This window comes from Sorangium sp. So ce406 (assembly GCF_051474675.1).
Taxonomy (GTDB): Bacteria; Myxococcota_A; Polyangia; order Polyangiales; family Polyangiaceae; genus Sorangium; species Sorangium cellulosum_G.
Genome location: NZ_CP150340.1, coordinates 1,211,102 through 1,441,787, shown reverse-complemented (window position 1 = coordinate 1,441,787; position 230,686 = coordinate 1,211,102). Strand labels below are relative to the sequence as shown.

Sequence of the window (230,686 nt, the reverse complement as noted above, 5' to 3'; positions counted from 1 at the left end):
CGTCGGGCGGACGCCGACACCGGCGGTCAGCGTCCGCGTCGGCGCGAGGGCCACCGCGCTCCCGTTGCCCGCGTTCGCGCGGAACCGCGCGCGCGTGAAGGTCGCGTCGACGTCGGCGAAGAGCCAGCTCCCGAGCCGGTAGCGCGCGCCGATCTCGAGGCCGTAGCGCCGCGTCTGCGCCGACGGCTCGGTGACACCGGCGTCCCCGCTCCAGACCAGCTCGGAGTCGAGATCGAGGAGGAACCCCGCCGCGCTCAGCGTCAGGCCGCGCAGCGGCGTGGCCCTCGCGCCGAGCTCGTAGCCCGTCGCGGGGGTGATGAGCGTCGCCCCGCCCTCGCCCAGCACCACGCCCTGGGCGTCGTTCGAGTGGAAGCCCCGCCCGTAGTGCGCGAACAGATCGAGGCCGTCGACCGGGGAGACGATCGCCGTGAGCTTCGGGAAGAGCTGCATCTGCCCCCGGAAGCCGCTCGACCGGCTCCCGGTCGCGCCGAGATCCTCGCGCCGGTCGTCCACGTTGACGTCGATCCACTGCCCCCGCAGCCCCGCCACGAAGCGGAGCCAGCGCCGGATCCGGGCGTCCTCCTCGACGTAGACGCCGATCTGGCCCTCGTCGATGTGGGCCCTGCCCCGCTCCTCGATCCGCTCGCGCGCCTCGTCGTGGTGGAGCGACTTGTCGATCGCGTCGGCGCGGATGTGCGCGCCGAGCGACGTCGTGAGCTTCGCCCCGCGGTACTCGAGGCTCCGGCGCAGCCGGAGATCGGCGCCGCCGACGACGCGGTCGTCGTTCTGCTCGATCTGGTCGCCGTGGACGGGGTCCTCGGTGAAGAACGTGAAGTTCGAGTACAGCGTGAAGCGGTAGCGGACGAGGTACGCCATCGCGCTCAGGTCGGCGTCCCGCCACGCCGTCGTGTACGCGAGGGAGGCCATGTGCCGCTCGGTCGCGCCGCCCTCGGTCGGGTCGACGGAGCCGAAGTGATCGATGCACGGCGGGTCGGACGCGGGCGGCGTCGGGCCCGGGTGGCCCTGCTCGCCCTCGCCGCACACGGCCCGCGCGGGGACCTGACCGGAGCCGTACCAGGTCGACCCGTAGGACATCCAGGTCATCTGGATCTTCCCGGTCGGGCTGAGATCGTGCGTCGCCCTCAGGTACACGTTGAAGCGCTCGAGCCGCTCGGGGCTGAGGAACGGACCGTCGTTCCGGTAGACCTCCGCCGCCGCCACGGCGCGCCATGTGTCGCCGAGATCCGGCGAGGCGATCACGAGGCCGCGCCGGATCCCGTACTGCCCCACGCTGACCTGCGCGTGGCTCTCGTCGAGCTTCTCGGCGAAGCGGAGGTTGACGGCGCCCGCGGTGCCGAAATCGCCGATGCTCGCTGTATAAGGCCCCTTGGTGCCGTCGAGCCCCGTCACGAGCTCCGGGATCACGAAGTAGAGGTCGGTGAACCCGTGCCCGTGGCCGTGGCTGACCATGTTGACGGGGACGCCGTCGACGAAGAAGGCGACGTCCGTCCCGTGGTCCGCGTCGAACCCGCGAAGGAAGTACTGGTTCGCCTTGCCGCCGCCGGCGTGCTGCACGGCGAAGAGCCCCGGGACCGCCTCGACGATGTCGCCCGCACGGAGCCTCGGCCTGAGCTCGAGCTCGCGGTGCCCGACCGAGACGCGCGAGGCGGCCTCGCTCCCCGGCTTCTCCGCGTGGACGGTGACCTCGATCGCCCCGCCGCCGTCCGCGGGCGCCCCCGCGCCGCCGTCGGAGGACGCGCCCGCGGCCGCCTCGGCGCCCGCGGCCGCCTCGACGACCGCGGTCGCCTCGGGGACCTCGCCCTCGGCGCGCGCGAGCGGCGCGGCGGCGAGCGAGGTGGATAGCGCGGCGAGCAGGTGTCGTGAAAAGCAGCGTCCGTTCCGCTTCGTGATCGTCGTGCGCGGCATGCGCGTCCTCCTTCGGTGGCGTCGCGCAGGGCGGCTCCGGGCCGCTCGCGCCGAGCACCGCGAGGAGAAGAGAGGCCTGTCCGTCGCACACCGCGCCGGGCCGACCTCTCGCCCCCGCGGGCGAACGGGAGGTCGCGCGGGGGGCGGGTCGGACTCCGGGGCGCGCGCGGACGGCTGCGGCGGCTCGGACCTCTCCGCCTCCCTCGAGGCTCCCAGGTCAAACCGGCGCCAGATGTCTCCCCGTCGCCGGGCGATGGCAGGTCTTCGGGCTTGCGAGCGTCTCGGCCTGGCCGACTTCCTACTGTCCACCGCTTCCCAGCCCTCTCGGGCCAGTGCTCGTCGTGGAGGTCGTTCTCGCTTACCGCTGCGGGGCAGCCCCGGAATCTCACCGGGTTCCCTATTCAGCCTGGGCAAGGGCCCAGGCACCAACGCGGCGCGCACCCTATTGCGGCGCGGCTTCGGCTGTCAACGCTCCCGCTCACCCCGCTCGCTCACCGCGCCTCGCGCGCGTTGCTCACCGCGCTTCGCGCCCCCTGGGCGCGACGTCTGCCGCGCGGGCCGGACGTTCGGGCTCTGGCGAGGATGGGCTCGCTCCTCCGTGGGTCGCGTGCTACACGGCCGCCGCTGTATATGCCGCGTAACGATCTCCGCAACATCGCCATCGTCGCCCACGTCGACCACGGGAAGACGACCCTCGTCGATCACATGCTCCGCCAGTCGGGCGCCTTCCGAGAGAACGAGGTCGTGGCCGAGCGGGTCATGGACTCGAACGACCTCGAGCGGGAGCGCGGCATCACCATCCTCGCGAAGAACACCAGCATCCGGTACCGCGGGGTCAAGATCAACATCGTCGACACGCCCGGCCACTCCGACTTCGGCGGCGAGGTCGAGCGCACGCTGATGATGGCCGACGGGGCGCTGCTCCTCGTCGACGCCGCCGAGGGCCCGCTGCCGCAGACGCGGTTCGTGCTCTCGAAGTGCCTCCAGCGCGGCTTCCCGGTCATCGTCGTCATCAACAAGATCGACCGCAGCGACGCGCGCGCCCACGAGGTGCTCTCCGAGGTGTTCGACCTCTTCTGCGACCTCGAGGCGAGCGACCCGCAGCAGGACTTCGCGACGCTCTACGCCGTGGCGAAGCTCGGCCAGGCGAAGCGCGAGCTCGAGGACGAGGCGACGGACCTACAGCCGCTCTTCGAGACCATCCTCGAGCGCGTCCCCGGCCCGTCGGGCGACCCCGACGGGCCTCTGCAGGTCATCGTCTGCAACACGACGCACGACGACTACGTGGGCCGGCTCGCGGTCGGCCGCGTGGTCCGCGGCACGGCCCGGTCCGGCGCCGACGTCGCGCTGCTCGGCGAGGACGGGCAGTCGCGCGGCTACGTGAAGATGCTCTACGCCTACGAGGGGCTGAAGCGCGTCCCGGTCGAGAGCGCCGTCGTGGGCGAGGTGATCGCGATCGCGGGGCTCGATTCGGTCACGATCGGCGACACGATCGCGGATCTGGGGCAGCCCGAGGCGCTGCCGCGGATCGTGGTCGAGGAGCCGACGATCAAGATGAAGATCGGCGTGAACACGTCGACGTTCGCCGGCAAGAGCAAGCAGTCGAAGTACCTGACGAGCCGCCACCTGAAGGAGCGGCTCGAGCGCGAGGCGATGAAGAACCTCGCGATCCGGGTGGAGCCGACCGAGGTGCCGGACACGTTCGTGGTGCTCGGCCGCGGCGAGCTCCAGCTCGCGATCCTGGTCGAGACGATGCGGCGCGAGGGGTACGAGATGCAGCTCTCGAACCCCGAGGTGGTGACGCGCGAGATCAACGGCGAGGTGATGGAGCCGATCGAGCTCGTGGTGGTCGACGTGCCCGACACCTACGTCGGCATCGTGACCGAGCGCCTCAGCGGTCGGCGCGGCCGGATGGTGAAGATGACGAACCCCGGCTTCGGGCGCGCCCGCCTCGAGTTCCGGGTCCCGTCGCGCGGGCTCATCGGCTTCCGCGGCGAGTTCCTGACCGCGACGCGCGGCACCGGCCTGCTCAACACGATGTTCGACGGCTGGGCGCCCTGGGGAGGCCCGATGATGCGCCGCCCGACCGGGGCCATCGTCGCCGATCGCGCCGGCGTGGCGACCCCGTACGCGCTGCACCACCTGCAGCCGCGCGGGATGTTCTTCATCGTCCCCGGCGTCGAGGTCTACGAGGGGATGATCATCGGCGAGCACAACCGGCCGAACGACACCGACGTCAACGTGATCAAGGAGAAGAAGCTGTCCAACGTGCGCAACCACGGCAAGGACGAGAACGTCCTCCTGGCGAGCCCGCGGCTGCTCACGATCGAGACGGCGATGGAGTGGATCGACGGCGACGAGCTGGTCGAGGTCACGCCCGACGCGGTGCGCGTCCGCAAGAAGGTGCTCGCGTGCAACCGCCGCGAGCGCCGCGAGGACGCGATCGAGCAGTCGCAGGCCGTGGAGTGATCGGCGGCGCGCGCGGCGTGGTCGACGCGGCGCGCGCCCCGGCGCTGCCCGGGCCGGTGTAGACTCGCGGCATGAGAACGACGCTGCTCTCGGCGGGCCTGGCTTCGCTCGTCGCGCTCGCGGGGGCGGGCGCGTGCGGCGGGAACGTCGTCGTCGACGGGTCCCCCGGGGGCGACGAGGGGTCCGGGGGCGCCGGCGCGACGGCGGGCGCCGCGTCGGGCCCGGCCGCCCCGTCGAGCGCGGGCGCGGGCCCGCTGACGACCACGGCGGGCGCGGGCCCGCGATCGTCGAGCGCCGGCGGCGCGGATCCGGTCGAGGCGCAGATGGCCTCGTGCGGCGCCTTCTGCGCGCTGTTCGACCGCGCGTGCCCGTCGAACGGCTGCCGCGACGCCTGCGCGGAGCTGCTCACCGCGCCGCGCCCGTGCAACGCGCTGACGGCGCCGTACTTCGACTGCATGAGCGCCGGCATCCAGATCTCGTCGATGACGTCCTGCGAGCAGATCGCGCGCTGGCTCGATCCGCTCTTCGAGTGCCTCGGCTCCAGCGCGTCCAGGTGCGAGACGTCGTTCAAGGACGTCTGCTCGGAGCCCTTCCAGGACCACCGGGCGTGTCAGCTCGACGGCGCCCCGTAGCCCGGACGCTCGTCACCTGATGATCGGCCGCGGGCGCGGCTCGGGCCGGAGGGCGCGCCGCAGCGGGGCGAGCGCGTCGACCACGAACGCGACGAGCGCCTTCACGCGCGGCGCCGCGCGCGCGTCCCGGTGCACCCCGAGCCACAGCGCGCGCTCGGGCGGCGGTGAGGGCGGCGCGAGGAGGCGCAGGCCCGGCGTCGCGTCGCCGAGGTAGCGCGGCAGGCAGACGAGCCCGACGCCGGCGGCGCCCATCGTCGCCTGGGCCTCGCGGCCGTTGGTCCTGGCGGCGACGCGGGCCTTCCCGGCGACGGCGCTGAGCCACGGCAGGTCGGCGACGGCCGGCGGATCGTCGCTCATCGTGACGAGGGCGTGGCCCTCGCACTGCCGGTCGAAGTCCGGCGAGCCGCGCTCGGCGAGGTAGGTCTCCGACGCGTAGAGGCCGAACCCGATCCGCGCGACCTCGCGCTGGAACACCTCGTGGTGCTCGAACGCCGCGGGGCGGAGGGCGATGTCCGCTTCCCGCCGCGGGAGGCTCAGCCAGCGCGCGTCCGCGACGAGGTCGACGGAGATGGCGGGGTGCCGGGCGAGGAACGGGACGAGCAGCGGCCCGAGGACGCGGACGGCGAGCCACTCGGACGCCGTGACGCGCAGGTGGCCTCTCAGGCCCGCGTCGCGCCCACCGGCGGCGAGCTCGGCCGCGAGGGCGCCCTGCTCCATGCGCTCGGCGTGCCCGAGCACGCTCTCGCCCGCGGCCGAGAGCGCGAATCCGGACGGCGAGCGTAGAAAGAGCTTTGCCCCGAGGCGCCGCTCGAACGCGTCGATGCGCCGCCCCACGGTCGGCTGCGTGACCTTCAGCGCGCGCGCGGCGGCGGAGAGGTTGCCGTGCCGCGCGACGGCGAGGAAGTAGCGCAGGTCGTCCCAGTCGAGCATGGCTCCGGCGCGCGGGGCGCTGCTGCCGGAGAGCGCTCCACGTCATGCAAGGATGCATGGCGAGTATACGGCGATGGCGGATCCCCGGGCAACGGCGGGGCGTGCATGCTCAGCGCGTGCTCTCGCGCTCCAGCGCTCTCGAAACGTTCAATTCGAATCACCCGATCGAGGCCCGCATGCTTTCACGTCGCCGTGAGTTTCTCGACCTCGTCGCCGGGGTCACCGCAACAGGCCTCCTGGGCTCGGCCCCGCTGGCCATGACCACCTCGTGCGCCGCGGAGGGCGGGCCGGCGCGGCCGCCGCCGGCGTCACCCTCGAAGATCAGGGCCATCGCCTTCGACGCCTTTGCGGTCCTCGATCCGCGGCCGATCGCCGCGCTCGCGGAGGAGCTCTCCCCGGGCAAGGGCGCTCTCTTGAGCGAGGCCTGGCGCACCCGTCAATTCGAGTACACGTGGCTCCGGGTCGCGTCGGGGGAGTACGCGGATTTCTGGCAGGTGACCGGGGATGCGCTGGTGTTCGCCGAGCGGCTGCTGGAGCTCGACCTCGGCGAGGAAAAGCGGGCGCGGCTCCTCGGGGCCTATCTCGATCTCAGGCCATGGCCGGACGCGGCGCCGGCGCTGAGATCGTTGAAGGACGCGGGCGTCCGGCTCTCGTTCCTGTCGAACTTCACGCCGCGGATGCTCGACGCTGCCATCGAGAGCGCCGGTCTGGGAGGCCTGTTCGAGCACGCGCTCAGCACCGATCGGGCGAGGACGTACAAGCCGGATCCCCGCGCGTACCGGATGGCGGTCGACGCGTTTGGCCTCGAGCGCGAGGAGATCCTGTTCGTGCCGTTCGCCGGCTGGGACGCCGCGGGCGCCCGGTGGTTCGGCTATCCGACGTTCTGGGTCAACCGCCTGGGCCTGCCGGCCGAGGAGCTCGGCGTGACCGCCGACGCCACGGGAGCGAGCCTGGCCGATCTGGTCGAGCTCGTGACAGCCGTCCTCCCTGATTGAAGCGTGGCGGGGCTGATGCGAGAGGCAGCATGCATCAGGGCTGTCGCCGGCCTGCTCGCCGGCGCGACCACGCTGCGATCCGCGGCGACCGCGCCGTCCGTCGCGAGGACCAGGCCGCTCGGCAGGAGGACCGGTTGGGTCCGGCTAGCAGCCGGGGAGCGAGACGTCGACGTCGAGCAGCACGTCCGCGACCACCGTCGTCTCCTCGTCGGGACGACCGCTCACGCGGGCCTCGCTCGTGATCTTCATGCTCGGCGCCACCACGTAGGGCTTGAGATCCACGCCCTCGACCACATCCATCGACAGCTCGCGCGCGCCGCGCGGCACCTCGTCGAGCTTCGCGATGAGCACCCGCGGCTGCCCCTCCGTCTCGACGAAGAACGACGCGGAGCGCAGAAAATCGAAGCTCCCGCTCTCCGGGCTCTCGACGCGCAGCGTGAACGCCAGGATCTGCACCGAGTCCACGTCGTCCTTGGTGACACCCTGGTTCTCGAACTCCGCCGAGAGATCGATGCTCTGAAAAGCATCGAAGTCGAGCACGCCGAGGACGTCGTCGAGGATCGTCCCCGCCGGGACGACCGCCCTGCCGCCGACCTCCACGTCGATGTTGTCGAGGGAATCGCACATGGGCAGCGCGCACAGGCCGAGGATGGAAGCCGCGCGCGCGAGCGCCTCGCCGAGGGGACGCCGCCGATCGCGCCGTGAGGTCCGCCGGTTCGCAGGGACAGGTGATGAAGGCGAGCTCGTCATGGGGCGATCGTAACGCATCTCCAGCCGATCATGCGCCCTGGCCGCAGGCGCCCGCGCGCGCCCGCCGCGGTCGCTCGGCTCCCTGCAGGTCTCGCCCATCCGCGCGACCTCTCGCTGGAGCACCTCGCGTCGCGCCCGCCGGCGGCGAGCTCGGCGGATTCCCCGGGCAACGGCGGAGGGCGCATGCTCAGCGCGCGCTCTCGCGTTCGAAAGAGCCCTCGGGCCGAATGGGACAATCGGCCCGAGGGGGGGCGTGTTCATGGCAGACCGCCCGGCGATTTACCTGCGATAGCCTGTCCACGAGGGCTCGCTCCCGCAAGGCACCTAGTTCCACGGTACGGGTGAGATGGCCAGGCCGAACTGCACGCCATCAGCTCTTTTGACGTGAGTCTGGTCCTTGCGGGTGGCGCCCCGCGATTCTCAAGAATCAGATCCAGAGCGCCGGCGCGAGACATTCCGCGTGACGCCGGAAAGCACGGCGGCGTACCTGGTCAGTCTCCCCTGCTCACTTGAGCGCTCCGCCGTGCACGGCGGCCTCGCGCTCGAGCGCCGCGTCGACGAGCGGCTGGCTCCCCCTGGCGTCCACGGGGGAGCCGCTCTGGCTCGGCGCCGCGCCCCGCTGGGCGTGCTGAGTGAGCGCGGGGGAGCGCTCGACCGCCGTCGTCCTGGCCAGCGCCGGCGATCCGCTCATCGCCTCTGGCTTCCGGAGCCCGCCGTCGGGGGCGCGCACATCGCCGAGCGCCCGCAGCATGGCGGCGGCGGTGAGCCCGTTGCGCGGCCGATCGCCGGGATATTTCGAGAGCATGCGCGCGAGCAGCGCGTCGAGCGCGGGCGGCGCGCCGGGCAGCCTGTCGCGCAGGCGCGGGGGCACCTCGAACAGGATCTTCGTCAGGACGGCCGCCATGGTGGCGGCCGCGAACGGGGGCCCGCCCGTCAGGCACTCGAAGAGCACGCAGCCGAGCGCGAACACGTCCGCGCGCGCGTCCATCTCCTTCGCGCCGAGCGCCTGCTCGGGCGCCATGTACGCGACCGTGCCGAGCGGTGTCCCCGTGGGCGTGAGGCGCGTGAGCGCCTCGGCGTGGACGACGCCGAGATCGAGGAGCTTGATCCGATCGATGCGGCCTCCGACGAGGAAGATGTTGCTCGGCTTGAGGTCGCGGTGGACGATCCCGCGCTCGTGGAGCGCGCCCAGCGCCTCGGCGATGGACATGGCGAGCGCCACGCTGTCCTGCGCGCGCATCCGACCTCCCGCGAGCCTCGACGCGAGGTCCTCACCGTCGAGCCATTCCATGACCAGGTAGGGCTCGCCCGAAGGGAGCACCCCCTCGGCCACATGGCGCACGAGGCGCGGGTGGTCGAGCCGCGCGAGGATCAGCGCATCGGGGGCGAACCGCGCGAGGCTCGCGTCCCAGTGCTCGTCCAGGATCTTGATCGCGACGGGTTGCCCCGTGCTCCGGTCGAGGCCGCGATAGACCGCGCCCATTCCTCCGCGCCTGGCGAGCCGCTCGATCACGAAGCGATCCGCGATGGTAGATCCGAGATGCATGCCGACCCCCCGTGGCGATGCGAAAGCAAGAGCGCACCGACAAGCAGACAGCCGCGACGGTTCCATGTCAAGGGTCAGTCCATCCGCCGTCGGCCGTCCGCCATCCGCCATTTGAAGCAGGCGAAGCGATCGTTGACGCAATGGTTTCCAGGGTCATTTCCTCGGTCGCTTCTGCAATCGACCGCGATCGGTTCCGCGCGCTCGCAGCCGGCGAGGGAGACGTCGAGCAGCACGTCCGCGACCACCGTCGTCTCCTCGTCGGGACGACCGCGCTGGAGGTGCTCGCGAGGCCCAGAGAGCCGCGAGCGGGGCGCCATCAGCCAGCTCGAGCGGCAACCCGCTGGGCGTCGGAGCCGCCGGGGGAGCGGCGGCCGCGGGCGGCGCCGGCGAGCGCGAGCCCGAGCAGCGCCGCCTGGGCGAGGCACGTCTCCACCGCGGGGTAGATCCCCAGCGCGGCGAGTCGAGGGAGGGGCAGCCCGTGGACCGGCAACAGCCCGCACAGCTGGAAGGCGGCCACACCGCGGCCGGCGAGCGGCACGCAGAGCAGACAGGCGAGCCAGCCGGGGAAGGCGGCCCGGCGGAGCGCGGCCGTCCGGCTCACGCGGGTGACCAGCGCCGCGCCGACGACGAGCAGCGCGAGCGCGACCAGGACACCGGCCACGGCGGGCGGCGCGACGGAGAGCGACACCCCGAGCGCCGCACCGAACCCCGAGAACGCCGCGCCAAAGCCGGCCAGCAGCGCGATCGCGAACACGAACGCACGGTCGTCTCGCGTCCGAGCCGGTGACCGCGCCTGCCGCGCGCCGCGTCGCCAGGCGAGCACCGCCGCGCCGGCGACGGCCGCGACCGCGAGCGAGGTCGTCGCCCCTGCCGCGAGCATTCGCCAGAAGCCGGCCATGTGCCGCAGCGCCGCCGCGTCCCACGCGGCGAACGCGAGCAGCAGCGCCGCGCCCGACGCGACGTGGACGACCCGCCTGCTCCGGGACGACGCGCCGGCGGCGAGCGCGGCGAGGAAGAGCGCCGCCGCGGCGAGCTCGCGCAGCAACAGGCGGCACGAGACCTCGGCGACGCGCCGATCCGGCGCGCGCCCCGATCGCGCGAGCGCCACCTCGGCATAGGTCGCGTCGCGCAGGAGCGTCGCCGCGCCGGCGTCCAGCTCCTCCGTCGTCGCGCCGGCCGAGAGCGCCGCTCGCAGGGCAAGGACGCCATCGCCGAGGTCGTTCGCGAGCGCCTCCTTCACGGTCGAGACGCTCGCCTCCGCCGCGTCGATGCCGTCGAGCTGGGCCGTGTCGAGCGCATCGCGCGCGTCGGCGGTCCGGCCCTCGCGCAGCGCGGCGCGCCCCCGGTCGAGCGCGGCGCGCGCGATGGAGAGGGGGCGCGACGCGGCCTCGGGACCATAGGCGACGCGCCGCCGGAGCTCCGCGAGGAGCGCCCCGTGCCGCTCGGCGGGGATCCCGCGCGCCGAGAGCTCGGCGCGGAGGTCCGCGTCGGAGCGGACCGCGAGCTCGACCACGGAGTAGTCCGGCCGATCGAGCGGCCGCGGGGCGGCGCCGGGCTGCGGGTGGTGGAGGGCGGCGACGTGGAAGGCGAGGTCCCAGCGGTCGCGGGCGGAGAGAAAGGTGAACGGCACCATGGCCGTGCCATTGACGCCGAATCGAACGGCGGACTCGACTCCCACCGGCGCGAGCTGCTCGGCGATGACCGCATCGTGGAAGTTCGCCGGGTGCGGGACCAGGCTCGCCGCGCGCGGCGTATCGGCGTGCCCCGTCGGGCCATGGCAGATGGCGCAGTTCTCCTGGTAGAGGGCCGCGCCGCGCTCCGCGTCGGGCCGCGAAAGCGGCGCCTCCGCCAGCCGGAAGCCGGCGGCGACCCTGTCGCGCGCGGCCCTGGCCGACAGCGCCACCTCATCCGCAGAGACCTTTGCCTCGACGAGCGCGCGCACGCCGGCGATGCCCTGCGCGAGGTCGCCCGCCCCGCTTTCCAGCGCGGACGGCTGGATGCGGTTGGCGATGTGGATCGCCTCGCCGAGCAGCGCCAGCTGCTCCTCGTACTCGATGGTGCTCGTGACGGCGCCGTTCGCCACGCAGCCGCCATAGTCCATGGCGACATAGCCGAGCATGTGAATGAGCCGGCGCGCCTCGACCTCGGCCGGCTCCCCCACGTCCGCCAGCGCTTGTCGCTCGCCGACGAGCAGGACGGCGGCGACGGCGGCCACCACCGTGGCAGCGCGGGCCGCCGCCGTCATGCGCCAAGGCTCCGCACGGAGCGTGAGCAATCGAAGCGACACATTTCCCTCATACAACCGAAATAGGTTTCATGGTAGCTTCCCGCGATCGTGCCGCAGCCTCTTTGCTCGACGACGATGCTTTGCGGCGCCAGATGACCAGATGACCGGATGACCAGACTGCGCGCTCGAGCGCGTCACGTCCGCTCGACAGGTACGACGGAACTGCATCGTGCTCTCGACACGCCCCGACTTCCCTCCCGCGTCGTGCAGAGACCGGAGGTGCCGCCGCCGGGGCGGAGCTCTTCGATTTCAGATGATTGCTCAATGGTGTTTGCGATAAGGTGGTAGCGGCGCGTTCACATCCGATGCGCTGTTCGCGGACGATCTCACGCGCGAAGCGATCGCCGGCGTGACCGCGCCAGGAAGGCGCTCGGCTCGCCTCGTGGCGGGCGTTCGCCGAAGGCAAAGCGGGATGAATCAGGACACGGAGGGTGAAACAATGAGATTTAACCCCGGACATCTGGCCGCAGCGTCGGTCGCGGTGACGATGGCCTGGGCCGGCCAGGCGGCCGCTCAGTCGGTGGTGAGGGAGCCGTATCTGCAGTCGTTGACGCCCAGCTCGGTTTACGTCGTGTGGACGACCGACGCGGGCACAAACAGCCGCGTGCGCTACGGGACCGATCCGGCGGCCCTGACGCAGACGGTGGACCTCGGCGCGATCGTGACCCAGCACGAGGTGCTCATCGAGGGCCTCGCGCCGAACACCCGTTACTATTACAGCGTCGGCACATCGAGCACGGTGCTGGCGGGCGGCTCCTCCTCCTTCTACTTCGAGACCGCGCCGCCCGTGACCACGCCGAAGAAGTTCCGGGCCTGGATCATCGGCGACACAGGCTACAGCGGCAGCGCGCCCTGGGCGACGCGGGACGCGATGCTGAACGCCGTCGGCGCGTACCGTCCCAACCTGTTCCTGCACATGGGGGACATGGCCTACAACTTCGGCACCACCGACGAGTTCACGAACGGCTTCTTCGCGCAGTACGCCACGATCCTTCGCAACACCGTCGTGTGGCCGACATTCGGCAACCACGAGGGCCTGAGCTCCGATTCGCCGACGCAGACCGGTCCTTACTACACGGCCTACGTGCTCCCCGCTGCCGGGCAGGCCGGCGGGGTCCCCTCGGGGACGGAGGCTTACTACTCCTACGACTACGCGAACGTCCACTTCGTCGTCCTCGACGGCTACGGCTCCTCGCGTTATTCGAACGGCGCGATGGCGGCCTGGCTCACCGCAGATCTCGCCGCGACCGACCAGGACTGGATCGTCGCGTACATGCATTTTCCCATGTACACGAAGGGCACCCACGACTCCGACGAGGATTGGTTGATCATCGAGCACCGGGAGAACCTCGCGCCCATCCTGGATGCGGGCGGGGTCGACCTGGTGCTCGCCGGCCATTCGCACAACTACGAGCGCTCGTTCCTCGTGGACGGCGCGTACGACACGCCGACCACGGCGGACGGGCACATCATCGACGGGCACGACGGCAAGCCGCTCGGCGACGGCCCCTACGTGAAGCTCCCCGGGAAAGGGAGCCACGAGGGGGCGGTCCACGTCGTCGCCGGCCACGGCACCTACGTGGGCGGCTCGGGAGGCCATCCGCTCATGTACTTCAGCGAGCAGCAGAGCGGCTCGTGCCTCCTCGACGTCGAGGACAACCGGCTCACGCTGTCCAACATCCGCTACGACGGCGTGATCAGCGATCGCTTCGCCATCGTGAAGGGAATCGCCCTCGACGTCGCTGCGCCCGACGGCGGAGAGCGCCTGCCGCCGGGCGGCATCTACCCGATCCGCTGGGCGACGTCGGGGAACATCCCCACCGTGCGGATCGAGTACACGACCGACGACGGCGCGACCTGGACCACGATCGCGAGCAACGTCGCCAACACGGGCCGCTACAACTGGGTGGTCCCCTCCGTGGACACGACGAGGGCCCTCGTGCGCGTCTCCGACGGCGAGAACGCGCTGCTCTCCGACGAGAGCAACGCCGGCTTCACGATCCAGAGCGCTCCCCGCACGGCGATCTACTTCGGCGATTACTGGGTCTACGACGATTCGGGCGTCGACCGGGGCACCGCCTGGCGGAGCCTCGCGTTCGATGACTCCTCGTGGCAGGGGGGCTGGGGACAGCTCGGCTACGGCGACGGCGGGGAGAGCACGACCCTCTACAAGGCCACGCCGTCGTACCCCACCGCCTACTTTCGCAAGATCATCCCGATCGACGGGCCCGTCGCGCAGGCGACCCTGAAGCTGATCCATGACGACGGCATCCTCGTGTGGCTCAACGGCACCCAGGTGGCCTCGAAGCGGGTGACCGGCACGGCCTACGCTGACTATGCAGCCGCGGAGTCACGCGAGGACGAGCTCACCACGGTGACGCTCTCCCCGAGCTCGTTCGTGGTCGGCAGCAACATCATCGCCGTGATGGTCAAACAGTCGGCCCCCAACTCGACCGACCTGTCCTTCGATATGGAGTTGACGCTCACCTACGCACCGCCCGGCGGCAGCAGCAGCAGCAGCGCGAGCAGCACCAGCGCGAGCAGCACCAGCGCGAGCAGCACCAGCAGCGCGAGCAGCACCAGCGCGAGCAGCACCAGCGCGTCCAGCACCAGCGCGAGCACGGGTAGCGTCATGATGGGCAGCTCGATGAGCGCGAGCGGCGCGGGGTCGGGTGGGGGCGGCGGCGCCGGCGGCGCCGGCTCGGGAGGTTCGCCCGTGTGCAGGACCGTGCAGCGCGGCGTCTTCGGCACGGTCTGGGACGCGACGCTCTGGTCGGGGTCGCCGACCTTCACGGACGGGGCGTACTCGTCGATCTACACCGGCGGCGGCGGAACCGGCGGCTTCCGCGCTGCGCTGCTCTGGTTCGACCTCTCGTTCATCCCCGCCGGCGCGCCGGTCTTCTCGGCCACCTTGACGATCAATCAGGTGTACAAGATGCCGCTGACCACCGTTCGCCTCCACGAGGCCCTCGCGCCCTGGGGCGAGACGACCGTGAGCTGGTCCAGCTACAATCAGAGCTGGGATTCGCTCAGCTTCGCGTCGATCATCTCCGGCAATGGCACCGGCGATCGGACCGTCGATGTCACAGGCCTGGTAGAGGACTGGGTGAACGGCGTCCCGAACTACGGGCTCGTGCTGGAAGAGGACGCGACCGCCTCCACGCAATGGCGGGCCAGCGAAGACCCCACGGCGTCGCGCCGCCCGCGCCTCGAGGTCTGCTACGCAGAGTGACCGCGCCCGCGCTATCCTTCCGCTCCCCCGGCGCGCGGGCTTCCGGTGGGTGTGAGCGCGCCCCAGGGTGAAGGGGCACCGCTCGCCCGCAGCCCGCGGGCGGCCCAACCGCCCTCTCCGTGATGCACCAGGAACTCCTCGATCTCCTCCTCGCGCTCGATCGCGTGCCGCAGGATCCGCGCTGGCACCCCGAGGGCGACGCGCTCTTCCATTCCCTGCAGGTCTTCGACCTGGCCCGCCGCGAGACCGCGGACCGCGGGCTCTGGGCCGCGGCCCTGCTCCACGACGTCGGCAAGGCGTTCGCTTCCGCCGACCACGCCGAGGAGGGGGCCGACGTGCTCGCGGAGCTCGTCTGTCCGCGGGTGGTCTGGCTCGTGCGGCACCACCTCCACCTGCTGCGCGCGCCCGCCGCGACGAAGCGGCGGCTCCGGCGCACGCTGGCCCTCGCCGACCTCACCCGGCTGCGGCGCTGGGACCTCGGCGGCCGCTCGCCCGCGGCGACCGTGCTGCGCCCGGAGGCCGCCGTGGAGCTCCTGCTCGACGGCGCGGACTGGACCCTGCTCTCGATCGGCGGCGAGCCCGCCCCCGCCCATGATCTGCGCAAGGAGCCGCGCGCGTAGCCGCAAGACCCGCCGGGAGGTCCTCTGCGACGACGTCGACCGCTGGGGCGACGATCGCCGGCTCTGGGGCGACGAGGCCGAGCCGCCGGGGCGGGCGCGGCTCTGCGCCGCGGTGCGGGACGCGGTCGAGACGGCGCTGACCGCGAAGCAGCGCGAGGTCGTCGAGGCCTACTTCTTCGACGGGCTGTCGCAGGGCGAGATCGCGCGCCGCCTCGGGGTGGCGCAGCAGGTGGTGCAGAAGCGCCTGTTCGGGGCGCCGCGCGGCGGCCGTCTGATCGGGGGCGCGATGCTCCGGCTGCGACAGGCCCTCGAGCCGGCGCTCGCCGCCGCGGGGGCGCAGGCGGCCCAGGCGGCGCGCGCCGCGCGGGTTCCGCGATGAGCGCCGAGCGCTTCGGCGGGCTGCGGGCCCGCATCGCCGCGGAGGCCGCGCGCCTCATGGTCGAGGAGGGCGTGGATCAGTATTTCACGGCCAAGCGGATGGCCGCGAAGCGGATCCTCGGCCAGGTGGAGGGACGAAGGGCGCGATACCGCCCCGCGGACCTGCCCTCCAACGGGGAGATCCGCGAGGCGCTGCTGCTCTTCGCCGAGCGCGCCGAGGGGAGCGGGCGGACGCGCCGGCTGTTCGCGCTGCGCATCGTGGCGCTGGAGGCCATGCGCGCGCTCGCGCCGTTCTCGCCGCGGCTCATCGGCTCGGTCTCGACCGGCCACATCCGCCGCGGCAGCGACGTCGATCTGCACGTGTTCCCGGCCGACGAGGAGGCGCTGGAGCGGCACGTCCGCGCGCTCGGCTGGACCTTCGACCGGGAGCGCGTGACGATCCAGAAGGGCGGCGAGATCCGTGAGTACGTCCACTACCACGTGGCGGACGTGGCGCCCCTCGAGCTCACGGTGTACGCCCCGCGCGAGCTGCGGACGCGGCCCCGCAGCAGCACCGACGGCAAGCCCATCGTGCGGCTCGGCATCGCCGCGCTCTCGGCGCTCTGCGCCCGGGATCACCCCGCGGCCTGGGAGCGCTACCTCGAGACGGGCGAGGTCGAAGGGATGGAGGCGCTGCTCGAGGCCGACGAGGATGCGCCGCTCCCCGGGCCGTTCGACGGGCTGCTCGACGACGCCGGCGAGGGCGCAGAGGGCGAGGACGAGCCGGCCTGCGCCGAGCCCGGCGAGGAGGACGACCCCGATCAGGAGTACGATCCGCTGCCGGGCTTCGAGGGCGCCGCCTGAGGCGGCCCTCGGACCGGCGCGCTCCGAGCGGGCGCGCCGCCGGTGAGCCAGGGGCGCGCGAGCGGCGCGAGCGGCGCGAGCGAACGCGGTGGATCAGTACGTGAGCGAGGGCGTGGCGCAGCCCAGGCCGAAGTTGGCGATGGGTCCACCCACGACGAAGGTCTGAAGGAGGTTGGAGACCTGGGATGCACCGCAGAAGGTGTCCGGGAACTCGCTGCCCCCGTCGCCGCCCACGCCGTCCGGCCACGTGACGGGCCCGATCTCGACGCGGAGATCGCCTGGAGGTCCCGTCACGAGGAGCGGCGCACAAGCGATGAAGAGGAGGTCCACATAGCTGCCAGCCCAGCCGCTGAAGCCCACCACCACCTCGTTCTCCGGGCACATGATCTCCCAGGGCTCGGCGCCAAAGGAGCCCTGGACAGGGGTCGAATCGCCGGGGGTCGTGGAGATCGCGTACGAGCCGTCTCCGGTGAGCTCCAGGTGACCGCACTGCGCCTGGATCTGGCCATGGATGAACGACTCTCCCAGCGTCCCCAGGGCCCCTCGAATCCCGAGGATCACCTGGCTGCCCGGGCACCGGTCCATGACCGGGTCCGTCGTACCGGCACGGCCGCGCAGCTCGGTGTAGCCCTGGTCCGCGACCTCCACGCCGGTCGGCGTCGGGCACGGCTCCCCGTCGCACGCGCCGCCGCCGCCCGCCTCGCCGCCTGCGCCACCGCCGCCGCCTGCCTCGCCGCCTGCGCCACCGCCGCCCGCCTCACCGCCGCCTGCGCCACCGCCGCCGCCGCCCTGGCCAGGCGGGGCGCCGCCGCCTCCGGCCGCGCCCACGCCGTCGAAGGTCAGGCTGTCGATACCCGAGATCGCATTGCAGGCGGCGAGGACGAGACAGGAGATCAGCGCGAAGAGGCCGAGGTGATGGCGCGTCACGGAGAACGATTACTCGATCCGCCGCCCTCCCGGAAGGACCTGGAGCCTCTCTCTTCTCCTCCCTCTGTGCCCTCTGTGCCGCTGTGGTTTCTCTCGCCTCTCCCTCATGAAGCCAGCGACGAGCCCGCGCGCCTCCCGGTTGCTCCGCCTCGCCGCGCCCGATAGAGTCGATGGCGCATGGTGGTCACGACGGTCGTGCGGCGCGACTCCATCTCGGTGCTCGACTACCGGTGCAGCGCCGGCCCCGGGGACGCGCCGTTCGTCGAGCTGCACGGCGGCTTCTCCGTCTCGTACGTGCGCAAGGGCAGCTTCGGTTACCGCGTCCGGGGGCAAGCGTTCGAGCTCGTGGCCGGGTCGCTCCTCGTCGGCCACCCCGGCGACGAATACATGTGCACGCACGACCACGTCGCCGGCGATGAGTGCCTGTCGTTCCACCTCGCGCCGGCGCTGGTCGACGCGATCGGCGGCCGGAGCGACGCCTGGCGGGCCGGCGGCGTCCCGCCGCTGCCCGAGCTGATGGTGCTCGGCGAGCTCGCGCAGGCGGCGGCCGAGGGCAGGAGCGGCGTCGGCCTCGACGAGGCGGGGATGCTGTTCGCGGCCCGCTTCGTCGACGTCGTCTCCGGGCAGCAGCGGCGCCCGCCGGAAGCCGGGGCGCGCGACCGCCGCCGGGCGGTGGAGGCGGCGCTCTGGGTGGACGCCCACGCGCACGAGCCGATCGATCTCGAGCGCGCCGCGCGGGAAGCCGGTCTCAGCGCGTTCCACTTCCTGCGCCTCTTCGCCCGGGTGCTCGGCGTGACCCCGCACCAGTACCTCGTCCGGGCCCGGCTGCGCCGCGCGGCGCGCCTCCTCGCCGACGGCGCCCGGTCGATCACGGACATCGCCCTCGACGTCGGGTTCGGCGACCTCTCCAACTTCGTGCGCACGTTCCACCGCGCGGCCGGCGTCTCGCCCCGCGGCTTCCGCCAGGCGGCGCGCGGCGAGCGCAAGCTCTTTCAGGACCGGCTCGACCGCGCCCTGTGAAGCGGCGCGGCGCCTCCGAGGAGGCGACGACGAGACGAGGAGACAGACCGCCAGCACGCCAGGAAGCGCCCGAGTACGCCAAGGCAAGAGAGCTTCAGGTGCCATTCCTGGATCCCTGACGCATTTCTCACCCGGGTCGCCGCGCGCGGCGCGGTCGAGGCCGCTCCCGGAGCGCAAGAATCTCCAAGAACGGTGATCGCGGCGGGCGCTACGCTCGCGCCAGACATGACAGCCCACGGATTCACGCTCTTCGACACGGCGATCGGCCGGTGCGGTATCGCCTGGGGCGGGCGCGGCGTCGCCTTCGTGCAGCTCCCGGAGGCGCGCGACAGCGAGACGCGCGCGCGCGTGCTCCAGCGCTTGCCGGGCGCGCGCGAGGCGGCGCCGCCGCCCGACGTGCAGCGCGCGCTCGACGGCATCGTCGCGCTCCTGCGCGGCGAGGCGAGCGATCTCTCCGACGTCGCGCTCGACATGGAGCGCGTGTCGCCGTTCCATCGCCGCGTCTACGAGGTCGCGCGCACCATCCCGCCGGGCGCCACGCTCACCTACGGCGACATCGCCGGACGGCTCGGCGCGCCCGGCTCGGCGCGCGCGGTCGGGCAGGCGCTCGGGCGCAACCCGTTCCCGATCGTCGTGCCGTGCCACCGCGTGCTCGCCGCCGGCGGCAGGGTCGGCGGCTTCTCCGGGAGCGGCGGCGTCACGACCAAGCTCCGCCTCCTCGCGATCGAGGGCGCCCAGGCGAGCGGCGCGGCGCAGGCCGACGACGACGGCGGCGGCGGCGCGCTCGGCTTCGATCCGGACGCCGCGGTCGAGCACGTGCGCGCGTCCGACGCGGCGCTGGCGCGCCTCATCGACGCGGTCGGCCCGTTCCGCATGCGGCTCGACCGGACGTCGAGCCTCTTCGGCGCGCTCGCCGAGTCGATCGTCTACCAGCAGCTCACCGGCAAGGCCGCGGCGACCATCTTCGCGCGCGTCCGCGCGCTGTTCCCGCGCGCGCACGAGGGCCCCACGCCCGAGCAGATCCTGCGCGCCCCGGACGAGAAGCTCCGCGGCGCGGGCCTCTCGCGCGCGAAGCTCCTCGCGCTCCGCGACCTCGCGCGGCGCGCCGCCGACGGCGAGCTCCCCACGCTCGCCGAGGCCCGCCGCATGGAGGACGAGGAGCTCGTCGAGCGCCTCACCCAGGTGCGCGGCGTCGGCCGGTGGACGGTGGAGATGCTCCTCATGTTCCGCCTCGGCCGCCCGGACGTGCTGCCCGTCGACGACTACGGCATCCGCAAGGGCTTCGCGATCGCGCTCGGTCAGGGCGACCTGCCGGCGCGCAAGGCGCTCGAGCAGCACGGCGCGCGCTGGAGGCCCTACCGCACCGTGGCGAGCTGGTACCTGTGGCGCGCGGTGGATACGCCGCGGAGCGGCTGACCCCTTGCCTCCGCGCCGGCGCAGGCGCTGACTCCATACCGTGGGGGAGCGAGCGGCCTCTCGCTCCTCGCCCGGAGGAGCCATGGGAATGCCGAGGACGACGCCGTTTCTCCTTCTCCTGCTCGTCGCCGGCGCCGTCGCCTGCGCTCCCGCCGCGCCGGTCGGCGCGGCCAAGGCGCGGGCGGACGCGTCGCGCGCCCCCGCGAAGGCCGGGGACGCGCCCTCGCCGCAGGTCTTCGCGTTCGGCTGGAAGGTCCCGTGCCGGGTGCCCGTCGAGCAGGTCACGGACAAGCGGGGCCGCAAGGCGCGCCTGCGTTACACGCTGGCGCTGCTGCCCGGCGTGGATGGCAACCTCGACGTGCGGTTCGAGGACATGGGGTTCCTCGAGATTGACGGGCAGGACCTCGCGTCGCCGGGGACCGGGTCGCAGCCCGGCCCGTCGCTCGGGCTGATGGCCACGGCGCCGGTCCTCGTGGTCTCGCGCGAGGGCGCGTACGTGGGCGTGCGCGAGCTCGGCGACTCGGCCGAGCGGCTCCTCGGCTCGCCGCTGTTCCTCGAGGGCCCGCAGCAGGTCGCGAACGTCGCGAAGCTCCTGCCCGCGCCGCAGATGAAGGCGATGCTCATCACCAAGGCCGGCGATCACTGGATGACCTGGGTGGGCGCGTGGGCGGGCCTCGAGCTCGCGCCGGGCGAGTCGCGCGAGGCGGTCGACGAGGTCGCCTTCGGCGAGCGCCAGGTCCCGATGCGCGTGCGCTACGAGCATCACGGCCCGGCGGCGGGGCCGAGCGGGCTTGTCCGGGTGTCGTTCACCTCCACGCTGGACGACGAGACGGGCTGGCGAGCGATGCGGCACGTGGTCACCGACATGCAGCGCGACGCCGGGCACGAGCTGTCGAGCGACGAGGAGAAGGCGCTCGACCAGATCAGCTTCCGCCGCGTGATCCGCCTGGAAGTGGAGACGGATCCGGCGACGCTGCGCTCGAGCCGCGCGCGCTACGAGATGGTGATGGAGTTCGGGGCGAAGGGGAAGACGGGGCGGAAGGAGCGGAGGGAGCGGCGGCGCGACGTGCGGGAGGAGCGCTTCGACTGGGACCGCGCCGAGGGCTGCCGCTGAGCGGAGGCGGCGCGCGGCGCAGCGCCGAGGCGCCGGCGCGCGGGAGCTTGAGGACGAGGGTGCGCGCTCGCGGGGGGTGAGGCCCTGCGTCGGGGCCGCCTGTCGGGCCTTTTCCCATGGCGGGCGGGTGCAAGAGCGCCACAGCGGGCTGTGCCGCATCGACGCCGCGGGCGCGCGCTCTCGGGATCACGCGCAACGGGTGGCCGGCGTGGAAGCGAGGGGTTAAGTTCTCGCCGGCGCGGCGAGCCCGCACGGGCGCCGCACGACGTTGAACAAGGGTTGCCGTCCCCGATCGCAACCAGAAAAGCACTGGAGGAGCACGAGAGTCATGTTGAAGAACCTCGAAGGGCAGCGCGTCCCGGATGTCACGTTTCGCACGCGTGTCGACGGTCAGTGGAAGGACGTGACCACGAAGGACGTGTTCTCTGGCAAGAAGGTGGTGGTGTTCGCGCTGCCGGGCGCCTTCACGCCGACCTGCTCGAGCAGCCATGTGCCGCGCTACAACGAGCTCGCGGGCGAGTTCAAGCGCCGCGGGGTGGACGCGATCGCGTGCGTGTCCGTGAACGACGCGTTCGTGATGGATGAGTGGGGGAAGGCCCAGCACGCCGAGAAGGTCCAGTTCCTCCCCGACGGGAACGGGGAGTTCACCGAGAAGATGGGCATGCTCGTCGACAAGGCGAACCTCGGGTTCGGCAAGCGCTCGTGGCGCTATTCGATGCTGGTCGACGACGGTGTGATCAAGAAGATGTTCATCGAGCCCGAGGTCGAGGGGGATCCCTTCGAGGTGTCGGACGCGGACACGATGCTCAAGTACCTGGATCCGCAGTCGAAGGCGCCGCACGACGTGCTGATCTTCACGAAGCCCGGGTGTGGCTACTGCACGAAGGCGAAGCGGCTCCTGGACGAGCGGGGCGTGCCCTATGAAGAGGTGTCGGCCTCGCCGCGCCGGCTTCGGGCCGTGAGCGGGAAGTCGTCGACGCCGCAGGTCTTCGTCGATGGGCAGTACATCGGCGGCGCCGACGATCTCGAGGCGTACCTGGCCAAGGGCTGATGCGGATACGGCGGGGGCCGGGCGACTCGGGCTGCCTGGTCCCCGCGGAAGCCGCTGGCCACATCCATCTCCCCGGCTTCCGCGCTGCGCTCACGGGGGTCCCCCGCCTGCTTCAGTCGGCGGAGTACATCTGGTCGATGAGCCCGCGGAAGCGCTGCTCGATGACGTTGCGCTTCATCTTGAGCGTGGGCGTCATCTCGCCGTCCTGGACCGAGAACTCGCGGCCGATGACGGTGAACTTCTTGATCTGCTCGAAGCTGGCGAGATCCGCGTTCAGGGCGTCGATGTGCGCCTTCACCTGAGTGACCACCTCGGCGCTCGTGATCGCGTCGCCGTTCAAGACCCCGCGGTCCTTCAGCTCGGCGAGCTTCACCTCGGTGAGGGTGATTAGCGCCGAGAGGTACTTGCGGCCGTCCCCTACCATGCACACCTGGCTGATGATCTCGGCCGCCTTGAGCTTCTCCTCGATCGGGAGCGGCGCGATCATCTTGCCGCCCGAGGTCTTGAGGATCTCCTTCTTGCGGCCTCGGATCTTGAGCTGCCCGCGCTCGTTCCACTCGCCGAGATCGCCGGTGTGCAGCCAGCCGTCCTCGAGCGCGGCCTGGGTCGCCGCCTCGTCCTTGTAATAGCCCACGAACACGTGCCGGCCGCGCGTCAGGATCTCGCCGTCCTCGGCCAGCTTGAAGTCGAGGCCCGGTACGGGCTTGCCCACGGTGCCCGCGCTCTCGACGCCCGGCTCGGTCATGCAGATGACGCCCGTCGACTCGGTCTGACCGAAGTCCTCGAGGATCTCGAGGCCGAGCGCGCGGAACCACGTCGAGATGTGCGGCGCGAGCGCCGCAGCGCCCGAGGCGAGCATCTCGGCCTTGCCCAGGCCGAGCGCCGCGCGCACCTTGCCCAGCACGAGCTTGTCGGCGAGCTTGAGCTGTACGCGATCGAGCGGGCTCGGCGCGCGCCCGGCGTACTTCGCCTCGGCGACGCGGGCGCCGACCGAGAGCGCCCACTCGGCCAGCTTCTTCTTCGCGCCCTTGCCGCTGCGCACCTTCGCCATCACGCCTTCCATCATCTTCTCCCAGAGGCGCGGTACGCAGAGCAGCAGCGTGGGCTGCACGTCCGGGAGCTCGGTCGAGACGTTCTCGAACTTCGAGCAGAAGTTGACCGTGGAGCGCTGCGTGATGCCGACCCCCACGCACTGGAGCTTCTCGGCGATGTGGCAGAGCGGGAGGAACGAGAACATCGAGCCGCGCGCGAACGGAAGGCCCCAGTACTTCGCGACGACGTCGGACGTGAACGCCAGGTTGTCGTGTGAGAGCATCGCCCCCTTGGGGTTGCCCGTCGTGCCCGAGGTGTAGATCAGGAACGCGCCGGCCTTCGGGTCGATCTTCGCCAGGTAGTCGGCGTACGTCTTCGCGCCCGGCTGCTGGGCGAGCGCGCGCCCCTCAGCGAGCGCCTGCTCGTACGAGATCGCCTTTGGAGAGATCGAGGTGTCGCCGTCGAAGACGAGGATCAAACGCACGCTGTCGGGCGCGGCATGCTCGCCATTTGCCCCGGATATCTTCTGAAAGTACTCCTTATTTTGCACCGAGAGCAGCGTCGCCTCGGTGTGGCTCAGGATGTACTGGATGTCCTTCGCGGTGGAGTTCGGGTAGAGGCCCGCTGATTTGCCCCCGATGAGCAGCGCCGCCAGATCGGCATGCACCCACTGCGGGCAGTTGTACGAGAGAATGGCCCCGATCTGGCTCGCGTCGAAGCCCTTTGACTCGAGGAACAGCGCCAGGTGGTAAACCCGGTCGCGGTACTCGCGCGCCGTCAGCGTCTTCCATTCACCCTGGGATTTGTAGCGCTGGGCCGGCGCGTCGGGGGACTCGTTGGCCCACTGATCCAGACGGTGGAGAACGGTGCTCATGGCATCTTCCTGCGGCCTCGGGCCTTGGAGGTGATCGGGGGGTCAGGATGCGGGAGCCGCGGGGGCATTGTCAATCAGCCTCGACGAGAGCGACCCGACCCGACGGAGCGACCCGATCAGCGGCGACCCGACCCGGGTTGAGCGACCCGACCCGTGAGCGACCCGACCCGTGAGCGACCCGACCCAGAGCGACCCGACCCAGGTTGAGCGATCCGACCACAGAGAGCGACCCGACCCGGGTTGACCCAAAGGCAGAGCGACCCGACCCGGGTTGAGCGATCAGCGACCCGACCCGAGCGACCCGACCCGAAGCGACCGGCGACCCGAGCCGACCCGGGTTGACCCAAAGGCAGAGCGACCCGACCCGGGTTGAGCGACCCGACCCGAAGCGACCGGAGCGACCCGACCCGGGTTGAGCGACCCGACCCGAAGCGACCGGCGACCCGACCGACCGGCGACCCGACCCGGGTTGACCCAAAGGCAGAGCGACCCGACCCGGGTTACCTAAAGGCGCCGCGACCCGACCCGGGTTACCCAAAGGCGACACGACCCGACCCGGGTTGACCCAAAGGCAGAGCGACCCGACCCGGGTTGACCCAAGGGGTACCCAACCTGGGTTGCCCCGGCACCCTGGAAGGATCCCCGACAACACATCGAAGCCGTCATCTACCCCTGCCCGTCTCGCTGCCGCGCTCCCGCGCGCGGTTCTACACCACGAGCACCGCTTCATTCACGAGAACGCCGTGAAACGCGCGCATCCACCACGTTCCCGCCGGAAATAGCGCGCTGCGCACGCCAGCACACCATTGTCCGAGCGCCGCGCGGTACGACGCGCGAAACGACCGCACTGCGGCCGCAGCGGTTCGCCATGCGTCCCCCTGCTCACGGCCGACTGCGAACGTCGGATTGCGGTCGCGCAGCGCCTCGAAGCTCGTGGCACGCTCGTACGGCGAAACATTGCTGGCTCGCTCGGCTCCCAGAAAACGGAGCCCTTGCCGCTGCACCTCCGCATGCGCCAGCGCTTCTTGTCGCTCGATCTCGGCGGCGACCTCACGACGAAAGGCCTCCGCGCTATCATGTTCAATGCCCGGCGGCAGTGTGAGCGGAAGCGTCGTTTCCTCGATCCATTGCGGGTTCTTCGGGTCGAAATACACCACAGGACGCGGCGCGTGCAGCATGCCCAGGCCGAGCTCACCCGCGTGTACCTTGACCCCCGGCCATTCCTTCGCATGGCGGACGAGGCCAGCGGCCGCAGGGTTCGCGAGGACGTAGGCGATCTTCTCCACCATCGCGGCGTGTGTCAGAAGCCGGACCAGGCTCGTCGCTTCATGGTCCCATACCGGTCCTTCCCATTGGCGCAGCACCTTCGTACCGAGCGCAACGAGACGATGAAAAAACTGCAAGAAGCGCGGCAGGACACCTTGCACATCGGTCACCACGAGGTGCAGGTGGGTCGACATCGCACAGACCGCATGAACCTCCACCCCGTAGCGGCGGGCCGAGACCGCGAGGGCGTAAACCAGGAGCTGGTTGATGGCCGCATCAGGGCGGAAGAGGAAGTGTCGGCGCACGACGCGGCGGGTGATGAGGTAGGTCGCGCCTGGAGCGATCTGGCGAGGCTGGCTCATGGCCGGAGCACGTCAACAAACCATGTGCCGAGAGGCGAGGTGAATCATTTCAAGTGCTTGCCCTGGCCGATGGGTGGCGGATGTCGATTTCCGCCGGTTTCCGCCACCTTGGTGGTGGAGCGTGCTGGGATACTTCAGGCCAACCTGTATCCGGTCGTCGCCGCCCCGCCAGCCCCAGCAGCCGCCCCAACCTGGGTCGCCCCAGCCGCCCCAACCTGGGTCGCCCCAACCAGCCGTCCCCAACCTGGGTCGCCGCCGGCCGCCAACCTGGGTCGGGTTGGCCCTTGGCCCTCAACCTGGGTCGGGTTGCCGCCTCAACCTGGGGCGGGTTGCCCAACCTGGGTCGGATTGCCCAACCCGCCGTCAACCTGGGTCGGGTTGCCCAACCCGGGGTCGGGTTGCCCAACGCGGGTCGGGTTGCTGGTTGCTGCACGGGACGGGTTGCTGGTTGCTGCAACCGGGGTCGGGTTGCCCCTGCAACCCGGGTCGGGTTGCCCCAACCTCGGTCGGGTTACCGCCACCTGTTTGCCGGTTGCCGGTCGGGTTGCCTCCTCAGCTCACCCCGGGATCTCCGGCCGCACGCGCACGCTCTTCCACCGCGCGAGCTGCACCATCCCCGCGGGCGCCCCGCGCGGCTTGCTCACATCCGCCACCCGGCACACATGGACCTCCACCTTCGCGGCGCCCCTTGCCTTCGAGTACCACGCCGCCGCCGCCGCCGCGCGCTCCACCACCTCGCGCGGCACCTCCACCCGATCCGGATTGCGCACGATCACGTGGCTCCCCGGCGTGCCGCCGGCCACGTGCAGCCACAGGTCGTGCGGCTCGGCGATCGCGAACGTCAGCGCGTCGTTGTCCTCATCCCCCCGGCCGATGAGCACCTCGAACCCGTCCACCGCGAGCGTGCGGTACGGCCGCCCCTTGCTCCCCATCCGCCCCTCCGCCGTCAGCCGGTCGCGACCCCGGCGCCGGCGGCCGCCGCCTCGCCCTGCACCTCCGCCGCGAGCCACGCGAGCAGATCCCGCGTGACCTCCTCGCGGTTGATCTCGTTCAGCATCTCGTGGCGCCCGCCGGGATAGAACCGGTGCGTCACGTTGCGGAGGCCGGCGGCGCGGTACGCCTCGAGCATCTGCGCGACCCCCTTGAGCGACCCGCCGACCGGGTCGCGCGACCCGGAGAACACGTACACCGGCAGATCCTTCGGGATCCGCGCCTGCCGCTCGGGCCGCGCGATCTCCACCATCGCGTCGAGCACGTCGACCCAGAGCGACGCCGTCGCCGCGAAGCCGCAGCGCGGATCTGCGATGTACCTGTCGACCTCATCGCGATCGCGAGAGAGCCAGTCGCAGCCCGTGCGCGTCGGCGCGAACGCCTTGTTGAAGCTGTCGAAGCTCATCGCCTGGAGGATCGCGCTCTTGCCGCGCTCGCCGAGCCGCCGCCGCTCCGCCCGCGCCATCAGCCGGCCCGCGTTCACGAGCGCGTTCGGCTTGCCCGAGGACCCCGAGAGCACCGCGCCCTGGATCGAGCCGCCGCGCTCGATCAGGTACTCCTGCACCAGGGACGAGCCCATGCTGTGTCCGAAGAGCACGACCGGCAGCCCCGGGTGCTCGCCCTTCGCGCGGGCGATGAGCTGCGCGATGTCGCCGACCACCCGCTGAAAGCCGCCCTGGCTCGCGAAGAAGCCGAGCTCGTCGTCGCCGCGCGCCGTCCTGCCGTGGCCGCGGTGGTCGTTCGCGTAGACGGCCCACCCGGCGGCGCAGAGCGCCTGCGCGAGGCGCGCGTAGCGGCCCGCGTGCTCGGACATGCCGTGCGCGATGTGGAAGATGCCGCGCGCCCCGTCGTCCGGGAGCCAGCGGTACACGAAGAGCTCTCGACCGTCGTCCGCCTGAAACGTGAAGGTGTCTGCGGGCATCGGGAGCGGACCCTACCATCGATCGCGCCGCGCACGTGACCACGATTCTCGATGCTTCCGCGCCGAAAAGGAGTTTTCGGTACGGTCCTCCATGGCATGAGGTTCGCACGATCCCCGGACCATGCCCGAGCGCCGATCGTTGCCCGTGCTCTCGTTGCGCGACACCGTCCTCTTCCCTGGGATAGCGACGCCCATCACGGTTGGACGGCTGAAGACGCTCCGCGCGGTGGAGGCCGCCCTCCGGATGGAGGGAGAGGACAAGCGCATCTTTGCGGTCGCCCAGCGCGACGCCGCCGAGGAGCCCACCACGGCCGGCCTCTTCTCGATCGGCGTCGTCGCCCGCATCACCCAGGTGCAGCGGTTCGGGTCGGGCCTCCAGCTCGTGCTCTGCTGCGAACGGCGAGCGGCCGCGCCCCGCTACACGGAGGTCGACGGCGTGATCCGCGCCCCCGTCATCGATCTCGCGGATCTCCCGCTCCGTCCAGAGGAGGACAGCGCCCTGGAGGCGCTCTCGCGCGAGGTGCGCGAGCGCGCCGTCGAGTACGGCCGTCACCGCGGCGCGCCGGAGGACGTCCTCAAGCAGTTCGTCGGCAGCATGTTCGGCCCGGCCGAGCTCGTGAACCACATCGCCTTCTATCTGGACCTCCCGACCCCCGAGAAGCAGGCGCTGCTCGAGACCCTCTCGACGGAAGAGCGCATGCGCAGCCTCGCGCTGCACCTCTATCGGCAGATCGGCATCGTCGAGACGCAGGAGAAGATCCGGACGACCGTCGAGGAGGAGCTCGGCGAGCGGCAGCGGGAGCTCTACCTGCGCGAGCAGCTCCGCGCGATCCAGAAGGAGCTCGGCGAGGAAGACGACGAGAACGTCGCGGCACGTCTGGAGCACAAGCTGCAGCGGGCCAGCCCTCCGCCGGAGATCTTCCAGGAGGCCCGGCGCGACCTCGCGCGGCTGCGGCGCATGGGACGGGAGACATCGCCCGAGGCGCAGGTCCTGACCACGTGGCTCGAGCTCGTCGCCGATCTGCCCTGGAACCAGCGCACCGAGGACCACGTCGACCTCGATCGGGCGCGCGCGATCCTCGACGAGGATCACCACGGCCTCGACGACGTGAAGGACCGGGTGCTCGAGTTCCTCGCCGTCCGCAAGCTGCGCGTCGGGCAGGCCCGGGGCGACGGAGAGCGGAGCCGCGCGATCTCCCGCGGCCCGATCCTGCTCTTCCTCGGCCCTCCCGGGACCGGCAAGACGTCCATCGCGGAGTCGATCGCGCGGGCGCTCGGTCGCAAGTACGTCCGCGTCTCGCTGGGCGGCGCGCGCGACGAGGCCGACATCCGCGGTCATCGCCGCACCTACGTCGGCGCGATGCCGGGCCGCATCCTCCAGGGCATCAAGCGGGTCGGGTCGAAGAACCCGGTGATCGTCCTCGACGAGGTCGACAAGCTCGGCGCCTCCTTCCAGGGCGATCCTGGCGCGGCGCTGCTCGAGGTGCTCGATCCTGCGCAGAACGACGGCTTCGTCGATCACTACCTCGGCCTGCCGTTCGACCTGTCCGAGGTGCTGTTCATCTGCACGGCGAACTTCCGGGAGACGATCCCCGCGCCGCTGTTCGACCGGATGGAGACCGCGCTGTTCGCCGGATACACCGAGCAGGAGAAGCACGAGATCGCGCGGAGGTACCTGCTGCCACGCCAGCGGCGGGAGTGCGGGCTGCGCGACGAGCAGCTCCGCGTGACCGGCGCGGCGCTCGGCGAGATCATCAGCGGATATACGCGCGAGGCGGGCGTGCGGCAGCTCGAACGGACCCTCGGCGCCCTGGCGAGAAAGGCCGCGCGCAGGATCGCGGGCGGTGAGAGCGAGCGGGCGGTGGTGGGCACCGGAGATGACGTGAAGGAATTGCTCGGTCGCGCCAGGATGCGCCCGGAGCGAAGGCTGCAGCACGATCAGCCGGGCGTGGCGACTGGCATGTATTACACGCAGACCGGTGGCGACATCATGCACGTCGAGGCGAGCGTGATGCCTGGCAAGGGCGATTTCGTCCTGACGGGGCAGCTCGGCGACGTCATGAAGGAGAGCGGCCGGGCGGCGCTGAGCTACGCGCGCGCGCACGCGGCGGAGCTCGGGGTGCCGCTCGATCGGCTGCAGCGGCGCGACGTCCACATCCATGTTCCGGCGGGCGCGGTGCCCAAGGACGGCCCGAGCGCGGGCTTGACGATGGCGGTGGCGCTGGTGAGCGCCCTGTCGGGCAGGCCCGTGCGGAGCGACATCGCGATGACCGGCGAGATCACGCTGCGCGGCACGGTGCTGCCGATCGGGGGCATCAAGGAGAAGGTGCTCGGGGCCCACCGGGCGGGAATCTTCGAGATCCTGATCCCTGCGGACAACGAGGCGGATCTCGACGATCTGCCGGCCGAGGTGCGGAGCTCGCTGGAGTTCTACCTGGTGAGCACGCTCGACGAGGCGATCGCGCTCTGCCTGCGGCTCCGCCCGATGCGCCTGGAGCCTCCGGAGGTGCTCCCGCACGCGCGGGCGTCCTGACGCGGCGCTGGGCGCGGCGAGGGCCGGTAGCGGGCGGCGCCTGGGCGGGCGGCGCCCGGGTGGCTCAGGTGGGCGGCCGAGAGGCCGGCGCGTCGCCTCCGCCGAGCGTCTCGGCCAGCGCGCCGCCCCCGCCGAGCGTCTCGGCCAGCGCGGCGGCGGTGGCGGCGGCGAAGGCGTCCAGCGTGGCGGGCTCGGTCCAGCGCGCGGCCTCGCGGGCGTCGAGCGCGTGGTGCGTCTCGATCAGGACGGAGGGCATGGTGGGGCGTCGCAGCACGAAGATGCGCTGCCCCGGGGGGTGCCGGTCGACGAAGACGCCTGCCTGGGCGCTGTCGGGCTCGTACAGGCCGCTGTAGGCGGCGCCGCGGTACGGCATGAGGCCCGCTTCCGCCATGCGCCGGGCGAAGGCGCGGGCGAGGGCGAGCCGGCGGGCGCAGAGGGCCGGCTCGCCCTCGTCGGACCAGAGCACGGCGAACCCCGGCGCGGCGAGGTTGAGCGGGCACGTCCGCCCGGGCGCGGGCGACCACGTCTCGATCCTGCCGCGCACGTCCGAGTGCACGCTGACGAAGGCCTCGGCGCGCCACCGCGCTGCGTCCTCGGCGCGCTCCTGGTAGGGCAGCGGCCGGTCGGCCGTCCTGCCCACGCGCGCCTCGAAGCGCCCCGTGGCGTTGAGCCGCTCGGCGAGCGCGCGCGCCGCGGAGAGCGTGAACTCCTGCTCTTCGACGCAGAAGCAGGAGAGGTTCCCCGCGTTGCCCGGGGCGCCGTGGCCCGGGTCGAGGTAGACGCGACGGACCCCGAAGTCCGGCGGGAAGACGGCGGCGGGGGCGACCACGCGGGCCCCCGGAAGGGGCCAGCCGCTCGGCGCGATCGGGAGCTTGAGCGCGCGTCGCACCGCGCCATCGCGCGGGGGGCCGGGGGAGCGCGCCCGCGCGAGGGCGGCGACGCCGGCGGCGCCGGCGAGACCGAGGACGAGCTTCCTGCGCGAGATCACCGCGGCTCCGCTAGCTATCAAAGGCGGAGCGCGGCGTCAGGTTCTCGGCAAACCAGCGCGGAGGAGGTGGCCGGCGTCCGGCGCGCCGATCGACACCCCGAGATCGCCCGGGGCGTCTGCGCGATCGTGCCCCGGCGCGGCCCTCGGCGGCTCGCCCGGAACCGCCGCTACGGGGCCGGCGTGTAGCAGACCTCGAGCTTCGGTCGGAGGGCGACGTTCACTTGCTCGCTCGACCGGATGTCGGTCCGGCCGTTCGGATCCTGGAGCGCGAGGCCGTGGTTCGGCTGGGCTCCATCCACCCAGGTCTGGACGAGGGCCGCCACGTCGGCGGTCGCGACGGCGTCCGCGGCGACCGTGGGGGTCGTGGCCTCGACGGCCGCGTTGTACCCGGGGAAGTTGCCGGCGTGGAGGGTCGACTCCTGCCAGGGGCCGTTCACGCGGTGCACCTCGATGACGCCGGCGCTCGCCTTCCACGGGTGGGAGAGCGAGAGGGTCGCGGATTCGACATCGGATCCCGCCGGGATGAACGACAGATCGAAGGCCAGCACGCCCATTTGCACGCCCTCCGGCAGCGTGTTCAAGACGATGTACGGGTAGTCGCCGTACGGCCACGAGACCCCGGGCTGGACATGCGCATCCCGCACGGCCCCGTACGTGCCGCGCTGCACGACGGCGCACTGGGGCTCGGGCGGGGCGTCGCAGGCGTCGCCGATGTCGTCGGCGTCGGCGTCGGCCTGGGAGGGGTTGGGCACCGCCGGGCAGTTGTCGCACGAGTCGAAGACGCCGTCGTGATCCGTATCGGCGGCGACCACGGTGACGTGATCGAGGAGCGTCCCCAGGCCGTCCGAGATGCCCAGATCGTTGAACTGGAGCCGCGTCGTCGTGCCGGAGGCCACGACGGTATAGGTGTAATAGGCCCACGCGGTGCTGGCGGTCGTGAGCGTGGCGACCGGCTGGCCGCCCCAGGTGACGCCGAGGACGTTATGGCTCGCGTTCGTGCCCGGGCGCGCGGCGAAGGCGAACCGGAGCTCGTAGGTCGCTCCCGGGATGGTCGTGAGGTTCTGGTAGATGCCGCTCGAGCTCTGGGCGTCCAGCTCGGCGTGCTGGCTCCCCTGCGCGGGGTTCATGCCGTTCGTGTGGTCATGGATCTGGATCTGACCAAAGGCAGCCTGCCAGCCGGAGATCGAGCTGTACACCGACGAATTGCCGGACGACACGTTCGGCGATTCGAAGCTGCCGTTCGTGACGATGTTCCCGGAGGGCAGGACCGAGCAGGCGACGAGCGCCGCCGCGCCCTCGCCGATGGCGGCATCGTTGTCCTCCTGCGGCTCGGCTGCCGCCGTGCAGCCCGAGATCATCCAGGCGAGCGCGAACGCAGAGAAGATCGACGGATACGACGGATAGGCGGTTCTCATGACAGAGCTCCTCGTTGGGGCGCCCGCAAAGCGGCGCCGCGCCGCGCGGCGAGCTGCCGCACGGCATGAATTGAAAAATGTATTTACTAAGTGTGGACGATGCTGATAAGCTGTTGCGTTTGCCGCGAAGGCGGACCGCGTAAGTCGTTATTCGTCAACCAGCGCGCGCGGCATGAAGGTACGGCGGCACGGCCGTCACGAGGCGTTCGCCTCCCGGATCGTGGCCAACCTCGAGCTTCGTCGCCCCTGGAGGACCTCGCCCACCCCGAGGCGGATGAGGGCCGCCGGCGGGGCGATCGACGCGCGGAGTCGGACGAGCGCGATCACGAGATGTTCTTGAATTCGTCAGCCGTAGCGCTGTCTCGTTATATCATGAAATGGGCGCACAGGTCATCAGCGTTCCTGCGCAACGAGACCTGCTCACCCCTCGCCCGGGCTCCGCGCCCGGAGCGGCCAGAGCAGCCCGAGGAAGGCGACCGAGATCGCGGTCCCCAGGGCGAACAACCCTGCATAACCGAGCCGCTGGGCGAGGGCGCCCGACAGCCACACCGCGGGCGATTTCCCGAGCACCTCGACGCTGGCCAGGACCGTGTAGTGCGTCGCGCCGACCGATCGCCGCACGCGCGACATCATGAAGGCGAACACCGCGGTCGTGAGGGCCCCGCCGAAGAGGTGCTCGGCCACGGTCACGGCGATGACGGCCCCGGCGTCCGGCGGGCCTGACGCGGCGAGGGCCCACTCGCCGGCCATCGCGGCGGACCGGAGCGCCGAGGTCACCCCGACGGCGACGAGCAGCGGCAGGCGCTGCGCGAGGAGGCCCCCCGCGAGCGAGCCGGCGATCGAGGCGACCAGGCCGTAGGTGCCCACCCAGAGGCCGATCTGGTGCGGCGGGAAGCCGGCGTCGACCAGGAAGGGCTTGAACATCATGTCGACCATCGCCTCGCCGAGCTTGTAGGTCCCGAGGAACGCGACGACCCAGAGCGCGCCCGGCGCCCGCAGGGCGACGGCGACCGTCGCGAGCACCTCGCGCACCGAGCGGCGATCGCGCGCCTCGATCTCGCTCGCCGGCGGCTCGCGCAGCGCGAGCGAGGCGAGGGCCGAGAGGAAGACGAGCGCCGCCATCGCGCCGAACTGGCCGCGCCAGCCGATCCAGGCGCTCGCCCACACGAGCAGCCCGCCGGCGACGAGCATCCCGACCTTGTAGCCGACCACCTGCGCGGCGTTCGCGAGGCCGAGCTCGCCGCGCCCGAGCAGGTCGATCGCGAGCCCGTCGACCGCGATGTCCTGGGTGGCCGCGAGCAGGTTCATCAGGAAGACGAGCGCGAGCAGGGCGCCGAGGTGGCGCGACGGCGGCACGAACGCGGCGGCCGCGCACGTGAGCGCGAGCAGCGCCCCGAGCGGCAGGATCCATGAGCGGCGCCGGCCGATCCGCGCCCACCCGAAGCGGTCGACGAGCGGCGCCCAGAGCGCCTTGGCCACCCAGGGCAGCGCGAGCGCCCCCGAGAAGCCCACGGCGGAGAGCGAGACGCCGCTCGCCCGCAGGAAGATGGGGAGCGCCGTCGCCTGGAACCCGAAGGGGATCCCCTGCGCGAAGTACAGCGCGGCGAGGGCGGCGATGTTGCCGGCGCGCGTTCGGTCTGCCACGAGCCGGAATCGTAACCGAGCGGTCGAGCCCCGGTCGCTCGAAACACGGACACTGGCGCGGCGATGACGAGGACGAGGAGCAAGCCGCGCGGGCTCACCCCGCCGCCCGACCGCGGGAGCGCGCGCCGATGATCGCCGACACCTTCTCTCCGCTGTCGCTCGCGCCGTCCGGCGCCGTCCGGGTGCGGTGGCTGGGCGCCGCGGGGTTCGCCGTGGAGCACGCCGGCGCGGTCGTGCTCATCGATCCGTACCTCACGCGCGCCTCGCTCCGCCGTTGCGTGCTCGGCCGCCTCGTACCCGATGTCGCCGCGGTGGCGCGCCACGCGCCGCGCGCGGACGCGATCATCGCCGGGCACACCCATTTCGATCACGCGCTCGACATCCCGGAGATCGCGCTCCGCACGGGGGCCACCGTCTTCGGCTCCCGCTCCGCGGCGGCGCTGTGCCGCGCCTCCGGCGTCCCTCCGTCCCGCGCGCGCGACGTCGAGCGCGCGCCGGGCGGCGAGCCGGTCGTCGCCGAGGTCGGCCCGTTCCGGCTGCGATTCCTGCCGAGCGCCCACTCCCGCCTGATGCTCGGCCGCGTCCCCTTCCCTGGCGACATCTCCGATTGCGACCAGGTCCCGCTCCGGGCCGAGCGCTACCGGTGTGGCGCTGTCTTCGCGGTGGAGATCCGGGTCGCGGGCCGGCTCATCGTCCACCTGGGCAGCGCGGAGCTCGTCGAGGCGAGCCTCGACTGCCGGGAGCCCGACCTGCTCCTGCTCTGCGTGGCCGGCTGGACCGCCTCACGCGCCTTCCCCGAGCGCGTCGCGCGCGCCCTGTCGCCGCGCGCGGTGCTCTTCTCGCACTGGGACAACTTCTTTCTTCCGCTGGATCGCCCCGCCGTCGCGCTCCCTGCGATGCAGGGGGAGCGCCTCGCAGAGCGCCTGGGCCGCGCGTCGCGCGACGTGAAGATGGGCGTGCTGCCGCTGCTGGGTGAGGTGTGGATATAGAGGTCGTCGTCAGCGATCTGGACGACTTCGAGACGCGATCAGATCAACGGCGGCGACCTCGATCAACCAACCGCGGCGCCGAGCCCTGCCCCCCTGCGCCGTGCCACCGGTTGACCCGTTTTTCCGATGAGATAACGCCACGCGCATCAGAATCCGGCTTGGGAGGAATACATGGTTCACGGATTGAAGAGGGCAGGCGTGCCACCTTCGACTCGCCAGCGACAGAGCGCTTAGTGCAGCTCGGCGCGACGAACGTCGTACGCGCGTCAGAACGCCTTATCATCGGACCGAGCCGCCGGGACCCATTGGAGCATGTCCGGACGCGCGACGCATGGTTCTCCTTATGCGAGCATCGCTCGAACATGGACGATTCAGGACAAAAATGGGATCGCCTCTACTCATCCGAGGTTAACTGGAAACCACCCGTCATCTTGTGGGCATCCGGGAGCCTTCACGAACGGGTGAACCTCTGGAGAGCCTGTAGCTGGTTGCGGCACCTGGGGATCCCATGCAGTGATGTCCTCATCATCGAGCTCGAACCGGTGTACGGCACGATGAGAAGGCTTCCCGATTCACCGAGAATACCGCCGTTCGACTGCTCCGCGTCGGTAGCGCACCACCCCGACAACGTTCTTCTGGACCGTCTCGGCAGGGCCCGCTCCTGGCCGATGGAACGCTACGATCGTGCCGTTCGCCTCTGGGACAGCTACGTCGATGAGAACCCCTTGCCGTTCGCGGAGAGCTGCGCGCACGGTGTCGAGGGATTCCCGGAGCTCGCCCCCTTGTGGAGGCTCCTCTCTTGCTTCTTCCCAGGAAGGAGCCCGGGAGGCGCCTTGCGCCTCAGCCGGTTCGACGAGCTCATTCTGACCATCCTGTCAACAGCGGAATGGCAAACCCCAGTACAAGTATACTGCAACAGATCACACCTGGGATCGGACTTGCGAGATCTCGGCTCCTGCACGGGCGACCTGTTCGTGGAAGATCGCCTCGCCCAGTGGGCGGAGCACGACTCAAGCGCGGCTGTGGAGCGAGCCCCCGGTCCGAACCCACCTGGTCATCGGATGCTCTCGAAGGTGTATCGCCTCACCGATCGCGGGCAGCGGCTGCTGGACAGAGGGCTTGAGCGGATCACAGATGCGCCGAGTCTGCCGATCGGCGGGATCGACGCCTACTCGGCTTCGGCTCCTTGGGTGCTGCTCGAAGATGGACGGCTCGCTCGGCTGTGAAGGCTACCGCTGACCGTCGTGCACCGCAGCGCGTCCGCTGAGCGCAGAAGGCTGCCCCCTTCACATGGCCACCGCATGCCGCGCCCCGCCGCTCACCCCGGGCACGCCGCGTCGCATCCCTCGCCGCCGCAGTCCACGCCGAGCTCGTCGCCGTTCTCCACACCGTCCTTGCAGGAGGACGGCTCGCAGGCGCCGGCCCAGCAGACGCCGCTGACACAGTCCTTGCCGGACTCGCAGCCGCCGTCGTCAGGGCAGCGCCGGGGGCATCTCCCGCTGCAATCCACGCCGGTCTCGTCGCCGTTCTTCACACCGTCGCTGCACGTCGGCGCCTTGCAGTGCGCCATCGCGCAGACGCCTGACTGGCAATCCGCCCCAGCCTCGCACGGATCCCCGTTCCTGCACGGCTTGCACGGTCCGCCGCAGTCCTGGGCGGTCTCTCCGCGGCCGGCATCGAGCACCATGTTGACGCAGTGGGCCGGCACGCAGAACACCCCGTCACAGGCCAGCCCCGGAGCACAGTGCAGCGTCGGATCCTCGGCGAGGCACTCCACGCACCGCCCCTCATGGCACCTCCCGGCTCCCGAGATCGGGCAGATCACCCCGTCGAACAGCGCGTTCAGCGGCCGGTCGTAATCGCAGAGATCGTTCGTGCACTGGTTGCCGTCGTTGTACACGTCGTACGCCGGCACGCTGACCACGATCCCTTCGTCCGTGCACTCGTCCTGCTTGCAGTCGCCGCGGAGCTGCGAGGCCAGGCGACCCACCTTGATCTCGAGCTCGCACTTCCCTTCCACGCAGCGCCCCGCGCCGCACCGCGGATCCGGCGGCCCCGGGCACTCCGCGTCGCTCTCACACCGCTCCGACGGGTCGACAACGCCCGAGCACTCCGCCGTCCCCTCCGCGCACTCGTTGCAGGGCCGGCACATCTGAAAGCAGTCCGGCGCCTCCTCGCCGCGCGCGCAACAGACCACCTTGCCCGGCTCGGCGCACTCGCAGCGCTCGTTGACGCAGACAGTGCCCGGCGCCGTCTGACCGTCCGATAGACAGTCGTTCGTTGTCGCGCAGTCGCCCCCCACATACGGCTCGCCGCCGCAGGCGAAAGGAAGCGGCAAGACCGTGAGAAAAAAAAGTCCCACGGCACAAAGCTTGACAGAGCTCATCGTACGTCCAGTCCTCCGGCACAAGGCTGGGTTGAGCGGCACCCCGGCGGCCCCAATCCGCCGAAGTGCCGTTGGCCTGATCCTCGAACGGGCCCACTATGCCGCGCTCGGCCCGCGGCGGTCACGCAAGTTTTCGCCAGTGGGTGCGCCGCAGGCGGCGATTTCCGGTCAGCGCCGGTAGCGCAGAATCGATGTCGATTTCATGGTCAGAAGACGCCAGATACCGTAAAGCCTTCCGAAGACACCCTGACCTCGGCCTGACCGCGCGGGTAGAACGTGTACCCGAGCGTGGCGGCCAGGACGGCGCCACCGGTGATCACGCCGGCGACGCCGATCGCCCTGAAGGTGCGCATGTCGTCGCGGGCCGAGGCGGCGTGCTGGCACACTGGCCCGCTCAGGCGAAAGCAGCCGTTCGGGCCGGCGGCCCGGGCGGAGGCGAGGATGGCCTCCTCGCGCTTCTCCGCGCCGACGAGCATCACGCCGCCGAGCGCCGCGAACGAGGCGGCCAGCCCGACGCCGCCGACGACGATGGCTGTGCTCGGCCCCGGTCGAGCCGGCGGCGGCGGCGCAGGGCCCGCAGGTACGGCGCGCGGCGCCTCCGGCCCCGGGCGCTGCGGCTCGGGCGGCGGGGGGAAGGTCAGCCTCACCTCCCGCGTCTCGCCGCGCGGGACGTCGACCTCGGCCGTGGCCGTCCTGCCATCCAGCGCCGCGCGCACGACACGGCGCCCGGGCTCGACGGGGATCAGCCTGTCGCCCTCGATCTCGGCCGGCGCGCCGTCGATCGTGACCGTCGCGCCCGCGGGCGCCACGATGCGGAGCTCGCCGGCGAGCTGGCGCGCGCGGGCGAGATCGACGAGCCGCGACTCGTGGAGCGCCCGTTCACCGGGGGTCCTCGGCGCGCGCATGATGTCCTTGCAGAGCGACAGCCAGCGCACGGCGGCCGGCATGTCGCCGATCCGGAACGACAGCGCGCCGATGTTGCACGCCGCCACCTGGGAGCGCTCGAGCTTCCACACCGCCATCCAGAGCTCGCGCGCGTCGGCGAGGCGCGCCTCGTCCACGGCGGTGTGCGCCTGCGCCACGAGCCGGTCCCGGGCGCCGGACGGAGGCTCTGCCAGGGCGCCTGCCGAGGTCGAGAGGAGCGCGGCGGCCAGCGCCGACGCGACGGCATGACGGGTGTTCCTGTGCATGGGAATGCCCCTTTCGCCCCGCGCGAGGGTTCGCGCGAGCGCCCTTGATCCGGCGAGCCAGCCTCCGGGCCACGCTCACGTACCAGAAGGAAGGCGGGCGTGGAAGCAGCGGAGACGCACAGATGGGCCTGTCGCCCACTCGACCTGATCCCGCATCAACCTGTGCGGCGATTCACCTGTTCGAGGGAGTTCGGTTCCGCGAGATAGGCGGCAGCATCATGAGAAATTGGTACAGGAATCGACAATGCGCCTTCCGGTCCCGGCGACCCGCCTCGCCGACAGCGAACTCCCTGACGCCTTCCCCCTCACGTCCCCGCCCTCAGGAACGCCGCCTTGATCCGCTTCTTCCCCCACCCGGAGAACTTCACGGTGACGATCGGATCCGCCCCCGGATCCACGCTCTCCACCACGCCCGGCCCGAACCGCTCGTGGAACACCCGCATCCCGCGCCGCAGCGCGAGCCCCTCGCCGCCCTCGCCGCCCGCGTCGACCGCCTCCCTCTCCACGTACCGCTCGCCCGGCGCCCGCTCGGCGCGATCCACCTCGCGCGCCGGCGCCCTCGCCGGCTCACCCTCCCGCGGGAACCGCGACCACGCCAGCCGCTCCTCGGCCTGCGCCGCGGGCCTCCGCTCGCGCCCCTCGTACGAGCCCCGGCCCGCCCACGAGCGCTCCCCCGATCCGCCGAACCTCCCCGCCGAGGCCCCGTACCCGCCGCCGCCGCCCACCACGTCCATGCGGCGCTGCGCCATCATGCTGGTCGGCGTCGCCATCGGGCGCACCGACGCGGGCGGGAGATCCGCGAGGAAGCGGCTCGGCAGGCAGTAACGCGTCTGGCCGAAGATCGCCCGCCGCGCCGCGTGCGTGATCCAGAGCCGCTGCCGCGCCCGCGTGATCGCGACATACGCCAGCCGGCGCTCCTCCTCGATATCGCCCTTCCGGTTCGGGTCCTGGCTCCGGAACGGGAACAGGTCCTCCTCCATGCCCGTCAGGAACACCGCGTGGAACTCCAGCCCCTTCGCGGCGTGGATCGTCATCATCGCGACCTTCGGCATGTCGACGAGCGCGTCCGCGTCCGACACCAGGCTCACGCGCTCGAGGTAGCCCGACAGCGTCGCATCCTCCCCCGCGGCGATCGCCTCCTGCTCGTAGTCCACGATCGACTGCACGAGCTCGCGCAGGTTCTGGAGCCGCGCCTCCGACTCGACGCTGTCGTCCTGCTCGAGCATCCTCGCGTAGCCCGACCGCGCGAGGACCTCCTCCGCGAGCTCGCTCGGCGACAGGCGCGGCATCTCCGCCATGAGCCCCTGCATCAGGTCGCGGAAGCCGAGCAGGCTGCGCTTCGCCGCCGAGGCGAGCGGCTCGAGCCGGCCCGACGGCAGCGCCGACCGCGGCACCGCCGACGGCGGCACCGCGCCCCCCACGAGCGGCTCGATCGCCTCGTAGAGCGACACGCCGAGCGCGTCCGCCGCCTGGATCAGCTTGTCGACCGTGCTCTGGCCGATCTTGCGCGCAGGCACGTTGATGATGCGGTTGAGATCCACGTCGCTGCGGGGATTGACCACCACCCGCAGGTACGAGAGCAGGTTCTTCACCTCCGCCCGCTCGAAGAAGCGCGTGCCGCCGATGATCTGGTACGGGATGCGCGCCTCGCGCAGCACCTCCTCGAGCACGCGCGACTGCGCGTGGATCCGGTAGAACACCGCGATCTCGTTCGGCGAAACGCCCTGCGCGATCAGCTCGCGGATGCACTCGACCACCCACGCCGCCTCGTCGTGCTCGCTGTCGGCGGCCACCACGTCGATCTGCGCGCCGTCCTGGTTCGACGTCCACAGCTCCTTCGGCTCGCGATCCGACGCGTGGCGGATCACCCCGAGCGCGCCGCGCACGACGTGCCCGACCGAGCGGTAGTTCTGCTCCAGCTTCACCACGGTCGCGTGCGGGAAATCGCGCCGGAAGCCGCGCACGATCCGCACGTCCGCCCCGCGCCAGCGGTAGATGCTCTGGTCGTCGTCGCCGACGACGCAGAGGTTGTCGTGGCTCTTGCAGAACGCGCGCACGAGCCGGTACTGCACCTGGTTCACGTCCTGGAACTCGTCGACGAGCACGTGGCGGAAGCGCCCCCGAAGATCCTCGCCGGCGAGGCTCGCCGGGTCCTCCGCGAGCCGCAGCACCGAGAGCAGGAGGTCGTCGAAGTCCACCGCGTTCGCCGCCTTGAGGTGCCGCTCGTACGCCGCGAAGCACCGCGCGATCGCGTCGTCGAAGTAGCCGTTGCGCTCGAACTCGCCGGGCCCCCGCCCCTCCTGCTTCTCGGCGTGAATGCGCGACAGCACCTGGCGCGGTGGATAGCGCCGATCGTCGAGGTTGAGCTCCTTCAGCACCCGGTTCATGACCGCGCGCTGGTCGTCGTCGTCGTAGATGACGAAGTTCTTCTCGAGCCCGGCCGCTTCGTGGTGCCGCCGCAGGAGGCGCGCGCACACCGCGTGGAAGGTGCCCACCCACAGGTCCTTCACGATGTCGGCCCCGATGATCCCCTCCAGACGGCGCTTCATCTCGGACGCCGCCTTGTTCGTGAACGTCACCGCGAGGATCCGGTAGGGCGGAACACGGTGAGTCACGATGAGGTTCGCGATCCGGTACACGATGACGCGCGTCTTGCCGCTGCCCGCGCCGGCGAAGATGAGGAGCGGCCCCTCGGCGTGGCGGGCCGCGCGCGCCTGCGGCTCGTTCAGCTCCTCGTAAGGAAGGCCTGGCTCGGGCGGCGGAGGGGGGTAGGCGTCAGGTGCGGCGAAACGGTCCACACGGCGTCGCTAGCACGGCCTCCGCGCGAGCGGGAGCCCGGCCAAGCCAACAGACCGCCGCCACGCTTCCCCGCTTTTTCCGCCGCAAACCCGGCGCGCTGGCCGTAACCTCGCACGCGCATGCGCCCCGGCAGAGCACCGGGGGAGACGCGGCCGGGACGAGCGGCAGGAGAGACCATGCGCATCGCGCTGACGCATAACCTGAAGATCACGGGATCCGCCGAGGAAGCAGAGTTCGACAGCCCGGAGACGATCGCCGCCATCGCCGGCGCGCTCGAGCGGGCCGGGCACGAGGTGGAGCGCATCGAGGTCAGCGGCCCCGCGTCCCGGGTCCTCGCCCGGCTCGAGGCGCTCCAGCCCGATCTCATCTTCAACACGGCCGAGGGCCACAAGGGCAAGACGCGCGAGGCGTTCTACCCGTCGCTCTTCGACGAGCTCGGCATCCCGTACACCGGCTCCGACGCCTACGCGCTGAACGTCGCGCTCGACAAGTCGCTCACGAAGCGCGTCCTCGCGAGCTACGGCGTCGCCACCCCGCGCGCCCGCCTCGTCAACCGCACCACGCTGGAGAGCGGCGCGCTCGACGACGTGAGCTTCCCCGTGATCGTCAAGCCGAACTTCGAGGGCTCCTCGAAGGGGATCTACCGGGAGTGGAGCGTCTGCGAGGACGCGTACCACCTCGCCGAGGTGGTCGAGCGGCAGCTCGCGCGCTTCGAGGCGGGGCTGCTCGTCGAGCACTACGTCGCCGGCATCGACGTCGCGTGCTCCTTCGTCGACGGCCTCAAGGAGGCGGGGGGCGCGCGCCCGAACGGCGCCGGCGTCCCCGAGGGGGTGCTCACGCCCGTCGAGTTCGTGATCGATCCCCAGGTGCCGGGCAGCTACAACATCTACGACTTCAACCTGAAGCACGCGAAGCCCGAGCACGTCACCCGCCGGCCCGCGCAGCTCCCCCCGCAGACCATCGAGCGCATCCGGTCGCTGACCGCGCGCGTCGTGCGCGCGCTCGACCTCAAGGACCACGCCCGCTGCGAGTTCCGGGTCACGCCGTCGTCCTCGCGCAACCAGGGCCACGACGTGCACTTCCTCGAGGTCGACGGGCTGCCCACGCTCCAGCCGGGCGCCAGCGTGTTCGTGGCCGCGGCGCAGCGCGGCGTCGATTTCGACGGCGTGATCCGGGCCATCGTCCGGAGCGCCTGCAAGCGGCGCGGGCTCCTGCCGCTCCTGGAGAGCAACGCGCCGCGCCGGGCGAAGCGGACGTCGCTCCGCGTCGGCTTCACCTACAACATGAAGCGGGGCGAGGCGGCGGCGGCGGAGGGAGGCTCGACCGGCAAGCCGGGCGCCGGCGCCGTGTACGACTCCGAGGCCGAGTTCGACTCGCCGCGCACCATCCAGGCGATCGCGAGCGCCATCGAGAGCTACGGCCACACCGTGGTCCCGCTCGAGGCGACCCCGGATCTGCCGCGCGCGCTCACCGCCGCGGGGGTCGACGTCGTCTTCAACATCGCCGAGGGGCTCCGCGGCCGCGGCCGCGAGGCGCAGGTGCCCGCGCTGTGCGAGCTGCTCGGCATCCCGTACAGCGGCTCGGACGCCACCACGCTCTCGCTCGCGCTCGACAAGGGCCTCACCAAGCAGATCCTGCGGGCCGCCGGCATCGAGACGGCCGAGTGGCAGGTGGTCACGACCGGGCGCGAGAAGCTGAAGCCGTTCCGCTACCCGGTGATCGTGAAGCCCAACGCCGAGGGCACCTCGAAGGGGATCACCTCCGCGTCCGTCGTCAAGGACGAGGCCGCGGCGCGCGCGGCGGCGAAGCAGCTCGTCGATCGCTACCACCAGCCGGCGCTCATCGAGGAGTACATCGCGGGGCGCGAGTTCACCGTGGGCCTGCTCGGCGAGCGGCGCCCGAAGGTGCTGCCGCCCATGGAGGTCGTCTTCGTCGACCCGCCCACCTACCCCGTCTACGGCTACGAGGAGAAGCAGACGGACACGCCGCGCGTGCGATTCCAGTGCCCCGCGCAGGTCACGCCGTCCGAGCTCCGCCGCATCGAGAAGGTCGTGCGCGACACGTTCGCGGCGCTCGCCTGCCGCGACGTTGCCAGGGTGGATCTGCGCATGGCAAAGGACGGAAGGGTGTACGTGATCGAGATCAACCCCCTGCCCGGCCTGACGCCCGACTTCAGCGACCTCTGCGTGATCGCGAAGGTGGCGGGGATGGATTACCGGTCGCTGATCGGCGAGATCATGGCCGGCTGCCTCAAGCGCCACCGCGAGGCCCGCGCCGCCTCGCCGCAGTCCGCCCTCGCCGCTGCGCCCGCGGCCGGCGCGTCGGCCGGCTCCGCCGCGGCCCCGGCCGCCGCGCCGCCCACCGGCGCAGCGGGTTCGGCTGGTGCCGCGGGCGCGACCGGCGCCACGGGCGCGGCCGAGCCGGGCTCCCAGCCTTCGCCGGACCCCACGCTCGCCGGGTCCGTGTCGCTCGCCGCGGAGCTCGCCCCCCTCCCCCCTGCGAGCCGGGAGGTCGCTGGCCCGTGAGCGCGCCCTCTGCCCCGATCCGGCGCCCTCGGCTGCGCGACCTCGGCGTCGCGATCGGCCGCTTTCCCACCGGGCCCGAGAACGCGATCACGGACGTCGCCGGGGTGCGCGTCCACCACGTGACCAAGATCGAGGGCGAGGGCGAGCTCGTCCCCGGCCTCGGCCCCGTGCGCACGGGCGTGACCGCGGTGATGCCGGCCGACGGCGACCTGTTCCTCGATCGGGTGTTCGCGGCCAGCTACGTGCTGAACGGCGCCGGCGAGGTGACCGGCCTCTCGCAGATCAACGAGTGGGGCCTGTGCGAGACCCCGATCCTGCTCTGCAGCACGCTCTGCGTCGGCCGCGTCCTCGACGCGACCGTCGCGTGGCTCTCGCAGCGCCACCCGCAGATCGGCAAGGAGTACGACGTCGTGATCCCGGTCGTCGCCGAGTGCGACGACAGCTTCCTCAACGACACCGTGGGGCGGCACGTCACGCAGGCCGACGTCGAGGAGGCGATCGACAACGTGCGCGGCGGCGCCGTGGCCGAGGGGTGCGTCGGCGCCGGCACCGGCATGCAGACCTTCCACTTCGCGGGCGGGATCGGCACCTCGAGCCGCTGCGTGCCGGTCGGCGGGGTCGACGCCATGGTCGGCGCGCTCGTGCTCTCGAACTTCGGCGACCGCGAGCTGCTCCGCGTCGATGGCGTCCCGGTGGGCCGGCTGATCAGCGACCGCTTCGCCCACGTCCCGCGGCGGGGCCCTGCCGGCTCGATCATCGTGCTGGTCGCGACCGACGCCCCCCTCATCCACCGTCAGCTCGCGCGCGTGTCGCGGCGCGCCGCGCTCGCGATCGGCCGCACCGGCGGGTACGCGGCCAACAACTCCGGCGAGATCGTCCTCACCTGGAGCACCGCGAACCGGGTGCCGCGCGTCGCCATGGAGCAGTGGAGCGCGCCTCGATCGAGCCGCTCGCTCAGCGTGCACCCCCTCGCGCCCGGGCGTCACATGGCCGAGCTCGTCCTCGACACCGAGATCGACGGCCTCTACGAGGCCACCGTCGACGTGGTGGAGGAGGCGATCCTCAACGCCATGTGCGCGGGCGTCGACATGACCGGCCACAGCGGCCACCACGCCCCCGCCCTGCCGCTCGACGCCGTGGCCGAGGTCCTGAAGCGGTACCGGCCGCCGCACCCGTGCGATCCGCCGCCGCTGCGCTAGCGCACCAGCATCCGGCCAGGGATCCGGAGCGAGAATTCAACGCAAAGGCGCAAAGGCGCAAAGGCGCAAAGAAAAAACCAATAAATTCAGGCATTTTTGCGCCTTTGCGTCTTTGCGTTGAGCTCTCCCCCTTGCGAGGCAGAGCCCTGGCAGGACGGCTGACCCGAGGCAACCCGGCGCCGCCTGACGATCGGCTGCGCGGCGGACCGCTATTCCGGATCGCCGTGGAGGAGCCACTCGTGGGCGGCGTCCTCGTCCCAGAAGCGCCGGAGGACCTTGTCCGTGCCGCTCTCGCGCGCCACGCGGTTGAGCTGGAGCGCCACGATGTCGCTCTCGATGATCTCGGCGACGCGCATCACCCCGAGCTCCAGGCCGAACTCCTGGACGGCGCGGATCTTCTCCGCGACCTCGGGCGCCATCGGCCGGAAGCCGCGGACATCGGCCTTGATCTTGATCTCCCGGCCCTGCAGGCCCTCGCACGCCTTCCTCAGCTCGCTGACGAAGTTCTCCATCTCTTCGAGGCGAACACGGCCCTCGAGGACGAAATCCACGATGGCGTGGATCCGGTCGACTTTGATCTCGAACACGTTGAGAGACCTCCTGCCAGTGCCCGAAAGGGCGGGATGGGGCCGCGCAATCATACCCCGGATTGCAGGAGGCGAGCCCGGGGATCGCGCCGCCCGGGCGGCCGCGATGCCGGCGGTCGGCCATGAGCGGCGCGCGCAGGGAGGCGGGAGACGGCGGCGCCCCGGCGCGGGGCGGACGGCGTATTTCCTGGAAACACGCCGCGCCGCCCGCGCCGCCCCCGCTCATCCGCGGGGGGAGCGCGCCCGGCGCGGGGCGGCGCGCCGGCGCGCGCGGCCCTTCACGCCGTGCGCGCCTCGGCGACGTGCGCCTTGCCCTGCCCGCGGCGCGCGGCGATCGCCTTCTCGTAGATCGTCGCGTACTGCGAGAGCAGCGTCGGCCATTGCCGTTCCTTGAGGATCCATTCGCGCGCGTTCTTGCCGACCTGCTCGAGGCGCTCCGGGTCCTTCAGCGCCTCGACGCACCGCCTCGTGAGGTCGGCGCTGTCGCCGGCCTTGAAGACGAACCCCGTCTCGCCATAGCGCACGAGCTCGCCCATCGCGGGGACGTCGCTCACCATCACGGGACGGGCCATGGCCATCGCCTCGAGGGGCTTCAGCGGCGTCGTGAGCGCGGTCGTCCGGGTCCGGATGCGCGGATACACGAGCAGGCTCGCCATCGCGTAGATGTTGAACACCTCGTCGTGCGGCACCCGCCCGGTGAACGTCACCTTGGACTCCACCCCTCTCTCGCGGGCGAACGCCTTGAGCTCCATCTCCTGGCCGCCGGCCCCGGTGATGACGACGTGCGCGTCCGGGATCTCCCGCGCGATGTCGCCGATCGCCGCGATGAGCGTCTGGAGCCCCTCGTACGGCTGGAACGTGCCGACGTACCCGATGAGCCTCTTTCCCGCGAGCCCGAAGCGCTCCCAGGCGCCGGGCGGCGCCTCCCGCGGCGCGAACTTGTCCGAGTCGACGCCGTTGCCCACGACGTAGAGCGCGTCCGTGCTGCGCACCCGCGGCGCGACCGCGTTCTTCAAACTCTCGCAGATCGTCACCGTCGCGTCAGCGTACTTGTAGACGATGCTCTCGAGGCCGGCCGCGATCTTGTAAGGCACCGAGTCCTCTGCGAATTTGCCTCGATCGACCGAGGCGTTCTCCCAGAGGTCGCGCACCTCGTAGACGAGCGGCAGCCCGAAGCGGCGCGCCGCCGCGAGCGCCGGCAGCCCGACCAGCATGGGCGAGTGCGCGTGCACGAGATCGGGCTGAAACTCCCGGATCGCGTCCTCGACGCGCGCCTCCAGCGCCCGCACGAGCGAGAGCTCCCGGACGACCGGCAGCTTCTTGCCGGACGGCTCGCGCGTCCGCCAGTAGGAGATGCCGCCGATCTCCTCCTTCAGCGCGTCCCCGGACCCCTGCTGCGCCGAGGTCACCACCGCCGGACGCATCCCGTGCTCGGCCTGATGCTTGATGATGTAGTCGCTGCGGATCGTGTACCCCGCAATGACAGGCAGCGACGTATGAAGAACATGAAGCACGCGCACGAATCACCGCCCTTCCTTGTGATGATGCGCCGCGCAGCCTACCCGAGGCCGCCGCGATCGTCACCAAGCACGTCCACCGCGCGTGACCCACACGTGATCGCACGCGTCCTGCGTCGATCCCCCGCGCGGCCTGCCCCCGACGACGCTCGCCGCGCGACGAGCGGCCCGAGAGCCTAGCTCTCGGCTGCCCCGTTGCGGTACGCTCCGCCGCCCCATGACCCTCAAAATCGCGATCGTCGGCTGCGGCAAGATCGCCGACGGGCACATCGAAGAGATCCAGAAGATGCCGGAGCGGGCCCGGGTCGTCGCTGTCTGCGACCTAGAGCTCCTGATGGCCGAGCAGATCGCGGTGCGCTACGGCATCCCGAGCCACTACGACTCGTTCGACCGGATGCTCGACGTCGAGAAGCCCGACGTCGTCCACATCACCACCCCTCCGCAGTCCCACCTGTTCCTCGCGCGGCGCGCCATCGAGGCGGGCGCCCACGTCTACGTGGAGAAGCCGACCGCGCTGAACCTCTCGGACGTGCGGCGCCTCATCGAGCTCTGCACCGCCGCCGGGAAGAAGATGACGGTCGGCTGGGAGTACCAGTTCGATCCGCCGGCGGTCGAGATGCGGCGCCTCATCGGCGAGGGCGTGATCGGCGACCCCGTCCACGTGGAGAGCTGCTTCGGCTACAACCTCTCCGGCCCCTTCGGCGCGGCGCTCCTCGGCGACGGCTCGCACTGGGTCCACCGCCTCCCGGGCAAGCTGTTCCACAACAACATCGACCACCTGCTCAACAAGGTCGTCGAGTTCGTGGACGACGAGCAGCCGAAGGTCACCGCGACCGCCTACGCGCTCCGGGAGAAGCGCTTCGGCGACGCGCGCGACGACATGCTCGACGAGCTCCGCGTCACGGTGCAGGGCGCGCGCGTCAGCGCGTACGGGACCTTCTCGTCCCACGCGCGGCCGCCCGGGCACTTCCTCCGCGTCTACGGCACGAAGAACACGCTCCACGTCGACTTCACGAGCCGCACGGTCACGCTCGACGCGTCGCCGAAGCTGCCGAGCGCCATCGGCCGCGTCGTGCCCGCCTTCGATCAGGCCCTTTCCTATCTGCGCGAAGGGGGCAAGAACGTCGTGCGGTTCGCCCGCAGCGACTTCCACTTCTTCTCGGGGATGAACCGCCTGATCGGGCTCTTCTACGACAGCATCACGCGGGGCGCGGAGCTGCCGATCTCGTACCGGGACATGATCCGGGTCGCGTGGATGATGGATGAGATCTTCCGGCAGGTCCCGCAGGAGAAGGCGCGCACATGAAAGTCCTTGTCACTGGCTCGAACGGCTTCCTCGGGTCGGCCCTCGTCGACCGGCTGCTCGCCCACGGCGAGACCGACATCCGCTGCCTCGTCCGCCCGGCGAGCAACCGCGCGCGCCTCGAGGAGATCGAGCAGCGCCGGGGCGTCCCCCTCGAGGTCGCGGTGGGCTCCCTCGCCACGAAGGAGGCCGCCGAGCGCGCGGTCGAGGGCGTGGACGTGGTCTACCACGTGGCCGCGGCCATGGGCGGCGCGCCCGCGGACATGTTCCTGAACACCGTGGTCGCCTCGAAGAACCTGCTCGAGGCGCTGGTCCACACCGGCCGATCGCCGCGGGTCATCCTCATCAGCTCCTTCGGCGTCTACGGCGTGGCCGACCTCCCGCGCGGGTACATCGTCGACGAGAACACCCCGCTCGAGTCGCGGCCCGCGCAGCGGGACCTCTACTCGCAGGCGAAGCTCCGGCAGGAGAAGCTCTTCTGGGAGTACCAGGCGCGCTACGGCTTCCCGCTCACGGTGCTCCGCCCCGGCGTCATCTACGGCCCGGGCGGCAACGCCTTCTCCGGCCGCGTCGGAATGAGCCTGTTCGGCGTGTTCCTGCACCTCGGCGGGCGCAACATCCTCCCGCTCTCGTACGTGGACAACTGCGCCGAGGCGATCGCCGTCGCCGGCCGGAGCGAGGTCGCGAAGGGGCAGGTCTACAACGTCCACGACGACGACCTGCCCACGGCCGACGTCTACCTCGCCCGCTACAAGCGCGAGGTGAAGCCGATCCGCTCGATCTCGGTGCCCTATGTCGCCCTCACCGGGATATCGAAGCTCGTGGAGCGCTATCACGCCTACTCGAAGGGGCAGCTCCCGGCCGTCTTCACCCCGTACAAGAGCGCCACCTCCTGGAAGGGGAACCGGTTCGACAACACCAAGCTGAAGGCGCTCGGCTGGCAGCAGCTCGTCCCCACGGAGGAGGGCCTGCAGCGCACGTTCGCGTATCTCCGGGAACGCGCGACATGACGCGCGGGCGGTCGCTCGCGCCGCTCGCGCTGGCGCTCGGCCTCGCGGGGCTCTTCGCCGGCTGCGACCGGCGGCAGACCCCGGGGCCCCCGGCGGTGCACAGCGGCGCGGGCGCGCAGCCCGGCGCGCAGCCCGGCGCGCAGCCCGGCGTCGAAGAGACGCAGTCCGGCGTCGCGGCCCTCGCGGTCGCGGCGCCGCGCTTCCAGGCGCCGCCCGCGCCGCCGGCCGCGCCGGTCAAGGGGCACCCGCGGCTCTGGGTGCGCGAGGCCGACCTGCCGAAGCTGCGCGCGCGCGCCACGCCGGCGAACCCCCTGTTCAAGGAGCTCGCGACCGTCACGGCCGAGGCCGTGGCGGCGATGGACAAGGGCCAGATCCCCTCCGAGGGCGACTGCGCCTTCAGCCGCGTCTACTGCGAGGCGCACGCCGAGCTGTTCGCCTTCATGTCGCTCATCTCGAGCGACGAGGCCGCCCGCAACGACTACGCCGCTCGCGCGCGCAAGATCCTCCTCTACATCGTCGACCGCGTGAACAAGGGAGATCAGAACGACCCCTTCAACCGCAGGTTCTCCACGGGCGACCGCGCCCGCTGGTCCGGCGAGTCGTTCGGCCTCACGGTCGACTGGATCTACGGGTACCTCTCGCCCCAGGACAAGGCGGCGATACGGCCCGTCTTCCTGCGCTGGGCCGAGGAGCAGCTCAGGTCGACGACGACGAGCCACGCCCACCCCGAGCCGATCGGCAAGCTGAACGACCCGGTGATGCTGAAGGAGCCGAGGAAGCGCCGGTACGCCGTGAACAACTACTTCACGTCGCACATGCGCAACCTCACGCTGATGTCGCTCGCGTTCGACGAGGCCGACGACCCGCCGGATCAGAAGCCGAGCGGCACCTACCCGCGGCTCCGGGACTACTTCGCCAACGTCGCCGGCGCGTGGCTCTACATGACCGACAGCGTCCTCCGGAACGACGCGCGCGGCGGCGTACCGCCGGAGGGCTTCCAGTACGGCCCCGCGACGCTGGCCTACGTGAGCGAGACGCTCCTCGCCATCCAGACCGCGGGCGAGGCCGATCCGGCGAAGTGGGGCCCGCAGGTGCACCTCGACGGCAACCCCTTCTGGCACGAGTTCATCCCGGCCCACCTCCACAGCCTGAGCCCCGCCACCCCCCAGGGCCGGATCGGGCCGACCCACGAGGCCGCGTGGACGGGCGACGGCCAGCGCTACGAGTACACGGACCACATCGATCCGTTCGCGGCGCTCGGCCTCCACGCCCAGAACAGCGGCAACGCCGAGCGCCTGAACGCGCTCCGCTGGATGGCCATCCACTCGGGCCCCGGCGGCGCCGCCGGCCTCGCGCGGCGCGCCCGCTCCACGCTCGGCCAGGTGCACAAGCGGCACTCGATCCTGTACTTCCTGCTGCTCGATCCGGCGGTGACCCCGACCGACCCGCGCCCCTCGATCCCGCTCACGCACTACGGCGCCGGCCTCGGCCACGTGTTCGCGCGGACGAGCTGGGGGCCCGACGCGACGTGGCTCCAGTACCAGCTCGGCTGGGAGCACATCGACCACCAGCACGGCGACGGCCTCAGCTTCGGCTTCTACCGCGGCGGCGAGTGGCTCACGAAGGAGCGCATCGGGTACGGCGCCTTCTTCGGCAACTCCGAGCAGCACAACACCCTCGCCGTCGAGAACGACCGGAACCGCCGCCACGACGACCCGAACCGCGGCGAGCTCTGGAAGCGCGGCTCCCAGTGGCCGCTCGTGCACACGCACGATCCCCGGGTGCTCGCGAAGAGCTTCGCGCAGGATTACGTCTACGTGCTCGGCGACGCGACCCCGCTCTACAACTCCGACTACGAGAACATCGGCGACGTGAAGCACGTCAGCCGCTCGCTCGTGTGGCTCAAGCCGGATCACCTCGTGATCTACGACCGCGCCGCGACGGGCAAGGAGGGGCGCTTCAAGCGCTTCTTCCTGCAGACGCCGAGCGTCGCGCAGGTCGCGGGGAACCTCGCGACGGTCACGACGCCGAAGGGGCAGAAGCTCTTCGTGACCGCGCTGCTGCCCGACAACCCCGTCATCGCGGCCGAGCCGTACAAGCCGACGGGCACCTGGGACACCAAGCCGGCCGAGTTCGAGTCGATGCTCGCGACCCTGCGGACCGAGCCGCCGTCCCCGATGCCGAGGGACGCGCGCTTCCTCCACGTGCTCCAGGGCGCCGCCGGCAAGGCGGCGGCGGACCCGGCGACGCTCGTGCGCACGAAGCAGGGCACGCCCTTCGCGGGCGCCGTGGTGAAGGGCACCCTGGTCCTGTTCCCGGTCGACCTGGGCGCCGTCTCCCAGGTCCAGTACACCGCGCCCGCCGGCGTGACGAGGCACCTCGTCACGGGGCTCACCCCCGGCGCCTCGTACGACGTGAGCAAGAAGCCCGGCAGCGGCGGCGACGAGATCACCATCCGTCCCGGCTCCGCCACCAAGGCCGACGAGGGCGGCGTCCTCTCCTTCTGAAACCGCCCCCGCCGGGCGCCGGCTTGTCCTCGGCGCGGCGCGCTGCGATAATTTAAGTTCCCCCGCCACGTCTTCTACGGAGATGTCATGAGCAAGAAGCTATTCGTCTCTGCCGGCGCGTTCGTCGTCGCGCTGGGCGCCCTGTTCATCCCTGTCGAGGGCAGCGCTCCCGCCGCGACGGGCCCCATCGCGAAGGCCGGCTCGCTCGATCTGTCCGGCTACTCGAGCGCCCGGCCTGACGCCCCGCTGGATCTGCTCTTCATCCACCACTCGGTCGGCGGCCAGATGCTCACGGATCCGGGCCCCGAGAAGGAGAAGGCCTCGTGCGTCTACGAGACGCACCCGAACGGCGGCGGGCTCAAGAAGAAGCTCACGGAGCAGGGCTACCGCGTCCACGAGGCCTCCTACGGCAGCGCGATCGGCGAGGACACCGACCTCTTCCACTGGGCGCCCAAGTTCCGCGACAGGATGGACAAGGTGCTCCGGGTCGCGATGAACGATCAGATGCACCCGGACGGCGTGGTGAACCGGATCGTCGTCTTCAAGTCCTGTTATCCCAACAACCGCTTTGTCGGCGAGGGCACCGCCCCTGGCAACCCCGCCGGCCCGGAGCTCACGGTCTGGAACGCGAAGGCCACGCTGGCGTCTCTCCTGCCCGAGCTCGCGAAGCGGAAGGACACGCTGTTCGTCTACGTCACCGCCCCCGCGAACGTCCTCAAGCGCTCGAAGGAGCCCGCCTGGAAGTGGACCGCGAAGCAGATCCTCGGCAAGCCCTCCGAGGCGCAGGTCCTGCAGCGCCAGGCCGACCACGCCCGCTCGTTCAACAACTGGGTCAAGTCGCCCGACGGCTGGCTCAGCGCCTATCCGGAGAAGAACGTGGTCGTCTTCGACTACTACGACGTGCTCACGAACAGGGGCGAGTCCAACTTCTCGCAGTACGGCTCGGAGGGGGGCACCGACAACCACCCGTCGCGCGAGGGCAACGAGAAGGCCGCGGACGAGTTCGTGCCGTTCCTGAACCGGGCCGTGCGCCGCATGGGCCTCAGCACGTGACGCCGCGGGCCCGGCCCTCCCGCCTGGAGGATCGAGCGCGACATGCTTGACGCGGGCCGCGATTCTCCGGAACGTCGCCCTCCACCCGAACCGCGTCTTCGCTGAGGACCCTCGACATGCTCGCGCTCCCCGGGGTCATCCTTCTCATCATCTTCATCTACGGCAGGCCGCAGGAGTGGGACGAGCGGTTCGAGAACCTGCCGTTCCTCTACCTGTGGCTCGGCCTCGCGTTCATGGGCATGGGCCTCGACCTCGCCCTCGGCAAGGTCCGGCTGAAGGCGACCCCGCAGCTCCGGTGGGCGATCGTCGTCTACCTCTGGTGCGTGCTCACGCTCGGCCTGCGGAACCCCGGCGAGTTCTCCGAGGGCTTCGTCTCGATCAGCGTGACGTTCGTGCTCTTCTTCCTCATCGGGCACAGCCCCGAGGGCTTCAAGGCATTCCAGAAGCTCGCCGGCACCGTGCTCGTGATGGGCCTCTTCGTGGCGGGCGTCGCCATCCACCAGGGGTTCTCGTCGTTTCAGTGCCTCGCGATGACGCAGACCATCGGCGGCTCGCGCGGCGAGGCGGGCATCCCCGACGGCCGCGCCTGCGAGGCCCGCGTGGACTGCCGCGAGGGGCCGGGCGCCGATCCCGAGACCGAGTACCTGTGCGAGCGCGTCGGCCTCTTCAAGACGTCGACGATCAACGGCCGCGTGCGCTGGCGCGGCGTGCTCCAGGATCCGAACGAGCTCGCGCTCACCTCGGGCATCGTGCTGCCGTTCAGCTTCGCGCTCTTCGAGCAGAAGCGCTCGCTCGCGCGCGCGCTCCTGGTCCTCGCGTCGCTGCTCGTGATCGCGACCGCCATCATCCTCACGCAGTCGCGCGGCGGCCAGCTCGTCTTCGCGACGGTGCTCGGCGTCTACTTCGTCAAGAAGTACGGCGTCCGCGGCGCGATCTTCGGCGCCGTCTTCGCCGCGCCGCTCATGCTCCTCGGCGGCCGCGGCGGCGGCGAGGCCGAGGAGTCGGCGAACGAGCGCACGGAGATCCTCTCCGAGGGCCTCCTGATCTACCGGATGTTCCCGCTGATGGGCGCGGGCTACCGCCAGTTCACGGAGCACCACTGGCTCACGGCGCACAACGCCTACCTCCTCGCGCTCTCGGAGCTCGGCCCGCTCGGGATGTTCGCGTGGACCGCGATGATCTACCTCACGCTCAAGATCTCGCTGGTCGCGCTCAAGCGGTACGAGCACGGCGCCCACTTCGCGGTGATCCGCGCCTGGTCCATGGCGGTGATGGCCGGGTTCTGCGGGATGATGGTCGGGATCTTCTTCCTCTCGTTCACCTACCACTACGTGCTCTGGATCTACTTCGGCCTCGCCGGGGCGCTGTACTGCGCCATCAAGAGCGTCGACCCGAACTTCTCGATCCGCCTCGAGAAGCGCGACGTGTACCGGCTCATCCTGGCCGATCTCTTCCTGGTGCTCGTGATCTTCGTGCTGAGCAGGAGGGCCTAGCCCCGCCGGTCGGCGCCCGCTCAGGGATCGCTGACGCGCGGGGCCGGCGCCGCCGCGAGGCGGGCGCCGGGGGCGCGGGGCGGCCGGCCTCCGGGCTCAGCGCCCGAGGCCGAGGACCATCACGAGCGGGGTCTTCAGGATGATCGACAGCTCCATCTGGAGGAACGTCGAGAGCTTCTCGAGCGACGCGGCGTACGCGAGGTCGAAGAGCAGCTTCATCCGCATGTCGTCGGCCTCGGCGCCCTCCGCCTCCTCGAGGCCGAACGGGTTGGTCAGCGTCGCCTCGAACGCCGCGACCTCGCTCTCCGCCGGGGCGCGCCCGGAGTAGCCCAGCGAGACCTGCGCCAGGCCCGTGATGCCCGGCTTGATGTCGCGCATGCGCTCCTCGAAGAACGGGATGGCGAGCGCGAGGTTCACGAGCAGCTCCGGCCGCTCGGGGCGCGGCCCCACGATGCTCATGTCGCCCATGAGCACGCTCCAGAACTGCGGGATCTCATCGAGCCGCGTCTTGCGCAGGAAGCGCCCGACGCGGGTGATGCGCGGGTCGTCCTGCTGGGCGAGCACGGGCCCCGTCATCTTCTCGGCGTCCACGCGCATGGAACGGAACTTGCGCATGTGGAACTCGACGAACCGCGGGTAGGCGACGCCGTCCCGTACTTCCGTGCCGATGAGCATCCCGGCACGGCGCTGCATGTAGAAGATCGGCCCGGGCGACTCGAGGTAGATGGCCGCGCCGATGAGAGGGTAGAGCGGGAGGGTCAGCGTGAGACCCACGAGCGAGCCCGCGATGTCGATCGCACGTTTCGCTACACGAACGCCAGGTGTCACTGTTTACCTTGTGGCTCCCATAGTTCAGAACGTGGTAGGGTACAAGCTCGGATGGAGGTTTGGGCGTGATCCGACTCCGAGTACCAGGTTCGTTGACCTATCGCCACCTCGCCCTCCGCGTGGTGGCGGCCGCTTGCAAGATGGCCGCGCCTGGGAGGGTCGAGGGCGGGTCGCCCGGCCTGAGCCAGGAGGATTTCGAGGCCCAGACCGTCTCGGCGTTCGGCGAGGCGTTCAACAACATCGCGATTCATGGATACCGCGCTGGCCCGCCGGGCGACGTCGACATCGAGATCGAGTCCGACGCGGACGGCATCATCATCCGCCTGATGGACACGGGGTGCAGCTTCGATCCCGCGGCCATCGAGAACCCTCCCATCGACGACCTCCCCGAGTCGGGGATGGGGCTGTTCATCATCAAGTCGTTCATGGATGAGGTCGACTACCATCCCGGCAGCCCGAATGTCCTCCGCCTGGTGAAGCGGCGGGAGGGCAGCTCGTGCATTGCCGGGGACGGCAGCGAAGGCAGCAGTGAACAAGAGCATTCCGATGCCGACTTCGCCGAGGCGACGGGGCATCGGACGAGCAGTTTCCGAATGCGGAGCGTCTCCCGATCGGGCGCAGCCCGCGCCGCTGGGGGAATCAAAATCCAATGAGCTATACGCGGACCGATAACGGCAGTGAGACGGTCGTGCAGTTCGAGGGGACCCTCGACGCAGTGACCGCACCGGAGTTCAGGACGTTGGTTGACGAGCTGGTGGCCGAGAACCGCCAGAACATCACGCTCGAGCTCTCGTCGCTCCGGCTGATCGACAGCTCTGGCGTCGGCGTGATCGTCTCGCTGTTCAAGCGGGTGCGCGCGAACGGCGGCCAGGTGCGCATCGTGGGGCTGAGGGATCAGCCGCGCGCCATCTTCCGCCTGCTGCGCCTCGACCGGGTGTTCCCGACGTGACGTCTGGGGCGGCGTGCTCGCCGCCGACCTGGCCACAGCGGCAGCGCAGGCAAGGGCGGCGCGGCGTCGACGAGGGCGTCGCGCCGGCGCTGGACCGCGGCCACGCCTGTCCGCGAGCGTGGCGGGGCATGGAGTAGGCGCAGCGACGCGGCGCACAGGGCCGCGTGCAACAAGCTGGCGCTCGGGCAGCACACGTCTACCATAGGCAGCCGTCTGCCGGACCGGGGTGGTTGCGCTCCGGGTCGGGCGGCGCAAGCCAACCTTCGAGGAGCGGGGACTAATGGACAACTGGAAGATGAACCAGCAGCCCGCCGGGCTTCCCCCGCCCCAGGAGCCGCTCGGGGCGCTTCCCGCCGATGCGTCGGCGCGGCCTGCGGGCCCGCAGCCGCCCAGCATCAGCGCGATGATCAACCGGACCCTGGCGCACTGGTACGTGGCGGTGCTCGTGGCGCTCGCGGGGGTGGGCTTCACGGTGCTGGTCGTCCAGTCGAGGAAGCCCGCGTACCGCTCCGAGACCGTGATCTTCTACCGGGAGGGCGTGAAGGCGACGTACCTCGGGCCGGACGGGCCCGACCCGCTCCGCACCCTCTCGGCGCGGCTGAAGGAGACGCTGCTCGCGCGCTCCAACCTCGAGAAGGTCGTGACCGAGTTCAACCTCTTCCCCGACGTCGTCGAGAAGCGGGGCATGGTCGACGCGGTCGACCGGCTCCGCCTCAAGATCACCTTCAAGGCCCGCTCGACCGACACCTTCGCGATCTCGGCCGAAGGGGAGACGCGGGAGCAGGCGCAGGAGGTGACGCAACGGCTCGCGGACATCCTCGTCGAGGAGACGACGCGGATGCGCCGGTCGCAGGCGAAGCTGACGAACGAGTTCCTCGACGCCGAGCTGAAGCGCGCGGAGCAGGACGTCGAGAAGGCAGAGGCCGAGCTCGCGGCGTTCCTGGCCCAGCACCCCGAGTTCGCCGCCGAGACGGCCGCGCCCGGCGGCGCGCAGACCGGCGCCGCCATCCGCGCGCAGGAGCGCCGCACCACCGGCGCCGACCCGACGCTGGAGGCCCTCGAGCGGCAGGTGCCCCGCCTGCGGGCCCGGCTCACCGGCAAGCCCGAGCAGGCGGCGCCGAGCTCCCCGGGCGGGGCGCCGTCCCCCGCCCTCGTCCGGCAGCGGGATCAGGCCGAGCAGGAGCTCGCGACCGCGCGGCGGGATCTCGCGGACAAGCAGTCCCGCTTCACCGAGCAGCACCCCGACGTCCGGGCCGCGGCGGCCCGCGTGAGCAACGCCGAGGCGGCGCTGCGGCGCGCCGAGGAGGCGCTCATCCTGCCGCCGCCGCCGGAGCCGATCGTGGAGGTCGCCGCGACCGACGAGGCCGAGAAGGCGAAGATCAAGTCCCAGCTCGCCGCGCTCGAGCGGGAGATCGCGGCGCGCAGGGGCGCGAAGAAGGGGAACGCGGCCGACGCGAGCGAGACGGCGAAGGCGATCATCAACACCGAGACGGAGTGGTCCCGGCTGAGCCGCGAGAAGGCGCGGGCCCAGCAGCGGCTCGCCGATCTCGAGGGCAAGTCGTTCCGCGCGGAGATGGCCGCGAGCTCGGAGCAGGGCGGCTACTCGGCGCAGATCGAGGTGCTCGACCCGGCGTACAGGCCGAGCGCGCCGTCGAGCCCCTCGCGGCTGATCCTTGCCATCGGCGGGCTCTTCATGTCCATTGCGGCCGGCATCGCGGCCGCCGCGGCGCGTGGCATCGTGTTCGACGATCGGGTTTACGACATGGAAGATATCGATCGCATGGCGCTCGCTCCGGTGCTCGTCATCGTGCCGGCCGCCACGCGCGGGTCCCGAGGCCGCCGTGGCTGAGACAGGCGGTGCTGAGCCGGGGAAGCCCCCGCCGGTCGCGTCTCTGGAGCGGGCGCTCGATCAGGTCTGCGACTTCCTGAGTCGCGCGGAGCAGACAGCGCGGGTCCGCGCCCTCGTCATCGAGGCGCGCCGGCTCCGCAACGTGGTCGGCAACTGGCGGTCGATCGCGCCGGATCCGGACGTGCGCGAGGAGATGATCGCCCGCGTCCTGCGCCTCGCGAACGACGCCGAGGACGTGGTCTCGGCGGAGCGCCCGAGCTCCAGCCACGAGGACCCGAACGCCGCGTTCGACTCGCCGACCATCCGCCAGGAGCTGCCGCCCTCGGGCCACGCCCTGCCGCCGCACGGGATGGGGCTACGCCTCGGCCCCGGCCCGATGCCGGGCGTCCATCCTGGCATGCAGCAGCCGGCGGCCCCCCGGGGTCCGTCGGCCGCCACGCTGTTCCTGGCGGGGGGTGCGCCCGCGGAGCACGGCGGGCACCCGGGCCATGTGGCGGTGCACGGCGTGCACGCGCCGGCGCTCCCGCCCGGCCCCGAGCGGCCCGGCGTGCCCCCCGGGGTGACGCGCGTCATCGATCTGAGCGCCACGCTGAGCAGCCCTGGGCTCGTGTCCAGCGGCCCTGGCGCGGCGAGCGCGTCGGCGCCGGTGCCGATCGAGCGCGTCATCGCGCCGCCGGCGCGCGACGTGGGGGTGCGCGACGTACCGGCGCACCCGGCGGGCTCGCCGCCGCTCGAGCGCTCGTTCAGCGGGACGTTCCCCTCGCCCCCGTCGCTCGTCTTCGATCGCGTGGTGCCGCCCGCGGTGACGGTGCGCGAGGTGCCTCCGCCGCAGCCGCCGCCGCAGCAGCCGCCGCCGCCCGAGAGGCCGCTGGAGCGCTCGGCGACCAGCACGTTCGCCTCGCCGCCGTCCCTCATCTTCAACCGCGTGGTGTCGACCCCGGCGCACCACGCCGTGGACGCGAAGCTGCAGTCGCTCGACCCGACGTTCGAGGAGCCGCCGTCGCTCCACATCGAGCACATGCGCTCCCTGCCCTCAGGGCCGGAGACCGCCGGGCTCCTCCCGGAGGAGTCCCTGGGCGGCCCGGGCGAGATCACCGTGCGCCCGTTCCCGATGCCGGACGCCGTCGATCCGAACATCGTGATGGTCCACGCCCCGTACTCGCCGCAGGCGGACGCCTACCGCACGCTCCGGCGCAAGCTGCCGACGGGCGTCGGGACCACGATCGCCGTGACCAGCGCGTCGCCGGGCGAGGGCAAGACGACCTGCGCCATCAACCTCGCGCTCGCGCTGCGCGAGACCGTCCGCGGGCGGATCCTCCTCGTCGAGGCGAACATCCGCAAGCCAGGCATCGCCAGGGCGCTGCGGTTCGACCCGCCGAGCTGCTTCTCGGAGCAGGTCCAGCGCCACGTCGGCAACCGGTACGCGCCCTGGGTCGTCGTCGAGCAGGCCGCGCCGGCGCCCGCCGTGGCGCCCAGCGATGACACGGCCGAGTCGTCGGACCGGAACGGGCCGTCGGGCAGCAGGTCGCCCGACCAGAGGCTCGCCCTCCAGACGCCCGTCCACATCCTGGCCGTCGATCCGAGCAAGGAGCGCCCGCCGATCCTCGACGCGGTGGCGTTCTCGAGCGCGATCGAGAGCCTCAAGCGCGCGGGCTACTCCTACATCATCATCGACACGCCGCCGGTGCTCGGCAGCATGGACGTGAACGTGATCGCCGACTCGGTGAGCGGCGTGGTCATGACGTCCCTGGTCAAGAAGTCGACCCGCAAGGCGATCCGCCAGGCCATCGAGCAGCTCCGGCCGGCGCCCATCCTCGGTGTCGTCCTGCTCGACGCCTGAGCGCTCGGCGCGCCGCCGGCGGCCTCCCGCGTCGAAAGGTGGGGGAGGCGTAGCCTCGCGCCGCCTCCATTGTTACCTTGCGGCCCTCATGCGCTCCGGACGAGGTATTGCTGTCGCGGCCTTCGGCTGCGCGATCCTCACCCATCACGACGCCCGAGCGCAGGACGCGTACCTCCAGGGCGTCTTCACCGGGTCGCTCGGCGTCACCGACAACGTGAGCTCCGCGGCCGAGCCGCCGGCCGGGCCTGGACCCGACGCCGACGGCTTTGGGACCGTGAGCCCCGGCCTGATCTTCACGTACACGACGCCGCGCACCTCGCAGACGCTGTCCTACACCTTCGCGGCGAGCTTCTTCTTCCTGCACTCGGAGGCGAACTCGTACTCGAACATGGCGATGTGGTCCGGCCGCTTCGTCACGTCGCCGAGGACGACGCTGACGCTCGGCGTCGCCGGATCGCAGGGCCAGCTCAACACCTTCCTGCTCGAGCAGGCGCCGGGGACCACGACGATCGCTGGCACCGCGGGCGGCACGACGAACTTCGTGCAGGGGTCGGTCAACGAGGGGTTCTCGTTCCAGCCCTCGCCGGTCTGGCAGCTCGGCCAGGCGGCGACGTTCCTCGTCTACAACCCGCTCCTGGACCGCCCGCAGCGCACGTACAGCGCGGCGAACACGTTGAGCGCGCAGCGGATCTTCCGCCACGACATCGCGTCGCTCGCGCTCTCGGTCGGCTACACCCACTTCGACAACGTCCCGGTGACCGACCCCGACGCCGATCCCGAGGCCCCGGACGTGTACGAGGAGCGCGACCAGCTCCTCAGCACGCTCGTGGCGAGCTGGCAGCACGACCTCGGCCGCCGCTTCTCGAGCCAGCTCGACGTCGGCGGGGTCGTCGCCACCGACCTCGCGGGCGGCGCCGGGTCGCTCGTGCGGCCGGCCGGGCTCGCGGCGCTGCGCTACACGCACGACCGGGGCGAGGCCGAGCTCGCGTACACGTACGCGGCCACGCCCAACGTCTTCTTGCAGCAGATCCAGCTCTCGCACCAGCTCACGCTGCGCGCCGCCGCGCCCATCCTCCGCCCCTCCTGGCGCCTGTCGGTCGAGGGCTCGGCCGGCGTGCAGTTCGCGCGGCCCCTCGAGAGGAACGCCGAAGGAGAGCTCGCCACGGGGCCGAACACGACCGCGGTGCTCACCGACGTCGCGCTGCTCTGGAGCCCCGTCATCGTCATCCCCGATTTCGCGCTCGCGCTCCGCTACCAGCACACGAACCAGCACACCGCGGCGAGGACCGCGGAGCTCCCCGACACGCGCATCGTGCGCAACGCGCTGCTCGTGTCCGTGTCGGGCGCGTTCCCGCGGCGGATGGAGGCGGGCTCGCGCATCTCGATGACCCAGCCCTTCGGCTCGGCGGGGCCCGTGGGCCCGCCGCACCGGGATCCGGAGCCGATCGAGCCGCCGGAGGGCTCGGAGCCGGCGGCGGCCGGCGACGCCGCGCGCTGACGCCTGGTCGCCTGAGCGGCCTCACCGAGCTGCCCGGCCGTCCTCGCCGTCCTCACGCCCCCAGCGCGGCCGGGTTGCCGCTCGGCGCGCGCTCAGGTGCGGCGCGCGAGGAGGAAGGCCCTGTCGTCCTCGGGGAGCTGATCGCCGCGGAACTCCTCGAGCATCTGCGTGAGCTTGTCGGCGATCGACGCGACAGGGCGGCCGGCGCTGGTGGCGCACAGCTTGGCGAAGCCGGTGCCGAGCGCGTGCAGGCCGAGCATCTGCTTGGACGAGTTGCGCAGCTCGGTGAGCCCGTCGGTGTACATCGCGAGCACCTCGCCGGGCGCGAGCACGCTCTGGTGCGCCTCCATGGGCACGAGGCCGATCCCGAGCGCCGGGTTGACGGCCGCCTGGAGGTGCCGCAGGCCGCCCTCCGCGGTCGCGACGAGCGCCGGCGGGTGCCCCGCGTTGACGCACTCCATGCGGCCCGTCGCCGGGTCGAGCGCGACGGCCACCATCGTCACGAACGACTGCTCCGGCAGGTACTCGCAGAGGTAGGCGTTCAGCCGGTCCATCATGCCCGTGATCCCGCGGCCGGCGTCGACCGTCGCCCTCACCATCGTGTGCACGCTCGACCCGATGAGCGCGGCCTGGAGCCCCTTGCCGCAGACGTCCGCCACCGCGAGCAGGAGGCGGCCGTCGGGCATCGGGACGATGTCCACGTAGTCGCCGCCGACCCACCGGCACGGCTCGAAGCCGAGCGCCACGTCCAGCGCCTTGAACTCCAGCCGCTTCGGCACGAACGTCCGCTGGATCTGGTGCGCCATCTCGAGCTCGCGCTCGATCGCCGCGTGCGCCTGCGCGTGGCGCCGCGCCTCCCAGGCCGACTCGGCCTGCTGGTAGACCTCGGCCGCGAGCGCGATGAGCCCGAGCCACTCGACGCTGCCGAAGTCGGGCGGCAAGGTCACGTAGAGCAGGTTCATCAGCTGCTCCTCGACCCGCAGCGGGCACGCGACGACCCAGAGCGCCATGACGTCGCGCGACATCGTGAGCTCGACGGTGGCGCTGTCGCTCACCAGGTTGCCGGCGAGCACCGGCTCGCGCGTGTCCTGCACCGCCGCGAGCACGCGGCGCGAGATGTACGGCGGCGCGACCGAGTCCTCGCGCCGGAGCGACTGGAACGGGCGATGCGGCCCGGACAGGATCGTCAGCGCGCCGTTCTGCCGGAGCCGCAGGGCGAGCGCCATGCTGCCGTGGAAGTCCTCGCGGACCATCAGCTGGCAGAGCGCGTCGAACCGGTCCGTGGCGTCCTCGATGCTGAGGAGCCGCCGCGACAGGTCCATCAGGGTGAACAGGTGCTTCGCGGCGATGCGCGGTGGGTCGAGCTCCCCGAGCTTGCGGATCGCGGTCGGTTTGTCCTCCTCGAAATGGAGGCCGCCCGGGTCGAGCGGCACGCGGGGGGCCCGCGCCGTGAGCTGGAACTCGAGGATGTAGTCGCCGATCCCGATGCGATCGCCCGGCTTCAGCACCTTCTCGTTGATCCGCTCGTCGTTGACGAGCGTGCCGTTGGTGCTGCCGAGGTCGCGGATCCACCACCTGCCGAACGGATCGCAGAAGAGCTCCGCGTGGCGCCGGGAGACCGTGTAGTGGTCGAGCGTGAGCTGAACGCCCGGCGCCCTGCCGATGACGATATGGGACTCGGTGAGCGGCCGCCGCGTCCCCGGGAGATCGCCGAGGCGGATCTCCAGGTGGCCCTTCCAATCCGAGCTCGATGGCGCAGCGCCCAGGCTCTCATCTGCAGGCGACATCGTTCGACCTGGCCCGACCATGGGCGGCGGCGTGGACATGGACCGTCTTCGATGGGTACCGAACCGGCGCCCTGACATCAAGGGGATGCTGGCAATTTCGCGACCGCGGAAAGCGCCTCGCCCGTGACCTGTAACAGAAGGCGCGGCGCGAGCAGCCCCGCCGAGCGCCGCCCACAGCGCGGGTATTTCGCGACACATCGCGGCGCTGCGGGCGAGGCAGCCGACGCGCGGCGTGGGGCGGCCCGCGGTCGCGAGGACCGCCGCGCCGCGCCACCTTTGCGCGCGCGCGGCGGACGGGAGCGCGCCGCGCAGGTGGGCAGAGGGCGCCGCGCGGGCGCCCTCCCCTAGGCCTTGATGACCTTCTGGTTCTCCGCGCGGTAGACGCCGCGGGTGTCGACGATCAGGGCGGCGTGCTTGAGCACCAGGTCGTAGTCGACCACCGAGTGGTCGGTGACGAGCAGGACCGCGTCGTGGCCCTTGAGGGTGTCCTCGTTGAGCGGCAGGGACGAGAGCTCCGGCAGGTGCGGCCAGGTGCGCATGCGCGGCAGCTTGGGCACGTGCGGGTCGTGGAAGCTGAGCACGGCGCCGAGGCGGCGGAGGAGCTCGATGATCTCGAACGCGGGGCTCTCGCGCGGATCGTCGATGTCCTTCTTGTAGGCGACGCCGAGGAGCAGGACCTTCGTGCCCTTCAGCGCCTTGCCGCGATCGTTCAGCGCGAGCTGGAGCTTGTTGACGACGTAGTGCGGCATCTCGACGTTCACCTCGCCAGCGAGCTCGATGAACTTCGTCGACACGCCGTACTCGCGCGCCTTCCAGGCGAGGTAGAACGGGTCGAGCGGGATGCAGTGACCGCCCCAGCCCGGGCCCGGGTTGAACCGCATGAAGCCAAACGGCTTCGTCGAGGCGGCGTCGAGCACCTCCCAGACGTCGATGCCCATCGAGTCGTAGACGACCTTGAGCTCGTTCACGAGTGCGATGTTGATCGCGCGGAAGATGTTCTCGGTCAGCTTCGCCGCCTCGGCCGCGCGGGCGGAGGACACCGCCACGGTGCGCGCGATCGCCTGCGAATAGAGCGCCTGCGCCAGGGCCAGCGAGGCGCGGTCGACGCCGCCGACGACCTTCGGGATCGTCGCTGTGCTGTGATCCCGGTTGCCCGGGTCCTCGCGCTCGGGCGAGAACGCGAGGTAGAAGTCCTCGCCCATGCGCAGGCCCGACTGCTCGAGGATGCCCTTCACGAGCTCGTCGGTCGTGCCGGGGTACGTGGTGGACTCGAGCACGACGAGCTGCCCCTTGCGCAGCCGCTCCTTGATCTTCTGCGAGGAGCCGACGACGTAGCTCATGTCGGGCTCCCGCTGGGCCGTGAGCGGGGTGGGGACGCAGATGAGGATGGCGTCGGGCTCGTTGAGCCGCGAGAAGTCCGCCGTCGCCTCGAATCGACCCGTCTTGGATGCCGCCGCCACGCGCGCAGGATCGAGGTGCTTGATGTAGCTCTTCCCCTCGCCGAGCGCGGTGACCTTCTCGGGGTCAACGTCGAAGCCCAGCACGCGGAAGCCTTTCTCGATGAACGTGAGCGCCAGCGGCAGGCCGACATAACCCATGCCGATGATGCCCACCTGGGCTTCGCGTGAGGTGATCTTCGCCAGGAGGCTCTCGACCGCAGCGGGATGCGTCTCTGCCATTTCCGTTTATCTCCAGTGGTGGAGGGGAACCGCCACGCGGATCCCGACCCATGTTCGAAGAGAGGGGCCCGACGCTACCACAGGCCCCCAGAATTCGCTCGAGTGTCGAAGCGGATCTCCGGCGCCGCCGGGAAGCGGTCCCGCTGATGGAGGTGGTCCGGTGACGTCGGGAAACACCTCAGCATCGGGAAACACCTCAGCGGCGGCGGCGCACCGCTTCGCGGGCAAGCTGGAGGAAGTCGCGCGACGCTTGCCGCGCGATGACCAGCGCCGACGCGATGAAGACCAGACCGCCCGCGATCACCTCGGCGCCCAGGCGGAACCCGCGCGGCAGGGGCCCGAGCTGCCGCACGCCGTAGCGCACGGCGAGCACGGCCACGACCATCGGCAGGCAGGCGATCAGCGGCCGGATCAGCGGGCGCACCAGGCGCATGTAGGGGACACCGTCGGCGCGCTGGACGACCCAGAGGCTCGCCAGCGCGTGCACCCCGAACGCCACGCCGACCCCGGCGCAGGCCCAGAGCACGCCGCCGATCGATCCGAGCAGCGCGATGCCGCCGATGATCGCGCCGACCTTGAGCCACTCGAGGATCATGATCGTCCGCGTGCGGCCGTAGACCTGCATGTAGGAGGACATGACCCAGCCGATCGGGCGGGTGACGCCGAGCGCCGACAGCACGGCGAGGAGCGGGCCGGCCGGCTCCCAGGCCTCGTTGAAGAAGGTGTCGTTGAGGATCGTCGGGGCGACCGCGCCGAGGCCGACCGCGAGCGGGAAGATGAGGAGCGACAGCAGCGTGAGCGCGCGGACGAGCGCGGTCTTGCGCTGCTCCGGCTCGAGCTTCGAGAACGACGGGACGAGGACGTCGCCGATGCGCTCGCCGACCTGGGAGGCCGGGATGTCGGCGAGGTTCCACGCGAGGTTGTAGAGGCCGCCGACGTGCTCTCCGAAGAGGCGGATCATGACGAGGTTGTCCCACCTGGACGCCCCGAAGTTCGCCAGCGACCCGAAGTTCAGCGGGATGCCGAAGGCGAACAGCTCGCGCGCCTTCTCGCGCGAGAGGGGGCTCGGCGTGAGCCATTCCGCGAGCTTCACGGCCGGGATCGTGGTGACCACGCGCACGACCGCGCGCAGGAGCGTGGCGACGACGATGGCGTTCCCGCCCCAGCCGCGCATCGCGAGGACGACCGACGTCGCGGTGTACGTGAGCTCGCCGGCCGCGCTGCGGAGGCTGACGCTGCGGAACCGCATCTCGCGGATGAGCAGACGGTCGGGGACGTACCAGAGCCGGTCGATGAACATCGCGAGGATCAGCCCGGGCATGAACTCGAGCATCCCCGGCGCGCCGACGAGGTGCACCGCGATCGGCTCCCGGAGGAGGTAGACGAGGCCGATGGCGACGACCCCTGCGGCGTGGAAATAGACCGTCGCGTTGAAGAGCATCTGGCGGTCGAGGTTCGGCCGCGACGCGATGTACTGCCCGATCCCGAGGCTCGACAGGAAGTGTGCCGTCATGATGACGACAGAGGCGGCCGAGACCTCGCCGTACACATCCGGCGCGATGAACCGGGTGAGCACGAGGGTGCCTATCAGGCCGAGCACGCGCGAGCCGAGGCCCGTCGCGATCGTCCAGACCGCGCCAAGGACGGCCTTGCGGGCGAGCGCGGAGGAGCCGGCCACGATCAGGGCACGAAGACGGTATCGCCCGCCTTGAGCACGAGGTCCTGCTCAGGCCGCTTCCGCGAGGCGATATCGTCGTAGTTGACGGGGATGTGCCGGAACTTCCCGGGGCTATCCATGCGGATGAGCAGGATCTGGTCCGTCGAGGCGAACTGGTTGGGGCCGCCGGCGAGCGCGAGCGCCTCGGAGACGGAGACGAAGTAGTTCGAGGCGTAGATGCCGGCGCGCGCGACGTTGCCGCTGACCACGAACCGGTAGCTGTTGATCCCGGTCACGGCGACGGTGATCACGGCGGTCTCGTCCTTCACGAACTCCGAGAGCCGCCTCTTCAGCTCCTCGCGCACCTGGGTCGGGGTCTTGCCGGCGACGAAGACGTCGCCAATGAGCGGCATCGTGATGACGCCGTCGGCCCGGACGAGCGCGTCGCTCGACAGGTCGGACATGCGCCAGACGTTGACCCGGAGCTGGTCGCCGACCCCGATCACGTACTCGTGCTTACGCGGGTCGTGTTCCTTCGCGTAGTTCGCCGGATTGTAGATGTACGTGGGCGAGCACCCGGCGGAGAGCGCGGCGAGCGCGAGCCCTGCCGCAGCCACAAGCGTTCCTCTCATGAACGACCGTTTCTTGGGACGGGCTGTGCCTTCCATGGGCGTCTGCATCGAGGAGGAAGTCAGGCAGTACGGGGTTTCGATCGCGGCGATCTCGGCAGTACGGCTGCGCGGTTGCGCGGTCCTCACCGAGCGGCGCCAGCATTGCAGGAAGGCCGTCCGCCGCCAAGGGGAAGTTTTCATCCCGCGACAAGGCGCGGGATCCTCGCGCGGAACCGGCTTGACGGCCCGATGGTCGCTCTGAAAGCTCGGCTTTGATGCTGCTTCATCTCCAACGGATCGCGGTCCCCTTCGAGTACCCTGTCTATTTCACGGAGGGCGTCTTCTCGCCGAGCAACGACGATCTCGCGTCCGCGATCGCCGCGAGGGAGCCGCGCCGGCGGCACCGGGTGCTGCCGGTGATCGACGGCGGCGTGGCCGCGGCCTGGCCGTCCATCACGGAGGACATCGCGCGGTACGTCGGCGCGCACGCGGAGCGGCTCTCGCTGGTGGCCGAGCCGATCGTGGTGCCTGGCGGAGAGGCGTCGAAGAACGACGGCGCGGCCACGGCGGCGCTGCAGGCGCGGCTCGACGCGCTCGGGATGGATCGGCAGTCGTTCGTGATGATCGTCGGGGGCGGCGCGGTGCTCGACATGGCCGGCTACGCGGCGGCGACGGTGCACCGGGGCGTGCGGGTCGTGCGGATCCCGACGACGGTGCTCGCCCAGGCCGACTCGGGGGTCGGCGTGAAGAACGGCGTCAACGCGTTCGGGAAGAAGAACCTGCTCGGCACGTTCGCGCCGCCGTTCGCGGTGCTCATCGATCCGCGTTTCCTGGAGACGCTGTCCTTGCGCGACAAGGTGGCCGGGATGGCGGAGGCGGTGAAGGTCGCGCTCATCCGGGACGCGCGGCTGTTCTCGTGGCTGACCGAGCATGCGCCCGCGCTCGCGTCGGGGTCGCTCGCGCCGCTCGCGGCGCTTGTGCGTCGGTCGGCGGAGATCCACCTCCAGCACATCGCGACCGCGGGCGACCCGTTCGAGCTCGGGAGCGCGCGGCCGCTGGATTTCGGGCACTGGGCTGCGCACAAGCTGGAGTCGCTCACGAGGCACCGGCTGCGTCACGGGGAGGCGGTCGCGATCGGGATCGCGATCGACACCGTCTACGCCGAGCTGGCCGGGCTCTGCAGCGAGGCGACGGCGGCCGCGGTGCTCTCGACGCTCGAGGCGCTCGGCTTCGCGCTGTGGGACGACGCGCTCGCGCTCACGCGCGGGGGCGGTGAGCGGGGCGAGCGGCTCTGCGTGCTCGATGGGCTGGACGAGTTCCGCGAGCACCTCGGGGGCGAGCTCACGGTGACGCTGCTCGAGGACGTCGGGCGCGCGCGGGAGGTGCACGCGATGGAGGAGCGGCACATCGTCGCGGCGATCGCGCGGCTGCGCGAGCGCGCCGGGAGGCGGGGGACGCACGCGGCGGCCGGCGCGGCGGGAGCGGCGCGGTCGTGAGGCTCGCGTGCGCGGGGGCGCCGCACCTCACGTACTGCACCAACATCCACGCGGGCGAGACGTGGGCGGAGGTGAAGCAGAGCCTGGAGACGCACCTGCTCGCGATCTGGTCGCGCGCGGGCGGCGGCGGGGGAGGCGCGCCGCGCGACGGGGGGGGCGCGGGCGGCGGACGCGGCCCAGGTGGAGGAGGGGCGGGCGTCGGCGGCGTCGAGCGCCCGCGGTGCGGGGTGGGGCTGCGGCTCTCGGCGAGGGCGGCCGCGGAGCTCGCCGCGCCGGCGGAGCTCGAGGCGTTCCGCGATTTCCTCGCGCGGAACGGCCTCTACGTGTTCACGCTGAACGGCTTCCCCTATGGCCGGTTCCACGGCGCGCCGGTGAAGGAACGCGTGTACCTGCCCGACTGGCTCGACGACGAGCGCCTCGCGTACAGCGATCGCCTGGCGACGCTCCTCGCCGCGCTGCTGCCGGCCGAGGAGGGCCTGATGGGCAGCGTGAGCACCGTCCCCGGCGCCTTCCGGCCGCGGGTGCGCGCGCCCGACGACGCCGAGGCGATGGCGCGACGGCTGGTGAGGCACGCCGCGCACCTCGTCGACGTTCACCGCCGCACGGGCAAGCGGATCGCGCTGGCGCTCGAGCCGGAGCCGTGCTGCTTCCTCGAGACGACGCCCGAGGCGATCGCCTTCTTCACCGAGCACGTGTTCGCGCGGGAGCGCGCGCGGGAGCTCTCGGCGCTGACCGGGATGAGCCTGCCGGACGCGGAGGCGGCGCTGCGGGCGCACCTCGGCCTCTGCTTCGATGCGTGCCACATGGCGGTGGAGTTCGAGGACGCGCCCGCGTCGCTCGCGGCGCTCCGCGCGGCGGGCATCGGCGTGCACAAGGTGCAGATCAGCGCCGGGCTGCGCGCGCGCGTGGCGGAGCGCGATCCGGCGACGATGGCGAGGCTGCGCGCCTACGCAGAGGACGTCGTGTACCTGCACCAGGTGGTCGAGCGGCGCGGGGGCGCGGGCGGCGGCGGGGGCGAGCTCGTTCGCTACCTGGATCTGCCCGAGGCGCTGGCCGCGCTCGAGGACGCGCGGGCGGCGCCGCCGGAGGCGAGGCCGGAGGAGTGGCGCGTCCACTTCCATGTGCCGATCTTCCGGGGGATCGAGGGCGCGCTCGGGACGACGCAGCCGGAGCTGGCGGCGCTGCTGTCGCACCTGAGCGAGCGGCCGGCGACGCAGCACCTCGAGGTCGAGACCTACACGTGGGATGTCCTTCCGGAGGACCAGCGGCGCGGGGGCGTGGTCGAGGCGGTGTCGAGGGAGCTCCGCTGGGTGGAGGAGCGGATGGTGCGGGGCGGATCGGGCGCGGGCGATGGCGTCGGCGCTGGAGTCGGTGCGGCTGGCGGAGGAGGAGCATGAGGATGACGTCACGCGCGCGGGTGTATCTGCGGCTCGGCCGCGTCTCGAACCTGCCCACGGTCTGGACGAACGTGCTGTGCGGCATGGCCCTGTCGGGGGCGGTCCTGCGCGCGCGCGAGGTGGCGCTCGTGGGGCTGGCGGTGTCGCTGATGTACGTGGGTGGGATGTTCCTGAACGACGCCTTCGATCGGGAGATCGACGCGCGCGAGCGCCCGGAGCGGCCGATCCCGTCCGGTCTCGTGAGCGCCCGCGAGGTGTTCGCGGTGGGGTATGGCTTGCTCGGCGCGGGGGTGCTGATCGTCGGCGGCCATGGGTACGCGGAGAGCCGGGGTACGGCGCCGGCCGTGGCGAGCGCGCTGCTCGCGGGGGCGATCGTGCTGTACGACGCCTGGCACAAGGGCAATCCGCTGAGCCCGGCGCTCATGGGGCTGTGCCGCGTGCTGGCCTATGTGACGGCGGCGCTCGCGGCCGGGGGGCAGCTCGGAATCGCGCTGTTCGGCGGGGGGATGGCGCTGCTGTTTTACCTGATCGGCCTGACGGCGATCGCGAAGCAGGAGAACCTGCTGGCGGTCCGCAGCCTGTGGGCGCTCGGCTTCATGGCGGTGCCGTTTCTTTATACGATGGGGACGCCGCTCACGGGAATGATGGGGATCGTCGCCTACGGGGCGCTCGTCGGCTGCGTGGTTCATGCGGTCAGGCTGCTCCGGGGGACGCGGAAGGACCGGATCCCGCGCGCCGTGGTGACGCTCATCGCGGGGATCTCGCTGCTCGACGCGGTGCTCATCGCGAGGACGGGCGCGCCGGGGGCCGGCGGCGCGGCGGCGCTGGCGATGCTGGGGTTCCCGCTCACGCTGGCGATGCAGCGGGTGGTCAGGGGGACGTGAGGACGGGCATCTGGGTCGGCAGCTCAGCCAGCCTTATCTTTGATCAAGACCGGGATACGACATCTCGATTCACCGGAGAAAAGCTCCATCATGTCACATCGCGCTCGAAGCTTTCAGGCTGGTCTCCTTGCGCTCATCTTCGCAGGGTCCGGATGCGCGCTCGTCCTCGGCCTTGACGACTTCGAAGACGCCTCCGGCTCGGGGGCTCAGGGCCCAGGCGGGGACGACAGCGCGAGCGTATGTACTCCCAGGACGATGGAGCAATGCTATAGCGGCCCGGAAGACACGGCAGACGTCGGATCGTGCAGATCTGGCCTACGGACCTGCAACGGCGATGGAAGCGCGTGGGGTGGGTGCAAGAACGAAAAATTGCCTGACCAGGAGAGCTGCGCGTTCGACGAGGATGAAAATTGCGATGGGTTCGACTGCACCTTGTGGGCACAGTCCTTCGGCAAGGAAGCAGTCGCCCACTCCGTGGCGACCGACAAAGAAGGAAGAATCTTCGCAGCAGGCCGTTTCTTCGAGTCCATACAGTTCGGCGCTGAGCCACTCGCGAGCGCGGGCGAAGCAGACGCGTTCGTCGCCGCCTTTGACAGATCCGGAAATCATCTCTGGAGTCACACGTTCGGAGACGCAGCGGCTCAGGAAGCGACATCCGTGAGCGTGGACGCCTCCGGCAACGTCATCGTGACTGGCGTCAGCAGCGGCACGATCAACTTCGGCGGCGTCGACGTCGGTCCTGGCGTCTTCGTTGCAAAATTCAGCAACAGCGGAAAGCACGCCTGGAGCCGCAGCTTCCCAGCGAACCCCATCAACGAACGTACGTTCGACGAATTTGTCAGGACTGTTCGTCCGAAGGTCAAGAGCACCCCGCACGGGGACGTCATCATTGCAGGGACGTTCAGGGGCAACATCGAGCTCGACGACACAACCCTCGTATCGGTTCCCGCGAACACGCTGGACATGTACGTCGCCAAGCTCGACGGGAGCACAGGCTCCACGAGCGCCGAGCAAGGAGGATGGGTGCGGAAGCTCGGCAGCTCCGACAATGACGCGTTGATCGACGTTGCCGTCGACCGTGGCGAGAACGTCATCATCACTGGCGAGCACCGGGCCACGATCACCTTCGGCGACCTGCCGGAGCTTGGTGGCTCCGGAATGTTCCTGGCCAAGCTCGACAGAGACGGCACCCCTGCTTGGAGCCATAGCTTCGCGAACGGCCATCCGTCTGCGCTGGACGTCGACACGCTGGGAAACATCTCGACGACGGGAAACTACGGCGAAAGCATCGAATTCGGAGACGACCGGACCCTCACGTCACCGGAAGGGCACACCGCCTTCTTTGTCGCGCAGTTCGACACGTCGGGAGACCACAGATGGAGCCGCGACTTCGAAGGAACCGGCCACAATGCGATAGCCGGCATCAGCGCTGACAGCTCCAACAACCTTGTGCTCATCGGCGAGTTCACCGAAGAGCTGAGGGTGGACCACGAGATCCTGGAACAGTACGAGCTTCCGTCTCCATGGGTGCTCAAGCTCGATGCGTCAGGGAACACGCTCTGGGCGAAGTCCTACGGAGCCCACGGAATTTCGTTCGGCGTCGCTGTCGAGACAGACCCGAGCAACGAGATCGTCATTACAGGCTCATTTTCTAGCGGGATTGACTTCGAGACGGGCACGTTGGAGGCAGAGGCTGACGCTCTGTTCCTCGCGAGGCTTGGAATCTAGCATCACGTCACATCATGCCGACCACGTGGGACTGCTGCACGAAATCGCGGGCATGAGTATCAGTCAAAGAGATGATTGAGCACGATCCTGCTGACATCAACGGCAAGAACACGCTCATCCGGCAGCAGCGAACCACAACTGGAAATGGCCAGCGGCCCTCGATCCAGACGCTCGTTCAAGCGCCCGTGAGATCCATTCACCAGTGCCGTATCGAGCGGGACCACGTCCATCAGATAGCGTAGCCCGAGCTTCTTCTTGAGGAGCCGCCAGCCTACGCTGGCTGGCAGGAAGCGTAGCTCGGGATCGGCAAAGAGCTCGACAGGATCGTACCCTGGCTTGCGATGGATGTCGACGGTCCTCGCGAACTCTGGGGCTTTCTCGTCATCGAGCCAGTAATAGTAGCTGAACCATCGGTCCTCTCGTGAGACCGCGACGAGCTCGCCCGACCGCGCATGATCGAGCCCGGCAGAGCGCTTGCCGTCCGCATCGAGGACGAAGTCCACCCCGGGCAGCCCTTCGAGGAGCGCCTTCACCTCCTGGATCCTCTCCGGACGACGCACGTAGACATGCGCCACCTGGTGGTCTGCCACGGCAAATGCCTCGGACGCGCCGGCATCAAGCTTCTCGAGCCCACGTTCAACGCGAACGCGCAGTAGCCCCTGCTCTCGGAGCGTTCGGTTGATGTGCACTGCCCCGGACACGCGCGTGATGCCGTACTCGGACAGGACGATCACGCGCGCCCCGTCCTTCTGCACATGCTCGATGAGCTCGCCGCAGACGGCGTCCACGGCGCGGAGGTCATTCTTGATCGCGGGGTGATCCGGCCCCAGCCGTTGCAGGTTGTAGTCGAGATGCGGGAGGTAGACCAACGTCAACGTTGGACGTCGCGTGTCATACACGTGGCGCGCGCACCGCGCGATCCACTCCGTCGACCGGATGTCCGCGTTCGGCCCCCAGAAGTTGAACAGAGGGAACTCACCCAGCCGGAATACGAGCTCATCGCGCAGCGACGCCGGCTCCGTGTAGATGTCCGGCAGCTTGAGCCCGTCCGCCCAGTAGATCGGCCTCGGCGTCACCGCGTAGTCTGCCGAGCTGTACATGTTGTACCACCAGAACAGCTTGGCACAGGTGAACGTCGGGTCGCGCCGGCGCGCAGCCTCCCAGATCTTCTCCCCCTCCACGAGCTGGTTCGCCTGGCGCCACAGGTTCACCTCGGCGATATCGCGAAAGTACCAGCCGTTCGCGACGCAACCGTGACCGCTCGGGAGGAGGCCTGTCGTGAAGGTCGACTGGACCGTGCACGTGACCGCTGGCAGCACGGTCTGCAGCGGACGCATGGCGCCTTCCCGAGCGAGCCGCTGCAGGTTCGGCGTGGCGTCGCCGAGGAGCTCGCCGGTGAGCCCGACGACGTTGAGGACGACGGTGCGATGCATGGGTCTGCTCGTTCAGCTCTTCACGACGGGGGTCTGCCCCCGCAAGACCGAATTGCCCTCGAACAGCGCGCGCTGATCCACGGCGGGCGTCTCGCCGAACTCGGTCAAGTCAAGACGACCGCTCTGGGCGAAGAAGGCAAGCGGGTTCTTCCACACGATCCGCTCGATCACCTCGGCGGCGATGCCGTTCTCGCGCATCCGCGCCGCCGTCTTCGGCACCTTCAGGGGATCGCTCACGCCCCAATCCGCGGCGCTGTTGATCAGGATCCGCTCGGCGCCGTACTTCTTGACGAGCGCAACCATCCGGTCCTCGTCCATCTTGGTGTTCGGGTAAATTGAGTGACCGGCCCAGCAGCCTGTCGCGAGCACGAGCGGCAGCGTTTCCTCGTTGTTGTGGTCGATGAGCACGCGCTCTTCCGGGAACCGAAGCTCCCGCACCAGCGCGAGCGTCCGCTCGGTGCCGCGCTTCTTGTCGCGGTGCGGCGTGTGCACGAGGATGGGGAGATCGTGCTCTCTCGCGAGCTCGACCTGCTGGGCGAAGTACTTCTCCTCCTCCGGCGTCATGTCATCGAACCCGATCTCCCCGACCGCGACCACGCCCTCCTTGTCGAGGTAGCGCGGCAAGAGGTCGATCACGCCCTGCGCCACGCGGGGGTTGTTGGCCTCCTTCGGGTTGAGCCCCATCGTGCAGAGATGGCGGATGCCGAACTGGCTGGCCCGGAAGCGCTCCCAGCCGAGCAGGGACGCGAAGTAGTCCTCGAACGTTCCGACGTGTGTCCTCGGCTGGCCGAGCCAGAAAGCGGGCTCGAGGACGGCGACGATGCCCGCGGCGGCCATCGCCTGGTAGTCGTCCGTCGTTCGCGATGTCATGTGGATATGAGGATCGAATAGCTTCACTGGTCCCTCCGACGCGCGCTGCTTCATTCGGGGATCCGCGTCGCGCGCTCGTGCTCGTGCTCCAGGGAGAGCAGGCCGATATCGGCCGGGACGCTCCGGCCAGCCGCCCTCCGCTCGCTCGCGAAGTCCTCCGCCATCCTGGCGAGCTCGCCCGATCGCCGCTGCTCCAGCCCGACGATCCGGGCGAGCGCCACGCCCATGAACATGGCCTTGAGGACCATCTGATTGAAATTGAGATCCGGAAAGTGAGCCGCCGGGTAAGGATTCTCGCAGGCGATCGCCTCGAAGGCGGGCAGCTCGTTCGTACGGCACGCATCCACCGCGAGGGGGACGAAGCGCTCCGCTCCGGTCACGAACGGCAAGGTCCGCAGGAGCGCCTGCCGCTCCCGGCTGTCGCCCTGCTGGTAACAGGCCCACAGCAGCGGATCGAGATCCGATGCGGGCAGGTTCCTCGAAACCAGCGCGATCATCGTTGCCCGGCCGAGTTCATCGAGCCGCCAGCCGTCGATCGCCGCAGGCACGCCGGCAGCCTTCAGCACGTCCCGCTCGTCCGCTTGAAGGACGAGCGGCGCCTTCCCTAGCGCGCGCGCCGCCGCGGTGAACGTCGCCAGGAAGCGGTCGCGATCGAACCAGGCAGACGCGTCGTGCGTCGATGCGGCGCGCTCTGCCCCCAGACGCACACCAGTCACCGCCTTGACGCGCTCCAACCAGGATGCAGCGGCCGGCGGAATCCGGCGCGACAGGATCTCGAGCAACAGTAGGGAAGGGTCTTGCATTGTAGTCGCGCTCGCCGGTTCCGGATGCTTCTGGCAGGGCGGACACGCGGCGCCAAGCGGCGGAAAGTTATACCAAGGGGCGCGCTGTTCGGATAGCCTCCTACGGCATGATGGACCAGAAGCGTTTCCTTTTGTCTTTCATGCCGATCGCAGCCGCCCTCCTTGGGCTGGGCGTCACCCTGAATGGCTGCGGGGGCAGCGAGACCGGAGCTGGCGGGGGAGGAGGCGGCGGTGGAGGATCCGGTCCCGGCGGACCGGGCTCCGGGGGCGGCGCGTCGACGGGCTCGCCGGTGAGCAGCGGAACGGGATCGAGCACCAGCGGGACCAGCGGGACCAGCGGGACCAGTGGGACCAGTGGGACCAGCGGAACCGGAGCCGGCCCTGCGACCGGGACTGGCGCCGGTGGGCATGGGACCATCGAGTGCGACGAGCCGGGCGGGACCGTGCCCCCGCTCAAGCTCACGGAAGTGGCGAGCGGCTTCGAGCTTCCTCTGTTCGTGACGAGCGAGCCGGAGGACGCCAGCCGGCTGTACGTGGTGGAGCAGCGTGGGAAGATTCGCCTGGTCAACGGCGGCGAGGTGCAGAGCGCTCCGTTCCTCGATATCGCCGCGGACGTCTATCAGACCCCCGGCAACGACGACGAGCGAGGGCTCCTCGGGCTCGCGTTTCATCCGGACTACGCGGAAAACGGCAGATTCTTCGTCTATTTCAACACGAGGTCACGCACGCTGGTCCTCCGGGAGTACAGGCGCTCGACGAGCAACCCGGATCAAGCGGCCCCGCAGTCACAACGCGAGTTCTTCTCGATACCGGTGCTGGTGGGCAATCACAACGGCGGTATGCTCGCCTTCGGCCCCGACGGCATGCTCTACATCGGCGTCGGTGACGGAGGCGGCGACAGCAGCAATCCGGACCCGAACAACAACGGCCAGAACATCAGCGTGAAATACGCCAAGATCCTGCGCATCGACGTCGATAGGTATCCGACGCCCCCGGACGGCAATGTCACCGGCGGAGATCCGGACGTATGGGATTACGGCTTGCGCAACCCGTGGCGCTTCACCTTCGATCGCTGCAGAGGTGATCTGTACATCGGCGACGTCGGCGGACGACTCTTCGAGGAGATCAACATCGAGCCGCGCGGCCAGGGCAACAAGAATTACGGATGGAGCGTCACCGAAGGGAGCACCTGCCTCAAGGCAGACGAGCCGCCGGGGTGCACGTCGCCGACGATCACGGCGCCCGTCCACTCTTACGATCACAACCGCGGCGACGGTTCAGTGACCGGCGGATACGTCTACCGTGGCAGCACGATCCCCGCGCTTCGCGGCAAATACCTGTTCGGCGATTTCGCCACCGACAGGATCTGGATGCTCACCTGGAAGGACAGCCTCATCGAGCCCAGCAGCTCGCTCAGCCAGGACCTCGCTTCCGAGAGCACCATCCAGGGTCTGGCTTCTTTCGGCGAGGACGCAGCCGGCGAGCTGTACGTCGTCTCCTATGGAGGGAGCGTCTTCCGGATCGATCCGGAATAGATTGCACCGCGTCCATAGGGACGCGCGCGATGGGTCACCGCTGGTATCACTCCTGAAGCGCAGCTTGACAAGTCTGGACCTGAGCCATGCAGAGAACCTTGAAATTGGCGGCCGGGTGGGCGCTCGCGATCGGGCTGCTAAGCCACGAGGCAGCGGCCGGGATCGATGACCTCCAGGGCACCACGCCAAACGACATGCCACAACCGAACAACCTCGGCACCGCCGAGCGCTGCGACGGTTGCCATCTAGCAGAATCCGAGGACGCTCGGGATTACATGCCCATGGACACATGGGCAGGCACCATGATGGCCAATGCTTGGCGCGATCCCGTCTTCAAGGCGGCCCTGACGATCGCGAACCAGGACGCCGCGGGGATCGGCACCTTCTGTCTGCGCTGCCACTCCCCCATCGGCTTCCTGAATGGGAGGGCGACACCTCCGGATGGCTCGGGATTCGACGCCGAGGCCGGCGGCGACGGCGTGGTCGTCGACGGCCAAGGCGTCAGCTGCAACGTCTGCCACCGCGCGCTGCCGACCAAGGGAGACGATAATACGGAGTCGTACTTCCTCGGGAATGCTCAGCTCGTCTTCGATCACTCACCGGAGGCCGCTGGGTTCATCAACACACCCGTCATGTACGGCCCTTACGAGAACATTGCCTCCAGGTCTCACGTCGGCGAGCAGGCCCCCATGCTCGCCGACTCCCGGTTTTGTGGCCAATGTCACCAGGTCACGAACCCGGAAGTGATGCTGCGGGACGCGAGCGGGCAGGACACGAACATCGAGTTCCCTCTTGACACGACCTACGAGGAGTGGGCCTCCAGCGACTTCGGCGATGGTAAGCCGAGCGAGAAGAGCTGCATCGACTGCCACATGCGCAGGAAGGCCGGGGAGTGGACCGTCGCCGACAACGCGCCGCTCCGCACCGACCCGCGCGACCACCTGATCGTCGGCGGCAATCACTGGGGCATCCAGGCCGTCATGGCGGCCGACCCGACCCGCGCCGCGGAGCGCGCCACCTCCTTCCAGCTCGCCCTGGACCGCACCCTCGAGAGCCTCGCCTCCGCCGCCTCGGTCACGCTCGTCGAGGCCCCGGAGCAGGCTGAACCCGGGGGCGAGATCACCGTCACCGTGCGCGTCGAGAACCTCACCGGTCACAAGTTCCCGACGGGCTACGCGGACAGCCGGCGCGCCTGGATCGCCGTGTTCCTCGTCGATGAGGCCGGGGTCGAGCGGCCGCTGCTCGGCGGCTACGACGCCGATACGGGCGAGATCCAGCGCGCGCCGGCGACCCACGAGTACCGGGCGGTGCACGGGCGGTGGAACAGCGAGGCGGGCGCCGGGGAGAAGGGGGAACACCTCGCGCTCCATGACATGATCATCTCGGATACCCGTATCCCGCCGAAGGGCTTCGTCCCGTCGCAGACCACCCAGCCGACCCAGGAGATCGACTTCAGCGACGGGAACGGCGGATACCGCAACCACGACGAGGCGCGGTTCACGCTCACCGTGCCGGCCGACGCCTTCGGCGCCCAGACGCTCTCGGCGCGCGTCTACTACCAGTCGATGATCAGAGAGTACGTCGAGTTCCTGCGATCCGCGAACGTCACGGACAATAAAGGAGAAGAGCTCATGGCCATCTACGAGGAGACGGGCGAGGCGCCGCCCATCCTCGTCGCAAGCGAGGACGCGCCGATCGATCTGGGAGCTCCGCCCGACACGACCGGCAGCGGCAGCGGCGGCGGTGGCGGTGGCAGCGGTGGAGACGGCGTCGGCGGGAACCCGACCGGCGGCGCCGCCGACGGAGCCCGCGACGACGGCGGATGCGGCTGCCGGACGCCCGGCCACGGCCACGACCGGTGGCTGCCCGCAGCCCTCGCAGGGCTCGCCCTCGCCTCCGCCGCTGCCCGGCGCCGGCGAGCGCACCGGCCCCGTTGAACATCAACCCACCAGATGAAGAGGAAGCCTTGCCCGGGACACGGGCGAGGCCCTGAGCGCGTCCGTCCCGCCTCCTCGCGCGACGTTTTTCGCTCGCGTCGCTGCCCGGTGCCAGCATAGACACGTACCGAGCGCCCCACGGCGAGCCTCGCCTTGCCCATCTCCCGCCTCGTCGATCCCCTGTTCCTGATCCTCGTCGCCACGGGGCTCGGCCTCGCGCTCTCCGGCGGCGACTGGAGCTACCGCGCGCGCCGGTCGAAGGTCGGCCGAGCCCTCGCGTGGAGCGCCTGGCTCGCGCTGTGGCTGCTCTCCATGCCCTGGGTCTCGAGCTCGCTCGCGCGTCGGATCAGCACGCCGCCGAGAGACCTGCGCGCAGACCTCGCCGGGACCCCGCCCGAGCGGCGGGTCCTGATCATCCTCACCGCCGGGATCGACGCCGACGAGTTCGGCGAGCCCGCCATGGAACGGCAGTCGGCGGCTGGCCTCGAGCGCAGCCTCGGCGCCGTGCGCGTCTACCGCGAGCACGGCTTCGGCCACGTCATCATCTCGGGACGGGACGTCCAGCGCGCGCCCACCGAGCTCGCCGGCAGCATGGCCGACCTGCTCGTCGAGCTGGGCGTGCCGAGGAAGAAGATCATCCTGGAGACCGAGTCGCGCGACACCCGCGAGAACGCCATCCACTCGGCCCGGATCGCCCGCAGCCTCTCGGCCGAGAGGGCGGTGGTCGTGACGAGCGCGCTGCACATGCGGCGCTCGCTCCGCATGTTCGAGCGCGCAGGCCTCGACGTCCTCCCCGCGCCGGTCAGGTTCCAGTCGCTGCCGCCCGACGGCGTCGAGCGGCTGTTCCCGTCGTCGCTCGCCCTCTACCGATCGCAGCGCGTCGTCCACGAGCTCGTCGGTCTGATCGAGCCGTGACCGCCGCGGTCACGGCTCCGCGCTCACGACGTCGCGCATTCTCTGCCGTCGCGTCCTCTCACGCCCTCGCGCCGTCGAGCGCCCTCGCGCCGTCGAGCTACCAGGTGACCTTCTGCGACCCGCGGAGGAAACGCCACAGGCCGACCACCGCCGCCGCGTTGAGCACCACGAAGGTGCGCGCGAGCGCGCCGAGCTTGCCCGCAGCGCCCCCGAGCACGGCGAGCAGATAGAACGCCGCCTGCCCCCCGAACAGCGCGCGCGTCGCGTAGAGCGTCCACGACACGTCGCCGCTGGTCTCGGCGCCGAGCCAGGCGACGGTCGACGTGATCAGCAGCGCGACGAGCGCCCAGGGGCACACGAGGCGAAGCAGCTTGTGCGAGAAGACCTCGAACCAGGACGGGTTCCTGAACGGAACGAGGAGCGCCGGCAGCAGCGAGAAGAGCTGATAGTTGCCCGCGAGCGTGCGCACCTTGCGGCCGAACTCGCGCTCGTCGCCGAAGGCGTCGTCGTACGCGATCGCGTCCTGCGCGAAGAGGATCGCGCGGCCCTCGAGGCGGAGCCGCATCGGCACCCACATGTCATCGAGGATGACGCCCTCCGGGAGCTGGCCCATGTCGGCGCGCCGGATCGCATAGATGGGGCCAGTCACCCCCACCATGCTTCGGAACCGCCCCTCCTGGAGGCGGATCCAGTTCTCGTAACGCCAGTAAGCCCCGGAGCCCGCCGAGCCCTTCAGGACGAGGTTGCCGGAGACGCAGCCCGCGTTGGGGTCCGCCAGCAGCCGCACGAGCGCCCGCAGCGCGCCGGGCACGAGGGGCTGGCGGACATCGGTCATCAGCAGCACCTCGCCCGTCGCGACGCCGAGCATCGTGTTCACGCCGATCGGCTTCCCGCGCCGCGCCTCGCTCACGATCACCTTCACCCGCGGATCGCGCTCGGCGAGCTGCCGGGCCACGAGCACCGTGTCGTCGGTCGAGCCGTCGGAGTAGAGCAAGACCTCCAGCTTGTCGCTGGGATAGTCGAGCGCGAAGAGGCTCTCGACCTTCGCCGGGAGGTACGACGCCGCGTTGTAGACGGGGATGCACGCCGTCACGGTCGGAAGGTAGCCCGGATCCTCCTTCCGCTGCGCCGGCCACAGCCGCGCGAGCACGCCGATAACGATCGGGTACCCGAAGTAGGTGTACACGAGCACCGCCACGGCCAAAAAGGAGGCAATTACCACGCTAAACTGTAAAGCGCCGGTCGGGGGCAGTTGTCAATCGACATGGATGCCCCCGCCGCGGCCGAGCGGTTCACGCCGCCTGCGCGCCACACGCCGCTCGGCGCGCGACGCATGTCGCACGTTCGTCACCGCATGACGCCCCACGCGTGGCGCGCCGCACGCGATCAGTTCCGCACCTTCACGCTCCGGATGACGTCTCCGTCCACGAGCGCCGCCCACGGCCCGGCGGCGGCGCCGACGGCCGCGTACTGTCCGTCGAGGTGCGGCGCGCGCGCGTGCATGACGAAGAGCTGGCTCGATCCGGTGTCGCGGCCGGCGAGGGCGACGCCGACGCGGAGGGGCTCGAACGGGACCGGCGACGTCTCGCAGCGGAGCGCCGGCCTGCCGGGAGGACCTCCGGCGCCGTCGCCGAACGGCGCGCCGAACTGGGTGACGAAGCCGGGCACAACGCGGTGCACGATCTTGCCGTCGTAGTATCCCAGACGCGCGAGGTCGACGAAGCGGGTCACCGCGACCGGCGCCAGCGCAGGGTCGAGCGTCATCGTGAGCTCGCCGGCGTCCGTGTCGAACGTCAGCACCGCCGGCTCGCGCACGAGCGCTGACGCCTCGGACGGCACCTCGCCGACCGGCGGCGCGACGAGCGGCCGCCCCGCGGCGCCCGCGTCGCCCGGCAGCCCGGCGTCGCACGCGACCTTGCGGCCCCTGAGCACGCCGAGCGCCGTCCCCGCGTGCGCCCGCGTCGTGGGGTAGCTCGACCTGCAGAGCTCCTCCAGGCGAGCCTCGGCCGGCCTCAGCGCGAGCGCCCCCGCCGCGTCGATGACCGCGCCGATCAGCTCCGGGTCGTCGCGCGCGGCGGGGCGATCGAGGATCGCGATCAGCGCGGCCTCGATCGCCGGCGACGTCACCGCGGCGGGAGCGTCCTTCCCCTCGCGCCCCGCCCTGCGCTTGCGCTTGCCCTGCCCCGGGGCCTCCGACGCGCGCTGCGGCTGGCGCGCGATCACCTCGGCCGCGGCGGCGACGAGGCCCGGCTCCTCCGCGGCCAGCGCCTTCGCGAGCAGCTCGGGCGCCCCGGCGATCTCTTCATGCGAGGCGATGAGCTCGATCGCGGCCTCCCTCGCGCGCAGCTCGCCCGACCCGGCGTAGGCGCGGAACGCGGCGAGCCGCGCGCCCGTGATGGCGCCGCGGCCGATCACCTCGACGACCGCCCGCGCGCCGATCGAGCCGCGCACCGGCGCGCCGGCGTCCGGCTTGCTCTCCGGGTCGCCCGGCGCCGTGACGTCGCAGCCGAGCAGCAGCGGGTCGCGGAAGTTCTCGCCCGCGAGGAGCCTGGCCGCGCCGCAGCGGAGCCACGCGACGCGGCGGAGGATCGCCGCGGGCGCGCTCGGCGGCGGCGGCAGGGCGGCGAGGTCGCGGAGCGGCTTGCGCGCGGCGCCCGCCGCGCCGAGCGCCTCGAGCGCGGTGAGCAGCGCGCCGAAGTCCTCGCTCACGAGGCCCGTGAGCGCGATCGGGTCCGCGCTCGGGACGAGCGATACGACCGCGTCGGCGAGCGCGCGCTGGCCGGGCGCGCCGAGCCGCTTCAGCGCGCGCGCAGCCTCGGCGCGCTCGCTCGCGGTGAACACGCCGCGCGTGGTGAGCACGCGGGCGAGCTCGCCGACGGCCGCCTCCCCTGCCCTGCCGAGCGCGCGCACCGCGAAGAGCCGCGCGTCGCCCGCCTCCGCGAGCCGCGCGGCGGCGACGTCGCGGATCCGCGGGATGACCGTGAGCGGGACGTGCTCGAGCCGCCCGATCGGGTAGAGCGCCTCAGGCACCGGCGGGCTGGCCGCGCTGCCCGAGGCGAGGTTGAGCAGCGCGACGAGCGTCTCCTCCCGCAGCTTGAGCTTGATCGCCGCGAGATCGCCGAGCGCGTACGCCGCGTGGACCGCGCGCTCGCGCGGCCCCTCGAGCCACGCGACCAGCGTCGGCTCGGACGCCTCGGCGCCGCACCGCCCGATGGCGCGCGCGAGCGCGCCGCCCGCGTCGAGCCGCGGAGGTCCCGCGGAGGCGCCGCTCGCCGCCGCGCCGCCGCCCTTCACGGACGCCGACGCCGCGGGCGCGGCGGCGCTCGGGGCGGCCGACAGGCCCGGGCCGGCGTCGCGGGCAAGAGCGCGCGCGACGAGCATCGAGACCGTCTCGCCCTCGTGCTCCTTGCAAGAGGACCCGAGGCCGTACGCGGCCCACGCGATCACCTCGTCGTCCTCGTCGGCGAGCGCCCGCACGAGCCCGGGCCGCGCCGCGTCTCCGCCGATGCGCGCGAGCGCGCGCGCGGCGGCGCGCCGCACGTCGACGTCGCGGCTCTGCTGGTCGGCGGGGCTCACCTCCAGGGCGGCGCGGCGCTGCTCGGCGGCGAGGAGTGCGCCGAGCCGATCCTGCGCCGCGCCGGCGGCGGCCGGAGCCGCGGCCGAGCTGCCCGCGTCGGACGCGGGGCCGGACGCCGGCTGCCCGTCGCAGGCGGCGAGGGGCTGGGACAGCGCGAGCAGCGCGAGGAGAGAGGACGAGCACCTTCGCGGAATGATCACGTTTCACCCTGCCGGGCGGCGTCGAGCAGCCAGTCGGCGCTCTCGCTGAGGATCCGCCGGCGGCGCATCGCGCGCGCGTCGAGCCACATGGAGACCACCTCGTGACCGCGTTGCCACGCGCGCGCAACCGCCGGCGCGCTCACGTGCGGCGACGGCAGCGCGCAGGCGTCGATCCCGACCTCGCGGAAGTTCTGGAGAGCCCTCGCCATGTGCCAGGGACAGGTGACGATCGCCGCCCGTCGCGCGCCCATGCGGCGCAGGAGGGCCGCGCTGAAGATCGCGTTCTCGTGCGTCGTCAGCGACCAGAGGTCCTGGACGATCGCGTCCGCCGGGACGCCGGCGCGCCGCAGCTCGGCGGAGAGCACGCGCGCCTCGATCTGCGCGCCCCAGCGGCGCCCGCCGCTGGCGATCACCCGCGGCGCGACCCCGTCGCGGTAGGCCTGCGCCGCGGTCGCCGCGCGGCGCGCGCCGGGGGCCGCCGGGCGCCCGGACGGGAGCATCCTGCAGCCGAGGACGACGATGGCGTCCGCGTGGAGCGGCATGGGCCCGACCATAGCCCATCGGCCGCGGCGTTCGGTGCCGCCCGCGCGGGGCCGCGCCGCCGCCCGCGCCGCCGCCCGCGCTTCGCCGGCGCCGCCGCCGGTTCAGGCGCCTCCGCGGGCCGCCGCGGGGCCGGCGACTACCCTGCAACTACATTGGCGCCGTGCCCCTGCTCCCCCGGCCAGGTCTCCACGTCTGCGACCTTCCTTGCTCCCGGAGCACCAGGCGGCTTGACGCTGCCCGCGCTCGGAATCTAATAGCTCTACCTTGAAACGGGCGGGGTTCAGCGAGCGAGGCAGGATGCGGATCAAGATGTGGGGGGTTCGCGGAAGCATCCCCACGCCCGGTGCAGGCACGGTCGAAGTCGGCGGCAACACGAGCTGCTACGAGATTCGTGCTGGCGAGACGCTGGTCATCCTCGATGGCGGGACGGGGCTCCGTCTCCTCGGCCAGGATCTGGTCAAGGAGATGCCCTTCGAAGCCTGGATGTTCTTCAGTCACGTGCACTGGGATCACATCCAGGGCTTCCCCTTCTTCACGCCGGCGTTCGTGCGCGGCAACAAGATACATCTTTACGGCGGCCTGAACGTCTCCCGGACGCTCGAGGAGACGCTCGCCGGGCAGATGGACTACCCGAGCTTCCCGGTGCACCTCACGGAGATGGGCGCCGCGATGACCTTCCGCGATCTCTACGAGGGCGAGGTGGTCACGATCGGCCCGAACGACGACGTGCGCGTGACCAACGCGCGCGGCAACCACCCGAACGGCGTGTACGCGTACCGCGTCGAGCACGAGGGCAAGGTCGTCGTGTACATCACCGACTCCGAGCACTACGCGATCGTGGACCCGAAGCTGAAGAAGCTCGCCATGGGCGCCGACGTGCTGATCTTCGACGCCATGTACACGCCCGAGGAGTACGCGGGCGAGGTGGGCGGCGGCCCGAAGACGGGCTGGGGTCACGCCACGTTCGTCGCGGGCTGCGAGCTCGCGAAGGCGTGCGGCGCCAAGCAGCTCGTCCTGCACCACCACGACCCGAACCAGACCGACGCGATGGTGCGCGAGAAGGAAATGCGCGCCCGGGAGCTCTTCCCGAACACCATCGCCGCCCGCGAGGGCACGGTCATCGAGATCTAGGCGCTCTCCGACGAGCGTCGCGCGGCGGACGGCCCCCGCGGGGCGCGCAGGGGGCGCGGCCGCCGCCGCGGTGTCACGCGCTCTTCGCCATCGGTTCCCCGTTCGGCTCCCGGGTGATCTCCTCGATGCGGGCGCGCATCCGCTTCTTCGCGCGCTCCTCGATCTGCCGCACGCGCTCCTTGCTGACGCCGAAGTCGGCGCCGAGCTGCTCGAGCGTCACGGGGCTGTCGGTCAGCCAGCGCTGGTTCATGATGCGGCGCTCGCGCGGCGACAGCTCGTTCACGACCTGGAGCAGCGCGCGCGAGAGCTGCTCGCGCTCGTCGGCGTCGCAGGCCTCCTCCTCCGGCGTGTGCGAGCTCGACGCGAGCCGGTCCACCGGGGCCACGCCGTCCTCGGTCGGCGAGCGCTCCAGGCTGACGTCGCGCGCCATGAGCAGCGGGAGCAGCTCGGTCGCCCGCTCCTCCGTCAGGCCGCTCAGCTCGGCCAGCACCGCCGGGTCCTTCTCGTGCGTCTTGCGGTAGATCCGCAGCGCGCGGCGCTCGCTCTTCGACGAGCCGAGGCGCACGATCCGATACCCCCGCGCCACGTGCTCGCGGATCTCCGCCCGGATCCAGTACGCCGCGTAGGTGGCCAGGCGGCAGCCGCGGTCCGGATCGAAGCGCTCCGCGGCCTTCAGGAGGCCGATGTTCCCCTCCTGGACGATGTCCTCCATCGGGAGCCCCCACCGCCGGTACTCGAGCGCGATCGTCATGACGAAGGGCAAGCACGCCTCGATGAGGCGCCGGCCCGCGTCCCGATCACCAGCGCGCCAGCGGAGCGCGAGCTCCCGCTCGGCCTCCGGGCTCAGGGTGGCGTAGTTCGCGAGCTCTGTACGATAAGCCGAGAATGCCGCGCGATCCCAGGTGGTGTTCATGGTCTCTTTAGCTCTCCGCCGCGCGCGCCCGATCGAGGAGGACTGGGTTGGGAGACCCCTGCAAGCCGGTGGGCGGCACCGGGGCAGATGCAGGCGGGATGCCGGGATAAACCTTAGGAAATCGCCTTTTTTTGCGCTGGAATGCGCAACGTGTTCGGATCCCCGGAGGGACGCGAAAGCTTTGCGGGAAAGCGGAGGAGCACGAATGCGCGGCGGTGAGCCCAGATCCACGGCGCGCGAGCGGCGGAAGCGGACGGCACCAGCGCCGAGCCTCCGGCGCCCGGGGGTCGGCAGGGCCGCCGGCGCCGCCCACGAGGCCCGTGCCGGCGCGGGTAGGACGATGACGACGGCGACGAGGACAGGCGCGCCTGTCCTCGTCGCCGCCGCGGTCGCCCCTGCCCCTGCGCCCGGCGTCGTGGTATTCGGAGAGCAGTGAGGACACGCGTCGCGAGCTCCGTCGCGTGCATCGCCGCAAGCCTGGCGACGCTCGCCTTGCTCTCGCGCGAGGCCGAACCGCCCCTCGCGAAGGCGCAGCGCGGGATCGCGCGGCCCCTGCTCCACGCCCTGTCGCCGGCGGACGAGGAGATCGACGGCGCCGGCTGCGACCCCAACGCGCTCGACCGCGGCATCGCCGTGCCGACCGGGGCGCCGACCTCGCTCGGCTGCGATCAGGCGCGCGCCATCATCGCCCAGGCCCGCACCACGCTGGCCGCCCCGCCGCTCCACGTCGATCCCGCAAAGTTTGCCGAAGCGACCTCCGACTGGCTGGATCCGCACGGGTTGTGGTCGGTCGCCCCGGACGCTCCCGTGGGCGCGTCGCTGCGGCGGGACGCCGCCGCGCTCCTGGCCGAGCTGCATGCGCCGGTGGGGAGCGGGCCGTGCCCCGTGGCGCTGCGCGTGGGTCAGGAGCTCGCCCGGTGGTCGCGCGAGCTCGACGGGATCTTCGGCGAGGGCTACCAGCGCGGCCTGGCCAGCCCGCCCGCGACCCTCGCGGCGGCTTGGGAGCTGATGTCCTCGGCGCCGTTCGAGGACGGCGAGGTGACGCGGAGCGCGCGGGACCTCGCGCGCGAGCTCGGCCGCGAGGTCGGCGGGCTGCGCGCGCGCTTCGGAGAGCCGCTCGCCCGCTACGCCGACGCCGTGCGGGAGCGCACGGCGCCGTCGATGAGCGACGAAGGCTGGGCGCGCGCGGTGATCGCGGCGGCGGTGCGCGCGTACGTGCCGCAGCTCGACGCGCACGGGGCGTGGGCGCCGCTCGAGGAGGAGGTCTCCATCTACGATCTCGATCTCGAGGCGCACCCGCCGGCCCGCCTGTGGCAGGAGATGACGCGCACCGCGATCGGCGTGCGCATCGACCGGGGCGCGCTCGCGCCGCTCGCGGACGGCGACGTGGTGCTCCGGATCCAGGACCTGCCCATCTCCGGCATGAGCGTCGAGCAGGCCGAGCAGCTCGCCGTGCTCGCCGACGTGCGCCCCGGGACGACCGCGCGCGTGGCGGTGCTCCGGCGCGGGGCCGCGGCGCCGCTCGAGTTGACCGTCGCGCCGCAGGCGACCGGGCCGCAGCCGGCGGAGCCGGGGCCCTCGGAGCTGCCGCTCGACGTGGTGCGGTACGGCGACGGCAAGGTCGCGGTGATCACCATCCCGGACGTGCCGGACGACCTCGGAGACAGGGTCGCGGCGGCGCTCACCCGGGCGCGGGCGCAGGGCGACACGCGGGGCGTGATGCTGGACGTGCGCGCGAACGGCGGCGGCTCGACCGACGGGGCGATCGCCGCGCTGGGGCTGTTCCTGCCGGGCGTGCCGCTGTTCCCGATGCGGCGCCGCGACGGGGGCGTCGAGGTGGAGCGCTCGCCCGACGTCCCGCCGGAGCGCGGCTGGAGCGGGCCGCTCGCGGTGCTCGTCGACGGCGACTCCGCGAGCGCGGCGGAGATGATCGCCGGCGCGATCGCCAGCTACCGGCGAGGCGTGGTCATCGGCGATCGCACCTACGGCAAGGGGTGCGCCCAGGAGTACCTCGACGACGACGCGCACGTCGGCGTGCTGCGGCTCACCACGCTGCTCTACGCGCTGCCCGACGGCGCGCCGGTGCAGAAGGTCGGCATCGTGCCGCAGGTGCAGCTCTCGCTGCCGGCCACGAACGAGCGCGAGGCGCGCGTCGACCGGGCGCTCGGCCCGTGGCGCGGCCCCGACGTGCGCGATCTCCACCGCGTGCGCGACGTGCCCTGGCCGGCGCACGCGGGGCGCGTGGGGCCCTGCCGCGAGGAGACGGTCTGCCGCGCGCTGCGGTCGCTCGGCGCGGTCCGCGCGGCGGCGCGCTGACGCGCGGCCGACGTGGACGCGCGGGCCTCTGCAGCGGCGCGCGCGAGCGCCGGCGGCGCGCTCAGCGCTTGAAGAGCTTGCCGAGGAGGCCGCCGGCGGGGGTCGGGTCGTTGGTCGTCCGGCTGCGCATCTCCTGCACGCGGACCTCGCGGATGGCGTCGAGGTTCTTGGGGTTGATCTCGGCCGCCAGGCGGAAATCGCGGATCGCCCTGTCGACGCGCCCGGAGCGCTTGAGGAGCATGCCGCGGTAGAAGAGCGCCCGCTCGTAGCGGGGCTCCTTCTGCAGCACGGCGTCGAGCGTCTGGATCAGATCGTCGTAGTGCGCGCTCGTGGCCCCCTCCGCCAGCGCGGGCGGCTCGCCGCGCCGCTGCGCCTGGATCCACGCGAGCAGCGTCATGTACTCGGGCTGCTCCGGGTCCTCGTTCAGCGCGCGCCGCGCGCGGATCTCGGCGCCCACGAGATCGTTCTTCTTGAGCAGGACCTCGGCCTTCTGGAACTCGAGCGCGGCGTCGACGACGCGGGCGATCTTCTCCTCGTCCTCCGCGGGCGACGGGGCCTCCTTCGGCCCCTGGAGGTACTCGGCGCGCCGCCTCGGATCGCTCAGCGTCTGGTACGCCTCGCTGATGCGGGCGAACACGCGCGCGATCAGCGGCTTGACGTCCTGGAGCTCCGGGGGCGTCCGGTCGGGGTGCCACTGCTTGGCGAGCGCGAAGTAGGCGCCCTGCACGCGCTCCGGAGGGGCGTCCTCCGCGACGCCGAGCATCTCGAAGAAGCTCTCGCCGTCGATCGCGGCGGCGCGCGCCTCGATGTCGGCGCGCCGCGCCGCGAGCTCGGGGCTCAGCCCGGCGCGCGGCAGCGGCGGGAGCTCCGGCGCGAGCGCCGCGGCCGCCTGCGGCTTCGCGGGCGCCTGCGGCCTCGCCGCCTCGGGGACGCGCGCCGGCGGCGGAGGCGCCGCCGCCTCGGCGCGCCCTCCCCCGCGCGCCGCCCTGCCCTCCGCGCCGACGACCGGCATCTTCACGGTGGGCGCCTGCTGCGGCTGCGGCTGCGCGCGGGCGCCGGGAGCGGCCGGCGGCGGCTTCGGCGCCCTCGGGTCCGCGCCGCGGGGCGCGCCGCCGGGATCGCCGCCGGACGCGCGCGGCTCGAACGACGCCGCCGGCCCGGAGCCCGCCGCGCCGCGCGCCTCCGGCGCCGCGGACGGGGGCGGCGCGGTGGTCGTTCGGCGCGGAGCGACCGGCTCGGCGAACGGCGATCCCGATCGCCTGCTCGACGGCGCCGCGGCGTCGTCGGGGTGCCTCGGCGATGCGCGGCCCTCGGCCTCGCCGCGCGCCGGGCGCGGCCCGGGGACCGTCGAGCCCGAGGTGGGCCGCGGCGAGCGCGCCGCCGCGCCGGGCGGCTCGCGCTGCGGGGCCTGCCCCGCGTCGGCCGGGGGAGCGCCGGCCGCGCGGTCGCGGCCGAGCCCCACGGGGCGCCGGCCGGGGGCGCCGAGATCGAGGTGCCGCGTGATCGCGAGCGCGTAGATCGTCAGCCGTACGACGCGCTCCTGCGCGACGCCGGCCCCGACCAGCTCGGCGATCGTCATGCGCCGCGTGCGCAGCAGGTCGACCACGGCCGCCTCGTCGCGGTGGAGCTGGAACCGCTTCATCTCGGCCTCGACGTGGAGGCCGAGCGGCCGGCTCTGGATGCGATCGAGCGTCGCGTCGATCGGCGGATCGTCGGCGTGGAGCCGGACCCCCGCCATGATCACCGCGAGCGGCTCGCACCCGATGAGCTCCGGGCCGCCGTAGGACGACAGCAGGTTCTGGCCGTCGTAGTAGGCGTACCGCGTCGCGGGCGAGAGGTCGTAGAGCGCGACCAGCTTGCGCACGAGCTGCTGGCGGAGCACGGCGAAGACCGTCTCCCGGTCGAGCAGGCCGCGGGAGACGAGCAGCCGGCCGTGCAGCACCCGCCGCTTCGTGATGTCGCGGAGCGTCTCTCGGACCGTCACCTCGTCGAGCAGGCCGAGCTCGACGATCACCCGGTCGAGCGGGGCGATGATCGTCCCGGTCCAGATCTTCGCCGGCACGCCGTCGCTGAAGAAGATGCCGTGGCGGACGCCGTCGGGGTCGACGAAGCACGTCGTGCCGGTGAGGCGCCGGTCGAGCATGTACACGAGCAGGTGCACGAGCGGCGTGCGCGCGAGCGTGCCCTCCGCGGTCGGCGGATCGGCCGGCAGCGACAGCACGGCGATCGGGCCGGCCATGGCCGACGGCGGCAGCTCGGACTCCGGGCTGCGATCGCGCCGCGGCGGCTGCTCTCCCCAGCCGTGCGTGCGCGGCGTGGACGAGCGCGCGCTCTCCTCCGGGACCTCGTCAGGCTCGCTGTCTGTCTGCACGGACCACGACTCCTCTCGCTGAGCGCCCGGAAGCGCGTACGGGTCCTCCGCGGCGGCGGGCTCCTGCTGCTGCGGTGGATCGGGCCAGCGCGCCGTGGTGCGCCCCGGCCGCAAGGTCGGCGAGCGCTTGCCGGACGGCGCCGGCGGCAGATCCGCGAGCATCCTGGCCTCCGCGCCGCCGTCGTCGGGCAGCGCGGCGTCGGGCGACGACGCGGGCCCGCGGCCGGCGTCGCCGGGCCGCGGCTGCGTCCTCCGCCCCGCCGGCGCGCTGGTCATCGGCAGCGTGGGCGACGAGGGCCGCGTGATCGGCTGCAGCGGCGGCATGCGCAGGTTGTTGAGGGGCGACGCCGGCGGCGGCACCGGGATGGTGCGGATCGCCGGCGGGTCCGCCGCGCTCGCCGGCGCGCGGTGCGACGCCTGCGGCGCCTCCTGGACCGCCGCGTAGGCGCGCATCGAGGCGACGGCCGGGTCGTCGCTGGTCGCGACGATCCGGCGGATGTGCCGCGTCGGCTCGCCCTGGCGGGGCCGCTCCGCGAGATCGACCTCGAGCGCGCGCGCGGCGATGGGGCCGCCCGATGCGTCGAGGACGAGCCGGACGCGCGGCTGCGAGTAGCGGGCCGGGTGCGACGGCGTCTGGACGACCAGCGCGACCTCCCCGGTCGAGAGCTCCACGAGGGTGCCGGTCGGAAAGATCCCGAGCGCCCCGACGAGCAGCCGAAGCACGGCGCGGTCCGCCGGATCGGCCGCCTCCTGCTCGAGCTTGGCGATCGCCTCGTCGGCGGAGAGCGGCGCCTCGCCCGGCGCGGCCGTCAACAGGTCGTTGAACGCGCGCGCGGTCGCGAGGATGCGCGCCTGCAAGGTCGGCTGGCGGAGCCCGCGGTAGACCGGGCCGAGCGCCGGCTGCCGCCGCACCCAGTGCGCCTCGTAGGCCACCACCGTGCGCATCACGCTGGGCTCGTTCACGAGGCCGAGCGCGGTCAGCACGACGGCCGTGCCCGCGGGGACGTCCGCCTCCTGCTGCTCGCTGAGCTGCGGGACGAGCCCGCCCGCGCCGCCCTTCGCGGCGCCGGTGAGCCGCGGCCGCGCGGTGTCGAAGAGCAGCGCCGCCATGGAGAGCCGCTGCAGGAGCACGACGTCGCTCGTGATCTGCCGGGCCATCGCGAGGCTCAGGATCGCGGTGTTCACCGCGCGGCCCGCGTCGTCGTGGTTCTGGTTGCGCAGCGCGGTGACGCCGAGGAAGGCGGGGGTCTCGTTCGCGGAGAGGTCGACGAGGCGCTGCGTGATGCGCTTGACGCCCTGCCGCAGCGCGTAGCGGCCCTGCCGCAGGTCGTCGTAGAAGCGGCGGATGATCACGATCGCCGTCGCGTAGGTCCGCACGATGGCCGCTGCCTCGTCGCCCTCGCGATCGATCGAGACCTCGCGGCGGAGCACGGCCTCGTCCACGGCGCGCAGGCGGACGCGCGGCGCCGGGCGGTCCACGAGCGCCGGCTTGCTGCTCCGGAGGGCCTCGGCGAGCGCGGAGGCGAGCGCGTAGAGGTCGCTCGCGCGGACGTCCTTGGCGACGCCGATCTCGGAGTAGCCGCAGCGGCCCAGGATGTCTCCGAGCTCGAGCGCGCCCTCGTAGACGGCGCGGTTCGCCTTGAGGAGCTGCCCGGAGACGAAGACCGATCCGCGGGTGAACAGGATGGAGACGTTGTGGCCGGAGCGCTGGCCGAAGTCCTGGATCAGCGAGACCGTCTCCTCGACCTGCCGCACCATGGCCTGGTTGTCGATCGAGTGCAGCGTCGAGAGCTTCACCAGCCGGAAGAGCGCCTGCACCACGCTGGCGGCGAGGTCGCGCGCCTGCTCGCGCCGGACGTTCTCCGACATGTTCTGGCTGATGACGTCGACCTGGGGCGCGGTCACGGGAGCTCCCCGGTCGTCGAGATCCGCTTGCCGAGGCGCCCGGCGATCGCCTCGGCGGCGGCGCTCGCGGCGTCGCGCAGCGGCTGGCTGTTCCAGGGTCGCCGCTTCGCGGCCGCGAGCGCGGCGTCGAGCGCCTCCTGCGAGCGCGCCTCGCGCCCGAGCAGCTCCGCCGACAGGCAGCGCGTCTGCTCCGCCGCGTCGTCCGCGAGCAGGCCGTGCCGCTGGAGCAGCTCGACGGCGACCGACTCGCCGCGCGCCGGGTTCAGCGTGTAGAGCGCGCCGAGGAACTCGCGCCGCTCGTCGAGCGTGAGCTGGTGGAACGAGCTGTCCTGCACGCGGCGGACGAGCAGCGGGCCGGCCGCGCGGACCTGGTGGTGCGCCAGCGTGCGGAGCGCCGCGACGCGCACGTCGGGCGGCGCCGACTCGGCGAGCGCGAGCAGCTCGTCCCTGATCTGCTCGGGGCTCGTCGCGAGGTGCGCGATCGCCTCGCAGCGGAGCGCCGCGTTCGCGCACCCGGAGAGCCGCTTCAGCGCGCCCAGGGCGCCCGGCGTCCTCGACGCGGCGAACATCTTGAGGATCGGGCGGGTGACGTCGAGATCCAGCGTCATGAGCGCGTCGACGACCCCCTCCTCGTGCCCGGGCAGCGTCCGCTCCAGGTGGCCGAGCAGCGCGCGGCGCAGGGCCTCGTGGCCGACCTGCCCGACGACCTCCATCGCGACCGGCAGGTACTCGGGGCCGAACCGCTGCAACACCGGCGCGAGGCGCTGCGCGACGAGATCCAGATCCACCGGGGCGGGCGGCGCGGCGGCGCCCGGCGTGCCCGTCATGAGGACGCGCGTCGCCTCGCGGAGGAGCAGCCGCATCGTGTCGGGCGGGAACATGCCGCGGGTGAACTCGGCCGCGAGCGCGCCGCCCTGCTGCCTGGGCGCGAGCGCGTCCAGCGCCTTCTCGACCGCGTCGTGCATCGCGAAGAGCGTGTCGAAGCGGCGCGCGAGGATGAGATCGCGCGCCGAGGCGGCCATCGGCTCGGTCACGAGCTCGACGTCCTGGTAGCGCTTCGCGTTCAGGAAGGCGTCCGCGACGACCTCGACGAAGCGCTCGCTCCAGCGGTCCGGGCTGAGCACGAGCTGCGTGCCGAGCGCGCGCTGCGCGACAGGGTCGAGCGCGAGCGCGCTCGCGGCGCGGCGCGCGGCCTTGAGCGCGGCCGCGTCGGTGTCGATCACCATCGCGGCCGCCTCGGCGCGGTTCGCCTTCTCCTCGGCGGCGCGCCGCGCCATGCCCTCGAGGTCGTCGGCCTCGTGCCAGAACTGCTCGCGGTCGGCCGCGTCGCCCTCGACGAAGACGCTCACCACGTCGTAGCGCACGTGCTCGAGGCGGCGCTCCCACAGGGCGGCCGCGACGTCGTCCTCGGGGGCGAGGTCGCGCAGCGGATCGAGCAGCAGCACCTCGCAGAGCGCGCGCAGCTCGTCCTCCGTGATGCCAGGCAGGAGCTGGACGCGCCGCACGCCGGCCGCGAAGAGGTTGTACGGGACCAGATCGAGCGGGTGCGACGGCTCCCAGACCGTGCGCCGGCGGTGCTCGAAGGCGTACGGCGAGAGCGCCCAGTAGACGAGGTTCGCGTCGGCGCGCAGCGCCTCCACGATCGCCTGGAAGGCCGCCCGGAGCTTGTTGTCCGCGTCCGGATGGCTCCAGCCGTAGTGGCGCACCGCCGGCAGCAGCCGCTCCACGCGCCGGAACACCTCGGTGAGCCGCGCGACCGCGGGGTCGTCCGGCTCCGCGTCGTCCAGCTCCTCCTCGGACGCGGGCTCCTCGGGCGGCCGCAGCCCGACGGCCGTGGGCGAGTCGTCCGGCGGGGGGCGCAGCGTGCTGTGCGGCGCGCTGCGGCGAGGGGCGGACGCGCCGAGCTCGTCCAGGATGCGCAGCACCTCCTGCCGCATCTGCGCGGCCGACTCGTAGCGGTTGCGCCGATCCCAGGCGAGCGCCTTGTCGACGAGGCCGATGACCGAGGCGGGCAGCTCGGGCGCGATCCGCGCGAGCGAGGGCGCCGGCGTGGTCGCGGCGAGGATGAAGGCCTCGTTGTCCGAGCGCCCCTGGTGGAGGCGCTGCCCGCTGAGCACCGCGTACAGGGTCGCCCCGATCGAGAAGAGGTCCGCCCGGCCGTCGACCCCCTCGGTCAGCCCCATCGCCTGCTCGGGCGCCATGAACGAGGGCGTCCCGAGCGCCGTGCCGGCCTTGGTCTTGTCGCCGGGCGCGCCGCGCAGCCTGGCCACGCCGAAGTCGAGCAGCTTCACCGCGTTGTCCTTCGTGATGAAGATGTTCGCGGGCTTCAGGTCGCGGTGGACGATGCCCTCGGCGTGGAAGCTCTCGAGCGTGTTGAGCACCTCCCCCGCGATCCAGAGCGCCTCGGCGGCGGGGAGCTTCCGGCTCTTGCGCTTCCAGAGCTGCTGCACGGTCTCCCCGTCGAGCAGCTCCATGACGAGGAACGGCTCATCCTGCTCGGTGATGTCGTCGTCGAGGATCGCCACCCGGCCGGGGTGATCGATCTTGTTGGCGACGTACCCCTCGCGCAGGAACCGCTCGCGGATGCCGACGTCGCGCGCGAACTCGGCGTGGAGGATCTTCAGCGCGGCGCGCGAGCCGTTCCGGTGCGTGGCGGCGTACACCGAGGCCATGCCGCCCACGCCGAGGAGGGCGTCGATCCGCCACTTGTTCTTGACGGTCATCCCGACGCGGGCGCGCGCCCGCTGCTTCTCGTCCGGCGCGTCCGTGACCTCCGAGGGCGGAGGGAAAACGGACTCGGGGATGACGCCGCGTGAGGTCATTTGGCCACCGGAAGGCGGCAAATCGTATCACCTCCGCGCCCTCACCAGGCTCCGGATTTCACGCGCATTTCGCGCGGGAGGGCGGCCGACCTTACCGTCGGCGGGCCCCTCCCCCGGCCCCCGGCGCTCCGAGGGCCGGACGCCCGGTCAGGATGGCCCGGGCGCGGCGACGATCGTGCGACAACGCGCGTCGTTGAGCACGAGCCGGACGCCGCGGTTCGACGGGAAGAGGGCGTTGAGGCGCGCGGTGACCGCGGGATCGCCGGTGAAGACGTCGATCTGCCGCCCGACGACCTTGATGCCCCGATCCTCGGCGACGAAGCAGCCGTCGTGACGGCCCCCGCCGGGCAGCGGCAGGCCGACAAGCTCGGGCACATAGAGGGATGTGCCGAGCGGGATGACGCTCGAGTCGACCGCGACCGTGCGCAGCGGGGTGATCGGGCGCCCGGTCGCGCCCCGGCCGTAGGGGAACCGCCGCGGGTCCAGCCGCTCGAAGCAAACCTGCTGGCCTGTGCGCGGGCAGACGTCGGCGCACGCGCAGCCGCGCCGCGCGAAGCTCACCGTGTCGCCCGAGGCGAGCCGGCCGCTCCCCTGGACGCAGACCTGGTCGTGGAACGCGCGCGGGACGCTCGCGAGCGGCGCGCAGGCCGCGTCGTAGAGCGCCGCGTCCTTCGGCCCGTCGCCCTCGGTCGGGAAGTCGTAGTAGGTGTTCCGGAACAGCCCGGGCCCGGGATCCGGCGTCGTCGACGTCGCGCGCGTCGCTCGGACCGCCTGCGCGGCGTCGGCGGCGCGCGCGGGCCGGCCGTGCTCGCGCACGAGGATCGCGGGCCCGTCCTGCCCGAGGTCCGCCTCCGCGGCGCCGCGCCGATCGCCCGGCGCCTCACCCGGCGCGCCGGCGACGCGCGCTCGCGCGCGATCCTGCGGATCGCCCGCAGCGCCGGCGCCCCGGTCGCGGCCGCTGTCGTCGGGCACGTGGAGCCAGCCGCCGCCGCCGCGCGCGATCCGCGGCTCGCTCGATCCGTCGTGCACCCAGTCGGCGCCCGCCTTCGCGGTGCACCCCGCGGCGAGCGCGATCAGGAGCGCACGGAGCCCGCGGACCGCGAGCGCGCCGGCGCGCGCTGCGCTCGTCAAAAGACGCCCCCGAGGCGGATGAGCTCCCGGATCGCCGTGGCGGCGATGTCGGCGCGCGCCCAGAGCGCGGCGGGGGCGCCGGCGGCAGCGGGCGCGGCGCCGGCGGCGATCACCACGGGCGCCGGATCGCCCGCGCCCGGCTGGCCGAGGCGGCTCGCGACGAGCCGCAGCGGATCGACCACCAGCGCGAACGCGATGTCCGAGCCGAGCGGGGCCAGCGCGGCGTTCATGGCCGGCACCCCGCCGAGGCGCTCGCCCTGGGGCGCCGCGACCACGCTGCGGAGCCCCGCGGCCGGGTCGTTGCCGACCGACGCGAACAGGCCGTCGTCGCGGACGATGTAGAGCAGCTCGATCGTCGGCGGCGGCTGCGACGCGCCCGGCGCGCCGGCCCCGCGCTTGTCGGCCGAGGCGCCCGCGCCCGCCGGCCCCTTGCGCGCCGGCGGCTGGCCTGCGCCGGGCTGGGCCGCGGCGGCGGTCTGCTCGAACCGCACGCGCCGCACCTCGCCCTCGAGCTGCGGGAGCTCCGCCTTGCCGGTGGACATCCGGAGCCTCTCCCGCTGCAGCGCGGCCCTCACCGGCTGGATCTCCGCCATCCCGAGGAGATCCTGGACGGCGGTCTCGAGCTTGGCGCGGTCGCCCACCGCGGCGCGCACGAACGCCGTGGGACCTGCCTCGTTGAACCGGATCCCGCCGGCGAACCAGTCACCGCGCGCGTCCGACGCCGCGCGGATGACGGCGCCGAGCCGCTCCCGCTCCGCGGGCGGGAGGCCGCCCTCGACGAGCCCCGCGAGGGCGTCGACGAGCCTGGGGACGTTCTCGGCGCGCGACGTGGCCCGGTCGCGGACCACGATCCCGGCGAGCGCGTCCGCGGGCAGCTCGAGCAGCGGCTTCACGTCGCCCACCGCGAGATCGGTCGACGCCTTCGACGCCGGGCCGCCCCCGGCCTTCGGCGTCCCGGAGACGCGCAGGTGCGCGTTCTCGTCGAGCACCAGCGTGACGCGCGCGCGCTCGAGATCGCCGAGCATCGCGAGCGCGCTCTCGACCGCCGGGGCGAGCGGGACCGCGGTGGGGCGCGGGGCGCCGTCCGGCCCGCGGGCCTGGTCCCAGGCGCTCCGCGCCGCCCTGAGCACCGGCCCCTCGATCGCGGGCCGCGGGATCTCGACCGCGAGGTCCTCCTTCGGCGCCTGCGCCTGCGGCATCGTCCGCGCGACATACGGGCCCACGGCGGTCAGATCGCCCGCGCTCTCGGCGACGAGCAGGTAGTTGCCGAGGACGCCGAGGGCCGCCGGGCTCGTCCCCTCCTGCAGCGGCTGGAGCAGCGCGATCGAGGTCGCCGCGTCGGGCGCCGCGCGGAAGCGCGCCCCTTCCCCGCGCGTGAGCTGGTCGATCAGGCGCCCGCCGTCCTTCACGTGGATGCCGATCGTGATCCGGGGGCGCGGCCGGTCGGGGGCCTCCACGGCCGCGCCGAGCACCGGCACGCTGCCGTCGATCTCGGACGCGACGGTGATGGGCAGGCCGAGCAGCGACGCGGCGAGGGCGCCGGCGCTGCCCGGGAGGAGCGCCGCCGATCCGCCGACGAGGGCGCGCACCTTGGCCCACGTGGCGTCGGGCGTCGGGAGGAACGCCTCGGCGACGAGCCCCGCCGGCGCGGGCACGGGGCTCAGGCCCGCGACGCCGGCGTCGGCCGGCGCGCCCGGCGATTTGCAGCCCAGCGCGCCCGCGCTCAGGCCGACGAAGGTGGCCACGAGCGCCGCGGCGGCGCGGCGGCGCAGGAAGGAGGTCGGATGCACGATCACGAACGAACCGTAGCGCCTTCCTGCCGCGATCGACCACGAACCTGCGAAATGGCCGGACGCCGCGGCGCGGCGGGACCGGCGCGCGGCGCGGTCGAGGCGCAGCGCGGTCGAGGCGCGGCGCGGTCGAGGCGCGGCGCCGGGGGCGAGAGGAGGCCCAGGGCTGCGGCGAGGCGCGACGCGGGCGCAGCGGCGCGTCAGGGCCTCGAGGCGCGGCGGGCGGCGACGACCACGGAGGACTCGCCGAGACAGATGCGCGCCAGCGAGAGCAGCATCGCGTTCTCGCGGACGCGGTGCAGGAAGCTCTCGCGCAGGGCGGGCTCCGGGATCGCGGCGGCCCGGGCGAGGAGCCGGCCGCGGGCCCGCGCCGCGGCGGCGCGAGCGCCCTCGAGGTCCCCCGCGGAGCGCGCCGCCTCGACGACGGCGACGAGGACCAGCGACTCGAACTCCTCGATGCCGCCGTGGCGCGCGAGGAGCTCGGAGGCCTCGCGCGACGCGGCGAGCGCCTCGTCGACGCGCCCCTGCGCCGTGAGGGCGCGCGCGAGCGCGGCGAGCGCGCCGGCGCGGGACGGCGGCGCCACCTCGAGGAGCTCCGCGGCGCCGCGGGCGTCGGACTCGGCCGCGCGGAAATCGCCGGCCGCGTGGGCGATGAGGGCGGCGTGGACGCGGGCCCCGCCCTCGAAGCGCAGGTTGCCCTGGCCGCGGCACTCCAGGATGACCTGCCGCACCAGCGCGAGCGCCTCGTCGAGCTGGCCCCGGGCCGCGAGCACGCGGCCGAGGTGCTGCCGGGCGCGCGTCGCGACGGCGCGCAGGCCCATGCGCTCGGCCGCCTCGAGCGCGGCGGTGAGCTCCTCGCCGGCCCGCGCGACGTCGCCGACCTCGAGGAGCGCGAAGCCGAGGTTGACGCGGGCGCTGCACGCGTCGCGGGCGTCGCCGGCGCGCTCGAACGCGTCGATCGCGGCCGCGTAGCCCGCGAGGTTGCCCGCGGGATCGCCGACGTGCCGCGCCCGCGCCCCGAGCAGCCGGTGCACCTCGGCGGCGACGCGCGGCGTGCGCGACGCGAGATCCGCCGCGAGGGCGCGGACCCGCGCGATCAGCGCGTTCGCCTCCGCGTAGCGCCCCGCGGGGAAGAGCTGGCGCGCCGCAGAGCACAGGGCGATCACCCGCGCCGCCCGGGGATCTACCGCGCCGCCCGCCGCGGGCGGCTCGGCGCGGATCTCCGGGCGCCGCGCGCCCTCGTCGCCGGGGCCCTCGGCGGCGAGATCGCCGCACGCGGCGACCTCCTTCGCCCAGGCGGTCGTGAGCACGGTGTCGCCCCGCCGGCCGCTCGCGATCATCAGCTCGTCGGCGGCCCGGAACCAGAGCGGCGCGCCGCGGGGCAGGCGCCGCGCCGCCTGGGCGGCGCAGCGCTGGGCCTGCTCGAGCTCGCCCCGCCAGCGGTGGGCCTCCGCCTGGACCAGGCGCAGCGCGCCCAGCGCCTCGCCGCCGCGCGCGCTGCGCGGGCCGGCCGAGGCGCCGCCGTCCTCGTCGGGATCCGCGTCGGCGAGCCGGTCGCAGAGGTCGCCGTGCCGCGCCCCGCGCTCGGCGAGCGCGATCGCCGCGGCGAGATCGCCGCGCGCGAGCGCCTGCTCGGCGCCGCGCAGGAACCACCGCATCGCCCGGCCGTGCTCTCCGCCGTGGTCGAAGTGCTCCGCCAGCGCGAGCGCGTCGAGCTCCCCGACGTGCTCGAGCCACGCGCCCGCGAGCCGGTGGCCGAGGAGCCGGTCGCCTCGGGTGAGGGTCGCGTAGGCGGCCTCGCGGAGGCGAGCGTGGCGGAACGCGTACTCCTCTTCGCCAGGAAACCTGCACGCGGGGCGCCGCTCGACGAGCGCGCGCGCGACGAGCTCGGGCAGCCACCGGTCGAGCTCCGTGGCGCTCTGCGCGCCGCCGAGCAGGGCGGCCACGCCGCCGCGCCAGAACGCCTCGCCGAAGATGCTCGCGGCGCGGAGGATGCGCCGCACGGCCGGGTGCAGGTCGTCGAGGCGGGCGTGCGCCATCGCGAGCACCGTCTCGGGCGAGGCCTCCGCGTCGCCGCGGGCGATCGACCGGATCAGCTCCTCGAGACAGAAGGCGCGCACCGCCGCGCCGCCGTGGACGCGCGCCCGCGCCGCGGCGTCCTGGCCGGGCACCTCGCGGACGAGCTCCCCCTCTGCGCCGCGGGAGAGCCCGTCGAGCCCGACCTCGATGGCGTCGCGGCCGGCCCAGAGCTCCGCGTAGAGGCGCTCCACCTCGGGGCGGCCGAGCGCGAGGAGGCCGGCCGTCACGTCGTCGATCAGGACGCCGCCGTGCGCGGGCGCGCCGCCCCTCGCGCCGCCGGAGGCGCGCTCGGGCCCGCCGCGCGCGCGGACGCCGAGGAGCGCCGCGGCGCGCTCGATCACCTGCCGCGCGGGCCAGCGCCCCGAGGCGGCGTCCTGGCCCATCGCGAGCGCGACGGAGAGGTGCGCGGGCAGCAGCGCGCGCAGCGCCAGCGCGCAGCGCGCCGCGCGCGCTGCCTCGTCCGTCGGCGTCCTCGGCGCCACCCCGGCGGCGCGCGGCGGCGCTGCCTGCGGATCGGCCTCTCCGCCGGAGAGCATGACGACGAGCCACCTGGAAGCGAGCCTGTCGACGCGCCCGCCGAAGGGCGCGACCGCCGCCCGGATCGCCGCCTCGGTCGCGGCCTCGTGGGGCCCGGCGCGCGGCGCAGCGGCCTCCGGCGCGAGCTCGGGGAGCTCGGCCCGCGATGCGCCGGTCGCGGTGTCCGAGGCGGGCGCCGCCGCGGCAGCGTCGCCCGCGAGGGCGCCATGGACGAGGACCACGCTGATGAGCCGCTGCTCGACCGCGACGCTCTCGGCCAGCGCCCGCGCGGGCCGCACGCTCGCCGCGGCGTCGTCGCGGGCGTCCCTCGCCTGCTCCCTGGCGGCGCAGAGCTCCGCCGCGCTCGCGAAGACCTCGTTCCCGTCCCGCGGGCGGCCGTCCGGCTCCTTCTCGAGCATCCAGGCGACGAGGTCGTCGAGCGCGGCCGGCACGTCGGGCCGCAGCTCGGACAGCCGGGGCGGGCCGACGAGGGCGGCCTTCGCGAGGATCGCCATCACCTGATCGCCGGCGAACGGCGGCCGGCCGGTGAGGCCGTGCCAGATCACGCACCCGAGCGAGAACACGTCCGCGCGGGCGTCGACGATCGCGCCGCCGCGCGCCTGCTCGGGCGCCATGTACCCCGGCGTCCCGAGCGTCACCCCGCTGCGCGCGCCCGCGCGCTCGCCCTGCCGGAGGACGCCGGCGCTGCCCGCGCGCGCGGGCAGGCCGCCCGGCACGGAGTCGGGTCCAGCGCCGGCGACGGCGCGGGCGATGCCGAAATCGACGATCTTGGCGGCCTCCAGCGCGCCGCCCGGCAGGAAGATGTTGCCGGGCGTGACGTCGCGGTGGACGATCCCCCGCGCGTGCGCCGCGCCGAGCGCGCCCGCGAGGCGCCGCAGCAGCGTCGCCGCGCCGTCGACGCTGAGGCGCTCGCGCGCCACGCGCGCGGCCAGGTCCTCGCCGTCGAGCCACTCGAGCGCGAGGTAGCGCTGCCCGTCCCCGGTGACCCCGTGCGCCACGTAACGGACGATCCCCGGGTGGCGCAGCTCCGCGAGCAGCCGCGCCTCGCGCTCGATCCGTCTCTCCTGGCGCTCGGCCCCCCGGTGTAGGACCTTCAGCGCGACGGGGCTGTCGTCGGTCAGGTCCGTGGCCCGGTACACCGAGCCCATCCCGCCCGATCCCGCCAGGCCTTCGATCCTGAAACGGTCCGCGACCGTGACTCCCGGGCGCATCAACCGGGCGATTATACGTCGGGCCGCGGTCGCTGATAGGGGAAGCCCGCGCCCCGGGGCGCGCTGCAGCGTACGCCCGCGTCGCTCCGCGCTCGTCCGAGGCGGCGTCAACGGAAAGCTGCGGAGCAGGCGCACTGCTGCGGTAAGCTCCGGCCGATGCCTCGCCCCGGCCACGACAGCGTGGTGCTCATCACCGGCTTCCCCTCGTTCATCGCGCGGAAGATGCTGCAGCACATCCTCGCGTCGGAGCCGCGCACGCTCGTCTACGCCGTGGTGCTCGCGAAGTCGTCCGCGCAGGCGAGCGCGGAGCGCGACGCGCTCCCGGCGGCGGACCGCGAGCGCGTGGTGCTGCTCGAGGGGGACGTCACGGCGATGGATCTCGGGCTGTCGGGCGTCGAGTTCCGGCAGCTCGCCCGCGAGGTCGATCGCATCCACCACCTCGCGTACGTGAGCCACGCCGGCGCCGACCGGAGCACCGCCCACACCGTCAACGTCGTCGGCACCGCCGAGGTGCTCGAGCTCGCGCGCGCCTGCGCCTCGCTCCAGTGCCTCGTCCATCAATCGACCGCGTTCGTCGCGGGCGACCGGACCGGTACGGTGTACGAGGATGATCTCGAGGCCGGTCAGGCGTTCCGCAATCCTGTGGAGGAGACGCGAATGCGCGCCGAGGTGCTCGTGCGGCGGGCGATGCGCCACGTGCCGGTGGCGGTGGTCCGACCGACGACGGTGGTGGGTGACTCTACGACAGGGGAGATCGACCGGTTCGACGGCCTGTACCTCCTGGTGCTGCTCATCATGGCAGCGCCGGCCGACATGGCGATCCCGATGCCCGGCCGCGGCGACGTGCCGCTCAACATCGTCCCCATCGATTTCGTGGTCCGCTCGACGCACGCGATCGGGCTGCACCGGCTCGCGCCGCGCCGCACCTTTCACGTCGCCGACCCGCACCCGCTCTCGGCGCGGCGAGTCTTCGACCTCATCGCCCGGGCGAGCGGCCGCCGCGCCGCGCGCGGCCACATCCCGTCGAACCTCGCCAAGGCGCTGCTCCGCACGCCCGGGATCGAGCGCTTCCTCCGCAGCCCGCGCGCGTTCGTCGAGCAGCTCATGACCCCGGTGCGCTACGACGCCCGGAACGCGGACCTCGTGCTCGCCGGCGCGGGGGTCGCCTGCCCGCCCTTCGAGTCGTACGTCGACGTGCTCGTCGGCGCCGTCCAGGAGCGCGTCCGCGAGCGGCGCGAGCGCCAGGAGATCGAGGCAAGCGCGGACGCCGACCTCGACATCGAGGATCCGCTGTCGTGAGCGGCGCGGCATGCTCCGCCGTCGGCGCGGAGGTCCCGGAGCGCAGCGCGGGTCTCCCGCGCGCCCCGCGGCGGCGCCCCTCCGTCGCGCTGCTCGTGACCGCGGCGCAGCTCGCCGCGGCGGCGCTCGGCTGCAGCTCGACCCGCGAGCACGTCGCGCCGCCGACGCCCGAGGTGGCCCCCACGCCCCCCTCGCCGGCGGCGCTCCCGCCGCGCAGAGCCGACTCCGCTGCGCCTGACGCGACCGCGCCGCGCCGCGCCGATCCGGCGCCCGCGCGCCCGCCGGAGCTGGATCTGGTGCGCCCCGAAGACGGGCCCTACGCCCATTTCTTCGCGGCGCTCCGCGCGCTCGAGCAGGGGCGCCGCAAGGACCACGTGCGCGTCGCCTGGCTCGGCGACTCGCACGCCGCCGCGGATTTCTGGAGCGGCGCGCTCCGCACCGCGCTGCAGCGGCGCTTCGGCGACGGCGGGCTCGGCTTCGTGCACCTCGGCTACGCCGCCTACCGCCACGACGGCGCGCGGCTCACGACCGAGGGCAAGTGGCGGACGCGCCCGAAGACGCCGGGCGGCTCCACGCCGGTGGACGACGGCGTCTTCGGCCTCGGGGGGATCCTCTTCAGCGCGCACAGGGGCCCGGTGCGCGCGGAGATCGCGGTCACCGGGGCCGGGCCCTCCGCGCGGCTGCTCTGGGACGTGTGCTTTCGCTCCAGCGCGCCGACCGACGAGCTCGCGGTGACGATCGAGGGCGGTCCGAGCGAGATCCTCCGCGCTGCCGCGAGCGACGCCCCCGGCGCGCTGCAGCACGCGAAGCTGGCGAGCGTGGGCGCGACGAAGCTCGGCGTCGTGCCGTCGGGCGCGCCCGAGCTCTGCGGGCTGGTCGTCGAGACCGACCCGGAGGCCAGACCCGGGGTGGTGGTCGACACGCTCGGCATCAACGGCGCCCGGCTGGCGACGGCGCTGCGGTGGAGCGAGCTCGCCTGGGCTGCGGAGCTCGCGCGGCGCTCGCCGGAGCTCGTGGTGCTGGAGTACGGCACGAACGAGGCCGGCGACGTCACCACGGATCCGTCCCTCTACGCGAAGCAGCTCGCGGAGCTGCTCGCCCGTACCCGCAGGGTCGAGCCCGACGTCGACTGCCTGGTCCTCGCGCCCACGGACCGGAAAGACGCTCCGGAGCGCACGCCCGTCATCCGCGACGTCCTGCGCGACGCCGCCCAGGAGGGCGGCTGCGCGTTCTGGGACACGTACGAGGCGATGGGCGGGAGGGGCTCGATCGAGGCCTGGTACCGCGAGCGCCCGCCGCGCGCGTCCCGCGATGGGGTCCACCTGACGTTCCGCGGCTACCGGGAGCTCGGCGTGAAGCTCTCGAACGACATCCTCGAGCGATACCGCCCCTGACGGGCGGTTTCGCCTGCACGCTCCGTCCGACGGCGACGGCGGATCCAGCCCGGTGGCCTTGCTCGTGCTTTTCGGCTCTCGTGCTTGGTCGGCGTGAAGGCTTCTCTCACGCGCGATGGGCGAAGGGGGCACATGCTGCATGCCGGAGACGTTGCAGGAGGTCGCTTCCGACTGATCCAGCCGATCGGCTCGGGCGGGATGTCGAGCGTCTGGTGGGCCCGCCATGAGCTCATCGGTCGGGACGTCGCGCTCAAGCTGTCCCCGGCGATCCAGGACGAGCAGGTCATCGGGCGGTTCGTCCGTGAGGCGAAGATCATCGGCAAGTTCCAGCACCGGAACATCGTCGGCGTGGTCGACGCCGGCGAGCTCCAGGAGGAGGGCTACCTCTTCCTGGCCCTGGAGCTCCTGCGCGGGTCGCCGTTCGCGGACCGCCTGATCCCGAACCGGCCCCTGCCGCCCGAGGAGGTCGTGCCGGTCCTCATGGAGGTGTGCAGCGGGCTCTCGGCCGCCCACGCCGAAGGCGTCGTGCACCGCGACATCAAGCCGGAGAACATCGTGATGGCCATGGTCCCCGGCGAGGGGGTCGTGCCGAAGATCGTCGACTTCGGCATCAGCCAGCTCACCGGCGCGGGCGACGCGCTCACCATCGAGGGGCAGCTCCTCGGGACGCCCTCGTACATGAGCCCCGAGCAGGTGCTGGGCAAGCGCACGATCGACGCGCGCGCCGATCTCTGGGCGGTCGGCGTCATGCTCTACGAGGCGCTCAGCGGCGCGCAGCCGTTCAGGGGAGGCAACCACCACGCGGTCCTCCGGCGCATCCTCGACACCGAGCCGGCGCCGCTCCCGTCGTCGATCCCGCCGCGCCTCCGGAAGATCGCCGGCCGCTGCCTCGAGAAGGACCCGGCGCGGCGCTACCTGGACGCGGCGTCGCTGCGCGCGGATCTGCAGGCCGCGCTCGACGACCTCGGCGCGAGCGCGCCCGCGCCGCTCGTGATCCTCTCGCCGCGGTCCGCGGGCTCGCGGTCGGTCGAGACGACGCGCCCGCGCGGCGCGCTCGCCGCGCCGCCGGAGCTCGGCGCGCTCGCCGCGCCGCCGGAGCTCATCGCGCGCGCCGCGCCGCGGAGGCTCATCGCGATCGACGCGCCGCCGGAGCTCATCGCGCGCGCCGCGCCGCGGAAGCGCCTCGTGCGCGACGCGCTGCCAGAGCTCATCGCGCGCGCCGCGCCGTCGAGGCTCGCCCTGCGCGCGATCGGCCGTCTCTGGGCCTCGCGGCCGCGGGCGCGTCGGTGGCGCGAGGCGCCGACGCTCGGGCGCACGCTCGGCGTCGCGCCGCTGCCGGACGCCCGGCGGCGCGCGACGGCGAGCCTCACGCTCCGGCTCGCGGGCGCGGCGGCGCTCGTCGCGGCGCTCACCTCGGCCGCGCTGCGGGAGCAGACGGACGCGGAGGCCGGGGGCGCGGCGCGCGAGAGCCTCCGCCCCGTGCTGGCCGCGGCCTTCGCCGGGACCGGCGCCGCGTCCCGGCGCGGCGACGGCGCGCCCGGCCAGGCGAGCAGCGGCGCGCCGGCCCAGGAGGCAGCGACCTGCGACGGCGCGCCCGGCTCGCCCGAGCTCGCCTCGACGGACCCGGTGAGCGCCGAGATCGCGGCCGCCTCCGAGGACAAGCCCCCGCGCTCGCAGGCGCCGCGCGGGACCTCGCGCTCCCGCATCACGAGCCCTGGATTCTGATGATCAACGCCGCACCCACCTCCGCTCTGCGCAGGCGCTCCCGCCGGCGCGCCGCCGCGCTCGGGCTCATTTGCTGGGCGCTGCTCACCCCCTCATGGCTGCACGCGCAGGACGACGGCGCGACCGACGCGCAGGACGACGGCGCGACGCGCGCGCTGCGGCTCCAGTTCGCGCGGGGGTTGACCCTCGAGGGCGCTGGACGCTGGGCAGACGCGCTCGATCGGTTCGAGGCGATCGCCCGCCGCCGGCCGACCGCGAACGTCACGTTCCACATCGGGCTCTGTCACGAGCGGCTCGGCCGGCTGCGGAAGGCCGAGCAGACGTACCAGGACGCGCGCGCCACCTCGCGGCCCGCGACGCCGGCGGTGCTCGCCGAGATCGACGCGCGCCTCCAGGACCTCGAGGGGCGGATGCCGAGGATCGTGCTGAACCTCGCGGGCGCGACCGAGGGCGTGACCGTGCTGCTCGACGGCGAGGTGGCGCAGCCGTCACGGGCGATCCGGGTCGATCCGGGCCCTCACGTCGCCGTGGCGCTCCGGCGCGGGATCCCGGTCGCGGCGAGCGCGTTCTCGAGCCACGAGCGCCGCACCCGGTTCGTGACGTTGACCGTTCATCCCGTCCCGAGCAGCGCATCGGAGCCCTGAGCTCGACGGACCGTCGGCCCTGGCGCGGGCATGACGTACGGCGCGCTTTTCCTCTGCAATTCCGGTTTCTGACGGCCTCCGCCTGGCCCGATCTGCCGCGCGCGGTGCTCGCGGGCTCGGCGCGCGCCGAGCTCCCCACACCCGAGCACCTGTGCGCGCGGAGGCGCCAGCGACCATCGTCGCGGGCGTGATCGCGCCGCGGCCGCGTCCGCTCTTCGCGGCGATCTCGCGGGATTTCCTGGAGCTCCGCGCAGGCGTGTGTCAAGCCGCGGGGCGCGCGCGAGCGCTCGCCGACGCGAGGGCGTCGCGGCGCGCGGCGCTGGCCAGCGTGCGCGTCGCGCCGCGCGCGCTGCATGCGAAGCTCGCCTGACGGGGCGCTCCGGACACGCGCAAACCCGCCGTGTAACCGGCCATGAACGCTGGATCCAGCTTCTGCCGTCCTGATAGCATGCAAGTCCCATGGCGCTCGACAGGCCGCCCGGTGCGGGCTCTGCTTCGCGACTCGGCAATTATGAGCTGCTGAAAGAGCTGTCCGGCGGCGGCATCGGTTCCACGTGGCTCGCGCGCGCGTCGTCCGAGGGCGACGCGAAGGGCGCGCCGCCTGTCACGATCCTGCGCATCTACCGGCACCTCACGAAGAAGTCCGAGACCGCCGACAGCATCCTCCGCGAGGCCGGCGCGGCGCAGCAGCTCCGCTTCCCCAACGTTGCCTCGGTGCTCGACGCCCGCATCGCCGACGGGGAGGTCTTCATCGTCTCGGAGTACGTGGAGGGCGAGCAGCTCGGCGCGCTGGTGTCGGCGGCCGGCGCCGAGGGGCTGCCGCTCCCGGTCGCCCTCCGGATCGCGGCCGACGTGCTGCGCGCGCTCGCGTCCGCGCACGCGGCGGAGCCGGCGCTCGTGCACGGCGAGCTGAACCCGACGCACGTGCTCATCGGCATCGACGGCGTCACGCGGGTGGGCGGGCTCGGCGTCGCGCGGGCCATCGCCGGGCTCGCGCCGATGGGGACGAGGAACCCCGATCGGCTGGCCTACGCCGCGCCGGAGCGGGTCAAGGCGATGGCGACGCACACCGCGGCCCCGCTCGACGCGCGCGCCGATCTCTTCTCGGTCGGCGTGATCCTCTGGGAGCTTCTCTCGCGGCAGCGGCTGTTCTCGTCGAAGCTGGAGACGGCGGTCATCCAGAAGGTGCTGACGGCGCCCATCCCGCCGCTCGCGGGCGCCGCCGGGGGCGCCGTCCCGGCCGAGGTCGGCGATGTCGTCCGGACCGCGCTCGAGCGCGATCCGGCGCTCCGCTTCGAGGGCGCGTCGGCGATGCTCGCGGCGCTGGAGGCCGCGGGCGCGGGCCGCATCGCCGCGCCGGAGGACGTGGCCGCGGCGCTGAGCCGGCTGGCCGGCAAGACGATCGAGCCGCGCAGGACGATGATCGCCGCGGCGATGGCGGGCGCCGCGGGCGCGACCGAGCCGCGGCCGGCGCCACGCGCGCGCGGGGCGACGCTGGTGGGCCTGGCGATCCCGGAGGCGGCGCTCTCCCCCCGCGGCGACGGCCCGCGGCACGGGATCACCGCGCCGTCTCCGCGCCTGCGCGGGGCGCCGACGACGCCGGGCACCCCGCCGGTTGCCGTGGGCGGCGCGGTCAGCGCCAGCCAGCTACGCCCGTCGGGCAGCGCGGCAGCGCTGAAGAACGGTATGGCGACCAAGGCGGCGGGCGCCTCGAACGGCGCGGCGCCGGCGGGCGCCGGGGTGGCGCACGCCGACGTCGACGCCGCGTGGGGCTCGGCGGATGAAGGTCCTGCCCGCGGCCTGCCCGCGCCGCGGCCCCCTGCGGAGACCCTGCCGCGGATCGAGCCGTCGAGCGAGCGCACGGAGAGCCGCGGCGCCGCGGTGGCCGGCCCCGAGGCGGCCGCGGCGACACCGACGCCGACGGCGGCCGCGGTGAAGGAGCAGGCGCCGGCGCGGGCGGCGGTGCCGCGGCCCGGCGATGCGGGCGACGGCCGCGCGACGCCGACGCCCGCCGAGGGTGCGGCGCCGAAGCGGCCGACGCCTGTCCCGCCGGGCCCCCCGAGGCCGCCGCGCCCGCCGGCAGTTCGGGCGGTGCCGGCGCCTCCCGAGGTCCCGGGCAAGACCTCCGTCGTGGCGTCCCCGGCCGCCGCGCCTGCGACATCGTCGAGCCGTCCGCCGCCGCGCGTCCCTGGAGTGCCCGCGGTACCGCCGGCGCCTGCCGCGCACCGCGCGCCCGCGGTGCCGACCGCGTCTCGCGCAGCCGCCGTGCCCGCGGCGCCGACCACGCCTCGCGCAGCCGCCGTGCCCGCGGCGCCGACCACGCCTCGCGCCCCCGTGGCGCCGGTGACGCCCGCCCCGCCCGTCGCAGCCGCGCCTCCGCGGACGCCGGTGCCTGCGGCCCCGTCGCCGGCCGCCGCGCCAGCGACGCCTGCCACGCAGAAGGCTCCGTCATCCGCGTCGACCGTCGTCTCGGCAGGCGCGGCGCCCGCGCCGCTGACCGCGGTGACGCCGGAGAGCGCGCGCGGCGTCGACCTGCCGCCGATCTCCGCCAGGACGCTCCAGACGCCGACCGGGTCGCAGGGCCCGACGAAGCTGTGGGGCCGCGCGGCGTCGGCCGTGGATCGGCTGGGCCCGGGGAGCACCCTCGGCCGCTACGAGATCCTCATTCCGGTCGCCAAGGGAGGCATGGCGGCCGTCTGGGCCGCGCGCCTGCAGGGCACCCGCGGCTTCCGGAAGATCGTCGCCATCAAGACGATGCTGCCGGACGTCTCCGACGACCCCGACTTCGAGTCGATGTTCCTCGACGAGGCGCGGGTCGCGGCGCGCGTCCGCCACCCCAACGTGGTCGAGATCCTCGACCTCGGTGAGGAGGACGACGTCCTCTACATCGTCATGGAGTGGGTCGACGGCGAGACGGCCGGCACGCTCCAGAAGGCCGCGAAGAAGCTCGGCGGCATCCCGCAGCGGATCGTGCTCCGCATCGCCTCGCAGATCTGCGCGGGGCTCCACAACGCGCACGAGCTCCGCGACGACAGCGGCGCGCTGCTCGATCTGGTGCACCGCGACATCTCGCCGGCCAACGTGCTCATCTCGACCGCCGGGTTCGTGAAGATCGTCGACTTCGGCGTGGCGAAGTCGAAGGGACGCCTGCACATCACGCGCGCCGGGGGCATCATCAAGGGGAAGACGCCGTACCTCTCGCCGGAGCAGCTCGGCGGGCTCCCCATCGATCGCCGGAGCGACATCTTCTCGCTCGGCGCGCTGCTGTACGTGCTCACGACGGGGATGCACCCGTTCCGCGCCGAGACCGAGCTCTCGACCGTCGAGAACATCACCATCAAGGCCCCGCTCCCGCCGCGCGAGCTGAACAGCGCGATCCACCCCGAGCTCGAGAGGATCATCCTCAAGGCGCTCGAGAAGGATCGCGACAACCGCTTCTCGACGTGCGCCGAGATGCAGCGGGCCATCGATCAGGTGGCGTCGAGCCTCGGCGAGCCCACGACCGACGAGGACGTGGCCGCCTTTGTGCGGCTGGCGATCGGCGATACCCAGGCGAGGCGCGCGCAGGAGCTCCGCGACGCCATCGCGGCGGTCGACGCCGGCGCGGCGCAGAACTCGGAGCCTCGCCCCGCGCTCTCTCCGGAGCTCCAGGCCTCGCTCGCCGACGTCAGCCCGGGATCGAGCGAGCGCGCCCTCGGCGGCGCTGGCGCGGCGCCGGCCGCGGCTGCCGCGACGGCAGCGGCTGCCGCCGGTCTGACGTCGAACGCAGCGCAAGCCTCCCCGCCTGCGGCGCAGGAAGACGAGAGCCCCATCAGCCTGGAGCCGATCTCGATCGAGGAGATGGCCGCGCCGGCGCAGCCGCCCCAGACCCCGCCGCGGCTGATCATCGCGCCGGCGCTTCAAGCCGATCTCCCGCTCGGTGGGCCGGCGGAGGCGGCGGGCGCGCCCGCCTCTCCCCGCGAGGGCAAGCCGCTCGGCGCGTCCGTCCCGCGGGTCCTCCCGGCGGCCGGCACGCCCGCGTCGAAGGTGCTCGCGGCGGCGGATCCGCCCGCCTCGAGGGCCGCAGCGCTCAGCGCCCGGTTCGCGAGGGGCGGGTCCCGGAGCCTGGCCAACGACGTCGGCGAGGTCACGGCGGTCGATCGCTCGTACGAGACAGCGCAGCGGCACAAGCGGCTCCAGCTCATCGTGGCCGGCGCGGCGATGTTCTGCGTGGCGATCGGCGCCATCGCGCTGGTCGCGCGCAGCGGCGACGAGCGCAACACGACCGAGATCGGCAAGGCGCGCGTCGACGCGCTGCCCGCGACCGCGACGGCGGACAACGCCGCGCCCGCGGCCAGCGCCGCCCCGCCGGCGACCCCGGCGACCGCGGAGCCCCCGCAGGCGGCGCAGCCGCCATCACCGCCCGCTCCGGAGGAACCGCCGAAGCCCGCCGAGCCGCCTCCCGAGGCGACGCAGAAGCCTCCCCAGACGGCGCAGGCGCAGGGGGCGGCGGCGACGCCGAAGCCCGCTGCCGCCCCGCAGCCGCCGCGCCCGGCGGCGACAGCGCGCGCCCGGACGACCTCCACGACGACGAAGCCTGCGCCCAAGCCCGCAGCGACCAGCAAACCGACCACCAAGAAGAAGTACAACCCCTCGGGTATCTGAACACCGTGCGACCTCGACCCTGGCTCCGTGCGCTGCTCTTCGGTGCGGCGTCTTGCCTCTGCCTGTGCACGCTCCCCGGGCCCGCAGCGGCCGCGGACGACGCCGCGTCGACGCCGGCGCCGGACGCGGTGGAAAGGGCGCAGAGCCTGTTCAAGAAGGGCGCTGCCCTCTTCGAGAGCAGGCGTTACGCGCTCGCGCTCGAGCAGTTCCGGGGCTCGTACGCCGCGGTGGCGAGCCCGAACTCGCGCCTGTACATCGCGCGCTGCCTCGCCGAGCTCGGCGATCTCACGGAGGCGTACCTCGAGTTCGAGGGGGTCGCGGCGGAGGCCGCGGCGCGCGCGAAGACCGAGCCGCGCTACGCCCAGACGGAGCAGACGGCGCAGCTGGAGCGAGACGAGCTCGCGCGCAAGATCGCGCTCGTGACGGTCGCGGTGGCGCGCCCGGAGTCGGCGACGTCGCTCACGATCGCCGGCAAGGAGGTCCCCCGCGAGCGGTGGGGCAAGCCGTACCCGGTCAAGCCCGGCAAGGCCGAGATCGTCCTGCGCACCAGGATCACCTCGATCCCGCAGACCGTCGATCTGTCGCCGGGCGAAGCGAAGACGGTGCCGATCGACGCCGACGCGAGCGGTCCGCCCGCGGCCCCTGACGACAACGCGATGCTCCTCGACGAGGGATCGATCCCGCCCGCGCCGGAGTCGCCCTCGCCGAGGGAGTACCTGCGACCCTACGCCTATGTCGCCGGCGGCGTGGGCGTGGCGGGGCTCGGCGTATTCACGATCGCCGGGCTGATGGCGAACAGCACCTACAGCGATCTCGCCGAGACGTGCCGCGGCCCCTGCCCCATCGAGCGCCAGGACGACGTCGACGCGGGCAAGACCCAGAAGACGGTCGCGAACGTCGGCCTCGTGGTCGGCGCGCTCGGGCTCGTCACCGGCACGACGCTGTTCATCCTGAGCTTCACCGGCGGCGGCGCCGGCGAGCCGCAGGGCGCCACCACCTCACCGCAGCTCCTCGTCGCGCCCGGCTACGTCGGCGTGCGCGGCGCGTTCTGAAGCGGCTCCAGGCCGGCCGGGCGTCCGCGCCGCGCTCCAAATGACGAACGGGCGGGATCGCTGCTGCGATCCCGCCCGCTTGCCGTCGATGCTCTCGCGCTGGCCGCGGAGAGATCAGCGACCGCCAGGGCCGCCCTTGGCGACCTTGGACTTCTTGTCCCCGGAGTGACCGTGGAACGTGCGCGTCGGGGCGAACTCACCCAGCTTGTGGCCGACCATGTTCTCCGTCACGAACACGGGGACGAACTTCCGCCCGTTGTGCACGGCGAACGTCAGGCCGACCGACTCGGGCAGGATCGTCGAGCGGCGCGACCACGTCTTGATGACCTTCTTCGCATTGGTCGCCTGGGCTGCCTGGATCTTCTCCAGCAGGTGACCGTCGATGAAGGGCCCTTTCTTGATGCTCCTCGGCATGACTAACCCTTGGTCCCGCGCCGCCGGACGATCATCGAGTCCGTGCGCTTGTTGTTCCGCGTCTTGAGCCCCTTGGCGAGCTGACCCCACGGCGAGCACGGGTGGCGCCCGCCGCTCGTCCGGCCCTCACCGCCGCCCATCGGGTGATCGACCGGGTTCATCGTGACACCCCGGTTGTGCGGCCGGCGGCCGAGCCAGCGCGAGCGACCGGCCTTACCGAGGCTGATGTTCGCGTGGTCGGAGTTCGACACCTGCCCGATCGTGGCGCGGCAATCGAGGTGGACCTTGCGGATCTCGCCGCTCGGGAGGCGGACCTGCGCGTAGTCGCCGTCCTTCGCCATGAGCTGGGCAGCGACGCCGGCCGACCGGACGAGCTGGCCGCCCTTGCCCTTCTTGACCTCGACGTTGTGGATCGACGTGCCGGGCGGGATGAAGCGGAGCGTCAGGCTGTTGCCCGGCTTGATGTCCGCGTTCCGGCTCGCCAGCAGCGTCGCCCCGACCGCGAGGCCGTCGGGCGCCAGGATGTAGCGCTTCTCGCCGTCCACGTAGTGGAGCAGCGCGATGCGCGCCGTCCGGTTCGGGTCGTACTCGATGGCGGCGACCTTCGCCGGGACGCCGATCTTGTCGCGCCGGAAATCGATGATCCGGTAACGCTGCTTGTGACCACCGCCGCGGAACCGCGACGTGATCCGGCCGTTGTTGTTCCGGCCGCCGGTGGACGTCTGCTGCTCGAGCAGCGACCGCTCGGGCTCGACCTTGGTGATCTCCTTGAAGTCGCTGACCGAGTAGTAACGCCGCGCCGGCGAGGTCGGCTTGAAGGATCTGATTCCCATGGCTATTCCGCCTTCTCGTCGAAGAACTGGATCTCGTCACCCTCCTTGAGGGTGACGATCGCCTTCTTCCAATTGCGCAGCTTCGCATAGCCGCGCCCCATGCGCTTTTCCTTGCCGCGCATGATCATGGTGTTGACGTCCACCACGCCCACCTTGAAGAGCGTCTGGATGGCGTCCTTGATCTGGATCTTGTTCGCCTCGCGGCGGACCTCAAAGATGACCTTGTTGCCTTGGTCGCGGAGCCGGCTCGACTTCTCCGTGAGGATGATGGGCCGGCGGATGATCTGCTCGGGCTGCATGGCGGACTCCCCTGACTAGCGAAGGCAACGCGCCTCGAGCGCCTTGGCGGCGTCCCTCGAGACGATGAGGTGGTCGTGCCTGAGGAGATCGTAGACGTTGACCCCCTCCGGCGGCAGGTACTGGTGGTTCTCCAGGTTGCGGAGGCTCTTCACCAGCTTCTCGTTACCGGCCGTGTCGACGACCAGCGACTTCCGATCCGCCTGCAGCGTCGTGAGCGTGGCCGCGATCGCCTTGGTCTTGACCTCGGGGACCTCCAGGCTGTCGAGCACGATGAGCCGGCCCTCCTTCGCGAAGAGGGAGAGCGCGCTCTTCAGGGCGCCGATGCGCACCTTGCGCGGCGGACGGTACGACCAGTCCTTCGGCTCCAGGGCGTGCGCCATGCCGCCGCCCGCGTGGTGCGGCGCGCGGATCGAGCCCTGGCGAGCGCGGCCGGTGCCCTTCTGGCGATAGAGCTTCTTCGTGGAGCCGGCGACCGCGCTCCGCTCCTTGGTGGCCTTGGTGCCCGAGCGGCGGGACGCGAGCTGCGCCTTCACGACCTCGTAGAAGAGGTGCTCTTTCACCTCGGTCCCGAAGACCTCGTCCGAGAGGTCGAGCTCGCCGACCTGCTCCCGCTTGAGGTTGTAAACGGTAACCTTCATGGTACCTGGACTCCTAGCTCTTGATCTCGACGTCGACGCCGGCCGAAAGGTCGAGCTTCATCAGCGCGTCGAGGGTCTGCTGAGTCGGCTCGATGATGTCGAGAAGCCGCTTGTGAGTCCGGATCTCGAACTGCTCGCGCGACTTCTTGTCGACGTGGGGCCCCCGGAGCACCGTGTAGCGGCGGATCTCGGTGGGCAGCGGGATGGGTCCCGCGACGTGCGCGCCGGTCCGCTTCGCCGTCTCGACGATGTCGCTCGTCGACTTGTCGAGAAGCTGGTGGTCGAACGCCTTGAGGCGAATCCGGATCTTCGTTGTATCAGCCATGTTGCTCTTCCTACGCGAGGATCTTGGTGACGACGCCGGCGCCCACCGTCTTGCCGCCCTCGCGGATGGCGAAGCGCATCTGCTCCTCCAGCGCGACCGGGGCGATGAGCTCGATCGTCATCGTGATGTTGTCGCCCGGCATCACCATCTTCACCCCCTCGGGGAGGTTCACCGTGCCGGTCACGTCCGTCGTCCGGATGTAGAACTGCGGCCGGTAGTTGGTGAAGAACGGCGTGTGGCGCCCGCCCTCCTCCTTCTTGAGGACGTACACCTCACCGGTGAACTTCGTGTGCGGCGTGATCGACCCGGGCTTCGCGAGCACCTGGCCGCGCTCGATCTCTTCCTTCTCCACGCCGCGGAGGAGGCAGCCGACGTTGTCGCCGGCCTGACCCTGATCGAGCAGCTTCCGGAACATCTCGACGCCGGTCACGACCGACTTCTTCGTGTCCTTGAAGCCGATGATCTGGACCTCGTCGCCGACCTTGATGATGCCGCGCTCGATGCGGCCCGTGGCCACGGTGCCGCGGCCCTTGATCGAGAACACGTCCTCGATCGCCATCAGGAACGGCTTGTCGATGTCGCGCACCGGCTCGGGGATGTAGCTGTCGAGCGCGTTGAGGAGCTGCTGGATCGTCTCCTCCCACTTCGGGTCGCCCTGCAGCGCCGGCAGCGACGCGCCCCGGACCACCGGCGCGTTGTCGCCGTCGAACTTGTACTTCGACAGGAGCTCGCGGACCTCCATCTCGACCAGGTCGAGCATCTCCGGGTCGTCCACGGCGTCGCACTTGTTGAGGAACACGACGATGTGGTTCAGGCCGACCTGGCGGGCGAGCAGCACGTGCTCGCGCGTCTGCGGCATCACGCTGTCGAGCGACGACACGACGAGGATCGCCCCGTCCATCTGCGCCGCGCCGGTGATCATGTTCTTGATGTAGTCGGCGTGCCCGGGACAGTCGACGTGCGCGTAGTGGCGGTTGACCGACTCGTACTCCACGTGCGCCGCCGCGATGGTCACCGTCTTGGTCTCGTCACGGACCGTCCCGCCCTTCGCGATATCGGCGTACGAGATCGCCTTCGCCAGCTGGCGCTTCGACTGCACCTTGACGAGCGCCGCGGTGAGCGTGGTCTTGCCGTGGTCGATGTGACCGATGGTGCCCACGTTCACGTGCGGCTTCGTACGAGTGAATTTCTCCTTGGCCATGGCGTATCTTTAACCTCGCTGCTTGGCGACGATCTCTTCCTGGATCGCTGCTGGAACCGGTGCGTAATGAGAGAACTGCATCGAATGGGTTGCGCGGCCCTGCGTCTTTGAACGGACGTCGGTCGCGTAACCGAACATGGTGGCGAGCGGGACCTCCGCTCGGATCACCCGGGTGTTCGCGCGTTGCCCCATGTCGAGGATGCGGCCACGTCGCGAGTTGAGATCGCCGATGACGTCCCCGAGGTAGTTCTCGGGAGAGACGACCTCGACGGCCATCATCGGCTCGAGGAGCACGAGGCCCGCCCGCTTGGCGCCGTCCTGGAAGGCCATCGACGCGGCGACCTCGAACGCGGGGCCCGAGGAGTCGACCTCGTGGTAGCTGCCGAAGTGGAGCCGCACCTTGATGTCGACGACGGGGTAGCCCGCGAGCACGCCGCGGCCCATCGCGTCCCGGATACCCTTCTCGATCGAGGGGATGAACTCCTTCGGGATGATGCCGCCGACGATGTCGTTCTCGAACACGAAGCCCGCGCCGCGCTCGGCCGGCTCGATGTCGATCCGGACGTGGCCGAACTGGCCATGTCCGCCCGACTGCCGGACGAAGCGCCCCTCGACGTCCGTCGCCTTCTTCGAGATGGTCTCGCGGTAGGCGACCTCGGGCTTGCCGACGTTGGCGTCGACCTTGAACTCGCGCTTCAAGCGGTCGACGATGATCTCGAGGTGGAGCTCGCCCATCCCGGCGATGATCGTCTGCCCCGTGTCCTCGTTCGTGTAGGTGCGGAACGACGGATCCTCGTAGGCGAGCTTCTGCAGGCTGAGCCCGAGCTTGTCGAGGTCGACCTTGGTCTTGGGCTCGATCGCGATCGAGATGACGGGGTCGGGGAACTCCATCCGCTCCAGCACGATCGGGTGCTTCTCGTCGCAGAGCGTGTCCCCTGTGCGGGTGTCGCGGAGCCCCACGGCAGCGTAGATGTTGCCGGCGTAGCAGACGTCGATCTCCTCGCGCTTGTTCGCGTGCATGCGGAGGATGCGCCCGAACCGCTCCCGCTTGCCGCGGGTCGAGTTGAGCACGCTGACGCCGCTCTTCGTGGTGCCGGAGTAGACGCGGAAGAAGGTGAGGTTGCCGAACTGGTCGTTCATGATCTTGAACGCCAGCGCAGCGAACGGCTCATCGTCGCTCGCCTTGCGCGCGACGACCTTGTCCTTCTTGTCGGGCAGCGTCCCCTCGACGGCCGGGATATCGACCGGCGAAGGCAGGTAGTTCACCACGCTGTCGAGCAGGAGCTGGACCCCCTTGTTCTTGAACGCCGAGCCGCACAGGACGGGGACGATCTTGAAGCTCAGGGTGCCGGCGCGGAGCGCCGCGTGGATCTCCTCCTCGGTGATCTTGTCGAGCTCGCCGGCGATGAACTTCTCCATCACCTTGTCGCTCGAGTCGGCGGCCGCCTCGAGGAGCTTCTCCCGGAGCTCCTTGCACCGGGGGAGGAGGTCGCCCGGGATCTCCTGCCACCTGATGTCCTGGCCCTTCGTCTCCTCGTCGAAGACGGCGGCCCGGAGGGTCACGAGGTCGATGACGCCCCGGAACGAGTCCTCCGCGCCGAGCGGGTAGTGGATCGCCACCGGGTTCGCGCCGAGACGCTCGCGGATGGAGTCGACGCACATGTCGAAGTCCGCGCCGACCTTGTCCATCTTGTTGATGAACGCGATGCGCGGGACGCCGTACTTGTCCGCCTGGCGCCAGACGGTCTCGCTCTGGGGCTCGACGCCGTTGCCGCCGTCGAACACCGCCACGGCGCCGTCGAGCACCCGCAGGCTCCGTTCGACCTCGATGGTGAAGTCGACGTGGCCGGGGGTATCGATGATGTTGATGCGGTGAGAGACGCCCTTCTGGGGTCCCTGCACCGGCGACCAGAAGCAGTTCGTCGCGGCGGACGTGATCGTGATGCCGCGCTCCTGCTCCTGGACCATCCAGTCCATCGTGGCCGCGCCCTCGTGGACCTCACCGATCTTGTAGTTGACACCCGAGTAATAAAGGATGCGCTCGGTGACCGTGGTCTTGCCCGCATCGATGTGGGCCATGATCCCGATGTTGCGCGTCCGTTCCAGGCTGTACTCGCGTGCCACTGTTCCTTCTCCGTCGTGTGATGCGTGGGGTGAGTGTTTCGGACTCAGGATGCAAAACACCCTCTCCAGCCCGGCCCACCGCTGTTGTGGCGGGCACTTGAACCTGGAGAGGGTGTCGGGGTACAGCAGCAGCTTTTCTAGGCCTCACGACGGTGAGCGCTGTCGCGCTCCCTCGAGAAGACCGGCTCTGTAACCCGATCCTTATGTCGACTGTGCCATCTCGCTCTACGCGTCTCCTCGCCTGGTCACCGGTACGTGAAATGGACGAACCAGCGCAGATCCATGATCTGCGCTGGCGGCCTCGTCACCTACCACCGATAATGGGCGAACGCCTTGTTGGCCTCCGCCATCTTGTGCGTGTCGTCGCGCTTCTTGACCGCGTTGCCGCGGTTCTGCGCCGCGTCGACGAGCTCGGCGGCGAGCCGCTCGCGCATCGTCTTCTCGCCGCGGCCGCGCGAGTAGGTCACGAGCCAGCGCATCGCCAGCGCGACGCGGCGCTCGGGCCGGACCTCGACGGGGACCTGGTAGGTCGCGCCGCCGACGCGCCGGCTCTTCACCTCGAGCTTCGGCTTGACGTTGTCGAGCGCCTTCCGGAAGACGTCGATCGGCTCCTCCTTGAAACGGTCGCGCACGATGTCGAACGCGCCGTAGAGGATCCCCTCGGCAGTCGCCTTCTTGCCCGACAGCATCAGGGAGTTCGTGAACTTGGCGACGAGCTTGTCCTTGTACTTCGGGTCCGGAATGATCTTCCGCTTCGGGACTTCGCGACGACGGGGCATCTTCGTTCCTCTGCTCGGCTATCGCCCGATCAGGCCTTCGGGCGCTTCACGCCGTACTTCGAGCGCTTGCGGTTGCGGTTCGCTTTGTTCGTGGAGCTCGGCCCGGCGGCGCCGGAGGCGTCGAGCGTGCCGCGGACGACGTGGTAACGCACGCCCGGCAGGTCCTTCACGCGGCCTCCACGGATGAGGACGACCGAGTGCTCCTGCAGGTTGTGACCTTCGCCCGGGATGTAGCTGGTCACTTCCATCTGGTTGCTCAGCCTGACACGGCAGACCTTGCGGAGCGCCGAGTTAGGCTTCTTCGGCGTCGTGGTATAAACACGTACGCACACGCCTCGGCGCTGCGGGCAGGACTTGAGCGCAGGAGAGGCCGTCTTGTAGCGGGCGGCCTCGCGGCCTTGGCGGATGAGCTGGCTGATGGTCGGCATAGTGACGCGGATTTCCACCTGAGGGATGGGGACGCGCAGGATACCCAGGAGCAGAAACCTGTCAAGCGGGACGACACCCGTTCGTGCTGGATGCGTCCGCGCGCGGTTCTTCTGGGCGATCCTGTGCGCGACGCCGGGGGCGCGCGCTCGTGGACGAAGCGCGGCGAGGTGCTGCCCGCGCAGCGGCGCGCCGTGATGCGCGGCGGACCGCGTGCCGCGCCCGCGCCCGCGCGCGGCACGAAGCGAACGCGGACGCGCGCGGGCGGCTCTTGGCGGCCCGGCTGCTGTTCGGTACGGTCGCTGCGTGGCGAAGAAGCTTTCACGCGCCCAGCGTAGGGAAAGCCGGCGGAAGGCGCCGCAGCCCGGCGTCATGCCGGGGACTGCGTCCCGCGCGGACACGGCGATCACGGCGCCCTCGTCGCGGAGCGATCCAGGCGACAGGGCGGCGGAACGACGACCCACGGAAGCGCGCATCGAGCCCGCGACGCACGGCCGTGGCGACGACGCGCTCCGCGCGCGATCGCGCGACGCCGCCGCGCCGAAGAGCGCGCAGCCCGCCGCGCCGAAGAGCGCGCAGCCCGCCGCGCCGAAGAGCGCGCAGCCCGCCGCGCCGAAGAGCGCGCAGGCCGCCCGAGCGCGCGGTGGGAGCGCGCGGGCCAAGACGGGGAGAGAGCGTGTGCTCCTGGTCTTCCTCGGCGTCGTGGCGCTCTCCGCGGTGATCGTCTTCGTCGCGCAGTCCCCCCGCACCCCGGAGCGCCCGCGGGCCGAGCCCCCGAGCGCCGCTCCGCTGCCGCGGGAGCACGCTGCCAGGGAGCCATCTAGCGCGGACCCCGCTGCACCGAGAACGTCAGGCGAGCTGTCGGCGCGACCTCCCGTCGACTCCTCGCCCCCCACGATCGTCAGGGCGGAAGCGGCCGAAGGTGCGCCCGCGAGCGCCGCTGCGTCGCAGCGCGCGGCCGCCAGCGCCGCCCCGCGGGGGACAGCGACCAGCGCTGCTGAAGGGGCGGCAGCCACCGCGACGCCGAAGCGGGCTGCGGCGAAGCCGGGCGCCGCGACGCCTGGAGCGGCGCCGCTGGCCGGAGCCTCGCCGCCGGCCGGAACCGCTCCGCCAGCTGGAGCCACGCCGACAGCCGGTGCCACGTCGACAGCCGATGCCACGCCGACAGCTGGAGCCACGCCGACAGCTGGGGCCACGCCATCGGCCGGTGCCACGCCGACGGCCGCCGCGCCGCCTGGAGCCACGCCGACGGCCGGTGCCACGCCGACGACCGGTGCCACGCCCGCAAAGCAGCCGGCGCAGCGGCCCGCCGAGACTCCGTAGGAAGGATCGAAACCGCCGCGATGAAAGGACGCCCGAGATGCTTCGCTTGATTGCCTTTCCCGACGCCCGAACGCCGCGCCGCTCGCCGCTCTCCAGCGGGCGGGCGCTCGCCCTGCCGCTCGGCGTCGCCCTGTCCGGCCTCCTCGCCGCGACGACGGCGGTCGCGCAGCCGGCGCCCCAACGACAGCCGGCTGCGGGGTCGTCCGCGCCCGCCGCCGCGCCGCGGCAGCCCGGCGGCGCCGCGGCGCAGCCAGGCGCGACGCCCTCGGCCGCCGCGTCGCCATCCGCGGCACCGCCAGCCGCCACGCCGCAGCCCGGCGGCGCGCCTCCCGGCGCCGCGACGCCGCCCGGCGCCACCTCCCCCGGCGCCGCGGCGCCTTACCCGCCTGGGCCGCCCTACCCCGCGGCGCCCTACCCCGCGCCGCCGCAGCAGGTCCCTCAGACTGCACCAGGCTACCCGCCGCCGGGCTACCCGCCGCCAGGCTCCCCAGGCTACCCGCCGCCAGGCTACCCGCCGCCAGGCTACCCGCCGCCCGGTGTTCAGGGCGGCTACGCTCCATATGGCGGCGCCTACCCGCCGCCAGGCTATCCGCCTGCCGCGGCGGAGCTCCCGCCTACTCCGCCGCCGGTTCCGCTGCGGCGGAAGAACCCGGGCCTGATGCTGGGCGGCATCGCGCTCACCGCCGGCGGCACCATCGCGTTCTTCGCCGGGACGGGCCTGCTCGCCTCGGCGAGCGAGCGCTACGAGATCTACTGCGATTTCGGGGGGTTCACCGACGTCTGCGACACGCGCTCCGACGGCCCCCGCCAGGTCGCTGGCGCGCTCATCTCGGTGGCAGGCGGCGTCATGCTCGCCGTGGGCATCCCGCTCTGGATCATCGGCGGCAAGAAGGTGCCGGCCACGGACGAGGCGCCCAAGGCGCCGGCCCAGACCACGCTCTCGCTCGGCCCCGGATCCGCCACGCTGCACACGCGGTTCTGATCCGCTCGCCCTCGCCGTGCTCCGGCGCGCGCACACGCCCCCCTCGCGCTCCGCCTCCCGGCTCCCGCGCGCGCGAGGCCGCCGGCTCGCTCAGGGGAGGCTCTTCTTCTTCTTCGTGCCCTTGCGGTGACGCGACTCCCCGTCCGACGCGCTCGCGGGCACGCGGAGGATGTGGAAGCGCCCGCCGCCGCGCGCGAGCGGATCGCTGAGCTTCACCCGCTCGCGCGCGAGTTCGATGAAGCGCTGCTGCGAGCGCAGCGGGGCGGCGCCGGAGGGCACCTGCAGCTTGTGGTAGCTGCCGTCGCTCGCGAGCTCCCACGTCTTCGCCGTGTCGGAGGTCACCATGTTCAGCATGTCCTCCACGCGCGCGCGGATCGCAGGCTCGATGATGGGGATCATCAGCTCGACGCGGCGGTGGAAGTTGCGCGGCATCCAGTCGGCGCTCGACATGTAGACCTCCTCGTTGCCGCCGTTCGCGAACCGGAACAGGCGCTTGTGCTCGAGGAAGCGGTCGATGATCGCGCGCACCTGGATCCGCTCCGACAGCCCCGGGATGCCCGGCCGCAGGCAGCAGATGCCGCGCACCGCGAGCTTGATGTCGACCCCGGCCTGCGACGCGGCGTAGAGCGCGTCGATGACGTCGACGTCCACGAGCGCGTTCATCTGCGCCACGATCTCCGCCTTGCGGCCGGCCCGCGCGTGCGCCGCCTCGCGCGCGATGAACCCGAGCACCGCCTCGTGCAGGCCGAGCGGCGCCACGAGCAGGCGGTTCCACTTGGGCGGCGCGCTGTAGCCGGTGAGCAGGTTGAAGAGCGACGTCATGTCCTCGCCGATCTCCCGGTTCGCCGTGAACAGGCCGATGTCGGTGTAGAGCCGCGCCGTCTGCGGGTTGTAGTTGCCCGTCGAGAGGTGCACGTAGCGACGCAGCTTGTCCTTCTCCCGACGCACGACGAGCAGCGCCTTCGCGTGCGTCTTCAGCCCGAGCAGGCCGTAGATCACCTGCACGCCGCTCTGCTCGAGCGTCCGCGCCCACTGGATATTGCTCGCCTCATCGAAGCGCGCCTTCAGCTCGACGATGGCGGTCACCTGCTTGCCGCTCTCGGCCGCGCGCGCGAGCGCCTTCAGGATCGGCGAGTCGCCGCCGGTCCGGTAGAGCGTCTGCTTGATCGCGAGGACGTTCGGGTCGTCGGCCGCGCGGGAGACGAACTCGGCGACGGGATCGAACGACTCGTACGGGTGGTGCAGGAGCACGTCCTGCTCCCGGATCACCGCGAAGATGTCCTCCACGTCCCGGAAGAGCGGCGGGACCTGCGGCGAGAACGGCTCGTCGCGGTACTCGCGGCGCTCGTCGTCCGCGACGATGCCCATGAGGTCGGCGATGTGGAGCGGCCCCGGCACCCGGTACACGGCGAGCGACCCGTCGACCTTGAGCGCGCGGCAGAGCCGCTGGACCGAGGTGCCGGCGCCCTCGCCGATGCCGATCTCCAGGCGCACGGCGTTGCCGCGATCGCGCCGGCGGAGCTCGGCTTGGATCGTCTCCAGGAGGTCCTCGCCCTCCTCCTCGTCGATCTCGAGATCCCAGTTCCGGGTAACGCGGAAGGGGTACGTCCCGCGCAGCCTGCCCGAGGGGAAGAAATCCTTCACGTGCCGCGCGATCACGTCCTCGAGCAGGACGAACGCGCGCGTCGCGCCCTCCACGCGGACCCGCATCAGCCGGCTCAGCATCGGCGGCACCTGGATGACCGCGAAGCCGGGCTCCTGCGCTTCATGCTCCCGGGAGAACATGATCCCGAGGTTGATCATCTTGTTGCGCAGGTGCGGGAACGGGTGCCCCGGGTCGATCGCGATCGGCGTGAGGATCGGGAAGATGTCCGTGCGGAACCGGTCGTCGAGCGCGCTGAGCTCGGGCGGAGCGAGCTCGTCCGGCCGCACGATCACGATGCCGGCGCGCTTGAGCGCCGGGATGAGGTCCGCGTTCCAGATCTGGTAGGCGTCGTCGACGAGTGCGTGGACGCGGGCGCCGATCGCGACGAGCTGCTCGTGGGGCGTGAGCCCGTCCGGCGGGACCTCCGCGATCGTGCGCAGCGTCTGCGCCTGGAGGCCCGCGACGCGCACCATGAAGAACTCGTCGAGGTTGGAGAAGAAGATGCTCAGGAACTTGAGGCGCTCGAACAGCGGAACATCGTGCGATCGCGCCTCCGACAGCACCCGCGCGTTGAACTCGAGCCACGAGAGCTCCCGGTTCAGGTAGTGCGCCGGGTCGCCCTCGATCGGGATCGGCCCCGAGGCGGCGGGGATCGACACGGGGCCGCTCGACGGGGCGGCGCTCCCTCCAGACCTCGCGCCGGCCGAGTCGCCCGAGCCCGCGGCGGGGTTGGCGACCTGGGCGGCATCCGGATCGCCCCCGGAGCTGGGACCGGGCGCGACGGTTGTGTCGGTGGAGGAGGGCACGTCAATCATGGTCGAAGCTTCGATTTTATCGCAGGTCTGATACGGTCCGCCCATGGATTTCTGGCGACAGCCGGACGAGCTGAGGCTCGCTTGCGAGCGCGCGCGCGCGGCGGGACGCCGCGTCGGCCTCGTTCCGACGATGGGCGCGCTCCACGCAGGCCACCTCGCGCTCGTCGCGGAGGCGCGGCGAAGAGCGGACTTCGTGGCGGTGACGATCTTCGTGAATCCGACGCAGTTCGGCGCGGGCGAGGATCTCGCGCGCTACCCGCGGACGCTCGAGCGCGATCTCGCCGCCTGCGCGGAGGCCGGCGCCTCGGGGGTGTTCGCGCCCGAGGTCGCGGCGATGTACCCGCCCGGCGAGGAGACGCGCGTGCGCGTCGGCGCGACCGCGGCCCCGCTCTGCGGCGTCCACCGGCCCGTGCACTTCGAGGGCGTCGCCACCGTGGTCACCAAGCTGTTCGCGCTCGCCGGCCCGAGCGTCGCCGTCTTCGGCCGGAAGGACTACCAGCAGCTCCAGGTGATCCGGCGGCTCGCCGTCGACCTGTTCCTGCCCGTCGAGGTCGTCGGGGCGACGACCGTGCGCGAGCCCGACGGCCTGGCCATGTCGTCGCGCAACGCCTACCTCTCGCCCGAGCAGCGGAGCGCGGCGCGCTCCATCCCGCTCGCCCTCACCGACGCGTGCCGCGCCTTCGCCCGCGGCGAGCGGCGCCCCGCCGCGCTCCTCGAGCCCGCGCGCGCGCGCCTCGCGGCCGTCGCGACGAGCATCGATTACGTGGACCTCGCCGACCCGGAGTCGCTGGCGATCTGGAGCGGCGAGGCGACGGTCGGCGAGCGGGCGCTGCTGGCGGTCGCCGTCCGCCTCGGGTCGGCGCGCCTCATCGACAACGTCGTGCTCGGGGAGGACGCGCCGCCCATCGCGGGGGCGGGCGAGGAGGCCGGCCGATGACGACGAGCACTGACAGGGAGGCGCCCGCGCCGTCGTCACGCCCCCCCGCCGAATCCAGGCGCGGCGTCTTCATCGTGTTCGAGGGCATCGACGGCGCGGGCACGAGCACGCAGGCCGAGCGCTACGCGGCGCACCTCAGCGCCGCGCGGCGCATGGTCCGCGTCACCCGCGAGCCGAGCAGCGGTCCCGTGGGCTCGCTCCTCCGGCTGATGCTGACCCACCGGGTCTCGCTGCCCGGCGCCCGCCAGGCGGAGGTGATGGCGCTCCTCTTCTCGGCCGATCGCCTCGATCACCTCGGCGCCGAGGTGGAGCCGCTCCTCCACGACGGGTACGTCGTGATCTCCGACCGGTACGATCTGTCGAGCCTCGCCTACCAGTCGACGACGGCGGCCGGCGGAGAGCGGGATCCCGGGGCGATTTTGCGATGGATCCGGGAGCTCAACCGCCACGCGCGGAGGCCCGACGTCACCGTGGTGATCGACGTGGCGCCGGAGATCGCCGAGAAGCGCCGCCGCGCGCGCGGGGGCGCCGAGGAGCTGTTCGAGCAGACCGAGCTGCAGGCGCGGCTCGCCGAGGCGTACCGGCGCGCGGAGGAGCTCGTGCCGGGCGATCGCGTCGTCCACATCGACGGGGACGGCCCGGTCGAGGAGGTCTCGCGCGCGATCATCACGGCGCTCGGGCCGATCGTGGAGCGGTGAGGCGGGCGTCGATGGATTGAGTCGAGGAGAGCGGCCCGGGCGCCGGGGCGCGGGAAGCATGGAGTCCTCGCGCCCTCTGCGCCTCTGCGGCGCGCTCTGCTGACGCGCGTCCCACGCTACGGGCAGGCGGCGTTCGCGATCTCCACGTCGTCGATGTTCCAGCCCGACACCACGTCGACGAAGGAGTCCCGCTCGACGGCGTAGCCGAAGCGGATCCGCAGATTCGCGCTCTTGTGATGGGTCAGATCGTAGCGGACCTTCGTCCAGGCTGCGTCGCGGACGCCGGGGTACGCCCCCGACTCGTAGATCACCTCCCACCGGAGACCGTCGAAGACCTCGACGCGGTTCGTCATGTGGGGCGACTCATCGCTGTTGAGAAAGCGCCAGAACGACAGGTACACGCCGCCCGCGACATCGGCGTTGATGACGGGGCTCGTCAGGTAGAAGTACGGGTGAACGCCGACGGGCGCGTTCCCTCCGATGACCACGCCGGCCAGCCCGTTGTCCGAGGTCGCCGTGTGATCGAGCCCCGGATCGGCGTGGCCGTAGGTCTGCCCGGAGGACTCCGTCGCCGCGCCGATCTGCCAGGTCGGACCGAGCTCCCACCCGGCCGCGTTGCTCTCGAACGTATCTCTGAAATAGACCGTCGGCGTCGCCGCGGCGCTGCCGCCCTGGCAGACGCCCGCCAGGCACGACTCCCCCACGGTGCACCAGTCGCCGTCCACGCAGGCGCCCCCGTCGGGGACCGAGCGCGCCGTGCACACCCCGGCGTCGCTGCAGATACCGCGCGTACAGCCCACCGTCTGTGAAGGGCACGACGCGCCGGGGGTGGGGATGGAATTACAGGCGCCGTGCTCGTCGCAGACACCACGGTTGCACTCGTCGGTCCCGGAGAGGCAGGCGCCGCCCGGCGCGATCGGCTCAGCATGGCAATTGCCAGATCCCGGATCGCAGGCGCCACGGTTGCATGCGACGCTCAGCGCGCTGCAGTCCTTGGGGACGCCGCCCTCGCAGCGGCCGCTCTGGCAGGCCTTGCCGACCATGCAGAGGTCGCCGGAGTCCGCGCACGGCGCCCCGTCGTTCCCCGGGACCGCCTCGCACGCACCGGTGGCCGGATTGCACGCTCCGACATGGCAGGAGTCCGGAACTTGGAAGAAGAAACAATCCCGCTGAGTCCCGACGCAGGCGCCGTCCACGCAGGCCGCGTTGAGGACACAGCGATCTTCCGTCGCGCACGTCGACCCGTTCTCCTTCGGCGCCATCCCGCACCGGGGGGCGCCGCCCGCGTCAACGCAGGTGACCACATGACAGGCGTCCGGCGCGAGGCCGCAGTCCTCCTGCGCCCCGCCCCGACAGAGGCCGTCCTCGCAGGTCTCGCCGACCGTGCAGGAGTCCCTGTCATCGCACGGCTCCCCACCCGCGCTGGAGACGAGCTCGCACTGCCTCGTCGCCTCGTTGCACACGGCCGTCATGCACTGCGGGGTCGGGACGAGCGCGCAGTCGATCTCGCACGGAGCGCCGCCCCCGCCGCTCGATACCGCCGGCGCGGCGGCGGCGCCCCCATCCCCCGTCGCGCCCGAGCTCCCCGCGGACGTCGCGGTCGAACAGCCGAGATCCGTCAGGGCGACAGCGGAAAGTACCCATGGAATCCACCTAGTCATGTTCGCCTCTTTCCAGCAAGCGTGACGCTCCTCGTGGGAGTTACGCGTTCTTCGCGGCTGCGCAAGGAAACATGATGTTCCGGCGCGCGAGCACCCGGAACGGTCAGCGCAAGCGGCGACCAGCGGCGACCAGCGACGACCAGCGACGACCAGCGGCGACCAGCGACGATGGCGAGAAGAGCGCGGCGCGAGCCATGGGATGGGGGAGAGGGACTGAGAGAGAGAGAGGCGAGAGACACGAGAGTAGCGAGAGCGACGACAGCGACGACAGGAAAGAGACCACGATACCAAGAAGCCCAACAAACCGGAGAGCCCCTATCGCCCCTTCATCGAGAGTTGCGGTATGCTGACGAGAGCGTCTGGAGCTCGGCTTCCCTCGACAGACAGACCACTTCGCGCGTGGAGATCTCGCGTCCGCGAGCCACATCGCACCCATTTCCAGAGGAGCGCAGAGATGTCCTTCCGACGTCATTTCGTGTTTGCCCCTTTCCTCGTCGCCGCCGGGATGGCAGCTCCGTCGGGCGGCTGCGCGGCGACCGACGAGCGGAGGCCGCCGAGCGTCGCCCCGCCGGAGCAGGCCGAGAGCGGCGGGGGCGGCTCCTTCGGGCCGAGCAGCGCGACGGGGGACCCGGCGCTCGGCCAAGGAGGGTACGGCGCGACCGGCGAGGGCGGCTTCGACGAGGGGGCCTCCTGCGCCCAGACGAGCGCGGCGGCCACGCTGCTGCCGCTCGATATGCTCGTCCTGCTCGACCGGTCCGGCAGCATGCTCGGCGCGAAATGGAGCGGCGTCACGAGCGCGATCTCGACCTTCGTGAACGACGCGGCCTCCGCCGGGATGAACGTGGGGCTGACGTATTTCCCGCGGGGCAACAACGGGCTGAACGACTGCGAGCACGCGACGTATAGCGAGCTCGCGGTCGAGATCGGTGAGCTGCCGCTGCACACGCCGGAGCTCACCGCATCCATCCGGGGCACCTCGCCGGGCGGCGGGACGCCGATGCGCCCCGCCCTCCAGGGGGCGCTCGCGAACGCGACCGCCTACAAGGACGCGAACCCGTCCCACAAGGTGATCGTCGTGCTCGCGACCGACGGCGATCCGTCCGGCTGCGCCAACAACACCGTCGCGGATACCGCGGAGATCGCGCAGCGGGCGCTCAACTACAACGGTGTCCAGACCTACGTCATCGCCGTGGAAGGGTCGACGCTCTCGAACCTGGACCAGATCGCCGCCGCCGGCGGGACGACGCGCGCGTTCGACGTCACCGCGGACGTGAGCGCGTTCTCGACGAAGATGGCCGAGATCCGCGCGTCGGCCCTCCCGTGCGAGCTCCTCATCCCCGAGCCGCCGGAGGGCGCGACCCTCGACAAGACCCGGGTCGCGGTCAAGCTCGCGCCCGGGACCTCCAGCGAGATGGAGATCCCGAGGGCGGACAACGAGGCCGACTGCGGCGCGGGGCCGGGGTGGTACTACGATGACGAGGAGATCCCGAAGAAGATCATCCTCTGCCCCGCGTCCTGCGCGACCGTCCAGGCCGAGGTGCACGCGGAGCTCAACGTGCTCTTCGGGTGCGAGCCGAAGCTGAACTGAGCCCCTGGCGCCGGGTCACCCGCGCCCGCGCGGGGCTCACGGCCTCTTCGGCGGCTCCGTCTTCAGGGCGTCGAGCGCCGCCGAGAGCTCGGCCTCGGTGAACGGGAGCTTCGCGAGCGCCGCCTGCTCGTCGGCGAGCGCGAGCTCGATCTCGCGCTGCGCGTCGCGCGCCCGGAGGACCCACGCGGACGACTCGCCGGTCCGGTCCCCCATGCGGACGGTGCCGGCGAGCATCTTCTGCCCCTTCTCCAGGAGCACGCGGTAGCGCAGGCGCATCGCCCCCTCGAAGAGCTGCTTCTTCCTCGGCGTGTCGGCGCTCGGGGGCGGCGGGACACGCATCACGTCGCGGTGGAGCTCCTTGTAGAGCTGCCCGACGCGGTAGCCCGCCATCGCCGACCAGTGGGCGTCGAGGCTGCGCATCGCCTCGGTGTAGGCGCTCTGCGCGTCGAGCAACCCCTGACAGCGCCGCTCGAGCGCCTCGGCGAAGTCCGCCGGCACCGGCACGAAGGTGATCGCCTCGCTGCGGCGCCGCCGCACCTCGCCGAGCGCGAAGCTCACCTGCGCGAGCTCGATCGGCGGCTTGCCCGACTCGCCCAGCCGGTGCGCCTCGATGAGATCGCGCGCGGCCGCGACCTGACGCGCCGCTTCGTCGACGAGGTCCTGCTCCACGAGGCCGAGCGCGAGCGCGCCGCGCGCCTCGATGGCCTCGAGGACGCTCAGGTCGCCGAGGCGGAGCAGGCGGCGCGACACCTCGACGAGCTCGGGCCACCGCTCGAGGGCGGCCGCGGCGCGCGCGAGCCGGAAGAGGGCGCCGCGCGCGACCGGGTGGTCCGGGAAGCGCCGCGTGACCTCGCGGTAGCGCTCGGCGGCGAGCCCGCGGTCGCCGAGCGCCTCGTGGGCGATCCCGGCGTTGAAGAGGCTGGGCGGCGCGACCTCGCCGTCGGGCGAGAGGCGGACGAGCCGCTCGAAGAGGGGGGCCGCCTCGCGCGCCTTGTCGGCCAGGAGCAGCGCGCGCGCCCGCTCGAACTCCGCCGCGAGCTCGGCGTCCGCGTAGGGGGAGACGACGACCGGCGCGAGCTCGACCGGCCCCCGCGCCGACGCCGGCTGCGGGGATCGCGCCTGGGTCGGCGTCGTGGCCTCGGATGTGCATCCGCCCAGGACGACGGCGAGGACCAGGGCAGCGACCGGGGTGGAGCAGGAACTCGACATGCCGGGGAAGGATAGCCCCACGTTCGAGGTTGTTCCGCTGGTGCCTGGACGGAGATCGAAGCCTGGCCGTCCGGAACGAAGGTGGATGGCTGTGCGTGTACGGCGATTCCTGTATCTGGCCGATACTTTTGGGAAATGCGGGGCCGCACCCCCCGACAAAAGGGCTGCATCGGGGCGCCACCCTGCGGTAATCTCGCATTCGTTCATCAGGCCGTTGTCGTGGCTCGTAGCTCGGTCAGCGGCGATCTCCTCTCCAGCGACGATCAGAACGAGGGCTTCTGTCGTGGGCCCTCGAGGCATCACGGCCCTTGTGGGGCCTTGGAGGTGGGTACATGAAGCATCAAATCATCTCTCCTCGCACGGTGACGGCAATCGGCACGGAGCAGCGGCTGAGCTTGGCCGAAGCGCGTCATCGTGAGCTCGACTCGCGCCTCAGGCAGCTGGGTCGGCGGGCTTTCCTGACACCCGGGGAGAGGATGGAGGCAGCCCAGCTCAAGAAACACAAGCTCGCAGCGAAGGACGAGATCGAATCCCTGCGCCGACGGTTGTCGTAGCGCACCCCTGCTGACCAGCGATCCAGAACGCGCCGCGCACGGCGCCCTGCCCGCTCGTTTCACCCTTCCGCTCCTGTCCCAGCCATCCGACGCGCTCATGCAGCGCGACGCAGCGCAAGACGCGCATGCAGCGCAAGACGTGCGGCGTCAGGCGCGCACGCAGCGCCCAGCGCGAGGCTTCACACGCGGTGCCCGGCGTGCAGCGGCGCCCAGCGCAAGACGCGCATGCGGCGCCAGGCTCGCAGCCACGTCACGAGGATGGAACGCCGTCCGCGAGGACCGCGGACGCCAGCGCGCAGCTCAGAGCGTCGGTGCGGCCGGCTCCGGCGCGTCCGCGGGCGGCGTCGCGGGAGCATCAGGCTGCGCCGCGGCGCCGGGGGCGGCGTCGCCCTCCGGCAGCGTCTCGGCGCCGCCGAACACGTCGCGGTTGAGGTCCGCGAGCGTCTCGGTGAGCCGATTCTTCTGCTCGCTGCTGATGCCGCCGGGGGTCTGCTTCTCGATCGCCGCGGCGAGCCCGAGCCAGTGGCGCGCGTTGTCGCGGTAGCCCTTGCGTGGATCGGCGACCCCGGTGCCCTGCGGCGCCAGATCGGCCAGGCGGTAGTCCGTCATGCCCCGCAGGTAGGCGTACTGCGCCCGCTCCGGGGTCGAGAACGAGTCCATGTCGTGCTCGAGGACGCGGAACAGCGCCAGCGCCTGCTCGAACCGGTTCGCCTCGTAATGGCTGCGGGCCCGATCGAGATCCTGCGTGTAGGTCGCGCACCCGGGCGCGAAGGCGAACGATGAGAGGAGGAGGACGCACGAGACCAGGCGGCGCATGCGCGGAGGGTATCTCCCGCGTCGCGGCGCGATCAAGCGGGAAGACGGCGGTCGGCGCGACGGCGGCCGGTGACGCGCGCCGGCGGCCGCCGCCTCCCGACGCGTACGAGCGCGACGCCGGGGGGCGCCAGGCGTGCGCCTCGGCCGACGGCGGGTCGTGCGTCGTCATCGCCGGCAGGGAGCGGATCGGCGCGACGCGCCGGTCGAGGCGCCCCTACACCCGGCATGGCCAGGGTCGGCGGCGCCCCGTGCTGGGGGCCACCGCGGTCGCGGGCGTTCGAGGCGGCTGCCGGGGAGACGGCGAGGGCGTCGTCCGCGCTCGACGGAGGCGCCGCCCAGGGCCGAAGGTCGCGATACCGCGGAGCGCCGCGACCGAGCCGCGCGGTGAATGCAACGAAGTCACCGTTGGTCGCGTGCTTGGCCGGCGCGGGCATCCGATCCGCAGGGAAGCGGCTGCGCGCGCCGCGGCGTTCGCCTGAGTGGCCTACCGGCTCAGGGCCACCAGCGAGCGACGTCCAGCAGAGATCGCGCGACCTTGACCATCGTGTCAGCGCCGCCGAGAGCGGCCAGCGCGGGATAGAGCATCTTCAGCCACGGCAACGCTCGATCGCGTGCCCCTCCACCGACCTCCAGGAGCAGATCGTGAATGATCCGATAGAGCACCGGCGGGGACAGGCGCTCGAGGGGCAGGCAGCTCAGCAGCGGCAGCCGCCTCCAGTGGAGCGGGGAATCAAGAGCGAACGCGACCGCGCGCTCGACCTGCGATGCCGAGAGCCGGGGAGCGAGGGCTTTGAGCAGCCTCTCCGCCGTGAGGGAATCGTCCGAGGAAAAGAATCGCAAGGAGCCCCCGAGCTCGCCGGCGAGCCGCAGCGCCTCGTCCAGCTCCGTGGACGGGAGCACAGGCGCGAGCGTCGTGTAAACCTCGGCGTAACAGTCGCGCCACCCTGACGCACGTGCCGCGAGGAGCGCCTCCATCATCACGGAGTCTCGGGCCGGCTCCGCCAGCCATGGAACAAGCGCGGTGAGCGCCTGGGCGCGCCCGGCAGCGCTGTCGATGCGACGCGCCGCGGCGAGAGCGTCTGCCAACGCGCGATCGCGCGCCGTCCCTTGCAGGCACGGCAGGAGGCGCACCAGCGCGCCGACCACGCGGCCCGGCGCAGCGACATGGCTCACGCAATCCAGCGCGGTCGCGAGCACCGCCTCGCGAACATATGGAGCGACCAGCCGCGTCAACTCCAACTGCTTGTTCTGGTCGCCGACGTGCTCGAGAGCGGCCATGGCTTGCTCGAGCGCGGGCATGCGTTCCTTTTCAGGTAGCTGCGCCGCGAGCTTGCTCAGCACCTCTGCGCAGGCCGCGTGATCGTCGACATCCAAGGCGATATACAGCATCCTCTGCAGGATCTCTGCGCGGAGCCGCTGTTCGGGGAGGTGCGGAGTGAGCTCGACCAACGCCAAGACACTCATCAGCTCCTCATCGCTGGAGGTGCTCCCACTGTTGAGCCGCCGCAGAGCGAGCTTGAAAACCCTCCAAACCGAGGCTCGCCCGACGGGCAGGATCTTGTCGGCAGAGATGCTCAAGTAGTCCGCCGCGGCAGCGAGCGCGTCGCCCAGGGTGGCGTTCCTCCCCGACGCCAGGGGCCCTGAGAGGAGCGCCGTCAGAGCGCGCACGCGCTCTGACGGCTCACGTACCTGCGCGACGATACTGTAGACGTGCGGCACAACCGTGAGCGGCAGCCATGGGCCGATCGCCTCGATGAGGTCGATGGGCTCGATGTCGTCCGTATGTAGAGCGACCTCAATGAAATCGATCAACGCGCTGTCGCGCAGGTCCGGGTCGAGCTGAGGTGCAAGGCTGACCAAGATGTGCGCGCGACGCTGAACATCCTGCGACTCCTCGAGCGCGTCGAGAACCACCGCGAGCTGCTCGCGCTGCAAATAAGGAGCGATCGCGATGATGACGTCGTACTCGTAAGGAAGCTCGCCTGCCTCGAGATCGCTCGTGTCCAGATCCATCTCGGGCACGAGGGAGCCATCGTAGCGAAGCACCCGGATGGCTTCCTCACGGCTCCTCCCCTGTAGAGATGGCAAGATCTCGGCAAGGACCAGCTTCAGCCCCATCCAGGTGGTGCGACGCAGCGACATGATGATTCTGAAGAGATCGTCGCGCGGGCGCTCGTCTTCCCTGGAGGCATCGAGGTGTGGCACGACCCGCAACGCCGCCATCAGAATGCTCCCTTGGTCCTCGATCGCCTGGGATGCGCTCAACGCCGCGTTGAGTTCGGCATCGCGTTGCACCGGGTCCAGGCGGGCCGCCAGCGCGGTCACAGCGCGAGCCTCGAGTGCCTTGTCGCCGAGTGTCTTGGCGAGGCATAGCATGTCCGGCAGCTCGGATTGAGGCAGCACCGGGGCGAGGCTCACGATGAGCCGCGAGGCCTTATCTGCGTCGTCGGTGAGGATTGATTCGATCTGCAGGACGACATCCTCCCAGACTCGATGAAGTTCTTCGGGTTCGAGCTGCTCGGCGAGCCTCGCAAGCACGCGGAGCCCGACAAGCTGCTCCACGCTGAGCATACCCACAAGCTCGCGAAGCCGTCTGGTCGTAACCGACGGATGCCTCGCTACCGCGGCGGCGCGGGCCGACAAGTCCGCGATCGACTCCGCCGCGAGGAGCGACGTTGATTCGGCCGCGACGCGCTCCGTTTCGGACAGCAGCGTGGTGAGCGACGACAGCAGCTCTGCGCGGACGCCGCGGTGCATCACCTGCTTCGCTGCCTTGAACGCCTCCTCGACGACGGCGCGGCGCCCCGGATCCGACAGGCGCCGCGATATCGCGTCCAGGGCGCGGGCGCGCGCCTCGGGGAGCTTCGCCTTGCGGCTAGCGGCGAGGAGCGGGCCCAGCGCAGCCTCGGGCACGTTCGGGACCATCGAGGCAAGGATCCTTCCGTGCATGTCCGTGCAGGCGTCGGTATCGAGCTTCGCGAGCACCTCGTCGACGAGATCGCGCTTCATCGCGTCCGGAACACGTGGGATCAGCGACGCGAGCGCCTGCGCGCAGGGCAGCGGGTCCCCCATGTCCCGGGCTGCGCGGAGGGCGGAAGGCACCTGTTTTTCGGGGATGCGCGGCGCGAGGGCCTGGATGACGCGCGCCCGCGACCACGGACTGTCAAGCCGCAGGGCCGCCTCGAGCACCAGCGGGATCAGCACGTCCGGAATGTCCGGAGCGAGCGCGATGAGGGACTGAGCATACGCCTCGGAGCCGAGCGCAGGCATCGAGAGGAGATCCTCCACGGCGACGCGGCGCAGGCGATGCGGCAGGTGCGGCGCGACGAGCGCGATGGCCGCGGCGCGCCGCTCGGCGTCGTGGATCTGCCGCACGAAGGTGAGCCCCTGCACCGGGGTCCACAGGCCGAAGCGAACCAGCGCGGTGACGAGCACGGGATCGATGTTGTGGGCGAGGCTGTTGACGCTCGCACGGCAGAGCGCGTAGTGCACCTCGACGTGCAGCAGCGGCGGCGTTCGCCCCTCGTCGACGTAGGCTTGGTTGACGCGCGAAGCTGCGGCGAATGCCCGCGCGACGTCGCTCAAGAACCCCGCATAGCTCCCCTCCACGACCTCCCAGGCCTTCTTCCACGGCTCGGTGGCCAGCGGGAGGAACGCCTCCGGGCCGCTGCGGGCGCGCTCGAGGTGCTCGCCGTACCGCTGCACGACGTAGGCGGACGCAGCGGAGGGCTTCAGCGTCCCGGCCGTGAGCGCGGCGAGCGTGCGCTCTCCGTAGGAGAGGAACCTTCGCTCGAGTGCCTCGCGCTCAGGCGCGTGGAGCTGGTCATGGAAATAGACGGCGATCTTGGGGTGACTGAACACGTATCCGACGTGCCGCCCGTCCCCGAGGACAAGGCGAGAGAGCGAGCGTAGGGCGTCGTCGAGATCCCATGAGGAGACGTCGTCCTCCTCGAGGAGTTCCGCCACGTCATCTCGGCTGAGCGGGCCTAGCGCGCACGCGAGCACGTTGAGCAGCGCGCGCACCGCAGGCTGCAGCGTGGCCGACTTGCCGCCCCAGAGCGTGTTCTGGTCGCGCCACCACAGATCGATGTACCCCTTGAAGCCTGGCTCGATGGCGCGCAGATCGGCCGGCGTCAGGAGCCGCGCGCCCTCGCCGCGCTCCTGGAAGCGCCTCACGTAAAGCCAGACGAGCAGCGGGTCTCCCTCGGTCGCGCGGTACAACGCCGACACGAACTCCACGCTGTCCCCCAGCGCGTCCAGCGGCACGCCCATCCGGATGAGCACGTCGGAGATGCCCTGCAGCGTCAGCGGCTCGAGGGGGAAGAGCCGGGCGGCCCGGGGGCCCTGCCAGCCCAGCTCGCGCAGCCATGCAGTTTCGTCGACCTCCCCTGATCGGAGCCGCGCCGAGACAAGGATGCGCAGCCCGTCCGGCGGCACGCGGGGGAACAGGTTGGCCACCTGGAAACCCGCCGCCTCGTCCAGCCCGTCGAGGATCACCACCACGCGACGGCCGCGCGACGGGCCCCGCTCGAGGTACCGGGTGACGACGCCGCGCAACTCGTCGATCGGCACGTTCGATGTGCCGGGGATCTGCTCGCCGTGCAGCGCGGCGAGCTGAGCCGCGAGGGTAGCGAGCGCGACGTTGGCGAGGTTGGTCTCGAACCGGACGCTCACCGGGATGAACGCCACTGCGATGTCGCGCCGGGCCACCAGCCGAGCGCTCCAGCGGGCAAGCAGCGCGGACTTCCCTTGCCCGGCCGGCGCCGCCATCAACGCGAAGGGCTCGCGGCCCTCCGCGAGCCACGCGTCGAGCGAGCGCAGCGCATCGTCGCGTCCTCCGAAGGGGACCGGCTCGCCGGGACGCCCGAGGTACTCTTCCAGGAAATGCTGCACGCGCCAGGCGTAGTCCGTCGCGAGCGACCGCATCCCCGCAGTCATGCGACGCACGACCTCGTCGGAGCGCAGGGAAGCGGGCAGCTCATCGTGCCGGCGTTCCGGGCGCGATCCGCCCCCGCGGGCCTCCATCAGCGGCAGGATCAGATCGAGGAGCGCCCTCACGACGGCTGTCCAGGCCTCATCCGCGGTACCCCACGCGGCGCTCGTGATCGGGCGGCAGTTCGGCGGGAGAGGCTCCAGCCCGGCGCCGTGAAGGGCGGTCATCTCCCAGGAGCACTCCCGCGCGAGGATCGGAAAGACCGGGGTCCCTTCGGCTTGCCGCCGGGCCAACGCCAGGTCGACCAGTTGCTCAGACGCATCGTTCGCGAGGAAGTCCGACGTGAGGAGCAGGATGATCAGCTCGGCCTCCTGCAGGCGAGCGATCACCTTCTCCTGAACGTCGTCACCGGCCGTCGTCAGGGCCTGGTGCCACCAGTCAAGGAGCCCCTTCTTTTTCAGCGGGACGAGGTGACGCTCGAGCTCGTGAAGAAGCCGGTCGTCTGCCCGATGATGAGCGATGAACGCGTCAATGGGCCGGGGCATCGCAGCGCTCCGAGCCCGTGCAACGATTCATCGAAGCCCGCCATGGTGCGGAGTTGTCCTCGTCCACGCCCCCTGCGACGTTCCACGTGGTAGCCGTTCGCGATGGGCCACGCTCCCGAGGGTAGCACACCGCATCACCTCACGGCTCGGCTTCCGAGAACGCCTTCAAGGTCGCCGCCGCTCAGCGACTCCCCGCGCCGGCCCCCCACGCCCCGCTCCCGGGTGCGCGACGCGCCCCCGCCGCCAGGTCCCTGAGGCGGCCATGGCGCCGCGCCTCGGATGGTTCGCGCGGCGCAAAGGGTGTATCCTCCAGAGCAATGGCGACGCAGCTCTTCAGCTGGATCCACCTCTCGGACATCCACTTCGGTCACGGCAACGCGGGTGATCGATGGGACCAGCGGCGCGTCCTCCACCTCGTCCGCACGGACATCGCCGCCATGGTCGAGCGCGGAACGGTCAAGCCCGACGCCATCCTGGTCACAGGGGACGTCGCGTTCAGCGGCAACGCGCGCAAGCCGTCCCCGGACCAGGAACCGCACGAGTACGCGGATGCCGCCGTGTGGCTCAAGGATATCGCCGGCGATGTGGGCATCGCGCCACAGGACATCTTCATCGTGCCCGGAAACCACGACGTGAACCGGAAGGTCGACGACGACGACGACGTCGCCCGCCTGATTCGCGATCTCCGCGAGGGCATCGCCCTGCTCGATAACGAGCTCGCGAAGCCAAAGATGCGCGCTCGCCTCGCGAGCCGCATGAGCGCGTACCTGGAGTTCGCGGCGCAGTTCGCCCCCGCGTGCCGCTTGCCGCCGGCGGCGCCCGAGGAGCGACTCTTCTGGACGTACCGCATGGAGCAGAACGGCCTGCGCCTGCGCCTCGTCGGGCTGAACAGCGCGCTGCTCGCCGCCGATGAGAGGACCTTCGGAGAAGATCGGGGGCGCCTCCGCGTCGGCGTGGAGCAGGTCACACGCGCCGTGATCGATCCGCCGGTCGCGCGCGACGAGCTGGTCATCGCGCTGAGCCATCATCCGCTCCGCGCCGGCTGGGTCGCCGATGAGCGGGATGTGGACACCTGGATCCGCGGCCAGATGCATATCCACCTGTCGGGCCACGTACACCAGGCGGAGACCGAGATGTCGCGCGCCGGCTCAGGGGGCGAGTTCGTGCGCGTGACGGCGGGGGCCGCGCACGGCGAGCGGGAGCCTGACGTGCCGGCGGCCCACGGCTACAGCTTTGCCTCCGTGATGCGGGACGACGCGGGGAAGCTCTGGCTGCGTGTCTGGCCGCGGAAATGGAGCCCGACCAAGGCAGCCTTCCAGCCCGACGCCGACAATCTGAGCGGGCTGGACGAGGGACGTATCTACGAGGATCACGTCCTCCGACTCCGGCTCGCGCCGAACGGCGCTCCGAAACCCGCGCTGTCGGCTGCCCCGCCGGCGGCGCAGCCCGCTCGGCCGGATACCTCGCCGACCCCCGCGACGGCGAGCGTCACGGCCGAGCCCTCTCCGCCGCGCGCCCCGGCGACCGGTCCGCTCCAGGTCTTCATCTCGTATGCGCCGGAGGACGCGAAGCACCTCGCGGAGCTCGAAAAGCACCTCAAGATGCTCGGGCCGGGCCGGCGGGGCCTCATCGATAGCTGGAGCGCGAAGAGCGTCGGCGTCGGAGGCGAGGAGAAGCTCGAGCGCGACCGCCGCCTCAAGTCGGCGCACATCATCTTGCTGCTCGTGAGCCCCGATTTCCTGAGCTCGGATGAGTGCTACGACGTCGAGGTCCGGGCCGCGATGGCAGCCCATGAGCGCAAGGAGGCATGCATCGTTCCGGTGCTGCTCCGCGAGGTGAGCTACGAGGACACGCCGTTCGCAAAGCTGAGGCCCACGCCGGACAACCGGAGGCCCGTGGCCGAGTGGACGAGCATGGACGCTGCGTTCACGGAGATCGCGAAGGATATCCGCAGAGCCGTGGAGTCGCTGCGGAAGCCGACGTGAGCCGTGGCGAGAGCGGGCGTGGCCCCGGCGGCCGGCGCAGCGCCGGCCCCCATCGCGGTGGCGTTCGACGGAGACCAGGTGTGGGTGCGGCCGTGGGCTCACCCCGGAAGCCGCCTCCCGAGGAGCCGCGCCGCCAGCTTGCGCAGCCAGTCGGCGCGCCGGGCGTCGGGCGGCACGAGCCGCCCGGTGCGCGCGGCCTCCAGGATCGCGGCCGTCTCGGGCGTCGGGTCGGCGCAGGCCTCCAGCACCCGGAAGATCGTCGCGTCCTCGTGCGCGACGCCCGCCTCCGCCACCCAGGCGTCCACCGACGCAGCGAACGCAGGATCCCCGGGGAACGGCTGCTCGACCGCGTTGCTCGGTCCGAGCCCGTTGATGCCGCTGATCACGAGCTCCTTGCGGTCCTTGTAAGTCAGACCGGCGAGCTCCTCGGGGAGGAACGGGCGGCCGATCCAGATGTCCTGCACGCCCATGCCGAGCGGGAACTCGAGCCGCCGGTCGAGCGGCTCCGGCGGCAGCGCGCCGGTGAAGCGCACCGGCACCACCGGGACGCCCACCGCGAGCGCCATGTCGATGAACGCGCCGCTCATCTTGCGCACGGGCGTGCGGCACTCGAGCGACCGCGTGCCTTCGACGTGCACCATCACCCCCTTGCCAGCGCCCTGCATCTCGGCCCCGAGCTCCGCGATGATGCCCCCGAGCGACGCCTTGTCCTCACGGTCGAAGTACGTGATCACCTTCGGATCACGCGCGCCCGGGTACGTGAAGCAGTGCGCGAGCAGCGTGCCGAGCCACGTCGCCCGGTGCTCGGCCTTGGCGATCGTGACCGTGGAGACCTCGGTGAGGCCGGACACGGCGATGCCGAACAGCAGCGACTCCACGCCGACCTGGTGGTTGCCCAGATAAAGCAGGCTCCGGCCCTTCACCGCGCGGAACGCCGCGGGGTCGACGACGTGCACGCGGCGGATGAACCGCTCGATCAGGCCGAAATACAGGTCCTCCGCGGGCCAGCGGCCGAGGCCCATGGCCGCGCCCCAGTAGCGGCGGACCGGCTCCAGGTCGATCGCGGGCGCGCCGGCGGCGCGGACCACGACCTCGGATCCCTCGCGCGCCACCGTGAACGGCCAGCGCGTCAGCGGCTGCGCCGAGGAGACCCCGGAGAGCGACACGGTCGACGGGTGCACGCCCGCGCGCCGCGCGACGTGGTCCTTCACCGCCGCCGCCTCGACGAGATCGCCCGACGCGGCGTAGAGCTGCGCCACCGTGCCCGGCATCCAGTCCATCGTGCGCACGTCCGCAGGGCCGCAGCGCGCCTCGCCCGACGCCGCATCGACGCGCGAGACGCCGAGCTCGACCGGCGCGCGGTCGCGCAGGAACGCCCGGCGGATCCCGGGCGGCGCGCCGCCGATCGGGCCCTGCGGGAGCAGCACCTCGACCAGATGGAGCTCGAGCCACACGCGCTCTCCAGTCCCAGAGGCCGCGAGCGCCGCGGCCCCTGCCCCGCCGTCAGCAGCGGCTCCGGCGACGGGCGCGGCCGGCGCGATGGCCTGAACCCGGAACGAGACGAAGCGATCGTCGCGGCCCTCGTAGCGCACCTCGACGCGCACCGGCCCGTCGGGCGCCGGCCCGTACAGGCGCAGCGACGGGATGCGCGACGGGAACGCGATCTGGGCCGGCGGGCACCCGGGATCCCACAGGGAGAGCCGGTCGTGCGGGATCGTGTGCGTGAGCGCGTCGAGCATGCCCTGGTGCAGCGCCCCGGGCGGCACCGAGCCCTTGCGGGGATCGAGCGTCGCCGACGCGCCGCGCGCGCCGAGCCGCAGCGCGGTCAGGTACTGGAACGCGGGGCCGTGGAACAACGTGCCCGCGGCGTAGGGGTCGTCCGCCTCCGGCGCGTCGAGCGCAGGCTCCGGCGCAGGGGCGGGCGGGTACGCGCCGGCCACGCGCACGCGGCCGGTGCACACGGGCTCGAACCGCGAGAGCGCCGGGTTCGAGGCCTCGCGCCACGCGAGGAGCCGGACGTCGAGGACGTCGCCGGAGCCGCTGGCCTCGGCCTTGATGCGCACCGGCCCCGGCACGGGCAGCCAGCGCTGCACCACCACGTCCTCCACCGCCACGACCACGCTGCCCGGGCGCGCCCGCAAGGCGGCGCCGGCCAGCCGATCGACCATGCTCATTCCGGGGAGCGCCGGGAGCGCCCAGGTGGGGCGGTGATCGGCCACCCACCCGTCCGGATCCAGCACCTCCTCGGCGTCGTCGGCCGGCAGCGACGGCGCGCCTCGGCCCGCCGGATCCAGCGACGCAGCGGCTCGCCCCGCGGGATCCAGCGGCGCAGCGCCTCGGCCCGCGGGCTCCTGGAGCCGCGCGCTCCGGTGGACGGCGCCCGGGAGCGACGCGAGGTGGCGCGCGTCGCCGCGCACGTCGAAGCCGACGTCGCGCCGCGCGCGCGAGGAGGCGCCGTCGACGATCCGCACCCCGAGCGTCGCGCCGTAGATGCGAAGGCCGTCCACCCACAGGTACGACTCGGCGATGACGTACGGCCCGCGATCGTCGCGGCCGACCTCGAGGATGTCGGTCTCGACCGTCACCCGGCGGCTGCCCGGCAGCACCTGGCCGCGGTACCGCCAGGCGTGCTCGTGCCCGGTCATCACCGGCTCGAACCGCGGATCGCGGAGGCCCGCGTGGAGGTCATGGTGCAGCATCCAGAACTGGATCGTCTGCAGCATCGCCTCGATGCCGAGCGAGCCGGGTTGCACCGGATCGCCAAGGAAATGGGCCTTGAAGAACCACTCCGACGCGTGCACGTCCCGCTGCGCGCGGACGCGGCCGAGGCCCTTCCGGCCGCCGGCCGGCCACAGGCCGTCGACGCGGTCGATCATCAGCAGCGACGGCCGCGCGAGCCCGAGCTTGCCGCCGCAGTACCGCGCGGGGCGCGCGCGGAGGTCGACCTCGAAATCGGAGGGGGCCTCGAGCGCGGCGAGCTCCTCGGGCTTCGGCGGGAGCCCGACCTGCGTGGCGAGCGCGGCCTTCGGAAAGAAGCCGAACACGGTGTCGAGGTCGTACACCCGGGCGTCGCCGACGCTGCACTCGACCCGGAACGCCAGGATGATCATGCCGCTCGAGCGCGAGATGCTCGTGAGCTGCGACGTCGTGCGCAGCGCGCCGCCGGCCGGCGACGGGAGGACCTCGGCGCGGAGCGTGCCCTTGCCGTCGAGGTTGCGGAAGTACAGCGCGCTCTCGGACGAGAGCGCGCAGCCGACGTAGCTCGCGAGCCAGCCGCACGTCTGGAGCGCGGCCTCGAGCACCACCGCAAACGGCATCGTGAGGCTCGCGTTCTCGTCGAAGTACCAGGCGTCCTCCGGGACGTCGTACTCGACCTCGACCTTCGCGCCGGCCTTCATCGCCGCCATCGGGCTCGAGACCGAGAGGACCCGGCTCATGAAGTGGTACGGCGGCCCCGGGAGCCGGGCGACGTGCTGGCCCTCGTCGAACCGGCGGTACAGCGGGCCGAACGCGTCCGACGGCCGGCCCCAGGCGCACGAGAGCAGGCTCCTGTAGTCGAACGGGAAGCCGCCGGCGGCCGACGCGGATGACGCGGGGCCGCCCGGGGCCGCAGCGCCCAGCTCGGACCAGGGGACGCGCGCGACAGGCTTCGGCTCGACGTGGCCGTCGAGCAGCTCCGGGTGGCCCGTCAGCGGCCAGTCGGGGCTCAGGCGCAGGCCCACGCGACGGGCGTGGAACGCCTTGAGGCCGTCGACCGTGCAGAGGAAGTCGGCGTACACCGTCGGGCGCGGGCCGTCGTGCACCTCCTCGATGAAGACCTCGTACGTGAGCAGCCGGCTCGACGGGACCACCTGGCCGCGGCAGCGCAGCAGGTAGGGGATCTCGGGCACGGGCTCGAAGCGGAAGCCGTCCCCGTCCACCGTGAAGCCCATCGCCGCCATGTAAAACGCGAGCGCCTGCAGGCAGCCCTCGAACATGAGCGTGCCCGGCATGCACGGGTCGTCCTTGAAGTGGCCCTCGAAGAACCAGCCGTCCTTCGTGATGGGCAGCGTGGCCCTGAGATAGCCGCGCTTCCACGGGCCGCCCGCCGGGTCGAACGCGTCGACGCGGTCGAAGAACAGCATCGGCGGCGCGCTGATCCGCGGCGTCCTGACGTGGGTGCGCAGGCGCTCGAAGCCGGGGCCGAACGCCGCCGCGCCGTCGCCGGCCGCGAACGCGAGGATGTCGGCGCGATCGAACGCGGACTTCTGGCACCGGATCCGCGGGGGATCGAGGCGGGCGGCCGCCGCGGGCTCGGCGGTCTCGGCGTCCCAGAGGACGCCGCCGGAGTTCGCGAGCTCCTCGTCGGTGAAGAAGCCGGCCTGGCCCTTGCGCGTCTTCAGCCGCAGCTCGCCGCCGATGCGGCAGTCGTAGTGGAAGAAGAACAGCCGGACGTCGCCGTGCTTCGCGTGCCCGTCGACGTGGATGTCGTAGACGAGCGTGTCGCCCGGGCGCGGCAGGCCGCCGTAGAAGGTGAGCTCGCAGCCGAGCAGCCGGTAGACGCGCTCGCCCCGGTTCTCGAAGTCGGCGCCGAGCCAGCTGATGAGCAGCAGGTCGGCCTGGCCGCTCTCGATCATGATGCCGGCCGGCATCGCGCCGTCGTGCAGGTACCAGGAGTCCCACCGCACGTCGGTCTCGGTCCACATCGTGCCGAGCTTCATCGAGCCGGGCTCGGCGTCGATCCCGGTGACCCGATCCGCGAGCAGCAGCGGCGGCATGGGCATGCGCACCTGGCGGCGGTAGCCGTCCTGCTGGGCGAAGAGCGGGCCGAACACGTCGGAGATCCGGCCCGACGCGAGCTGCTCGAGCTGCTCGCGGCTGAACCGGGGGCCCCTCGGCGCGAGGGCGTCCGTGGCAGGGCGCGGCGCGGGCTGCAGCGCGGCGGCGGGGCGCGGCCGCGCCGCGGCGGGGTGCGGAGGCGCGGCGGCGGGGCCCGGCGCCGGCTGCGGCGCGACGGCGGGCCGAGGCGACTCGATGGGACGCGGCGGCGTCGTGGCGGGGCGCGGCGAATCGGCGCGGGCGAGGCCCGCGGAGTCCGCGAGGATCGGCGAAGGCTGCGGCGCCGCGATCGGCCGCGGCGACTCGACGGGGCGCGGGGCCTCGGCGCGGAGCGGCGCGACGTGCGAGACCTGCGCCGCGGGGGCCGCCTGCACCGTCGCGAGCGCGCCCGAGGACGCGTGGACGAGCGTGTCCAGCGCGCGCTGCCGCATCTGCAAGAACCGGCGGTGGACCTGCGCCTGCTGCTCCACCCAGTCCTGGTGGAGCCGCGCGAGCTGCACGGTGAACGCCGCCGCCCCGGCGACAACGTCGCCCGGAATGCCAGGCACAGGCGACACGACGACCGCCGGCGCCACCTGCAGCGGCTCGTACGCGACCTCCGCGACGGTCGACGCCGCGAGCGCCGGCGCCGCCCACAGCGGCTCGTGCGCGACGTCCGCGGCAGGCGATGCGATGGGCGCCGGCGCCGCCCGGAAGGGCTCGTCCGGGGACAGCGCCGGGAGATCCTCCGCGGCGGAGAACCCCGTGGGCCCGGGGTACAGCGGCGGCAGGTCGTCGAGGGCGGACGGCAGAGGCGGCGCAGGTTCCATGGAGTCTCCGGGAGATGAGCAGGAGGCCGCGCCGGGCACGACGATCGCCGGCGGGTGGGCGGGAAACGTGAGCTTCGGTCCCTCCGAAGGCCGCGGCGGCGGCAGGGGCGCAGCCGGACCGCCGGCCCCGATACGGACCGACAGCGAGCCGCCGCCGAGGCCAGCGCAGCGGACCTCGGCGACGCGGACGTCGTCGGACCACGGCGCCCCGTCGGGCTTGCGGGCATGGCGGCAGGCGAGCACCGCGGCCGCGACGTGCAGCAGGCCGGAGGCGGCGTGCGCGTGGCCGAACCGCGGCGCGAGGTCCGTGGCCGACAGCACGAGGCCAGGGTCGGCCGGCTCGTCGAGGACCACGGCGAGGACCGGGTGCTGCTGGCGGACGGCGTCGTCGAGGCGCTCCACCACGAGCACGACCGCCGCGTCGCCCGGCGGCAGGCGGACGCCGAGCGCCTCGAGCGCGGCCACGTGGGCGGGCTCGCACGAGAGGTCCACCGCGCCGACGATCGCGGCGTCCACGGCGCCGGCGCGCAGCGCGCTCCCCGCGATGCGCAGCGCCCACGGCCCGGAGAGCTCCTCGGCCGCGACCGTGAACGACGGCCCACCGACGTCGAGCTGGCTGTTCAGCCGGTTCGCCGGGATGTTCGGCATGTTGCCGACGACGCCCGCCGCCTGGAGCGCAGGTATCACCGCGTCCTGCAGCGCGCCGACGTCGACCGAGGGCCCGAGCCGCGCCGGCGCCGTCTCGGCGAGCCGCCAGCGCGCCATGTACCGGCACACCTCGGTGTCGGCGCCCATGCCGATGAGCACCGCGGTGCGGTCGCGCGGCAGCGCGAGGCCGGAGGTCGCCTCGATCGCCGCCTCGAGCAGCAGCGTCTGCTGCGCGAGCGCCTGCTGCAGATCGCGCGGCGGGAACCGGAGCTGATCCGCGGGCAACGCGACGGACGCGCGGCGGGGATCCGCGCCGCCGCCCGAGAGGAGCGCCTCCGCGAACGCCGGGACGCCGCTGAGCTCACCGACGCAGAGGCCCATCGCCACCACGGCGAGGTGCCCCGCAGGGGCGGGGCGCGCGGACGCGGCGCGCGAGGCCTCGGGGCGCGGCGCGGCGCGGGCGGCGCGGGCCGGCGGCGAGGCGGGCTCGTACGCCTCGACGAGGAGGTGGGCGTTGTTGCCGCCGAAGCCGAACGCCGACAGGCCCGCGAGGCGCCGCCCCTCCCAGGGCTCGGCCCGCTGCAGCACCCGGAACGGGCTCGCTGCGACAGCGTCGCTCAGCGGATCCGCGTGCAGCGTCGGCGGGCGGACCCCCGCCGCCATGGCGCCGAGCAGCTTGAGGAGCCCGGCCGCGCCCGCCGTCGTGACGAGGTGGCCGAGGTTCGACTTGAGCGAGCCGAGCGGGACCTCGCGGCGGCCGAACACCTCGGTGAGCGTCGCGATCTCGGTCGCGTCGCCGAGGGGGGTGCCCGTCGCGTGGCACTCGAGCAGCGAGACCTCGCGGGGATCGAGGTCGGCCATGGCGTACGCGGCCCGCATCGCGCGGAGCTGGCCCTCGACCGCCGGCGCGAGCAGGCCGCGGCCGCGGCCGTCGTTCGACAGGCCGACGCCGCGGATCACGCCGAGGATGGGCTTGCCCGCGGCCTCGGCGTCCGAGAGGCGCTCGAGGACGACGAACGCCGCGCCCTCCGCCGGGACGAGGCCGTCGGCCTCGGACGAGAACGGGCGGCTGCGGCCGGTGCGGCTCATGGCCGACAGCGCGCAGAACCCGATGTGGATGAAGAGATCGTCCGACCGGCACACCGCGCCGGCGAGCATCCGGTCGGCCTCGCCGTGCTGGAGGCGCTCGCAGGCGTGCGCGATCGCGTACAGCGACGACGCGCACGCCGCGTCGAGCGCGAACGCCCCGGCCCCGAGGCCGAGCACGTCGGCGAGCAGGTGGGCGGGCAGCCCCGACATGAACCGGTTGCGCGGATCGGGCCGCGGGACGCCGGCGAGCTCGCCGAGCCACGTCGACTCGGCCCACGCGGACATCGCCGACGAGGGGAACGAGAGGTTGCCGAGCACCGCGCCCGCGCGGTCGGACCGGCCCTCGTGGCCGGCCTCGCGCAGCGCCTCGCGGCCCGCGTAGAGCACCCACTGGAAGAGCGGGTCGAGCGCGAGCAGGGCCTCGGGCGGGCCGCCGCGCCGCGGGAACGGGTCGCGGGCGAGCACGCGGCGGAAGTGCTCGTCGAAGCCGGCGACGTAACCGCCGCGGTCGCTCCACGCGCGGTCCTTCGCGTCGCGCGGGTCGCTGACGACCGCGCGCTCGCGCGAGAGCCGCCAGCGGCCGTCGGGGGCGGCGGACAGGAGGTCCCTGCCCGCGAGCACGTTGTCCCAGAGGGCCGCGGGGTGGAGCGCGCCCGGCAGGACGCACCCGCGGCCGACGATGGCGATGGGCTCGAACACGGGGTCCTCGATCACGCCTGGCCGCGCGCCGCGTCGGGGCGGAGGACGTACTGCACGTCGCGCAGCTCGGCGACGAGCGTGCCCTCGGGGTCGACGAACGCGATGTCCGCCTTCGTGCGGTCGCGGGCCACGATCTGCCCGCGCACCACCGCGCGCAGCGGGCCCTCGGACGGGCCCTCGGCGAAGGTGTGCAGCGCGCCCACGGACATCGGGAGCGCCGCGCCGCCGAGCACGTGCTGCGTCCACAGCGTCGCGAGCTGCAGCCCGCCGTCGAGCGCCGCCGGATCGGTCTTCCACGGCTGGGTCACCCAGCCGGCCTCGCGCAGCCCCACGACCGTCCCCGCGATCCCCTCGCGGCTCACGCCGTCGAGCCGCCGGATCACCTGGAAATCGCGGCCGTGGAAGAGCGTGTGGCCGTCGTACAGGTCGTCGCCGCCGCTCCACGGGCCGAGCGACGGCGCGGCGGGGCCCTTCGGGGCCACGCGATCGGCGAGCGGCCGCATCTCGATGGTCGCCGCGTAGTGCAGCGCCCCCTGCGGCCCGCGCAGCTCGGCCGCGAGCACCGCGCCGTGGCCGTTGCTCACCTCGCGGCAGTCGACGCGGAACACCTCGCCGCCCGACTCGTACGCCGCGAGCTTGATCCCGCGCAGGACCCGCACGTCGCGGAACTGGGTCACGACGAGATCCGGCCGGCACGCGCGCGCCGCGCGGGCGAACCACTCGAGCGCGATCACCACCGGCACGACGGGGACGCCGTTGATGGCGTGATCGCCGAGGTAGGGGTGCGTCGCGCGGTCGGCGCGGACGGCGAGCGCGACGCGCCGGCCGTGGTCGGGGGCCGCGAGGGTCTTCGGCGCCGCGCCGAGCACGACCTCGACCGCGGCGGGCGAGCCTGCGCCCGGGCCGTCGCAGAGCTCGTCGATCAGCATCCGCGCGCCCGCCGCGAGCGGGATGAGCGGCACGCCGAGCTGCGCGAAGTGCGCCTCGAGCGCCGCGTTCACCATGCCGCCCTGCCAGGGGCCCCACCCGAGCGACTTCACCACGCAGCCGGGGCGGCGCGCGGCCTCGGCGGCGGCGACCTTGTTCAGGACCTCGTTCGCCATCGCGTAGTCGCACTGCCCCTTGTTGCCGCTGCGCGCGGCGATCGAGCTGAAGAGGACGATCGCCTTGAGCGGGTCGCCCTCGGTCGCGCCGAGCAGCGCCCGGAGGCCGTCGACCTTCGTGTTGAACACGCGGTCGAACTGCTCGACCGTCTTCTCGGCGACGAGCTTGTCGGCGAGCACGCCCGCGCCGTGGACGACCGCGGTGACGGGGCCGAAGGCGCGCCGCACGTCGCCGAGCGCCGCGGCCACCGCCCGCGCGTCGTTCACGTCGGCCGAGACGTAGAGGGCCTCGCCGCCGGCCGCGCGGATCGCGTCGAGCGTCGCGCGGACCTCGCGGTTCGCGAGGACCTTCGCGACCTGGCGGCCGATCTCCGCCGGGGTCGCCTTCTGGCCCGCGGCGGCCGCCGCCTTGACCAGCGCCGCCTTGAGCGCGGCCTCTCCGCCGACGCCGCGGCACGCGGCCGGGTCGTCCTCGAGCGCGGTGCGCCCGAGCAGCGCGAACCGGGCGCGGCTGGCCCTGGCGAGCGCGATCAGCGTCGCCGCAGTGACGCCGCGGGCGCCGCCGCTCGCCACGACCACGTCGGACGGCCCGAGCGGGAGCGGCCCGGGCTGAGCGTCCTCGCGGGCGCTGCGCAGCGCGGTGCGGCGGCCGCCTTCGCGCAGGCCGATCTCGAGCTCGACGCCGCCGGAGAGGAGCTCCGTGGCGATGGCCTCGGCGATCTCGCCGGCGGGGCGCCCGGCGCGCTCGACGTCGATGGCGCGGCAGGACGCGTCGGGCCACTCGAGCGCCGCGGTCTTCGCGAGGCCGGGCAGCCCGCCCGTCCAGGCGCGGTCCGAGCCCGAGAGGCCGAAGTCGCCGCCGGTGTCCTGGACCGTGACGAACAGGGCCGGGTTCGCCGCGATCGCCTGGGCCGCGAGGAACGCCTCGCGGTGGACGGCGAGCGCCTCGTCGACCGTGGCGAAGTCGCGCAGGCCGCCGAGGAACACGGCGCCGCGGGCGCCGCGGGGCACGGCATGGGCGTACTCGGCCGCGATCCCGCGCGCCCCGAGAGCGGCGACGAGCGCAGGGCCGATCGCGTCGTGGCCGGTGACCACCACGGTGCCCGCGTCGAAGAGGCCGGGCATCGCGAGGCCGGCGGCGGGCGCGGGGACCTCGGCGAGCGTCCACCGGCCGAGGTCCGCGGAGGCCGAGGCCGCGTCCTCGACGGGCGCGGCCGGGGCGGCGCCTGCGGCCGGGCCGGCGCCTGCGGCCGGGCTGAGCTTCGCGCGGAGGTGCTCGACGACCTGGCCGAGCGTGCGGAGCTGCGCCAGCGCAGCGGCGTCGACCTCCGACAGCCCGGGCGTGCGATCCCGGACCGCCGACAGGATCTCCACCCGCTTGATGCTGTCGATGCCGAGGTCGCTCTCCAGCTCCATCTGCAGCCCGAGCATCTCGGCCGGGTAGCCCGTCGTCTCGGCCACGACCGCCATCACCACCCGCTCGACGTCGGCCGCTGCGGGCGCAGGGGCGGAAGCGACGGCAGGCGTCGCGACGGGCGAGGTCACCGCGGCCGCTGCCGGCACGGCGGCCGGCGCCGCGACGGCGGCCGCTGCCGGCGCCGCGGGCAGCGACGCGCGCAGGTGGTCGACGACCTGGCCAAGGGTGCGGAGCTGCGCCAGCGCCGAGGCGTCCACCTCCGACAGCCCCGGCGTGCGATCGCGGACCGCCGACAGGATCTCCACCCGCTTGATGCTGTCGATGCCGAGGTCGCTCTCCAGCTCCATCTGCAGCCCGAGCATCTCGGCCGGGTAGCCCGTCGTCTCGGCCACGACCGCCATCACCACCCGCTCGACGTCGGCCGCTGCGGGTGTCGCGGCAGCAGCCGCGGCAGCCGCCGCGATGGGCGAGGCGACGGCGGCCGCTGCCGGCGCCGCGGGCAGCGAGGCGCGCAGGTGGTCGACGACCTGGCCGAGCGTGCGGAGCTGCGCCAGCGCCGAGGCGTCCACCTCCGACAGCCCGGGCGTGCGATCCCGGACCGCCGACAGGATCTCCACCCGCTTGATGCTGTCGATGCCGAGGTCGCTCTCCAGCTCCATCTGCAGCCCGAGCATCTCGGCCGGGTAGCCCGTCGTCTCGGCCACGACCGCCATCACCACCCGCTCGACGTCGGCCGCTGCCGGCGCCGCGGCGGAAGCAGCGGCAGGCGCCGCGACGGGCGAGGCGACGGCGGCCGCTGCCGGCGCCGCGGGCAGCGACGCGCGCAGGTGGTCGACGACCTGGCCGAGCGTGCGGAGCTGCGCCAGCGCCGAGGCGTCGACCTCCGACAGCCCGGGCGTGCGATCCCGGACCGCCGACAGGATCTCCACCCGCTTGATGCTGTCGATGCCGAGGTCGCTCTCCAGCTCCATCTGCAGCCCGAGCATCTCGGCCGGGTAGCCCGTCGTCTCGGCCACGACCGCCATCACCACCCGCTCGACGTCGGCCGCTGCCGGCGCCGCGGCGGAAGCGACAGCAGGCGCAGCGGCAACGGCGGGCGCGGCGGCAGGCGCAGCGGCGACGGCAGGCGCAGCGGCGACGGCAGGCCTCGCGCCCGCGGCCGACGCGGCGGCGGGCAGCGACGTGCGGAGGTGCTCGACGACCTGGCCGAGCGTGCGGAGCTGCGCCAGCGCCGAGGCGTCCACCTCCGACAGCCCGGGGGTGCGGTCCCGGACCGACGACAGGATCTCCACGCGCTTGATGCTGTCGATGCCGAGGTCGCTCTCGAGCTCCATCTGCAGCCCGAGCATGGAGACGGGGTACCCCGTCTTGTCCGCGACCACCTCGAGGACCAGCCGCTCGAGATCGACCCCCGGCGCGGCCACCGCCGCCTGTGCTGCCGCGGCGGGCGCCGCGGGCTTCGCGCTCGCCGCCGCGGCGGGCGCCGCAGCGACCCTCACCGGCGCCGCCACGGCGGGCGCCGGCGCTGCGGCTGCCGCCTTCGCTGCCACCGCGGGCGCCGGCGCTGCCACGGTCACCTTCGCTGCTGCCGCGGGCGCCGAGGTCACGACCGCGGCACGGTGCTCCCCGCCCGCGCCATGCAGGCCGTCCTGGCCCACGCTGCCCCTGCCGGTGCTCGTCAGCGCCCCTGCGTGCCCCAGGGACGCCTCCGAGATCGGCCCCGCATGCACCGGCGCAAGCAGCATGGGCGCAGGCCGCGCCGCAGGCGCCGCCGCGGCGGCCGTGTACGGAGCGCCGGTCGCGAGCGCGGCGAGCCCCGCGAAGGAGGCCTCGGCCGCCTGCAAGAAGGCGATGTGGCTCTCCGCCATCGCGCGCTGGTACATGCCGTGGGCTTCCGCCGTGGCGCGCTGCGCCTCCTGGTAAGCAGCCAGCCATGACGGGCTGACGGCCGCCGCGGGCGTGCTCACCACCACCGGGGACGCGCTCACTGCGGGCTGCGACGCGCTCACTGCCGGCCGCGACGTGCTCACCACCACCGGCGCCGCCGCGCTCACCGCCGGCGCCGCCGCGCTCACCGCCGGCGCCGCCGCGCTCACCGCCGGCCGCGCCGTGCTCACTGCCGGCTGCGGCGGGCTCGCCACCGGCGCCGCCGCGCTCACTGCCGGCCGCGCCGTGCTCCCTGCCGGCGCCGCCGCGCTCACCGCCGGCGCCGCCGCCCTCGCTGCCGGCTGCGCCGCGCTCGCCACCGGCGCCGGCTTCTGCGCCAGCTGCGCCGCGCTCGCCTTCGGCAGCTCCTTCGCGCCGCCCTGCGGCGGGTACGGCTTGCCGTAGTTGCTGCCGTTGATCGGCAGCGCCAGCTTCGGCTTCGGCAGCGTCCGCGGGTCGACCGGCGCCGCGAAGCCCTCCCAGAGGACGCGCGCGTCCACCGGGACCCCGGCCACGGCGAGCCGCGCCACCGCCTCGAACAGGCCCGTGACGCCGTGCTTGCCCTTGCGGTCGAGCGCCACCGCGCGGTGCGGCCGGCCGCTCAGGATGTCGCCGACCAGGTTCGTCAGCACCGACCCCGGGCCGACCTCCACGAACGTGCGCACGCCGGCCGCGTACATCCGCTCGATCTGCTCGACGAACCGCACCGGCGCGGCGAGCTGGCGCGCCAGCCGGTCGCGCGCCCCGTCGCCGCCGCCCGGGTACGGCTCGACCTCCGCGTTGCTGTACACCGGCGCGGCCGGCGCCCCCACCTCGATCCCCGCCAGGAACTCGCGGAACGGCGCGCTCGCCTCCGCCACGAGCGGCGAGTGGAACGCCGCGGCCACGTCGAGGCGACGCGCCTGGATCCCGAGCTCCCCGAGCCGCCGCTCCGCCGCCTCGATCGCCGCGACCGAGCCCGACAGCACCACCTGCTTCGGCCCGTTGTGGTTCGCGACCACCACGTCGCCGAGCCCGAGCGCCCGCACCTCGTCGATCGCCCGCGGCACCGCGATCATCGCGCCCCGCTCCGACGAGGCGGCGCCCATCAGCTCGCCCCGCCGTCGCGCCACGCGCAGGAGGTCCGCGGCCGACAGCGCGCCCGCCGCGTGCAGCGCGGTGATCTCGCCGAAGCTGTGGCCCGCGAACGCGTCGGCCCGCACCCCCAGCGCCGCGAGCAGCCCGAGGTGCGCGAGGCTCGTCGCGCCGATCGCGGGCTGCGCCCACCGCGTCTCGCGCAGCCGCGCGTCCTGCGCCCGGCGCTCCTCGTCCGAGAACACCGGCCGCGGGAACACCACCTCCTGCAGCGGCGCGTCCCCGATCGCCACCCCCGCCGCCGCGTCCCACGCCGCGCGCGCCGCGTCGAACGTCATCAGCACGTCGGCGCCCATCGCCACGTACTGGCTCCCCTGCCCCGGGAACAGGAACGCCACCTGCCCCGGCGCCTCGCCGCTCGCGTAGTGCACGAGCGGCGCCGCGAGCGCCTGCTCCGGCTTCGCCCCGACGTGCGCCGCGACCTGCTCGAGCTTCTTCGCGAGATCCGCCTCGTCCGTCGCGCACAGCCCGAGCCGCGCCGGCCTCGACGCGTCGAACGAGAGCACCGACTCCCGCGCCAGGAAGCGCAGCATCTCGGGCGTCTCCGCCGCCTTCGCCAGCGCGCGCGCGCGATCCGCGAGCGCCGCCGGCGTGTCCGCCGACAGGAGGACGAGCTCCGCCGGCGCGGACCGCACCCGCCACGCCCGCGGCGCGGGGCCCGTGTACTCCTCCAGCGCCACGTGGAAGTTCGAGCCGCCGAACCCGAACGAGCTCACCGACGCCCGCCGCGGGTGATCGGACGCGCGGATCCACGGCCGCGCCTCGGTGTTCAGATAGAAAGCAGTCTTTTCGATCTCGAGCTTCGGGTTCGGCTTGTCGACCTTGATGGTCGGCGGGAGCACCTTGTGGTGCAGCGCCATGATCGCCTTGAACAGCCCCGCCGCGCCGGCCGCCGCCTTGGTGTGGCCGATCTGCGACTTCACGCTGCCGAGCGCGCACCACTGCCTGTCGGCGCGCCCCGACTCGTCGAACATGACGCGCAGGCCCTCGAACTCGGCCGCGTCGCCGGCCTTCGTCCCGGTGCCGTGGGCCTCCATCAGCTCCACGGTCTCGGGGCCGTACCCGGCGGCGGCGTAGGTCCGGCGCAGCGCCTTCGCCTGCCCTTCCGGCACCGGCGCATACACGCTCTTGCTCCGGCCGTCCGAGGACGAGCCGATCCCGCGGATCACCGCGTACACCCGGTCCCCGTCGCGCTCGGCGTCGTCGAGGCGCTTGAGCGCCACCATGGCGATGCCCTCGCCGAGCAGCGTGCCGTCGGCCTTGTCGGAGAACGGGCGGCAGTCGCCCGACCGCGACAGGGCCGGCGTCTTGCTGAAGCACATGTACATGAACGCGTCGTTCATCGTGTCGCAGCCGCCCGCGATCACGAGATCGGACTGGCCGAGCGCGAGCTCGTTGATCGCCATCGACATCGCCGACAGCGACGACGCGCACGCCGCGTCCGTCACGCAGTTCGTCCCGCCGAGGTCGAGCCGGTTCGCGATGCGCCCGGCCACGACGTTGCCGAGCAGGCCCGGGAAGCTCGACTCCTGCCACGGCACGTACTTGCCCGCGATGGTGTCGCAGGCGCGCTTCACCTCGTCCTCCGGATACCCGAGCTCCCGGAGCGCCCTCGACCAGACCGGCCGCTGGATCCGGCTCACCATCGAGGCGAGGAGCTCCTGCGCCGACGTGACGCCGAGGATGACGCTCATCCGTTCGCGGTTCATCGACTCGAACTGCCCCTGCGCCGCGTCCTCGAGCACCCGCTTGGCCACGATCAGCGCGAGGAGCTGCGTCGTGTCCGTCGCCGGCACGATCGAGGGCGGCACGCCCCACTCCAGCGGATCGAACGGCACGTTCTTCAGGAAGGCGCCGCGCTTCGCGTACGTCTTGTCGGGGGCGGACGGGTCGGGATCGTAGTAGTCCTCGACCAGCCAGTGCGTCTCCGGGACGTCGGTGATGAGGTCGGTTCCAGCCAGGATGTCGCGCCAGAAGCCGTGAGCGTCGAGCGAGCCGGGGAAGATGGCGCTCACGCCGACGACTGCGATGGGCGGAGTACGGGAGGACGAAGAGCTCATGAAGGACCTCAGCAGATGATCAGGCGCTCAGGCGAGCGGGCGGGGAGTGAAGCTGAAGGCGGCGCTCGGCACGGGGACGCCGTACGTCCGTAGCTGCTGCGCGCGCGTGACGACGGCCGCGCCCTCGAGCAGGTTGCGCGCGACCTGGACGACAGAGCGGTTCTGCGGATCCTCGAGGAACGACCCCTTGACCCAGCGGTTGAACGCGCCCATGGCAGGGCCACACCAGATCTGGTAATCCGCGCGGCGCTTCGGGTCCCCGGCGATGGCCCACTTGCTGGACATGCCGAGATACCAGCGGAAGATCAGCGCCATCTTGTGCTTCGGCTCGCGCGCGGCGCGCTCGAGCTCGGCGGGGTCGCGCTCCGCGAAGAACCGCTCGCAGCCCGACCACACCTCGTCGCACGACATCTGGAACATCTCTCGCTCGACGCGCGCCCGCACGTCGGCGGGCAGCGACTCGATGGAGTCGTGGGCGACGTAGAGGTCGTAGAGCCGCTGCGCGCGGACGCCGAACATCGTGCCGCGCTTGAGCACCTGGACCTGCACGCCGAGCTCGAACATGTCGGCGGCGGGCGTCATGACCACGTCCGGGAGGTCGGCCTGGGCGAGCATCTTCTTGCCGTCGTCGGACAGGCCCGACTCGACGCACGCCTGGTTGACCGAGCCGGTGAGCACGTAGGCGGCCCCGAGCGCGAACGCGGCCGCCACGGTGGACGGCGTGGAGAGGCCGCCGGCGGCGCCGACGCGGATCGGGCGTTGATAGCCGTGCTTCGCCGCGAGATCGTCCCTGACGCCGAGGATCACGGGGAACAGCGCGACGAGGGGCTGGTTGTCGGTGTGGCCGCCGGAGTCGGCCTCCACGGTGATGTCCTCGGCGACCGGGAGGCTGCGCGCGAGCTCCGCCTCGTCGCGGGTGAGCCACCCGTTGCGAACGCAGGTATCGAGGATCTCGGCGGGCGCCGGGGCGAGGAAGCGGGCGGCGACCTCCGGGCGCGAGATCTTCGCGAACAGGTGGTTCTTCCGGTCGATCCGGCCGTCGGGCAGCCGCCTGACGCCGCTGTAGGCGAACCGCACGACCATCGGGTTCAGGCCCATGTAGGCGGCGGCCTCGGCGCGGCGGACACCCTTTCTCAGGTAGAGCTCCACGGTGTCGCTCTCCAGCCGGGGCTGGTTCGGAGCGTGGATGAGGTTACAGCCCCAGGTGGGGCCTTCCGTGCCGAGCGCGGCGATGATCTCGTCGACCGCCTGCTCGATCCGATGCAGCCCGAGGCCGGCGGCGCCGAAGAACCCCATCATCCCGGCCTTCGCCATGGCGATGGTGATCTGCGTGGTGTGGATACCGTTCGCCATCGCGCCGGCCACGTAGGGGAAGCGCAGGCCGTGGACCTCGAGGAAGGAGCGGTCTCCGAGCCACTCCGGGTACAGCGCGGGCAGCGTGCCGAGGAGCGGGAACGTGGGCACTCCATTCACCTGGTCCTCGCGGATGACCGCGCCGCCGCGGGACACGCCGACGCGCCCATCCGGCGTCTCGCGCACCACGTGCACCGGCTCGCGCACGAAGGACACGGCCTCCCGCAGGTCGGTCGACGTGAACGCGGGGAGCCAGGGCCCGCTGCGCCAGATCCCGATCGGCTGGAGTCCGGCGCCGCGGAGGGCCTGCGGGTTCTCTACCATGCTGAGATGCCTCCTAATGACAAGCTCGCGCTCTATAACATCCGTGGTGATCGCCGCGCGGTAATGGTTCGGTCATGGAGCCACGGGATGGCCGATCTCGTTCGACCCCGAGATCGCGCCATGAAAGCGCTTTCCCTCGACTTGCACGGGCGCGCGCCGTCGTGACGCGCTGCGCCTCCGTTTCGGTCATGTGACGCGCGCTGTGGGGTCGGCGCGAACGCTAGCGCTTCAATTTTTCACATCTGGTGAATCCGCGGACCGTGGCGCTGTTGGCGTCCTGGTGGCTCTACTCTTCAGCTCTCCCGACCTCGCCCCGTGCCGCGATGAAAAGGAATTGGAACGGCAGAGACACAGAGGGGGAAGAGGAGGAGGAGAGAGAGAGAGAGAGAGTTAACGCAAAGGCGCAAAGGCGCAAAGGCGCCAAATGCACAGATTTATTATTTTGCGCCTTTGCGCCTTTGCGCCTTTGCGTTGAATTCTCTCTCCGGATCCCTGGCCGGACTCGTGGTGCGCAAGACTAGAGTGAATAGCCCCCATCGCTGACCACGAGCGCGCCGGTCATGGTGGCCGACGCGTCCGAGAGCAGGAAGGCGATGATCCCGGCGATCTCGTCGGCGGTCGCGTAGCGGCCGAGCGGCGTCGCCATCGCGGCCATCTGGTCGAACGCGGCGCGCTCGCTCCCGGCGGTGGTCACGAGCGCCTGGAAGAAGGGCGTCTGGGTCCATATCGGCGTCTCGACCCCGCCGGGCAAGACGCCGTTCACGCGGATCCTGTCGGGCGCGCCTTCCTTCGCGGCCACGCGGACGAGCTGCGCCGCGCCCGCCTTGGAGGCCGCGTACGCGCCGATGCCCGGCTCGGCCTTCACCGCCGCGACCGAGGAGACGACGACCGCCGTCCCGCCCTGGCCCGTCTTCCGGAGGAGGCGAAGGCCCGCCCGGAGCGTCAGGAAGACGCCGTCGAGGTTCGCGGAGAGGACGCGCCGCCAGTCCTCGAAGGACGTCTCCGCGAGCGGCGCGCCGTGGGCGACGCCAGCGTTCGCGACGACATGGTCGAGCCTGCCGAAGCGGCGCTCGACGGCCTCCTCGAGCTCGGACCACGGGGGCTCGCTCCCCACGTCGCAGTCCCGCAGCAAGAGCTCCGGCCCGCGGAGCTCCTCGGCCAGGGCGTGGAGCGCGTCGCGGCTCCGGTCGATGAGGACCAGGCCGCCCACGCTCTGCGACAGCCTTCGCGCGGTCGCAGCGCCGATGCCCGACGCCGCTCCGGTGATGAGCGCGACTCGATCCGACATGCGCACGGCGCCCTACCACGGCGGCGCCGCTGCGTGAACGCGCGCCCGCAGGCGGTGACGGCCAGGCCGCCCGCCGGGCGAGACCGTGGACGCCGCGCCCGCCTGCCGGCGACACGGCCGCTCGTGCTCGGCGGCGTTCCTGCGCCGCGAAGCTTTGAGGTCGCTCGCGCCCGTCCTATGCTCAACCGCGAATCGGACAATGCGACGTCTTTACCGGCTCTCCGCCAAGATCAGCAAGCTCGTCCCGTCCAGTCGAACCCACGCCGCAAAGGCACGAACGTCCAGGACAGCACGGCTAGCCGACGCGCAGGCGAGCACGGCCGCCGCCGTCGACGCGCGGGGGCGGGCGCGGGAGGCGCGGGACGGGCCGGAGCAGCAGCAGGCGGTGCTCAAATACGTCATCGCCAACGTCCCTCACGCCATCTTCTGGAAGGACCGCCAGGGTCGTTTCCTCGGAGGAAACCAGAACTTCCTCAACGACACGAACACGAAGGTCCTGGAGAACCTCGTCGGGAAGACCGACTTCGACGTGTGGGGCAGGCGCGACGACGTGGAGTTCTTCGTGAAGGTCGACCGGGAGGTCATGGAGCGTGGCACGCCGATGCTCGACATCGAGGAGCCGCTGCTCCGCCCGGACGGCCAGCGGCGGGTGCTGCTCACCAGCAAGGTGCCCCTCCGCGACGAGCGCGGCGAGGTGACCGGGCTGCTCGGGATCTACGCCGACATCACCGAGCGCAAGCAGATGGAGATCGAGCTCCAGAACGCCAAGGAGGCCGCGGACGCCGCCGCCCGCGCCAAGGGAGAGTTCCTCACCGTGATGAGCCACGAGCTCAGGACCCCGCTCTCGCTCATCCTCGGTCCGATCGACTCCCTCCTGTCGAGCTCGAGCGATCCGCTCTCGCCGCGCGTGCGCGCCGACCTGGAGCGCGTCCAGCGCAGCGGGCGGCGGCTCCGCCGGCTCGTCGACGACGTCCTCGATTACCAGAAGATCGAGGCCGGAAAGATGCAGATCCACCGGGAGGCCGTCGACGTGGGAGAGCTCGTCGCGGACATGGTGGAAGAGGCGCGGCCCGCCGCGGAGCGCGGCGAGATCCGGCTCTCGATTCAGGTGGATCCCGCGCTGCTGACAGTCGCCCTCGACCGGCGCAAGTTCGAGAAGATCGCGCTCAACCTGCTGGGCAATGCGCTGAAGTTCACCCCGCCGGGGGGCCGCGTCGCGGTCGACGTGCGGGCGCTCGACGAGAGGTTCGAGCTCTCCGTCGAGGACACCGGCCCAGGGATCCCGGCCGACAAGAGACACCTGCTCTTCCAGAAGTTTCAGCAGATCGACGCGTCGGCGACGCGCAAGCACGAGGGGACCGGGATCGGGCTGTCGCTGGTCAAGGAGCTCACGGAGCTGATGGGCGGCACGCTCGGCGTGGAGAGCGAGCCCGGGACCGGCTCCCGCTTCTTCGTGCGCCTCCCGCGCGCCGCGGAGGGCGCGGGCGCCGCGAAGACCGCCGGCGCCCTGCAGCCGGCGGGAACGCAGGAGGCGCCGGCGTCGCAGGACGCGCCGGCGTCGCACGAGCCACGGGAGGCGCTGAGGGCGCTGGGGTCGCCTGGCAGGGCGGCCGGCGTCGCGGAGCCGGCGCCGCGCGCGCGGGACGAGCGGCGCGCGGGCGGGCACCTCCCGTCCCGCGCGCGGGTGCTCGTGGTGGAGGACAACCCGGACATGGCCTCTTACCTGGAGAGCGTCCTGTCGCCCGAGCACGAGGTCGCGCTGGCGACGACCGGCCGGGAAGCGCTCGAGTCGATCGGGGCGACGCGGCCCGACGTCGTCGTGTCAGACGTGATGATGCCGGAGATGGACGGCTTCGAGCTGGTCGGCCGGCTCAAGGGGAATCCGGAGCTCCGGGACATCCCGATCCTCCTGCTGACGGCGAGGGCGAGCCGGGCGGAGGCCGTGGTGGGGCTCGAGGTCGGCGCCGACGACTACGTGAGCAAGCCGTTCGACCCGCTGGAGCTCCGGGCGCGGGTGCGCGCGGCCGAGCGGCTGCACCGCGCCTACCTGGAGCTCGCCGCGAAGAACCGCGAGCTCGCGGCGGCGCTGGCGCGGCTCTCGGAGACGCAGGAGGAGCTGCTCCAGGCGGGCAAGATGGCGGCGATAGGGACGCTGGTCGCCGGGCTGTCGCACGAGATGAACAACCCGGTCTCGGTCATCCTGATGAACGTCCAGCACCTCCTCAGGCGGCAGCGGAAGGGGCACGGGCTGCCCGACGAGGCGACGCTCCTGAAGGCGCTCGTCACCATCGAGCGGCAGGCGAACCGCTGCTCGGAGCTCGTGACGGCGCTGCTCGAGTACGCGCGGGGCAGGCCGATCGGCCGGGAGCCGTGCGACGTGCGCGAGGCGCTCCGCCGCGCGGTCGACCTCTCCGCGCCGCGGGCGCGCGAGCGCCGGGTCCACCTCGAGGCGAGCAGCGCCGCCGCGCTGCCCGCGGTGCTCGTCAACACGTCGCAGCTCGACTCCGCCCTGCTCAACGTGATCGGCAACGCGCTCGACGCGAGCCCCCACGGCGGCGCCGTCGTGGTCGGGGCTCGCCCGCTCCCGCACGGGGACGTCCACGGCGTGGAGATCGACGTGCGCGACACCGGCTGCGGCATCCGCGCCGAGGACCTGAGCCGCATCTTCGAGCCGTTCTTCACGACGAAGCCGCCAGGACAGGGGACCGGCCTCGGGCTGTCGCTGACGCACCGGTTCATCACGGAGCACCAGGGCAGCATCCGCGTCGAGAGCCAGCCCGGCGAGGGCACCACGGTGCGCATGTGGCTGCCCGCCATGCCGGCGGACGGGGCGGGGTGAGGTGTTGGCCCGGCCACGAGGTCCTGGTGCGCCAAGCCACCTGGGCTGCCTCGGGCGAGACCGAGGACGTCGAAGAATGAAAGAGCCTATCGAGACGGCGGACCCGCCCGTCGTGGGGTGATCGGCCCGTTCGACATCTCGTATCGGTGCGCGATGGCCTCGGAGGCCGCAGGCAAGCCGGATATTCCCATCGACTTCCTCGACCTCGGTCGACGCGAGCCAGCAGCGGGGACGCGCGACATTTCTCTCCACGGTGGGACAGGAATTTCCTGTTGCAAAACTGAAATGAGCTACGTACCGTCGACGTGAGAAAGGCATCTTCGCGCGCCTGTCCTCGCTTCCTCCGGAGGCCCCGACGGCGCGCGTGGGAATGCCTTTCCTTCGTGGGGGCGCGGATGACGTTCGCTCTTGGCTTCGACCATTCCTCGCATCGGAGACGCCCCGCCGCGCCGCGCGCCTGATGCTGGACTCCGCCCCTGTTCACCCGCCGTCAACGCCTCACCGGGAGCGCGCCCGGCGCGCCGGCGTTCCTGTCGGCATCGGCGTCAAGCTCGCCGCGGCGACCGTGGCGGTCCTCACCAGCGTCACCATCCTGGTCGCCAATCAGGTGATCCAGAAGACACGAGATGATCTCGTGTCGGCCAAGGCGAACGCCGCGTCGATGATGGCCGACCTCCTCGCGGCGGCCCTGACCGCGCCGCTGGACTTCGGCGATAAGGACGCAGCGCAGAGCGACCTCGACGAGCTCCGCTCGAACCGCGCGCTGATCGGCGCCGTCGCCTGGGGCAGCGACCCCGAGCCGGTCGCCCGGGTCGGGCAGCCGCCGGAGGGCCTGTCGGCGTTCACCGCCCGCGGCGCCGAGAACCAGGTCCTCGAGCGCGAGATCCGCGTGGCTCGCCCGGTCCTGCGCGACGACGGGCGGCGCCTCGGGACGGTCGTCCTCGTCCTGTCCCTCGAGCCCGAGAACGCGGCGTTCGCCGCGGCCCGCCGCGACATCCTCGAGTTCGCGGGGATCGTGGGCGCGATGACGGCCTTCCTGCTCCTCGCCTTCGCCCGGTGGCAGATCGTGCGCCCGCTCTCGAGGCTCGTCCACGCGGCGCGGCGCCTCGGCGAGGGGGACCGCACCGTCCGCGTGAACGTCGGCACGAACGACGAGCTCGGGCGGCTGGCCGACGTCTTCAACGCGATGAGCGCCGCCATCCTCGAGCGCGAGGGGAAGCTGGAGATGGCCACGAAGAGCCTCCGCGAGCTCTTCGACAACATGCGCGAGGCCATCGTGGCGTTCGGCCCCGACGGCCTCCTCGGCAGCGAGGTGTCGCGGCAAGCCAGGCAGATCTTCGGCGAGCGCGCCGAGGCGGGCCACCACGTCGCGGAGCTCCTCTACCGCGGCGGGCCGCTCTGCGTCGAGACCGAGGCGCTCCGGCAGTGGATCGACGTCGCGTTCGACGCGGATCTCGACGTCTTCCCGGAGATCGCCGAGCTCGCCCCGCGCACGGCGTGGATCGAGCGAGCGCCGGGCGACCGCCGGTTCCTGAGGCTCGAGTTCTGCCCCGTCGTCTCCGGCCGGAAGATCGCGCGCATCATGCTGCTCGCGACCGACGAGACCGAGCTCCGGCGCCTCGAGGAGAGCGTCAAGACCAAGGACGAGGAGCACGCGCGCCAGATCGCCGCCATGCGCCGCCTGATCGCCGGCGGCGGCCAGGTCTTCGTCCGCTTCATCGAGGTCTCGCGCGAGCGCGTGGCCCGGTGCAGCGAGATCCTGCAGAGCGGCGACCGGCTGAGCCCCGCGGACATCGACGAGCTCCTCCAGCTCCTGCACACCATGAAGGGCGAGGCCCGCTCGTTCGACCTGGAGCGCCTCGCCGACGAGGTCATGACGCTCGAGGGCGAGCTCGCCGTCGTCCAGGCGCGCGCGCGCTCCGAGAGCGGGATCTCCGTCGAGGGGTCGTCGGCGTCCTGGCGGTCGCGGCTCAAGCGCGTCGCCGAGGAGCTCACGCGCGCGCAGGAGACGTTCGTCGACGCCTCGCCCGTGGGCCGGGTCATCCTCGACCAGATCACCGTCCGCCGCACCGACGTCGCGCGCCTCGGCGAGCTCATCGGCGGGCAGGACGGCGAGGCCGCCGAGATCGTACGCCGCCTCGGCGCCCGGCCGTTCGGCGAGGTGCTCGCGTCGCTGGCCGAGCGCATCCCCCGCTGGGCCGAGCAGGAGAGCAAGCGCGCGCGCCTCGAGATCGACGGCCGCGAGATCCCGATCCCGTCCGACCTCGCCCGCGTGCTCCCGGGCGTGCTCATCCACCTCGTCCGCAACGCGATCGCGCACGGCATCGAGCGCCCCGAGGCGCGCGTCGGCCTGGGCAAGCCCGAGATCGGCGTGATCCGCGCCACCTGCATCGAGGATCAGCCGCTGCCCACGATCGTGGTCGAGGACGACGGCCAGGGCATCGACTTCGACGCCCTCGCGGCGAGCGCCGGCGTCGATCCCTCGGATCTTCGCAAGGCGCGCGAGCTCCTCTTCGCCCCCGGCGTGAGCACGAAGGGCGACGTGAGCGACCTGGCCGGCCGCGGGGTCGGCCTGTCCGCGGTCCGCGCCGACCTCCTCTCGGTCGGCTGGCTCATCGAGGTGGACGCGTCGCGCCGGACCGGGACGGCGTTCGTGATCCGACCCCGCACGCAGGCTGTCCCACGCCGCAACGGAGAATGACGCGATGTCGCAAGCCGGACGCATCCTGGTCGTCGATGACAGCGAGATCGTGCTGATGCGGATCCGCGTCGAGCTGTCGAGCGCGGGCTACGACGTGGTGACGACCACGCAGCTCGCGGGCACGGCCCGCCACCTGCGCGGCTGCGATCTGGTCATCATCGACTTCTTCATGCCCGGCCTGGACGGCGGCGCCGTGCTGCGCTCGCTCAAGTCCGCGCTGCCGGAGGGCGAGCGGCCGCCGCTCTTCTATCTCTACACGACGGACGCCGCGGCCGGCGCGCGCCACGCGGAGCTCGGGTTCGACGGCGTCTTCGGCAGGAAGGGCGATCTCCTCGCGCTCACGCCGCAGGTGCAGGCGGCGCTCCGCATCCGCAAGCTCTCCGGGCTGTCGCGCGGCAAGGAACGCAAGGCGTGACGCTCCTCCGGCGATCGTTCCTGATCGGCCTCGCGGCCGCGGCCGCGAGCGCGCCGCGCCGCGCCTGGGCCGAGACCGCCACCGCGCCCTTCGCCGTGCAGGCCGAGATCGTCGCGCGCATCCTGCCGTACGACCGCGGCTTCCCGGACAAGGCGCGGAATCAGGTCGCCTTTCTGCTGCTCTCGAAGGCCGGAAACGCGGACTCGGCGAGCGCCGCGCAGCAGATGAAGAAGGCGCTGCTCGACATCGGCAACGTGCGTGACAGGCCGATCTACGTGGACAGGGCCGACTACACGACGCCGGCCGAGCTGACCGCGGCGTGCCGCGCGCGCCAGATCAACGTCGTCTATGTCTCTTCCGGCCTGGCGAGGGAGGTCGCCGCGATCCGCGGCGCGCTCGCCGACAGCGGCGTCCTGACCGTCGCGGCCGTGGAGACGTACGTGCCGCTCGGCGTCGTGCTCGGCGTCGACGTCGCGAACGGCAAGCCGCGCATGAGCATCCACCTCGCGCAGGCCCGCTCCCAGGGGATCGATTTCCCGTCTTCTATCCTCAGACTGGCAAGGATCTATTGACGTGAGCTCGGCTCGTTTGGCACTGCTCTGCGCCGCGTCGCTCGCCTGGACGTCCGCCGCCCCGCGCGAGGCGCGCGCCGACGACGTCGGCTCGCTCCTCGAGATCCTCGAGGAGAACGTCGTCTCCGGCGCCTCTCGCGCCGCGGAGCGCGCGAGCGACGCGCCCGCCATGTCGTCGGTGATCACCGGCGCGCAGCTCGAGCTCTTCGGGCTGCGGCGCCTCGGCGAGGCCCTCAACTTCCTCGCCAACGGCGCCTTCGCGCACAGCCGCATGTCGGTCCCGGAGGTCGGCGCGCGCGGGGTCGCGCTGACCCGCGACGCCAACAGCCACGTGCTTGTCGTGCTCGACGGGATGGTCGTGAACGAGCAGGGCGGCGGGGCCGTCTTCCTGCACGATATCCCGCTCGACGTCGTCGACCATATCGAGGTGATCCTCGGCCCGGGCTCCGTGCTCTACGGGGCGCAGGCGATGCTGGGGGTCATCAACGTCGTCACGAAGAAGGCCGCGGATCACCGCGGCCTCCACGCCGCCGTGATGCTCGGGGCGTCCCCGCCGCTCGACGAGTCGGGGGACATCAGCGCCCCCTCGGCCCACAGCGTCGGGCACGACAGCGCGCTGTCGCTGAGCTTCGGGCGCACCTTCACGCTGCGCGGGGAGCCCGCCGGCGTGGTCGCGGCGCTCGAGGTCGACGACTTCGAGGGGCCTCACGTCCGCTTCCCGAAGCAGCCGCTCCCGCGGGAGGCGGACGGCAGGTCGTTCATGGACCTCGGCCCGCACGCCGAGCCGGGCTACTGGGGCGGCCCGGTGGAAGAGCAGTGGTTCCGGCGCAAGGCGGGGGCCTACCTGCGCCTCGACGCCGGCGACCTGAGCGCCACCGCGCAGGCGACGCGCTCGGCGTGGGCAGCGCCGTACATGGATCTCTACGAGAACCGCGTCGGGGCCTATGACGACGCGCGCAACGACAACATGCGGTGGCTCATCCTGAGCAGCGTCCGCTACCGCGCCCGCCTCAGCGAGCAGCTCGAGGGCGTGGCGCGCGGGTACTTCGGGTACAGCCGCGTCCTGCGCTCGCGCTACGTGATCGGCCACGACCCCCTCGTGCCGGGCGTGCCGGTCGGCGTCCTCTCCCCGGAGCAATGCCCGCGCGGCCCCTCGGGGCCCTGCCGGAAGGAGGCGCTGTTCCTCTCGCGCTGGGTCGGTCTGGAGCTCCAGGGGCGGTACGACTGGCTGGGCGACGGCGCGTTCTCGACCATGGTGGGCGTCGACGGGCGGCTGCGCACGTCGGCCTACGAGTTCGTCACGTTCGACGACCTCACGGGCAAGAGCTATGGCTCCGACCCGGGGCTCACGCACTGGCACGGCGGCGGACACCGCCTCAAGGACGAGGCCGCGCTGGGCGCCTACGTGCAGCAGACGCTCCGCCCGCTCCGGCCCCTGTCGATCAACGCGGGGATCCGCGTGGACCTCGACTCGCGCATCCCGCTCGATTACGTGGCGAGCGCGATCTCGCCGCGCGCCGCGCTGATCGTCACGCCGGACGAGCGCGTCGCGCTGAAGCTCATCTATTCGAGCGCGTTCCGCGCGCCCAGCTTCGTCGAGCTCTACACGGTGACCGGCAGGCTGCAGCCGAACCCGGACGGCCTCAAGCCGGAGAAGGTCTCGTCGCTGGAGGCCGTCTCGTCCTTCCGCAGCGGCGCGCACGCCTTCACCGTCGGCGGCTTCCACTCGGACTGGCGGGACGTCATCGAGCTGCAGATCGTGAAGGCCCAGGCGCCGAGCGTCTCGAAGTACAACAACGTGCCCGGCATCAAGAACTACGGGGCGAACCTGGCCTACGAGACGAGCTTCCTCGACCGGAAGCTGCGCGTCGGCCTGAACTCCACGTTCGCCCTGACGCGCCGCCGCATGTCGGAGCAGCAGATCGCGCGGAACGCGCGGTTCGGCACCGGCGATGAGGTCCCGATCACCGTCGCGCCGCAGGTGTACGGCAACGCGCACGTCTCGTACGAGCACGCGCGAGGCGCCGTGTCGCTGGCGGCCGCGTACATGGGCCGGCGGATCGCCGATCAGGCGTACTATGGCGGAGATCCGTCGAACATCGCGCCGCGCCCGGAGGTGCCGCCGCAGCTCGAGCTCCGCGCGGCGCTGACCGGCGCGGTGCCCGGGGTGAAGGGCGCCGGGTACACGCTCGGCGGGCAGTACGCGTTCTCGCCCCATGAGCCCTATGTCGTCGGGCCCAACCAGGGGCTGCCGCGCTATCTCGTGGAGAGCGGCCCGACCGCGGACTTCGCGCTGGCGAACCGGCTCACGCTATTTGCCGGGATCGCGCTTCACCTGGACGACGAACCGGCAGGCGGCCTGGGCGAGGCGGCCGCGCCTCCTCCTGGCGCGACGGTCGGGCGCGCCGCGCTCGGAGCTGACCCGTGAAAGGCACACTCTATCCCTCGCTCCTCGTCGGTTTGTCGGCCTTATCCGGCCTCGTGGCCTGGGGCTGTATCGAGGTCGGCCACCCCGTCGAGGTGGGCTGCGTCATCGAGTACGACAACCCGAACTGCCGCGAACCGGTCGGCGCGACCACCTCGTCGCGCGCGAGCGGAGGCGCGTCGACCGGCGGTGACGACGGCGCCGCCGGCGCCGGCGCGCACGGCTCGGGCGGGGCGGGCGGCACGGGCGGTGACGGCGGTCACGGCGGCGCCGCCGGGACAGGCGGTCAGGGGGCCGAAAGCGGTGATGGCGGTCACGGCGGTGATGGCGCTCACGGCGGCGACGGCGGCGGCGGCGCCGGCGGCAACCCGATGTGATGGTGAGCGGATCATGACCGTCGATGTTGACAGCCGATTTCACCTCACATAATTGTAACATTGAATCTGGACTGCATCCTCGCGTGTAAGTCTGTTGAAGCGCCTGCTGCCCTGACCTGACCGGGAAGTCTGGGAGGTGATCCTGCGATGACGGAGACCAAGGCCAGCCAGGCGCAGGAATCGGTGAGCGCGCGAGCCCAGCGCATGCTCGACGCGGTGCCGTCGATCGTGTGTGTGATCGACATCAAGGCGGCGCGGATCACGGCGCACAACGCCGCGCTGGCCCGCGCGGCCGGGTGCTCGGACGGGGAGCTGTCCGCGCGCGGCGTCGAGGCGCTCTCGGGCTGCATCCACGCGGACGACCTCGACGGCCTGGCCGCGCGCGCGGCGAGGCTCGCGTCGGCGCGGGACGGCGAGGTCGTCGAGGGCGAGCTGAGGGCGCGAGGGCGCGGGGGCGACGAGCGCCGCTTCGCGGCGCGCGCGGAGGTCTTCTCCCGGGGCGAGGACGGCGCCGCGCGCGAGGTGATCATCTGCGCCGAGGACGTGACCGAGCGGCGGCGCGCCGAGCAGCGCGTCGGGCGCGAGGCGCTGCTCGCGGAGGTCTGCGACCGCGCGCCGGTCCTCCTGTATGCGAAGGATGGAGACGGCGCGTTCCTCCTGGCGAGCCGCTCGCTGGAAGAGCGCGCCGGCGTCGGGCCGGGCGGCCTGATCGGGAAGACCGACAGGGATGTCCATCCGCCGGAGGTCGCGGCCATTTACAAGGACATCGAGGACCTGGTGCGCACGAGCGGCGCCCCGTTCGAGGCCGAGGAGACCGATCCGCACGCCGAGGGCGCGAGGACGTTCTATTCGGTGAAGTTCCCGGTCCGGGGCAAGGGCATTCCGGAGGGCACCGTCGCCGGGATCTCCCTCGATATCACGCGCGTCAAGGCGGCGGAGCTCGAGCGGGAGGCGGCGCGGGACGAGCTCATCGCGGCGCAGCAGGACACGATCCAGGAGCTCGTGACGCCGCTCTTGCCGATCGCCGAGGGGGTGCTCGTCATGCCGCTCATCGGCTTCTTCGACAGCACGCGGGCGAGCCGCATCATCGAGACGCTGCTCCAGGGCGTCGCGCGGCACGCGACCCGGATCGCGATCCTCGACGTCACCGGGGTCAAGGCGGTGGACGCGCACGTCGCGGAGATGCTGGTGCAGGCCGCGCGCGCGGCGGGGCTTCTCGGGGCCAGGGTCGTGCTCACCGGCATCCAGCCGGCGATCGCGCAGACGATGATCGAGCTCGGCGTCGACCTGCGAGGCCTGATCACGGCCGGGACCCTGCAGAGCGGCATCGCGTATGCGGTCCCGGTCGGGCAGGCTCGAGATGGAGCTGATCCGCGGCGCCTGCACCGCGAGTGACGGCCATCTCGGCGAACGCGTCAATCCACACGGTATAAGGAGGGGAATCATGGTCCATCGCGCCATCTTGGGGGGCATCCTTTTGTCGACCGGCGTGATCGCCTGCAGCGAGGGCGACGCCGCGACGGGCGCCCCGGTGACGATCGCGTACATCACGCACAACAAGTGCAATCGATTCCACGATCTGGGCCGCGCTGGCGCCAGGCAGGCGAGCACGGAGCTGTCGAGCACGAGCACGCGGCCGGTCGAGGTGCTGGTCCTGGATCCGGAGTGTCCAGCGCCCGACGAGGACGGCGAGCAGATGGTTAACGACGACCCCTGCTACTTCTCCCGGCCGCAGATGAAGGTGATCCAGGAGGTCATCGACATGAAAGCGGACGCGATGGTCGTCGATGTCTTCGACGGGGTCTGCGAGAACGACATCATCAACCAAGCGGTGGACGGCGGCATGAAGGTCGTCACGTACGGCGGCGACGCGCCGACCAGCAAGCGCCACACCTACTACGGGATGGACAACAAGGCCGCCGCCGCGTTCCTCATGGACGCCCTCGCGACCATCAACGGCAAGAGCGGCAAGATCGCCTTCCAGACGATGATGGAGGAGGACACGAACGGCGGCTACACGCCCACCGCCGCGGGGACGTTCATCGATCGATCCGCCGGGTTCTCCGAGGCGCTGGCGAGGTACCCGGACATGACGAGCGTCGCGAGCCTCCCCTGCCTCTGCTGCGACTACAAGGACCCGTTCTGCACGGGGCAGGCGCAGAAAGCGCTCGAGGATGACCCGGAGATCGTGGGCTTCTTCTTCTCCTACAGCAAGCTCCTCGGCGAGCCGGACCTCGAGACGAACGCGCCGCTGCTCGCCGAGCGGGCGGCGGCGAAGACGATTCACTCGGTGGCCTTCGACACGCTGCCCGAGTACATGGAGCGAATGCGCGCCGGATACGTGGACGTGCTGCTCGGCCAGAAGCTGTTTGGCTGGGGTTACGACACCGTGCTGCTCGCGTACGACCTGGTCACCACCAACCGGCAGGTGAGCTCTTTCACCGATGCTGGCTGGTATGTCGTGTGTCCGAACAACCTCGACGAGTTCGAGCGCAACACGCAGGCGATGGACTACCGTACGCAGCTCTCGAAGTGCAGCCTGCTCCCCTGATCCAGGGGTGCCCGGCGCGGCCGCCGCCCGCGGGGATCACAGGCAGCTACAGAGCGGATCCCCCGCGGCGCACGCGCAGCCCACCTTGGCGCCGGACGCCCCATCGCGGCGGCGGGGCTCCGCCCCCTGCTGGGCAGCCTCGGCGGCTTGCTCCAGCGCCTCTTCGGGAGTCCCCGTCGCCTCGCCCTGCGCGGGCGGCTCCTCCGCCGAGGGCGCCGTCGCCTCGCCGAACGCGGGCGGGCGGGCGATGCTCATCCCGGTCCGTTCGGCGGGGCCGGGCTGCGCGACGCTCGGCTGCGGCCTGAAGCTGCCCACGGAGATGCCGACGTCCGGCTCCATGGCGCGAGGCGGCGGCGCGATGCCGCCCATGACGACCGTCGAGGGGGAGAGCGCCGTGCCGGCGGCGAGCAGGCTGCCCCCCAGGGCCGCGGCGGTGAGGTTGCGGATGCGGCGCCGGCTCACCCCCACGGGGCAGTCGGCCGTGAGCACCGTCCCGTCGGCGCGCCGGTAAAGCCGCACGCAGAGGTCGCCCGCGGACGCGCGGACGAGCCGCTCCGCCTCGTCGCGTGGCATCTCCGACAGGTTGTACACGTTCTTCTCGCAGGTGCGGCAGAAGCGCACCCGGTCGTCGCCCACCATCTCGTCCCAGCGGGCGGGGCACGGGCTCGCGACGCGGAGGCTGTCGAGCAGCGGCAGGCCCCGGCGCGCCGTGAGGCCGTCGAGCCGCTCACGCACGGTCGCGAGCTCCCCCTCGAGGTGCCGCTGGGTCTGCTCCAGGGCCGAGAGCTCCCTCACCCGCTCCTTGACGGCCGCGAGCTCCTCGACGAGCTGGGCGTGGCGAGCGTTGAGGGCGTCGACGTCGTCTCGGTAGGGGGTGGTCATGGCAGCTTGGACGGGGGGGCAGCGAAGGTATTGCTCGAGGCCGGCCGCCCGGCGGCACGGAGCGCGGTGGTCTGTCCGTCTGCCAAACCTACCCCGACGCGCCCCTCGGGTCACCCCCGGGCGAGCGAGGCCGACGGCGGCGCTGCGGACGTACGGCGTGCGCCCCCTCTGGAGGTGACCCCGGGTGGCCGAGGTGGCCTGAAGGACAGCCCGTCTTGCGGATCGAGCGCGGCTATCGCGCCTGCTGGATGGCGAACGCGATGCCGCTCTGGAGCGAGCCCAGCGTGATGATGCCGCGGAGATCGACGCCGAGCGCCACGAGGACCTGCGCGACCTCCGGGCGGATGCCGGTGAGGACCATCTGCGCGCCGAGCAGGCGTACGGCCCTCGCCGTCCGGAGGAGCGCGTCGGCGACGTGCGTGTCGACGTTGGAGACGCCCGTGATGTCGAGGAGCACCACCCTCGCCTGATCGGCGCTGACGCCCTGGAGCACCCGCTCCAGGACGGCCGCGGCGCGTCCCGCGTCCATGGCGCCGACGAGCGGCATGAGGACGGCGCGGTCGCTGATGCGGAGCAGCGGCGTCGACAGCTCGCGCAGCATGGCGGCCTGCATCCGGATCACCTCGTCCTTGAGGCGCACGCGCTCCTCCTCGTCGCGCTTGCGCTCGGACAGGTCCGCCGACACGGTCGCCAGCGCCATGGGCTGTCCGGTGTCCGGGTCCTTGATCAGAAAAGAATTGTAGAGCACCGGAATCGGGGCGCCCGTCCTGAAGTGCCGGAACCTGAACTCCCCGATCCAGCGGCCGTGCTTCACGGTCTCGGGGATGATGTGATCCATGGCGTAACGCAGGTCCTCCGGGAAGAAGAAGCTGCCGACTTCGATGTCATCCAGCCCGCCGTCCGCGATGCCGACGAGCTGCCTCCCCGCCTCGTTGAGGTACTGCGCCTTTCCCTCCATGGTGGCGATGCCGATGAAGTCGGCGCTGTTCTCCGCCACGGCGGCGAGCCGCTTCCGCTCCTCCTCCACCCCGGCGAGCCGCGCCTCGCGCTCGTACGCGCCCTGGAGATCTCGCCGGTGCTCGGCCAGCTCCTGCTCGCGCCGGGCCAGCTCTTGCTCCAGCCAGAGGACGCGATCTCGAAGCGCGCCCGGGTCCCCGTTCACCACACCTGGATCGAGCTGGCCATTCATGCCCATGGCATCTACACCTCGTGTTCTCGCGCGCAGCGCCGCGGGATGGGCGCTCACGGACCCACCGGAGTTCCCACGATCGCTGGCCGGGCTGCCAGCTTGACATGCCATGTGCCCGGGGCCCGATGGAGTATAGGCGACACGCAGCCCGCGGATCTACCGCGAAAGCCGCGTCATCAGCGCCGGCGCGCGGTCCGCGGCTTGCCTGTCGCGCGCGGCACGTGCGCGTGCACACGGGGTGAGGGCATGCTTGGACAAGCCTTGATGATGAGGCATGAGCGCACACGGGGTGAGGGCATGGCTGGACAAGCCTTGATGATGGGGCGTGAGCGCACACGGGGCGAGGACGTGATCGAACAAGCTTCGATGAAGGACCCAGCCATCGCGAGGGCGCGAGGGTGGCGGACGAGCCCGGGCGCGCGCTCGCCGCCCGCGTCGACCGCCTGGGCGCGCCCCTGCTGTGGTAGCTTGTCCGCATGACCAGCGCGACCGTGACGCTGCTCGGCGCGGCCGAGGCGTCGCGCCCCCCTGCGTGGCGGGCTCGCCTCATCGAGTTCCTGCTGGTGGGGGGCGCGACGCTCGTGCTCTTCCCCCTCGCGTGGCTCCTGCGCAGGGCCGTCGGGCTCGAGCCGGCGGAGCTCGCGGTCGGCTTCTTGACGTTCCACGCGGCGTCCTTGATCAACGACCCGCACTTCGCGGTGACATACCTGCTGTTTTACAAGGACGCGCGGCGCCGCGCGCTCGGCGGCGAGCTCGCCCCCGCGCAGCGCGCTCGCTACATCGCGGCCGGGCTCCTGGTGCCCCTCGCGCTCTCCGCGTGGGCGATCGTGGCGCTGGCGACAGGCTCCGCGCGGACCATGGGCTTCATGATCCAGCTCATGTTCTTCCTGGTGGGCTGGCACTACGTGAAGCAGGGCTTCGGCATCCTGACGGTGCTCTCGGCGCGACGTGGATACCGCTTCAGCCCGACCGAGCGCCGGGCGGTCCTGGCCCATTGCTTCGCGGGCTGGGCGTACGCGTGGGCGAGCCCGGCCGATCCGGGCCGTGAGGTCGCGGAGAAGGGCGTTGTCTACACGTCGCTCGCGCACCCGCCGGGGCTCGAGCTCGCCACCGGGATCGCCTTCGGCGCGAGCGCGCTCGCGCTGCTCTGGGTGCTCGCGCGCAGGTGGCGCGCGGAGCGGCGGCTACCGCCGATCGCGCCGCTGGCAGGGTTCTTCATCACGATCTGGCTCTGGACGGTGTACTCGAGCCTCGACCGGCTCATGGTGTACCTGATCCCGGCGCTGCACTCCGTGCAGTATCTGTATTTCGTCTGGCTCCTGAAGCGGAACGAGGCGCGCGAGGCCGAAGGCCCGCCGTCGTTCGGCAAGCCGACCGCGCTGCGCCTCGCGGTGCTGGCGGCGTCCGCCGTCGCGCTCGGGTGGATGCTCTTCCGCGGCGCGCCCGCGTTCCTCGACGCCGCGCTGGTGCTGGGCGCGAGCGCGGGAGAGACCACGGCAGGCCTGGGCGAGACACCGTATTTCGCCGCCATCTACGTGTTCGTGAACATCCACCATTACTTCATGGACAGCGTGATCTGGCGCCGCGACAACCCGGACACGCGGTATCTTCTGCACTCGAGTTGATCCGGGCGGCGCTCGGCCCGGGCGCCCCCGGCCCGGGCCGCGTCACGCCCTCCTGGCCACCACCGCCCTCGCCGCGCGGGCAGCGAGCCAGCCGACCGCGGCCACGCCGCCGAGCGCAGCGGTCGCGGCCAGGGAGACCCGCACCAGCGCAGCGGCGTCCTTCTCGGGCCGGTGATCGGGCAGGTAGGGCCGGACCGCGCGCGGCAGCACCCACGACTCGCTCCCCGGGCCCTCGCCGCCGAGCGCGCGCACCGCGCGGGCGAGCCGGGAGCTCGGCCTCGTGCGGCTCTGGATCCACGGGATGAACCGGCGCATCGGCACGTGGCCGGGGGCCTGCCGCTCCATCCAGGCGACGACGCGCTGGAGCTCGGCGGCGGTCGCGGCAGCGCTGCCGTCGCCCTCGAGGCGACGCCATTCGTTGTGCCCGGGCAGGATCCACGTGAAGCGGAGGTGGCCCGCCTCCGCCAGCGCGGCCAGGCGGCGCACGGAGCGGATCTGGCGCTCCCAGTCGTCCCAGCACTGGAGCCGGAACGCCGTGATGTGGCCGAGCCTCCGCGAGTACGCGAGGTGATCGCCGGTGAACAGGAAGCGGCCCCGGTACAGCAGGCACATCGATCCCGCGGTGTGGCCGGGCTGCGAGAGCACGGCGAGGTCGGCGCCGGCGAGCTCGCCGTCGGCCAGCGGCGCGCCCTCCAGCGTCATGGGCTCGGGGCGATCGGGGAGCTGGATCTCCACGTCGCCGGTGGACGCGCGGTACGCGCCGCCGCGCAGCGTCACGTCGGCCGCGCCGAGGACGCGGCGGCAGCCGGGGAAGCGCGCCGCGAACTCGGCGTGGTGCTCGGTGTGGTCACGGTGCGTGAGGAAGATCCACCGCACGCCGCCGTGCTCCTCGAGGAAGCGAAAGATGGCCTCGCTCGGCTCCGGGAGGTCGACGAGCACGCCGCCGCCGGGGCGCTCGATGAAATAGGCCGTGGCGCTGATGTTGTCCGCCGAGGGGTGGCCGAGCGCCCAGACCTCGTCCTCGATGCGGCGCGGCCAGGCGCGAAAGGGCGCGCCGAGCGCGCCGGGGCGCACCCGCCCGGGGGACGTCTTCAGCCGCAGCGCGTGGACCGGGCAGGCGGCGACCGCCGCGCGCGCCGCCTCGAGATCGGCCAGGCTCCGCGGCTGCCGCAGGACGCCCGTGAACGCCCCCTCATCGTAGGTGCCTTCCAGCACGGCGGGGGCGCGGCGCTGGACGTCGCCGTCGTTGCCGTCCATGCGCTCCCAGTGGGCTGGCGAGACCTCGCCCAGGAGCTCGGGCGCGAAGTTCCTGCAAACGCCTGCGCCGCAGCAGGCGCGCGTGATGTGAAGTCGACCCCAGTCGCCCTCGTCGCTGTCTCTCTCGCTGTCGTTCGACGCGTGGTCCATAGGGGCGCTGACACTATCACGCTGCCCGCGAGCAGGCATGCGCGCGCAGCCTCGGGGTGACGGGCACATCCATGCGACGAGGTCTCACGACGACCAGCGTGGTGGCCGGTGACGAGCACGCCCGCTGATGCGCCGATGAGCGCGGCCGCCGGCCCTCGGGCGAGCTGGCCCGCGACCTCATCCTTCCATGCGTGCACCAGCGCTTTTGTTTCAGCTCGATGAACTCTCCCGTTGCGGGCTCGACGCATGGACGGAATCGCGCGGCGTGAGGACGTATTCGCGTGAGATGCGCGGAACCGAGCCTGTCGACGCGTGACGATGCGCTGACCGCACGGCGGCCCAACCTCCATGTACAAGCGAGCCATGGAACTCGTCGCTGTCCTGATCGCCCACTCCACACTGTCCGTCTTCTTTCAGACCTTCTTCCTGCACCGGTACGCCTCGCATCGCATGTTCACGATGTCGAAGCGTTGGGAACGGATCTTCCATCTCCTCACCTACCTCACGCAGGGATCCTCGTACCTTGTGCCCCGGGCATACGCGATCTTGCACCGCATGCACCACGCCTACAGCGACACGCCGAAGGACCCGCACTCGCCGCGGTACTACTCGAGCGTCGTCCCGATGATGCTGTCGACCGCGAAGCGCTATGACGCCATCTGCGACGGCACCGCGGAGATCGAGCCGCGCTTCCTCGGCGGCTACCCCGAGTGGCCCACGCTCGATCGCATCGGCAACTCATGGGCCAGCCGCCTCGCCTGGGGGACGGGCTACGCGCTCTTCTACATCGCCTTCGCCACGCAATGGTGGCAATTCCTGTTCGTCCCGCTCCACTGGACCATGGGCCCGCTCCACGGCGCCATCGTGAACTGGTGCGGCCACCGCTACGGTTACCGCAACTTCGACAGCGACGACGACTCGCGCAACACGCTGGCCCTCGACCTCGTCACGCTGGGCGAGCTCTTCCAGAACAACCACCACAAGTACGCGCAGAGCCCCAACTTCGCGGTTCGCTGGTTCGAGATCGACCCGGCGTACCAGGTCATCCGCGTGTTCGCCTGGGCAGGCATCCTCAAGATGCCCGAGAGGCGCCAGGTCGCCCGCCTGGACACCGGGGCCGCCGGCGTCGAGGGTTGAGCGCCCCTCCCCGGAAGAACCATTTTTCCTGCTGCCCGAGGAGCAACCTCGACCGAGATCGCCGCGCCCGCGAAGCGCCGGCGAAATCAGCGCGCGCTTCACCGATAAGCGTGGTGCCGCGGCGCCTGTTTCTGCTATACACCTGCACACGCGCAGAGAAGTTGTTGGCGTTGCCGCCTGGACCATCGGCCGGGGACGGCAAGCACGGCCGTCGATCGACGTTCGAGGCAACTCATGCACAGCCCTGGGACGCACGCGCCTCGCGTGCCTTCCGGCGTCGGGAGAACGTCGAGATGATCCATGCGTCCACGCCGACCACCCCCGCCGCGCCGAGCGGCGCCATGCTGGGTGAAGGCCGTGTCTCGGTCGCGCCGTCGCGCGCCGAGCGGCCGCCCTCGCGGATCCCGCCGCGCCCCATGCTTCCGCTCCGGCAGCTCGCGCGCTGAGCGCAGAGAGGGTTCGATCATGAAAGAGTCGTTGTCACGGGTGGTGGACGGCGTGGAGCAGACGCTCTGCTGGCGCTTCCAGGTGCACGGGAGGAGCGATATCGTGTACGAGCCCGCGCTCAACCTGCGCGGCCCGTTCGATCGCGACAGGCAGCGCCACCTCAGGTCGGGCGAGACGTTCCAGCGGCTGGATCGCTCGGGGTCTCCCCGGAAGTACGGTGGCCTCGTCTGGCAGCCGACGAGCGCGATCGCCGTCTCCGGCCGGTAGAGCCCCCTCCACGGAGCCCGGCCGCCGCCAGGCCGCCCCCCGGAGAGACACGTCACGTGGGCCGCGCGAAGCGGCCGCCAGCCGCACGAAGCGGCAACCAACGGAGTTGCAAATCATCGCCATGTCCATTCCCCAGAAGCCAGTCGCCTCCGCCCTGCTGCTCGCCACCGCGGCCCTCCTCACCTTCCGCGCCACGTCGCGCGACCGGAGCGGCTCGACGCTCGGCGTGCTCGTCGACGCGACCGGCGCTCCGCAGCACCTCGTGATCGAGTCGGCCGGCGCGGAGGGCACCTGGACGCTGGCCAGCGCGCTGCCCACCGGCCGCGCCTCCCACCTCCTGTACGAGAGCGCCGCCAACGTGCTCCGCGGCGGAAACTTGAGCGATGACGGGAGCATCTCCTTCCACGGAGCCCTGTACAGCATCGAATCGTCGCTCGACGGAAGCACCCGCACGGCCAAGGTGAGCGGCAGCGTCTGAGCGGCAGCCGCATCCATCGCGCTCACCTCGACGCCGCGACCGGGCAGAGCCCGGTGTACATCCCCACTGCAATCCCACATCCCAGCTCGGCCGCCCTGGCCGCGCGCCTCAGGCGCGCTCGCATGCGAAGCCCATCCGGGTCCCATGAAACGCATCCAGCTCACCTCACGCATGCTTGCCGCATCCATCCTGTGCCTGACCGCCGCCTGCGGGTCGTCGAACGACGGCACGCCGCCCGGGGTCGACACGCCGCCGGGCGAGGACACGCCCCCCGGTGAGGACAAGCCGCCGGGCGAGGACACGCCCCCCGGCGAGGTGCCGGACTTCCCGGACACGCCGCGGGGCAAGCTCTCGAGGACCTCTTCACGTCGTCGCGGGCCGGCAAGTTCCGGTTCGGCTACGAGAACAGCCTCGTGTGGGGCCTCTACGACGCCGACAAGATGCAGCTCGTGTCGACCAACGACTGGTTCTCGACCATCGCGGGCGCGGCGAGCCGCGGCGAGCGGGGCTGGACGTCGGACGCCGGCGCCACCGCGGGCAAGAACCCCGGGCTGCTCGGCCTCTCCCTCGACGCGATGGTCTTCGACCCGGTCGCCTGGAATCGCCGCGACGTCACCGCGGCCGCCGCGGCGTACACGCTGGAGCAGCCGGGCGGCATGGTGGCGATCGACTGGCACACGCCCGCCTGCAACCACGACATCAGCGTCTCCGACTTCGCGGCCGACATCGAGACGCCGCTCGCCACCATCTCGGTCGACGGAGAGGACGTCCCGATCTACGCGCAGGGCGGCGGCACCCCGTTCTACGCCGAGACGTACTACGCGCGGTCGCTCGGCTCCAGCGCCGATATCCCGGAGAACCTCAAGTGCATCTGCAAGATCGCCAATGACGTGCCGATCGAGCAGGGCAGCCACGCCGGGATCTCGGCGCGCGACTGGCTCGTTGCGCACGCGAAGTACGTGGCCCGGTTCTTCCGGGAGCACGGGCTCGAGGGCAAGCCGATCGTCCTCAGGCCGTTCCACGAGCACACACCGGCGCCTGGTTCTGGTGGGGTCAGCCCTACTGGAACTGCGGGGCCCTGCTCGGCGACGATCAGGCCGTCACCGGCCCCGACGCGTACCGCGCCGCGTACCGCACCTTCGCCGAGGCGGTCCGGAGCGAGCCGGGGATGGAGAACGTGATCTTCGCCTACTCGACCGACAAGCTGCGGAAGCTGAGCGACAGCGAGGTGACGCCCGCCGAGGCGAAGGTCAGGGACCCGGAGAGCCTCTCTCGCGACATGCTCCGAGCGCGCCTCGTCGAGGAGCTCACCGAGCTCGACGCCGCCTACGTGAGCCCGCCGCAGCAGGCCATCGCCGCCCAGGGTGGCCCGCCGTCCTCCGAGACGCTGCAGGAGTACTACCTCGAGGCGTACCCCGGAGACGACCTCATCGACATCCTCGGGATCGATCTCTACTACGCCCACGAGCGGGCCGCGTCCTCGGCCGATCTCGAGGACATGAGGTCGATGGCCAGCGCCGTCGCGGACATCGGCGAGGCGAAGGGCAAGCCCCACGCGCTCACCGAGACAGGCACCTACCGGCTGCACCTCCTCCACCGCGTCAGCAAGCTCGCCGCGGGGGGTTCGCTCACGCTCTACTCGGCGGATCACGTGAGCCGGTGGTACGACACGCTGTTCGATCAGGGCCTGAAGACGGATTTCCTGGCCAACTACGGCCTCGGCTCGGCGTCCGCCGTCATGCTCTCCTCGGCCGAGGTCACGGGCATGTTCCCGGGCGCGGAGCAGGGCGCGCCCACCGAGGACTGGTACAACGAGCACCTGCTCGAGCTCGCGCAGAGCACCGGGGTCGCTTACGCGCTCACGTGGCAGACCTACTACGGCGGCAGCGACTTCGACAGCACGCCCGTCTATTACTACGTCCCGTTCCCGGGGCACCCCGAGGCGGAGAGCTTCCGCCGCTTCGCGCAAGACCCGGCGGTTTGCTTCGACGCGACGACCTGCCAGTAGCGCATCGCGTGGTGAGACGCGGTCGTCCCGACACGACCGCGCACGCCGCTCCCACGTCCCCGCCCTCTCCGACGCGAACACCGCGAGCACGAGCGTCGGACGAGTGGATTCAATGATGCACGGCAAGCGATGAGGGCCGCCGCGGTGAACTATTGACGCCGGAGTTGTGAGCGTTCACATTGTTCCACGTGGGCACACACCCCCCGGGGCGGGCTCCTGTTGTGTAACGAACATTCAGAGCTCGGGCGCTCGTTGCCCGATCCCGGGGCGCCCCTGACCGCTGGCAAGGTGCCAGCGAGGAGCAGACGATGAGACGATGCAGCGCGCATGTCATGATGGTTCTCCTGGCCGGGTCTCTGATCGCGGCCTGCGGTGATAACGACGCCGAGGTTGCGCTCACGATAGAGGCCAGCGGCGAGGGCACGACCGACCCCGCGCCCGGAACGTACACGCACAAGGCTGGTAGCTGGGTCACCGTGACCGCGACGCCCGCCCCGGGCCTCAACTTCCTGGGATGGAGCGGCGACGGCGCCGGGCTGACCAACCCGGTGACCATCTCCCTGGACGCGAGCAAGACGTTGAAGGCCACGTTCGGCACGGCCTTCAGCCCGACGACCTACCAGAACCCGGTCCTGCCCGGCGATCACCCGGACATGAACCTCTACCGGGAGGGCGACACCTTCTACCTGGTCGGGTCGAACTTCCACATGATGCCCGCCTTCGAGATCCTCCGCTCGACGGACCTCGTGCACTGGGAGCGCATGAACCGGGTGGTCGACTCCACCGCGGCCGCGCTGAAGAACCAGGTCGGCCCCGGCCAGGGCACCTGGGGTGGCTTCATCGTCAAGACCGATGACGTCTACCGGGTCTACTACTCCGTCGGCGCCACCCAGCATTTCTCCTCGGCGCCGAGCCTCGAGGGCCCGTGGTCCGAGCCCACCAAGGTCGATATCTTCCCGTACACGCCGCCCGGCAGCGACATGTCGTACATGCGAGGCACCGGCTCCGATAACTCGGTGTTCGTCGATCCGGACAGCGGCAAGACGTACATGATCATCAAGAACGGCCTGTGCAAATGGGACGCTGAGCACCCCAACGACTTCGGCATCAACCTGGTCACGGAGATCGACCCCGAGACCGGGATGCTGCTGCCGGAGACGACCATCGACCTGAGCTTCATCAACTGGGATCAGGAGACCGGCGGCTGCGGAGAGTTCAGCAACGCGGACTGGAGCAAGTGGGCCGAGGGGCCGACGATGGCCAAGCGCGGCGACTGGTACTATTACTTCGTGTCGACGCACACGGCCTGCGGCGGCCAGATGCACGCCTGGGCGTCGAAGAAGCTGGTCGGCAGCACCGCCGAGGACTGGACGTGGCTCGGCTACGTCCTGACCGGCGAGGAGCCGTACGCCGGCGTGCAGCACGGCACGGCGCCGATCGAGCTCGACGATGGCACCTGGTGGATCTTCGCCCACTCGTACGATTGCACCAACGTGGGCACCAAGGACTGGAAGAACGGCGACTGGATGGGGCTGGCCCGCGAGGGGCTGCTCCTGCAGGTGACCTGGGAGGACGAGGAGGTCGGCGGGAAGACGATCCCGGTCCCGCGGTACCCGAGCCAGGTGCGCGACCTGCCGGCGCCCAAGCTGCCGCAGAGCGACGTGCCCTTCCTGCTGCCCGTGAACGACGAGTTCTCGTCCAACGAGATCGGCCCCGCCTGGACGACCTACGGCCGGTCCGAGCACAAGTATTCGGTGACCGACCGCCCGGGGTGGCTGCGGATCGATCCGGACGCCGATCAGACCACGTGGGTCGTGCAGAAGGACGCGCTGCACTCGAGCAGCATGGTCGCGAGGCTGGAGTTCACGCCCGGGGACGACGGCGACGCCGCCGGCCTCCGCGTGGGCAACGGCTACTGGCAGGACGAGCAGGTGCTCTCGGCCCCGACGTGGATGACCAGCGGCGAGAGCTTCGCGCTGCCCGCCGCCATGGAGGTCTCCGTGGCGCGGGTCATGGAGGACGGCGCCGACAAGATCCGGTTCGCCTTCCGCTCGCGCTCCGTCAAGCCCCTGAAGGAGGGTGAAGCCGCGTACACCGAGCTCGACGAGCCGGTCGTGGTGAGCGAGTCGGTCCCGGCCCCCACCGGCGAGATGGTCTGGCTGAAGCTGGTGCGCAACAACCACAAGGCCACCGGCTGGTTCAGCAAGGATGGCATCGAGTGGACCCAGGTAGGCTCCGAGATCGATATCTCCCCGCTCGACGAGTTCTACGCGATGGCCCACACCTGGATCGGGAACCAGGCCGGCATGTTCGCGACGAACAAGAGCGCCGATTTCGACCTCTTCGCCTACCGTGACGGGTTCACCTCGATCCCGGCCGCGGAGGCGAACCAGCAGTCCGGCGCCGAGATCGTGTCGAGCGAGGCGGCAGGATCGGTGCTGGGGCTGGAGAGCGGCGCCTGGGCCATGTACGGCAGCGTCTACCTGGGGAACAACCGCGCGCACGCGGAGGCCATCGAGCTGAGGGCCTCGAGCGTCGGGCAAGGCGGCACCGTGGAGGTCTGGATCGATCCGCTGGCCGGCGGCGCGGCCATCGGCACCTGCGACATCCCCGCCACGGGCGACTGGGAGGAGTGGAAGACCGTCAGGTGCAATGTGGTGCCCACGACGGGCACCCACGAGGTGTACCTGAAGGCGACGGGCGGTGATGGCGAGCTGCTCCGCCTCGCGTCGCTGCGCTTCGTGCCCGCCCGCTGACCTGCCGCGCCTCCTGAGGCTCAGGGCTCGCCGGCGAGCTTCTTCACCGCCGCGAGCAGCAGGTCCGGCTTGAACGGCTTGATGATCCAGCCCTTGGCGCCGGCTTTCCGGGCCTTCTCGATCAGCTCGGGTTGCCCCTCGGTGGTGAGCATGAGGATCGGGACGCCGGTCGCGAGGTTCTTGTCCCGGAGGCTCTGGATCATCTCGATGCCGTTCATCACGGGCATGTTCACGTCCGCGATGATCATGGCCAGATCTCCCTTGCAGGCGGCGACGGCGGCGACAGCGTCGCGGCCGTTGTCCGCCTCCAGCGTGCCGTAGCCCGCCCCCTGCAGCAGGATGCCGACCTGCTGGCGCACCGTGCTCGAATCCTCGACGAGAAGAATCTTCCTGGGCATCTGTCGTGTCTCTCCTTGGGCGCGCGGCCGCGCAGATCAGAACAGCAGCACTTCGCCTTCGCGCTGCGGGTCGGGCGCGCTCACTTCCTCGAGCTTCAGCGCCGCGTCGGGGGCGAGCGCGTCGAAGAGGACGACGAGCCGGTCGAGCCCTGCGTCGAACAGGAGCCGCCGGAAGCCCTCGCTCTGCTCCTCCCTGGCCCGCAGGTGATCGCCGATCGCGGCGCTCGGCGTCGAGAGCACGACGACGAGCCCGAGCGGGCGCAGGCGGTTCTTCACCCGCCCGAGGAGCTGGTTCGACAGCTCGCTCGCCCAGTCGCACACCATGTCCTCGTCGATCGGGCGCCGCTCTCGCAGCGGGTGGCTGCGCGTGATCAGCGCCACCGGGGCGACGAGCGTCAGGCTCCCGCGGAGATGATCGCCGGTGAAGCCGATGAAGGAGACCACCGCGTTGCCCGGCGTCACCTGCGGCTCCATGTCCTCCAGCAGCCGGAGCTCGACGCCGTTGTCGCGAAACAGGTGGACGCACGACGCCGCAAGCTCGTCATGGATGCGGTGCCAGCTCTCCGGGTTCATTCAGCTCTCCTCGATCTGTCGCTCTGCATTGTCGATGCGCTGACGGCGCCGCGCTCCGGTCGGCTCGCGCTCGGCGCCCCGCCGGCGCCGCTCGGCGAGTGGCTCGCCCCGCCGCCCGGCGGGAGGCTCGGGCTCGATCCGCCGAGCGGCGGGAGGCTCGGGCTCGAGCCGCCGCCCGGCGGGTAGCTCGGGCTCGATGCGCCGCGCGAGGCGCCGGCGAGGAGCCCGCCTCGCCGGCTCGACGGGGGCAGCGAGGCGGACGGCGCGCCCGCGGGCAGGGCGGAGGCCTCGTTCAGCTCCCGGGGGAACCGGAAGCGGAACGTCGTCCCCTCGCCGGGCGCCGTGTCGATCTCGACGCGGCCCGAGAGCCGCCGGCACTCGTGGAGCGCGACGCCGAGGCCGACGCCGCGGCCCGAGACGTCCGTGACCTGCTCGGCGGTGCTGAAGCCGGGAGCGAACAGCGCGGCCTCGAGATCCCGCCGCGTGGCGCTCGGCAGCCCGACGGCGGCCGCCTTCTCGCGCACCCGCTCCCAGTCGATGCCCGCGCCGTCGTCGCCGATCTCGATGACGATCTCGTCCGCCGTCACCCACGAGCGGAGCGTGAGCGCGCCGCTCGGCGGCTTGCCGGCCCGCTCGCGCGCCTCCGGCATCTCGATCCCGTGGTCCATCACGTTGCGCACCACGTGGCACAGCGCCTGCCACATCGCGGCGAAGCGCGCCGCGGGGAGCCGCACGCCCCCGGCGTCGATGCGCACATCCGGCTTCGGCTTGCCGAGCCGCCGCGCCAGCGTCTCGGCCTGATCCTTCATCCGGTTGAACCGCACGTCGGTCCGCTCGTTGCGGAGCGCCCCGATCGCGCGCTCCAGCTCGGCGTGCTCGCGGCGCTGGCGCGCCATCTCGAGCAGGGCCTCGAGCTCCTCGTGGGCCACGTCGACGCGCATGGCCTGCGCCGCCCCGGCGAGCAGGCCGCTCACGCGCGCCACGAACGCGCACCACGCGTCCTTCAGCGCCTCGATCTGCTCGTCCGGCGGCAGCGCGCGCTCCTCGACGATGAAGCTCTCGATCTCGTGCGCCACGCTCGCCACGCTCGTCACGCCCCAGAGCCCGGCGTTGCCCTTGATCGTGTGCACGAGGCGCATCACGTGGTCCACCTCGGCGATCGCCCGCGCGCACACCGCGTCGACGAGCTTGCTCGTGTCGTTCACGAACCCGATGAGGCCGAGCCGGTCCTTCACGGCCCGCTCGAACACCTGGATGTACTCGCGCTGTCGCTCGTACTCCCGCAGGGAGTCCATCGTCGCCGTGACGTCGGAGATCACCATCAGCGCGCCGTTGAACTGGCCCTCTCGAGACAGGATCGGCTTGAAGCCGAGCGTGAGCTGGCGGCCGCCGCGGTGCAGGTGCTTCGGGAGCTGATCGAGGACGACCTCGAGCGGGAGGAAATCGTCGCAGGCGGCCTCCCATCCCATCCTGAGGAAGGCGCGGGCCCGGGGATCGTGGTCGGCGACGCGATCGGCGAAGTGCTCGTCGGGCGACGGCGCGCCGAAGAGGCGCTCGAACACGGCGGAGTACGCGGGATCCATCGTGCCGTCCCGGCGGATGGTCACGAGGGCCTGATCGACGTTGTCGAGCACGAGGCGCATCTCCCCGTTGCGCTTCTCGAGCTCGCGGGTGCGCTCGGCGACGGTGGCCTCGAGGTTCTGCCGGTGGCCCTCGAGGGCCTCGTCGCGCGCCTGGATGCCCGCCAGCATCTCGTTGAAGGCGTCCGTGAGCGCCCCGAACTCGTCGTCGGCGGTCTTCCTGGCGCGCGTCGTGTAGTCGCGCGTCCGCCGGACGTGGGCCGCGGCCTCGCCGAGGACCTCGAGCGATCGGGAGATCCCCCGCACGAGGACGAACGCGAGCGCGACCGACATGAGGAGCACGAACGCCGAGACCGCGACGCCGTTGCGCACCGTCCGGCGCGTGTCCGCGACCTTGGCCGCCGCCGCGCGCCGCATGCCCGTGAGCGCCTCGAGCTCGATGGCGGCGAGCCGGTCGAGGCGCCCTTGCTGCGCGTCGAACCACGCGTCGTGATCGAGGGCCAGCGCCTCGTCCGTCGACGCGACGGCGGCGGCGCGCAGCTCCTGGGCGCGCCGCACGCGCGCGTCCGCGCGGGAAGCGTCGAAGAGCGCCCGCGCCGACTCGGACGCGTTGGCCATGAACACCTCGTGATAGAGCTCTTCCTCCGTCATCAAGGTGACCAGCGTCTTGAAGGCGCCGGGCTCGAACTGCGTGGACGCGAAGGCGTGCGCGAGCAGCGCGTGCTGGCGGCTGGCGCGCTCGGCGAACTCGTGCACGGCGACGAGCGACTGGATGCTGCGCAGGAGCTCGCCGTCGTCGCTGAGCTCGGAGAGCCCGGCGTTGGCCCGGATCAGGCTCACGTTGATGCCGCTGAAGACCTTGAGGACGCTGTCGAGCGGCACGGCCTTCGCGTCGGCCTGGCTCCGGAACGCGCCGAGCTCGCGGACGCGGTTGCGCGCGTCGGCGAGGTCGCGGGCCAGCCGGGGCGGCAGCCGGGAGAGGTCGCGCTCGGCCAGGAACGCGTCGAGGTGGGCGAGGCGCTCGTCGGTCGCCGCCCGCGCGGCGCTGAGCTCGCGGCTCGCGCGCGCGAGCGCCACGTCGCGCTGGAATGGTCGCGAGGCGCCCTGCGCGCCCTCGGCGTCCCTCGCCTCCTGGGGCCGGACCTCCAGCCCCTCCACGAGGGCGGTCCGCGCCCGCTCCTTCTGCAGCGCGTGCAGCGGCTCCGCCATGATCGAGGAGAGCTGCGCGAGGTCCTCGATCGAGCCGATCCCCGCCGCCCTCTCGGCCTGTCGCCGCGCGTCGCCGACGATCATGGCCGCCAGCAGCAGGGCGCCCACGACGGGCACGCCGGCGAGCGACCAGAGCTTCAAGCGGATCGACGCGTTACGTAGTCTCGGCATGCACGCCCGTCCCCCCGGATTGGCTCGCGCGACAGAAAGGCCGCTCACCTCTCGTGTGCTCTCGAAGAAGGGGCTCCCGGCGAACGCCTGAGACCCCGCGCCTGGCGCTCACCTGGAGCATCCGACGGATCGAGCACAGCAAACGATCATCGAGGTGCCGAGGACCGGAGTCGCCGCCGAGCTCTCCCCGCGCACCCTGTGCGTCCTCATGATTCAGGCGCGCTCCTGATGCGACGTTTCACGTGCCCTGGTGACCAGTGCGCCGGATGCGCCGGAGCGAGGCGAAGCGCGTCGAGTTCACAATCTCCATCGTTCCTCTGTATGCTACGCGTGACGGTCGCGAGTCCGCAAGAGCGCGTGCGCCGTCGGCCGCCCGCATACCGAGCTCTGCGGACAGGGGAGAAAGCAATGGTGATGGGTCGGAGATCACAGCGGCGAGCGCGCGCATGGCGCCTCGCGCGCGCGTCGAGCGCTGCCATTGGCGGAGTGCTCGTCACGGCATCTCTCGCGCACGCGCAGGGGCAGGGCGCCGGCGTCGCGCCGGGGGCCGGGGCCGCGCCCGGCGCCGCCGCCGCGCCCGCCGCGCCCGGAGCAGCCGCCGCCCCCGCCGCGCCCGGAGCAGCCCCCGCCGCGCCCGGAGCGGCCGCCGCCGCGCCCGGAGCGGCCGCCGCCCCCGCCGCGCCCGGAGCCGCCGTGCCCGCAGCGCCCGCCGCGACCGGAGCAGACGCCGCAGCGCCGGCGACGACCGGAGAGGCTGCCGTCGACGCGCGGCTCGCCGCGGCGGAGAAGCGGGCGGCGGAGCTCGAAAAGCGCCTCGCGGCGATCGAGGACGCGCAGGCAGCGCCGGAGCAGGATGACGGCAAAGAGCTGCTCCGGCTTTACGGGTTCATCGACGCTGGCGTCCAGCGCCTGTGGGTCCCGGAGAGCTCGGTGCTCGCGGCCGCGTCCCCGCAGGCGAACGCCACGAACTTCGTCGTGGGGAACCTGAACCTCTACCTCGACGCGCAGCCGAGCGATCATTTTCGCTTTCTCGGGGAGCTGCGGTTCACGACCGCGCCGGGCGGCGCCCCGGTGCCGGTCCCGCCGACGACGCCGCTGCCGCCCGGGGTGGTCGGCCGGGTGACCACGCAGGAGTACGGGACCTACGACTCGACCGCGATCGCGCTCGGCTCGCCGCTCACCTATGGCGGTCTGGTGTCGATCGAGCGCGCCCACATCGACTGGACGCGCTTCAACCTCTTCAAGGTGCGCGTCGGGCAGTTCTTCACCCCGATCGGCATCTACAACGTCGACCACGGGAGCCCGGTGCTCATCACCGCCGCCATTCCCTACTTCATCACATCGCGCCTGTTTCCCACGCGGCAGACCGGCGTCATGCTCTACGGCAGCACGTTCACGGGCCCGTGGGAGCTCGGGTACAACGCCTACGTGAGCAACGGGCGCAACGAGAACGCGCCGTTCGCCTTCGACGACACCCGCGGGTTCGGCGGCCGCCTGCACGCCAGCTACGAGGACCCGGGCAAGCTCGCGTTGAAGCTCGGGGCGTCGTTCATCGCGAGCAGCGCCCGCGACTGGGTCGCCGACTACAAGGTCGGAGAGCTCACTCCGACCATCGGTTCGACGTGGTCGTTCCGGGAGTACATCGGGGCAGGCGACGTCTCGCTCGACTTCGGGTCGACGCGCCTGCGCGCGGAGGCGGCGGTCGTCCGCGTGATCTTCGACGAAGGGAAGCGCCAGGGAGGTGGCGGGTTCTTCGCGCCGGACGCCTGGAAGACCTCCACGTACGCGGTGGCGGCGCACCGGTTCGATTTCCTGAACATGGAGCCGTTCGTCATCGGCGCCGCCCTTCACGCGCCGTTCTTCGGGCACGACACGATGTTCCAGGTCGGCGGCGGTCTGAACTTCTACATCACCCCGGACGTCACACTCAGGACCCAGGTGCTGCGCACGATCATGACCGTCCTTCGAGATGAGGAGAGCGCGGTGCCGGGCATTCCCCCGGTGGAGGATTTCCATACCACGGCCGCGCTCGCCCGCCTGATCCTGGCCTTCTGAGAGAGGTTCGACGCAACCATGAAGCGTTTATCCCTTCTGCTCCTCCTGGCCCTGCTCGGCATGACCCCGTCCGCCTCGTCCTTCGCCGTGGAGGAGGAGATCGTCGTCGTCGTCCACCAGGCCAGCCCCGTCCGGGCGGCCGGGCGCGATACGCTCCGTCCGATCTTCCAGACGACGCGGACCGAGTGGTACGGCAAGTCGGCGGTGCCGGTGAACCTCCCCGATGACTCCTCGCTCCGGCAGCGCTTCGACAAGGCGGTGCTGGGCCTCGATCCCGAGGGCGTCGCCCGTTACTGGATCGACCGGAAGATCCGCGGCGGCGAGCGGCCACCGCGCAAGGCGTCGAGTCCGAGCGCCGTCCTCCGCATCGTGGGCGAGGAGGTGGGCGGTATCGGGTACGTCGCCGCCGGCGACGTCAACCCCTCCGTCAAGGTGATCGCGCGCATCCGCGACGGCCAGGTCGTGCCGCCGTGAGCCCGCGCAGAGAGGAACGAACGATGGACATCCGCCCGTCTCGCGTCATGCCGCCCACCCGTTGCGGGGCCCTTGTCGTCGCGCTCGGCGCCGTCTGCGCGGCGATGCTCATGGGATGCTGGGAGTCGGACCCCTGTGATCCGGGCCAGCTCGTCTTCATGAACGCGTGCATGGCTCCTTTGCCGCCGACCGGCACCACCGGCACCGGCACCACCGGCACCGGCGACGCCACCGGCACCACTGGCACCGGCGACGCCACCGGCACCACCGGCACCGGTGACGCCACCGGCACCGGCGGCGCGGACGGCACCGGCGGCAGCGGTGGCGCAGGCGGCAGCGGTGGCGCGGGAGCCGCCGGCGGCAACGGCGGCGCTGCTGGCGGCGGAACCGGCGGCGGTGGCGGCGCCGGCGGCGGCAGCGCAGGTGGCGGCGGCGTCTAGTTCCGCCGGCCAGGGATCCGGGGAGAGATTTCAACGCAAAGGCGCAAAGGCGCAAAGGCGCAAAGGCGCAAAGGCGCAAAAAGACAATTACAATGCCTTTTTGCGCCTTTGCGTTCTTGGCGCCTTTGCGTCGAAATCTCTGTCCTCTCTCGAGGCAGATCCCTGGCAGGATCTCTGCCCCGCGGAACCAGGCTCCGTATCCGAGCACCGAAGACGCCGAGGTGGGCCCGTGTCCGAAGCGGGCGCCCTCAGAAGAGGATGACCTTGCCGTCGAGGGGGAGCGGCGACGCGTTCGAGAAGATCAGGGAGCCGTCGTCGAAGTCGCCGCCCAGCGTGACGAACACCTCGCCCTTCAATGTCCTGAAAGAATAGCAGAACAGCTGCTTGCAGCTCCGGTGCCGGCGCTCCACGTCGCTCGGGTGGCGCAGCTGCGGCAGCTCGGTCTGCAGCGAGATCTGGAACCGCGCGAGGCGGCTCTTCACCTTGCCCATGAGCTGATTGGCGACCTCCCGCATCCAGTCGCTGAAGCCCTCGGGCATCGGCGGCAGCCCCTTCATGGCCCGGAACACGCCAGGGTTCGCGGACAGGGCGAGCACGCCACAGAAGCCGGGAGCAAAGAAATCGATCGTGCTCGCCGGGTCGATGTGGAGGCGCGCCTCTTCACGACAATCGCCGGTGTCCGCCGGCGCAATGGCCACACCGTAGAAATGAAAGAGCTCCACGGTCGCGCCTTGAACGAGCACGTCGATCGTGCGCACTCTGCGCGACGGGGGTGGTCGTGACGTAGGCGAAGGTTCGCTGGGCGGGGCGGGACGCGAAGGCGCGGGCGGCGGCACGCTCCGCCGCGACGGCTCGCTGGGCGGGGCCGGACGCGAGGGCGCGGGCGACGGAATGTTCCACGGCGAGGGCTCGCTCGACGGACGCGAGGGCACGGGCGACGGCACGTTCCGCTGCGAGGGGCTCACATCGCGGCGCTCGGTGCTCGGGGGCGCAGTACCGCTGTGTCCCGGCCGCGTGTCGGCCTGACGTTCCCCGGTGGTACCACGCCGACGCACCATGATAAACGCACAGTGTACCCTACCTGTGCCCCCTCCGGCAATGCCGTTCGCGGATGAAACTCGAATACACACGTCCGCCGACACGTGCCCCTGAGAGAGTCCTCCGCCACGCGCAATGCGTCTCACACGCCGCACGCGTCTCACGCATACCAGGCGCCCGACGCGTGATTGCCGCGGCGCGTTGCCTCCCCTGCGCCGCATCCGCTCACACGTTAGTTTTCCGTATCTACAAACACCGCATCACAGCGCCGGCCGGAGAGCCCGCCGTCGAGGTCGAGCTGGCCAGATGAGCGCCGGTGTCCATCGGGCAGGCGCGCGCGGCTCATCGCTGCTTCCGGGATCGTCCTCCGCTCATCGCCGCGGAGAGCCACCCGCGGAGCGCCGCGATCTCCTCGCGGGCCGCTGCGCCCTCGAGGTGCACCAGGTGATAGCGATCGCCGTCGAGCACCGGACCGAACGGCTGCACGAGGGCGCCGCTCTTCAGGTCGTCGGCGACGAGGAACAGGCTGAGCAGCGCGACGCCCTGCCCCGCGATCGCGGCCTGGATGGCGTGGCCCTCGTCCGAGAACGTGACGCCGCCCTCCGCGCGGACGCCGGAGAGGCCGGAGCGCTCGATCCACAGGCGCCATGTCGGCGTGTCGCGGCCCTCGCGCCGCCATTCGAAGTGGAGCAGCGGCTTGCCGCGCAGGTCCTCGGGGCGGCGCACGCCGAGCCCGGGGCTGCAGACGGGCGCGAAGCGATCGGCGACGAGCGCCTCGGCGGCGAGCCCGGGGTACGGACCTCGCCCGTACCGGATCGCCGCGTCAACCTCGGCCGCGCGCAGATCGACCGGCTCGTCCGACGCATGGAGGCGCAGGTCGAACCCGGGGCACGCCTCCCGGAAGGCGGCGACCCGGGGCACCAGCCACCTGGCGGTGAACGCCGCCGTGGCCGACAGGGTGATCGCGCGGCGCGCGCGGCGGGCGGCGAGCTCGTCCAGCGCCTTCGCGAACGCGTCGAACCCGTCGCGGAGCACCGGATACAGGAGCTGCCCCTCGCGCGTCGCCAGGACCTGCCGCGCGCGGCGCTCGAACAGCCGGACGCCGATCGTCTCCTCGAGCAGCCGGACCTGGTGGCTGATCGCGGTCGGCGTCACCCCGAGCTCCTTCGCGGCCCGCTTGAAGCTGAGGTGACGCGCGGCGGCCTCGAAGGCGCGGAGCGCCGTGAGCGGGGGGAGCCTTCGCATGGGGGAGCCATAGCTGATCCAGGTTCATCTATCTGCTGAGAAATACGCGTTTGCCATCGGGCGAGACGCGACCCATCCTCGACGAGGAACGCAGCATCAACGGCCCGAATGCGCGGCCACCGCGATCGTCGCGGCGCCCCCGACAGGTGATCCTGTCTCATCGGATATCGGCCGCGGGCGGCGCCGCGCGCGCCGGGGGAGCGGCGCGAGCGCCCGCCGGGGCGCCCTCGCGGCTCGGGCTCGTGGAGGCGCGTCCCACCACGGAGGAGATCATGTCCACGATCCTGCACATCGACTCGAGCGCTCGTCCGGGCAGCTCGGACACGAGCCGCCACGGCTCTCACACCCGCCGCCTCACGGCCCGCTTCGTCGCGCGCTGGCGCGCAGCGCGCCCGGAGGACGAGATCCGCTACCGGGATGTCGGGCAGCGCCCGCCCTCACCGGTGACGAGCCGCTGGATCCAGGCCGCGTTCACCAAGCCCCACCTGCGCGAGCCCTGGATGAGCGAGGTGCTCTCGGAGAGCGACGCGCTCGTCGACGAGCTCATCGGCGCGGACATCGTCGTGGCCGGCGTGCCGATGTACAACTTCAACGTGCCCGCGCAGTTCAAGGCGTATATCGACAACATCGTCCGCGTGGGGCGCACGTTCGGCTTCGACCGCTCGCGACCGGGTGATCCCTACTGGCCGCTGCTCACCGAGCACGGCAAGAAGCTCGTCATCCTGACGTCGCGCGGCGATCACGGATATGACAGGGGCGGGCGGATCGAGGCCATGAACCACGTCGAGCCGAGCGTCCGGACGGCGTTCGGTTACATCGGGATCACCGACGTGGAGTCCGTGGCGATCGAGTACGACGAGTTCGGCGACGAGCGGCTCAGCGCGTCGATCGCCAGGGCGGAGCGCGAGGTGGATGCGCTCGTCGACCGCCTGCTGGCGGCGCGCCCCCCGGCGACACGCCGCGCGGTGAGGGCTGGCACGGCGGGGGCCACGAGCCCGTTGACACCGGCGAAAGTTCCAGGATTCCCTGGTCCTCGATGCTGAAGCGCAGAGATTTCCTTCGAGCCACCCTCGTCACCGCCGGCGCGCTCGCCGTCCCGGCCTGCGGCGGCGATCCCGAGATCATCGACCCGGTCCTCGACGACCGCAATCTGACCGACGGCGCCGAGCTCTTCCCCCAGTCGATCGCGTCCGGCGATCCTCGCCCCGACAGCGTCATCCTGTGGGCCCGCGTGCAGGACGGCGAGGAGGATCGCGACCTCGAGGTCGAGGTCGCGACCGACGCGGAGTTCACGAGGCGGGTGGCGCTCGACGCCGGCCAGTCGAAGGTGAAGGCGCTCGCGAGGCACGATCACTGCGTCAAGGTGAAGGTCCGCGGCCTCGCGGCGGGCACGGTCTACTACTACCGCTTCATCTACGTGAAGGGGGACAAGAACTACGTATCTCGCGTGGGACGCACCAGGACCGCGCCGGCCGAGGACGCCGACGTCAACGTGCGCTTCGCCTACGTGTCCTGCCAGGATTACATCGGACGCCACTACAATACCTACCTCGCGCTCGCCGAGGAGGAGCTCGACTTCTTCGTCCACCTCGGCGACTACATCTACGAGACCACCGGCGACCCCAGCTTCCAGAACACCGCCGGGCGCGGCGTCGAGCTCACCGACGTGGACGGCGCCATCCCGCTCGCGGACGGCGCCTTCCACGCGGCGAGGTCGCTCAGCAACTACCGGGAGCTCTACAGGGCGTACCGCTCCGACGCGAACCTCCAGAAGGTGCACGAGAGCTTTCCGATGATCGCCACCTGGGACGATCACGAGTTCTCGAACGACGCCTACGGCGCGACGGCCACGTACTCCGACGGCCGCATCGACGAGACCGACGTCGATCGGCGCAAGGCCGCCAACCAGGCCTGGTTCGAGTACCAGCCCGTCGACTACGGCGAGGACTTCGAGTACGACCCCGGCGCGGAATTCCCGGGCGATATCCGCATCTACCGCGACTTCGTGTTCGGCCGGCACGTCCACCTGGTCATGACGGATCTGCGCAGCTACCGGCCGGATCACCTCATCCCCGAGGGCGCCTTTCCCGGCAAGGTGGTGCTCGACCAGGAAAGGCTCCTGGGCGAGCTCGGGGACGTCCCCGAGCTCGCCCAGCCCTACGTGGACATCGAGGCTTACGGCGACGGCATCTATGCGTCGGCCCTCACCGGGGCCGCCCAGGCCGCCGGCTACGACGCCGCCGAGGTGACGGGGAACATCAGCGTCGCCTTCGTCAACCAGGTCGTCGCCGGCGTGAACGAGGGCCTGCCGGAGGACATGCAGATCCCGCTCATCGGCGCCGAGGAGCAGGCGTTCCTCGACCGGGGCATCGCGTACCTGGATCTCGGCAAGACCGGCATGCACAGCTCGATCGGCTCCCGTTACTTCGCCGTCAAGGACACCGTCGATATCTACAGTGCCATTCGCTACAAGGAGACGCAGGGCGCGAGCGAGGATGTCATGGGCGCCGAGCAGGAGTCCTGGTTCCTCGAGACCATGGAAGGCTCGAAGGCGACCTGGAAGGTCTGGGGCAACGAGTACTGCCTCCTCCCGCTCGCCATCGATCTCTCCGCGAACAGCGTCCCCGAGCAGTTCAAGCGGCGCTTCTACATGAACCTCGACGCCTGGGACGGCTTCCGCAACAAGCGGAACGAGCTCCTGGAGCGGCTCGTCGACGTCGGGAACGTCGTGGCGATCACCGGCGATATCCACGCCTTCTACGCGGGGACGGCCGGGCTCGACGGCGATCCAGCGAAGAGGATCGTCGAGTTCGTGGGCGGCGCTGTCTCGTCGGCGCCCTTCCGCGAGATGCTGCAGGGCCAGGTGGCGGGCGATCCGGTGCTCAGCGCGGTCCCGGGGGCCGCGCTGCTCGCCGCCGGCATCGACAACCTGCTCACGTCGACCACGACGAAGGTCAACCCGCACCTCGCCCACGCCAACAGCTACGCCCACGGCTACGTGGTGGTCGAGGCGAACGGCGACGAGCTCGTCGTCGACATGCGGAGCATCGCCCCCGCCGCGGTGAAGACCGACTACACGGCGAGGCGCGGCGACCTGGAGGTGCAGAGCAAGCGGTTCCGCACCCTGGCCGGGGAGAGCGACATCTACCGGGACGACGACGGCACCTGGAGGCGCTGGGACGCCTCCAGGATGAAGTGGATCTGATCCGGCGAGGCCGCGGGCTCGGTCACCCGTTGCGGCTTCGCTCGCGCACCCGACGCCACCATGTTCTTCCACCGGGACCGCGCTCACGCCCGCAAACCCACCTGAGCGCGCCTCCGGAGCTCGCCGGCTCGTGACATTCCGGTGACCTTCCCGTGCGACCCTGGGGCCGTGCTCTCCCCCCGGGCCAGCCGGCTGCGCGACTGGGCGCTCTTCGCCGCCGCCGCGAGCGTCCCCGCGATCTGCGTCGGCGTCCTCGGCCTCCGCGCCGTCTCCAACGAGGCCGACGGGGCCCGCCGCGAGGTGGCGCTCGGCCTGGCCGCCGCCTCCGACCGTCTCTCGCGCGCGATCGACCAGGAGACCGACCGCGCCGCCGCCGCCCTCGCCGCCCTGCCGATCGACGCCGGCCCCATCGAGACCGCCGCGGCGGCGCTCGCGGGGATCGCGCCGCCGTTCGCCGCGCCGGTGCTGCTCGCGCCGGATGGCTCCGTGCTGCTGCCGCCCCAGGCCGCGCCGCCGCCCGCGCCCGAGCCCGCGGGGTGCGCCGCGCTCGCCCGCGCCGCGGCCGCGCCGGACGCCCAGGCCCGCGCCGGCGCGCGGCGCGACTTCCTCGCGCGCTGCGCCGAGGCCAGGTCGCCCGCGGGGCGGTGGCTCTGGCCCGTCCTCGCGCTCGACGCCGCGGCCGACGGCGCCGTCGACCCGGGCGCCGTCGCCGCGTGGCTCGAGGCGCACGCGGCGGGGCTCTCCGAGGCGGAGCGGAAGGCCACCGCGATCGAGGTGGACGCCGCGCTCTCGGGCGAGCCGCGCGGGCGGGCGCGCGCGGCCCTCGCGGCCCCGCGCCCCGAGCGGGACGCGCTCGTGGCCGAGCTCCGGCGCGGAGGCCTCGACGCCGCGCTGCGCGCGCGCCCCGACGCGCGTGGGCTCGCCTCGTTCCGCGCGGGCGCCGCCGCGGGCACGCTGCGGGCGCTCCCGGACGGGCGCTCCGCCGGCTTCGTGATCCACGCCGGCTCGCTCGCCGGCTGGCTCCGCGGCGACGCGCGCCCGCTCTCGCCCGACGTCCGCGCCGACGTCGTCGCCGGCGCGGACGTCGCCGGGCGAGCGCCGGCCGGGCCCGAGCTCGGCGGCGCGCCGGCGGCCCTCCTGCCGATCGCGCCCGGGCTCGCCGTGCGGCTCTCCCCCGCGGATCCGGCGGCCGTGGAGCGGCACGCCGCGCGCGGCAGGCGGCTGCTCGTCGGCGTCGGCGCCGCCGCCACGGCCCTCGCCCTCGGGCTGGCGGCGCTCCTGTTCGCGCGCATGCGCGCCGCGCGGCGCTCCAGCGAGCTGCGCACCGACTTCGTCGCCGCCGTCTCCCACGAGCTCCGGACGCCGATCGCGTCGGTGCGCATGCTCGCGGAGCTGCTCGAGGAGGGGCGGCTCGCGCCCGACGAGCACCGCGAGGTGTTCGACGCGCTCGGGCGCGAGGCGCGGCGGCTCGGCGACACCGTGGAGCGGCTGCTCGGCTTCAGCCGGATGATGGCCGGACGCGCGGCCGCCGAGCGCGCCCCGGCCCGCGTCGCCGAGGCGGTCGCGGCCTCGATCGACACGTTCGAGGAGCGGAACCCGGAGATGCCCCGGGTCGCGCGCGATCTCGACCCGACCGCCGAGGCGAGCATCGACGCCGGCCAGATCCAGCTCGCGGTCGACAACCTCCTCGCCAACGCCCTGAAGTACGCGCCGCTCGCCGCCCCCTACCGCGTGCGCGTCGCGCGCGAGCGGGGCGGCGTCGCGATCGCCGTCGAGGACCGCGGCCCGGGCGTCGCCCGGCGCGACCAGCGCCGCATCTTCGAGCCGTTCGAGCGCGCCGACGACCGGCTTAGCCGCGCCGTCTCCGGCAGCGGCATCGGCCTGTCGCTGGTCCGGCACGTCGCCCGCGCGCACGGCGGCACGGCCCGCGTCGACAGCGAGCCGGGCCGCGGCGCCGCGTTCACCCTGTGGATCCCGGGACCGCCCGGCCCCGAAGGACCGAAGGAGCAGACGCCATGACCCAGAAGACGCCCGAAGGCAGGCTGGAGACCGTCCTCGTCGTCGAGGACGACCCGACGCTGCGCCTCGGCCTCCAGAAGACGCTGCGATCCGCGGGCTTCCGCGTCGAGGTGGCGAAGACCGGCCCCGAGGGGCTCTCGATGGCGCTCGCCGCGCGGCCCGATCTCGTGCTGCTCGACGTGATGCTGCCCGGCATGAACGGCTTCGAGATCTGCGAGGAGCTCCGGCGGCGCGACGCCGACCTGCCCATCCTGATGGTCACCGCCAAGGGCGAGGAGCAGGACAGGGTGCGAGGGCTCCGGCTCGGCGCGGACGACTACATCGTGAAGCCGTTCGGCGTCTCCGAGCTCCTCGCCCGCGTGGACGCGGCGCTGCGGCGGCGGCGGCTCGGCGACGCCGAGCGCGCCGTCGTGCGCTTCGCGGAGGTGGTCGTCGACTTCCGCGCCCACCGCGTGGAGCGGCGCGGGGCGCCCGTCGAGCTCACGGCGCTCGAGATGAAGCTCCTGCGCTTCTTCGTCGAGCGCGAGGGCGCGCTCCTGCCGCGCCAGCGCATCCTCGACGCGGTCTGGGGCGCGGACTACTTCGGCACCGATCGGACGGTCGACAACTTCATCAACCGCCTGCGCGCGAAGCTCGAGCCCGACCCGAGATCACCGCGGCACCTCGTGACCGTGCGCGGCGCCGGATACCGGTTCACCCGCGCTCCGGCGCCGGAGACAGAACGGTGACCTGGCGAAGACGGAGCCAACAAGGCCAGCGCGCAGACTGCCCCTCACGCGCCGCCGCAAACGGGCCGCGCAGAGGAGGACGAGGATCGCCATGAACATCATCCATCACCCCGCCGTCGCCGCCGTCATCGCCGCTGGACTGCTCTCGCCGGCCTCGTGCACGGAAGGGCCGGAGACCGCCGCGCCGGGCGCCGAGGCGCGCGTCGACCTCGTCGACGGCGCGGACAGGCGGCCCGACATCTCGCTCGCGATCGAGCAGGCCGAGCGCAGGCTCGACGCGGGCCGGGAGGTCGCCGTCGCGCGGCGGGCGCTCTCCGAGGTGCTCGCCGATCCGTCGGTGACGCCGGATCAGCGCGATCAGGCGAGGCTCGCGATGAGCCGGGTGCTCGAGGCGGAGGGCGACCAGGAGGGCGCGATCGCCGCCGTGGAGTCGCTCCTCGGCGACCACGTCGTCGGCGAGCCCTGGCCGCTGCAGAGAGCCGCCGAGCGGCGGCTGCGCCTCCTTGTCACCGGGAGCGAGGAGAAGCCGCTGCCGGAGGAGCCGTCCGGCCCGGAGCGAGCGTCGCCGTTCGCCCGCGCGCTCGCGCGGTATTTCCCCGTGCCGGAGTCGGGCCCCCGGGAGCTCACGGTCACCGTGGTCGCGTTCGGCGGGAGCCGGGAGGTGAGCGAGCGGCTCGGGACCTTCGCCGTCGCGCGCGCGATCCGCGCGCTCCGGCGGGAAGCCTGCCCGCGCTGCGACGACCAGGTGGCGATCAACAACATGTCCCACGGGACCGACGGCTGGGCTCAGATCCCGGCGTCCCGGCCGCTGCTCGGGTCGAGCCTCGCGGTCTTCTACTTCGACCTCGGCAACCAGCGCATCCCCGCGCGGTACGACGCGGATCTGCCGCTGCCCACGGCGGACATCGTCGCGCGGCTCGAGAAGGGCGAGGGGCTCATCGCGGTGCGCGAGCGCGGCGCGGCGCCGCCGGCGATCCTGATCGCCGCGCCGCGCCAGGCGCAGCTCCACGTCGTCGAGGAGGCGCTCGCCGCGATGCACGAGCTGCCCGCCGGGCCGGTCGCGGTGCCGCTGCCGGACGGCCTCACGCCGGCGGAGATCCAGGCCGTGGTGCGGACCGGCTTCGCGGCGTACCGGACCTGCTACGACGCGCTGCTCGAGCGGCGCCCGGCCGCGGCGGGGAAGGTCCCGCTCTCGTTCGCGATCCTCGGCGACGGGGCGGTCGCCGACGCGCGCGTCGACGCGGCCGCGGCGACGCTGCGCGACGCGACCCTGGAGCGGTGCATGGTGGAGGCGACGAGGGGGCTGAAGTTCCCCGGCATCGGCGAGAAGACCACGGTGGTCTATCCGATCGAGCTCTCCCCCGGCGGCTGAGCGCGCGGCGGCCGGCCCGGCGAGCGCGTCACGCCGCGCTCCCTCCCGCCTCCTCGCGCGGCGCTTGCTCGGGGAACAGCGCGGGATCGAGCCGCTCCGTCAGCGCGAGGAGCTGCCCCAGGTTCTTGAAGTGCAGCTTCCGCAGCCGCCCGAGCGCGCCCGCGTGCTGCTGCATGAGCTCGTTGATCCACGCCCCGGAGATGCCGCCCCCCTCGAGCGGCGCGACGAGCGGCTCGGGCAGCACGAAGCGGTGGAGCAGCGTGCCGCGCTGGAGCAGCGCGAGCTTCGGCGGGACGAGCGGCTTCGTCGCCCGCAAGGTCTCCTCGAGGGCGGCGCGCGCCGCGGAGAGGACCTCCGCGAGGCGGTGGAACTCGTGCTCGGACAGCTCGGTGCCCCCCCGGAGCCCGCGGAGCGCGCCCTCGAGCGCCTCGTCGAGCGCGTTGTGCTTCACGACGAGCCGCTGGATCACGAGGAGGAACCGGTAGCGCTGGAGGAGCTCCGCCCGCGCCTCCGGGTCGTCCGCCGAGCAGGCGTAGACGTGGCGGAAGAACGCCTGATCGGCCCCCTGGAGCGCCGCGAGCTCCGCCCTGAGCTCGCGCTGGACCTCCCCGGAGAGCGCGATGATCCCGTCCCGGGTGCGCTGCGCGCCGCGGAACTCGGCGGTCTTGCCCTTCAGCCGGACGCGGTCGGCCGACAGCGTCTCGATGAGCTCGCTCTCGCCGCGCAGCGCGTCCACGCGCGCCATGCGCTCCTTCAGCGCGTCGCCGGTGAACGGCAGCACGGCGGCGCGCAGCGCGCCGCGATCGAGCGCGCCGCTCGCCGCGTCGGCGTCGACCGCGGCCGCGGCGGCGTCGAGGTCGCCGGGGTCCAGCACGCGGTTCTCGTAGAGGCCGTGGTAGTGCTCCGCCTGGCGCATCTCGCCGCGCTCCTCCTCGATGAGCGCGGCGATCTCCTCGGCCGGGAGCAGCTCGCGGGCCTTCCTCCCGAGCGCCTCGTACACGGCGCGCGACATCTTCCTGCGCAGCGCCTTGCGCTCCACGAACAGCGCGAACGCCGGACGCCTGTCCTCCGGCGCGGCGACGTACACGCGCTTCGCGTTCGCCTCGCGCTCGTGGTTCGGCGGGTGGGTCGCCCAGAGCGAGCTCACCCGCTCCGCGGGGCTCGCGAAGTGCAGCGCCGGCCCCCGCTCGTACCGCGCGAGGATCGGCCCGAGGCGCTCCCGGGCGCCGGGCGCCTTGCCGAGCCGCGCGTCGAGCTGGGTCAGCGATCGCTCCACCTGCGCGAACACGTCCTCGGAGTACTTGCCGTGCTCGGCGACGCTCGCGAGGCCGCCCAGCGCGTCGCGGTAGGCGAGCGCCGCCCGCTCCGCCTTCCAGAGCCCGGAGACGATCGCGTCGCTGCCCGCGATGCGCACGGCGTGGAGGTCGGCGTTGAACTCCATCTGACGCGCCAGCGACAGGTTCGCGAGGTTGATCCCCCGGAAGACGAGCTCGAGCAGCTTGCGCAGCACCCACACGATGCCGCTCAGGATCCAGGCTGGGAAGCTCAGCCGGATGTCCACGCTCCGCCATTGATTGAGCGCTCTGTCCCACGCGTCGCGGCCGAACACGATGTCTGCGACGACGCCGTTCGCGACGTACACATACTGGCCGAGCTTCATGCTCGCCTGCGAGAAGTGCCCGAACTCGTGGGCCAGCACGGCCTTGAGCTCCGAGAGGTCGAGGGCGGACACGAGGCCGAGCCCGATGACGAGGTTCTTGCGGACAGGCCAGATCAGGCTGAGGAGCGACTGCGGATAGGACACCGCCGCGTTGACGTCGTGCGAGAGATAGACCTTGCCCGGGAGGCGGCTGCCCGCGTCCTCGCAGAGCCGGCGGAGGAAGGCGAAGAGCCGCGGCTGGTCGGCCTCCGTCACCTCGACGAGGCCCTCCGACGAGAACGGGCGGTTGTGGAAGAGGCCCTTCAGCAGGAAGAGGAACAGCATCCCGCTCGCCGCGATCGCGCCGAGGTTGAGGATGATCCCTTTGCCGGGCAGCCACGCCATCTCGAAGATCGTGAGGTAGACGAGGTAGCCCGAGGCGGCGAGCAGCGCGAGGTAGAGCGCAACGAAGGTGAGCAGCGAGGCGAGCACGAGGACGACCCGGAGCCTGTACCCGGGCGTGACCTGGACGGGCGGCAGATCTCCGGCCGGCCCGACGGGATAGACGTCGCGCTTCTTCCCGGGGGCCGCGTCCCCCGTTTCCCCCTCCTGCGGCGTCGATGGGAGCTCGTCATGATCCTTGGAGTCATTCGCTTCCACCATCACGCCACGATACCACGACAGGCCCCATACCCGTCACGGGCGCCCGCGGCGCTGCGCGCAAGTAGCGGTAAACTCTACGCTTGCGAGCCGCGGCCGCCGCGGCGGGCCAGCCGGCGGCGCGCTCGACCAGCCTGCGCGGCGGTGCTGGCGGTCGTGGCATCGCGCGTTGGGCGCGCGATGCTCCGCCGTCAAGGTCACAGCCCGAATGCGCCGATCGTGAGCTTCTGGCCGTCGTTGCGCGGCGTGGCCTGCTGGTGCGGCGAGTACTGGTGATCGACCGCCGGGAGGCCGTCGAGCGCCGCGCCGGTGCCGACGAGCGGGCCGCCGCTCGCCGGCGTGAAGTCGTGGCCTTGCGCCGAGGCGAACGCCGGATCGAGCCCGATGATCGAGCTCTCCAGGCCGTTCACCTTCCCGAGCAGCCGCGCGCCCGGGACCGGGTCGAACGCCGTCCACCCCTGCATGACCCAGTTCCCGACGAGGACGAGGGTCCCGGCGGCCACGTTGTCGCGGTCCCCGAGGAAGGTGATCGCGCGGATGTCCGTCGGCTCCTGGCTGCTCGCGAACACGTTGTTCCGGGCGTCGATCCGCTCGTCCATCGTGGACGCCTCGAACACCGCAGAGCGCTCGTAGTCCCGGTACGTCGCGTTGTCGACGAAGACGGTGTTGGAGAAGAAGTGGAGCGTGCCCTTCCGGTAATACTCGGTCTGCCCGCTGTCCCCGCCGTAGTGGACCATCGAGGGCCCGTAGCCGGTGCGCAGGAGCACGTTGCCGTAGACGAACGTCTCGTGGAACGACGGCATGCCGACCGAGTCGGTCGCCTCCTGCGCGTCCACGAGGTCGATGAGGTGGGCGCCGTCCTCGATCCAGTTGTACCGGATCACGACGCCGGCCGAGCGCTCCTTGATGTTGTTGCCCTGTCCGCCGCGCGTGGGGCCGAAGCGGTTGAACTGGTAAACGACGTTCGACGCCTCGTTGTAGACGTTGTGCTCGGTGAAATCGGTCTCGCTGCCGTTGTCGTGGATGTGGTTCGACTCGATGAGCACGTCCTTCGTGCGGATCTCCGCGCCGCCCGTGCCGATGAAGAGGCCGTTGGCGTTCTCGTGGACCTCGCAGCCGCGGATCGTCACGTGCTCGCCGCGCTCGACGAAGATGCCGGCGGCGTTGCGCGCGTAGGGCGTCACCGCGCCCGCCTTGTCGGTGAAGCGGAAGGGGGGAGACGCGTTCCTGATCTCGAGCCCTTCGATCGTGATGTGGCTGGGCTGGAGATCGTAGGGGTCGTCGTGCTTGTGCCCGATGACAACGAGCCCCCTCACCTGGTGGCCGTCGAACGGGAAATCGAGCTCGGGTCGGGTGGTGGCGTCCTCGCCGTCGATCACCGGCAGCTCGCCGCCGGGCCCCGGGACGCCGCAGACCCGGATCGGCTGCTCCGCGGTCCCCTGCCCTCCGATCATGATCTTCTCGTGGTACCCCTCGGCGCGCCAGAAGATGCGCACCGTGTCGCCGGCGACGAGCGACTCGAGCGGCACATCACCGATCGAAGCGAACTCCTTGCCGGGGCCGACCTGGTAATCCTTGCCGCTCCCGACGTGGGTGCAAGCGGCCTGTACCGGAGGGGTGTTGACGGGGCCAGGGACGGGCGCGGCGCCACCAGGGACGGGCGCGGCGCCGTCAGCGGCGGGCGTCGTGCCATCGGGGACCTGCTCGGCGCCCTCAGGCATCGTCTCACCGATCTCGCCGTTGCAGCCCACGACGAGGAGCAACCCCGTCAACCAAGCTCGAGCTCTCATAGAGGCGTCCTCCTCGGAATCGCAAGCTCCACTGAATTTTTACACTACCAAAGCTTCACTGGAATTTTACATTCAGAACGTGAGCCCTTTGCGGTGAGGCAAGATGACACGCTCACGTCGATTGTCATGCGAGCGGACGCCGCCGTGATGGTGGATTGTCTATTTCAGGTGGGAGGATGTGGCGCACCGGCCTCGGCCGAGGCGCTGTCGGATCACGGCGTGGAGCGCGTGGAGGAGGTCAATCCGCGGTGCATCTCCGCGCCCGGGGGCGGCCCGTCTGCGTCCGCCGTGTGCGCTGGCGAGCTCCGCTGCTGCCCGGCTGCTTACACGATCTTTCAGGCCGCGGGCCTCGGCGCGCTGCTCATCGACATGAACGGTCGCGAGGTGCAGCTCTGGAAAGGGCTGCACGGCTTCCCGACCAAGCTCCTGCCGGGAGGTCAGGTGTTCGGCAGCACCGGTGAGCGCAATCCGCAGCACGGGACGCAGGATCAGATCGACCTCGTGCAGGTCGACTGGGAGGGCAACGTGGTGTGGCGCTTCGATCGCCTCGAGCACATCCACGATCCCGGCGAGGCGACGCGCTGGTTCATGCGCCAGCACCACGATTTCCAGCGGCAGGGCAACCCGGTCGGGTACCACGCGCCCGGCCAGGAGCCGCTCGTCGATCGGGGGAGCACCTTCCTGCTCGTGCACGAGAACGTGCGGAACATCGCGATCTCCGAGCACCCGCTGCTCGACGACAAGATCATCGAGGTGGACTGGAAGGGAAACATCGTGTGGCAGTGGCGCGCCCACGAGCACGTCGAGGAGCTCGGCTTCGACGACGCCGCGCGCGCGGCGCTGCGCCGCGATCCGAACCTGCGCGCGCCGGGCGCGGGGGCCCTCGGCGCGACCCCCGAGCGCCGGCTCGGCTGGATCATCGGCCAGCACCACGCCCACATCATCCCGCGCGGGCTGCCCGGCGAGGGCAATCTCCTCGTCTTCGACAACGGGGGTTGGGCCGGCTACGGCGCCCCCAACCCCGGCGCGCCGAGGGGGCTCAAGACGGCCCTGCGCGACCACTCGCGGGTGCTGGAGATCGACCCCATCACGCTGGAGATCCGCTGGCAGTACACGCCCAGGGAGGCGGGCTTCGTGATGCCCCTCGACGCGTCGCGCTTCTACAGCCCCTTCATCAGCAGCGCGCAGCGGCTGCCCAACGGCAACACGCTCATCACCGAAGGGTCCGACGGCCGCATCTTCGAGGTCACCCCGGAGCACGAGATCGTCTGGGAGTACATCAGCCCGTACTGGCGCAAACCGCCGCTCAGCCTGAACCTGGTTTACCGGGCCTACCGCGCGCCGTACGCCTGGGTTCCCCAGCTCCCGGCGCCGCGCGAGGCGCCGGTGCCGCGGCTCGATATCACCACGTTCCGCGTCCCGGGCGCGGCGCCCCTCGGCCGCGACCGCGTTGTCGAGCTCCGGGACGCCCAGGGCTACGCCGCCGAGGCCGACTTCTGCGTCGCGCCTGCCGAGGGGAGCGGGACGACACGCGCGTGAGCGAGGGCCCGGCGACGTTCGTGGCCGTCGATCGGCGCGGGGCGCCGCGTCACGCGCTGCCGGACGGGCGGGTCGTGGTGTCCCTGGGGGCGCTCTGGTCCCCGGGGGCGCTCTGGCCGATGAGCACGCCGATGAGGACGAGGCACGAGGCGGCGTACTGGCCAGGGGTGAGCTCCTCGCCGAGGAAGACGCGCCCCACGACGAGGGAGAAGACCGGAATGAGGTTGATGAGGGGCGCCGCGCGGACCGCGGAGACCTTGCTCAGCGCGTAGTTGTAGAGGGCATAGGCGCCGAGCGACACGAACACGCCGAGATAGAGCACGGCCAGGAGCGGCCTGTCAGCGAGGGAGAGCTCGACGGCGCCCGGGCCTCTCGTGATCAGCATGAGGGGCAGGAAGAAGAGGGCGCCGACGACCGCCTGCACCGCGGTCAGGAAGAGCGGCGGATAACGCGGGGCGAGCTGCCTGCTCGAGATCGTGTATCCGGTGGCGAAGACCACCGCGACGAGCTCGAGGAGGTTGCCCAGCGCGGGCTCCGGGGCGAGCTCGGTGGCCTGCCCCGCGGCCGAGAGCCAGACCGCTCCGGCGATGGAGATCGAGAACCCCGGCAGCATGCGCGGGGGCAGCGTCTCCTTCAGGGTGAGCCGCGCGACCAGGGCGATCAGGAGCGGCATGAGGGCCACGATCATGCCGGCCTGCGAGGCGCTCGTCTTCGTGAGCGCCCAGGCCTCGAAGACGAAGTAGAGGCACGGCTCGAACAGCGCGAGCAGCAGCAGCCTCCACCAGTCGCCGGGGAGGTAGTGCCGGCGGACGCTGTTGAGCTTCGGGAGCAGCACGGCGAAGCAGGCGCTCGCCACGGCCATGCGACCGAAGTTCATCTCCATCGGCGAGAAGGCGAACAACGCGTACTTCTGGGCCGCGAACGAGGAGCCCCAGAGGACCATCGCCAGGATCAGGGCGGCGCGGGGGAGCCAGGCGGAGCGCATGGAGGTCGGGGTTTCTCGTCTCCCGGGGGCGCCATGGGACGGGAGGTACGAGGAGGAGCCTCCGGGGGAGCGAAGCTAGCTTGGCGGAGGGCGAAGAGCACGTCCCGCCCGAGAGCCAGACGTCTGGCCACGGACAGCCAGACGTCTGGCCACGGACGGCCAGACGTCTGGCTCCCGCGCTTCCCCCGCGCGAACGGCCGTGCCGGCGCACCTCGGGAGCAGCTCGGCGCGCCGCCGGGTCAGTGCTCTTCGAGGCCTGCGGGGTAACGGTCGCCCACGAGGTTCAGCCTGACGTCGTGCTCGAGGAGCGCCTTGAGTCCCGCGAGCACCAGCGAGAACCCTTGCGTCGAGTCGGTGGCTTGCCGCACGAGCGAGTCCCCGTCGCCGGTGAATCCGGTGTTCGTGATGCTGACGAACGTCGAGCCGTCCTCCCGGGGCGTGAAGAGCCACTCGACCGTGGTGAGGCCGTTGTCTCCCGGCCACTCGATGACGATGCGCTTGCACGGCTCGACGACCTTCACGTCCACAGGGGCCGAGGCGCCGTACATCTCCCAGTCCCACTGGACCTGCTTGCCTGCCTCGAGCCGCCCGCTGCCCTTGGTAAACCAGAACTTCGTCGTGATCTCGGGGTCGATGAAGGCCTCGAACACCTCCGCGACAGGCCTGCGGATGAGCATCCCGGTCTTCACGATCGGCACCTGCGTGAGCTGGAGATTGTCCATGTCGGCTCCTTTCGGCAGCAAACACCATGCGGCGTCGGTGCGAGCGAACCGCCAGGCCCATATCACGGAGAGCACGCAGGCGTGCTGCTTCCGCGCAGCGCCGCCCGATCACTCCACCCGGAGGGCGAGCTTGCCAAGGTAGTGGCCGCCGAGCGCGAGGTGGGCTTCGGCGGCCTGGGCGAGGGGGAACACTCGGGCGATGTGGACCTCGAACGGGCCGCGCTCGATGAGGCGGTTCAGCCGCCCGATGATCTCCGCGTCAGGCTCGCCGTTGTAGCTGCTGCGCACGAGGGCCGTGCGGCCCTGGGGCTCGGGCTGGACGCCGCCGGGGTAGGCCACGCGCCCGCCGTCGCGCAGCGCGCCCAGCGCCCTCTCGGCCGCCTCGCCGCCGGCGGTGAGCAGGGCGGCGTCGAGCCCGCCGGGCGCGAACGCCCGGGCCGCCGCCAGCACGTCGTCCTTGCGCCCGTCGACGGCGGCGTCGGCGCCCAGCCGCTCGGCCAGCGCCACGCCGTCGTCGCCCGAGGCCACCGCGAGCACCCGGGCGCCCATCCGCCTGGCGAGCTGCACCGCCATGTGCCCGACACCGCCGCTCGCGCCGAAGATCATCACCGACTCGCCCTGCTTCAGCGCCAGCGTGTCGTCCAGGCCGCGCAGGGCGGTGATGCCAACGCCGCCCATCACCCCCGCCTGATCGATGGTCAACGCGCCGGGGATCGCCGAGACCAGATCGGCGCTCACCGCGGCGTACTCGGCGTAGAATCCGCCTCTGGGGTTGAGAAAGCCAAGGGCGTACACCGCGTCGCCCTCGCGAAAGCGGCGGACTTGCTCCCCCACCGCGACGACCCTCCCCGCGCCCTCCGAGCCGAGCACATAGGGGAACTGCGGCGTGAGCCCGAGCATCCGGGCATATCCCCCCTCGCGCTCGAACGGGTCCCACTCGCCCACGCCCGCGACCTCGACGCGGACGAGGACCTCGTCCGGCCCGACCGTCGGCACGGGGAGGGTCCGTAGCTCGAGCGCCTCGGGACCGCCGAACCGGTCCAGCGCAACGGCTCGCATCGTGCTCCGCATCGGTTGTTCCATGGCTGACCTCCTGACCAGGCTGGTGGCCTGTGCGGCGCGCTTCGTCCGGCCGCTGCCGGAGGGAGCCTATCCGTTGTCCGGCGGCGCGCCACCCGCCGCGCGCGGCCGGCGCCGGTAGCGCAGCCGGCTCACCGGCAGCCCGTCGGCGATCGCGTGGTGCTCGCGGGGGCTCCGGGCGCCGTAGGGGTTCTCGCCGAGGAGCGGCGAGCCGGGCGCGTCGCCGGCGGGCTCGAAGGCGGGGTGCGCGCCGATCTGCTCGGCGTAGAGCGCGGCGCGCTCCTCGACGTCGGTCTGGACGTAGAGCTCGCCGCCGTCCACGAGCAGGCGCGCGAGGCTGTCGAGCAGCGCCGGGCCCATCACGAGGCGCTTCTCGTGGCGCTTCTTCCACCACGGATCCGGGAAGTGCAGGAAGAACCGCGCGATCGACGCGTCGGGCCGGAGCCGCGCGAGCGCCTCGCGCGCGTCGGCGTTGAGCGCCCGCACGCGGCCGCCGAGCCCGCCCTTCCGCAGGCGCTCGTCGACGATGGCGGACCACTTCAGGCGGATCTCCAGCCCGAGCAGCCGCGCCTCGGGGCTCGCCGCGGCGCGCTCGAACAGGAAGCCGCCCCGGCCGGGGCCGATCTCGATCTCGACGGGGCCGGCGCCGGGGATCAGGTCGTCGATGGACACGTCGTCGCCGTCGGGGAAGCGAGGCGCGTCGGCGTAGGGGTGGTTCGGGCGCGGCTGGAAGACCATGGAGCCCCGGCGCTCTACCAAATGCCGGCCGCCCACGCGCGGGAAATCGCGGCCCCCGGGCGGGGTGGTGGTATTCGTCCGCCCCCATGGCGGAAGGTGATCACGGCGCAGCGCGTCCAGCGTCGCAGTCCGGCGCCGCGGGCGCCGCTGCTCCAGCATCGCGGCCCGGCGCCGCAGGTCCGGCGGCGGCGCCCTCCACGCCGCTCGCCCCGGCCGCGCCCGCGCCCTCCGCCGCGCCCTCGCGGCTGCGCGCCCTCGCCGCGCGCGCCTCGCCCTACCTGCCCGCGCTCGTCGCGAGCGGCGCCGTGGGCGCGCTCTGCATCCGCGCCGTCCTCGCGCAGGCGGGGGGCCCGGCCGTGCCGCTCGACGATGCGTTCATCCACATGCAGTACGCCCGCCGGCTCGCGGAGGGCGGCTTCTTCAGCTTCGTCGCCGGCGATGGGTACTCGACCGGCGCCACCAGCCTGCTCTGGCCCGTCCTGCTCGCCCCGTTCCACGCGCTCGGCCTGCGCGACCTGTCGCTCGTCCACGCCACCTGGGCGCTCGGGGTCGTGTTCCACGCGGCGCTCGCCGTCGAGACCGCGCGCCTCGCGCGCCCCCTCGCCGGCCCCGCGGCGGCCGCCGGCGCGGGCGCGATGTGCGCCGGGTTCGCGGCGTTCGCCTGGTTCGCCTGGAGCGGGATGGAGACGGTCGCGTTCGCCTGGATCCTCACCCGGACGGCCCGCCTCGCGGCCGCCCTCTGCGAGCCCGCGCCGCCGGAGCCCGCGCCGCCGGAGCCCGCCGCCGACAGCGCCGATCCAGCGCAGGACGGCGGCGCCCCCGCCTCCACGCGGCCAGCCCCCGCGCAGCCGCTCCCCGCCCCCGCGCAGCCGCTCCCCGCCCCGGCGCAGCCGGCCCCCGCCTCCGTCGCCCGCGCCCTCGCGCTCGCCGGCTTCGCGGCGCCCCTGTTCCGCCCCGAGGGCGCGCTCGCCTCCCTGCTCGCAGCGGTCGCGCTCGTCACCTCGGCGCCGCGCCCGTCGCCTCCATCGCCCGCGTCCTCCCCCGCGCCCTCGGGCCTGCCGCTCCGCGCCCGCGCAGCCGCCTCCCGCCTCCTCGCCGGGCGCCTGCTCGCCCTCGTGCCGCTCCTCGGACCGCTCGTCGTCCCCGCGCTGAACCAGCTCCTCGCCGGCCACCCGACCTCGTCGACGACCGCCGTCAAGTGGCTGATCGGCAACCCCAGCTACGACGGCGCGACGCTCCGGGCGGCCATCCTCAACAACCTCCGGCTGCTCGTCACCGACGTCATCGATGGCGGCCAGTGGACGGCCGTCTTCCTCCCCGAGGGCTCCGCCGCCGTCCTCGCCCTCGGCGCCGTGGCGCTCGTCGTGGCGGCGTACCGCAGGGGCCGCCCCGTGCACGCCGCCGTCGTGGTCGCCCTCGCGCTCGGCGCGCTGCTGCCCTGCACCTACCTGAGCTTCCTCTGGAACCGCGTGCGCTACGTCTGGCCGTTCGCCCCGGCGGGGATCGTCATGGCCGCGTGCCTCGCGCGCGAGCTCGGCGACGCCGCCCGGCGGCTCCGGCGCCCCATCCACCACGTGACGCCGCTCGTCGCCGGCGCCTTCGCGGGCGCCCTCGCCGCGCGCATCCCGTGGGCCGTGGCGGACCTCGCGAACTCCGCGCGCGCCATCGACCGACAGCAGGTCTGGCTCGGCCGCTGGGCCGCGCAGCACCTGCCCGAGGACGCCAGGATCGGCGTCAACGACACCGGCGCGCTCGCCTACTTCAGCGGGCGCAGGACCTTCGATGTCGTCGGCCTGACGACCGAGGGCGAGGCGCGCTACTGGGTCGCGGGCGCGGGCTCCAGGTTCGAGCACTACGAGAAGCTGCCCCCCGAGCGCCGGCCGACGCACTTCATCGTCTACCCGCACTGGATGGCGTGCCCGCCGGTGCTCGGCCGCGAGCTCATCGCGGCCACCGTCGAGGACCAGGCGATCCTCGGCGGCACGACCATGGTGGCCTACGAGGCGCGCTGGGACCTCCTCGGCTCCGGGGCGCTGCCCGTGCGGGCCGTGCCCGGCGAGCGGATCCTCGACGAGCTCGACGTCTCGGACCTCGAGTCCGAGGCCGCCCACGCCTACGCGCTCGAGCCGCTCGCGGACCTGCGCAACGCGGCCATCTCGCTCGAGGCGCCCGAGAGCAGCGCGCCCGGAGAGCCCGACCCCACGCGCCCGGAGATCGCCGACGGCGGCCGGTACCACCGGACCGCCGACCGCTTCACGGTCCACCTCGTCGCGCCCCCATCCGAGGCGCGCCTCGTGCTCCGCGTGGCCTCGGACGAGCGCGCCGAGCTCGCGGTCTCCGTGGCCGGCGAGGAGGTCGGGACCGTCGACGTGCCCGGCGGCCCCTGGGTCGAGCGGGCGCTGCCCCTCCCTGCCGCGCGCCTGGCGGGCCCGACCTCGATCGCGATCACCCTGCGGCGCGGCTCCGGATTCCACGCCTTCCATTACTGGATCACCGGGCGGTGACGCCGGACGCCGCGCGGCGCCCCCGGAAGCCCGGATCAGCGCGAGATCGCGCCCACCCGCCCGGCAGCACCGCCCCTCCTCGGTGCGCGGGGTCCTCATCGACGACAGCGCCACGACGCTCGTCGTGCACGACGGCAGAAGCACAACGCAGATCGCTTTCTCTGACAACGAGGGAGAGAAGGCACCCGCCCCGGAGCACCACGGCTTACATCGACCTCACGACCGGTTGCCCGCCTGAGCAATCCCCTTATTTTTGCAGTCCTTTTCAGCAGAAAATTGAACAGGGAGGCGAGGAGACTGGGAGTATTTGAAGATTTCTCTCCCCGCCTCCCTGTGAATTTTGCGAAGAATGTAAGGGGATACCTCAGGGCGCCCGCAGGTCGGCACCTCGGTGGAGGTGAGCTATCGAGCCCGTTCGGAGCGCCCGCGACAGAAGGGCTGGCGCCGGATCGCGCAGGACCTGTGGGGAGGTAGGCGCCCACGGGACGGACAGCGCTGCCGCCTCGCCACGGGGGCAATCAAGTCCAATGGTTCTCGACAGATACACTCGAAACACCTCCACGCGGAGCCGCTGCGCGCCCATCGCACGACGGACAGCACACCCGGCGCCCGCGCCCCCGCGGCGACAGGCTGGCCGTCTGTCGCAATGCATCAATCGCGCGGCCGGAGCACCCCAGAATGGCGGAGCCATGTCGCAGGTGAGGTAAGTATTCCCCTGATTCGGTGTCACCGGTTACGAAAGCGCCTACCCGGACTCAACCATTGTGATAAATCCAGGAAACCTTGTCTGAAGCGCTCGCTCAGCGTCAAGCACCGGCCGACCTGCACGGCGACGCCGCGGACAAGGGCCCGCGAGAGACGGCCGCTCTCGACCTCCTGCTCTTCGATCTGGGGCGGGTGACCTTCGCGCTGCGGGCGCAGCAGGTGGAAGAGGTCATCGCGTGGCGCGCTCCCGCGCCGCTGCCCCGCGTCGGTCCGCGGGTGCTCGGTATCCTCCAGGACCGGGGGAGGATCATCGTGATCGTCTCGGCGCTCGCGGGACCGGCGGCCGCGCCGCTCCGGATCGTCGTCTGCCGGACGCCGCGCGGGTACCTGGGGTTGCCCGCGGGCAAGACGCGGTGTGTGCCCGCGGTCCAGGTGTTCGGGGAGCTCTCGCCGGGCGCCGTCGTCGACACGAGCGAGGGGACAGTCACCTTCCTCGACGTGATCCACCTGCTCGACGCTGCCGAGGGCGCCCCGCAGCCGGTCGTCGCGCCGCGCGAGGCGCGAGCCGCCGGGTCGGGACGATGAGCGATCAGCCGAGCTCCCGGTCGGCCCTGTCGAGGGCCAGGCCGCTGAACGAGCTGCCCGTCGACGAGGCGGGCGCGCCGCCGAGCGCGTCGCCCGCGTCGCGGACGCCGCTGAGCGCCTCGCCGAGCGCGCCTGTGCTCGTCATCGACGACAGCGAGATCGCACGAGAAGAGGCGTCCCGCGTGCTGCGCGCGGCCGGCTTTCATGTCGTGGCGCTCCCGTCGCCCATCGGCGCCACGCAGGCGATCGTGCGGCATCACGCGCGCGTCGTCGTCGTCGATATCTTCATGCCCACCATCCGCGGCGACCGGCTGCTCACCCTGTTCCGGAAGAACCAGCGGCTCGGGCACCTCAGCGTCATCCTGATGTCAGGACACTCCGAGCGGGAGCTCGAGCAACTACAGCTCGAGGTCCAGGCGGACGCGGTCCTGTCGAAGCGGCACCTCGACCGCCTGCCGGCCCTCGTCAAGCGGCTCGCCGCGCGGGAGCGGTGACGGTTGAAGGCCGGGCAGGGAAACACGGTGTCTCCGGCGGCTGCGATTCGAGCGCTCGCGGCCCTGGCGCTCCTCATCACCGCGAGCGCGGAGACCCACGCTGCCCCCCCGGTCCCCTACGAGCTGAGAGGGGCGATCCTCCTGCGGTCGCTCGGCTACGAGAGCGGGTTCACGAGCCGGACGGGCACCGCCGTGCTCGCCGTCGTCGGGGGGGAGTCGGGCGAGAGCGCGGAGGACGCGAGCGCGATGGCGACCGTGCTGTCGAAGCTGGCGGCGAAGACCACCGTGGCCAGGCGGCCGGCGACCGTGCAGCGCGTGACGTACACCTCGAAGGCCCAGCTCGCGGAGGCGCTGCGCGCCGGCGGCGCCGAGGTGGTCTATGTGGCGCGCGGGCTGGCCGCGGCGATCCCCGACATCCCGCCGCGCGAGGGCGCCGTGGTCCGCATCGTCGTGTGCGGCGACGGCGACGACACGAAGCGCGGCTGCGCCGTCGCCGTGGGGCTGGCCGGCGCCAAGCCCGAGCTCCTGCTGAACGTGAAGCACGCCAACGCCGTCGGCCTCCGCTTCGACCCGCAGTTCCTCCGGCTCGCCCGCATCGTCGACTGAGGCCCTCGGCGCATCGACGCCGCGCAATTCATGTTCAAATTCCCATCCATCCGCTGGAAGATCGCTGCCCTCGTCGCGTCGGTGGCCATCGCGCTGTCGGCGCTGGATCTGTGGCTGATCCCCGACCGCACCGCGCGGGCGAGCGAGGCCGAGCTGCGCGAGCGCGCCGGCATCCTGGCCACGATGCTCAAGGAGCCCATCGGCGTCGCCATGGACCTCGAGCAGCCGCCGGAGACCTTCCCGGACACCCTGCGCACCGCGATGACCGATCCGCTGGTGAGCTGGGTCGCCGTGTACGACGCGAAGGGCGCGCGCATCGCCGCCATCGGCGCGGTGCAGGCGCCCGGGATCGCGCAGGGCGCCCCCCGCGGCAGCGACGACAGCGTCGTCGTCAGCGAGGCCCCGATCCGCTCGCGGAGCGGCGATCGCCCGCTCGGCACGCTGGCCGTCGGGCTGCGCAGCGACCGGATCGCGCAGCGGCGCGCCGACTCGCGCAGGACCATGGCCCTGCAGTCGGCCGGGGTCATGCTGCTCGGCCTGGGCCTCGCGTGGGTCGTCTCGGCGCGCATGACCCGCTCGATGGCGCACATCAAGGAGGCGGCCGATCGCATCGCCCGCGGCGACGTGTCGGCGCGGCTGTCCCTCCGGATCTCCGACGACGAGCTCGGGGAGATGGCGAGCGCGTTCGAGCGGATGAACACCCAGCTCCGCGAGCTCCAGGAGACGGCGGCGCGCGTCGCGGGCGGCGATTTCACCTGCACGATCACCGGCGACGGGGAGCTGTTCGCCGCGTTCCGGGCCATGGTGACGAGCCTCGAGGCGCTCGCCACGCGCGTCGGCGACACGTCGGCCGAGGTCGCGTCGGCCGCCGCCGGGATGTTCTCGTCAGTGCGCGAGCAGGAGACGACCGCCGGCCAGCAGAACGCGGCGCTCGAGGAGATCCGGCGCACCGTGGAGGCCCTGACCGCGAGCGCGGACCACATCGCGAAGGACGCGGCCACCGTGCGCGAGACGGCGCAGCGGAGCCTCGTCAGCGTCCAGCACACGGCGGAGCAGACGCGCCTCGTCAGCGCCCACTCGGGCCGGATCGGCGAGATCCTGTCGCTGATCCAGAGCATCGCCGACAAGTCCGACCTGCTCGCGCTCAACGCGGCGCTCGAGGGCACGAAGGCCGGCGAGGTGGGGCGCGGCTTCTCGCTGGTGGCCGCGGAGATGCGCCGGATGTCCGAGCACGTCATGGACTCGGTGCGCGACATCAGGAAGCTCGTGGCGGACATGCACGCGGCCTCCCACGCGTCGGTGCTCGCGACCGAGGACGGGATCAAGCTGGCCCGCGACACCGCGGCCGCCGCCGCGAAGATCTCGGACGCGGTCGACCACCAGCGCGAGGGGACGGCGCGGGTGAAGACGGCGATCGTCGACATCGTCGGCGCGGTGAACGACACGCTGACGAGCAGCGCGGAGGCGACGCGCTCGGCCGAGTCGCTGCTCCAGCTCTCGCGCGCGCTCAAGGCGGCCGCGAGGGCCTTCCGGGTGAAGCCCGCCGGGTCGAAGGGCGACGGGCCGGCGGCCGCGGAGACGGATGAGGAGCCGGGCTGACCTCGTCGCCGCGTTCCACCGGGCCATGCCGGACCGCGTCGCCGAGGCGACCGACCTCTGGCTCGGCTACGAGCAGGGCCACGGCGGCAACCTGCCGGTGCTGCGCCGCCTCCTGCACACGCTCAAGGGCGAGGCGCACATGCTCGAGCTGCTCCCCTGGGGCGACCTGGCCGAGCTGGCGGAGAGCGTCATCGACGCGCTGCGGGGCGGCGGGCGCCCGACGCAGCTCACGGGCGACAGCCTCCTCGGCGCGCTGGAGGCGCTCGGGATCCTGTCCGCGAGCGCAGGCGAGGACGCCGCGCCCGACCTCGAGGGCGTGCGGGAGACGCTCCGCGCCGCGCGCGCGGCGCTCCTGGGCGAGGGCCCGTCCGCCGAGGAGCCCGGGTCGCCGCCGGGCCGCGCGGCAGGGAGCGCCGCGCCGCCCCCGGTCCTCGACGCGGCGGCCGCGCCGCCCCCGGTCCTCGACGCAGGGGCCGTCGGGGCGCTCTCGCGGGAGCTGCAGCGGCTGCACGGCGAGCGGGAGGTCCTCCAGCGCAGGCTCCGCGAGGCCCAGCGCATGCTGCGCGCGCTGCTGGTCGAGATCGACCCGCGAGGGTCGGCGGACCAGGTCGCGGAGCGCATCACGAAGACGCTCGGCTACGGCGCCGAGATCGAGCGGGCGCTCGGGGCCGTCCGGGCGGACTGGTCGAGCAACGATTTCGCTGTCGGGCGCGCGCTCGGCGAGCTCGACGAGGTGGTCCGCGCGGCGTCGGTCGTGCGCACCGAGCGCCTGCTGAACCAGGTGTCGCTCGCGGCCCGGAGCGCGGCGCGCATGCTGGGCAAGGACGTCGAGGCGCGGGTCGAGGGGACGGGGCTCCTCGACGCGCGGGTGGAGCGCCGCCTCGAGCCGGCCCTGCTCCACCTCGTGCGCAACGCCGTCGACCACGGGATCGAGCCGGCCGACGTCCGCGCGCGCCGCGGCAAGCCCGCGCGCGGCACGGTGGCGGTGACCGTGGCCCAGACCGACGCGTCGGTGCGGGTCGAGGTGAAGGACGACGGCGGCGGCGTCGACTTCGCGCGGCTGCGCGAGGTGCTCGCGCCGTCGGTCCCGGACGTCGCGTCACTCGACGACGCCGAGCTGATCCCGTACCTGTTCGCGCACGGGCTCACGACGAGCCGCAGCGTCGGCGCGATCTCGGGTCGGGGCGTCGGGCTCGACGTCGTGGCGCGGGAAATCGGCGCGCTCGGCGGGCAGGTCCGGGTCGACTCGAGGCCAGGGCTCGGGACGACGATGCTGCTCGTCCTGCCGACGAGCCTGCACGGCGAGGAGGTGGTCCCGGTCTCGAGCGGGCGCTTCCGGTGCGCGGTGCCGACGCACGCCGTGCACTCGGTCGTGCTCCTCGAGGAGCCGCTGCACACCCCGGAGGGCCCGCGCGTGCGCGTGACCGGCGAGCCCGGCGCGGAGCTCGTGCCGCTGTTCTCGCTCGCGACCGTGCTCGGCGACGGGGGCCAGCCAGCGCCGGGGGACGCGGCGCTCGTGCTGCACCACGCCGCGGGCCTGTTCGCGGTGAGCGTGGACGGCTACGAGAACCCGCGGCTGGTCTCGCTCGTGCGCTCGGAGGAGCTGCCGGTCACCTCGCCGCTCGTGCGCGCCGTCGCGCCGACGGCGGACGGCGAGGCGCTGCTGCTGCTCGACGTGGAGCGGGTGTTCGCGTGGGCCCGGCAGCCGCCCCGGGAGGCGCCCCTCGCCGCGGCCGCCGAGCCGACGCGGGAGCCGCTCGCGCTGGTCGTGGAGGACGCGCCCGTCGCGCGGGAGCTGCTCTGCGGCATCCTGCGGTCGATCGGGCTGCGCGTGGAGGAGGCGAGCGACGGCCGGGAGGGGCTCGCGCGGGCGCGGGCGACGCCGCCCGACGTGGTGCTGACCGACCTGGAGATGCCCTACATGAGCGGCCTGGAGATGGTGGCGGAGCTCAGGCGCTCGCCCGCGCTCGCCCGGGTGCCGGTCGTGGTGCTGACGACGGCGGCGCAGGAGCAGAGCGAGGCCGCGCTGCGCGGGCTCGGCGTGCGGGCGGTGCTGTCGAAGCAGCGGTTCGTCGAGGAGGAGCTGCGCCGGATCGTCGCGTCACTTGTCCGCGGGTGAGGCGGCCGGCAGCGCGATGGAGATCTCGACGCGCCCCGGGGGCAGCTTGGTCTCGCCGAGCGCGGCGGCCGCGGGGTCGTGCTCGGCGTGCCCGACCGCCGACAGCCGGGCTCCTGCCACCGCGCACTTGTCCTGGAGGGATTGCGCGACGGTCGCCGCCCGGACCGCGGAGAGCTCCCACGGCGTCGGATAGGCGGCCTGCAAGGCGGGCGGCACCGAGTCCGGAGGACCGCTGACGGCGCCGACGCGCAGCGGCGCCTGGCCGACGCTCGCGGACAGCGCGGCCGATACCTGGCACAGGAGGCCTTGCCCCTGCGGGCTCACGTCGACCGTGCTGGGGAGGAACACCGCGCTCTCGGCGAGCACGACGAACGCATGGCCGTCGGCGACGGCGACCGCGGCGACCCCTTTCTTGATCTGCTTGTCGAGCTTCCCCGCGACCTCGCTCTTGAGCTGCTCGGCCCGCTCGAGCCCCGATCGCTTCGCGGCCGCCGCCTGCTGCCGCTCCGCCTCGACCTTGGCGAACTCGGCGGCCTTGGCCTGGAGCTCCCCGCGCACCTGGCCGAGTGTCTGCTCGAGCTCTCTGGCCTTCTGGACCGACTTTTGCTGCTCCTGAATCAAGAGCATGTGAGCGCGGCGGAGCGGAACGTAATATGCCGCCACGAACGTCGCGCTCGCGACGAGGAGGAGCGCCGTGATCGCCCGGACCCAGCGCGAGAAGCTGGAGGATCCAGCGCTGTTGCCGGCCGCGATCCCCTCATGTCCCGTGCTCATGAATTCCTCCATGGTCCGCCCCGCCGCGGGCGAGAATACCTACATGGCGACGATCTCGCCAGCGCCACGGAGCGCGCGTCAGACGCTGCAAAAATCCGCACTACCTCGAAAGAACGCCGCGTCTCAGGTCGGTGTGTACAGGTGCGCTCGTGTCGTGGCATCCTCGGCTTCGCAAGGGAGGACTTTGTATGAAACCGCCGCCCCTTCCGGCCAGGCGCCCTGCGCCGCCCGTTCCGGCGACCGATGAGCGCGAGACCCTGTGGCATGTCGCCGTCGCGCCAGACGACATCAAGGTGCTCACGTTGGACAAGCTCGACGACCTGTTCCGCCTCGACCTCATCGACGAGTCGACCAAGATCTGGCGGCCCGGCATGGCGAACTGGCAGCCGCTCGGCATCGTGGCCGGCATCGAGCCGGAGACGCCGGAGCCGGCGCGGCCGGGCGCGGGTCGTCCGGGCCCGACGATCCCGCGGGCCATGGATTCCGATGATCCGACGCCCGTGGTGACGAGCCTCTCGGCGTCCGCGCTCCTCGGGCCGGTGGACAGCTTCACGAACATCGTGACGCGGACCGAGGTGGCCGCCCCGCCGGCGGCGGTGCTCGCGGCGTCTCGGCCCACCCCGCCGCCGCCGCAGCCGCAGATGCTGGCGACGCTGATGCTGCCGGACCCCGCGACGCCGGCGCCGCAGATGATGTCGACGCTGGCCCTGCCGGGCGCCGCGGCGCAGCAGATGCTGACGCCGATGTCGCTGCGGGACACGGTCCGGACGGGTCCGCGCGCGCGCGGCGCGGGGCGGGCGCAGCGCCTGATGCTCGCGCTGTCGGTCGTGGCGGGGCTGACGGTGACGCTCTACCGCAATGACGTCCTCCTCGACGCGGCGCGCTCCGCGGGGCGGGAGAACGTGTATCAGCAGATCGAGTCCGCGCTCGGCGGGCCCGGCTTCGGGACCCCGCGCTCGCTGGAGAAGCTCGGCCTGGCGGAGAAGGCGCGGTAGCCGAGGAGGCGCCGCGCCTCCCCTGCCCCACCCACGGCCGCGGCGCGCCGCGCGCGAACGGCGCAGCTGAGCTGGGGCATCCCCTTCAATTTCAAGACGATTCCACGGGGAGGCGGGGAGGGAAATCTTCCCGATGCTCCCTGTCCCCAGCCTCCCTGTTCCATTCCCCGCTGAAGAGGGCTGTGGCAAGCCAGGAGATGTCCTGTCGCCCACGAGCGCCGCGACGAGGTCTCCTTGACTGCGCGGCTTCGCTCTCCGCTCCGGCCCACTGCAGCGTCGCCGCTGTCATCCCCGGGGGGCGCATAACAAGCGCTCCTTGACGACATGGTGCTCCGTGAAGCGCCGCGTGCAGGGCTCATGACACTCGGCGGGTAATCACGAGCTCCGCAACGGCCGTGCCAGAAGTCTGATTCAGCGCGGCTTTCGTGCGCTGTGCCATCCGTGCTGCAAAGCGGATTGAACTTGACAGTACGGGGGTCCCGGGCGCTTGATATAGTAAAGACCTTACCTTAACCGGGAGGCGCCTTACCGGGAGCAGTGTGTTCACCGGTTCCACGTTGAAGCTCGCCCATCATGTCCACCGCGCCCTGGCGCGGTAGGACCTGGTCAGCGCCGTCGCCTGAAAGAAGCAGAGAGGTAGTACCATGTCCCTATTCATCTCACGCGGTCCAGCCATTACCCTTGCTCAGGTTGGTTTGCTCACCGTCGCTTCATGGGGTTTGATCGGATGCAACAACGCCGAGGTTCTGGACGATCCCGTCGGCGCCGAGGGCCAGGCCGTCGTCGTCGGCGAGCCGGGCGGCGGGGGCCCCGCCCCCGGGGAAGCCACCTTCGCTTCGCGCGAGATCCTGCGGAATCTCTCGTACCCGATGCGGATCGTCTGGGGGCCGGACGACCACCTGTGGTTGACCGAGCGCACCGCGAAGCGGGTCGTGCGCGTGAGGCCGGAAGACGGCCTGCTGAAGCCCGCGATCACGATCACGGAGGCGTTCCAGTCGGGTGGACAGGACGGCGTGCTGGGCCTGGCCCTCCACCCGGACATGTTCAAGGGCATGGGGAGAGAGTACGTGTACGTCTCGTACACCTACGACATCGATCCCGGCGAAGGCGTGGAACGAAGGACGAAGATCCGCCGCTACACGTACGACGCGGCGACCGAGACCCTGGGGAGCCCAGTCGACATCATCACGGGCCTCCCGGGGAGCTACGACCACAACTCCGCGCGGATCCTGATCGGCCCCGACTACAGGATCTATTACACCATCGGTGATCAGGGCAACAACCAGTTCGACAGGAAGTGCCTCCCGATCCGCGCGCAGGAGCTGCCCACGGCGGCCCAGGTCGCGGCGCAGGACTGGCAGACGTACCAGGGCAAGATCCTGCGCATGAACCTCGACGGCTCGATCCCGAAGGACAACCCGGTGATCAACGGGGTCCGCAGCCATGTGTATTCGTATGGCCACCGCAACCCGCAGGGCCTCACGTTCGGCCGGGGCGACAAGCTCTACGCGAACGAGCATGGGCCGAAGAGCGACGACGAGCTGAACTTCATCGAGCCCGGCCAGAACTACGGTTGGCCCCACGTCGCCGGCTATCAGGACGACCAGGCCTACACGTACGACAACTGGTCGGCCTCGAGCCCGGAGTCGTGCGACTCGCTCTTCTGGAACGACTACGCTGCCCCTCCCTCCGTCCCGCAGCAGGAGGAGAGCGCGTTCACCCAGCCGTTCAAGGAGCCGATGCTCACCTTCTTCACCGTCCCCGACAACTACAACTTCTTCGATTGGTCGTGCGGTTTCCTGCAGTACATCTGCTGGCCGACGGTCGCGCCCTCCGCGCTCCACTACTACCCGGCCGGGTACGGCATCCCCGGGTGGGAGAACACGCTGCTGATGACGACCCTCAAGAAGGGCGCGCTGTACCAGGTGAAGCTGAGCCCGAACGGGAAGTCCGTTGTCGGCGAGCCGATCGTCCACTTCCAGACAACGAACCGCTACCGCGACCTCGCGATGAGCCCGGACCGCAAGACGCTCTACATCATCACGGACACCGCGGGGAACACGAGCGGACCGACCGGCGGCGCCACGACGGCGCTGGAGAACCCGGGGGCGATCCTCGAGTTCAAGTACACGGGATCCCACTGAGCAGCGTCGGCGGGGCCGGACCTGCGTCGAGCCGGCGCAGGTCCGCGACCCCGACCATGACGGCCCCGGGCACGCCGCGGGCGCGGCCTCGTCGGTGAGGCAGCGCTCGTGGCGGCGCGCGTGGACGGTTCGCGATGTGCGCTGCCTCCGCACAGGATGGCCGCCGGTCCCGCGGATCGTCGTCCGGCGGGCGTTCGTGGTTCCTGGCGCGTCCTCGTCCGTGCTTTCATGAGAGGAAACCAGGAAAGGTCCGGTACAACGAGATGCGCAGTTCGTCCTCCATGGCCCCGGGGCGCCAGCTCCTGCGATGGGCATTGCTCCTGTCCGCGCTCTCCGGAGCCGCATGTCGGACCGACCCGCCGGGGAGCGAGGACGGCGTCTCGTCCTCGACATCGTCCGGCGGAGGGGGCGGCGGCCAGGGAGGCGCCGATCAGGGCGGCGGTGACGGCAGCGGGGGCGAGGGCGGCGGCGCGGGAGGCGAGGGTGGCCGTGGCGGCGCCGGGGGCGCCGGGGGCAGCGCTGGCGCCGGCGGTGGTGAGGGCGGCGCTGGCGGCGTCGGCGGCGGCGGTGGAACCGGTGCTGGTGAGGGTGGCGCCGGCGGCGAGGGCGGCGCCGGCGGTGTCGGCGCTGGTGAGGGTGGCGCCGGCGGTATCGGCGGCGGCGAGGGCGGCGCCGGCGGTATCGGCAGCGGCGCGGGCGGCGCCGGCGGTATCGGCAGCGGCGCGGGCGGCGCTGGGGGCGACGGCGGCTCCGACGGCGAGGGCAGCGCTGGGGGCGCGGGCGGCGCCGGCGGCACGGGGGGTTCTGGCGGCGCTGGTGGCGGCGACGGCGAGACGCCCTCGGTGCGCCTCCGGCTCATGGCCGCGAACCTCACGAGCGGTACGCGTCAGAACTACGACCTCGGCCACGGCCAGCGCATCATGCAGGGCGTCGGACCGGATATCGTCCTGATCCAGGAGTTCAACTACGGCGACAACGACGCGGCCGATCTCCGCGCCTTCGTGGACAGCACGTTCGGCAGCACGTTCAGCTACTACCAGGAGGACGGCGCGCAGATCCCGAACGGGATCATCAGCCGCTATCCGATCGTCGAGGCCGGCGAGTGGGACGATGGCGAGGTGGGCAACAGGGACTTCGCCTGGGCGCGCATCGACATCCCTGGCCCGATCGACCTCTGGGCCGTCAGCGTCCACTTCCTGACCCGCAGCGCGAGCACGCGCCAGGACGAGGCGCGGCAGCTCGTCACGATCATCCGGGACATCGTCCCCGAGGGCGATTACCTGGTCATCGGCGGCGACTTCAACACCGACAACCGAGGCGAGCCCTGCATCTCGACGCTGTCGGACGTCGTCGCCACGTCAGGGCCCTACCCCGCCGACAGGAACGGGGACACGGAAACCAATGCCAGCAGGAGCAAGCCGTACGACTGGGTGCTCGTCGACGACGATCTGGAGCCGCTCGAGACCGCCGTCGTGATCGGCGAGAGCCGCTTCGCCAACGGCCTGGTGGCGGACACGCGCGTCTACTCGCCGATCGCGGAGCTCAGCCCGGCCCTCGCCACGGACAGCGGCGCCAGCTCGATGCAGCACATGGGCGTCGTGCGCGACTTCCTGCTCCCGGCCGACGCGGCGGAGCCCGGCGTAGAAGAGCCCTGACCCGGCGGGCACCGCGTCGGGCCGCCCTCGCGTGCACCGGCCCGGGTCGTCACGGCGTCCCCCCTCTCCGACCGCACCCCCTCGGCGAGCGCCGGTGGCCTCTGGCCACCAGTGATGCTCCCACGGCTGTGTCCGTTGGCGCCTCTTGGACCGGTCGAACGAGCCTGTTATAGAGACCGGCGAGGGGCAATGCCTGCGGTCAATCAAACCGGTCCAGGACGACGCGGGGAAGACCTCCACGAGCACGAACTCACGGGCGGCCCACGCTATCGCCGCCCGTCTGCCCTGCTCCACGTGGTCGGCGAGGGCCATCCGGCCGTCCAGGACATCTGCTTCGCCGCATGGAGTCGGACCGACCGCGCGGTGGTGATGCGACCACGATGAACATATCGAACCGTACCATCGCGCAGAAGTACACGCCGACACGCGAGATCGGACGCGGCGGGATGGGCGTCATCTGGGAGGCGTTCGATCAGCTGCTCCAGCGTCCCGTGGCGCTCAAGGTGATGACGCCCGAGCACGTCAGCTCCGACACCGCGCGGCGCCGCTTCGAGCGAGAGGCGAAGGCGATCGCCCGGCTCCGGAACGAGCACATTGTACAGATACACGATTACGGCATCGACGACGATTGCCCCTACATCGTGATGGAGCTCCTCGAAGGGGAGGATCTCGAGAGCAGGCTCGCCCGGGAGCGGCAGCTCTCGCCGTCCGCCACGCTCGCCCTGCTCCGGCAGATCGCGTTCGGCCTGCAGGCGGCGAACGCCGCGGGGATCGTCCACCGCGATCTCAAGCCCGCGAACGTCTTCATGGCCCGGAAGGAGCCCGGGGAATGTGTGAAGCTCCTCGATTTCGGGGTGGTGTGGACGTTCTTCGAGGGATCGGACCAATCGCTGCTGGGATCGAGCGGCAGGGCGATCGGAACGCCGGCGTACATGAGCCCCGAGCAGGTGCGCGCGGTCGTGCCGAATCATCTGAGCGATCTCTGGTCGCTCGGCGTCATCGCCTACAGGGCGCTCACGGGCCGGCTCCCCTTCGCTGCGCGCGGGATCGGTGAGCTGCTCATCAGCATCTGCACCGATCCGTTCCCACCGCCGTCGAGCCTCGTCCCGGACCTGCAGCCCGCCTTCGACGGCTTCTTCGCGCGCGCGCTGGCGAAGGACCCGGCGCAGCGATTCCAGTCCGCGCGCGAGTTCGTGGGGGCGTTCGCGGCGGTGAGCGAGGCCGGCAGCCGCCCCGTCAAGATCCTCGTCGCCGACGATGAGCCGGACGTGGCGCTCATGGTGAAGCTGCATTTTCGGCAGAAGATCCGCGACGGCGTCTACGAGTTCGTCTTCGCCGAGCATGGCGAGGCCGCCCTCCACGAGCTCCGGCGCCACCCAGATATCGACGTGGTCTTGACCGATATCAAGATGCCTGTGATGGATGGACTCACGCTCCTCGGGCGCGTCCCGGAGGTGAACCCGTTTGCAAGAACGGTGATGATGTCCGCCTTCGGCGACATGGGCAACATCCGGTGCGCGATGAACCAGGGTGCGTTCGACTTCCTGCTCAAGCCGATCCATCGTGCCGATCTCGAGGCGACCCTCGACAAGACCATCAAGCATGTCGCGGAGCTGCGGCGGAACGCCCGCTCGGACGAGGAGAACAAGATCCTCCGGCAGTTCACGAGCGCCGCGCTCGTCGAGCGGATCCGGGAGATGGGGCCTGCGATCGCGCTCGCGAGCGAGGCGGTCATGGCCACGGTGGTGTTCATCGATATCTTCCAGTTCACGCCCGTCACGAAGGAGAGGCCTCCGGCCGAGGCCATGCGGCTGCTCAGGGCCAACTTCGAGGTGATCGTCCCTGAGCTCGTGGCGAAGGGGGGTGTCGTGGACAAGTTTCTCGGCGACGCGGTGATGGCGGTGTTCCAGGGGCCGGAGCACCTGTCGAGGGCGCTCAGCGCGTGCGTGATGGTCCGCGCGCAGATGGCGGCCGTGGCGTACCGCGCCGGGGGGAGCTCGCCCTGTACGCAGGGGCTCTGCATCGGCCTCTCCACCGGGCAGGTCCTCTCCGGCAGCGTCGGATCTCAGGCGTACGGCCGGCTCGACTACACGGTGCTCGGCGAGGCGGTCAACGCCGCCGCGCACCTCGCCAGGGCGGCGCGCCCCGGGGAGATCCTGGTCGACGCGCCGGTCCGCGAGGCCGCGCGGGCGCAGTTCGACTTCGAAGAGGTCGGCGCGAGGAGCCTCCTTCCGGGAGCCCCTTCCGTGAGCGTGTTCAACGTGGTGCGGCGAGGTCCGGCCGCGTTCCTCACCGAGCTCGAGCCGACCGTCGCCATGTCCAGGACCACCGTCGTGCCCTAGATCGAGCCGTGCCGACGCTCATCTACAACCCTGGTGGGCCTGACGAGCAGGTCTTCGTCCTCGGAGACGCCGCTGTCACCATTGGCCGCGCCGAGGATCAGGCGATCTGCATCCCGCACCGGAGCCTGTCGCGGAGCCAGGCGCGGATCGAGCCGTCCGAGGCCGGGTTCTTCATCGTCGACCTGCAGAGCAAGAATGGCACGTTCGTCAACGGCGTGCGGGTCCAGCGCAAGGCGATCCGGAGCGGCGACACGATCACGCTCGGAGACCTGGATCTGCTCTTCACGGCGGACGCCGATCCCTCGTCGGAGCCGTCGCTCCGACCGCAGGCGATCCGCCCCTTGACGCACACCTCCATCGGCAAGCTCATGGGCGACACCAGGCCTGGCGGCAGGCCGAGCGCGGAGGCCCGGCTGAAGATCCTGATCGAGGTCGCCAAGCTGCTCCCGGTGTCCGACGACATCGACACCCTCCTCCACAGGGTCCTCGATTTGATCTTCGAGATCCTCAACGTGGACCGCGGCGTCATCCTGCTCGTCAACGAGGCGACCGGCCGCCTCGAGGGCCGCGCGGCGAAGAAGGTGAACCCCTCCCCGGACGATGAGCCGATCTACAGCCAGAACATCGTCGATTACGTGGTCCGCAACAGCGTGGCGGCGCTCTTCGCCGATGCCGTCCTCGACCCGCGCCTCGAGGCAGCGCACTCCGTCATCGCCCAGTCGATCCGCGCCTCGATGTGCGTTCCGCTCAAGCCCAAGGACGACGTGATCGGCGTGCTGTACGTGGACAACCTCCGCGCGGCGCACATCTTCACCGAATCGGATCTGGAGTTCCTCGTTGCGTTCGCGAGCCAGGCGGCCGTCGCCGTGCAGAACGCCTCGCTGTACCGCCGGCTCGAGCGCGAGACGGTGGAGCGCATGCAGCTCGTGCTGGACGCGAAGCTCGCCTCGCTCAGCGGGGTGGTGGCGGGGATCGCGCACGAGATCCGCAATCCGCTGAATTTCGTGAACAATTTCGCTGAGATCGCCGCCGGGGTGGCCCAGGAGCTGGGCGAGAATCTACGCGCGCAAGAAGTCCGGCTCGACCCTGGGGCGCTCGCGCAGCTCGAGGAGAACCTGGCCCACCTGCGCGACAGCATGGCGCGGATCACCGAGCATGGCCGGCGCGCGGACGCGATCATCAAGGGGATGCTCCAGCACGCGCGGCGCCCCTCGGGCGAGCGGGCGCCGGCCGATCTGAACGCGGTGGTGGACGAGAGCGTGCGGCTCGCGCGCGCCGGGGCGCAGGGCGGCGACCTCGATGTGCGCGTCGTCGCGGCGTACGATCCGGCGATCGGGCCGCTGGAGATGGCGAGGCTCGACATGGGGCGTGTGTTCCTCAACGTGGTCGACAACGCGCTCTATGCGATGCGGCAGAAGAGGCGCGAGCGCGGGGCTGGCTACGCGCCGGAGCTCAGCGTCCGCACCGCGGACCGGAGCGATCACGTCGAGGTGCGCATCCGCGACAATGGGACGGGTATCCCGGAGAAGGTCGCGGCCCGGATGTTCGAGCCGTTCTTCACGACGAAGCCGCCCGGGGACGGGACGGGGCTGGGGCTGTCCTTGAGCCGCGAGATCGTGGTGCAGGGGCACCAGGGGACGATGCGGGTGGAGAGCGAGGACGGGGAGTACACGGAGTTCGTGATCACGCTGCCGAAGGGGCGATGACGCCCGCGAGCGCCACGGCTGGGCGCCGCCGGTCAGGACGGGTTGCCTGGCTCGCGCAGGCGCAGGAAGCACCGCTCGCGTAGGACGGCGCGGCGCAGATCGTCCGAGTCGGCGAAACCAGCGCCCCGCGCCCAGTCCTCGATGTCGTCGGGCATCGAGCAGCCCAGGCGCTCCACGAAGTACCAGCGCAGCAGCTCGTCGCTCGTGAGACCCGAGTCAGCCTGGACAGGCTCCTCGAGACCACGGGAGGAGAGCAATTTCCGCTTCTCCAGCGCGCGCGACACCAGCGCAGCGTACTCGCCGCTCACGCGGAGGTGATCGGGGAGGCGCCGGACGATCTCCTGCTCGAACAGGATCTCCACCCGTTGCACCAGCGCCTCATCGCGCAGCAGCGTCGTGAAACCATCGAGATGGAGACCTTGCGATGTCATCCAGGCCTCCGTGTCGGCGGGATCATGGAGGCCGCGCGTCCGGCGGAACTGCTCGGACGTCGCCTTGAGCACCTCGCCGTTGACGGCGAGGCCCTGGCGCCGCGCCTCTGCCAGCGCCAGCGCCCGCATGAGCGCGCCAAGCCGCGCGCCGCGCCACGCCCCGGATACGCGGAGCTCCTCGACGAGCGCCTCGATGAGCACCGGCGCGCGCACGTCCGATCGCCCGGCGTCGCGACGCACCTGCTCCCAGGCGTCGGTATGTTCGAACGTGTACCCCACGCGCTTCGGCCCGATCCCCGCCGCGAGCCGTTCGCGCATGAGGCGAAGCATCGCCAGCGCGTCGAGGCGCTTCTGGTTCACCCGCCCTCCCGGGAGCCACGCGCGGAGCGCGTCGAGCTCGGGCGCGGGTAGCCCCCGCTCCGCGCCGCGGGAGAGCAGCGTCGGGTAGGAGCGCTCCGGGTAGAACAGCTCCTTGGCGATCGCTTCCAGCCCGGCATGCGCTCCGGGCCCGATCACTCCGGCGTCCGCGGCGGCCCGGAGCGTCGCCCGGATATTGACCATGGCCTCGGACAACGTCCGGTAGCCCGCCTCCGGCGGGCCGTGGACCACAGCCACCTCGTCGTCGTCCTCGAGCTCTCCGCTGGCGAAGGATTCGTAGATCGCCCCCACCCCTTCCATTCCGAACGCGGCGAGCTCCGCGGCGCGCAGGGCACCCATGCTGGCGCTGCCGAAGACGTGGATGCCTTGCGACATCGCCCAGAGGATCTCCTTGTGCCACACCGAAGGGACGCGCTCGAAGTAGCCATCGATGATGCCGATCGCGCGCGGCCGGTCGAGTGCGGCACGGTAAACGTCTCCGTGAGCCGCTGGCTGGACGAAGATCGCGTCGAGCTCGCCCCGCCCCTCCTCCGGGGAGAGGGTCGGTCCGGTGAAGATGTAGACCGTCATGCAGCGCGCCCCTCGAGGATCCGACGGCCGCGCGGGCCGGGGACGTAGCCGGGCGCGTCGTGCACCGACTCGAGGCCGGGGATGATCACGCGCGCCACGGCGATATCGAAGATGGGCTTCGTCAGATCGACGGCGATCACCTGCATGATCCCGGCGGCGTGCAGCCGCTGGAGCTCCCACCGGAGGTCCTCGTCGAGCGTGTCGTGCTCGCGCGTGGGGGCGTCACGGAAGCTGCGCGTCGGCCCCTCCTCGGTCATCTCGGCGAGCGCGCTCCGGTTCGCGTCGAGGTTGCGGGAGCGCTCATACTTCCTACGCCCGCCATCGTCACGGGAGCCCGCAACCATGGTGAGCCGGCTCTGCGCAGCCTCGGTGAGCGCCCGGAGGAGCGCCACCTCGCGCGCAGGGTGGCAGCCCATGCCCGACGAGGGGTAGAGCACGCGCAGCGGGTCCTGCTCGCGATCGGCGATCGTGCAGAGGAACGAGGGGATGCCCACGTCCGTGGTCGTCTCCCACACCGCCACGGCGACCCCTGCCCTCTCGTACCGGTCGAGGATCGCCGCGCAGCCGGGATCGTCGACGGTCGCGAGGTCGACGCGGGTCCGTCGCCGCGCCTGGTCGCCGCCCAGGTGCCAGAGCGTCGTCGCGTCGCGCTCGACGACCTCGCAGATGCCATGGCTGATCGCCTCGAGCAGGTGGTTGCCCGAGGCGAGGCCGTTCGAGCTGTTCACGAACGCGCCGCTGCCGGACGGGAGCGGCAGCGCGTAATTGGTGTGGACGAGCTCGTAAGGTACCCACATCGTGCGCCCGGTGAGCAGCTCCCATCCCTCGATCCAGAGCAGGCGCAGGTGATCGTGGAACGATCGCACACCGATCTGCGGCAAAGCCTCGATGTCCACGATCGGGTGCGTGAAGCGGAGCTCGGCGAAGGTCGCCAGCTTGAGCGGCAGCGTGATCGTCTCGGCGTGGTAGAGCTCGATCGACTCCATCAGCCCGGATGCCTTGGCCGCGTCCAGGCTGATCCCCTTCCCTTGCGAGACCGAGAGCGAGCGGGCGTTGGGCCGACAGACCATGACAACGGGGATACCTATCGAGTCGAGCCCGGAGACGTTGGCGATGCGGGTGATGCCCATCACCGGCAAGAGCGGGCGGACCCGCGCGACGGTCTCTGCGGGGGTCATCGCGCGATGCGTGCCGGCGCGGAAGCGCTTCTCCACCGCACCTTCGCGTGCTGGAGTTGATTCGATCGTCATGGTCGCGGCACCATCCCCTGCGCCCGCCTTCGTCGCGCGCGTGGTCTCCCGACGCGCCCCGAGCTGGGACTTACTTCTTCGTTTGCTCCTCGCTCTTCGTTTGCTCGTCGCTCGTGACCTGCCTCTGGCAAGATTGACCTTTGGCCGACGGTTCGAAGACCGTGATGTCGTTGAGGCTCGCGAGGTTGAGCAGGTAGCAGACACAGTCCATCGTGCGGGCTGTCGTGGGGATGTAGGCGATGGTCGTGCCACGCTGGAGCATCTCGAGAACAAAGACGGAGTCGCCAGGGCAGAGGCGTTCTTTCTTCCACTCCGCCTTCGGGACGTAGTACAGCTCGGCCTCGGAATCGGACAACGTGACTGGCTTTATTTTCCCGGAACTCGGGTCTCGCTCAGGCGTATTCAGGAGTGCAAAATTGGCGAGGTAGTAGGCACGCTTTACTTCCAATGGCTCGGTCGGCCCGGAGCTACCAGGTGAGTCGAAGAGGGCGCGCTCCGTTGATTGGATGGCGTTCAACCCGCCTTTCCCTGGCAGCTGCGTCGCCTGGTCGCTCGCTGTCCCTTCCTTCTTGGGGACACCTAGAGGGATGTGCGCCAAAACAGATCGCAATCCGATCAACTGATTGATCTTCAGCCGGTCTTCCTCTGGCAGACGCATCATCTCATTATTCTCTGGCGGATTCTTGAGGTCGACCCTGTTCTTCTTCCAGTCTTTCTTGTTGACATGGTAGATGTTGCCGTCCACTCCGGCAATAATGAGGTCTTGTGCGCCCTCAGGGTGCCTGTCAGGATCGGTACCTTGCGCGGACTCGAGGCGCTCTCTCGGATGCGCGACGATGAAGATATCCTGGTTCTTGGGCTCGATGGTCATAAGTCTTCTCTCGCGAACGATGATTTACAGGCTGCCGGCGCTCAACGGCCGGCGTGCTCACGGCTAGCTGCCATGTCTGTCAGACAGGTGAATCTTCTCTTCTAAAATGCACTCGCGAACATC

At 72.0% G+C, this 230,686-nt stretch carries 158 protein-coding genes and 1 riboswitch (2 of these 159 cut by a window edge); of the genes, 83 read left to right on the top strand and 75 right to left on the bottom strand.

Going from position 1 to position 230,686, the window contains the following annotated elements; all coding sequences use genetic code 11:
- Nucleotides 1–1,926 carry the 5' portion of a TonB-dependent receptor gene (locus WME96_RS05275; RefSeq protein ID WP_437289075.1) on the bottom strand. The gene continues 300 nt to the left of window position 1, outside the view, so 1,926 of the gene's 2,226 nt are visible here — the first part of the coding sequence; its start codon is at nt 1,924–1,926; its stop codon lies beyond the left edge, outside the window.
- Nucleotides 1,927–2,164: 238 nt separating this feature from the next.
- Nucleotides 2,165–2,371: riboswitch (cobalamin riboswitch) on the bottom strand.
- A 137-nt stretch (nt 2,372–2,508) separates the two neighbouring features.
- On the opposite strand from WME96_RS05275, the gene typA reads away from it, so the two are divergent.
- Together typA and WME96_RS05265 are read left to right on the top strand one after the other, a co-directional pair.
- Nucleotides 2,509–4,395 carry a translational GTPase TypA gene (gene typA / locus WME96_RS05270; RefSeq protein ID WP_437289074.1) on the top strand — a complete coding sequence of 629 codons (1,887 nt, stop codon included), beginning with the start codon at nt 2,509–2,511 and terminating at the stop codon, nt 4,393–4,395.
- 71 nt (nt 4,396–4,466) lie between these two features.
- Complete coding sequence (locus WME96_RS05265; protein ID WP_437289073.1) at nt 4,467–5,027, top strand: hypothetical protein; 561 nt, start codon at nt 4,467–4,469, stop codon at nt 5,025–5,027.
- Nucleotides 5,028–5,039: 12 nt separating this feature from the next.
- On the opposite strand, the gene WME96_RS05260 is transcribed toward WME96_RS05265, so the two are convergent.
- Nucleotides 5,040–5,957 carry a LysR family transcriptional regulator gene (locus WME96_RS05260; RefSeq protein WP_437289072.1) on the bottom strand — a complete coding sequence of 306 codons (918 nt, stop codon included), beginning with the start codon at nt 5,955–5,957 and terminating at the stop codon, nt 5,040–5,042.
- A 176-nt stretch (nt 5,958–6,133) separates the two neighbouring features.
- Here WME96_RS05260 and WME96_RS05255 point away from each other — a divergent pair, with 176 nt between their 5' ends.
- Nucleotides 6,134–6,952, top strand: a complete 819-nt coding sequence (locus WME96_RS05255; protein WP_437289071.1) for a haloacid dehalogenase type II — start codon at nt 6,134–6,136, stop codon at nt 6,950–6,952.
- Between the two features lie 144 nt (nt 6,953–7,096).
- Here WME96_RS05255 and WME96_RS05250 read toward each other — a convergent pair whose 3' ends face one another.
- The 4 genes from WME96_RS05250 to WME96_RS05235 all read right to left on the bottom strand — a co-directional run bounded on the left by WME96_RS05250 (nt 7,097) and on the right by WME96_RS05235 (nt 11,493).
- Nucleotides 7,097–7,702, bottom strand: a complete 606-nt coding sequence (locus WME96_RS05250) for a hypothetical protein (protein WP_437289070.1) — start codon at nt 7,700–7,702, stop codon at nt 7,097–7,099.
- A gap of 505 nt (nt 7,703–8,207) precedes the next feature.
- The gene (locus WME96_RS05245) at nt 8,208–9,248 is read right to left on the bottom strand and encodes a serine/threonine-protein kinase (RefSeq protein WP_437289069.1); all 1,041 of its coding nucleotides are present in this window, start codon (nt 9,246–9,248) and stop codon (nt 8,208–8,210) included.
- Nucleotides 9,249–9,322: 74 nt separating this feature from the next.
- Nucleotides 9,323–9,493, bottom strand: coding sequence for a hypothetical protein (locus tag WME96_RS05240; RefSeq protein WP_437289068.1), 171 nt, complete (start codon nt 9,491–9,493; stop codon nt 9,323–9,325).
- A gap of 71 nt (nt 9,494–9,564) precedes the next feature.
- On the bottom strand, nt 9,565–11,493 hold the full coding sequence (locus WME96_RS05235; protein ID WP_437289067.1) for a c-type cytochrome: 1,929 nt from the start codon (nt 11,491–11,493) through the stop codon (nt 9,565–9,567).
- A 481-nt stretch (nt 11,494–11,974) separates the two neighbouring features.
- Between WME96_RS05235 and WME96_RS05230 the strand changes: the two genes are divergently transcribed.
- From WME96_RS05230 to WME96_RS05215, 4 genes are all read left to right on the top strand, one after another.
- Nucleotides 11,975–14,767: a DNRLRE domain-containing protein gene (locus WME96_RS05230; RefSeq protein ID WP_437289066.1), complete on the top strand. Its 2,793-nt coding sequence runs from the start codon at nt 11,975–11,977 to the stop codon at nt 14,765–14,767.
- Nucleotides 14,768–14,889: 122 nt separating this feature from the next.
- Entirely contained in the window at nt 14,890–15,387 is a 498-nt protein-coding gene (locus tag WME96_RS05225) for an HD domain-containing protein (protein ID WP_437289065.1), read from the top strand.
- A complete protein-coding gene (locus tag WME96_RS05220) occupies nt 15,359–15,766 on the top strand; it encodes a sigma factor-like helix-turn-helix DNA-binding protein (RefSeq protein WP_437289064.1) in 408 nt (135 codons plus the stop codon). The genes WME96_RS05225 and WME96_RS05220 overlap by 29 nt, the downstream gene beginning before the upstream one ends.
- The gene (locus WME96_RS05215; RefSeq protein WP_437289063.1) at nt 15,763–16,608 is read left to right on the top strand and encodes a nucleotide-binding enzyme; all 846 of its coding nucleotides are present in this window, start codon (nt 15,763–15,765) and stop codon (nt 16,606–16,608) included. Before WME96_RS05220 ends, WME96_RS05215 begins: the two co-directional genes overlap by 4 nt.
- Nucleotides 16,609–16,701: 93 nt before the next feature.
- On the opposite strand, the gene WME96_RS05210 is transcribed toward WME96_RS05215, so the two are convergent.
- Nucleotides 16,702–17,535 carry a hypothetical protein gene (locus tag WME96_RS05210; RefSeq protein WP_437289062.1) on the bottom strand — a complete coding sequence of 278 codons (834 nt, stop codon included), beginning with the start codon at nt 17,533–17,535 and terminating at the stop codon, nt 16,702–16,704.
- Between the two features lie 177 nt (nt 17,536–17,712).
- On the opposite strand from WME96_RS05210, the gene WME96_RS05205 reads away from it, so the two are divergent.
- From WME96_RS05205 to WME96_RS05190, 4 genes are all read left to right on the top strand, one after another.
- On the top strand, nt 17,713–18,555 hold the full coding sequence (locus WME96_RS05205; RefSeq protein ID WP_437289061.1) for a helix-turn-helix domain-containing protein: 843 nt from the start codon (nt 17,713–17,715) through the stop codon (nt 18,553–18,555).
- A 225-nt stretch (nt 18,556–18,780) separates the two neighbouring features.
- Nucleotides 18,781–19,971 carry a methylated-DNA--[protein]-cysteine S-methyltransferase gene (locus WME96_RS05200; protein WP_437289060.1) on the top strand — a complete coding sequence of 397 codons (1,191 nt, stop codon included), beginning with the start codon at nt 18,781–18,783 and terminating at the stop codon, nt 19,969–19,971.
- Nucleotides 19,972–20,059: 88 nt separating this feature from the next.
- Nucleotides 20,060–21,085 (top strand): hypothetical protein, encoded by a 1,026-nt coding sequence (locus WME96_RS05195; RefSeq protein WP_437289059.1) that lies wholly within the window; start codon nt 20,060–20,062, stop codon nt 21,083–21,085.
- A 328-nt stretch (nt 21,086–21,413) separates the two neighbouring features.
- Entirely contained in the window at nt 21,414–22,136 is a 723-nt protein-coding gene (locus WME96_RS05190; protein WP_433933782.1) for a glutathione peroxidase, read from the top strand.
- A gap of 112 nt (nt 22,137–22,248) precedes the next feature.
- Here WME96_RS05190 and WME96_RS05185 read toward each other — a convergent pair whose 3' ends face one another.
- The 4 genes from WME96_RS05185 to WME96_RS05170 all read right to left on the bottom strand — a co-directional run bounded on the left by WME96_RS05185 (nt 22,249) and on the right by WME96_RS05170 (nt 27,582).
- Nucleotides 22,249–24,042, bottom strand: a complete 1,794-nt coding sequence (locus WME96_RS05185; RefSeq protein WP_437289058.1) for an AMP-dependent synthetase/ligase — start codon at nt 24,040–24,042, stop codon at nt 22,249–22,251.
- A 707-nt stretch (nt 24,043–24,749) separates the two neighbouring features.
- Complete coding sequence (locus WME96_RS05180) at nt 24,750–25,670, bottom strand: transposase (protein ID WP_437289057.1); 921 nt, start codon at nt 25,668–25,670, stop codon at nt 24,750–24,752.
- 557 nt (nt 25,671–26,227) lie between these two features.
- Entirely contained in the window at nt 26,228–26,602 is a 375-nt protein-coding gene (locus tag WME96_RS05175) for an NFACT RNA binding domain-containing protein (RefSeq protein ID WP_437289056.1), read from the bottom strand.
- Nucleotides 26,603–26,616: 14 nt separating this feature from the next.
- Nucleotides 26,617–27,582 carry a lysophospholipase gene (locus tag WME96_RS05170; RefSeq protein WP_437289055.1) on the bottom strand — a complete coding sequence of 322 codons (966 nt, stop codon included), beginning with the start codon at nt 27,580–27,582 and terminating at the stop codon, nt 26,617–26,619.
- A gap of 121 nt (nt 27,583–27,703) precedes the next feature.
- On the opposite strand from WME96_RS05170, the gene lon reads away from it, so the two are divergent.
- Nucleotides 27,704–30,115, top strand: a complete 2,412-nt coding sequence (lon, locus tag WME96_RS05165) for an endopeptidase La (RefSeq protein ID WP_437289054.1) — start codon at nt 27,704–27,706, stop codon at nt 30,113–30,115.
- 64 nt (nt 30,116–30,179) lie between these two features.
- Here lon and WME96_RS05160 read toward each other — a convergent pair whose 3' ends face one another.
- The 4 genes from WME96_RS05160 to WME96_RS05145 form a co-directional block, all read right to left on the bottom strand.
- On the bottom strand, nt 30,180–31,103 hold the full coding sequence (locus tag WME96_RS05160; RefSeq protein WP_437289053.1) for an N-acetylmuramoyl-L-alanine amidase: 924 nt from the start codon (nt 31,101–31,103) through the stop codon (nt 30,180–30,182).
- Between the two features lie 167 nt (nt 31,104–31,270).
- Nucleotides 31,271–32,518 carry a DNRLRE domain-containing protein gene (locus WME96_RS05155; RefSeq protein ID WP_437289052.1) on the bottom strand — a complete coding sequence of 416 codons (1,248 nt, stop codon included), beginning with the start codon at nt 32,516–32,518 and terminating at the stop codon, nt 31,271–31,273.
- Nucleotides 32,519–32,713: 195 nt separating this feature from the next.
- On the bottom strand, nt 32,714–32,845 hold the full coding sequence (locus WME96_RS05150; protein ID WP_437289051.1) for a hypothetical protein: 132 nt from the start codon (nt 32,843–32,845) through the stop codon (nt 32,714–32,716).
- Between the two features lie 93 nt (nt 32,846–32,938).
- Complete coding sequence (locus tag WME96_RS05145) at nt 32,939–34,162, bottom strand: MFS transporter (protein WP_437289050.1); 1,224 nt, start codon at nt 34,160–34,162, stop codon at nt 32,939–32,941.
- 128 nt (nt 34,163–34,290) lie between these two features.
- Here WME96_RS05145 and WME96_RS05140 point away from each other — a divergent pair, with 128 nt between their 5' ends.
- Nucleotides 34,291–35,151 (top strand): MBL fold metallo-hydrolase, encoded by an 861-nt coding sequence (locus WME96_RS05140; RefSeq protein WP_437289049.1) that lies wholly within the window; start codon nt 34,291–34,293, stop codon nt 35,149–35,151.
- Between the two features lie 362 nt (nt 35,152–35,513).
- The gene (locus tag WME96_RS05135; protein WP_437289048.1) at nt 35,514–36,377 is read left to right on the top strand and encodes a hypothetical protein; all 864 of its coding nucleotides are present in this window, start codon (nt 35,514–35,516) and stop codon (nt 36,375–36,377) included.
- Between the two features lie 92 nt (nt 36,378–36,469).
- Here WME96_RS05135 and WME96_RS05130 read toward each other — a convergent pair whose 3' ends face one another.
- The 3 genes from WME96_RS05130 to WME96_RS05120 form a co-directional block, all read right to left on the bottom strand.
- Nucleotides 36,470–37,513: a hypothetical protein gene (locus tag WME96_RS05130; protein WP_437289047.1), complete on the bottom strand. Its 1,044-nt coding sequence runs from the start codon at nt 37,511–37,513 to the stop codon at nt 36,470–36,472.
- Nucleotides 37,514–37,743: 230 nt separating this feature from the next.
- Entirely contained in the window at nt 37,744–38,727 is a 984-nt protein-coding gene (locus tag WME96_RS05125; protein ID WP_437289046.1) for a hypothetical protein, read from the bottom strand.
- Between the two features lie 305 nt (nt 38,728–39,032).
- On the bottom strand, nt 39,033–41,525 hold the full coding sequence (locus WME96_RS05120; RefSeq protein WP_437289045.1) for an ATP-dependent helicase: 2,493 nt from the start codon (nt 41,523–41,525) through the stop codon (nt 39,033–39,035).
- Between the two features lie 177 nt (nt 41,526–41,702).
- Here WME96_RS05120 and WME96_RS05115 point away from each other — a divergent pair, with 177 nt between their 5' ends.
- Nucleotides 41,703–44,051: a D-alanine--D-alanine ligase family protein gene (locus tag WME96_RS05115; protein WP_437289044.1), complete on the top strand. Its 2,349-nt coding sequence runs from the start codon at nt 41,703–41,705 to the stop codon at nt 44,049–44,051.
- Entirely contained in the window at nt 44,048–45,250 is a 1,203-nt protein-coding gene (locus WME96_RS05110; RefSeq protein WP_437289043.1) for a P1 family peptidase, read from the top strand. The genes WME96_RS05115 and WME96_RS05110 overlap by 4 nt, the downstream gene beginning before the upstream one ends.
- Before the next feature lie 209 nt (nt 45,251–45,459).
- On the opposite strand, the gene WME96_RS05105 is transcribed toward WME96_RS05110, so the two are convergent.
- Both WME96_RS05105 and WME96_RS05100 read right to left on the bottom strand, forming a co-directional pair.
- Nucleotides 45,460–45,837, bottom strand: a complete 378-nt coding sequence (locus WME96_RS05105; RefSeq protein WP_061612387.1) for an STAS/SEC14 domain-containing protein — start codon at nt 45,835–45,837, stop codon at nt 45,460–45,462.
- Between the two features lie 278 nt (nt 45,838–46,115).
- The gene (locus WME96_RS05100; RefSeq protein WP_437289042.1) at nt 46,116–47,357 is read right to left on the bottom strand and encodes a glycosyltransferase; all 1,242 of its coding nucleotides are present in this window, start codon (nt 47,355–47,357) and stop codon (nt 46,116–46,118) included.
- Between the two features lie 214 nt (nt 47,358–47,571).
- On the opposite strand from WME96_RS05100, the gene WME96_RS05095 reads away from it, so the two are divergent.
- The 5 genes from WME96_RS05095 (at nt 47,572) to WME96_RS05075 (ending at nt 54,720) form a co-directional block, all read left to right on the top strand.
- Nucleotides 47,572–48,660, top strand: coding sequence for a Gfo/Idh/MocA family protein (locus WME96_RS05095; protein ID WP_061613920.1), 1,089 nt, complete (start codon nt 47,572–47,574; stop codon nt 48,658–48,660).
- Complete coding sequence (locus WME96_RS05090; protein ID WP_437289041.1) at nt 48,657–49,667, top strand: NAD-dependent epimerase/dehydratase family protein; 1,011 nt, start codon at nt 48,657–48,659, stop codon at nt 49,665–49,667. The genes WME96_RS05095 and WME96_RS05090 overlap by 4 nt, the downstream gene beginning before the upstream one ends.
- On the top strand, nt 49,664–52,174 hold the full coding sequence (locus WME96_RS05085) for a hypothetical protein (RefSeq protein ID WP_437289040.1): 2,511 nt from the start codon (nt 49,664–49,666) through the stop codon (nt 52,172–52,174). Before WME96_RS05090 ends, WME96_RS05085 begins: the two co-directional genes overlap by 4 nt.
- Nucleotides 52,175–52,261: 87 nt before the next feature.
- Nucleotides 52,262–53,227 carry a hypothetical protein gene (locus WME96_RS05080; RefSeq protein WP_437289039.1) on the top strand — a complete coding sequence of 322 codons (966 nt, stop codon included), beginning with the start codon at nt 52,262–52,264 and terminating at the stop codon, nt 53,225–53,227.
- Nucleotides 53,228–53,343: 116 nt separating this feature from the next.
- The gene (locus tag WME96_RS05075; protein ID WP_437289038.1) at nt 53,344–54,720 is read left to right on the top strand and encodes an O-antigen ligase family protein; all 1,377 of its coding nucleotides are present in this window, start codon (nt 53,344–53,346) and stop codon (nt 54,718–54,720) included.
- A gap of 96 nt (nt 54,721–54,816) precedes the next feature.
- Here the strand turns inward: WME96_RS05075 and WME96_RS05070 are convergent, their stop codons facing one another.
- Nucleotides 54,817–55,548 (bottom strand): sugar transferase, encoded by a 732-nt coding sequence (locus tag WME96_RS05070; protein ID WP_437289037.1) that lies wholly within the window; start codon nt 55,546–55,548, stop codon nt 54,817–54,819.
- A gap of 65 nt (nt 55,549–55,613) precedes the next feature.
- Between WME96_RS05070 and WME96_RS05065 the strand changes: the two genes are divergently transcribed.
- The 5 genes from WME96_RS05065 (at nt 55,614) to WME96_RS05045 (ending at nt 61,684) form a co-directional block, all read left to right on the top strand.
- A complete protein-coding gene (locus tag WME96_RS05065; protein WP_437292276.1) occupies nt 55,614–56,201 on the top strand; it encodes an ATP-binding protein in 588 nt (195 codons plus the stop codon).
- Entirely contained in the window at nt 56,198–56,497 is a 300-nt protein-coding gene (locus WME96_RS05060; RefSeq protein ID WP_012233514.1) for an STAS domain-containing protein, read from the top strand. Before WME96_RS05065 ends, WME96_RS05060 begins: the two co-directional genes overlap by 4 nt.
- Before the next feature lie 280 nt (nt 56,498–56,777).
- Nucleotides 56,778–58,346, top strand: coding sequence for a GumC family protein (locus WME96_RS05055; protein ID WP_437289036.1), 1,569 nt, complete (start codon nt 56,778–56,780; stop codon nt 58,344–58,346).
- Nucleotides 58,339–60,186, top strand: coding sequence for a hypothetical protein (locus WME96_RS05050; protein ID WP_437289035.1), 1,848 nt, complete (start codon nt 58,339–58,341; stop codon nt 60,184–60,186). The genes WME96_RS05055 and WME96_RS05050 overlap by 8 nt, the downstream gene beginning before the upstream one ends.
- A gap of 88 nt (nt 60,187–60,274) precedes the next feature.
- A complete protein-coding gene (locus WME96_RS05045) occupies nt 60,275–61,684 on the top strand; it encodes a hypothetical protein (protein WP_437289034.1) in 1,410 nt (469 codons plus the stop codon).
- A gap of 92 nt (nt 61,685–61,776) precedes the next feature.
- Here WME96_RS05045 and WME96_RS05040 read toward each other — a convergent pair whose 3' ends face one another.
- The 4 genes from WME96_RS05040 to WME96_RS05025 all read right to left on the bottom strand — a co-directional run bounded on the left by WME96_RS05040 (nt 61,777) and on the right by WME96_RS05025 (nt 67,439).
- The gene (locus tag WME96_RS05040; protein ID WP_437289033.1) at nt 61,777–63,471 is read right to left on the bottom strand and encodes a SpoIIE family protein phosphatase; all 1,695 of its coding nucleotides are present in this window, start codon (nt 63,469–63,471) and stop codon (nt 61,777–61,779) included.
- A 344-nt stretch (nt 63,472–63,815) separates the two neighbouring features.
- Nucleotides 63,816–65,150 carry a nucleotide sugar dehydrogenase gene (locus WME96_RS05035; protein WP_437289032.1) on the bottom strand — a complete coding sequence of 445 codons (1,335 nt, stop codon included), beginning with the start codon at nt 65,148–65,150 and terminating at the stop codon, nt 63,816–63,818.
- A gap of 196 nt (nt 65,151–65,346) precedes the next feature.
- Entirely contained in the window at nt 65,347–66,828 is a 1,482-nt protein-coding gene (locus tag WME96_RS05030; RefSeq protein WP_437289031.1) for an oligosaccharide flippase family protein, read from the bottom strand.
- Nucleotides 66,829–66,830: 2 nt separating this feature from the next.
- Nucleotides 66,831–67,439, bottom strand: coding sequence for a polysaccharide biosynthesis/export family protein (locus WME96_RS05025; RefSeq protein ID WP_437289030.1), 609 nt, complete (start codon nt 67,437–67,439; stop codon nt 66,831–66,833).
- A gap of 254 nt (nt 67,440–67,693) precedes the next feature.
- Here WME96_RS05025 and WME96_RS05020 point away from each other — a divergent pair, with 254 nt between their 5' ends.
- From WME96_RS05020 to WME96_RS05005, 4 genes are all read left to right on the top strand, one after another.
- Nucleotides 67,694–68,914: a 3-dehydroquinate synthase gene (locus tag WME96_RS05020; RefSeq protein ID WP_437289029.1), complete on the top strand. Its 1,221-nt coding sequence runs from the start codon at nt 67,694–67,696 to the stop codon at nt 68,912–68,914.
- Entirely contained in the window at nt 68,911–70,311 is a 1,401-nt protein-coding gene (gene eboE, locus WME96_RS05015; protein ID WP_437289028.1) for a metabolite traffic protein EboE, read from the top strand. Before WME96_RS05020 ends, eboE begins: the two co-directional genes overlap by 4 nt.
- A 2-nt stretch (nt 70,312–70,313) precedes the next feature.
- Nucleotides 70,314–71,195 (top strand): UbiA family prenyltransferase, encoded by an 882-nt coding sequence (locus WME96_RS05010; protein WP_437289027.1) that lies wholly within the window; start codon nt 70,314–70,316, stop codon nt 71,193–71,195.
- Nucleotides 71,196–71,564: 369 nt separating this feature from the next.
- Nucleotides 71,565–72,923 (top strand): hypothetical protein, encoded by a 1,359-nt coding sequence (locus tag WME96_RS05005; RefSeq protein WP_437289026.1) that lies wholly within the window; start codon nt 71,565–71,567, stop codon nt 72,921–72,923.
- A gap of 59 nt (nt 72,924–72,982) precedes the next feature.
- On the opposite strand, the gene WME96_RS05000 is transcribed toward WME96_RS05005, so the two are convergent.
- The 3 genes from WME96_RS05000 to WME96_RS04990 are packed head-to-tail and all read right to left on the bottom strand — an operon-like array spanning nt 72,983 to nt 75,933.
- On the bottom strand, nt 72,983–74,356 hold the full coding sequence (locus tag WME96_RS05000) for an alkaline phosphatase family protein (RefSeq protein WP_437289025.1): 1,374 nt from the start codon (nt 74,354–74,356) through the stop codon (nt 72,983–72,985).
- A 12-nt stretch (nt 74,357–74,368) separates the two neighbouring features.
- Entirely contained in the window at nt 74,369–75,280 is a 912-nt protein-coding gene (locus WME96_RS04995) for a TatD family hydrolase (protein ID WP_437289024.1), read from the bottom strand.
- Complete coding sequence (locus WME96_RS04990; protein WP_437289023.1) at nt 75,277–75,933, bottom strand: EboA domain-containing protein; 657 nt, start codon at nt 75,931–75,933, stop codon at nt 75,277–75,279. The genes WME96_RS04995 and WME96_RS04990 overlap by 4 nt, the downstream gene beginning before the upstream one ends.
- 539 nt (nt 75,934–76,472) lie before the next feature.
- Here WME96_RS04990 and WME96_RS04985 point away from each other — a divergent pair.
- From WME96_RS04985 to WME96_RS04975, 3 genes are all read left to right on the top strand, one after another.
- Nucleotides 76,473–77,564: a PQQ-dependent sugar dehydrogenase gene (locus WME96_RS04985; protein ID WP_437289022.1), complete on the top strand. Its 1,092-nt coding sequence runs from the start codon at nt 76,473–76,475 to the stop codon at nt 77,562–77,564.
- Between the two features lie 86 nt (nt 77,565–77,650).
- Nucleotides 77,651–79,501, top strand: a complete 1,851-nt coding sequence (locus WME96_RS04980; RefSeq protein ID WP_437289021.1) for an MYXO-CTERM sorting domain-containing protein — start codon at nt 77,651–77,653, stop codon at nt 79,499–79,501.
- A gap of 153 nt (nt 79,502–79,654) precedes the next feature.
- The gene (locus tag WME96_RS04975; RefSeq protein ID WP_433933709.1) at nt 79,655–80,416 is read left to right on the top strand and encodes a YdcF family protein; all 762 of its coding nucleotides are present in this window, start codon (nt 79,655–79,657) and stop codon (nt 80,414–80,416) included.
- Nucleotides 80,417–80,513: 97 nt separating this feature from the next.
- On the opposite strand, the gene WME96_RS04970 is transcribed toward WME96_RS04975, so the two are convergent.
- From WME96_RS04970 to WME96_RS04960, 3 genes are all read right to left on the bottom strand, one after another.
- Nucleotides 80,514–81,638: a glycosyltransferase family 2 protein gene (locus tag WME96_RS04970; protein ID WP_437289020.1), complete on the bottom strand. Its 1,125-nt coding sequence runs from the start codon at nt 81,636–81,638 to the stop codon at nt 80,514–80,516.
- 164 nt (nt 81,639–81,802) lie between these two features.
- On the bottom strand, nt 81,803–84,193 hold the full coding sequence (locus WME96_RS04965) for a peptidylprolyl isomerase (protein ID WP_437289019.1): 2,391 nt from the start codon (nt 84,191–84,193) through the stop codon (nt 81,803–81,805).
- Complete coding sequence (locus tag WME96_RS04960; RefSeq protein ID WP_437289018.1) at nt 84,190–84,735, bottom strand: YdcF family protein; 546 nt, start codon at nt 84,733–84,735, stop codon at nt 84,190–84,192. The genes WME96_RS04965 and WME96_RS04960 overlap by 4 nt, the downstream gene beginning before the upstream one ends.
- A gap of 298 nt (nt 84,736–85,033) precedes the next feature.
- Here WME96_RS04960 and WME96_RS04955 point away from each other — a divergent pair, with 298 nt between their 5' ends.
- Entirely contained in the window at nt 85,034–85,867 is an 834-nt protein-coding gene (locus WME96_RS04955; protein WP_061615851.1) for an MBL fold metallo-hydrolase, read from the top strand.
- 73 nt (nt 85,868–85,940) lie between these two features.
- Here WME96_RS04955 and WME96_RS04950 read toward each other — a convergent pair whose 3' ends face one another.
- Entirely contained in the window at nt 85,941–86,780 is an 840-nt protein-coding gene (locus WME96_RS04950; RefSeq protein WP_437289017.1) for a sigma-70 family RNA polymerase sigma factor, read from the bottom strand.
- Between the two features lie 432 nt (nt 86,781–87,212).
- Here WME96_RS04950 and WME96_RS04945 point away from each other — a divergent pair, with 432 nt between their 5' ends.
- Nucleotides 87,213–89,096, top strand: coding sequence for a S41 family peptidase (locus tag WME96_RS04945; RefSeq protein WP_437289016.1), 1,884 nt, complete (start codon nt 87,213–87,215; stop codon nt 89,094–89,096).
- Nucleotides 89,097–89,157: 61 nt separating this feature from the next.
- Here the strand turns inward: WME96_RS04945 and WME96_RS04940 are convergent, their stop codons facing one another.
- The 5 genes from WME96_RS04940 to WME96_RS04920 all read right to left on the bottom strand — a co-directional run bounded on the left by WME96_RS04940 (nt 89,158) and on the right by WME96_RS04920 (nt 102,942).
- The gene (locus tag WME96_RS04940; RefSeq protein ID WP_437289015.1) at nt 89,158–93,372 is read right to left on the bottom strand and encodes a DnaJ domain-containing protein; all 4,215 of its coding nucleotides are present in this window, start codon (nt 93,370–93,372) and stop codon (nt 89,158–89,160) included.
- Nucleotides 93,369–96,194: a protein kinase domain-containing protein gene (locus WME96_RS04935; protein ID WP_437289014.1), complete on the bottom strand. Its 2,826-nt coding sequence runs from the start codon at nt 96,192–96,194 to the stop codon at nt 93,369–93,371. Before WME96_RS04935 ends, WME96_RS04940 begins: the two co-directional genes overlap by 4 nt.
- Before the next feature lie 147 nt (nt 96,195–96,341).
- Complete coding sequence (locus WME96_RS04930) at nt 96,342–97,325, bottom strand: 3D domain-containing protein (RefSeq protein ID WP_437289013.1); 984 nt, start codon at nt 97,323–97,325, stop codon at nt 96,342–96,344.
- The gene (locus WME96_RS04925; RefSeq protein WP_437289012.1) at nt 97,322–99,121 is read right to left on the bottom strand and encodes a hypothetical protein; all 1,800 of its coding nucleotides are present in this window, start codon (nt 99,119–99,121) and stop codon (nt 97,322–97,324) included. Before WME96_RS04925 ends, WME96_RS04930 begins: the two co-directional genes overlap by 4 nt.
- A 194-nt stretch (nt 99,122–99,315) precedes the next feature.
- Nucleotides 99,316–102,942, bottom strand: coding sequence for a protein kinase domain-containing protein (locus WME96_RS04920; RefSeq protein ID WP_437292275.1), 3,627 nt, complete (start codon nt 102,940–102,942; stop codon nt 99,316–99,318).
- Nucleotides 102,943–103,098: 156 nt separating this feature from the next.
- Between WME96_RS04920 and WME96_RS04915 the strand changes: the two genes are divergently transcribed.
- The 6 genes from WME96_RS04915 (at nt 103,099) to WME96_RS04890 (ending at nt 113,700) form a co-directional block, all read left to right on the top strand.
- Complete coding sequence (locus WME96_RS04915; RefSeq protein ID WP_437289011.1) at nt 103,099–104,241, top strand: SDR family oxidoreductase; 1,143 nt, start codon at nt 103,099–103,101, stop codon at nt 104,239–104,241.
- Nucleotides 104,238–105,635 carry a GDSL-type esterase/lipase family protein gene (locus WME96_RS04910; protein WP_437289010.1) on the top strand — a complete coding sequence of 466 codons (1,398 nt, stop codon included), beginning with the start codon at nt 104,238–104,240 and terminating at the stop codon, nt 105,633–105,635. The genes WME96_RS04915 and WME96_RS04910 overlap by 4 nt, the downstream gene beginning before the upstream one ends.
- 132 nt (nt 105,636–105,767) lie before the next feature.
- A complete protein-coding gene (locus WME96_RS04905; protein WP_437289009.1) occupies nt 105,768–107,360 on the top strand; it encodes a protein kinase domain-containing protein in 1,593 nt (530 codons plus the stop codon).
- Entirely contained in the window at nt 107,360–108,004 is a 645-nt protein-coding gene (locus WME96_RS04900) for a tetratricopeptide repeat protein (protein WP_437289008.1), read from the top strand. Before WME96_RS04905 ends, WME96_RS04900 begins: the two co-directional genes overlap by 1 nt.
- A 459-nt stretch (nt 108,005–108,463) precedes the next feature.
- Nucleotides 108,464–112,648 carry a protein kinase domain-containing protein gene (locus WME96_RS04895; RefSeq protein ID WP_437289007.1) on the top strand — a complete coding sequence of 1,395 codons (4,185 nt, stop codon included), beginning with the start codon at nt 108,464–108,466 and terminating at the stop codon, nt 112,646–112,648.
- 5 nt (nt 112,649–112,653) lie between these two features.
- Entirely contained in the window at nt 112,654–113,700 is a 1,047-nt protein-coding gene (locus tag WME96_RS04890) for a tetratricopeptide repeat protein (protein ID WP_437289006.1), read from the top strand.
- 114 nt (nt 113,701–113,814) lie between these two features.
- Here WME96_RS04890 and rpsS read toward each other — a convergent pair whose 3' ends face one another.
- The 9 genes from rpsS to rpsL form a co-directional block, all read right to left on the bottom strand.
- Nucleotides 113,815–114,114: a 30S ribosomal protein S19 gene (gene rpsS / locus WME96_RS04885; RefSeq protein WP_020733179.1), complete on the bottom strand. Its 300-nt coding sequence runs from the start codon at nt 114,112–114,114 to the stop codon at nt 113,815–113,817.
- 2 nt (nt 114,115–114,116) lie between these two features.
- Nucleotides 114,117–114,947 (bottom strand): 50S ribosomal protein L2, encoded by an 831-nt coding sequence (gene rplB / locus WME96_RS04880; RefSeq protein WP_433933687.1) that lies wholly within the window; start codon nt 114,945–114,947, stop codon nt 114,117–114,119.
- Nucleotides 114,948–114,949: 2 nt separating this feature from the next.
- The gene (locus WME96_RS04875) at nt 114,950–115,246 is read right to left on the bottom strand and encodes a 50S ribosomal protein L23 (protein WP_020733177.1); all 297 of its coding nucleotides are present in this window, start codon (nt 115,244–115,246) and stop codon (nt 114,950–114,952) included.
- A gap of 15 nt (nt 115,247–115,261) precedes the next feature.
- Entirely contained in the window at nt 115,262–115,885 is a 624-nt protein-coding gene (gene rplD, locus WME96_RS04870; protein ID WP_061606796.1) for a 50S ribosomal protein L4, read from the bottom strand.
- Between the two features lie 13 nt (nt 115,886–115,898).
- Nucleotides 115,899–116,210, bottom strand: a complete 312-nt coding sequence (rpsJ, locus tag WME96_RS04865; RefSeq protein ID WP_012233476.1) for a 30S ribosomal protein S10 — start codon at nt 116,208–116,210, stop codon at nt 115,899–115,901.
- Nucleotides 116,211–116,220: 10 nt separating this feature from the next.
- A complete protein-coding gene (gene tuf, locus WME96_RS04860) occupies nt 116,221–117,411 on the bottom strand; it encodes an elongation factor Tu (RefSeq protein ID WP_437288608.1) in 1,191 nt (396 codons plus the stop codon).
- Between the two features lie 9 nt (nt 117,412–117,420).
- Entirely contained in the window at nt 117,421–119,535 is a 2,115-nt protein-coding gene (fusA, locus tag WME96_RS04855; protein ID WP_437289005.1) for an elongation factor G, read from the bottom strand.
- Between the two features lie 308 nt (nt 119,536–119,843).
- A complete protein-coding gene (gene rpsG, locus WME96_RS04850; protein ID WP_129345492.1) occupies nt 119,844–120,314 on the bottom strand; it encodes a 30S ribosomal protein S7 in 471 nt (156 codons plus the stop codon).
- A 29-nt stretch (nt 120,315–120,343) separates the two neighbouring features.
- Nucleotides 120,344–120,742, bottom strand: coding sequence for a 30S ribosomal protein S12 (gene rpsL / locus WME96_RS04845; protein WP_129356460.1), 399 nt, complete (start codon nt 120,740–120,742; stop codon nt 120,344–120,346).
- Nucleotides 120,743–122,100: 1,358 nt separating this feature from the next.
- Between rpsL and WME96_RS04840 the strand changes: the two genes are divergently transcribed.
- Nucleotides 122,101–123,045 (top strand): hypothetical protein, encoded by a 945-nt coding sequence (locus tag WME96_RS04840; RefSeq protein ID WP_437289004.1) that lies wholly within the window; start codon nt 122,101–122,103, stop codon nt 123,043–123,045.
- Between the two features lie 90 nt (nt 123,046–123,135).
- Here WME96_RS04840 and ppk1 read toward each other — a convergent pair whose 3' ends face one another.
- A complete protein-coding gene (gene ppk1, locus WME96_RS04835) occupies nt 123,136–125,505 on the bottom strand; it encodes a polyphosphate kinase 1 (protein ID WP_437289003.1) in 2,370 nt (789 codons plus the stop codon).
- A gap of 43 nt (nt 125,506–125,548) precedes the next feature.
- Here ppk1 and panC point away from each other — a divergent pair, with 43 nt between their 5' ends.
- A complete protein-coding gene (gene panC / locus WME96_RS04830; protein WP_437289002.1) occupies nt 125,549–126,442 on the top strand; it encodes a pantoate--beta-alanine ligase in 894 nt (297 codons plus the stop codon).
- A complete protein-coding gene (gene tmk, locus WME96_RS04825) occupies nt 126,439–127,140 on the top strand; it encodes a dTMP kinase (RefSeq protein WP_437289001.1) in 702 nt (233 codons plus the stop codon). The genes panC and tmk overlap by 4 nt, the downstream gene beginning before the upstream one ends.
- 116 nt (nt 127,141–127,256) lie before the next feature.
- Here the strand turns inward: tmk and WME96_RS04820 are convergent, their stop codons facing one another.
- The gene (locus WME96_RS04820; protein WP_437289000.1) at nt 127,257–128,801 is read right to left on the bottom strand and encodes a hypothetical protein; all 1,545 of its coding nucleotides are present in this window, start codon (nt 128,799–128,801) and stop codon (nt 127,257–127,259) included.
- Between the two features lie 454 nt (nt 128,802–129,255).
- On the opposite strand from WME96_RS04820, the gene WME96_RS04815 reads away from it, so the two are divergent.
- Nucleotides 129,256–130,389: a vWA domain-containing protein gene (locus WME96_RS04815; protein ID WP_433933673.1), complete on the top strand. Its 1,134-nt coding sequence runs from the start codon at nt 129,256–129,258 to the stop codon at nt 130,387–130,389.
- A 36-nt stretch (nt 130,390–130,425) separates the two neighbouring features.
- Here WME96_RS04815 and WME96_RS04810 read toward each other — a convergent pair whose 3' ends face one another.
- Nucleotides 130,426–131,598 (bottom strand): tetratricopeptide repeat protein, encoded by a 1,173-nt coding sequence (locus WME96_RS04810; RefSeq protein WP_437288999.1) that lies wholly within the window; start codon nt 131,596–131,598, stop codon nt 130,426–130,428.
- Between the two features lie 332 nt (nt 131,599–131,930).
- Here WME96_RS04810 and WME96_RS04805 point away from each other — a divergent pair, with 332 nt between their 5' ends.
- Nucleotides 131,931–132,152 (top strand): YdcH family protein, encoded by a 222-nt coding sequence (locus WME96_RS04805; RefSeq protein WP_437288998.1) that lies wholly within the window; start codon nt 131,931–131,933, stop codon nt 132,150–132,152.
- Between the two features lie 300 nt (nt 132,153–132,452).
- Here the strand turns inward: WME96_RS04805 and WME96_RS04800 are convergent, their stop codons facing one another.
- On the bottom strand, nt 132,453–132,968 hold the full coding sequence (locus tag WME96_RS04800) for a hypothetical protein (protein WP_437288997.1): 516 nt from the start codon (nt 132,966–132,968) through the stop codon (nt 132,453–132,455).
- A gap of 492 nt (nt 132,969–133,460) precedes the next feature.
- Nucleotides 133,461–138,446, bottom strand: coding sequence for a hypothetical protein (locus WME96_RS04795; protein ID WP_437288996.1), 4,986 nt, complete (start codon nt 138,444–138,446; stop codon nt 133,461–133,463).
- A 317-nt stretch (nt 138,447–138,763) separates the two neighbouring features.
- Between WME96_RS04795 and WME96_RS04790 the strand changes: the two genes are divergently transcribed.
- Entirely contained in the window at nt 138,764–140,431 is a 1,668-nt protein-coding gene (locus WME96_RS04790) for a TIR domain-containing protein (protein ID WP_437288995.1), read from the top strand.
- 98 nt (nt 140,432–140,529) lie between these two features.
- Here the strand turns inward: WME96_RS04790 and WME96_RS04785 are convergent, their stop codons facing one another.
- From WME96_RS04785 to WME96_RS04770, 4 genes are all read right to left on the bottom strand, one after another.
- Nucleotides 140,530–148,494, bottom strand: coding sequence for a beta-ketoacyl synthase N-terminal-like domain-containing protein (locus WME96_RS04785; RefSeq protein WP_437288994.1), 7,965 nt, complete (start codon nt 148,492–148,494; stop codon nt 140,530–140,532).
- Nucleotides 148,495–148,505: 11 nt separating this feature from the next.
- Nucleotides 148,506–156,134, bottom strand: a complete 7,629-nt coding sequence (locus WME96_RS04780; RefSeq protein WP_437288993.1) for an SDR family NAD(P)-dependent oxidoreductase — start codon at nt 156,132–156,134, stop codon at nt 148,506–148,508.
- Nucleotides 156,135–156,161: 27 nt separating this feature from the next.
- Nucleotides 156,162–157,811 carry a PfaD family polyunsaturated fatty acid/polyketide biosynthesis protein gene (locus tag WME96_RS04775; RefSeq protein ID WP_437288992.1) on the bottom strand — a complete coding sequence of 550 codons (1,650 nt, stop codon included), beginning with the start codon at nt 157,809–157,811 and terminating at the stop codon, nt 156,162–156,164.
- A 517-nt stretch (nt 157,812–158,328) separates the two neighbouring features.
- Nucleotides 158,329–159,099, bottom strand: coding sequence for an SDR family NAD(P)-dependent oxidoreductase (locus tag WME96_RS04770; protein ID WP_437288991.1), 771 nt, complete (start codon nt 159,097–159,099; stop codon nt 158,329–158,331).
- Between the two features lie 199 nt (nt 159,100–159,298).
- Here WME96_RS04770 and WME96_RS04765 point away from each other — a divergent pair, with 199 nt between their 5' ends.
- From WME96_RS04765 to WME96_RS04730, 8 genes are all read left to right on the top strand, one after another.
- Nucleotides 159,299–161,938, top strand: coding sequence for an ATP-binding protein (locus WME96_RS04765; RefSeq protein WP_437288990.1), 2,640 nt, complete (start codon nt 159,299–159,301; stop codon nt 161,936–161,938).
- A gap of 460 nt (nt 161,939–162,398) precedes the next feature.
- Complete coding sequence (locus WME96_RS04760; protein WP_437288989.1) at nt 162,399–164,639, top strand: HAMP domain-containing protein; 2,241 nt, start codon at nt 162,399–162,401, stop codon at nt 164,637–164,639.
- Between the two features lie 4 nt (nt 164,640–164,643).
- Entirely contained in the window at nt 164,644–165,054 is a 411-nt protein-coding gene (locus WME96_RS04755; protein WP_433933656.1) for a response regulator, read from the top strand.
- Nucleotides 165,051–165,626 (top strand): YfiR family protein, encoded by a 576-nt coding sequence (locus tag WME96_RS04750; protein WP_437288988.1) that lies wholly within the window; start codon nt 165,051–165,053, stop codon nt 165,624–165,626. The genes WME96_RS04755 and WME96_RS04750 overlap by 4 nt, the downstream gene beginning before the upstream one ends.
- Before the next feature lies 1 nt (nt 165,627).
- Nucleotides 165,628–168,054, top strand: a complete 2,427-nt coding sequence (locus WME96_RS04745) for a TonB-dependent receptor plug domain-containing protein (protein ID WP_437288987.1) — start codon at nt 165,628–165,630, stop codon at nt 168,052–168,054.
- A complete protein-coding gene (locus WME96_RS04740; protein WP_437288986.1) occupies nt 168,051–168,428 on the top strand; it encodes a hypothetical protein in 378 nt (125 codons plus the stop codon). The genes WME96_RS04745 and WME96_RS04740 overlap by 4 nt, the downstream gene beginning before the upstream one ends.
- Before the next feature lie 147 nt (nt 168,429–168,575).
- Nucleotides 168,576–169,823, top strand: coding sequence for a PAS domain-containing protein (locus WME96_RS04735; protein ID WP_437288985.1), 1,248 nt, complete (start codon nt 168,576–168,578; stop codon nt 169,821–169,823).
- Nucleotides 169,824–169,872: 49 nt separating this feature from the next.
- Entirely contained in the window at nt 169,873–170,979 is a 1,107-nt protein-coding gene (locus WME96_RS04730) for a substrate-binding domain-containing protein (RefSeq protein WP_437288984.1), read from the top strand.
- A gap of 36 nt (nt 170,980–171,015) precedes the next feature.
- Here the strand turns inward: WME96_RS04730 and WME96_RS04725 are convergent, their stop codons facing one another.
- Both WME96_RS04725 and WME96_RS04720 read right to left on the bottom strand, forming a co-directional pair.
- Entirely contained in the window at nt 171,016–171,861 is an 846-nt protein-coding gene (locus WME96_RS04725; protein WP_437288983.1) for a hypothetical protein, read from the bottom strand.
- Nucleotides 171,862–172,093: 232 nt separating this feature from the next.
- Nucleotides 172,094–173,056, bottom strand: coding sequence for an STAS domain-containing protein (locus WME96_RS04720; RefSeq protein ID WP_437288982.1), 963 nt, complete (start codon nt 173,054–173,056; stop codon nt 172,094–172,096).
- Between the two features lie 470 nt (nt 173,057–173,526).
- Between WME96_RS04720 and WME96_RS04715 the strand changes: the two genes are divergently transcribed.
- Nucleotides 173,527–174,675, top strand: coding sequence for a hypothetical protein (locus tag WME96_RS04715; RefSeq protein WP_437288981.1), 1,149 nt, complete (start codon nt 173,527–173,529; stop codon nt 174,673–174,675).
- A gap of 42 nt (nt 174,676–174,717) precedes the next feature.
- Here WME96_RS04715 and WME96_RS04710 read toward each other — a convergent pair whose 3' ends face one another.
- The gene (locus WME96_RS04710) at nt 174,718–176,082 is read right to left on the bottom strand and encodes an MBL fold metallo-hydrolase (protein WP_437288980.1); all 1,365 of its coding nucleotides are present in this window, start codon (nt 176,080–176,082) and stop codon (nt 174,718–174,720) included.
- Nucleotides 176,083–176,445: 363 nt separating this feature from the next.
- On the opposite strand from WME96_RS04710, the gene WME96_RS04705 reads away from it, so the two are divergent.
- The 7 genes from WME96_RS04705 to WME96_RS04675 all read left to right on the top strand — a co-directional run bounded on the left by WME96_RS04705 (nt 176,446) and on the right by WME96_RS04675 (nt 183,175).
- Nucleotides 176,446–177,219 carry an acyl-CoA desaturase gene (locus tag WME96_RS04705; RefSeq protein ID WP_437288979.1) on the top strand — a complete coding sequence of 258 codons (774 nt, stop codon included), beginning with the start codon at nt 176,446–176,448 and terminating at the stop codon, nt 177,217–177,219.
- Nucleotides 177,220–177,512: 293 nt separating this feature from the next.
- On the top strand, nt 177,513–177,665 hold the full coding sequence (locus WME96_RS04700; protein WP_437288978.1) for a hypothetical protein: 153 nt from the start codon (nt 177,513–177,515) through the stop codon (nt 177,663–177,665).
- A gap of 19 nt (nt 177,666–177,684) precedes the next feature.
- On the top strand, nt 177,685–177,933 hold the full coding sequence (locus WME96_RS04695) for a hypothetical protein (RefSeq protein WP_437288977.1): 249 nt from the start codon (nt 177,685–177,687) through the stop codon (nt 177,931–177,933).
- Between the two features lie 121 nt (nt 177,934–178,054).
- Nucleotides 178,055–178,411 (top strand): hypothetical protein, encoded by a 357-nt coding sequence (locus WME96_RS04690; RefSeq protein WP_433933641.1) that lies wholly within the window; start codon nt 178,055–178,057, stop codon nt 178,409–178,411.
- Between the two features lie 413 nt (nt 178,412–178,824).
- Entirely contained in the window at nt 178,825–179,592 is a 768-nt protein-coding gene (locus WME96_RS04685) for a hypothetical protein (RefSeq protein WP_437288976.1), read from the top strand.
- Nucleotides 179,490–180,419: a glycosyl hydrolase gene (locus WME96_RS04680; protein ID WP_437292274.1), complete on the top strand. Its 930-nt coding sequence runs from the start codon at nt 179,490–179,492 to the stop codon at nt 180,417–180,419. Before WME96_RS04685 ends, WME96_RS04680 begins: the two co-directional genes overlap by 103 nt.
- A gap of 308 nt (nt 180,420–180,727) precedes the next feature.
- The gene (locus WME96_RS04675; protein WP_437288975.1) at nt 180,728–183,175 is read left to right on the top strand and encodes a family 43 glycosylhydrolase; all 2,448 of its coding nucleotides are present in this window, start codon (nt 180,728–180,730) and stop codon (nt 183,173–183,175) included.
- Between the two features lie 20 nt (nt 183,176–183,195).
- Here WME96_RS04675 and WME96_RS04670 read toward each other — a convergent pair whose 3' ends face one another.
- The 3 genes from WME96_RS04670 to WME96_RS04660 are packed head-to-tail and all read right to left on the bottom strand — an operon-like array spanning nt 183,196 to nt 187,106.
- The gene (locus WME96_RS04670) at nt 183,196–183,573 is read right to left on the bottom strand and encodes a response regulator (RefSeq protein WP_437288974.1); all 378 of its coding nucleotides are present in this window, start codon (nt 183,571–183,573) and stop codon (nt 183,196–183,198) included.
- A 36-nt stretch (nt 183,574–183,609) separates the two neighbouring features.
- A complete protein-coding gene (locus WME96_RS04665) occupies nt 183,610–184,146 on the bottom strand; it encodes a chemotaxis protein CheX (RefSeq protein ID WP_437288973.1) in 537 nt (178 codons plus the stop codon).
- Nucleotides 184,143–187,106 (bottom strand): nitrate- and nitrite sensing domain-containing protein, encoded by a 2,964-nt coding sequence (locus WME96_RS04660; RefSeq protein ID WP_437288972.1) that lies wholly within the window; start codon nt 187,104–187,106, stop codon nt 184,143–184,145. The genes WME96_RS04665 and WME96_RS04660 overlap by 4 nt, the downstream gene beginning before the upstream one ends.
- A 486-nt stretch (nt 187,107–187,592) precedes the next feature.
- Here WME96_RS04660 and WME96_RS04655 point away from each other — a divergent pair, with 486 nt between their 5' ends.
- Genes WME96_RS04655 through WME96_RS04645 form a run of 3 tightly spaced genes read left to right on the top strand, consistent with a single transcriptional unit; the run spans nt 187,593 to nt 190,075 of the window.
- Entirely contained in the window at nt 187,593–189,161 is a 1,569-nt protein-coding gene (locus tag WME96_RS04655; protein ID WP_437288971.1) for a hypothetical protein, read from the top strand.
- A gap of 18 nt (nt 189,162–189,179) precedes the next feature.
- Nucleotides 189,180–189,635 carry a hypothetical protein gene (locus WME96_RS04650; RefSeq protein ID WP_437288970.1) on the top strand — a complete coding sequence of 152 codons (456 nt, stop codon included), beginning with the start codon at nt 189,180–189,182 and terminating at the stop codon, nt 189,633–189,635.
- Between the two features lie 23 nt (nt 189,636–189,658).
- Nucleotides 189,659–190,075 carry a hypothetical protein gene (locus WME96_RS04645; protein ID WP_437288969.1) on the top strand — a complete coding sequence of 139 codons (417 nt, stop codon included), beginning with the start codon at nt 189,659–189,661 and terminating at the stop codon, nt 190,073–190,075.
- Between the two features lie 248 nt (nt 190,076–190,323).
- Here WME96_RS04645 and WME96_RS04640 read toward each other — a convergent pair whose 3' ends face one another.
- Together WME96_RS04640 and gcvA are read right to left on the bottom strand one after the other, a co-directional pair.
- On the bottom strand, nt 190,324–190,833 hold the full coding sequence (locus WME96_RS04640; RefSeq protein ID WP_437288968.1) for a chemotaxis protein CheX: 510 nt from the start codon (nt 190,831–190,833) through the stop codon (nt 190,324–190,326).
- Nucleotides 190,834–191,455: 622 nt separating this feature from the next.
- Complete coding sequence (gcvA, locus tag WME96_RS04635; protein WP_437288967.1) at nt 191,456–192,358, bottom strand: transcriptional regulator GcvA; 903 nt, start codon at nt 192,356–192,358, stop codon at nt 191,456–191,458.
- Between the two features lie 272 nt (nt 192,359–192,630).
- Between gcvA and WME96_RS04630 the strand changes: the two genes are divergently transcribed.
- The 5 genes from WME96_RS04630 (at nt 192,631) to WME96_RS04610 (ending at nt 199,682) form a co-directional block, all read left to right on the top strand.
- Nucleotides 192,631–193,401, top strand: coding sequence for an FMN-dependent NADH-azoreductase (locus WME96_RS04630; RefSeq protein WP_437288966.1), 771 nt, complete (start codon nt 192,631–192,633; stop codon nt 193,399–193,401).
- Entirely contained in the window at nt 193,395–195,563 is a 2,169-nt protein-coding gene (locus tag WME96_RS04625; protein ID WP_437288965.1) for an alkaline phosphatase D family protein, read from the top strand. The genes WME96_RS04630 and WME96_RS04625 overlap by 7 nt, the downstream gene beginning before the upstream one ends.
- Before the next feature lie 168 nt (nt 195,564–195,731).
- Complete coding sequence (locus WME96_RS04620; RefSeq protein WP_437288964.1) at nt 195,732–197,582, top strand: sensor histidine kinase; 1,851 nt, start codon at nt 195,732–195,734, stop codon at nt 197,580–197,582.
- On the top strand, nt 197,579–198,310 hold the full coding sequence (locus WME96_RS04615; protein ID WP_433933620.1) for a response regulator transcription factor: 732 nt from the start codon (nt 197,579–197,581) through the stop codon (nt 198,308–198,310). Before WME96_RS04620 ends, WME96_RS04615 begins: the two co-directional genes overlap by 4 nt.
- Before the next feature lie 91 nt (nt 198,311–198,401).
- The gene (locus WME96_RS04610) at nt 198,402–199,682 is read left to right on the top strand and encodes an AgmX/PglI C-terminal domain-containing protein (protein WP_437288963.1); all 1,281 of its coding nucleotides are present in this window, start codon (nt 198,402–198,404) and stop codon (nt 199,680–199,682) included.
- Between the two features lie 28 nt (nt 199,683–199,710).
- Here WME96_RS04610 and WME96_RS04605 read toward each other — a convergent pair whose 3' ends face one another.
- Nucleotides 199,711–201,984 carry a M48 family metalloprotease gene (locus tag WME96_RS04605; RefSeq protein ID WP_437288962.1) on the bottom strand — a complete coding sequence of 758 codons (2,274 nt, stop codon included), beginning with the start codon at nt 201,982–201,984 and terminating at the stop codon, nt 199,711–199,713.
- Between the two features lie 194 nt (nt 201,985–202,178).
- Nucleotides 202,179–203,771 (bottom strand): right-handed parallel beta-helix repeat-containing protein, encoded by a 1,593-nt coding sequence (locus tag WME96_RS04600; protein ID WP_437288961.1) that lies wholly within the window; start codon nt 203,769–203,771, stop codon nt 202,179–202,181.
- A gap of 126 nt (nt 203,772–203,897) precedes the next feature.
- Here WME96_RS04600 and WME96_RS04595 point away from each other — a divergent pair, with 126 nt between their 5' ends.
- Nucleotides 203,898–205,310 (top strand): aryl-sulfate sulfotransferase, encoded by a 1,413-nt coding sequence (locus WME96_RS04595; RefSeq protein ID WP_437288960.1) that lies wholly within the window; start codon nt 203,898–203,900, stop codon nt 205,308–205,310.
- 49 nt (nt 205,311–205,359) lie between these two features.
- Here the strand turns inward: WME96_RS04595 and WME96_RS04590 are convergent, their stop codons facing one another.
- From WME96_RS04590 to trmB, 4 genes are all read right to left on the bottom strand, one after another.
- Nucleotides 205,360–206,295 carry a DMT family transporter gene (locus WME96_RS04590; protein WP_437288959.1) on the bottom strand — a complete coding sequence of 312 codons (936 nt, stop codon included), beginning with the start codon at nt 206,293–206,295 and terminating at the stop codon, nt 205,360–205,362.
- Nucleotides 206,296–206,534: 239 nt separating this feature from the next.
- Nucleotides 206,535–207,017, bottom strand: a complete 483-nt coding sequence (locus WME96_RS04585) for an SRPBCC family protein (RefSeq protein WP_437288958.1) — start codon at nt 207,015–207,017, stop codon at nt 206,535–206,537.
- Nucleotides 207,018–207,125: 108 nt separating this feature from the next.
- Nucleotides 207,126–208,100: a quinone oxidoreductase family protein gene (locus WME96_RS04580; RefSeq protein WP_437288957.1), complete on the bottom strand. Its 975-nt coding sequence runs from the start codon at nt 208,098–208,100 to the stop codon at nt 207,126–207,128.
- Between the two features lie 66 nt (nt 208,101–208,166).
- Nucleotides 208,167–208,835, bottom strand: a complete 669-nt coding sequence (gene trmB, locus WME96_RS04575; RefSeq protein WP_437288956.1) for a tRNA (guanine(46)-N(7))-methyltransferase TrmB — start codon at nt 208,833–208,835, stop codon at nt 208,167–208,169.
- 86 nt (nt 208,836–208,921) lie between these two features.
- On the opposite strand from trmB, the gene WME96_RS04570 reads away from it, so the two are divergent.
- Both WME96_RS04570 and WME96_RS04565 read left to right on the top strand, forming a co-directional pair.
- A complete protein-coding gene (locus tag WME96_RS04570; RefSeq protein ID WP_437288955.1) occupies nt 208,922–211,339 on the top strand; it encodes a hypothetical protein in 2,418 nt (805 codons plus the stop codon).
- Between the two features lie 783 nt (nt 211,340–212,122).
- Nucleotides 212,123–212,629, top strand: a complete 507-nt coding sequence (locus tag WME96_RS04565; protein ID WP_437288954.1) for a chemotaxis protein CheW — start codon at nt 212,123–212,125, stop codon at nt 212,627–212,629.
- Nucleotides 212,630–212,633: 4 nt separating this feature from the next.
- Here the strand turns inward: WME96_RS04565 and WME96_RS04560 are convergent, their stop codons facing one another.
- On the bottom strand, nt 212,634–212,774 hold the full coding sequence (locus WME96_RS04560; RefSeq protein ID WP_437288953.1) for a hypothetical protein: 141 nt from the start codon (nt 212,772–212,774) through the stop codon (nt 212,634–212,636).
- Here WME96_RS04560 and WME96_RS04555 point away from each other — a divergent pair.
- Genes WME96_RS04555 through WME96_RS04540 form a run of 4 tightly spaced genes read left to right on the top strand, consistent with a single transcriptional unit; the run spans nt 212,764 to nt 217,447 of the window.
- Nucleotides 212,764–213,123: a response regulator gene (locus tag WME96_RS04555; RefSeq protein ID WP_061618894.1), complete on the top strand. Its 360-nt coding sequence runs from the start codon at nt 212,764–212,766 to the stop codon at nt 213,121–213,123. The genes WME96_RS04560 and WME96_RS04555 overlap by 11 nt on opposite strands.
- A gap of 27 nt (nt 213,124–213,150) precedes the next feature.
- Entirely contained in the window at nt 213,151–213,729 is a 579-nt protein-coding gene (locus WME96_RS04550) for a YfiR family protein (protein ID WP_437288952.1), read from the top strand.
- 30 nt (nt 213,730–213,759) lie between these two features.
- Nucleotides 213,760–215,328, top strand: a complete 1,569-nt coding sequence (locus WME96_RS04545; RefSeq protein ID WP_437288951.1) for a methyl-accepting chemotaxis protein — start codon at nt 213,760–213,762, stop codon at nt 215,326–215,328.
- Complete coding sequence (locus tag WME96_RS04540) at nt 215,312–217,447, top strand: hybrid sensor histidine kinase/response regulator (protein WP_437288950.1); 2,136 nt, start codon at nt 215,312–215,314, stop codon at nt 217,445–217,447. The genes WME96_RS04545 and WME96_RS04540 overlap by 17 nt, the downstream gene beginning before the upstream one ends.
- Here WME96_RS04540 and WME96_RS04535 read toward each other — a convergent pair.
- On the bottom strand, nt 217,430–218,221 hold the full coding sequence (locus WME96_RS04535; protein ID WP_437288949.1) for an OmpA/MotB family protein: 792 nt from the start codon (nt 218,219–218,221) through the stop codon (nt 217,430–217,432). The genes WME96_RS04540 and WME96_RS04535 overlap by 18 nt on opposite strands.
- Before the next feature lie 188 nt (nt 218,222–218,409).
- Between WME96_RS04535 and WME96_RS04530 the strand changes: the two genes are divergently transcribed.
- The 5 genes from WME96_RS04530 (at nt 218,410) to WME96_RS04510 (ending at nt 227,063) form a co-directional block, all read left to right on the top strand.
- Complete coding sequence (locus tag WME96_RS04530; protein WP_437288948.1) at nt 218,410–219,216, top strand: DUF4339 domain-containing protein; 807 nt, start codon at nt 218,410–218,412, stop codon at nt 219,214–219,216.
- Nucleotides 219,217–219,935: 719 nt separating this feature from the next.
- A complete protein-coding gene (locus WME96_RS04525) occupies nt 219,936–221,360 on the top strand; it encodes a glucose/sorbosone family PQQ-dependent dehydrogenase (protein WP_437288947.1) in 1,425 nt (474 codons plus the stop codon).
- Nucleotides 221,361–221,623: 263 nt separating this feature from the next.
- Nucleotides 221,624–223,015 carry an endonuclease/exonuclease/phosphatase family protein gene (locus WME96_RS04520; RefSeq protein ID WP_437288946.1) on the top strand — a complete coding sequence of 464 codons (1,392 nt, stop codon included), beginning with the start codon at nt 221,624–221,626 and terminating at the stop codon, nt 223,013–223,015.
- A gap of 380 nt (nt 223,016–223,395) precedes the next feature.
- Complete coding sequence (locus WME96_RS04515) at nt 223,396–225,357, top strand: protein kinase domain-containing protein (protein WP_437288945.1); 1,962 nt, start codon at nt 223,396–223,398, stop codon at nt 225,355–225,357.
- A gap of 8 nt (nt 225,358–225,365) precedes the next feature.
- The gene (locus tag WME96_RS04510; RefSeq protein ID WP_437288944.1) at nt 225,366–227,063 is read left to right on the top strand and encodes an ATP-binding protein; all 1,698 of its coding nucleotides are present in this window, start codon (nt 225,366–225,368) and stop codon (nt 227,061–227,063) included.
- Between the two features lie 32 nt (nt 227,064–227,095).
- Here the strand turns inward: WME96_RS04510 and WME96_RS04505 are convergent, their stop codons facing one another.
- The 4 genes from WME96_RS04505 to WME96_RS04490 all read right to left on the bottom strand — a co-directional run.
- Nucleotides 227,096–228,442, bottom strand: a complete 1,347-nt coding sequence (locus WME96_RS04505; RefSeq protein WP_437288943.1) for a TfuA-like protein — start codon at nt 228,440–228,442, stop codon at nt 227,096–227,098.
- The gene (locus tag WME96_RS04500; protein WP_437288942.1) at nt 228,439–229,620 is read right to left on the bottom strand and encodes a YcaO-like family protein; all 1,182 of its coding nucleotides are present in this window, start codon (nt 229,618–229,620) and stop codon (nt 228,439–228,441) included. The genes WME96_RS04505 and WME96_RS04500 overlap by 4 nt, the downstream gene beginning before the upstream one ends.
- Before the next feature lie 142 nt (nt 229,621–229,762).
- Entirely contained in the window at nt 229,763–230,563 is an 801-nt protein-coding gene (locus WME96_RS04495) for a hypothetical protein (protein WP_437288941.1), read from the bottom strand.
- Between the two features lie 63 nt (nt 230,564–230,626).
- Nucleotides 230,627–230,686: the 3' portion of a hypothetical protein gene (locus WME96_RS04490; RefSeq protein WP_437288940.1), read on the bottom strand. 249 nt of this gene lie beyond the right edge of the window; 60 of the gene's 309 nt are visible here — the last part of the coding sequence; its start codon lies beyond the right edge, outside the window — the gene reads right to left on this strand; it ends in the stop codon at nt 230,627–230,629.

Coding starts and splice junctions, on each gene's coding strand:
- WME96_RS04615 (WP_433933620.1), top strand. CDS start 197,579: ATGACCCAGAAGACGCCCGAAGGCAGGCTGGAGACCGTCCTCGTCGTC.
- WME96_RS04605 (WP_437288962.1), bottom strand. CDS start 201,984: ATGGTGGAAGCGAATGACTCCAAGGATCATGACGAGCTCCCATCGACG.
- WME96_RS04505 (WP_437288943.1), bottom strand. CDS start 228,442: ATGACGGTCTACATCTTCACCGGACCGACCCTCTCCCCGGAGGAGGGG.
- WME96_RS04695 (WP_437288977.1), top strand. CDS start 177,685: ATGAAAGAGTCGTTGTCACGGGTGGTGGACGGCGTGGAGCAGACGCTC.
- WME96_RS04590 (WP_437288959.1), bottom strand. CDS start 206,295: ATGCGCTCCGCCTGGCTCCCCCGCGCCGCCCTGATCCTGGCGATGGTC.
- WME96_RS05010 (WP_437289027.1), top strand. CDS start 70,314: ATGACGTCACGCGCGCGGGTGTATCTGCGGCTCGGCCGCGTCTCGAAC.
- rpsG (WP_129345492.1), bottom strand. CDS start 120,314: ATGCCCCGTCGTCGCGAAGTCCCGAAGCGGAAGATCATTCCGGACCCG.
- WME96_RS05235 (WP_437289067.1), bottom strand. CDS start 11,493: ATGACGGCGGCGGCCCGCGCTGCCACGGTGGTGGCCGCCGTCGCCGCC.
- WME96_RS05180 (WP_437289057.1), bottom strand. CDS start 25,670: ATGAGCCAGCCTCGCCAGATCGCTCCAGGCGCGACCTACCTCATCACC.
- WME96_RS05115 (WP_437289044.1), top strand. CDS start 41,703: ATGCGCATCGCGCTGACGCATAACCTGAAGATCACGGGATCCGCCGAG.
- WME96_RS04935 (WP_437289014.1), bottom strand. CDS start 96,194: ATGACCTCACGCGGCGTCATCCCCGAGTCCGTTTTCCCTCCGCCCTCG.
- WME96_RS04560 (WP_437288953.1), bottom strand. CDS start 212,774: ATGACGAGCACAGGCGCGCTCGGCGAGGCGCTCAGCGGCGTCCGCGAC.
- WME96_RS04595 (WP_437288960.1), top strand. CDS start 203,898: ATGCGAGCGGACGCCGCCGTGATGGTGGATTGTCTATTTCAGGTGGGA.
- WME96_RS04960 (WP_437289018.1), bottom strand. CDS start 84,735: ATGCCGCTCCACGCGGACGCCATCGTCGTCCTCGGCTGCAGGATGCTC.
- WME96_RS04815 (WP_433933673.1), top strand. CDS start 129,256: ATGTCCTTCCGACGTCATTTCGTGTTTGCCCCTTTCCTCGTCGCCGCC.
- tmk (WP_437289001.1), top strand. CDS start 126,439: ATGACGACGAGCACTGACAGGGAGGCGCCCGCGCCGTCGTCACGCCCC.
- WME96_RS04710 (WP_437288980.1), bottom strand. CDS start 176,082: ATGGACCACGCGTCGAACGACAGCGAGAGAGACAGCGACGAGGGCGAC.
- WME96_RS05220 (WP_437289064.1), top strand. CDS start 15,359: ATGATCTGCGCAAGGAGCCGCGCGCGTAGCCGCAAGACCCGCCGGGAG.
- WME96_RS05200 (WP_437289060.1), top strand. CDS start 18,781: ATGACAGCCCACGGATTCACGCTCTTCGACACGGCGATCGGCCGGTGC.
- WME96_RS05250 (WP_437289070.1), bottom strand. CDS start 7,702: ATGACGAGCTCGCCTTCATCACCTGTCCCTGCGAACCGGCGGACCTCA.
- WME96_RS04715 (WP_437288981.1), top strand. CDS start 173,527: ATGACCAGCGCGACCGTGACGCTGCTCGGCGCGGCCGAGGCGTCGCGC.
- WME96_RS04800 (WP_437288997.1), bottom strand. CDS start 132,968: ATGCGCCGCCTGGTCTCGTGCGTCCTCCTCCTCTCATCGTTCGCCTTC.
- WME96_RS04805 (WP_437288998.1), top strand. CDS start 131,931: ATGAAGCATCAAATCATCTCTCCTCGCACGGTGACGGCAATCGGCACG.
- WME96_RS04610 (WP_437288963.1), top strand. CDS start 198,402: ATGAACATCATCCATCACCCCGCCGTCGCCGCCGTCATCGCCGCTGGA.
- panC (WP_437289002.1), top strand. CDS start 125,549: ATGGATTTCTGGCGACAGCCGGACGAGCTGAGGCTCGCTTGCGAGCGC.
- WME96_RS04500 (WP_437288942.1), bottom strand. CDS start 229,620: ATGACCCCCGCAGAGACCGTCGCGCGGGTCCGCCCGCTCTTGCCGGTG.
- WME96_RS05175 (WP_437289056.1), bottom strand. CDS start 26,602: ATGGGGAGCAAGGGGCGGCCGTACCGCACGCTCGCGGTGGACGGGTTC.
- WME96_RS04660 (WP_437288972.1), bottom strand. CDS start 187,106: ATGCCGAGACTACGTAACGCGTCGATCCGCTTGAAGCTCTGGTCGCTC.
- WME96_RS04670 (WP_437288974.1), bottom strand. CDS start 183,573: ATGCCCAGGAAGATTCTTCTCGTCGAGGATTCGAGCACGGTGCGCCAG.
- WME96_RS05060 (WP_012233514.1), top strand. CDS start 56,198: ATGAGCTATACGCGGACCGATAACGGCAGTGAGACGGTCGTGCAGTTC.
- WME96_RS05170 (WP_437289055.1), bottom strand. CDS start 27,582: ATGCCCGCAGACACCTTCACGTTTCAGGCGGACGACGGTCGAGAGCTC.
- WME96_RS04770 (WP_437288991.1), bottom strand. CDS start 159,099: ATGTCGGATCGAGTCGCGCTCATCACCGGAGCGGCGTCGGGCATCGGC.
- WME96_RS05095 (WP_061613920.1), top strand. CDS start 47,572: ATGACCCTCAAAATCGCGATCGTCGGCTGCGGCAAGATCGCCGACGGG.
- WME96_RS04875 (WP_020733177.1), bottom strand. CDS start 115,246: ATGCAGCCCGAGCAGATCATCCGCCGGCCCATCATCCTCACGGAGAAG.
- WME96_RS04840 (WP_437289004.1), top strand. CDS start 122,101: ATGCTTCGCTTGATTGCCTTTCCCGACGCCCGAACGCCGCGCCGCTCG.
- WME96_RS05140 (WP_437289049.1), top strand. CDS start 34,291: ATGATCGCCGACACCTTCTCTCCGCTGTCGCTCGCGCCGTCCGGCGCC.
- rpsL (WP_129356460.1), bottom strand. CDS start 120,742: ATGCCGACCATCAGCCAGCTCATCCGCCAAGGCCGCGAGGCCGCCCGC.
- WME96_RS04600 (WP_437288961.1), bottom strand. CDS start 203,771: ATGAGAGCTCGAGCTTGGTTGACGGGGTTGCTCCTCGTCGTGGGCTGC.
- WME96_RS05125 (WP_437289046.1), bottom strand. CDS start 38,727: ATGCACAGGAACACCCGTCATGCCGTCGCGTCGGCGCTGGCCGCCGCG.
- WME96_RS04725 (WP_437288983.1), bottom strand. CDS start 171,861: ATGACCACCCCCTACCGAGACGACGTCGACGCCCTCAACGCTCGCCAC.
- rplD (WP_061606796.1), bottom strand. CDS start 115,885: ATGAAGGTTACCGTTTACAACCTCAAGCGGGAGCAGGTCGGCGAGCTC.
- WME96_RS04950 (WP_437289017.1), bottom strand. CDS start 86,780: ATGAACACCACCTGGGATCGCGCGGCATTCTCGGCTTATCGTACAGAG.
- WME96_RS05205 (WP_437289061.1), top strand. CDS start 17,713: ATGGTGGTCACGACGGTCGTGCGGCGCGACTCCATCTCGGTGCTCGAC.
- WME96_RS04820 (WP_437289000.1), bottom strand. CDS start 128,801: ATGACTAGGTGGATTCCATGGGTACTTTCCGCTGTCGCCCTGACGGAT.
- WME96_RS05020 (WP_437289029.1), top strand. CDS start 67,694: ATGCTGCTTCATCTCCAACGGATCGCGGTCCCCTTCGAGTACCCTGTC.
- WME96_RS04545 (WP_437288951.1), top strand. CDS start 213,760: ATGTTCAAATTCCCATCCATCCGCTGGAAGATCGCTGCCCTCGTCGCG.
- WME96_RS04515 (WP_437288945.1), top strand. CDS start 223,396: ATGAACATATCGAACCGTACCATCGCGCAGAAGTACACGCCGACACGC.
- WME96_RS05090 (WP_437289041.1), top strand. CDS start 48,657: ATGAAAGTCCTTGTCACTGGCTCGAACGGCTTCCTCGGGTCGGCCCTC.
- WME96_RS04775 (WP_437288992.1), bottom strand. CDS start 157,811: ATGGTAGAGAACCCGCAGGCCCTCCGCGGCGCCGGACTCCAGCCGATC.
- WME96_RS04900 (WP_437289008.1), top strand. CDS start 107,360: ATGATCAACGCCGCACCCACCTCCGCTCTGCGCAGGCGCTCCCGCCGG.
- WME96_RS04765 (WP_437288990.1), top strand. CDS start 159,299: ATGCGACGTCTTTACCGGCTCTCCGCCAAGATCAGCAAGCTCGTCCCG.
- typA (WP_437289074.1), top strand. CDS start 2,509: ATGGGCTCGCTCCTCCGTGGGTCGCGTGCTACACGGCCGCCGCTGTAT.
- WME96_RS04585 (WP_437288958.1), bottom strand. CDS start 207,017: ATGGACAATCTCCAGCTCACGCAGGTGCCGATCGTGAAGACCGGGATG.
- WME96_RS04720 (WP_437288982.1), bottom strand. CDS start 173,056: ATGGGCATGAATGGCCAGCTCGATCCAGGTGTGGTGAACGGGGACCCG.
- WME96_RS04690 (WP_433933641.1), top strand. CDS start 178,055: ATGTCCATTCCCCAGAAGCCAGTCGCCTCCGCCCTGCTGCTCGCCACC.
- WME96_RS04780 (WP_437288993.1), bottom strand. CDS start 156,134: ATGAGCTCTTCGTCCTCCCGTACTCCGCCCATCGCAGTCGTCGGCGTG.
- WME96_RS04915 (WP_437289011.1), top strand. CDS start 103,099: ATGCCTCGCCCCGGCCACGACAGCGTGGTGCTCATCACCGGCTTCCCC.
- rpsJ (WP_012233476.1), bottom strand. CDS start 116,210: ATGGCTGATACAACGAAGATCCGGATTCGCCTCAAGGCGTTCGACCAC.
- WME96_RS05000 (WP_437289025.1), bottom strand. CDS start 74,356: ATGCATCGCACCGTCGTCCTCAACGTCGTCGGGCTCACCGGCGAGCTC.
- WME96_RS05190 (WP_433933782.1), top strand. CDS start 21,414: ATGTTGAAGAACCTCGAAGGGCAGCGCGTCCCGGATGTCACGTTTCGC.
- WME96_RS05025 (WP_437289030.1), bottom strand. CDS start 67,439: ATGAGAGGAACGCTTGTGGCTGCGGCAGGGCTCGCGCTCGCCGCGCTC.
- WME96_RS05260 (WP_437289072.1), bottom strand. CDS start 5,957: ATGCTCGACTGGGACGACCTGCGCTACTTCCTCGCCGTCGCGCGGCAC.
- WME96_RS04675 (WP_437288975.1), top strand. CDS start 180,728: ATGAGACGATGCAGCGCGCATGTCATGATGGTTCTCCTGGCCGGGTCT.
- gcvA (WP_437288967.1), bottom strand. CDS start 192,358: ATGCGAAGGCTCCCCCCGCTCACGGCGCTCCGCGCCTTCGAGGCCGCC.
- WME96_RS05155 (WP_437289052.1), bottom strand. CDS start 32,518: ATGAGAACCGCCTATCCGTCGTATCCGTCGATCTTCTCTGCGTTCGCG.
- WME96_RS04995 (WP_437289024.1), bottom strand. CDS start 75,280: ATGAAGCAGCGCGCGTCGGAGGGACCAGTGAAGCTATTCGATCCTCAT.
- WME96_RS04540 (WP_437288950.1), top strand. CDS start 215,312: ATGAGGAGCCGGGCTGACCTCGTCGCCGCGTTCCACCGGGCCATGCCG.
- WME96_RS04495 (WP_437288941.1), bottom strand. CDS start 230,563: ATGACCATCGAGCCCAAGAACCAGGATATCTTCATCGTCGCGCATCCG.
- rplB (WP_433933687.1), bottom strand. CDS start 114,947: ATGGGAATCAGATCCTTCAAGCCGACCTCGCCGGCGCGGCGTTACTAC.
- tuf (WP_437288608.1), bottom strand. CDS start 117,411: ATGGCCAAGGAGAAATTCACTCGTACGAAGCCGCACGTGAACGTGGGC.
- ppk1 (WP_437289003.1), bottom strand. CDS start 125,505: ATGATTGACGTGCCCTCCTCCACCGACACAACCGTCGCGCCCGGTCCC.
- WME96_RS04920 (WP_437292275.1), bottom strand. CDS start 102,942: ATGCGCCCGGGAGTCACGGTCGCGGACCGTTTCAGGATCGAAGGCCTG.
- WME96_RS04735 (WP_437288985.1), top strand. CDS start 168,576: ATGACGGAGACCAAGGCCAGCCAGGCGCAGGAATCGGTGAGCGCGCGA.
- WME96_RS05135 (WP_437289048.1), top strand. CDS start 35,514: ATGGACGATTCAGGACAAAAATGGGATCGCCTCTACTCATCCGAGGTT.
- WME96_RS04530 (WP_437288948.1), top strand. CDS start 218,410: ATGAAACCGCCGCCCCTTCCGGCCAGGCGCCCTGCGCCGCCCGTTCCG.
- WME96_RS05040 (WP_437289033.1), bottom strand. CDS start 63,471: ATGTCGCCTGCAGATGAGAGCCTGGGCGCTGCGCCATCGAGCTCGGAT.
- WME96_RS04760 (WP_437288989.1), top strand. CDS start 162,399: ATGCTGGACTCCGCCCCTGTTCACCCGCCGTCAACGCCTCACCGGGAG.
- WME96_RS04810 (WP_437288999.1), bottom strand. CDS start 131,598: ATGTCGAGTTCCTGCTCCACCCCGGTCGCTGCCCTGGTCCTCGCCGTC.
- WME96_RS04570 (WP_437288955.1), top strand. CDS start 208,922: ATGGCGGAAGGTGATCACGGCGCAGCGCGTCCAGCGTCGCAGTCCGGC.
- WME96_RS04645 (WP_437288969.1), top strand. CDS start 189,659: ATGGACATCCGCCCGTCTCGCGTCATGCCGCCCACCCGTTGCGGGGCC.
- WME96_RS05245 (WP_437289069.1), bottom strand. CDS start 9,248: ATGCATCTCGGATCTACCATCGCGGATCGCTTCGTGATCGAGCGGCTC.
- WME96_RS04665 (WP_437288973.1), bottom strand. CDS start 184,146: ATGAACCCGGAGAGCTGGCACCGCATCCATGACGAGCTTGCGGCGTCG.
- WME96_RS05215 (WP_437289063.1), top strand. CDS start 15,763: ATGAGCGCCGAGCGCTTCGGCGGGCTGCGGGCCCGCATCGCCGCGGAG.
- WME96_RS04790 (WP_437288995.1), top strand. CDS start 138,764: ATGGCGACGCAGCTCTTCAGCTGGATCCACCTCTCGGACATCCACTTC.
- WME96_RS04630 (WP_437288966.1), top strand. CDS start 192,631: ATGTCCACGATCCTGCACATCGACTCGAGCGCTCGTCCGGGCAGCTCG.
- WME96_RS05225 (WP_437289065.1), top strand. CDS start 14,890: ATGCACCAGGAACTCCTCGATCTCCTCCTCGCGCTCGATCGCGTGCCG.
- WME96_RS05185 (WP_437289058.1), bottom strand. CDS start 24,042: ATGAGCACCGTTCTCCACCGTCTGGATCAGTGGGCCAACGAGTCCCCC.
- WME96_RS05230 (WP_437289066.1), top strand. CDS start 11,975: ATGAGATTTAACCCCGGACATCTGGCCGCAGCGTCGGTCGCGGTGACG.
- rpsS (WP_020733179.1), bottom strand. CDS start 114,114: ATGCCGAGGAGCATCAAGAAAGGGCCCTTCATCGACGGTCACCTGCTG.
- WME96_RS05255 (WP_437289071.1), top strand. CDS start 6,134: ATGCTTTCACGTCGCCGTGAGTTTCTCGACCTCGTCGCCGGGGTCACC.
- WME96_RS04755 (WP_433933656.1), top strand. CDS start 164,644: ATGTCGCAAGCCGGACGCATCCTGGTCGTCGATGACAGCGAGATCGTG.
- WME96_RS05045 (WP_437289034.1), top strand. CDS start 60,275: ATGCGCTCCGGACGAGGTATTGCTGTCGCGGCCTTCGGCTGCGCGATC.
- WME96_RS04535 (WP_437288949.1), bottom strand. CDS start 218,221: ATGAGCACGGGACATGAGGGGATCGCGGCCGGCAACAGCGCTGGATCC.
- WME96_RS04625 (WP_437288965.1), top strand. CDS start 193,395: ATGCTGAAGCGCAGAGATTTCCTTCGAGCCACCCTCGTCACCGCCGGC.
- WME96_RS04895 (WP_437289007.1), top strand. CDS start 108,464: ATGGCGCTCGACAGGCCGCCCGGTGCGGGCTCTGCTTCGCGACTCGGC.
- WME96_RS04905 (WP_437289009.1), top strand. CDS start 105,768: ATGCTGCATGCCGGAGACGTTGCAGGAGGTCGCTTCCGACTGATCCAG.
- WME96_RS04980 (WP_437289021.1), top strand. CDS start 77,651: ATGCAGAGAACCTTGAAATTGGCGGCCGGGTGGGCGCTCGCGATCGGG.
- WME96_RS05085 (WP_437289040.1), top strand. CDS start 49,664: ATGACGCGCGGGCGGTCGCTCGCGCCGCTCGCGCTGGCGCTCGGCCTC.
- WME96_RS04650 (WP_437288970.1), top strand. CDS start 189,180: ATGAAGCGTTTATCCCTTCTGCTCCTCCTGGCCCTGCTCGGCATGACC.
- WME96_RS05080 (WP_437289039.1), top strand. CDS start 52,262: ATGAGCAAGAAGCTATTCGTCTCTGCCGGCGCGTTCGTCGTCGCGCTG.
- WME96_RS05035 (WP_437289032.1), bottom strand. CDS start 65,150: ATGGCAGAGACGCATCCCGCTGCGGTCGAGAGCCTCCTGGCGAAGATC.
- trmB (WP_437288956.1), bottom strand. CDS start 208,835: ATGGTCTTCCAGCCGCGCCCGAACCACCCCTACGCCGACGCGCCTCGC.
- WME96_RS04580 (WP_437288957.1), bottom strand. CDS start 208,100: ATGGAACAACCGATGCGGAGCACGATGCGAGCCGTTGCGCTGGACCGG.
- WME96_RS04730 (WP_437288984.1), top strand. CDS start 169,873: ATGGTCCATCGCGCCATCTTGGGGGGCATCCTTTTGTCGACCGGCGTG.
- WME96_RS05075 (WP_437289038.1), top strand. CDS start 53,344: ATGCTCGCGCTCCCCGGGGTCATCCTTCTCATCATCTTCATCTACGGC.
- WME96_RS04705 (WP_437288979.1), top strand. CDS start 176,446: ATGGAACTCGTCGCTGTCCTGATCGCCCACTCCACACTGTCCGTCTTC.
- WME96_RS05195 (WP_437289059.1), top strand. CDS start 20,060: ATGCCGAGGACGACGCCGTTTCTCCTTCTCCTGCTCGTCGCCGGCGCC.
- WME96_RS05055 (WP_437289036.1), top strand. CDS start 56,778: ATGGACAACTGGAAGATGAACCAGCAGCCCGCCGGGCTTCCCCCGCCC.
- lon (WP_437289054.1), top strand. CDS start 27,704: ATGCCCGAGCGCCGATCGTTGCCCGTGCTCTCGTTGCGCGACACCGTC.
- WME96_RS04955 (WP_061615851.1), top strand. CDS start 85,034: ATGCGGATCAAGATGTGGGGGGTTCGCGGAAGCATCCCCACGCCCGGT.
- WME96_RS05265 (WP_437289073.1), top strand. CDS start 4,467: ATGAGAACGACGCTGCTCTCGGCGGGCCTGGCTTCGCTCGTCGCGCTC.
- WME96_RS04795 (WP_437288996.1), bottom strand. CDS start 138,446: ATGCCCCGGCCCATTGACGCGTTCATCGCTCATCATCGGGCAGACGAC.
- WME96_RS04700 (WP_437288978.1), top strand. CDS start 177,513: ATGATCCATGCGTCCACGCCGACCACCCCCGCCGCGCCGAGCGGCGCC.
- WME96_RS04520 (WP_437288946.1), top strand. CDS start 221,624: ATGCGCAGTTCGTCCTCCATGGCCCCGGGGCGCCAGCTCCTGCGATGG.